The sequence below is a fragment of the Streptomyces sp. NPDC033221 genome (assembly GCF_055577005.1).
This window is the reverse complement of record NZ_JBVIQN010000013.1, coordinates 57,111-256,993: the sequence shown is the minus strand read 5'-3', so window position 1 is coordinate 256,993 and position 199,883 is coordinate 57,111. Positions and strand designations below refer to the sequence as shown.

Below are 199,883 nucleotides of genomic sequence, written 5' to 3'. Positions count from 1 at the left end.
GCGGTCTACGCCGCCGGCCGCGCCGCGGTCGCCGCCTGATCCGCCGCCCGCGGGTGCCGGGCGCCCGTGAGCGACGTACGCGCCCGGCCCGCGCGTCACAGCTACTCACGAAGCAAGCACCGCAGAGGGCGTAGGGGCCTTTGCTGACCATTCTCGCAACTCCGTTCCGCGTTCCCGGAGGCCCGCGCCGGTTCACGGGGATGACGTGAGTGCCCCGGTTCAGGCGGTGGACAGCCGGATCCGTGCGTCCGCTGGGAAGTGCAAATCCGGCGCTGAGGTACCGCTGGCAGGCGTACAAGTCTGCGCGGTCGTGTGGCCGGCCGGGGTCCGGGGCGAGGCCGGTCGGTCAGACCGGAACTGTCGGCCGAAAGGTTCAACGGGGCGCCGAGCACCCGTAATCGCCGACAGCGGTCCGGATGGTCAGGCCGGGAGCGCTGACATCGGCGCGGTGCGGCTGACCGTCGTCATGCAGGTCACCGGCCTAAGCTGATCACATTGCGTGGTCGCCGTCGCGCAACGCCTCCTTATGGGCTTTCGTTACATAACCGCTGGAGTACCGCAATACAGGACAGACAGCATTATGTTGACTTGGGCCGTATGTCCTGGGTGCTTCTCCTGTGTAGCGCGACCGTCCGCACCCTGATGGGAAATGATGTTGTTCTCTCTCCGCTATCCGCTTGCCACCGGGTCCGTTCGGGCGGTGCTGACAAGGCACGTGGCCGCAGCCACGGCAGCCGCGGTGGCCGCGCTGTTGCTGAGCGGGTGCGCGGGGACCGGGGAGCCCCGGTCCGCCGGACATACGGCGAATGTCTCACCCCCGGCGCATCTGTGGCCCGAGCGGCCGCCTGCGCCACGCCCCGCGCCTGAGAAGGGACTGGGCGCCATGACGGCCAGGCCGCTGAAGATGGTGCCCCGGGTGCCGTCCGGCGACATCCACAGGCTGTCGCCGCTCGACGTCGTCAAGGCTCAGATCGCCGAGGACGGTAGCGACGACGGTGGCGTGCTCTTCCGTGACATCGGCAGGAAGATCAATCACTGTGCCGGCGATGAGATCGGCCGGGACACAAACCGGTGTCCGCTACGAAGGCCGCTGTACCGGGAGCTGAACGGTGACGGGAAGGACGAGCTGATCGTCGGCATCGAGGACTCGCACTACTTGATCTTGTGGGCTTTCACGATCAAGGACGAGGTAGTGACCCAGATCATGGGCGCCATCGTGCAGCCGTTGTCGGTGGAGCTGACGGGCCGGGATGTCATCGTGCGGGAGCCCACCACGACGGCCGGGTACGACCTGCGCACGGTCTACTCCTGGAACCGTCAGGGGCAGGCGATGGAGAGGCGGAGCATGGAGTTCGTTCCGCAAACCCCTGGCGCTTCTTCACCCGGTGGCGCCTCGCCCTCCGCCGCTCCGAGGAAAGGCAGGTCTGTGACGGAACGTTGAGAGGGTCCGTCAGTTCGCGCAGACCAGCCGTGCAAGGCTGGTGCTGTGTCATATCAGCCACGACCTGGCGATTGGCGGCCCGCACCGTGATCTTGCGCTCGCTCGCCTCGGTCCTGCCGATCTCCTGGGCGACCGCGGACAGCGCTTACGGGCAGGACTGGTCCTGTCGCCGGCTGCTGGAGGAGGCCGACGTCGGCTACGTCCTGGCGGTGCCGAAGTCCCAGCAGATCAAGTCGCTGGCCGGCACCTGGCGCATCGACCAAATCATCGCCGCCGCCCCCGACGACGCCTGGCAGCGGCTGTCCTGCGGCGACGGCGCCAAGGGGCCGCGCACCTACGGCTGGGCCGCCGCCCAACTGCTCGTCAACCTCGTCTTCGGTCCCGATCCGCCCACCCACCGCCGCTGGGTGCCGGCCCGCCGCAGTCACTCGCGCCCCGCTGAAATCGCCTACTACCTGGCCTATGCGCCCGGTGGCACCACCGTCGACCAACGGGCACGCGTCGCCGGTGCGCGGTGGGCGATCGAGGCGTGTTTCGAGGAACTGTCCGAACTCGCCCCTGCAACTGCCCGCCCGCTAGGCTCGACATGACGCTCTGATCAGCGGGGATGGTGAAGTCCCACTGGAGTACCAATGCCGACGCCCCGCGCGCCGTCCTTCGGCCGGGCGCGTGCATCCATACGGCAACCACGAACTGTGTCGGTCCGTCCCACGGGAGTCGACCCGGTCGCGGCGCCACCGGGCCATATCGACAGTGTCGAGGGCGGACTTGGCCCGCTTTCACTGCTGAGGCCGGGTACGGCCACGAGCGGCAGACACCCCCCTGCTGCACCCAAGCCCTATCCGTCGTATGCGGGGCCCTACAGAGTGGTGTCGGTGTCCTGTCGCGGAGTGTCGGTGTGGCTGTCCTCGGACGGGGGAGTTCGGTCCGGCGGCTGGCGCCAGCCGGTGGCGGGTGGGTGGATGGTGAGTTGGGCGACGGCGCCGCCGTCGGGGGCGTTGGAGAAGCGCAGGGTGGTGCCGAGGACGCGGGCTTGGCCTTCGGCGATGGTCAGGCCGAGGCCGTGGCCGCCGCGTCTTTTGCCGTTGCCCGGTCGGGTGCGGAAGCGTTGGGGGCCTTCGGCGAGGAGTTCGTCGGGGTAGCCGTCACCGTGGTCGCGTACGGTGACGACGGGGCCGTCGACGGTGAGCACCACCGGCGGGCGGCCGTGTTTGTGTGCGTTGGCGACAAGGTTGCCCAGTACGCGCTCCAGCCGCCGTTGGTCGGTCTCGACCTGGCAGTCGCGCACGACGCGGACTTCGGTCGCCAGTCCGGTGGTCCGTACGGCGCGCTCCGCCAGTGGCCCGAGCTGGTGCACGTCGAGGTCCGCGCGTTCCACCTCGGCGTCCAGTCGGGAGATCTCCAGCAGGTCCTCGGTCAGCCGGCGCATGGCCTGCACCCGCTCCTGGACCATTTCGGTCGGCCGCCCCGGGGGCAGCAGCTCGGCGGCGGCGTGCAGCCCGCTGAGTGGGGTGCGCAGCTCGTGAGCCACGTCGGCAGTGAAACGCTGCTCGCTGTGCAGCTTGCTCTGCAGGCTGGCGGCCATGGCATCGAGCGCGGCCGCCACGGCGGCCGTCTCGTCCCGTGCGTACCGGGGGCGCCGCGCGCGAGGGTCGTCCACCCGGGCGTCGAGATCGCCGGTGCTGATGCGGTGGGCCACTTGGGCGGTACGGTGCAGACGCCGGGTGACACCGTCGGTGACGAACAGGCCGACGAAGAGGGTCAGGGTGATCGCGAGGGCTGCGGACCGGATGATGGTCTGGTCCAGGCTGCTGATGACGTCTGCCCGTTCACGGTAGTCCTGGCCGACGGCCAGCGCCTTCCCGTCGGCCGGTGCGACCGCCCACATGGTCGGGTGACCGTCCCGCTGCCCGAGCTGGGTGCCGCGCTCGCCGCGCCGTGCCATGGCGCGCAGCGCCGGTGGCAGATCGGGTGGGTCGAGCCGCGCGTCGCGGCTGAGCGGTTCCCCGGCGACGTACGACTCGACCACCGAGTTCAGCCGGTCCAGCGCCGCGTCCCTGGCCTGGTCCTCGGTCTGCCGGCTGACCAGGGTGTGGACCAGGATGCCGAGCACCGTGGCCAGAAAGCAGCACATGACCATGATGAACAGGGCGGCCTTCCACTGCAGCGTCGCCGTCCACGACGGCAGCCGCAGCCGCCGCCCCTGTTCCCGGGCGGTGCGGGCGCTCACCGTGCGGCCTTCGGCGGCGCGGAGGGGGAGGGCGCTCCGGAAGCTGTGGGGCGCAGCCGGTCGTATTCCGTGCTCCGCATGCCCATGGTCTGCTCCCTTTCGTTCCAGGAATGGACCGTGCGCTGCTCGTAGCCGGCCGAGCCGCTGGGCTCGCGCAGGATCACGTTCCGGCCCGACACCTCGGCCGACAGCGGTCGGGCGAAGGTGTCCACGATCCGGACGACCCGTCCGCCGGTGCTTTTGAAGGCCCAGATGGTCACGTCGCGCGGTCCTCGGATGCCGACGATCAGCTCGCCCATGGCGGCCTGTGCCTCGACGATGTTGATCCATGAGGCGTGGCGCAGCTCGCCGGACGGCACCTGCGGCACGCCAGGCAGTGGGACGGGGTCGGATTCGGCGGTCTGCGGGCTGCACGAGGGGGCTGCGAAGGCTCCTGCCACAGCCGGGCCGGAGCCGAGGCGGCCGGTGTCCGTCCGGCGTTCTGGGGGTCCACGGGGTGCGTGCAATCGCTCGGCGACGCGGCCGCCGTCACCGCGGGGAGAGGCGCCAGCCAGGGCCGTACGCGGCCGGAGGGCGGCCGGGAGCAGGGGTAGGGCACATCATTTCCCGTCGGTGGATACGCAGGGGCGGGTCGGGGGACCCACATGGTCACGATGCTGGCTGCCCCCTGTTGCGGCAATCCGGCGGCTGTGTAACGGCCGCCCAATAGGGGGCCGAACGGTGCCGTGACCGTAGAGCGGCGGCGCACCCAGGGCGGGCCTTGCCCTTGCCACCCGCGCGAGCGAAACCGGCCCGCCGCAGCTTGCCCGGTCTGTTCTGATCGCCCCGGCTGGGCTTCGGCCGACGGCTCAAGGAGTCGGCCCAGCCGCGGTTGATCGGGGCTGGGCCCATGCGCTGCTCCCCCTTGAGGCCGCTGCACCTCTTTGTAGAGCCGTTGCCGCAACGCCTGACGCAACCGGGTGGCGCACCGGTGATTGCTCAGAACCAGCGCGGGGCAGGGCCGCGACACTCTGATGGTCGCGCCGGTCGCGACGCTCGTGACGCCAGACACCCGACGAGGAAAGCCTGGAAGAGGACGGACAGCGCCCAGGCAAGCCAGAAGTGCCAGCTCGCCCCCGCCTCCCAGCCGGACAAGAGCCCCTCGGCCATCAGGTAGACGTAGAGCGTCGGGAAGGCGGCGATGATCAGCCACAACCCGGAGAACGGGGTAAGGGCAATGGTGCCCAAAAGCTCGTTGATGATGGCTGCGGCGGTGACCAGCGCGAGATAGAGCTGCGAGGCACGGTTGCCCAGGGTCAGTCGTAGTAGTGAGCGCAGTCGTTGAGTGTTCATGGTCTTCCTTAACCAGAGGATCGGTGCTGTTCCGCCCCTTCTGGCACCGCGACAGGCGTTGCCGCGGCCAAGGCCGTGGAGCTGCTCACGCATCAGTGAGCCACCACTGTGTTACAGCCGTGCCGAGATCAGGCATCAGCCTCACCTCAATCCTTACTCATCGCCATTACGGAGGCACAGAACAGCCTCTGACCTGGTCATTTGCTGACGCGGACCGCGGAAGACCGTGGTCCGCGTCTCGTGGGGCGGGCAGGCAGAGCCCGTGGTCGCCCGCCCGGCACATGCCCGGCCGAAGGGTTGTGGTGGTGCCTGCGGCGTCGCGGGTGCGCCATCATCCGTGCCGGTGGCGCCAGGCGTCACGTCTAGGTACGGGTACTCATTGACCGCCGAGTCGGAGGATGGGCACGATGCCCGCATGCGGACGAACAACTTCCACTTCCATGTGGCAGCTTCCGCGGTCCTGGTCGCGGCTGTGCCGGTCGCCACATGGGGCCTGACAGGACGGCTGGACGAGTCAGGCCCGCGCTCCGAACTCCTCTACATCATCGAACCCCCGAGCATCGCGCAGGGCGTGGAGACCACACTCGGCGTCGTCTGTCTGGTACTGGCACTGGTCAGCGGGGCCCTCTTGATGCATGCCTCGCGCAGGGGCACCTTCGAGCGGCGCTGGTGGCCGGTCCTGCTGCCCCTGGTGGCGGCTGGACTGATCGCCGGGGCAGCGGGACGGGTGGCCACTGCCGGGACGCAAGTGGACAGCGGAGCCAACATCGGAGGCGGCATGGCGATGTTCACAGGCGTTCCCGCAGTCCTCCTCCTGCTGGTGGTGGCGCCGGCCGTTTGGCTCTCGCAACGCCGGGCTCGGCGCTGAACGCAACGGCCGCCCGCGGCCACACCGCGAGACCGGCGGGCGCCAGGCGATTCTCGTCGCCCGCTCGCACAGATGTAGGTTCCGCGTCACCCCAGATGCTTCCGCTGCTACGCCACTGCTTTGAGCTGGCGACTCCTGTCGGCAACACTCCCTGTCCGCCGCCGGGCACGGTGGCTGAACGGATCGCGACGCCGAACCGCAGGAGGTGGCGGCGTGACCTCGTTGTTCACGGAGGGTTCCTTCGGTGGAGAGGGACGGGATGGGGAAGTTGCCTGTTCACGGGGCCAGTTCGCGATCGACGAAGGTGAGCAGCGCGGCGTGCATGGCGTCGGGGCCGGTGCTGTCGGGCGCGGTGGCCAGCACCTGGGTGGCCAGGCCGTCGATGAGCGCCGTCAAGCGCAGCGTGGTGGACTCCACGTCCACGGCACGGAAGACGCCCTGCTCGACGCCCCGGCGCAGGACCTTGGCGACGGTGGTCCGCCACTGCCGGTAGTAGTGCTCGTGCAGCTGCCCGATGATGGTGGAGCGGGCGGCCTGCGCCCACAGGTCGAGCCAGACCAGCCACTGCCGCCGCTGCTGGGCGGTGCGCGGAGTCTGGAGCGCGATCAGGTGCAGCAGTTCGGCGCGGGCACCCGGCGCGTCGGCCAGGCCCGCCGCGCGCCGGGCGGTGTCCTCGTCCATGCACCAGCCCACGGCCGCTTCCAGCAGTTCGTCACGGCCCGGGAAGTGGTAGTGCACGGCGGCCGTGCTGGTGCCGCAGGCGGCGGCGATGTCGGCGACCCGGACACTGTGGAAGCCATGTTCGGCGATCAGCCGGACGGTCTCCCGGATGATCTGCAGCGGTCGGCCGCCCTCCGGTACGGCGACGGGCTCCCGGCCGCGGGCCGGCGCCGGGGCCCCGGCCCGGGAGCCGAGCAGCCACGCCACGTCCACGCCGCCGATGTCCGCGACGCGCACGATCTCGGCGAGGGTGAAGCGCCGGGTGCCGCCCAGCGACCTGGACAGTTTCGACGGGTCCATCACGATGCGCCGGGCGAGCGCACTGACTGACGAGAAAGTCAGTGGCGGCCGCACCGCCGGCCCGCGCCCCCCTGAACCACCCACGCCCCGGACAAATGTGGCAAAGTTGCGAACATGGCTGACCGGGGCGCGAAGCGGCCGACCGTGTCGGTGCCGGACGACTGGCCCGCCCATCCGGACCTGACGCTGGCCCTCAACGGCATGGGCGGCTTCGACTGGGACCTCGACAGCGGCCGTATGCACATGGACGGCTCCGCTCTGGAGGTCTTCGACCTGCTGCCGGAGGAGTATGACTCCGACCCGGCCTCGCTGGGCTGCCGTCTGCCGCCGGACGAGGCCACCCGCCTGGACAGCGTCGTCTCCCGGGCCCTCAAGGACGGCAGCGACTCGTACGGCGCCTACTTCCGCGTCCGGCTGCGGGACGGCACGGTGCGCTGGACCCACACCCAGGCCAGCATCCGCCGGGACGGGACCGGCAAGCCGCACCGCATCATCGGCGTCGTCCGGGACGCCAGCCAGGAGTACACCCAGGCGGCCGAACGGGCGCAGGCGCACGCGCGCAAGCTGCGCAACACCGGCCTCGTCGAGCGGACCACCGCGGCGCTGGCGCACGCCAGGACGGTCCGCGACGTCATCGGCGTGCTCGGCGACGACCAGGCCCTGACCCGGCTGGGCGCGCAGAACGTCATCGTCGGACTGGTCGAGGCGGGCCGCATCCGGGTCATCCACGAAGGGCTGAAGGGCAGCTTCGTACCGCAGCACGAGGTCCTGCGGGTCGAGGAGGAGTTCCCGATGAGCGAGGCGGTGCGCACCCTCCAGCCGTGCTTCATCCGCTCCCGCGCCGAGTTCGCCGAGCGCTACCCGGCGCTCTGGCCGCACCTCGAACGGATGGACTTCGGCTCCGCCGCGTACCTGCCGCTCATCGCCCAGGCCCGGCCGATCGGCGTGGTGGGACTGTTCTACCGCTCGGAGAACCCGTTCGGCGTACAGGAGCGCAACCTGCTGCTCGCCCTCGGCTCCAGCGTCGCCCAGAGCCTGGCCCGCGCCATGCTCTACGACCAGGAGCACGACCTCGCCGAGGGCCTCCAGCAGGCCATGCTGCCCCGCCGCATCCCCGGCATCCCCGGCGCCCAGATCGCCGTCCGCTACCGCGCCGCCCGGATCGGCCGGGACATCGGCGGTGACTGGTACGACGTGATCCCGCTGCCCGAAGGCCGGGTCGCCGCGGTCATCGGCGACGTCCAGGGGCACGACACCCACGCCGCCACCGTCATGGGCCAGCTGCGGATCGTACTGCGCGCCTACGCCGCCGAGGGGCACCCGCCCGCCACCGTCATGACCCGCGCCTCCGCCTTCCTGGGCGAACTGGACACCGACCGCTTCGCCACCTGCACGTACGCGGACGCCGACCTGGCCACCGGCACGGTGCGGCTGGTACGCGCCGGGCACGTGGACCCGCTGCTGCGGCACGCCGAGGGCCTGTGCCGCGTACTGGAGGTCTCCGGCGGCCTCCCGCTCGGCATAGCCACCGGATTCCGGGACCTGGACTATCCCGTCACCACCGTCCACCTGGGCGTCGGGGAGACCCTGGTGCTGTACACCGACGGGCTGGTGGAACAGCCGGGCATCGACATCGAGGACGGCGTACGGCACCTGGCCAGGGTGGTGCGCGACGGCCCGCAGGACGTCCAGCAACTGGCCGACCGGCTCTGCGAACTGGCGGCCGAACAGGCGGGCGACGACGACATGGCGATGCTGATCCTGCGGCGCGGCGGCGAGCCCGCCCCGCCCGCCGCCGGACGGCTCCAGCAGCACGTCGCGCCCGACGACGCCCAGGGCCTGTCCGCTGCCCGCCACATGATCCGCGCCGCGGTACGGGCCTGGGGCGCCCGGGAGCGCGCCGAGGAAATCGAACTGGCCGCCGACGAGCTGATCACCAACGCGCTGCTGCACACCGACGGCGCGGCGGTGGTGACGGTACGGATGCCGCACGGCACCGACCGGCGGCTGCGGCTGGAGGTGGCCGACCGCTCCAGCGCGCTGCCGCGGCGCCGCGAGGCCCACGAGTCCGCGCTGTCGGGCCGCGGACTGCTCCTGGTGGACCGGCTGTCGGATGTCTGGGGTGTGGAGCCGCGCGGCAACGGAAAGTGCGTATGGTGCGAGTTCGACTGTCCGTGACGGCCGGTCCGGCCCCAGGGGCGGGACGGCCGCGCCCGGCCACCCGGCGGGGCACACGGGGCAACCGCCCCTGAACGGGGGCGCCGTGGCAGCGGGCAGCGGGCAGGGGCACAGTTCGATCGGCCGCCGACCGGGCGGCCCGGCGGAATGGGGATACGCGCTATGGAACCGGGGCCTGCGCAGGAGTGGGGCGACGCCCGCCGGACGGCGGCACGGCTGGACGCCGAACATGTCCGGGCCATCGCCCTGACCTGGGTCGACAACGCGGGCATCGCCCGTACCAAAACCGTGCCCACGGCCCGGCTGGCGCCCGCCGTCCAGCGCGGGGTCGGCATGTCACCGGTCTTCGACGTCTTCACCTCCGACGACGCGATCACCGCGTCCGCCCACCTCGGCGGACCCGACGGCGACCTGCGGCTCTTCCCCGACCTGGAGCGGGTCACCGTGCTCGCCGCGCAGCCCGGCTGGGCCTGGGCACCGGCCGACCGCTACGACCAGCTCGGCACGCCGCACCCCGGCTGCCAGCGGCAGTTCGCCCGCCGTATGGCGCAGCGCGCCGCCGACGCGGGACTGGCCCTCCGGATGGGGTTCGAGACGGAGTGGGTGGTGACACGCGCGCAGCGGCCGGACGGCGGCGCGGCCCCCGAAGGCTCGGCGGGCGTCGGCGACTTCCTGGAATACCCCTGCGCGGGCCCCGCCTACGGCATGACCCGGGTCGTCGAACTCTCCGACTACCTCCGCGACGTTGCCGAGGCGCTGGCCCTCCAGGGGATCGACGTCCTCCAACTGCACCCCGAGTACGCGCCGGGCCAGTTCGAGGTGTCCACCGCCTCGGCCGACCCGCTGCGCGCCGCCGACGACCTGGTCCTCGTCCGCGAGACCGTACGGGCCGTCTCGCAACGGCACGGCCTGCGGGCCAGCTTCGCGCCCACGGTCGTGGCCGGCCAGGTCGGCAACGGCTGCCACCTCCACCTCAGCCTGCACCGCGACGAACGCAGCCTGCACCGGGCACCGGACGCCGAACACGGCCTGGACCCCGACGCCGTACGGTTCCTCGGCGGCGTCCTGGAGGCGATGCCCGCCCTGCTCGGCATCGGCTGCCCGTCGCCCGCGAGCTACCTGCGGCTGGGCCCCTCCGTGTGGGCCGGCGCCTACCAGTGCTGGGGCGTCGAGAACCGGGAGGCCGCGCTGCGCCTGGTCACCGGCGCCCCCGACGACCCGGACGGCGGCCATGCGGAGATCAAACCGTTCGACGCCGCCGCCAATCCGTACCTGGTGGTCGGCGCGGTACTCGCCGCCGGGCTGCACGGCCTCACGGCGGGCGCGGCACTGCCCCCGCCGGTCACCGGCGACCCGGGCGTCCTGGGCGTCCGCGAGCGCGCCCGGCGCGGCATCGTCCGGCTGCCCACCTCACTGACCGAGTCCACCGACCGGCTGGCGGAGTCGGCGGTGCTGCGGGAGGCGATGGGCGAGGTGCTGCACGGTGCCGTGATCGCCGTACGCCGCGCCGAGGCGGTGGCCCTGGCCGACAGCGAGCCGGACGAGATCGCCGCGGCGACCCGCTGGAGGTACTGATGGACAAGGCCGTACCGGACGGCGACCCGGCGCTGGTCCTGCCACCACTGATCGACCAGCACTGCCACGGCGTGCTGCGCGGCGACCTGTCGGCCGCCGAGTTCGAGTCCTACCTGACCGAGTCGGACCGGCCCGCCGCCGCGGGCACCACCTTTTTCGACACCCAGACGGGCTTCGCCGTCCGCCGCTGGTGCCCGCCGCTGCTCGGACTCGCGCCGCACTGCCCGCCCGGCGCATACCTCGCCCGGCGCCGCGAACTGGGCGCGGCCGAAACCCGGCGCCTGCTGCTGGGCGGCACCGGTATCGGCACGTACCTGGTCGACACCGGCCTGCCCGGCGACCTCACCGGGGCCCACGAGACGGCCGAGGCGGGCGGCGGCACCGGGCACGAGATCGTCCGGCTGGAGGCGCTGGCGGAACGGATCGCGGCAGGCGTACGGGCGGCGGGGGAGAGGAGCGTGGACGCGGCGGCCGAGGTGTTCGTGGCGCGGCTCGCCGACGCCGTACGGGACGCGGCCCGCACCGCCGTGGGCTTCAAATCCGTCGCCGCATACCGCCACGGACTGGCTCTCGCCCCTGCACCACCGCAGGAGGACGAGGTGATGACCGCCGCCCGCGCCTGGCTCACCACCGGCACCCACCGCCTCACCGACCCGGCCCTCCTGCGCCACCTCCTGTGGCTCGCCACCGCCACCGGCCGCCCCCTCCAACTGCACACCGGCTTCGGCGACCCCGACCTGCGCCTGCACCACGCCGACCCGGCCCTGCTCACCGACTTCATCCACGCCACCGCGGGCACCGGCACCGACCTGATCCTGCTCCACTGCTACCCGTACCACCGCCAGGCCGCCTACCTGGCCCACGCCTTCCCGCACGTCTACGCCGACGCCGGCCTGGCCCTCAGCCACACCGGACCACGCGCGGCAGCCGTGCTCGCCGGCTTCCTGGAACTGGCCCCCTTCGGCAAACTCCTCTTCTCCACCGACGCCTACGGCCTGCCGGAGCTGTACACCGTCGGCAGCGCGGCCTTCCGCACGGCACTGACCGAGGTACTGACGGGCTGGGTGCGCACCGGCGCGTGGTCGGCGGCGGACGCCGACCGGGTCGCGGGGCTGATCGCGGCCGGTAACGCGCGGCGGGTGTACGGGCTTTCGGGAGACCCACAGGCGCGCAGGGCAGTGTCATGATCAGGCCACCCAGGTAAGTGGCACCACCACCCATCGTGCTTTACTGCCCCGTGCCTCCTGCCATATCCACCCCCAAGCCCCGCCCCCCCGCTGCGCACCCGCCTCTTCGCCGACATCACCCCGCTGCGCACCTCGGCGGACTACCGGCGCCTGTGGTGCGGCAACACCGTGTCCTGGGTCGGTCAGCAGATGACCGCCCTCGCGGTCTCCCTGCAGGTGTACGCCCTCACCGGCTCCACCTTCGCCGTCGGTGTGGTCGGTCTGTGCTCGCTGGTGCCGCTGGTCGTCTTCGGGCTGTACGGCGGGGCCATCGCCGACACCGTCGACCGCCGCAAACTGGGTATGTACAGCGCGGTGGGCGCCACCGTCCTCTCCGTCGCCCTGGCCGCCGCCGCGCTCGCGGACGTGCGGCAGGTCTGGGTGCTCTACACGGTCGTCGCGCTTCAGGCCGTCTGCTTCGCCATGAACTCGCCCGCCCGTTCGTCGATGATCCCGCGTCTGCTGCCGCCCGAGCAGCTGCCCGCCGCCAACGCTCTCAGTTCGCTCACCAGCAATCTGGGAATGATGGGCGGGCCGATGCTCGGTGGTGTCTTCGTCGGTCTGTGGGGTTATCAGGCCGCCTATCTGATCGACGTGGGCTGCTTCACGGCCGCGCTGTACGCCATGTGGCGGCTGCCCGCCATGCGCCCCGAGCGTGGCGATGACGGTGCGGCGCCGCGTCGGCCTTCCGTTCTGGAAGGGCTGCGTTTTCTGGCCACCCGGCCCAATCTGCGGATGACCTTCTTCGCCGACCTGGCGGCCATGGTGCTGGCGCAGCCCCGCGCGCTGTTCCCCGCCGTCGCCGTGCTCTGGTTCGGGGGCGACGCCAAGACGGTGGGGCTGCTCGTCGCGGCGCCCGCGGTCGGTGCGGTGCTGGGCGCGCTGTTCTCCGGGTGGCTCGGCGCCGTCCGCCGGCACGGTCTGGCGATCCTCGTCTCGGTCGCCGCCTGGGGAGCGGCCGTCGCCTGCTTCGGCCTGACCCGGCACCTGTGGCTCGGCCTGTTCTTCCTCGCCGTCGCCGGCTGCGCCGACACCGTCTCCATGGTGTTCCGCGGCACCATGCTGCAGGCCGCCGCGCCGGACCGGATGCGCGGCCGTCTCCAAGGCGTGTTCATCGTGGTGGTCGCGGGCGGCCCCCGGCTCGGCGACTTCCTGGCCGGGTCGGCGGCCGACCTCGCCTCACCGGCCGTCGCGGTCGTCGGCGGGGGAGTCGCCTGTGTCGTGACGGTGCTGCTCCTGGCCCTGTGGCGGCGGGATTTCGCCCGTTACGACGCCCGCGACCCGCGGCCCTGAGGGCCGGTACGCGGCGCTGCGGGTCAGGCCCGTGGCGCCGCCGGCCGCCAGCCGGTGAGGAGGGTGTCCACCGCAGCGTGCAGGTCCCGGGCGGGCGCGCCGCCGCTCCCGTCAGCGCACCTCGCCCGGCCAGCTCCACTCCTCGACCTCCGGCAGGTCCGTGCCGTGCGCGCGGATCCAGCTGTGGTGGCGCTGCCGGACGTCCGCCATGGCCTGCCGTACCCCGGCGGCGCGCACGGCCAGGCCCGGTACGCGGTCGATGACGTCCATCACCAGCCGGTAGCGGTCCAGGTCGTTGGTGACGACCATGTCGAACGGAGTGGTCGTGGTGCCCATCTCCTTGTAGCCGCGCACGTGGAGGTTGGGGTGGACGGCCCGGCGGTAGGTGAGCCGGTGCACCAGCCACGGATAGCCGTGGTACGCGAAGACCACCGGCACGTCGTGCGGCAGCAGCGCCTCGAACTCCCGGTCCGTCATCCCGTGCGGATGCTCCTCGTGGGGCTGCAGGCGCGTCATGTCGACGACGTTGACGACCCGTACGGACAGCCCCGGCAGGTGGGCGCGGAGCAGGGAGGCGGCGGCCAGCGTCTCCTGCGTCGGTACGTCACCGGCGCAGGCGAGCACCACGTCGGGGCGGGCACCGGGCTGTTCGGTGCCCGCCCACTCCCAGATGCCGGCGCCGCGCGCGACATGTCCCCGCGCCTGCTCGATGTCCAGCCAGTCGAAGCACGGCTGCTTGCCCGCGACCACCACGTTGACCACGTCACGGGTGCGCAGCACATGGTCGGCCACGCACAGCAGGCTGTTGGTGTCCGGCGGGAGGTAGACCCGTACGGTGTGCGGGTCCTTGTTGAGGATGTGGTCGACGAAGCCGGGGTCCTGGTGCGAGAAGCCGTTGTGGTCCTGGCGCCAGACGTGCGAGGTCAGCAGGTAGTTCAGCCCGGCCACGGGCACCCGCCAGGGGATGTCGCGGGCCGACTGGAGCCATTTGACGTGCTGGGAGGCCATGCTCGACACGATGTGCGCGAACGCCTCGTACGAGGAGAACAGGCCGTGCCGGCCGGAGAGCACGTACCCCTCCAGCCAGCCCTGGCACAGGTGCTCCGAGAGCACCTCCATCACGCGCCCGTGCGGCCCCAGGTGCTCGTCGGTGGGCTCGGTCCCGGCCTGCCAGGCCTTGTCGGTGACGTCGTACACGTCCTGGAGGCGGTTGGAGGCGGTCTCGTCCGGGCCGAACAGCCGGAAGTCGCGGCGGTCGGCGGTCCGCTCCATCAGGTCGCGCAGCAGGCCGCCGAGGACGCGGGTGGGTTCGTGCATACGGGTGCCGGGCTTGTCGACGGGCACGGCGTACTTCTCGGGGTCGGGCAGCGGCAGCGTACGGACGAGGCGGCCGCCGTTGGCGTGCGGGGAGGAGCCGAGGCGCCGGTCGCCGCTCGGCACACAGGCCAGTACCCGGTCCACCGGCCGGCCCTCGCCGTCGAACAGCTCGCCCGGCGCGTACGACCGCAGCCAGCTCTCCAGCTGGCGCAGGTGGTCCGGATTGTCCCGGACGCCGGAGAGCGGCACCTGGTGGGCGCGCCAGGTGCCCTCGACGGGCGCGCCGTCCACCTCGCCGGGGCCGGTCCAGCCCTTGGGGGTGCGCAGCACGATCATCGGCCAGCGGGGGCGGGACCGCTCGCCGTCGCCGCGGGCGGTGCGCTGGGCGTCGTGGATGCGGTGCAGCGCGGTGTCCATGGCGGCGGCCATGTCCCGGTGGACCCGGGCGGGGTCGGAGCCGGTGACGTACAGCGGCTCGTGCCCGTAGCCGCGCAGCAGCGCGTCCAGCTCGTCCTCGTCCACCCGGGCGAGCACCGTCGGGTTGGCGATCTTGTAGCCGTTCAGGTGCAGGATCGGCAGCACGGCGCCGTCGTGCGCCGGGTCCAGGAACTTGTTCGCGTGCCAGGAGGCGGCCAGCGGCCCGGTCTCCGCCTCGCCGTCCCCGATCACGCACGCCACCAGCAGGTCCGGGTTGTCCAGGGCGGCGCCGTACGCGTGCGAGAGGGAGTAGCCCAGCTCGCCGCCCTCGTGGAACGAGCCCGGCACGTTCGGTGCCGCGTGGCTCGGCACCCCGCCGGGGAACGAGAACTGCTTGAACAGCCGGGCCATCCCGGCCGCGTCCCGCCCGACGTCCGGATTCAGCTCCCCGTACGTCCCCTCCAGCCAGGCCCCGGCGAACACCGAGGGCCCGCCGTGCCCCGGGCCCCACACGCACACGGCTTCCTGCCCGTAAGTGCTGATGATCCGGTTGACGTGGGTGTAGACGAGGTTCAGGCCGGGGCAGGTGCCCCAGTGGCCGAGCAGCCGCGGTTTGATGTGCTCGGGGCGCAGTTCCTCGGTGAGCAGCGGGTTGCCGGTCAGATAGATCTGACCGGCGGCGAGGTAGTTCAGCGCCCGCCAGTGGGCGTCGAGATCGAGCAGGTCGCTCTCGGTGAGCGGGGTCGGCGACTCCATCGGGGCCCTCCGTCGGGGGAAAGGTGATCAGGGAGCGCCTCTCCACCGTACGGGCCGTCATGCACCGGCGCCGCACATAACGGGCCGTCCGGACGCGCCGGGCCCGCGAGATCCGTGGCATGGGCAATGGTCGGCGGGCCTTTTAGCCGGGGACGGCGGGGACCGGAAGCGGAGCGTGAGCCACCGCGCCGGTCCCCGGCGTGTCGAACACGGCGTCCACGACCTCGTCCGGCACGGCCCAGTCCTCGCCGACCGGGTCGGCGAGGGCGTCGATGAGCGGCGTGTTGGACCCGGCCCCGTCCCAGCACCCCAGGTCACGGCTGCGCGGGCTCTCGAAGTCCAGCGACGTGCCGAGCGTGATGAGGCCCTGGACGGTGTCCGGGGCGAGCAGGTTGGCGGCGGACGTGAACGCCGGGTCGGCGGACTGCGGCCGGTGCAGCTCGGTCGAGGCGGGGGATCTCGACGGTCTGCTCGGTCGTGCTCATGGCTCACTCCTGTGTCGGTACGCGGGAAGTCACCGGGGACCGGCGCCGGAGCGGTGGGCTGAAGCCCGGACGCTCCACAGCCGCAGGGTTCACTTCTCTCGCTCTGGCCCCAACACGGCCCCGGAACCGGCGCATTCCCGCTGGCTCGGCCGCACCTCACAGACCGTCACGAGCCACTGGTCCCGGCGCGGTTGCTCAGAGCAGCACCGGTGTCAGGTCCGGTCCCTCGAAGCCCGTGTCGTCGAACGGGTAGAGCGGGCGGGTCACCCGGTGGTGGCCCAGACGCAGCAGGTCCTGGTCCACGCCGCCGGGGGTGAGAGCGAGCAGCCAGTCGGCGGCCAGCTCGTGCAGTTCCGGCTCCAGGTAGCCGATCTTCACCACGACGATGTCGTACCCGGCCGGGTCGAGCGTGCCGAAGTCGGCGCGGGTGTGGAAGGGCTTGCGCCGCTCGGTGAGGACGGCCGTCACGCCGCCCCGGGTGACGGCGGCGGTGCGGCCGCCGCCGTCGTACGCCGGGTTGCCGCGCGGGGCTCCTGCGGCGGGCGCCGACGGGTCTTCGAGGGCGGTCACCGTGCCGGTCAGCTCGTACGGCTCGGTGTGCGGGCCGGTGCCGGCGCTGACGTGGCCGCCGACCTTCAGGGCCACGCGCGCGCCCACCCCGGCGTCGAAGCAGGCGGCCACCGCGGCGGGGTCGGTGATGCCCGGGTGCAGCGCGGTGACCCGGCCGCTCGCCAGGTCGTCGTGGGCCAGCAGACGGCCCAGCATGTACGCGAGGTCTCCGGCGCCGCCCGCGGTGGGGTTGTCGCCGGAGTCGCTGATCAGGAACGGGCGGGCGGTGGACGCCACGGCACGGGCGACGCAGGTGTCGGCGTCGCCGGTCGGGCCGACGAAGACGAAGTCGCGGCGCACGTCCCAGTACTCCTGTGCCAGGCCGCGGGCCTGGGCCAGTGCCAGGTCCGGATCGTCGCCGGTCACCACGACCGCGGCCCGGCAGCGCTCCTCGTCGGCCCAGGCGTAGCCCACCCAGACCGCCGCATCCACGATGCCGTCCAGCGCCTCGACCGAAGCGAGCCTGCCGTACAGGGACTTGGCCGGTTCCAGGCGGGTGCTGGTCTTCTCGCCGGGGAGCAGGACCGGCACCTGCACCCAGGCGCGGTACGGTCGGCCCTGGCCGGACGCCAGCCGCCCGACCAGCTTGCGGGCGGCCCGCTCGCGTGTCTCCCAGGCGTCCTCGTGCGGGGCCAGCCGGTGCGCGGTGAGCAGGTCGAGCCGGTCGGCGAAGCGGCGCGAGACATTGCCGTGCAGGTCCATGGCGGCGGAGATCAGGGCGTCCGGGCCGAGCGCGTCCCGTACGGCGTCGGTGAGGTCCGCCTCGGCGTCGTCCAGGCCGACGACGCTCATGGCGCCGTGGATGTCGTAGACCAGCCCGTCCAGCGGCCCGGCCGCCCGTATCCGCGTGACGAGTTCGGCCTTGATCCGGTCGTACGTCTCCCGCTCGACGGGCCCGCCCGGCAACGCCACCGCGTGCACCAGCGGCACCCACTCCACCTGATCCGCGAGGTCGCTGTCCGGCCGGGTCCACGTGTAGCGGTCCAGCAGTGCGGCGCCGCGGGTCACGCGGAAGTCGTCGTACGTCGAGCGGTGCGGGCAGAACTGGCTGGACTCGATGGCCATGCCGCCGATGGCGATGCGCATGTCGGTCGGGCACCTTCCGTTGGGATGATCGGCGGATCTACGTACGGACGACGGGCAGGGCCGGGAGCCCGCCCTCGGTGGCCAGTTCGCGCAGCGCGGCGTGACCGGCGCCGAGCAGTCCCGCGTCGGGGCCGCAGCTCGCGGCGACGATGGACAGTTCGCTGGTCGCCATCGGCAGGCAGCGCTCGTACAGCACCCCGCGGACCGCCGCGACCAGCGGTTCCGCGGCGGCGAGCGCCCCGCCCAGCACGACGGCCTCCGGGTTGAAGAAGTTCACCACGACGCCCAGCACGGCGCCGATGTGCCGTCCGGCCTGCCGCACCAGGGTCGTCGCGTGCGGTTCGCCGTCCTCGACGAGCCGCAGGATGTCGGTGGTGGAGTCCGCCTCGATGCCCTGGCCGCGCAGCGCGGCGGCGATCGCGGCGCCGCTGGCCACCGACTCCAGGCAGCCGATGTTCCCGCAGGAACAGGGGCGTTCGGCGGCGGCGTCCACCCGTACGTGGCTGATGTCCCCGGCGCAGCCGCGGGCGCCCCGGTAGAGCCGGCCGTGGCTGATCACGCCGGAGCCGATGCCGCGGCCCGCCTTGACCACCACCAGGTGCCGCCGCTCCGGATGCGCGGCCCGGTGCTCGCCCAGCGCCAGGACATTCGCGTCGTTGTCGACCAGGACGGGCAGGCCGAGGAGTCCGGCGAGCCGGTCGCGCAGCTCGTACAGATGCCAGCCCGGCATCCGGGACGGCGCGATGACGCGGCCCGACGCGGGGTCGACGGGGCCGGGGAAGCCGATGCCCGCGCCGCACACGGTGCGCCCGGCCGCGCGCTGCCGTTCGGCCAGCGCGGTCAGCCGTTCGGCGAGCAGGCCGACGGCCGGTTCCGGGCCGGTCGTCAGGTCGAGGGTGCACTCGTCGATGTCGAATCCGGTGCCGGTCAGGCCCACCGCGCCGGTACGGATGTGGTGGCTGCCCAGGTCGGCGGCGAGCGCGACGGTGCCGCCGTCCGGGACGCGCAGCAGCCGCGGGCGGCGCCCGCCGCGTGAGGCACCCTCGCCGGACTCGGTCAGCAGTCCGGCGTCGACCAGTTCCTGGACGCGTGCGGAGACGGTGGAGGCGGCGAGTCCCAGCTCCCGTACGAGGTCGGCGCGGGAGCGGGCGGTGCCGGTCGCGACCAGTTCGAGGACGTGTGCGGCGGAGCCGGGCTGTTCCTCCGCGGCGGTCATGTGGGGGCCTCAGGGGTGGTCATGGTGGTGCCTTTCGGTGGTGCGTGAGCGGCGGGACGAGGCAGGAATGCTGGGGGCGGTGCCTCTTCTTTCTTCGGTGATCGAAGGAAGAAGGGAAGTCAAGTGGGCCTCAGTACACCCCAATTGGCGATGTTCCGCCAGACCCTTGACTTCTTTTCGCGGCCGTCCGTACTTTTCTCGCACTCTTCGACCGGCCGACCCTTTCCGGAGGCAGCATGGGCCCGCGCAGTACCCGCCGACGCGGGCCCCTCCACGCCGCGCTCCGCGCGGTGACCGCACTGCTGCTCGGCATGACCACGCTCACCGGATGCGGCCCGGCGGACGGCGCGGTCACCGACGTCGGAGCCACCGGCGGCACCCGCGTCGAAGGCGGTACGGCCACGATGGCCCTGCCGCCCGCCGCCACCCCCAACTGGGTCTTCCCGATCGGCACGGCCGGTTACCTGGCCTCGTACAACAACTCCGTACAGGACCTGCTCTACCCGCCGCTCTACACGGCCGAGAAGAAGGGCGCGGGCCTGACCATGGACAGCCCGCGCAACCTCGCCGAACAGCCCCGCTACAGCGACGGCAACACCACCGTCACCATCACGCTGAAGAAGGGCCACCGCTGGTCCGACGGCACCCCCGTCACCAGCCGCGACGTGGAGTTCTGGTACGACCTGATCAAGCACGACAAGGAGGAGTGGGCGGGCTACTCGCCGGGCCTGCTGCCGGACAACGTCAAGAAGTTCGAGACGCTGGACGACCACACCTTCCGGCTGCGCCTGGACCGCGCGTACAACCCCGCCTGGTTCACCGGCAACCAGCTCGACAACTTCACCCCACTGCCCAAACACGTCTGGGACCCGCACGACGAGGACCCGAAGAAGGTGTTCGCGCGGCTGCTCCAGCACGCCAAGCAGCTCTCGGAATTCGCCACCGACCCGCTCTGGAAAACCGTCAGCGGCCCCTGGCGCATCGAGAAGTGGACCACCTCCGGCCAGGTCTCCCTGGTCCCCAACAAACAGTACGGCGGCCCCGACAAACCCCACCTCGACCGCGTCGTCCTCAAGCCCTTCACCACCGCCGACTCCGAATTCAACGTGCTCCGCGCGGGCGGCGTGGACTACGGCTACATCCCGCCGTCGGTCATGGAACAGTCGGCGCGTTTCAAGAAGCTGGGCTACCGCATCGACCCATGGGAAGGCTGGGCGATCACCTACATCGTCCTGAACCTCAACCACCCCACCGCCGGGCCGCTGCTCCGCCAGACCTATCTGCGCCGCGCCCTCCAGCACCTCATCGACCAGAAGACGATCTCCGACGTCGCCTGGCACGGCAGCGCGGCGCCCACCCGCGGACCGGTGCCCGCCGCGCAACTGGACCACGACCCGTTCCCGTACGACCCGAAGAAGGCCGAAGCCCTGCTCACCGCGCACGGCTGGCAGCGCACCGACGGCAGGCTGCGCTGCGCACGCCCCGGCACCGGCCCGGGACAGTGCGGCAAGGACATCCCCGGCGGACAGCAGCTGCGCCTGGAACTGCTCTCCCAGTCCGGCTCCACCGAGACCTCCAACACCATGCAGGAGATCAAGTCCTCTCTGGACAAGGCCGGCATCACCCTGGACATCCGGCAGCAGCCGCTGAACACCGTCCTCGGCACCACCGTCCCCTGCAAGCAGACCGAACCGGTGTGCTCCGCCTGGCAGCTGGGATTCTTCGGCACCCAGGGCAGCTGGTACTTCCCGACCGTGGCCAGCGGCGAAGCGCTCTTCGCCACCGGCGCGCCCTCCAACATGGGCAACTGGTCCGACCCGAAGGCCGACCAGCTGATCAAGAAGACCGAGTACTCCGACGACCCGACCGCGATGCGCGACTACGCCCGCTACACGGCCGGCCAGGTGCCCGTCCTGTGGACACCCAACCCGGCCTACCAGGTCTCCGTCATCCGCAACGACCTGCGCGGCATCGACCAGAACCCCACCCTCGGCCTCACGCCCCAGGACTGGTACTTCGTCAAGAAGGGCGGTACGGGACGGTGATCCGCTTCCTGGTCACACGCGTCGCACAGGCCGTCATCGTGCTGCTGCTGGTCTCCGTCATCGTCTTCGTCCTGATGCACCTGCTGCCCGGCGGACCGGCCCGCGCCATCCTCGGCGTCAAGGCCACCCCGGAAGCCATCGCCCACTTCAACCACCAGCAGGGGTACGACCGGTCGCTGCCGCAGCAGTACATGATGTACCTCGGGCGGCTGCTCGCCGGAGACCTCGGCGAGTCCTACAAACTCAACCAGACCGTCGCCTCCCTGCTCGGTGAACGCCTCCCGAAAACCGCGCTGCTGGCGGGCCTGTCGATCGCGCTCGCCGCCGTACTGGCCGTACCGCTCGGCACCCTCCAGGCCGTACGCCGCGGCAGGGCCGCCGATTACCTGCTCACCGGCGCCGCCTTCCTCGCCTACGCCACCCCGGTCTTCTTCCTCGGCCTGGTCCTCGTCCTCGTCTTCAGCCAGCAGCTCCAGATCTTCCCGGCCGAGGCGCCGCAGGCCGACACCGTCGGCGGCCTGCTCGCCGAGGCCCCGGCCCTGGTCCTGCCCGTGGTGACCACCGCGCTCGGCATCATCGCCGCCTTCAGCCGCTACATGCGCTCGGCCGTCCTGGACAACCTCGAAGAGGACTACGTACGCACCGCGCGCGCCAAGGGGCAGTCGGGCACCCGCGTCATGGCCCGGCACGTGCTGCGCAACGCCCTGATCCCGCTCGCCACCCTCCTCGGGCTCTACCTCCCCACCCTCTTCAGCGGCACCCTCGTCGTCGAGTCGATGTTCAACTACCCCGGCATGGGCCTGCTGTTCTGGAACGCCGCCCAGGGGTCGGACTTCCCCGTACTGCTCGGCGTCACCCTGGTCGTCGGCGTGGCCACCGTGCTCGGCTCACTGATCACCGACATCGCCTACGCCGTACTCGACCCCCGGATCAGGAGCGTCTCGTGACCGCACCCTCCATGAACGCGCCGGCGGGCGGCCGCGGGAGCGGCACGGACCCCGCGGCAGCCCCTGGCACCGCCCCGCACGAGACAGCCCCCGCCGCCGGGCCCGTCCGCCGCGTCCTCGCCGTCTTCGCCCGTGGCAGACTCGCCCTCACCGGCGCCGCCGTCCTCCTCGGCCTGCTGGCCCTGTGCTACCTCGGCCCGCTGCTCCATCCCACCGACCAGACCCACACCGACCTGTCGCAGGCCAACCTGCCGCCCGGCAGCCCCGGCCATCTCCTCGGCACCACCGACCTCGGCTACGACATGCTCGGCCGGCTGATGTACGGCGGACAGACGTCCCTCGAAGTCGGCCTCGCCGCCGGGCTGCTCGCCACCCTCTTCGGCACCGTCTACGGCGCGGTCGCGGGCTACTTCGGCGGCTGGGTGGACGCCGCCATGATGCGTGTCACCGACGCCGCGCTCGCCATCCCCGCGCTGTTCCTGCTGGTCGTGGTCGCCGCCATCGTCACCCCGAGCAAACCCGTCCTCATCCTCATCATCGCGTCGGTCGCCTGGCTGTCCCCGGCCCGCCTCATCCGCGGCGAGGCACTCGCCCTGCGCAGCCGCGACTACGTCCACGCCATGCGCCTGATGGGCGGCGGCGGAGTCCGGGCCGTCTTCCGGCACATCCTGCCCGGCGCCGTCGGCACCGTCATCGTCAACGCCACCTTCCAGATCGCCGACGCCATCCTCTACGTCGCCTACCTCTCCTTCCTGGGACTGTCCATCCCGCCGCCGGCCGCCGACTGGGGCTCCATGCTCTCCGCCGGCATCACCTACACCCAGGTCGGCCACTGGTGGCTGATCTTCCCGCCCGGCCTCGCCATCGTCCTCGTCGTCGCCGCGTTCACCTTCGCCGGGGACGGCCTGCGGGACGCCTTCGACGTGCGCCTCCAGAAGAGCTGAGGAAGGGCCCATGACCGCCGACCCCCAGTCCGCGACCGCCCACCCGCCGTCCGGGACCGCCGCGCCGCTGCTCAGCGTCGAGGACCTGCACGTCGAGATCACCGGACGCGGCCGCACCGTACACGCCCTGGACGGCGTGCATCTCGACCTGGCCCCCGGCGAAGCCCTCGGCATCGTGGGCGAATCCGGCTGCGGCAAGAGCATGACGGCACTGTCCGTCCTGGGCCTGCTGCCGAAAGGCGGCCGGGTCACCGGCGGACGCATCCTCTTCCGGGACGGCGGCACCGGCGCGGACCGCACGACCGACCTGGCCGCCGCGCCCGAACCCGTCCTGCGGGACGTCCGCGGCAACACCGTCGGCATGGTCTTCCAGGACCCGCTGACCTCCCTCAACCCGACCATGACCATCGGCGCCCAGGTCGCCGAACCGCTGCTGCTGCACAAGGAGATCACCCGGCGGCAGGCCTGGGAGAAGGCCCGGGAGACCCTGCGGCTGGTCGGCATGCCCCAGCCCGCCGAGCGGATGAAGAACTACCCGCACCAGCTCAGCGGCGGTATGCGGCAGCGCGTCGCCATCGCCATGGCCCTGGTGTGCGAGCCCAGGCTGCTGATCGCCGACGAGCCGACCACCGCTCTCGACGTCACCACCCAGCACCAGATCCTGGAACTCATCGACGACCTGCGCGCCCGCCTCGGCATGGCCATGATCCTGGTCACCCACGACCTCGGCGTCATCGCCAAGCGCGTGGACCGGGTCGCGGTCATGTACGGCGGCAAGGTCGCCGAACGCGCCGGCGTACGGGCCCTGTTCGCCGCCCCACGGCACCGCTATACCCAGGCGCTGCTCGCCGCCCTCCCGGAACGCGCCGAGGGCGAGCGGACCACCCTTGCCACCATCCCCGGCCTGCCGCCCGCGCTCGTCACCCGGCCCGCCGGCTGCCGGTTCGCGCCGCGCTGCTCCTTCGCGACCGACCGGTGCCGTACGCAGGAGCCGGCGCCGGCGGGGGACGCCGTGCACGGGTACGCGTGCTTTCACCCGGTGGGGAGCGCGGCGGAGGAACGGGCGACCGGCCGCGAGCCGGGCACGACCGCACCCGTCCCCGTCCCCGCACCGACCCCCGCGGCCCGGGAGCCCCTCCTCCACCTCACCGGCGTCACCAAGCGTTATGCCCTGCACGCCGGCCCCTTCGCCCGGCGCAGCGGGGCCAGGGAAGTCGGTGCCGTCGCCGGGGTCAGCCTCACCGTCACCCGCGGCGAGACCTTCGGCATCGTCGGCGAGTCCGGCTGCGGCAAGTCCACCCTCGGACGGCTGGTCGTCGGCCTGGAGCCGCCGACCGACGGCACGATCCGCTTCGCCGGCCGCGACATCGGCGCCCTGACCCGGCGCGAACTGCGCGCCCACCGCCGCGACGTCCAGCTGATGTTCCAGGACTCCTACGCCTCCATGGACCCCAGGATGCGCGTGGGCACGATTCTGCGCGAGCCGCTGGTCATCCAGGGCATCGGCGACCGCGCCGCGCAGCAGCGCCGGGTCGCCGCCCTGCTGGACGACGTGGGGCTGCCCCGCGGCGCCGTGGACCGCTACCCGCACGAGTTCTCCGGCGGCCAGCGCCAGCGCCTCGGGCTGGCCCGCGCGCTCGCCCTGTCGCCGTCCCTCGTCGTCGCCGACGAACCGGTCTCCGCGCTGGACGTCTCGGTACAGGCCCAGATCCTCAACCTCATGCGCGACCTGCAACGCGACAAGGGACTGACCTACCTCTTCATCTCCCACGACCTGGCGGTGGTACGGCACCTCGCGGATACTGTCGGCGTCATGTACCTGGGGAAACTGGTGGAGACCGGCCCAGTCCGGGACGTCTTCGAACGCCCCCTGCACCCGTACACCCGGGGCCTCCTCGACTCCGTCAACGCGCCCGATCCGGCGGCCCCCGCCGCGGCCGCCCCGCTCACCGGTGAGACGCCCTCGGCCGCCGCACCGCCCTCCGGCTGCCGCTTCCGCACCCGCTGCCCGGTCGCCCGCGCGCGCTGCGCGGAGAGCGAGCCCGAGCCCACCGGACCCGGGCACCGGGTGGCCTGCCACTTTCCCCTCGTGGCGGCCCCCGGGCCGGTCAGTAGCGGGTGAGGGCCGTACGGCCGGAATCGGTGCCGATCGCGATGTGCGGACGGTCGGCGGGCTTCACCCAGGACACGATGCGGGCCATCGCGCGGGCCGGTACGGACACACAGCCCGCCGTCGTCCCGCGGCCGTTGACGTGCAGGAAAATGCCCGCGCCACGGCCGCGCACCGGTCGGTGGTAATTGAAGCCGATGACGAGGGCCCGGCTGTACTGCACCGGATAGTCCGCCAGCCGCTCGGCCTCCTTCGCCGCACAGTCGCGCGGGCGCGGGTCCACCCAGCGGTTGTACGCGGAGGAGGCGTTGTCCTGGCACCACCAGGAGCTGTCCCGTACCGGTCGGTACGGGATCTTCGTGCCGACCGGTGCCCGGGTGGTCCCGAAGGCGAACGGCAGGTCGTACAGGCCCGTGGGCGTCGTCGAGGTGCCCTGCTCGCGGGAGCCGCCCTCGACCAGCCCGTTCGCCCCGAATCGGGCGGGCGCCGTACCGACCCGGTGCCAGCGGCTCCCGTGCCGCTGCCACCAGCTCACCGTGCCGGTCGTGGAGCGCGGACCGGCGGCGCGGGCCGTGATGAGCTGACTGCCGCCCCCGGTGTCGGCCATACGGGCGGGCAGCGGCCGGCCGGCCGCCGGAGCGGGCGCCCCCGCGGCGGCGGGGGAGCGGGGCACGGCCACGGCGGAGGCGGGCACGGACAGGGCGAGCACGGCCGCGCAGGCCGCGGCCGACAGGGTCCTCGCGGAGGTCATGACCGCAATGTAGGACGCCCGGGGCGGCGCGTCCCCGAGCGAACCGGACAAGCCACCCGAAGGAGCGGGGCGGGCGACCAGGGGCGCAATCCGTCACGCGCCGGTGCGATAGACCGGCGAAACCCGGGTACCGGGGCCGGAGAACCCCATGCCGTCCGAACCAGTCCGAACCAGGAGGTCTGCTGTGGAGCGGCAACCGACACCGCACCGTACACACGAGCCCGGGCAGGCGAGCGAGCCCGTACCGCCGACGCCCACGCCGACCCCGGGGCCCGGCGGACCCGAGCCGGGACCGGGCCCCGGCCCCGCGCCGGGGCCGACACCGGGACCGCCGGTGCCCGGGCCGCCCGACCCCACCCCGCCGCCGCCCACGCCGCAGCCGCCGTCGCCCCACCCCGACCCCGTACCGCGCCCGCCGGGCCCCGACCCCGTACCGGAGCCGTCCCCCGCCCCCGGCCCCCTCACGTAGCGCCCACCCACCACCACCCCACGGGAGGTGCATCCACATGGCCATCGCCACGGTCAACCCGGCCACCGGCGAGACGCTCAAGACCTTCGACGCGCTCGACGCGGACGGGATAGAGGACCGGCTCGCCCGGGCCGAACAGGCTTTCCGCAGCTACCGGGCGACGACCTTCGCCGAACGCGGCGAACTGCTGCGCAACGCCGCCGGCCTGCTGGAGGCGGGCCAGGACGGCATCGCCCGCACCATGACCACCGAGATGGGCAAGCCGCTGGCGGCGGCCCGCGCGGAAGCCGCCAAGTGCGCGAAGACGATGCGCTGGTACGCCGACCACGCCGAGGAACTCCTCGCCGACGAGGTACCGGACGCCGGCGACGCGAAGGACGCCGGGGCGTCCCGCGCCTACGTCCGCTACCGGCCCCTCGGCACCGTCCTGGCCGTCATGCCGTGGAACTTCCCCCTCTGGCAGGTGATCCGCTTCGCCGCGCCCGCGCTGATGGCCGGCAACACGTGCCTGCTCAAGCACGCCTCCAACGTGCCGCAGACCGCGCTGTACGTGGAGGACCTGCTGCGCCGGGCGGGATTCCCCGACGGCTGTTTCCAGACCCTGCTGGTCGGCTCCGGCGAGATCGAGAACATCCTGCGCGACCGCCGGGTCGCCGCCGCGACGCTCACCGGCAGCGAACCGGCCGGCCGCTCGGTCGCCTCCATCGCCGCCGACGAGATCAAGAAGACGGTGCTGGAACTGGGCGGCAGCGACCCCTACATCGTGCTGCCGTCCGCCGACCTCGACGCGGCCGTACGCACCGCGGTCACCGCCCGCGTCCAGAACAACGGCCAGTCCTGCATCGCCGCCAAACGGTTCATCGTGCACACCGACGTCTACGACGAGTTCGCGGTGCGCTTCACCGAGCGGATGGCCGCCCTGACCGTCGGCGACCCGATGGAGGAGGCCACCGACGTCGGCCCGCTCTCCAGCGAACAGGGCCGCTCCGACCTGGAAGAACTGGTCGACGACGCGGTCCGGCACGGCGCGGCCGCGCTGTGCGGTGGCAAGCGCCCGGAGAAGCTGACCGCCGGCTGGTTCTACGAGCCGACCGTACTGGCCGGGATCACCCCCGCGATGCGCATCCACCAGGAGGAGGCGTTCGGACCGGTCGCCACGCTCTACCGGGTCAACGGCCTCGACGAGGCCATCGCCACCGCCAACGACACACCGTTCGGCCTCAGCTCCAACGCGTGGACCCGCGACGACGCCGAACAGGAGCGCCTCGTCCGCGACATCGAAGCCGGCGGCATCTTCTTCAACGGCATGACCGCCTCCCACCCCGCCCTCCCCTTCGGCGGCGTCAAACGCTCCGGCTACGGCCGCGAACTGGCCGGCCACGGCATTCGCGAGTTCTGCAACGCGACGACGGTCTGGCACGGGGTGTAAAGCCCTTCGGCACGCACGGGTTCGCCCCGACGCGCACGCCGTCGGGGCGAACCCGTGCCGTCACTCCTCGGCCGGCAGGGCGAATTCGCACCACAGTGCCTTGCCACTGCCCCGCGGTTCCGCTCCCCAGGAGTCGGCGAGGGCTTCCACCATCATCAGGCCCCGGCCGGAGGTCGCGGTCTCACCCGGGGTGCGGCGGCGGGGCCAGCGGCTGGAGCGGTCCTCGACCTCCAGGCGGACGCGGCGCCGGGTGCCGCCGCGTGCGCCGGTGCCGGGTGACAGGAGTTCCACTGTCACCAGCGCCCCGCTGTCCGTGTGGGTCAGCGCGTTGGTGATGAGTTCGGTGGCGGCCACCTCGATGTCGTACGCGACCGGGCCCGCCCGCCACTGGTCCATCGTGCGCCGCAGCATGGCCCGTACCTCCGAGGCGCCGGACGGGTCCGCCTGGTGGACGTGCAGCCGGCAGCGGGGCGTGACGGTGGTGGTTCCGGCGGACGGGGCGCGGTGCAGCAGGACGAGGGCCATGTCGTCGTCGGAGCCGGACCGCGCCCACAGCTGGTCGGAGAGCTGGTCGGCGAGTGCCTCCAGTTCGGCGGGGCCGTCCCGGACCGCCGCGGCCAGCGCGTCGATGCCGGCGGTGATGTCCTGCCCGGGCTGTTCGACCAGGCCGTCGGTGCACAGCAGCAGGGTGGAGTCCGGTTCCAGGAAGAGCTGGGTCTCCGGGAAGTGGTCCTGGCCGAACGCGGTGGCCAGCCCGAGCGGCAGTCCGCCGCGTACCGGGTGCCAGTCCGTGTGTCCGGCGGCGTCCCAGATCAGCGGGCCCAGGTGCCCGGCCCGCGCCATGTGCAGCGCGCCGGACTCCAGGTCGGCCTGGACGTAGGTGCAGGTCGCGAACCGTTCGGTCTCCAGCTCGGCGAGGAAGCGGGAGGCCCGTACGAGCACCGTCTCCGGGGAGTGGCCTTCGGTCGCGTAGGCGCGCAGTGCGATGCGGAGCTGGCCCATGACCGCCGCGGCGTGCGTGTCGTGCCCCTGGACGTCCCCCACGACCAGCCCGGTCCGTCCTTGGGGCAGCGGGATCACGTCGTACCAGTCGCCGCCGATGTCCCGCCCGGTGCTCGCCGCGTGGTAGCGGACGGTGACCTCACCGCCGGCGATGTCGGGGACCCGGCGCGGCAGCATTGTGGCCTGCAGCCCGGTCGCGAACTCGCGTTCCTGGTCGAAGAGCATGGCCCGCTGGAGGGACTGGGCCACGACACCCGCCAGGGCCAGCGCCAGGTTCCGGTCCTCCGCCGAGTGCTGCTTGGGCTCGCTGTTGAACAGGCCGAGCGCCGCGATGACCCGGTCCTGCGCCACCAGCGGCAGGAAGACGGCGCTGCCCGAGGGGACACGGTCCAGGTACGGGCGCAGCCGCGGGTAGCGGGCCATCAGTTCGCCGCGTGAGGACAGGAACGCGGCCCGCCGGGACAGCGCGGCGTCCGACAGCGGCAGCGTGTCGTCGAGCCGGGAGGCCATCAGGTCCTCGGGCGCGGCTCCCGGCAGGCCCGTCATGGCGATGACCTCGAAACGGTCGTTGTCCACCAGCCCGAGGATCAGCGCGTCGGCGCCGAAGCGCCGGGCGCCGCCGGTCCCGGTCAGGACCCGGGTCACGTCGGCGACCGACAGGGCCCGGGAGAGCGCCGCCGTGGTCTGCTGCACCATCGCGGTCTGCCGCTGCCGGTTCTCCTGGAGGGACCGCAGCAGCACGGAGTCGGCCATCTCCGTACCGGCCTCCCGGACGAGGCCCGCAATCCGGTACGGGCGGCCGTCCGCGTCCCGCAGGATCCGGCCCTGGGCGTGGGTCCACCGGGGCGTGCCGTCGCGGCAGTGGACGCGGAAGTACACGCCGTACGAGGGAGCCCGCTCCTGGACCGCCAACGAGACGGCCGCGTCCAGCCGGTAGCCCTCTTCGGGCGGCACGCGGGCCGCGAGCGTCGAGGGCCTGCCGTCGTACTCGTCCGGCCGCAGGTCGAAGACGTCCAGTGCGCAGGCGTCCAGTTCCAGCGTCCCGCGGTCCAGGTCCCAGTCGAAGGTGCCCGTGCGGTTGAGGGCGAGCCGTTCGCCCAGGTCCAGGGGGTCGAGCGGCGGACCGCAGGAGGCGCTGTCCGCGTCCGGCTCCGGCCCGGCGGCCCGGGGAGGTACGCCGCTGCGCGGGTCGTGGCGGCCGGGCGGAGTGGTGTCCCGTCCGGTCATGACCCGCGACGCTCCTGTCCCGCGACCGGGGCGGACGCACGGCTGCCGGCCGGGTGGGGTGACGGGACGCGGGCGGGGCGGGAGCCGGACGCCGGAGGCGCGCCGGCCCCGGCTGCCCGCCAGGCAACCGGGACCGGCGGCGCCGGGGCCACCACGCCCGCCGCTTCCCTGCGGGGCCCGCCGAAGGGGGACCATCGCAACCGGGAAGCGGCCATGCGCCCACATTAGGACGAAGGTCCGGATTGTGCATTTCGGGTGAGGCGTAGGGGGTGCGCGGCGGGCCTGGGCGGGCGGCCGCGTCAACGCGGTCGGCGGCGTGCCGGTGGGCGTCGCCCCGGGCGGGGGCTTCCTCGGGGGACGGTCCGAGGGTGACCGGGTGCCCGCGATGGCCGACTGACGCGCTTTCCGCTCCTGATTCTTAAGAAAACTTCAGGCTCCCGGCAGGGCCGGTCGTCGGCGTCGGATCTTCAGGTTTTCTTCGGGTCGGTGTGCGCAGAATGCAGCCGTCCAGCCCATCCGGTACGCGCGCCGGAAAGCCCGCCGTGCGTACCGGTGCCGCCCCATTGCCCCGGCCGTCGCGGAAGGGGAGGCGGCCCGAACTCACGATGTTTTTCCGAAGGTTAGACGACCCATGCACATGGTCTTTCTCATTCACAATGCCTACGGCATCGGCGGCACGATTCGGGCCACGTACAATCTCGCTGCGGTTTTGGCCGAGCAGCATGACGTGGAGATCGTCTCGGTGTTCCGGCATCGCGAGGTTCCGGTCATGGATGTGCCCGCGAAGGTGCAGCTGACCCATCTCGTGGACCTGCGCGCCGCGTCCGCGGAATTCGAGGGCAATGATCCACGCCATGCGGAGCCCGCCAGAATCTTCCCTCGGGCGGACGGACGGCACAGGCAGTACAGCCGCCTCACGGATGCCCGTATCGGCCACTGCCTCTCGCGCCTGGAGGCCGACGTGGTCGTCGGGACCCGGCCCGGCCTCAATATGCACATCGCCCGCCAGACGCGCGCGGCCGGTATCCGCGTGGCGCAGGAGCACCTGACGTTCTCGGGCCATGGACTCCGGCTGCGGCACGAGATACGCCATCACTATCGGTTGCTGGACGCCATTACCACCGTGTCCGAGTCCGACGCCCGGTCGTACCGGCGGCTCAGTTTTCCCGGCGTACGGGTGGAGGCGATACCGAACAGCGTTCCCCGGGTTTCCGGCGCGCCTGCCGACGGCAGCGGAAAGGTCATCGTCGCAGCGGGTCGGCTGATCCCGCTCAAGCGGTACGAGATTCTGATCAAGGCGTTCGCCGAAGTGGCCGGCAGACACCCGGACTGGCAACTTCGCATTTTCGGCGAAGGTGACACCACGGGCAATGAGCGGGAATCCCTGACCCGTCTGATCGGTGAACTCGGACTCGGCGGCCAGGCGCGTCTCATGGGCAAGGCCGACCCACTCGAACCGGAATGGGTGAAAGGGTCGATCGCCGCCTCGGCCTCGGATCGCGAGTCGTTCGGCATGACCCTCGTCGAGGCGATGCGGTGCGGACTGCCCGTCGTCTCCACGGACTGCCCCGTCGGACCGCGTGAAGTCATCCGGGACGGTGTCGACGGCTTCCTGGTGCCGACCGGCCACGTCGACGGCATGGCCACGGCCCTGCTCAGGCTCGTGGGCGACGACCGGCTGCGCCGGCGCATGGGCGAGGCGGCGTTGCGGAACTCGGCCCGCTTCGATCCCTCGCTCATCGCCGAGCGGCACCAGGACCTCTACCGGGACCTGCTCCGCCGCGGGCCCGGACGCCGGTCGGTCGGCTTTCCGCGGAGCGCCGGCTTCCGGGCACGCACCCGGGCCATCGAGACCGCGCTCGCCGTGCGTTCCGCGACGCGTGCGGTGGTGAGCAAGATCGGCGCTCCCTGAACGAGGGCCCGGTTTCTCTTGGCTCCGGGCCGGGCCGGAGACCTAGGGCGTTTCTGATGGATCTCCGTGGGGGACGGAGCGGCGTTCGGTGCGTGCGCTTGGGGGTCCCCCCTGCTCGAAGAGCTAGGGGGAGTGCGGTGTGAAGGGTCATGTGGCGGAGCCACCTGTCCGTTTGCGCCGTGCGGCGAGGGTGCGTGCCTGGGGGCACCTCCCAGCGGTAGCTGGGGGAGTCGCGATGCCGCGGAGATCCATCAGAAGCGCCCTAGCTCGCTCCCGCCGGGACCCCGGCCCCCGCCGCCACCGGCCGTGTCGTCCGCGTCCGGTGGGCGAGCCGGGCCTTCTTCGTTGTGACGTCGACCGTGTACGCGTCGATCGTCATCGCCCCGGCCGACGCCTTCAGCAGCATGAACCCGTGCCGGGCGAAGTCCTGCCAGGCGGCGGGGTGGGTGAAGTGGGCCTGGCCGTCGCCCGACTTGGAGGCGGCGCCGCACACGATCTGGCGGGTGCCGCGTGAGCGGTCGGTGGGTTCCAGGATCTGCAGGGTGTGGTCGTGGCCGGACATGATCAGGTCGGCGCGGCCGCACACCACCTCTTCGTACAGTTCCTTGAGGTGGATGCCGCTGGTGTAGTTGCCGATCACGAAACCGTCGTACGCGCCGGCGCTGCCGTGCTTGCCGTTGTTCAGGTACGGGTGGTGGCCCAGGACCACCTTCCAGCGCGCGCGGGAGGCGGTCAGCGCGGTGTCCAGCCAGTGGCGTTGCTCGCGCATGTACGGGCCGTTCCAGTAGTAGTGCGGGTCGGTCTGCGCCACGTAGGAGGCGACCGGGTTGGTGTCGAGCGCGAAGAACTCGACGAGCGGGTCTCCCTGGGCGCCGGCTGCCGGGAGGGCGACGTTGTAGTAGCGGCTCGGCATGTACCAGCGGCGGGAGGAGGCGGCGTACGCGACCTCGCGGTCGCCGCGCGACGGGTCGCCGCCGCTGCCGGGGATCAGCCCCGAACAGTCGTGGTTGCCCAGCACCATCAGCCACGGCATGTCGATACCGGTGTTGGGCCGCTCGAACTTCTCCTCGAACTCCGAGTCGTGGTCGGACTCCGGGCCGTTCTCGTAGAGGTTGTCCCCGAGGCCGACCGCCAGCCCGACGCGTTCGGCGCGGCAGATCTCCTTGGCGGCGGCCGTGACGGCGTACTGCTCGTCCTTGCCCGTCCCGGCGTCACCGGTGATCAGGACGGCGTACTCGCCGGAGGGGCCGGGCGCGGAGGGGAACGGGAAGCGCGGCGGGCCGTCCGCCCGCGGGGCGGCGACCGCGGGCCGCTGCGCCCCGAACGGCACCGCGGCCAGTGCCGCTCCCGCCATCGCCCCGCCCAGCAGCGTCCGCCGGTGCACTCCGCGTGCCGGGGCCGTGGTCTCCGGTGTGCCGTCCGGTACGGCGCCGTCGGCAAGGCCGGGACCGGCCGTCCGCGTCCACTGGTCCTCGGTCAGGTCCGCCCGCGGCGGGATCAGTTCGTCGTCGCACATGGGTGGTTTCTCTCACGGGCGACGGGGCAACTGGTGACGGAGCGATGAACGCCGCGTGGATGTATGGAAATGACAGGGTGGCCCGGCCGCCGGAGCCGGGTCAGCGGGGCGCGTTCGCGAGCCGCCGCAGGACCCGCCCGCAGTGGCGCGCGTAGGCCCGCTGGAACACCGGGACGAGTGGGCCCGCCAGCCGTGTGTACCACCGGCCCGGCCTGCTGAAGGCCGTCATGGTGAACCACACTGCGCCGTCCGCCCGCATCTCGACCACGAACGACTCCTCGCCGCGCTCGGGGTGACCGGCCAGCGTGCCGTACGCGAAGCCGATGCGCTCGCTCTCGTACTCGCTCCACACCACCCGGCACGGCGCGTACACCCGGACCGGTCCGAGTCCCAGGGCGCACTCCACCAGCACGCCGGGCGCGGCTTCCGGCGCCGAGGCCCGGACCCGGACGCCCGCCGCGCGGTGCATGCGGAAGGTGGTGACCGCCTCGCCCGCGGCTTCGAGGACGGCCCGGCCGTGCCCGATGTGTGTCGCCTCGTGCAGGTGGTCGTAGCCGCTGGGCAGCGGGGGGCGCCGGGTCGCGCCTTCCGGCGCGTAATTGAAGGAGGTGGGGGTGCCGGATGTCATGCGGCCGGTGGTCATGCGGGGGTGCCTGCTTCCTCGGGTGCGTACAGGGTCGGGCGGTGGGTGACGGGCCGGGCACGGAGGCGGCGCCAGGCGAGCACCGCGCAGAGGGCGAAGCCCAGCGCGTTGCCCAGGCCGTGGGTGGCCGCCATCCATGCCAGTGTGGGGTGCGGAATGCCGGTTGCCTCGCCGAGTGCCCAGCTCAGGGCGAGCAGCATGGTCGCGACGAGTACGGCGGCCGAGACGCCGAGCAGTGTCCGGGTGATCCGGTCCGGCGCGGTGGTACGGATGTCCCGCCAGGTGATCAGGGCGACCAGCCACATGCCGGCGGTGAGGACGACCGCGCCGGCCAGTTCGGCCCAGTCGTCGACGAAGTAGCCCGCCAGGACGAGCAGCGTTCCCACGGGCACGCTGAGCGCGGCGAGCGGACCGGCCCTGCCGGGGCGCGCGGCGTGGCAGACCAGTCCGGCGGTCAGGGCGGCGGCGAATCCGGCGAAGTGGAAGTGCGGCACGGTCAGCGAAAGGATCTGCAGGTCGAAGCCGAACAGTTCGTGGCCCGAGCGTTCGGCGACCAGGGCGGTGCCGGCGACGGCCGGGGTGACCAGGGCCGTCAGTACCGCGATCTCGCCCGGGGCGAGGCTGCGGGTGCGGGCCAGTCGGCGCGGTGCGTGCAGGGCGAGGGCGAGGGTGGCCAGCGCGTAGGCGGCGGCCAGCGCCGTGGCGGCGGCTCCGCGGGGCAGCCACAGTGCCGCCGCGCCCGCCGCCGCGGCCACGAACCAGCGGCGCCGTATCCACCGCAGCCCCGGTTCGTCGATCAGCGCGAGTCCCATCGGGAGCACGGCGAACATGCCGAGCATGACGATGAGGGCGACCAGCGTGGTCATGGGACGGCCTCCAGACCCGGCCCGAAGCCGGTTTGAACACGTTCAACCCGTCACGCAAGACAGTACGTGACGGGTTGAACGCGTTCAACATCGCCCCTTGGGGCGGCAGGGAGGTCAGCGCACCGAGCCGTCCCACTGCCACTCCGTACGCCGCGGCCACCCGGGCAGGGCGGCCCGCCCCGTGCACCACAGCAGGACGTCGGACGGGCCGTACCCGCACGGAGCGGCCGGAGCGTCCGGGAAGAGCCGGGACAGGACGGCGGCGACCGGGCCGCCGTCCGGGGCCCAGGGCAGACCGAGCGTGCGGGTGATGTCGTACGTGTGGAGGAGCAGCTCCGTCACGCCCATGGCGGCGAAACCGGCGGCGTCCGCATGCCCCCAGGGATGCCAGGCGCGGACCTCGCCCGCCGTGTCGCGGACCGTTGTCCCGAGCAGACGGGCCGCGATCCGCAGTCCCTCCAGACAGGCGGGGACCGGTGCCTGCGGATCGAGGGAGGCGAAAAGGGTGATGTAGCGGTCGGTGGGGCGGGCGATCAGCAGGCCCGCGTAGCCGGTCAGGCCGAGGGCCAGGTGGTCGAGGGTCGCCCGGCAGGTCCATTCGAGGCTGCTGGCCGGACGCGACCAGTCCTGGTCCGCTCCTTCGAGGAGGACGTCCAGGCAGGAGTCGGTGACGGCGGCCAGCAGACCGGGCCAGTCGGTGGCAGGCGGCGCCGGGGGGAGCGCGGCGGCCAAGGTGGGGGCGGCGGTCAAGGCAGTCGTGGTCACCGGGCGCCCGCCGCGCCCTTGAGGACCTCGATGACGCTCGCGTAGCTGCTGGAGCCGTGGCCGGCGGCGCGGGTCCGCTCCATGGTGGCCTTCAGCAGCTCGGGCAGCGCGTTGTCGACGCCGCGCGCCGCCGCGGCGTGGAGGAGGTGGTCGATCGCGGCGATCTGCACATCCACGGTGGCGTCGTCGCCCGGGTAGCGGCCGGCGTCCACCTGGGGCGCGTACGTGGTCAGGAAGCCGGTCACCGCGCTCAGCCAGCGGACCGCGACCGGGGTGAACGCGGTGGCCGGGGTGCCCTCCGCGCCGGTCAGCGCGGTGCCGTGCAGCCAGCCGGTCAGGGTGGCCCACATCAGGCCGAGCAGCGCCGCGTCGTACAGGGACGCCAGGCCCGGGTCGGTGCCCAGGTGCAGCGGGTCGCCCAGGGCGGCGAGGGTGGCGCGGTGGGTGTCGAACACCTCGCGCGGACCGCTGTAGAGGAACATCGTCTCCGGGCTGCCGACGCCCGGGGGAGTGGTCATGATCGCGCCGTCCAGGTATCCGGCGCCGTGCGACCGCGCCCAGGCGGCGGCCTCCGCGGCCTGCTCGGGCGAGCCCGAGGTGAGGTTGACCAGCGTCTTGCCCGCCAGCGACTCCGCTATCGGGTCGAGGACGGTGTGCAGCGACGGGTAGTCCAGTACGCAGGCGATGACGAGCGGGCTCGCCGCGACCGCTTCCGCAGGCGTCGCCGCCACCACGGCGCCGCGCTCCACCAGCGCCTCGGCCTTGTGCGTCGAACGGTTCCACACCGTGGTCGCGTGGCCGCGCGCCTGCAGCGCGGCCGCCAGCGCCGACCCCATCGAACCCAGTCCGAGCACCGTCACGGCCGCGCGTTCCCTCTGCATGTACGTCTCCTATCAGTCCGACGGCCAAGGTCGGCCGGCGGCGGTCGATCACGTACGGACCACGCTCGCAGTGCCCGGCGGCCCGGACCAGTGACAGTGCTGACGGCCGGCACCAAATTCCTGCCACGCCGTGCGGGCCATATCCTTCGGGGATGAGCGCTGGTTCCGTCGCGGTGGTCGTGACCGAGGAGATCGGTGTCCCGTCGTGGGACCTGTACGAACTGAGCATCCCCTGCACGGTCTTCGGCAAGCCCCAGCCCGACCTGGCCGACCCGTGGTACGACCTGCTGCTGTGCGGCACGGGCGAGCGGACCGGCGAGGACGGCCCTCGGAGCGCGGCCGGGCTGGCGCTGCGCACGCCGTACGGCCTCGACGACCTCGCCGGCGCGGACACGGTCATCGTCCCCTCCGTACCGGACCCCTGCGTCGAGGAGGGCAGGCCACTGCCGCCGGCCCTGATCGAAGCGCTGCGCCGCGCCCACGACGCCGGTGCCCGCATGGTGTCCCTGTGCACCGGGGCCTTCGCGCTCGCCGAGGCCGGACTCCTCGACGGCCGCCGCGCCACCGCCCACTGGATGCACACCGCCCAGCTCGCCGAGCGCTACCCGAAGGTGCGGGTCGACGACTCGGTGCTGTACGTGGACGACGGCGACGTGCTCACCAGCGCCGGGCTGACGGCGGGCCTCGATCTCTGCCTCCACCTGGTCCGGCGCGACCTGGGCGCCCACGTCGCCAACCAGCTGGCCCGCCGCATGGTCGTGCCCGCGCACCGGCCCGGCGGCCAGGCGCAGTTCGTCGACCTGTCCGTGCCGGCCACCGACGACGAGGGCCTGGCCCCCGTGCTGGCCTGGGCGCGCGCCCACCTCGACCGGCCGCTGACGGTCGAAGACCTCGCGGAGCGCGCCGCGCTGAGCCCGCGGACGTTCTACCGGCGCCTCCAGGCGGCCACCGGCACGACCCCGCTGCAATGGCTCCTCGACCAGCGCCTGGCGCGCGCCCAGAGCCTGCTGGAGTCGACGGACCTGCCGGTCGAGAAGATCGGCGAACTGAGCGGCCTCGGCACGGCGAACAATCTGCGGCACCACTTCCTCAAGCGTGTCGGGGTGTCGCCGTCCGACTACCGCCGCGCCTTTCCCCGTACGGCTCCGGAGGCATCGCTCGCGGGGTGAGGTGAGGCGTGGGGCGCTTAGAGCCTGTCTTTGAACCCCCGCCTGCGCCCCGACGCACTCCCCCAAGCTCTTCGAGCAGGGGGACCCCCATCGCACGCACCGACCGCCGCTGCGCCCGCCCTCCGGGCGGACGACGGGGGTTCAAAGACAGGCTCTTACGCCTCACCCGCTGCCGGTCCCCTGCGTATCCACCACCCCATGCCGCCCCGCCCCCGAAGCGAATCGCTCCGCGCCCTCCAGTGCCTCCGCCAGAACGCCCTGCCCATACCGGAGTTCCGCGGCCATGGCGGCTTCCTCCGGGAGGCCCTCCTGAGCCAGGAGGGAAGCGCGGTCGCTGCGCAGGCACGCCTGGGGGAAGCGGGCGATCGCGGCGGCCAGCTCCTCCGCCTCGGCGCGGGCCCGGCCGGGCGGGACGACCCGGTCGGCCAGGCCCATGCCGAGTGCCTCGGCCGCGCCGACCGGCCGCCCGGTCAGCACCATGTCCAGGGCCCGGCCGGTGCCGACGAGCCGGGGCAGCCGTACCGTACCGCCGTCGATCAGCGGCACTCCCCAGCGGCGGCAGAACACCCCGAAGACCGCGTCCTCCTCGGCGACCCGCAGGTCGCACCAGAGGGCCAGCTCCAGGCCACCGGCGACCGCGTGCCCGCTCACCGCGGCGATCACCGGCTTGGCCGGCCGCATCCGGGTGGGGCCCATCGGCCCGTCGCCGTCCGCCGCGACCCGGTTGCCGCGCTCGGTGCCGACCGCCTTGAGGTCGGCACCCGCGCAGAACGTGCCGCCCTCACCCCACAGGACCGCGACATGCGCTCCGTCGTCCGCTTCGAAGCCTCGGAAGGCGTCGGCCAGTTGGCGCGCCGTGGAGCCGTCCACGGCGTTGCGTGCCTCCGGCCGGGCGAGGATGACCGTCGTCACCGGGCCGGCCCGCTCGACCCGTACCGTGCGGGCCGGTTCGCCGTCCGGGCCGCCGCCGGTCATCCGGTGGCCTCCGAGGGGAGTACGGGGCGCGCCCGGTCCAGGATCGCCGTCAGGTCGGCCGTGGCGGGCAGTGTCCCGAAGGCGTTTCCCCACTCCCCGTCGAGGCGCGAGGCGCAGAACGCGTCGGCCACCGCCGGGTGGCTGTGCTGTACGAGCAGCGCGCCTTGGAACGCGAGCGCCATCCGCTCCGCCAGGGTCCGGGCAGTGCGCTGCGCCTGGTCCGGGTCGCCGAGTGTGCCAAGCATCTTGCGGATGCCCGCGACGGCGGTGTCCAGCCGCCGGTCGGCGCCCGCGGCCGCGTCCACCTCGGCGAAGTACGCGTCCAGCGCGGCCGGTTCCTTGGCGAGCGCGCGCAGCACGTCCAGCGCGGCGACGTTGCCGGAGCCCTCCCAGATCGACAGCAGCGGCGCCTCACGGTAGAGCCGCGGCATGCCCGACTCCTCCACGTACCCGTTGCCGCCCAGGCACTCCAGGGCCTCCGCCGCGTGCGCGCTGCCCCGTTTGCACACCCAGTACTTGCCGACGGCCAGCCCCAGCCGGCGCAGCGCGGCCTCGTGCGCGTCCCCGGCGTGGGCCCGGTCGACGGCGGTCGCCAGCCGCATGGCCAGCGTCGTCGCCGCCTCCGACTCGATCGCCAGGTCCGCCAGTACCGCCCGCATGAGCGGCTGTTCGGACAGCGCGCGGCCGAACGCGTGGCGGTGCGCGGTGTGGTGCAGCGCCTGCCGCAGCCCGGCGCGCATTCCGGCCGCCGTGCCGATCACGCAGTCCAGCCGCGTCATGTTCACCATCTCGACGATGGTCCGTACGCCGCGCCCGGGCTCGCCGACCGGCCAGGCCACCGCCTCGTCGTACTCGATCTCGGAGGACGCGTTGGAGCGGTTGCCCAGCTTGTCCTTCAGGCGCATCAGCCGCATCGCGTTGCGGGTGCCGTCGGGCAGTACGCGCGGCAGCAGGAAGCAGCTCACCCCCTCGGCCGTCTGGGCCAGTGTCAGGAACACGTCGCTCATCGGCGCCGAGGTGAACCACTTGTGGCCGGTGACGCGGTACGTGCCGTCGCCCGCGGGCACCGCCCGGGTCGTGTTGGCCCGGACGTCGGAGCCGCCCTGTTTCTCGGTCATCGACATGCCCGCGATCAGGCCCGCCTTGGACAGCGGGGGCCGCAGTCCGAAGTCGTACGAGCGGGCCGCCAGCAGCGGTTCGTACCGCTCCGCCAGGGCCGGCTCGGCGCGCAGGGCGGGCACCGCGGCGTAGGTCATGGAGATGGGGCAGCCGTGCCCCGGCTCGGCCTGTGACCAGACGTAGAACTTGGCCGCGCGCACGAGATGGGCACCGGGCCGGGGCTCGGCCCACGGCGCGGCGTGCAGCCCGTGCTCCACTGCCACGGTCATCAGCCGGTGCCAGGCAGGGTGGAACTCCACCTCGTCGATCCGGTGGCCGAAGCGGTCGTGGGTGCGCAGCCGGGGCGGCTGCTCCTCGGCCACCCTGGCCTGCTCCTGGACCGCTTCCGTCCCGGCGAGCGCGCCCAGCTCCCGCACCTCGCGCTCACCCCACCCCGCGTCCGCGCGGCGCAGCGCCTCCAGCAGGGCCGGGTCGTCCGCCGTGCTGAACCCGGTCAGCGGCGGCGCCTGATTCACGACTTCATGGGTGACGGTCATACCGGGAACGTTACAGAATCACGACAGGCGCGGGAAGGGTGTAATGGAGTGAGGGATGAACGATCACCGGGTCGGCCGCTGCGCCCGGCCCGCTTAGGGTGGAGGCCGATCAACGGACTTCGAGGTGACTGAACGTGACAGAACCGGGCCGGACCACCGGGGAGAGCGGTGCGGACCGTACGGACCGTGCGGGCGGGGCTCGCGGCAGACGGCGGGTGCCGCTGCTGCTCGCGGTCGCCGGCGCCGCCTACCTGCTCGACCTGGGCAGCAAACTGGCCGTGGTCGCGGAGCTGGAGAACCGCGCCTCCGTCAAGGTGCTCGGCGACTGGCTGGAGCTGACGGTGCTGCGCAACTCCGGCGCCGCGTTCGGCATCGGCGAGGCGACGACCATCCTGTTCACGGTCATCGCGGCGGCCGTCACGGTGGTGATCTTCCGGCTGGCGCGCAAGCTCTACAGCGTCCCCTGGGCGATCGCGCTGGGCCTGCTGCTGGGCGGCGGACTCGGCAACCTGACCGACCGCCTCTTCCGCACGCCCGGCCACTTCCGGGGCGCGGTGGTCGACTTCATCCACGTACGCGGCTTCAGCATCATGAACCTCGCCGACTGCGCCATCGTCTGCGGCGGCATCCTGATCGTCCTGTTCTCCTTCCTCGGGTGGGAGCTGGACAACAAGGACAAGCTGGCAAGCGCGGGCGGGACGGGAGAGGCGGCCGTCACCGCCCCGCCGGGCGCCTCCTAGGATTCCGGCCGATGGACCACGACACCTCCGTACGCGACGACGCCGGGCACCTCGGCCTGCGGCCGCTCACCGCCCGCTCCATCGTGCTCAGCACCCTCCTCGGCCACCACCCGCCCCGGCTCCCGGCGCGCGCCCTGGTGCGCGTCGGCGAGCTCTTCGGCATCGCCGAGGGCACCGTACGCGTCGCCCTGTCCCGGATGGTCGCGGCGGGCGACCTCCGGCAGGCGGAGGGCTTGTACGGGCTCACCGCACGGCTGCTGGAACGCCAGGCGCGGCAGGACGAGAGCCGTACGCCGCGCACCCGGCACTGGGACGGCGGCTGGGAGATCGCCGTGGTCACCGCCGAAGCGCGGCCGGCCGCCGAACGGACCGCACTGCGCCAGGCCATGGCGGAACTGCGGCTCGCCGCACTGCGCGAAGGCACCTGGCTGCGGCCCGGCAACCTGGAGCGCACCCGCCCGGCCGTGGTCGCCCGGCAGTGCACCCTGCTCACCGGCACCCCGGACGGCGACCCGGTGGAGCTGACGCGCACCCTGTGGGACCTGGACGGCTGGGCGGCAGGGGCCCGCGCGCTGCTCGCCGCGCTGTCCGGCGCCGCGTCACCGGCCGGGCGCTTCACCGTCTCGGCCGCCGTGCTGCGGCACCTCCTCGCGGACCCGCTGCTGCCGGACGCCCTGCTGCCCGCCGACTGGCCGGGCACCGAACTGCGCCGCCGCTACGACTCCTTCGAGGCCGAACTGCGCGACCTGCTGCGGCAGTACGTGACGCCCGGCGGCGCGCCCTGACGCAGGCCCCTCCGGGTACGGGCCTCAGCGGCCCTCGAAGAGGAAGTCCAGGAAGAGGGTCGCCGACAGCAGCGCCGCGCTGCCGCCCGCCGTGAGCCCGTTACGGGTCATCCGCGCGTCCAGCCGGACGAACGCCTTGCGCCCGCGCGGGGTGCCGAAACCGCCCGACGACAGCACGTCACGCGCGTCCATCTGCACCGACAGCAGGCCCTGCGAGCCGCCGCGCTGCAGCAGCGTCGTGTCGTCGACCGTGGACAGCAGCGCGAGCAGCGCGTCCATCCGGGCCGTCACCTCGGAGGCGCCGGACGCGCGGGACTGGCGCAGCGCCGGCAGGGCCACGCCCAGCACGTTCGGGAAGCCGGAGCGGGCCTGGCCGACGGCACCGGGCACGCCGTAGTACTGCCGGGCCCGGCCGCCGGGCGACCGGCTGGCCGCCGGGGCGCCGCCGTCCGGCAGGCGGGCCAGGGTGGCCGCCGCCTCGCAGGTCTCCACGTCGGAACGGCAGTTCGTGGCGGCGGCACCGGCCACCAGCAGCCCCACGGACCACAGCGCGCCCCGCTTGCCGGGCGCGCCCGCACCTGCCTGGAGGGCGCGCTGCTCACCCGCCCGGCCCAGGCGCCCGAGCTGTTCGCGCAGCCGCCGGTCCAGCGGCCGGCCCACGGCGGCCTCGGCCATCGAGGCGAAGGGGGCGTGCAGCAGCTCGGCGGAGTGCAGCGCGAGCGGGTCCGGCTTCGGGGCCAGCACCGTCTGCGCCGTACAGGCGGCGACGGCGAGGTCGGCGAGCCGCAGCGGGAGGGGGCGGTCCGGGGAAGGGTGCGGGACCGTGTGCAGGATGGGTCGCTCCTGCACCGGCGGCACCTCGCCGCGCGCGGCCTCCGGCCACAGCCTCTTCATGATCGACCGGCCGCGGACCGCGGAACGGACTGAAGAAGTAGGAGTACCCATCGGTTCGCGCTCCCTCCGTGTTACGCCACGCCCTCCCGAATCCCACTCAAAAGAGTACGGCTTCGCCCACCCGGCCGACGCTCCACCCCCTTGGTATGTCCGGTCTGCGCCCCCGCGCCATACTCCCGGCGCACCTCGGCGCCGGTCACCCGCCCCACGCCCGGCCTTGGCGCATCCTCCAACCGGCCTCGCACATGCCAGGTACTTTCGCACGGCATAATTGCAGATGAGAGCGCATCTGCCATACGGTGCCGCACATGCAGTCCTATACGATCGGCCAGGCCGCACGCCTGCTCGGCGTCAGCCCCGACACGGCCCGCCGCTGGGCCGACGCCGGCCGGGTCCCCACCCACCGGGACGAATCCGGCCGCCGGCTGATCGACGGCCGCGATCTGGCCGCGTTCTCCACCGAACTCGCCAAGAGCGGCGCCCCGGAGGAGGACACCTCCCACACCTCGGTCCGCAACGCCTTTTCCGGCATCGTCACGGCGATCAAGCTGGGCGACGTGGCGGCGCAGGTGGAGATCCAGGCCGGTCCGCACCGGCTGGTCTCCCTCCTCACACGGGAAGCCGTGGAGGAACTGGGACTGGAGGTCGGCGTGCGGGCCACCGCCCGCGTGAAGTCGACCAATGTCCATGTCGACCGAGCCTGACGCGCGCCGTACCCCGCGTCCGTCCCCAAGGAGCCGATCCCGATGTCCCGCACCCTCGGCGTCACCCGGCGCCGCGCCGCCGCCGCGGCCCTGACCGTCGCCGTCCTCGCCCCGCTCACCGCCGCCTGCGGCAGCGGTGACGACTCGTCCGCCGCGGACGGAAAGACCACCATCAAGGTCCTCGCCGCCGCGTCGCTGACCAATGTCTTCGCCAAGGCCGCCGACGCTTACCACAAGGAACACCCCGGCGTCACGGTCAAGTTCTCCTTCGCCGGCTCCCAGCAGCTCGCGGCCCAGGTCAACCAGGACTTCCCGGCCGACGCCCTGGTCACGGCGGACACCAGGACCATGGACGGGCTGCACGGCAAGACCGGCGAGCCGCAGATCATCGCGAAGAACCGCCTGGTCATCGCCACCGCCGAGGGAAACCCCAAGCACATCACGGGCCTGCGGGACCTGGCCGCCACCAAGAAGCTCAAGGTCGTGCTCGCCGCGCCCGCCGTGCCCGTCGGCCGCTACAGCAAGAAGGTCCTGGACCGGCAGCACATCACCGTGCAGCCGCTCTCCCAGGAACAGGACGTGCGCGGTGTGCTGAGCAAGGTCGAACTGGGCGAGGCGGACGCGGGCATCGTCTACGCCACCGACGCGATGACCGCGCCCGACAAGGTGGACGCCGTCCAGGTGCCGGACCAGCAGAACGCGATCGCCGAGTACCCGGCGGCCACCCTCAAGGTCTCGCAGCACGCCAAGGAGGCCGACGCGTTCGTGAAGTGGCTCGGCGGCGCGCAGGCGCAGCGGATCCTGCGCGACGCGGGTTTCCAGAAGCCGTGACGGCGCCGCGATCCGTCACCTCATGAAGCGCGACCACCGCGGCCGGAAGGCCGCCCCGGGCCTGCGCGCCCCCCTGGCCCTGGCGCTGCCCGCCGTCCTGGCGGTGGCGTTCCTGCTGGTGCCCATGGCGGGCATCCTCACCCGTACGTCCTGGGGCGACCTCGGCACCCACCTGACCTCCGCCGAGGTCACCGAGGCCCTGCGGATCTCCCTGGTGGTGTCCTTCTGGGCGCTGGGCCTGTCCCTGCTGCTCGGCGTGCCGCTCGCCTGGCTGCTGGCGCGCGTCGACTTCCCCGGTAAATCCGTGGTGCGCTCCCTCGTGCTCCTCCCCATGGTGCTGCCGCCGACCGTCGGTGGGGTGGCGCTGCTCCTCGGCTTCGGGCGGCGGGGCCTGCTGGGCGGCCGGCTGGAGAGCTGGTTCGGCGTACAACTGCCGTTCCACACCGCGGGCGCGGTGGTCGCCGCGACCTTCGTATCGATGCCGTTCCTGGTCATCAGCCTCGAAGGCGCACTGGCCGGGCTGCACGCGCGCTACGAGGAGACCGCTGCCTCGCTCGGCGCCGGGCCGCTGCGCGTCTTCTGCACGGTCACCCTCCCCATGATCGCTCCCGGCCTCGCCGCCGGCGCCGCACTGACCTGGGCGCGGGCGCTCGGCGAGTTCGGCGCGACCATCACCTTCGCGGGCAACCTGCCGGGCGTCACCCAGACCCTGCCCCTCCAGGTCTACCTGCTCCTCCAGGACAGCCCCGAGGCCGCCACCTCCGTCTCCCTGCTGCTGCTCGTCATCGCGATGGCCGTCCTCGTCGCGCTGCGCGGCCGATGGGCGGGCGGGGGCGGCACGGTCCGGGGGCGCACGAGCGGCGCGGTGACGCGTACGGACGCGGACGGCGACGGGGCACCGGATGCCACCGGCACCTGGCCCGACCACCTGACCGGCGCACCCGACACCCCCGGCACGCCCGCCTCCCCGGGCCCGGCCGACGCCACCACCGCGTACGCCGACGGCGCCGACGCGGCCCCCACCGCCCCCGGCGGCCCCGCCGACGGCACCCGCACCGGGCGGTGGCCGCTGCACGCGGACGTCACCGGCTTCAACCGGCTCACCCTCGACGCCGCCCCGGGCACCACCATCGCCGTCGTCGGCCCCAACGGCGCGGGCAAGACCACGCTGTTGCGCGCCCTGCTCGGCCTCACGCCGCGGGCGCACGCCGTACTGACACTGGGCGCGCGGGACGTGACCGCCCTGCCGCCGCACCGCCGCGACGTCGCCTGGGTCCCGCAGGACGGCGCGCTCTTCCCCCACCTGACGGCCCTCGGCAACACGGCGTACGGGCTGCGCGCCCACGGCACCGGCCGCGCCGAGGCCCGCCGCGAGGCCCAGCAGTGGCTGGACCGGCTCGGCGTCGGCCACCTCGCGCACCGCCGCCCCGCCCAGCTCTCCGGCGGCCAGGCCGGCCGGGTCGCGCTGGCCCGCGCACTGGCCGCCCGCCCCCGCCTGCTGCTGCTCGACGAGCCGCTGGCCGCCCTCGACCAGAGCACCCGCGCGCACGTCCGGCACACCCTGCGCCGGCACCTGGCCGGCTTCGGCGGTGTCTGCCTGATGGTCACTCACGACCCGGTCGAAGCGGTCTCGCTCGCCGACCGCGTCCTGGTCCTGGAAGACGGGCGCACCCTCCAGGACGCCACCCCCGCCGAGGTGGCCCGGCACCCGCGCTCGCCGTGGGTGGCGCGGATGCTCGGCCGCAACGCGTGGCCCGGCACCGCCACCGGCGACGGGCTGCGGCTCGCGGGCGACGGCCGGCTGGTGGCTGCCGACCCGCTGCCCGAGGGCACCGGAGCGCTGGCGGTCATCGGCCCCGAAGCGGTCTCCGTGCACCGGGTGCGCCCCACCGGCAGCCCGCGCAACGTCTGGTCGGGACGGGTACGGGAGATCACCGCGCTGGGCAGCCGACTGCGGATCCTGATCGGTTCGCCGGAGGTGCCCGACCTGGTCGGCGAGATCACCCCGCAGGCCGCGGCGGAACTCGGCCTGGCCGAGGACACCGAGGTCTGGGTGAGCGTGAAGGCGACCGAGGTGACGCTCGTACGGCTGTGACCGGGCGGCGCTCGACCGGGGGGGGACGCCCGTACGGCTGTGCTGCCGGCCGTGCGGGCCGCCGTCTGCCGTACCGGCCCAAACCCTCCGTACGGATGGTGGCGTTGCGCCGTCCCTGGGGGTCCGTGCGCGGTGCGTGCGGACCCCCGCCGCGCGTGCCCCGAGCCCCCGAACGCGCTCCGACGGCACCCCCGGCTCGGACAAGCGCTCGATACGCCCGGGCAGACCATGCGCTCCACCTCGGGGGGTGCGCCCCTACCCGGCAGAAGGGGGCGCCATGCGGAGCCGTCGGCCCCCACTCCGGCGGTGCGGAGGCAGGCCGTACCGCCGGGACGCTCCCGCGCGCTCTGCCGGTGCCTTCCGTGGCCGTGGTTGTGTCGTACTCGTCGAATTCATGACGGCTCGGGAAACACCACGCAGGCTCTCGGTGGAACCGCGGGAGAATCGCCGCGGAAAAGCCGGGAAAGGGCGTGCGTTCGCGGGGCGTCATGCATCCCCATGGCCGCCGGGAAACCGGCGGTGAGCGACGGGAGCACGTCGATGGAATTTCCTCAGGGAACGGAAACGAGCGGACGCGGTGAGGTCCGGGGGCGCGGGGCCCGGGGAGCGACGGCGGCAGCGGTCCTGCTGGCGGCCGGCGCGTTGAACGTGGCGGCCGACGGGCCCGCCGAGGCCCGCAGCGGCGCCACGTGGGACCGCCTGGCCGGCTGCGAGAGCGGCGGCAACTGGCGGGCCGACACGGGGAACGGGTTCTCGGGCGGGCTGCAGTTCGCCCACTCCACCTGGCGTTCCTTCGGAGGCGGCAGGTACGCCTCCCGGGCGTCACGGGCGTCCCGGGCCCAGCAGATCAGGGTCGCGGAACGGGTACTGGCACGCCAGGGCTGGGGCGCGTGGCCGGCCTGCTCGGCCCGGCTGGGCCTGCGCGGGTCCGGCGCCCGGCACAGCGCACCGCACTCCGAGGCGCGCCGGCCGGCGCCGCGCGCCGACACGCAGGCCCGCACGAACGGCAGCGGCCGCTACCGCGAGCGGCTGCGCAGCCCCCGGCACCGGGACCGGCAGTACGGCAGCCGGTACGGCCAGCACAAGCAGGACAAGCACCGGGTCACCAGGCCCCAGCGGAAATCCGGCGGCCATGTCGTCAACCCTGGGGAAACGGTGAGCGGTATCGCGTACGCCCACGGCTGGGGCTGGCGGGAGTTCTACCGGCTGAACCGCCAGGTGATCGGTGCCGACCCGAATCTCATTTACCCGGGGATGCGGCTCGACGTCCGCCGTTCGGGAACCGGCTGACCATGGCGGACCGCGGCAGGTAATCCCTTCCCACCCTCCCGGGAATTCCCCGTGACGAATTCCCATGGAACGGCGGTCCGGCTGGGGGCGGGCGGACCGCCGCGGGAAGCGGTGGGCACCGGCAGGCCGTCCGTGGCGCCACGGACGGCCTGCGCCGGGCCGGGCCCGACTGCCGTTCACCCGGCGGCTGTTCATCCGGCGGCCGTTCACTCGGTGGAGCGCCGCCGCCGTACCTCGTAGGCGGCCAGGACCACGCCCACCGTGAGCAGACTCAGCCAGAACTGCGCCCGGCTGTCCGGCAGCACGGCCATCGCCACGATCACTGTGGCCATCAGCGCGACGGTGGCCCGGCTGAGCCAGGGGAACAGCCACATCCGCAGCGTCAGCCGCTGCGGATCCTCGCGTTCCAGCGTGCGGCGCAGGCGGAGCTGGGCGATCGCGATCGCCAGGTAGACGAACAGGGCGATGGCGCCGTAGGAGTTGATCAGGAAGCGGAAGACGACGTCGGGGGACGCCCATGCCGCGATCACCGACAGGTAGCCGGCGGACGTTCCGGCGAGCAGCGCCCGGCGCGGCACCCCGCCACGGCTGAGCCGGGTGAAGCCGCGCGGCGCGTCCCCGTTGCGGGTCAGGGCGAACAGCATCCGCGACGAGGTGTACAGCGCGGAGTTGAGGCAGGAGAGCACGGCGACCAGGACGACGGCGTTCATGACCGTACCGGCGGCGGGCACGTCCAGCCGGTCCAGCACCGCCGCGTACGGACTGACCTCGACGGCCCGGGACGTCCACGGCACGACCGCCACGACGACGAACACCGACAGCACGTAGAAGCCCACCACGCGCAGCACGATCGAGCGGATCGCCGCCGCCACGGCGCGCTCCGGCTCCACCGACTCGGCCGCCGCGATGGTCACGATCTCTGCACCGGTGAAGAAGCCGACGCACGGCACGATCGCCGCGAGGACCGCGCCGGCGCCTTCGGGCGCGAAGCCGCCGGAGCCGGTGAGGTGGGCCAGGCCGCCGTGGGCCCGCGGCCACAGTCCGGTCAGGTACAGCGCGCCGAGGAAGAGGAACACCACGATCGCGATGACCTTGACCGACGAGAACCAGTACTCGAACTCGCCGAAGGAGCGGGCCGAGACCATGTTGCTCGCGGTCAGCAGCGCCATCAGCGCCAGGCTGACGGCCCACAGTGGCACGCCGGGCAGCCACAGCCGTACGATCCGGCCGCCCGCCACCGCCTCGACGGCCACCACGATCACGAAGAAGTACCAGTACAGCCAGCCGACCGTGAAGCCGGCCCGGTGCCCCAGGGCCTCCCGCACATGGGCGTAGAACGAGCCGAGGGCGGGCCGGGCCACCGTCATCTCCGCCAGCATCCGCATGATCAGGACGGTCAGGAGACCGGCCGCGAGGAACGACAGCACGGCGGCCGGCCCGGTGTCCCGGATGACCACGCCGCTGCCCACGAAGAGGCCCGCGCCGATGACACCGCCCAGCGCGATCAGGTTCATGTGGCGCCGCTGGAGGCCTTTGCGCAGTTCCCCGCCGGCCTGTCCGCCGTCCGGTGCGGTGGCCGGTGCCGTCTCCTGTGATGTTCCCGTACTCATGCGGGCCGACGCTATCGGCGCAATCCTGCGGGGCTGTTGCCGCAGTGTTTCGGCTGCCGGGGCGGTGGCCCGCGGGCGTCAGAGCGGCAGCACGCAGACCGGCACCGGTGCGGGGAACGGGTCGCCCAGCCGCCGCAGCCCGCCCCGGGAGCCCACCGAGAACACCGTCACCGTCCCGGACTTCTGGTGCGCCGCGAAGAGCAGCCGGCCGTCCGGCGAGAAAGCGAGGTGCCGGGGGAAGTCGCCGCCGGACGGCACCGTGTCCAGCAGGCGCAGGCGGGAGCCCGCCGCCTCGACGGCGTAGCGGGTAAGGCTGTTGTGGCCGCGGTTGGCGAGGTAGGCGAACGCGCCGTCGCGGGTCACCAGGAACTGCGCCGGGTAGCTGGTGCCGGGGCCGGTTCCGGTGGGCTGCGGCGCGCCCGGTGCGAGCGTGCCGGTGGCCGGGTCGTACGCGCAGACGACGGCGGTGTTGTCCACCTCGTTGGCCAGGTAGGCGTGGCGGCCCGATGGGTGGAAGGTCAGGTGCCGCGGGCCGGCGCCGGGGCGCAGTGTGGCGTACGAGACCTGGGTGAGCTTTCCGGCGACGGTGTCCAGCCGGTAGGTGTAGACGGTGTCGTTCCCGAGGTCGACGGCGAGGATGTGGCGGCCGTCCGGGCTGGTGACGATCTGGTGCGCGTGCGGGCCGTCCTGCCCCGGCCCGGGCGGGGGAGTGGTGTGGGTGACCAGGTCCGTACGCTCGCCGAGCGCGCCGTCCCGGGCCGGGTCGATGGGGTGCACGGCGACGCTGCCCGAGAGATAGTCGGCGCTCAGCAGCCAGCGCCCGCCGGGATGGACGGACAGGTGGCACGGCCCGGCGCCGCCCGTGGGGCGGCTGCCGAGGACGCGATGGCGGCCGTCTGCGCGCAGGGCGATGGCGGTCACCGCACCCTGCTGCTGTTCGTTGACGGTGTACAGGGTCCGGCGGCAGGGTGAGAGGGCCAGGTAGGAGGGGTCGCCGACGCCGCCGATCACTCCGGTCGCGGTGATCCGGCCACGGACCGTGTCGTATGTGCCGAGGCCCACGCCGGTGCCGCCGCCCGGTACGGAGGTGTACGTGCCCAGGAGCAGCGGCCGGACCGCGTACGGTCCGGTGCGGGGCCGGGGCATGGCCCACGCGGGACCGGCCGCCCCGCCGAGACTGCCGCCGGCCGCGGTCAGCGCGGCGCCCGCCGCGACCGTACGCAGGAAGCGGCGGCGACCGGTCCCTGCCCGTGCCCTGCCGTCCATGCCACACCTCGGGGTCCGGAGATCGCGGTCGGCAGCCAGCGTGGCCCGGCCCGGCCGCCCCGGCAAGGGGCGTGACGCGGCTCGCGTGGCGCTCCGGGGTCGGCCGGAGGCCGGACGTCCCGTACGACCCGATGATGACCGGGTCCCTCTCACGTAGGACCGGAGGCATACGGCACGACCAATCCGTGGACTGATTCGCCGGCCCCCCTCCTTTCCGTAGCTTCGTGATCAAGCACATGCACGACCAGGAGGCCACGGATTCATGTACGGCAAGGCATTCGCCCCGGAGTACCAAGGCGAGCTGGGCACCGCCCTGAGCGTGAACTCGTCCTACGAGGACGTGCTCACCACGGCCGGCCGCGCGCGGCGCGACGCCCGCACGGACCTGGAGCGCGCACGGGCCTCCCTCGCCGTCGCCGAGGCCAACCGGCGCCTGGGACGGGTCGACGAGGCCCGTACGGCCTGGCGCGACAGCTACCGCAGCGCCCGTGGAGCCGGTGACCGCGGCGCGATGTCCTGGGCCCTGTGGAGCGGCGGCACGCTCGCCCGGCAGTGCGGCTCCCTCGCCCTCGCCCGCAGGCTGCTGGCCCTGGCCGTCACCCTCGCCGACGAGGGCGGCGACCGCCTCGCGCACGGCTACTCCCTCGCCGGACTCGCCGAGACCGGCCGCATCCAGGGCGACTACGCCGCCGTCGCCGACCTGCACGAGCAGCTCCTCGAACAGGCACGGGCGCACGGCGAGGCCCGCCACATGGTGTGGGCGATGTCCGGCATCGCGCAGATGCACCGCAACACCGGCGGGTACGCCAAGGCCCTGGAGCTGTTCGAGGAGTCCGCGCGAATAGCCGCCGACGGCGACGACGCACGGGGCCGCGCCTGGTCGCTGCGCGGCGTGGCCGACGTCCTGTCCGTACAGGGCGAGACGGAGCGCGCCCTCGACCTGCTCTCCGAAGCCGAGACGATCTGCCGCACCATGGACCTGGCGAGCGCCCTGGCCTACAACCACAAGATGCGCGGCAACGTCCTGTTCCGGGCCGGGCGGTACGCCGAGGCCTGCGCGGTCTACTCCGGCGCACTGCGCGAGTTCGAGGAGATGCACGAGCCGCGCGGCACCGCCCTCTCCCGCCTCGGACTGGTCAAGTCCCGCTCCCGGCTGGGCGGTTCGAAGGACCAGACGCTCGCCGAACTGGACGAGCTGGAGCGCGAGTTCGGGCGCATCGGCCTGCGGCACGCCCGCGACATGGTCATCGCGTTCCGCGCGGAGCTGCTCCCGTCGGCGGCAGGAAGTCCCGCAGCTCCGTACGGTGCCACCACGCCCCGGTCTCCCGCAGTTCCCGCCACGTCGTGAAGCGGTACTGGAACAGCCGGGCCCGCACCAGCGCGGGCGGCGCGTCCGGGAACGGATTGTGGCGCAGCAGCCGCAGCGTGTCGGGGTCGTTCTCCAGCAGCCGTTCCACGAACGGCCCGAACCAGCTGCGCGCATAGCCGGGGGAGAGCGCGGCGAACCACATCAGCCAGTCCAGACGGAGATGGTACGGCGCGAACTGGCGCGGCAGCCGGCGCACCCCGCCCGGCTTGCCCCGGAATCCGTACTCCCGCCAGACCGCGTCCGGCGAGGCCACCGCCGAGTCCGTGCCCTCGATCACGATCTCCCGGCGTACGCGCGTGACGCTGCCGAAGGCCCCATAGGAATTCACCAGGTGCAGCGGGTCGAACGAGGTGTTCATCAGCTGCTGCCGGGACAGCAGGTTGCGTACCGGACGGTAGCTGCGGAAGGCGACGAAGACGGTGACGGCCACGGTCAGCACCGCGAACCAGACCGGGGGAGCGGCGGACGCGTCCGCGGGCGCTCCGGCGAACCAGGAGACGTCCACGGCCGACAGGGCCAGGGCGATGGTCAGCCAGTTCAGCCAGGCGAAGTTGCCGGACAGGACCAGCCACAGCTGCGTCACGGCGATGCCCAGCGCCGCCCAGGTGGCCACCGGCCGCGGTGTGAACAGCAGCACCGGCAGCACCAGTTGCGCGACGTGGTTGGCGGCCGTCTCGACCCGGTGCAGCGGCTTGGGCAGCCGGTGGAAGAACCAGCTGAACGGGCCCGGCATCGGCTGCGTCTCGTGGTGGTAGTACAGGCAGGTCAGATCGCGCCAGCAGCGGTCGCCCCGCATCTTGATCAGCCCGGCCCCGAACTCCACCCGGAACAGCAGCCAGCGCAGCAGCCACATCACGAGCACCGGCGGCGCCGTGTCGTCGTTGCCGAGGAAGACGGCCAGGAAGCCGGTCTCCAGCAGCAGTGACTCCCAGCCGAAGCTGTACCACGTCTGCCCGACGTTCACGATCGACAGATACATCGCCCACAGCACCGCCCACAGCGCCATCGCCACGCCCAGCGGCACCGCGTCCGCCGCCCCGGCGGCCACGGCAGCGGCCAGCAGGGCACCCGCCCAGGACCACAGGGCGAAGAACCGGTCCGAGTAGCGCCAGTGGAAGACCGAGGGCGCCTTGCGAAACGGCGCCCGGCGCAGGAAGTCCGGCACCGGCGTCATGCCGCGCTCGCCCAGCAGCGCCCGGAACTGCCGCGCCGCCGCCACGAACGCCACCAGATACAGCACGGCCAGCATCCGCTGGAACACCAGCCGTCCCAGCCACCCGTCGCTCTCCGTGAACCAGTCCACAGGACCATCCCTAGCACCGCGGCGGCACCCGGGCGCCCGTCCGGCACGCGGCGCGCACGAGATGTACCGGACCGCCGCACCGTGCAGGCTGGAGCCATGCCCGAACTGCCGGAAGTCGAAGCCCTGCGGGAATTCCTGGACGGGCACGCCGTCGGCCGCGTCCTGGTCCGCGCCCAGCCGGTCGCCGTCAACGTGCTCAAGACGTACGACCCGCCGCTGACCGCCCTGGAAGGCGGCACGGTCACGGCGGTGGCGCGGCACGGGAAGTTCCTGGACCTCACCGCCGGCGGCCTGCACCTGGTGATCCACTTGGCCCGCGCCGGCTGGCTGCGCTGGCAGGACGCCCTGCCCGACGCCCCGCCGCGCCCCGGCAAGGGCCCGCTGGCGCTGCGCGTCCGGCTGAGCGCCGAAGGGACCGGCCCGGAGCCCGGCTTCGACCTCACCGAGGCCGGTACGCAGAAACGGCTGGCCGTCTACTGCGTGACCGGTCCCGCGCAGGTCCCCGGTGTCGCCCGGCTCGGCCCCGACCCGCTCGCGGCGGACTTCACGGAGGAGTCCCTGGCCGCCCTGCTCAAGGGGGAGCGGCGGCAGATCAAGGGCGTACTGCGGGACCAGAGCGTGCTGGCCGGAATCGGCAACGCCTACTCCGACGAGATTCTGCACGCGGCCCGGATGTCCCCCTTCAAGCCCGCGGCACGCGTCGGCGCCGAGGACACGGCCCGGCTCTACGCCGCGCTGCGGGACACGCTCCGGGAGGCGGTGGAACGCTCCAGGGGAGTTGCCGCCGGGCAGCTGAAGAAGGAGAAGAAGAGCGGGCTGCGGGTGCACGGCCGTACCGGCGAGCCGTGTCCGGTCTGCGGTGACACCGTCCGCGAGGTCTCCTTCAGCGACTCCTCGCTCCAGTACTGCCCCACCTGCCAGACCGGCGGCAAGCTGCTGGCCGACCGGCGGATGTCCCGGCTTCTGAAGTAGCGGCGGGAGCCGGGGCCGGGATCGGGACCGGCAGCAGGCGTGTACGGCAATCGGGCGAACGGCGGGGTACCGGCGGCAGGCGTGGGCCGGTGGGCGGGGCGGAGCCGCGGAGCCCGCCGGGCACGGCCCGGTGACCGCTATGCGGCCCCAGGCAGAATCTAGGTATTCTCCCCGACTCGACTGCATTTCCGGTAATTGTCGAGCGCGCCCCGATCGCGGTCGCTAATCTGGTGGACGACGGACGACCTGTCCAGGAGATGCCAACACCCTTGGCCCGTCGCGGGAAGCGCCACAAACCCTGGCTGACATCCCGGTTTGTGCAAAGGCGCCACCGCGTCGGAAGTGTCCCCTTGATGAAGGAGTGCGTGGTGGCATTGGAAAACGCGCAACGCAAGCAGCCGCGGCCCAAGCCGGGCGAGCGGCCGGGTCGGATCAAGGAAGTCCGCAATCTGGAGGTCTGGGGCCGCTGTGTCCCGGTCAGAGTCGCCGGCTGCGACGACGACCCCACCGAGACCCACATCTTCCGCGGTATCGACTGACCGGACCCGCCGTACCGGCCGACCGGCCCGCGGACCGCACAGGGCCCGCGGACTCCGGCCGGCCGGCGCCGCGACCGGCGTCGGCGGACGTCACGGCCGGCGGCCCAGCAGACACAGCAGCCGGGTGAGGTCGTCGGCTCCGGGCGGTGGCGGTACGGGATCGGCGAACATCGAGGTACCGGCGAGTTCGTCCGCGTACGGCTCGACCTCGCGCAGAGCGGCGGCCGCCAGATCCTGCGGCAGGTGCTCGTCCGCGCGGATCGCCCGCGACAGATCCCAGGAGTGGACCACCGCGTCCATCATCATCTGCGAGCAGTACGCGGCGGCCGAGCCGGTCCCGGACGACAGGTGGACCGTACGGTCCAGCGCGCCCGGCTCCGAGAACGCCGCCACCGCGGCCACTGCCGCCCGGTCCCAGGCCCCGGCCGGGTCGTCCCCGAGCTGGTCACCGTCGTACGCGTCCCCGACCTCCTCGATCGTGGCGCCGTCCCGCACCAGCCGGGGCACCCACAGCTGCTCCACGGTCAGATGGCCGACCAGGTCGCGCACCGACCACGCGTCGCACGGCGTCGGGTCGTCCCACTGGTCGTCGCGCACCCGGCGGACCCGGCTGCCGAACAGTGCGATGGCCTCGCCGTGCCGGCGCAGGATGTCGGCATGCTCATCACTCCCGCCCGTATCGGAACCGTTCTTGTCCTTTTCGTGTTGGCTCATGCTCACCGAGGATAGGAGTGGGTACGGCGGCCACCGCGGTGCGACGCACGGTCGCGCTCACGACGGATACAACGCGCCGCGCGGCACGATCTGCTGCTCCTGACCCGGACCGGACCAGAGCAGCTTCAGATGCGCCTCGCCGGTCCGCTCGGTGTGCTCGACGCGGAGGGTGTGCCGGTGCCCGGCGGTCAGCGCGACGGTCGCCCGGTCGGTCCGCGGCTCGTGCGGAGCGGTGCTGTCGATGACGAGCCGGCCGTCCACCCACACCCGTACGGTGTCGTCGGAGACGGTGGTGAGGGTGTACGTCTGGCTGAAGAGCGGCCGGATCGTGCCGGTCCAGCGGGTGCTGAAGTGGTCCGCCGGGATGCTCGCGGCGGGTGAGCCGTCGAACCGGTAGGACTTGTTGATCACCGGATCGATGGTGGTCACCGCGGGCGGCCCGGTGAAGCTGTCATTCGCCCAGCTCCGCGCGGTCAGCCCCGTCCCGCGTCCGGCGGGCGCGGCGGCCGGCGGCCGGACGGCGAGCCGGATGACGGTTGCCTCGGGCCCGGTGGGCGGGCCCGACGGTGTGAGAGCGAAACCGTCGCCCGCCGGAGTGACGGTGATCTTCCGCGAACTGCCCAGCACCCGTGCGGACGTGACGCGCAGGGGCGCCTTGGCGGTCAGGTGCAGGGACTTCCCGGCGGCGGGCCAGGCGGTGACGGACGCGTACAAGGCGTCGCGCTTACGGGAGACCGTGCCCCACGACGGCTCGGCGACCAGCCCGGTGTGCCCGGCGCCGTACACGGCATCGCCCTGCCCGTGCGCGGCCAGCCAGCGGCCGGTGGCGCGGAGCCGGTCCACGGACGCCTGCGGGATGCGTCCGTGCCGGTCCGGGCCCACGTTGAGGAGGTAGTTGCCGCCGCGCCCGGCGACCGCGAGGAGGTTGCGGACGACGGTGGCGGCGGACTTCCAGTGGGTGTCGTACCGGGCGAAGCCCCAGTGGTCGTTGAGCGTCATGCAGCTCTCCCAGAGCTGACCGGCCACGGGCTCCGCGGGAATCTCCTGCTCGGGAGTGCCGTAGTCACCGTCCACGACGCGCTTCTTGCCGCCCCGGTTGTTGACGATCAGGTCCGGGTCGAGGCCGTGCAGGTACGCCTGGAGGCCGGCGCCGTCGCGCGGGGACCAGCGGTTGACGGGGTTGTCCGCGTCCCACTCGCCGTCGAACCACAGCAGCGCCGGATCGTACCCGTCCACCAGCTCCTTGAGCTGCGCGTACATCCGCTCCTTGTAGCGCGGGAAGGTCGCCGGGCCGGCGAAGTCGGGGTCGTGCCAGTCCCAGATCGAGTAGGAGAAGCCCAGCTTGATGCCCGCCGCGGCGGCGGCCGTCTTCAGCTCGGCCAGGATGTCGCGGTGCGGGTCGAAGGCGGAGTGGTCGCGCAGGTTCCACCGGTTCTGCTTCGTCGGCCACATCGCGTACCCGTCGTGGTGCTTGGAGGTGATGACGATATAGCGCTGGCCCGCCTCCTTGGCCGCCCTGACCACCGCTTCCGCGTCGAACGCCGCCGGATTGAACGTGGCGGCCTGCCGCTCGTACACATCGGTGGGGATCGCGCACTGCCGTTTGATCCACTCGGCGTTGCGGCAGACGGTGCCGTCCGGCCGGGTGTACTCGCCCTCCAGGTTCGAGTACACCCCGAAGTGGATGAACATGCCGAAGCGGTCCTGCCGCCACCAGGAGGTGCGCTCGGAGACGAAGGGGTCGTCGACGGCGTGATTCGTGCCCGGTCCGGCGGCCCCGGGCCGGGGAGCGTGGCCGGGCGAGCGGTCCGTGACGGGGGCCGTGGCGGTCGAGGCGGCCTCGGCCGGGGGCCCGGCGCCGGTCAGCAGGGTGCCGAGCAACGCCATGGCCGCGGCCAGGTTTCCGAGGAGCCGGGCCGGTCCGGTGCGGCTGCGCATCGCATGCTCCTTTTCGGTCGGTCACCGGTCGGTCGGTCACCGGCCGGCCGGGCGACGGCCGGCCGGTCATGCCCATGCCTGGAATGCCCTCCCGCATCGTGCAGCCCCCACGCCCCCGCCGGAAGCCCTCCGACGCGTCAGACATCGGAGCACCCAACGCGAAAACCTGGCGCAATACGGGCGGTTGGCGGCCCCACTCCGGACAGACCTCGGACGTAACGCAGCAGTGATCCGCCCGGCGCTCCGCCCGGTGATTCACCTGACAACCCCTCCGACGGCCGCCCCCGGGCACACCCGCTCCCCTCCCGTACCACGCCCCGGGACCGCCTCCATCGCACTGTCCCGAACCCGTACTGACGGCCTGTCAGCACTCTGGCGGCCCGGCGGAACCGCCTGTTCAATGGGCGCGAGCCGCAACTGTCTGGAGGCTGCATGGACGTCGCCGCCACACCCCCCGCCATCCGCTGCGCCGGAGTGGAGCGCACCTATCCCGCGTTCCACGAACGGTCCGCCCGCATCGCCGCCGGGCTGCGCGCACTGGGGGTCGAACCCGGGGAGCGGATCGCGATCGTGATGCGCAACGAGCCCGCGTACCTGGAGATCACCGCCGGGGCGGCCCGGCTGGGCGCCTCGGCCGTCCCCGTCAACTGGCACTTCCGGCACGACGAGCTGCGGCATGTGCTCGGTGACAGCGACAGCAAGGTCGTCTTCGCCCACACCGACCTGCTGCCGGGGGTCGCCGCCGCACTCCCGGACCGCGCCCGCCTCATCGAGGTCCCGGTACCCGACGGCACCGCCGCCGCCTGCGGTTTCCCGCCTCCGCCGGTGACCGGCGACCACCCCCTCCTGGACACCTGGCTGGTCGGCCACCCGCCGCTCGCCGAGGAAGCCGCCCGCCGGCCGCCCACCGTCATCTACAGCTCGGGCACCACCGGCCGCCCCAAAGGGGTACTGCGCGACCCGGTCGGCGAGGAGCAGCTCGCCGAAGCGGTGGCGAAGTTCTTCGAGTACTTCGCCGTGGCACCCGGCGGCCGCACCCTGATCCCCGCGCCGCTCTACCACGCCTCGCCCAGCCAGCACGCCGTCCTCGCGCTGGCCGGCGGCCTGGACATCACCCTGATGCCGCGGTTCGACGCCGAGGAGTTCCTCCGGCTGGTCGAACACCACCGCATCCAGCAGGTGCAGATGGTGCCGACCATGTTCGTACGGCTGCTGCGGCTGCCCAAGGAGATCCGCGAGCGCTACGACCTGTCCTCGCTCACCTCGGTCGTGCACGCCGCGGCGCCCTGTCCGCCGCACATCAAGCACGCCATGATCGACTGGCTGGGGCCGGTACTGCGCGAGTACTACGGCGGCAGCGAGACCGGCGCCGTGACCTGGTGCGACAGCCAGGAGTGGCTGGCACACCCCGGTACGGTCGGCCGGGCCGAAGGCACCTGCTCGGTGGTGATCCTGGGCCCCGACGGCGTGGAACTGCCCACCGGCCGGACCGGCGAGGTCTACATCAGGCCGTCCGACACCTGGCCGCAGTTCACCTACCTCGGCGACCCCGCCAAGCGCGCGGCGATGGAGGCCGGCCGGATGCCCGGCTACGTCACGATCGGCGACATCGGCCACCTCGACGCCGACGGCTACCTCCACCTCAGCGACCGCCGCAACGACCTGGTCATATCCGGCGGCGTCAACATCTACCGGGCGGAGATCGAGGGCTGCCTGCTCGCCCTCGACGGGCTGCGCGACGTCGCCGTCTTCGGCATCCCCGACGAGGAGTTCGGCGAAGCGCTCGCCGCGCACGTCGAGCCCGAACCGGACGCCGGACTCACCACCGAGGACGTACGGGCACACGTCGCCGACCGGCTCGCCTCGTACAAGGTGCCCAGAACCGTGGTCTTCGAGGAGAGCCTGCCGCGCGACGAGTCCGGCAAACTCTTCAAACGGCGGCTGCGGGAACCGTACTGGGAGGGGCGGGGGCGGGCGATCTGAAGGGGCGCACGGCAGGAACACGCCTCCGGCGACCGCCGGGGCGCCTTCAGCGATCACCCACCGGCCGGTCTCGCGGCCTGATCTCCCGCGTTTCCCCTCGGTCAGCCGGAGCGGAGTTTCCGTGCGATGCGGGCGAGGGCCTTCTGGCCGGTCGCGTTGGTCGGGCCATCCGGTGACCGCAGGCCGGGCCATTGCTCGGCTCCCCAGGCCTGGAACCGCTCCACCTCGGTGAACCCCGGCTTTGCCGCGAGGCGCATCGAGCCGGTGTTGGCGGCACCTCTGGCGATGCCAGCAGCTCGATGAACGCCGGACGGTCACGGGCCTCGGGGGCCCGGAGCACGAGCCTCTCGGTTTTGACCGGGGCAGCGGCCAGGCGACGGATCCGAGATCAGTCATGCCGGCCACCTCATCAGCAGGCTCCCCAGTGATCAAGAGCGTCGTGCCCTCACAGCCCCCCGCGCCGCATCAGCTGCCGTACGATCACCTCTCGCTGGATCTCGTTCGTCCCCTCACCGACGATCATCAGCGGTGCGTCGCGGAAGTACCGCTCCACGTCGAATTCGGTCGAGTAGCCGTACCCGCCATGCACCCGCACCGCGTCCAGTGCGACGCGCATGGCTGTCTCGGAGGCGAACAGCTTGGCCATGCCCGCCTCCAGATCGGCACGCTGACCGCTGTCGTACGTACGTGCCGCGTGCAGCACGAGCTGGCGCGCCGCCGTCAGCGACGTCGCCATGTCCGCCAGATGGGCGCCGACGGCCTGGTGCTGCCAGATCGGCTTTCCGAAGCTCTCCCGCCGGCGCGCGTACCGTACGGAGTCCTCGAAGGCGGCCCGCCCGACCCCCACCGCCCGCGCGGCGACCTGGATACGGCCGATCTCCAGCCCGCGCATCATCTGCCCGAATCCGCTGCCTTCCTGCCCGCCGAGCAGCGCTTCCCCGGGCACCCGGAAGTCGTCGAAGGCCAGCTCGCAGCTCTCCACGCCCTTGTAGCCCAGCTTGGGCAGGTCGCGGGAGACGGTCATCCCGGGGCCGTGCTCGCAGAGCAGCACCGAGATGCCGCGATGCGCGGGCTCGGCCGCCGGGTCGGTCTTGACCAGCAGCGCGATCAGCCCGGCGCGGCGGGCGTTGGTGATCCAGGTCTTGGCGCCGTTGACGAGGTAGGTGCCGTCGGCGGCGCGGCGCGCCGTGGTGCGCATCGCCTGGAGGTCCGAGCCGCCGCCCGGTTCGGTGAGCGCCATCGCGGCCCGTACCTCCCCGGTGGCCAGCCGCGGCAGCCAGTGCTCGCGCTGCTCCGGAGTCCCGTACCGGACGAGCAGGGTGCAGACCACGGTATGGCCGCCCATGGCACCGGCTAGGCTCATCCAGCCACGCGCCAGCTCCTCGGTGACCAGGGCGAAGCAGGAGGCGGAGACGGCGGCGGCGCCGTACGGGGCCGGCACCGCGAGGCCGAAGACGCCGAGCTGCTTCATCCGCTCGACGAGTTCCGCCGGGTAGCGGTCGGCATGTTCCCACTCGCGTGCCACGGGACGTACGTCGCGGTCGACGAAGTCGCGTACGACGTCGACGATGGCGCGTTCCTCGGAGCGGAGCAGGTCGTAGCCGGGCATGAGCGGCCTCCTTCGGCGGGGACGGTGCTGCGCGTGTGCAGCACCTACCCGCGGGGAGACCGCCCGTCCGTCAGGCCGGAGGCGGGACCGGTGAGCCGGGTCCGGGCCGCCTTGCGGAACGCCGTCACCAGGCGGCTGCGGTCGTCGGCACGGGTCGCCACGACGACGTGGCTCGGTTCGACACCGTGCAGGGGAATCCCGGTGACGTCCGGGCGCAGGGCCACGGCCCGTGGGCCGGCCGCGATGGCCACGGCCTCACCGGCGGCGATCAGCTCGAACTTGTCCTCCAGGGCGTCGATGAACGGGCCGTCGGGGGCCGGACGCCCGTCGGGCCGGGGGTCGATGCGCCAGTAGGCGTTCCAGTCCGGATCGGCCTGGCGCAGGCGGGGGAGGGGCTCGTCGGCGATGTCGGCGAGGGTGACGGACTCCTTGCCCGCGAGGCGGTGGTCGAGCGGCACCAGCAGCACTCGGGGCTCGTCGTACAGGACCGTCACCTGCAGCCCGGCGGTCGGGAACGGCAGCCGGGTCACCATCGCGTCCACCCGGTGGCCGAGCAACGCCTCGTTGATCACGGTGCAGTCCACGTACTGGCTGTGCACTTCGGCGTCCGGGTGCCGCCGGCGCAGCTCGCGGACCGCCGGGGTGACGATGACGCCCGTGGTGTACCCGACGGTGATCCGCGCCGGATCGGCGGCGGCACGGGTGTGGGCCGCCGCCTCGGCGGCGGCGCGCAGCAGCGCCTTGGCGCGGGGCAGGAACACCTCACCGGCCTCGGTCAGCCTGCTGCCCTGCGGAGTACGGTCCAGCAGGCGCGCGCCCAACTGCTGTTCGAGGCGGCGCACCTGGCGGCTCAAGGACGGCTGGGCGACGCGGAGGGCTTCGGCGGCGCGGCCGAAGTGCCGGTGCTCGGCGACGGCCGTGAAGTAGCGCACGAGCCGCAGGTCGAGATCGGGCGCGGGGGAGGGGTCGGGCATACCCGAAGCGTAGTCCGGTCCGGGCGTACGGAGAGTTGAACAGCAGCCCTGGCCAGTAGCGATGCCTGTTTCGCATGTCCTCATGCGAAACGGGCTTTGGACGCGCGGCGGTCCCCGCCCGGAGCATGGGAACCACGCCGGCCGGGCGCCCGGCCGCCCCTCACCGGCCGGTCTCGCACACCTTTTTCTCCCCTCTTTCAAGGACACCACCATGCGCGTATTCGTCACCGGAGCAACCGGATTCATCGGGACCGCGGTGGTCCGGGAACTCCTCGACGCCGGACACACGGTCGTCGGCCTGGCCCGCTCGGACACCTCCGCCGCGACGCTGACGGCGGCCGGTGCCGAGGCATACCGGGGCTCCCTGGACGACCCCGGCAGCCTGCACGACGCGGCCGCCGCGGCGGACGGCGTCATCCACCTCGCCTACCGCCACGACTTCTCGGACCTGGCGTCCTTCGCGGCCGCGGGGCGGCTGGACCTGCGCGCCGTGCGGACGGTCGGGGCCGCCCTCGAAGGCACCGACAAGCCCTTCGTCATCACCACGGGCACGCTGACGGTCGCCTCGATGGCAGCCGGCCGCCCCGGGACCGAGGAGATCAGGCCCGAGCCCGGAACGGACGCGCCCCGGCTCGCGTCGGAGGACGCGGTCCTGTCGCTGGCCGGCCGCGGGGTGCGCTCGTCGGTCGTACGGCTCGCACCGTCCGTGCACGGCGAGGGCGACCGGGCCTTCGTCCCGATGCTGATCGACGCCGCCCGCGCGAAGGGCGTCGCGGCCTACATCGGTGACGGCTCCAACCGCTGGCCCGCCGTACACCGGCTGGACGCGGCGCGCCTGTTCCGGCTGGCGCTGGAAGCCGCCCCGGCCGGTTCGGTGCTGCACGCGACAGCCGAGGAGGGCGTGCCGCTCCGCGACATCGCCGAGACCATCGGCCGCCGGCTGGGAGTGCCGGCCGCGGGCATCACCGCCGGGGAAGCGGGCGCGCACTTCGGCTTCCTCTCCGGCATGGTGTCGGTCGACAATCCCATGTCGAGCGCTCTGACCCGCAAGCTGGTGGGCTGGGAGCCGGAGTGTCCGTCCCTGCTCCAGGACCTCGAAGAGGGGCACTACTTCGCGGGGCGGACGAGCATCTTCTGAGGGGCCGCTGCCTCCCTCAGTCCACCGGCCCGTTCGGGACGATCTGCAGCTTGCGGCCGGTGCCCCGTTCGAACGTCCGCAGGGCCTCGGCGTACTGGTCCAGCCCGAAGCGGTGCGTGATCATGGTTCCGCAGTCGATCACGCCCTTGCCCAGCATCTCGACCGCCCGGCCGTAGGTGTGCAGGATCGCCATGCTGCCGACGATGCGGATCTCGTCGTTGTAGATCCGGAACGGCGAGAACCGCGCCGTCTCCTGGTCGGGCGCACAGCCGAACTGCTGGAACGTGCCACCGCGGATCGGCCGGGTCAGGCCGTCCTCGATGGCCCGTACGTTGCCGGTGCAGTCGGTGACCACCTGCCAGCCGAGCGGATGGGCGGCGGCCAGGTCGTCCGCGCCGGTGGCGACGGTGTCGGCGCCGAGCTGCCGGGCGACCGTCAGCCGGTCCTCGTTGATGTCGACCACCGAGACCGACGCGGCGCCGGCGCGCTGCGCGACCTGGAGGTAGAGCAGTCCCATGGCGCCCGCGCCGTAGATCAGGAAGTGGTCGCCCAGCTTGGGGCCGACGATGTCGAAGCCGCGCAGGATGGTGGAGAGCGGCTCGATCAGCGGGGCGTGCCGCAGCGCGACCGTCTCGGGGAGGCGATAGCAGTTGCCGGCCGGGACCTTGACGTACTCGGCGGCGGCCCCGTCCACCGTGATGCCGATGGTGCCCCACTTCTCGCAGAGGTTGCCGTGGCCGATGGAGCAGAAGTGACACGTACCGCAGTAGAGGGCCGGGTCCGCGGCGACGGCGTCGCCCTCGGCGAGACCGGTCACCGCCGAGCCCACCGCCACGATCTCGCCGGAGAACTCGTGCCCGGGGATCACCGGGTACCGCGTCGGCCCGAACTCGCCCGCCAGCATGTGCACATCGGTGCCGCACAGTCCGGCGGCGGTCACCTTGACGACCACGTCGTCCGGGCCGGGCACCGGGTCCGGGACCTGGCTGACGGACAGCTTCTTCGGCTCCTCGATGACAACTGCGCGCATGGTCGTGACCGCCTTTCGGAGGGGGGAGGAAGGGACGGGACCGGCCGGGCTCAGGCCGCGGGCAGGCCCGGAGAGGTCAGGTTGCGCGACTCGACCTGCTTGATCTTCTCCACCTTGGGCGCGGAGCCGCCGCCGGCGAAGTCGGAGACCAGCCAGTGTTCCAGGCACACCAGGGCGGCCTCCACGCCCATCGTGCGGCTGCCGAAGCAGGCGATCTGCGCGTCGTTGGACTTGCGGGCGCGCTCCGCGCTGTAGCTGTCCGGGATCTGGGCGGCCCGGATGCCGGGCACCTTGTTGGCGGCGATGGCCATGCCGATGCCGGTGCCGCAGACCAGGACGGCACGCTCGTGCTCGCCGCGCGCGACGCCGCGCGCGACCCGCTCCGCGACGTCCGGGTAGTCCTCGCCGTCCGTGGCGCTCAGGTCGGTGACCCGGTGGCCGCGTTCGGTCAGGTACGCGGCCATCGCGTCCTTCATGGCGGTCGCGGCGTCGTCGGCGCCGAGGGCGATGCGGTACGTGTCCTGCACGGTGAACTCCCTAGGGGCGAAGGGGAAGCGGGGCGGGTGTGCCGGCCGCGGCGACTTCTCCGAGGACCTGGCGCAGGTTCGCGGTGTCGTGCGCGAGCCGGCCCAGGAACAGGCCGTCGACGCTGCCGGACAGCCGTCCGAAGGTGCCGGGCCCGGCGGTGCCGCCGTAGATGACCCGGCCCCGTACGTCGTGGTCGCGCAGGCAGCCGCCGATGGCCGAGGCCACCGCCCGTACGTGCCGCGCGGGCGCCGGTTCACGGGCGCCGATCGCCCAGACCGGCTCATAGGCGACGATCACCTCGCTGCCCGGTTCCGCGCCGCCGAGGGCGGCCCGTACCTGGGTCAGCGTCTCCTCGACGGCCCGTGCGAGGCCGCCGTCGTGCCGCTCGCCCGCGCAGATGACGGGCACCAGCCCGGCCCGGGTGGCGGCGCCGGTCTTGGCGGCCACGGTCGCGTCCGTCTCGCCGAAGTGGCGGCGCCGCTCCGCGTGCCCGACCTCGACGTACCGGGCGCCCGCCTCGGCGAGCATGCCCGCGGAGACCTCGCCGGTCCAGGCGCCGGTCTCGGCCCAGTGCACGTCCTGGGCGCCGTACGCGACGTCCGTACCGGCCAGCAGCTCGCGGGCGTCGGCCAGGGCGGGGAAGGCGGGCAGGACGAACAGGTCGACGGGCCGGGGGAGTTCCGCCAGGGCGCCCTGGAGCGTGGCCACGTCGGCGAGCCACTGCCTGGTCGCGGCCAGTCCGAAGTAGAGCTTCAGCGATACGCCGACGACCGGGCGGCGGCCCGCTCCGGGGGGCCCGAAGGCCCCGGGGGACCGGGCCGCCGCCGACGTCGAGTTCTCAGGGATCACGTCGTTCATGATGCTTCAAACAAAAGCACATGTGAAGTTCTCAGATCAAGACGTTATGTTTCCCAGTTTCGCGAGATCTCTGTGAGGTGAGGGAGGGGAAGGGGGTACGGGTGTCAGGCCAGCGGCTTGGAGAGGACGGCCTTGCGGTGGCTGAACGTCTCGATCGAGTACCGCCCGTGGTAACGGCCCAGTCCGCTCTCGCCCACCCCGCCGAACGGCAGGTCGGACACGGTCAGATGGGCGACCGGCAGGCCGAAGCCGAGGCCGCCCGACGAGGTCTCCTCGGTCAGCCGCCGCCGGGTCTCCGCCGACTCGGTGAAGGCGTACAGCGCCAGCGGCTTGTCCCGCTCGTTGATGAAGCCGATCGCCGCGTCCAGGTCCTCGACCTCGACGACGGGCAGGATCGGGCCGAAGATCTCCTCCCGCATCACCGGGGCGTCGGACGCCACGCCGCCGAGCACGGTCGGCGCGATGTATTTGCGGTCCCGGTCGTGGGTGCCGCCCGCGACGATGCGGCCGGAGCCGAGCAGTCCGGTCAGCCGGTCGAAGTGCCGCTCGTTGACGATACGGCTGTAGTTCGGCGCGGCGGCCGGGTCGTCGCCGTACACGGCGGCGATGGCGCGGGCGAGGGCGGGCTCCAGCCGGGCCGCCGTTCCGGGGTCGGTCAGGACGTAGTCCGGCGCCACGCAGGTCTGGCCCGCGTTGAGGAACTTGCCGCCCACCAGCCGGGCGGCGACCGCGTCGGCGTCCGTGTCGCGGTCCACGAAGGCCGGTGACTTGCCGCCCAGCTCCAGGGTGACCGGAGTCAGGTGCTTGGCCGCCGCGGTCATCACGATGCGGCCGACGGTGCCGTTGCCCGTGTAGAAGATGTGGTCGAAACGCTGCTCCAGCAGGGCCGTCGTCTCCGGAACGGCGCCTTCGACCACCGCGACGGCGTCCGCGTCCAGGAAGCGGGGCAGGAGGCGGGCCACGGCGGCGGAGGTGGCGGGCGCCATCTCGCTGGGCTTGGCGACCACGCAGTTGCCGGACGCCAGGGCGCCGACCATGGGCGCGAGCAGCAGCTGCAGCGGGTAGTTCCAGGGGGCGATGACCAGGACGACGCCCAGCGGGTCGTAGACCGTCCACGCCTCCGCCCCGCTCAGGTGCGGCGGCACCGGCGCGGACTCGGGCCGCAGCCACTCCGCCAGGTGGTCGAGGGTGTGGTCGATCTCGCGCAGCGTGAAGTCGATCTCGGTGCGGTACGCCTCGGGTTCGCCCTTGCCCAGGTCCTCGTGCAGGGCCGCGGCGAGGTCCTTGCCGTGTTCGGTGAGCAGGGTGCGCAGCCGTTGCAGCTGGTCGGTGCGCCAGTCCAGGGGAGCGGTGCGGCCGGTGCGGAAGGTGGCGCGCAGCCGCGCGACCACGGCGTCCGGCTGCTCGGGGGTGCTGCTGGTCATGGTGTCTCCGGTGGGTGCGGGGCGGGCCGGGCGGCGGGGGTGCGGGCCCTCGTGCGGAGGGGCCGGCTGACGCTTGACAAGGTCAAGCACCATTCCATGTAAATGCCAACGATTGCGGAAGTCAAGTAACCCGCTATCCTGGCCGCGTGTCCGACACCGCCCGGCCCACCCCCGACGACCTCCTCCCGCCGTTCGCCCGCACGGTCCGCGGCTACTACGACGACCTCGCCGCCGCCGCGCTGCGGCACGGCCTGAGCACCGCGCAGGCCCGTGCGCTCATCGCCCTGGAGGAGCCGCTCTCGATGAGTGCGCTCGCCGGCCACCTCGTCTGCGACGCGTCGAACGCCACCCGGCTCATCGCCCGTATGCAGGAGCGCGGCCTCGTGCGGCGGGAAGCCGCGCCCCGGGACCGCCGGAGCAAGGTGGTCACCGCCACCGAGGAGGGCCGGGCGCTCGCCCTGCGGGTACGCGCCGACATGCACGCCGTGCGCGACGCGCTCGAAGCGCTCACCTCCGAGGAACGCGCTGCCCTGCTCCCCCTGCTGGACCGTCTGGGCGCCCTTCTGGGCCGCTGAGGCCCGGCCGCCGATACCGGGTTCGACCCGGCGGGGACGACCCGCCGCGATCCCGCTAAAGTCGGATGAATACCCGCTGGTGGACAGGCCTGTGCGGGCTGTTCGGGGTGGGCTGCCCCAGGGGAGGACGTAGATCCACATGAGTCGCCGCTCCAACGGATTGGTGGCCGTCTGGGCCGAGGCGCAGCGTCAGCAGCAGCGCCGCCAGGAGGCTCAGCAGCGGGCCGGTGAACAGGCCCGCCGCGACCAGGAGCGGCAACAGCGCGACACCGAACGCGCCATGGCCCGTATGCAGCGCGAGCGCCGGGACGCGTACCGGCAGCAGCGCGAGGCCGACGCCCACCGCCGTACCGAGGAACTGGACGCGCGCATGGCCGAGTTGTCCGGCCTGCTGGCCGACGGCTGCCGTGCCCCGGCCTTCACCGTCGCCGCGCTGCGCCGCCCCGAGCACGTCGAGGCCTTCGCACCCGGCCGGCTCGCCGTCCCCATACCGATGCCCGACCCGGCCGCCTACCAGCCGCAGGCCACCGGCTGGGGCCTCGGCGGCGCCCGCCGCGCCCAGGCGCAGGGAGAGGCCCGGGCCCGCTACGAGCACGACTGGCACGCCGCGCAGGCCGCGGAGGCCCAGCGCCTGCATCAACTGGAGGATTACCGGCGGCAGTACGACCAGTGGGCCGCCGGACAGCTGGCGGAGATCAGAGACCACAACGCCGCGGTCGAGGAACTGCTGACGGGTCTGCGCGACGGCGATCCGGACGCGGTGGTGGCGTACTTCTCCGCCGCGCTGTACGCCGCCACCGGCCGGCCGGAGGGCTTCCCGCGCCGTGTCCGCGCCGCCTACGACCCGGCGGTCCGCCAGCTCGTACTGGACTGGGAGCTGCCCGGCTTCGACATCGTGCCCGCCGCCAAGTCGGTGCGCTACATGTACGCGGCCGACCAGGACAAGGACGTCGCCCGGCCCGTCACCCAGCGGCGGGCGGCCTACCGCGACGTGCTGGCCCAGTCCGTCCTGCTGGTGGTGCACGACCTGTTCACCGCGGACCCGTCCGGCACGCTCGACTCGGTGGTGGTCAACGGCTTCGTGGACGACGTGGACCCGGCCACCGGCCGCCCCGCGCAGATATGCCTGGCCACCGTCACGGCGCCCAGGGACGCCTTCGAGGAGCTGCACCTGGCGCAGGTCAGCGCCGTGGACTGCCTGACCGACGGACTGCGCGGCCAGTTGTCGGCGCGTCCCGACCAGCGGGCCGCGGTGCGGCCGGCGCGGCAGCCGGGCGATGTCGGCGGCGGCGTGGTGACCCACGGAGGCGCGGCGGAACCGGACCTGTTCACCATGGACCCGATCGCCTTCGAAGGGCTGGTCGCCGAGCTGTTCCGCGCGATGGGGATGCAGGCCGTGACGACCCAGCGGTCCGGGGACGGCGGGGTGGACGTGGACGCGCTGGACTCCGACCCCATCCGGGGCGGCAAGATCATCGTGCAGGTGAAGCGCTACCGCAACACCGTCCCGCCGACCGCCGTACGCGACCTGTTCGGCACCGTCCAGTCCGAGGGCGCCAACAAGGGCGTCCTGGTGACGACGTCCCGCTTCGGCCCCGGCGCCCACGCCTTCGCCAACGGCAAGCCGCTGACGCTCGTCAGCGGACCGGAACTGGTCGACCTGCTGGCCCGCCACGGCCTGCGCGGACGCCTCGGGGACGCTGCGGTCCCGGACCGGCGGCAGCCACCCGCCGAGGAGGGGGCGGCACCGGACCCGGCCCCGGAAGCGGAGCGGGACACGGGCAGCATCCTCGGCATGAACTGGTCCGGCGGCGTCTCCCTCGACGTCTGCGCGCTGGTCTGCCAGGGCAACCGCGTCCTGAGCGACGACCACTTCGTCTTCTACAACAACCCGCGCACCCCGGACGGCACGGTACGGATGCTCTCCGGCTTCGCCCCCGACCGGACCGCCATGCAGGTCGCCTTCGACGCGCTGCCCGCCACCGCGGACCGGCTCGTCCTCGTCGCCGCCGTCGACCCGGAGACCGACCCGCACGCCGACCTGTCGGGGTTCACCGACGCGCGGATCCGCCTGGTGGACGAATCCGGCGCCGAACTCGGCCAGTTGGAGGTCTCCGACGGGCGCAGCGGCGAGACGGCACTGGTACTGGGATCCTTCCGCCGCCGCGCGAACGGCGACTGGGACTTCGTCCTCGGCGGCAAGGGCTACGAAGGCGGCCTGGAGGCGCTGGTGCAGGAGTACGGAATCGAGGTCGCCTGACCCACGGCGAGCGGAGACCGCCAGGTTGTGGGCATGGTGACGAATGAGGTGGCTGGTGCTCAGATCCTTCGTCAAGCCGTTCTTCGTGCGGAGCGCGGAGGGGCTGCTCACGCGTGAAGCGGACGTGCTGCGCCTGCTCTGCGGGACGGATGCGCCGGTGGCGGAGTGCCATGCGGTGGACGCGGCGGCGGCGCACTGCGACCATCCGTCGCTGCTGATGTCGCTGCTGCCCGGCAGTGTGCGCGTGGACGAGGAAGAGGCGGCCCTGCAGACGCCGTTGCCGGCCCGTCAGCTCGCCGGCATCCACCGGGTACGGGTCCCGGCCGAGGCCCGCCCGCGCGAGTACGAGGCGTGGGCCGCGCCGGATCGCGTGCGGCTGCCCGAACGCACCGGCCGCCCGCAGCTGTGGCAGCGGGTCGTGGACGTCATCCGCCGCGATCCCCCCGCGTACCGGCCGTGCTTCCTGCACCGGGACTTCCACTCCGGCAACGTGCTCTTCACCGGGCGGGGCAGCGGCCTGCGGATCACGGGCGTCGTCGACTGGGTGGAGACGTCATGGGGGCCGGCCGACCTGGACGTGGCGCACTGCTCGACGGCCCTGGCCCTCCTGCACGGGGTCCCGGCGGGGATGCGGCTGGCCGACGATTACCAGGCGGCCGGCGGGACGTTGAGCGACGAGCCGGCGGATCATCTGTACTGGCGCGTCTTGGACGCCCTCGGGTTCGCCCCGCACGCCGAGAAGGTCGGCATGCCCTGGCGGGAGCTGGGGCGCGACGACCTGACCCCGGCCCTGCTGGCGAGCAGGCTGGAGGACTATCTCCAGGAACTGTTCCGCCTCACAGGCCGGCCAGCGCAGCCAGCGCCGCCGCCACCTCCAGCTCCTCCGCACCGTCCTGGATCTCGCCGCGATCGGCGCACCACAGGGCGTTCTCCACCGTGCGGGCCGTCGCCCACGCCAGCAGGCGGGCCGGGTCCTCGCCGAGGGCGTCGGCCAGCAGCGTGCAGCGTTCGCGCAGGACCGGGCGCGGATCGTCGTACTCGAAGGGGTCGTCGATCTGCTCCAGGAGCGGCCAGGGGTCGTACCCGGGGTCGCCGGTCATGGGTTTGGGGTCGATGGCCAGCCACGGCCGGCGCCGCGCGGAGAGGAGGTTGCCGGGGTTGAAGTCGCCGTGCACCACGACCTCGCGGGTGGCGGTGGCGGGCAGTTCGCGCAGCAGCCGGGCGCCGAGCCGGACGAGTCCGGGGTCGTAGCCGGGCCGGATACGGGCCATGCGGTCCTCGATGGTGCCGGCCCATTCGGCGCACACGTCGGCGACCCGTTCCAGTTCGCCGTCGGGCGGCGCGGGCGCGGCCCACAGTTCGCGCAGCACCCCGGCGGCCAGCAGCAGCCGTTCGCCGGCGGGCAGCGGGCTGTCGTCCAGTTCTCCGCCCGGTGTGCAGCGCTCGATCAGCAGCGCGTAGCGTTCCCGGTCGTGGCGAAGCAGCCGTATGGCGCCGCTCCCGTCCCAGGCGCGCAGGGCGGACGCCTCCCCGGCGGCCTCGCGGTGCGGCCAGGTCACCTTGAGCACCGCCGGATCGCCGTCCGGGAGTTCCACGGGGGTGACCCAGGAGCAGCTGCCGCCGTGCAGGGGTGCGCCGAGCCGCAGGTCCCACTGTTCCTGGACGGCCCGGACGGTGGCGGGCAGCCGGTCCAGCCAGGCGCGTCCGTCCGCGGTGCCGCCGACGGAGGCGTACACGGGGAGATCGGTGGGGAACAGGTCGTCGCTCAGCGGGGCTCGTGCCATCCGGGCACGGTAGCCGCGCGGCGGGCACCGGATCGAACGGATTATGCGCGGGTGCCGCCGGTTCGCGCGAGCCGGTGCGTACCGGTCGGGCGGTGGCGGGGGACCAGCGGTGTCGCGGGGTGATTAATCGGTTTATCGACCATTTGTTCCTGTTATGCGTGGGGCATGAACCAGTACCGACCGTACGGCGCCGCCCTGCTCCTGATATCCCTGGCCGTGGGCTGCGCGGCCCAGCAGGGCGCCGGACGGCCCGCGGGCCCCGCCTCCGGGCCCGCGAACCGCGACTCCGCCTCGGCGACCGGCGTGCCGCAGCATTCCGTCCACCGGGCCTCCTCGGGCTTCACCCTCGCCGCCTCCGGGGACGTCATCGCCTCGTACCCGTCCGTACTGGAGACGGCCCGCCAGGACGCCGGAGGCGGCGGCTACGACTACCGGCCCATCCTCGCCGGGGTCAAACCCGTGATCGAGGAGGCCGACCTGGCGATCTGCCACCTGGAGACCCCCTTCGGCCCGGACGGCGGCCCGTTCACCGGCTATCCGGCCTTCAGGGCGCCGCCCCAAGTGGCCGACGCGCTCAAGGCCACCGGCTACGACTCCTGCTCCACGGCGTCCAACCACACCCTCGACGACGGCGCCGAAGGCGTCCGCCGCACCCTCGACCGGCTGGACCGGGCCGGGATCAGACACACCGGCTCGGCACGCGACGCGGCCGAGGCCGGCCGGCCCGCGCTGCTGAAGGCGCCCGGCGGTGCGCGCGTCGCCCAGCTCTCGTACACGTACGGCACGAACGGTGTCCCGCAGCCCCAGGGCAAACCGTGGACGGTCCGCGTCATCGACGCCAAGAAGATCGTCGCGGACGCGCGGGCCGCCCGCCGGGCCGGCGCCGACGTCGTCGTGGTCAGCCCGCACTGGGGCACCGAGTACCAGACCGCGCCGGACGCGCAGCAGCTTGAGGTCGCCAAGGCGCTCGCCGAGGCGCACACCGGCGGACGCCCCGACATCGACCTCGTCATCGGCACCCACGCGCACACCCCGCAGCCGTACGAGAAGCTGAACGGCACCTGGGTCGTCTACGGCATGGGCGACCAGATCGCCGGAATCATGGAGAGTCCGCGCGGCAACTGGGGCACCATCGCCCGCTTCCGCTTCGAGCCGCCCGCGAAGGAAGGGGAGCGCTGGCGGGTCACCAAGGCCGAGTACATTCCCCAGCTCTCCGCGCACGGGCCCCCGCTGCGCATGGTCAACCTCGCCGCCACCGGGGACCGTACCGACGTACGGGCCAGCATCCGCGAGGCCGTCCTCAGCCGGGGAGCGGAGGGCGCCGGGCTGACCATGGGCCGCTGACGGGCGCCCGGCCTGCGGCGGCGCTGCGGCGGTCCGGTACGGGAGGGTTCCGCGATGTGAAACCCTGAAGACCGGCCCGGACCGGTCGTGAGCACCACGGACGCGGGCCCGCCGGGCGGCCGTTCCGCCCGGCGGACGGTGACAGCGGCGCGTGACGCGGAAGGGGCGTGGCGGCGGTGGGTGAGAGTGCGGCCGTACGGTCCCGCAATCCGCGCGGGCAGGGCGAGCGCCTGCGGGAGGAACTGCTGCGCGCCACCGAACGCCTCCTCGAAGAGGTCGGCAGCGAGGACGCCCTGTCGCTGCGCGCCGTGGCCCGCGAGGCGGGCGTCGCCGCGCCCAGCATCTACCGGCACTTCGCCGACAAGACCGAGTTGGTGTGGGCCGCGCTGGAGGTCAGCTACGAACGGCTGCGGGCGGCGATGGCGGAGGCGTCGGCCGCGGCGGGCACCGACGACCCGGTGGACCTGCTCCGCGCCCAGCTGCGCGCGTACTGCCGGTACGCCGTCGAGCACCCCGCCAAGTACCGCCTCCTGTACGAGACCCGGCAGACCCCGGTCGAACCGGAGCGGCTGGCGAGCCACCCGGCGGGGCGCCTGGTGCGCGGCCTGCACGACGCCCTCACCGCGTGCGAGGCCGCCGGGTGGCGGGTGCGCGGCACCCGCGAGGAGGCGCCGTACGTGCTGTGGGCCGCGGTGCACGGGCGGGTCATGCTGTGGCAGGTCATGCCCAGCCGCAAGGACGCCGAGCGCCTGTACCGCTACGTGGACGAGATCCTGCATCTGCTGATGGAGCGGGACGGGTCGGCGGACGGGGCGGGCGAGACCCGCTGAACCGGGCGCTTCGGGAGCGCCCCGGCCATTTCCGGCACCCCGTCGACGCGGCGTGCCTTCCCCCGGGCATCACCCCACCCCCACCGGCACGCCCGTGCATTACGCATGTAAGTTTACGGGCGTTAGGTGAACGTCCGACACAGGGCGCACGCCCCTGCCCGCGTGCTCCCAAGGAGCGACATGACCCCCTCTCCCGCTTCCCCCGCCCCCGCGCCGGCGCTGCCCGTGCAGCCGCCGCAGGGCTGCCCGTTCGACCCGCCCGCCGAGTTCGCGCGGCTGCGCACCGAGGCGCCGCTGTCGAAGATCTCCCTGCCGGACGGCACCGAGGCCTGGCTGGCCACCCGGTACGCCGACATCCGCGCCATGCTCGGCGACACCCGCTTCAGCTCGGACACCACTCGCCCCGGCTACCCGCTCAGCGGCATGACCGGCGGCGCCACCACCGAGCACCGCGGCTTCATCCGCATGGACCCGCCCGAGCACACCCGGCTGCGCCGCATGGTCACCCGGGAGTTCATGGTCAAGCGCGTCGAGGCGATGCGCCCCGAGATCCAGCGCCTGACCGACGAACTGTGCGACGCCATGGAGCAGCGCGCGGGCCAAAACGTGGACCTCGTCGAGGCGCTGGCGCTGCCGGTGCCCTCGCTCGTCATCAGCCTGCTGCTCGGCGTCCCGTACGACGACCACGAGCTGTTCCAGCGGCTCACCGGCACCCTGCTGTCCCGTACGGTCGGTCACGAGGAGCGGGAGAGCGCGCGGGAGGAACTGCGCGGCTACCTGCACCGGCTGGTCAGCGCCAAGGAGGCGGCGCCCGGCGACGACATCCTCGGCCGCCTGATCACCGAGCAGCAGGTACCGGGCGAGATCACCCACGACGACGTGGTGGCCTTCGCCGCCCTGCTGCTCATCGCGGGCCACGAGACCACCGCCAACATGATCGGCCTGAGCGCGCTCACCCTGATGCGTGACCGGGAGACCGCGGAGCGGCTGCGTGCCGAGCCCGGCCTGATCCGCGGCGCCGTCGAGGAGCTGCTGCGCTTCCACAGCATCATCCGCAACGGGCCGCGCCGCGCCGCCACCGAGGACATCGAGATCGGCGGGCAGCTGATCCGGGCCGGGGAGGGCGTGGTGGTGGCCGTACCGTCCGCCAACCGCGACCCCGAGGTCTTCGCGGACCCCGACGCGCTCGACGTGTGCCGCCCCAACGCCCAGCACCACGTCGCCTTCGGCTACGGCATCCACCAGTGCCTCGGCCAGGCGCTGGCCCGCGTCGAGCTCCAGGTCGTCATCGGCACCCTGCTGCGCCGCTTCCCGGACCTGCGGCCCGCGGTCCCGGTCGACGAGATCCCGTTCCGCAGCGACATGGCGATCTACGGATGCCACACCCTGCCCGTCACCTGGTGACACCCCTCCCCGTCCCGTCTGCCTTTCAGGAGCCACCTGCCATGAACATCACTCTCGACGCCGACAAGTGCTGCGCCGCCGGACAGTGCGTACTGATCGCCCCCGACGTCTTCGACCAGCGTGACGAGGACGGCGTGGTCGTCCTGCTGGACGCCGCGCCGCCCGCCGACCAGCACGACATGGTCCGCGAGGCCGCCGCCATCTGCCCGGCCGCCGTCATCCAGGTACACGAGTGAGCCCCCGCCGCATCGCCGTCGTGGGCGCCTCGGCGGCGGGTCTCGCCGCCGCCGAGGCCCTGCGCCGCTTCGGCTGGACCGGCACGCTGACCCTCGTCGGCGACGAGCCGCACCCGCCGTACGACCGGCCGCCGCTGTCCAAGCAGCTCCTCCAGGGCGCCTGGCAGCCGGACAAGCTGCACCTGCGCGCCGCCGACCAGCTCGACGCCCTCGGCCTCGACCTGCGCCTGGGCACCCGGGCGACCGGTCTGGACACCGCGACCCGCACCCTCACCCTGGACGGCGGCGAGCGGCTGGCCTGCGACGGCGTGATCGTCGCGACGGGCGTCGCGGCCCGCACCCTCCCGGCGGCGGCCGGACTCGACGGGGTGCACACGCTGCGCACCCTGGAGGACGCGCTCGCCCTCAAGGAGCGGCTGTCCGGCACCGGGCGGCGCCTGGTGGTCGTCGGCAACGGCGTACTGGGCTGTGAGGCCGCGGCCGTGGCGCGCGAGCTGGGGCACGAGGTCACGCTCGTCGGGCGGGAGGCGCTGCCGATGGCCCGTACCGTCGGTCCGCAGATCGGCGAACTGCTGGCGGCCGAGCACCAGGAGCGCGGCGTACAGCTGCGCACCGCGGCCGTCGACGGCTTCGAGGCGGACGGGGACGGACCGGCGCGGCACGTGACCGCCGTACGGCTGGCCGACGGCACCCGGCTGCCCGCCGACACCGTGCTCGTCGCCATCGGCTCGGAACCCGCCGTCGGCTGGCTGCGCGGCGGCGAGGGCCCGGACGAGAGTCTGGACACCACCGACGGGCTGTGCTGCGACGCGTACTGCGCGGCCGCGCCCGGCATCTACGCCGCCGGTGACGTCGCCCGATGGCAGCACCCGGTGCACGGACGCCACCTGCGCGTCGAGCACCGGATGAACGCCACCGAGCAGGGCATGGCCGCCGCCCGCAACCTCCTCGCCGAACTGGAGGAGACCCTGGACGGGGACGAGGCACTGGCCCCCGTCGCGGGTCGCGAGCGCCGTCCCTTCACCCCCGTGCCGTACTTCTGGTCCGACCAGTACGGCCTGAAGATCCAGGCGTACGGCGTGCTCAGCGGCGCCGACCGGTCCGAGGCCACCGTCCTGGACCCGGACACCAGGAAGGCCGTCGCCCTCTACGGGCGCGACGGGCAGGCCACCGGCGTCCTGGCGATCGGCGTGCCGCCCCGCCAGGTCCGCGGCCTGCGGGCGCTGATCGCCACGCCCGTGCCCTGGGAAGAGGCCCGCGAGGGCGTGCGCAACGCCCTCGCGTGACGGTTGCCGCGGGTCCGTCCCCGACCCCGACCATGGGGACGGGCCCGCGCGCCGCCGCCCGGCGGTGACCGATCATGGAAGGCATGACCGACTCGTACGTACGGGTGCGCGGCGCCCGTGAGCACAACCTCCGCAGTGTCGACGTGGACATTCCGAGGGACACCGTCACGGTGTTCACCGGGGTGTCCGGCAGCGGCAAGTCCTCGCTCGCCTTCGGCACCGTCTACGCCGAGGCACAGCGCCGCTACTTCGAGTCGGTGGCCCCCTACGCCCGCCGCCTGATCCACCAGGTCGGCGCCCCCAAGGTCGAGGACATCAGCGGACTGCCGCCCGCCGTCGCCCTGGAGCAGCGGCGCTCGGCCCCCACCTCCCGCTCCTCCGTCGGCACCGTCACCACCCTGTCGAACACGCTGCGGATGCTGTTCTCGCGCGCCGGCACGTACCCGGACGACGCGCCGGAGCGGCTGGACTCCGACGCCTTCTCCCCGAACACCGCGGCCGGCGCCTGCCCGGAGTGCCACGGCCTGGGCCGCGTCCACCGGGTCACCGAGGAATCACTCGTACCGGACCCTTCGCTGTCGATCCGCGACGGGGCGATCGCCGCCTGGCCCGGCGCCTGGCAGGGCAAGAACCTGCGGGACGTCCTGGCCGCGCTCGGATACGCCGTCGACAAGCCGTGGCGCGACCTGCCGGCCGCCGACCGGGACTGGATCCTGTTCACCGACGAGCAGCCCGTCGTCACCGTGCACCCCGTACGGGAGGCGGGCCGCATCCACCGCCCCTACCAGGGCCAGTACATGAGCGCCAAGCGCTACGTGCTGCACACCTTCGCCGACTCCAAGAGCGAGACGCTGCGCAAACGCGTCCAGCGGTACCTGGTCTCCGCGCCCTGCCCCGGCTGCGACGGGCGGCGGCTGCGGCCCGAGGCGCTGGCCGTCACCTTCGCGGGCCACGGCATCGCCGAACTGTCCGGCCTGCCGCTGAGCGGCCTCGCCCGGCTGCTGCGCCCGGCGGCCGCGTCCGGCGAGGACGGGGTGGCGCCGTCCCTGGCCCGGGACCTCGTCGCCCGTATCGAGGTCCTCACCGAGCTGGGCCTGGGCTACCTCAGCATGGACCGGGCCGCCCCCACCCTGTCCTCCGGCGAACTCCAGCGGCTGCGGCTGGCCACCCAGCTACGCTCCGGCCTCTTCGGCGTCGTTTACGTACTGGACGAGCCGTCGGCGGGCCTCCACCCCGCGGACACCGAGGCCCTGCTCACCGTCCTCACCCGGCTGAAGGAAGCGGGCAACTCCCTCTTCGTCGTCGAGCACGACATGGACGTGGTGCGGCACGCGGACTGGATCGTGGACGTCGGGCCCAAGGCGGGCGAGCACGGCGGGCGGGTCCTGCACAGCGGGCCCGTCGCGGACCTCGCGCACGTCACCGAGTCCGCCACCCGGCGCTTTCTCTTCGACGACGAGCCGCCCGCCGCGCGCCCGCCCCGTAAGCCCTCCGGGGAGCTGACCCTGCACGGCGCCACCCTGCACAACCTGCACGCGGTGGACGCCACCTTCCCGCTCGGCGTCTTCACGGCCGTCACCGGCGTCTCCGGGTCCGGCAAGTCCACGCTGGTCACCCGGGTCCTCGCGGACGCCGTCACCGACCACCTCGGCGCCGGACCGGAGGAGGACGAGCAGGCCGCCACGCGGGCACGGCTCACCGCCGCCCGAGGCCTGGAGGCGGTCGACCGCCTCGTCCGCGTCGACCAGAAGCCCATCGGCCGCACCCCGCGCTCCAACCTCGCCACCTACACCGGCCTCTTCGACGCCGTACGCAAGGTCTTCGCCGCCACCGACGAGGCCCGCGCCCGCGGCTACACGGCGGGCCGCTTCTCCTTCAACGTCGCCGGCGGGCGCTGCGAGACCTGCCAGGGCGAGGGCTTCGTCGCCGTCGAGCTGCTCTTCCTGCCCGGTACGTACGCGCCCTGCACCGCCTGCCACGGCGCCCGCTACAACCCCGAGACCCTGGAGATCACCTACCGCGGCCGCACCGTCGCCGACGTACTCGGGATGACGGTGGACGCCGCGGCGGACTTCCTCACCGAGGTACCGGCCGCCGCCCGCAGCCTGCGCACCCTCCAGGACGTGGGCCTGGGCTACCTGCGGCTGGGGCAGCCCGCGACCGAGCTGTCGGGCGGCGAGGCCCAGCGCATCAAGCTGGCCACGGAACTCCAGCGCGCCCACCGCGGCCACACCCTCTACCTGCTGGACGAGCCCACCACCGGCCTGCACCCGGCCGACACCGAGGTACTGCTGCGGCAGCTGCACGGGCTGGTGGACGCGGGCAACACCGTCGTGGTCGTCGAGCACGACATGGGGGTGGTCGCGGGCGCCGACCACGTCATCGACCTGGGGCCGGGCGGCGGCTCGGCGGGCGGGCGCGTCGTGGCCGCCGGCACCCCGGCCGAGGTGGCGGCGTCGCCGGACAGCCGCACGGCGGCCTACCTGGCACGCCGTGTCCGACGCTGACCCGGGCGCCGGGACCGGGAGGACGGGCCGGGGCGGGGTCCGGGGTGCGGTGACAGTCGGTTAATGTACCCAGGTCAACTCAGTGGTACAGCGACTTCAAGGGGGCACACCCGTGGCAGACATGGAAGCGGCCAAGGCGGCGTTCAACCGGTTCGACGCGGACGGGGACGGTCTGATCACCGCGGACGAGTACAAGCGGGCGATGGCGGAGATGGGGGACCCCTACGTCACCGGGCCGGTCGCCGAGGCCGTCATCGCCTCCAAGGACGCGAACGCGGACGGCAAGCTCTCCTTCGAGGAGTTCTGGAAGTCGCTCCAGGGCTGAGCCCCCAGGGCGCCCGACGCCCGCAGGGCCGCACACGCGGCCGGCCGACCGGCCGGCCGCGTTTTTGTTTCCGGAACGCCTATTGCGCTCATGGATTTCCCCGATCAATCCCCGGCAGATGCCTTTTCCGGGTGACCGGCGCCACTTCCCGGCGCGGCCGGACCGTGCACGGTGACGCGGGCCACAGGGTTTATCACGGCCGTCCCGAAAATCGGGTTCCGAGGCCATTTCAAGCGGTTTTCGCGGGGTGGCCCGCCGGGCCCCGAACGTGACGCGCAGCACGGGACTTCGGTCCCGTACGGCCTTTCTTAGTAATCCGCCACTGTACTGCGGTGGCCCCCGCTCATGGACTGAACGGCGCCGGAAGGCCCTTTCTACGTACAGCGGCCGTAGCCGGGACCCACCCGGCGCCTATTGCTTTCCAATTTGGCCGTCGCTAATCATTGCTGAGGCGCCGGGTTGAAGCGTCGCGTAAATGCCTTCGGGGCGGACGCGGACAAGAACTCGGTTCTCGTGCCGCCAGTGGCTTCCTGCTCGAACATCCCGCCAATGGCTGCCGCCCGCCCATTTCAGTGATTGGAAGAGGATTTCCCGCATGACCGCTCACACCCTGCTCCGCTCCGTCCGCGTGACCAAGACCCACAAGCTCTCCGTAGCCGTGCTGGCCGCCGCCGGCGCGACCGCGGCCCTGACGGTCCCCGCCGCGACCGGTGACGCGCACGCCGCCACCGCCGCCGCGCCGGCCGCCGTGCAGCCGGTCTCCGCGAACGGCCAGCCCGCGGGTGCGAACACCAAGGCCGCCGACGCTCCCAAGGCCGGCGACGCCAAGGACGCGGCGGACACCACGACCCTCGCCGACTCGGTGAAGGTCACCGCCGTGGCCGCCCAGGGCCACACCGCCAAGGAGGCCGCGAGCCGCGCCGCCGACCGCAAGCCGGTCGAGTCCAAGCCGCAGTACGCGGACAACCTGGACGGCTGGATCAAGGAATCGCTGGACATCATGAAGAAGAAGGGCATCCCCGGCAGCTACGAGGGCCTGCACCGCAACATCATGCGGGAGTCCAGCGGCAACCCGAAGTGCGTCAACGACTGGGACATCAACGCCAAGAACGGCATCCCGTCCAAGGGTCTGCTCCAGGTCATCCAGCCGACGTTCGAGCAGTACCACGTCGAGGGCACGGCCAATGACCTGTTCGACCCGGTCGCCAACATCACGGCCGCCGCCAACTACGCCGCCCATCGCTACGGCTCCATGGACAACGTCAACTCGGCGTACTGAGCCCGATGAGCAGGCAGCCGCGACGCGCGCGCCGCACCGCCCGGGACCACCCTCCCGGGCCGGGCCGGCCACGGTCGCACCCTGAGACGAGAGCGCCCCGGGACCACGGTCCAGGGGCGCTCCGTCGTGTTCCGGGGCCCGGGGACGCGGTCGTCACCGCTTGTCGCGGCCCTCCAGGTCGTCGATCTCCCGCTCCGCCTTCGCCAGCTCGGAGCGCCGGTAGGAGTACGCGAAGTAGACGACCAGGCCGATCAGGAACCACACCGCGAAGCGCACCCAGGTCTGCCACTCCAGGAACGTGATCAGCCAGAGCGAGAAGAGCACCCCGACCGCGGGCACCACCGGCATCCCGGGAGTGCGGAACGTACGCGGCAGGTCGGGCCGCTTGTAGCGCAGCACGATCACCGAGACACACACCACCACGAACGCCAGCAGAATGCCGATGTTGGTCAGCTCGGCGGCCTCGCCGATGGGCAGGAAGCCCGCGATGGCGGCCGAGGCGGCGCCCACGATCCACGTCACCCGGGTGGGCACGTGCCGCCGCGGATGGGTCTTGGCGAACCACTTCGGCAGCAGCCCGTCCCGGCTCATGCTGAACCAGACCCGGGTCACACCCAGCATGAACGTGAACATGACCGTCAGAATGCCGATGATCGCGCCCACCGCGATCACATCGGCCAGACTGCTCAGCCCCACCGACTTGAACGCCGTCGAGAAGCCGCTCTCCGGGTCGATGTCCGTGTAGTGCTGCATACCGGTGAGCACCAGGCAGGCCAGCACGTACAGCACCATCGAGATCAGCAGCGAGTACAGGATCGCCTTCGGCATGTGCCGCTGGGCGTCCTTGGACTCCTCCGCCGCCGTGCTCATCGCGTCATACCCGAACACCGCGAAGAAGACGGTGGCCGCGCCCGTGAAGGCGCCGCTGACGCCGAAGGGGAAGAACGGCGTGTAGTTCCCGGTCTTGACATGGAAGAAGCCCACGACGATCACCAGCAGCACGACCAGGACCTTCAGACCCACGACGATCGTCTCGAAACGCGCCGCGTTCTTGATACCCAGCGTCAGCAGATACGCGATCAGCAGGCACAGCACCGCCGCGAACAGATCCACCCGGTGCCCCTCGCCGGTCCCCGGCGCCCCCAGCATCCAGGCGGGCAGCTCCACCCCCATTTCACCCAGCAGAAAGCTGAAGTAACCGGAGATGCCGATCGCGACCACCGCCACGATCGCCGTGTACTCCAGCAGCAGATCCCAGCCGATGAACCAGCCCGCCAGCTCGCCCAGCACCGCGTAGCCGTACGTGTACGCCGACCCCGCCTTCGGGATGAGCCCGGCGAACTCGGCGTAGGAGAACGCGGCCGCGGCACTGGCCACGCCCGCGACGAGAAACGACAACAGGACCGCGGGCCCCGCCTTGCCGTTCGCGACCGTCCCGGCCAGCGTGAAGATACCCGCGCCGATGATGCCGCCGACGCCGATGGCCGTCAGCTGCCACAGCCCCAGCACCCGGTTGAGCTGTTCGCCGGAACCGCCTTCCGCGTCCTGGATGAGTTCGATCGGTTTACGCCGCCACACTCCCTGACCCGCGCGCATCACCACACCACTTCCTCTCGTCGTCGGCCGACGGCCGATCATCATGGCCCTTCGGGGGCGGCAGGGGAAGGCGGCTCCCTGACGGGGCGGAGTGGAACCGGAGAATCCGGGCACCCAGGGCGTGAGCACCGACACCGGCAGCATCGAGGAGCGGACATGTCGAATCACACGTACCGGGTGACAGAGATCGTGGGGACCTCCCCGGAAGGCGTGGACGCCGCGATCAGCAACGGCGTCAAGCGGGCGGCGCAGACGCTCCGGGGCCTTGACTGGTTCGAGGTCTCGCAGGTACGCGGCCACATCGTGGACGGGGAGATCGAGCACTATCAGGTCGGGCTGAAGGTCGGTTTCCGGCTGGAGGACTCCGAGGAGGGCTGACCGGGCCCGGGACGGCTCGGGCGGGCCGGAAGGCCCCTGGGACGGCCGAGGGGCGCGCCGGGCGGACCGGCGCGCCCCTGACTCACGAGTACCGGGTGACCAGGCCGCGGCGCCGGAAGGACGCCACCATACGGCCCAGGAAGAACAGAGCCAGGACCAGCAGCGTCACGGTGCCCAGGGTGGCCACGGCCAGCTCGTGCCACGGTGTGGGCCCGCCACCGGCCAGTGCCCGCCCGGCCGCGAAGACATGGGTGGTGGGCAGCGCCTGGGCGACCGGCTGGAGCGCCCCCGGCAGCGTCGAGACGGGGTAGAACACCCCGGACAGGGGCATCACCACCGACAGCCCGCCCCACACCAGGGCCTCCGCGCCGCTGCCGTAGCGCAGCACCAGGCCCACCACGGCCAGGGCCACCGCCCAGCCGCACAGCAGGAGCAGCGCGGCGACGGGGATCAGCCCGAAGCCCAGGGACGTCACGTCGAAGGCGTACGCGCCGTAGGCCAGCGCGGCCACCGCGAGCGTGCTCAGCGCCGTACGGACCAGGGCGAAGAGTCCGACCCCGGCGAGGTACTCCCAGCCGCGCAGCGGCGTGCTGAGCAGTCCGATCACATTGCGTGACCAGGTTTCCTCCAGGAAGCCGGTGGCCAGCGAGATCTGCGTCTGGTGGACCAGGTGCCACAGGACCGTGCCGCTGAGGAGGAAGACGGCGAAGGCGACGGGACCGGCGCCCAGGTCCGTGGTCGGTCCTGTGCCGGTCTGCGTCCCGCCGCCCGTCGCCTTCGCGGCGAACAGGCCGATGGAGCCGTACAGCAGCGTGTCGACGACCGGCCACACCAGGACGTCGAAGATCCGGTGCGGGCTGCGGCGCAGCACCAGCCAGTGACGGCGGGCCACGGCGCGTACGCGGTACGCACTGGCCGCCGCGGGACCGCGCAGCTCGGGGGCCTGGACGGGGCTCATACGGCACCGGCTCCTTCCCGGTCGGCGGCACCGGTACGGGCGTCGGCGTCCGCTCCGGCGCTGCCACGTGCCCGCTCGCGGTCGCGTGCCTCCGCTAGGTGCAGGAAAACTCCCTCCAGGTCGCGCTGGGCGAACTGCCGCGCCACCTCCTGCGGCGTACCGTCCGCGGTCACCCTCCCGGCCGCAAGGAAGACCACCCGCTCGCACAGCCGCTCCACCTCGACCATGTCGTGGCTGGTCACCAGCAGCGCGGTGCCGTACCGCTCGCACAGGTCCAGCAGTGCGGTGCGTACGCGCAGGGCGATGTCCGGGTCCAGCGCCGCGGTGGGCTCGTCCAGGACCAGCAGCCGGGGCTTGTGCAGGGACGCCTTGGCGATGCCCACCAGGGTCCGCTGGCCGCTGGACAGCTCGGTGCCGATCGCGGTGGCCAGGTGGCCGATGCCGAAGTGCTCCAGGGCGTCCTCGACGGCCGCGCGCGGGGCGCGCAGCCCGTACAGGTCCGCGTACAGCCGCAGGTACTCGCGCACCCGCAGGCGGTCGGGGAGCGGCAGGTAGCCGGCCGCGAAGCCGACCCCGCGCATGGCGGCCGGGCGCCCGGCGGGCAGCCGGTGGCCGAGGACGTGGACACTCCCGGCGTCCGGCGTGACCGCGCCCAGGCACATCAGCAGGGTGGTGGTCTTGCCCGCGCCGTTGGGGCCGAGCAGTCCGACCCGTTCGCCCTCGCGCACGGTCAGCCGTACGCCGTCGACGACGCGGCCGCGGCGGTACTCCTTGACCAGGTCGCAGGCCTCCAGGACAGGTGGCGACGCAACCCCGTGCCCGGTCATGCGTGCGTCCCCGCCGTCTGCGGGACACGCACCGGCGACCAGACGCGCTCGGCGCGCAGCGGCCCGCTGCGGGCCAGCAGGCTGCCGTGGTCGGCGGCGAGCGGGGCGAGCTGCGAGCCGTAGCAGAGCACCGCCTCCCGCTTGCGGGCCCACTGCTCGTCGTCGAGGACGAGGTCGTACGCGAGGTCGAGGCGGTAGCGGGTGGCGAGGTGCTGGTAGGAGAGGCCGAAGGTCTTGTCGCTGCCGAGTGCGTGGTCCGTGTCGGGGGTGCCCCACTCGGGCAGATGGCCGGTGTACGGGAGGTCGGCGTACAGGAGGGGCGGCGGGGCGCCCAGCGCGTCGAGGACGCGCAGGGCGCGGTCACGTACCCGCTCGTGGTCGGGCTGGTTGGTGCCGATGGGCAGGAGGACGAGCGGGGAGGGTGTCGGCAGGGCGCTCAAGTAGGCGTCGATTCCCGCCAGTTCGTCGTTCTCTCCGTACGGGCCGTCGGGGTGGCCCAGTACGGCCCGGTCCACGCCGAGCAGTGCGGCGGCCCGCGCGTCCTCGGCGAGCCGGGCGCGGTGCGCCTCGGCGGCGGTGGAGAACCCGCAGATGCTGTCCCACCAGGAGACGGCGTGCCGGGCGGCGGGCGCGCCGCCGAACACGGTCACCACGGTCACCGGTGCCGGGAGTCGCGGGATCAGGCCGGCCAGGGAGAGGGCGGCGTCGTCGAAGTGCGGGGAGAGGATGACGGTACGCGGCGGGGGAGACGTCATGCGGGTTCCTTAGTGCCGGTGCGGTGCGGTGGGGCCGAGGCGGAAGCGGGGGTGAGTACGGGGATGAGGGCCGCGTCCCAGGCGTCGTCGTCGCCCTCCCAGCGGCCGGGGGCGGCGGCGACGGTGCCCCAGGTGATGCCGGGGCCGATCGGGGCGGTGTCCGGCGGTGCGGTGCGGCGCAGCCAGAGCAGGTCGAAGCGGTGGGCCGGGTGCTGCGCCGCGATCACCGCGCGCAGCCGGCGCAGGTCGGCGGCGGTCAGCTCGTCCCAGGCGTCGTGGTGGACGTACAGCACCCGGGCGGTGGAGCCGGCCAGGTCCCGCCAGCGTCCGGCGAGTGCGCCGAACTTGGCGCGTACGCGGGAGAGTTGCGTGTCGATGTCCTGCTGGGTGAGGGGTGTTCCGGCACCGGTGGCGGGGTGGAACTCGTGGTAGAAGCGGATGTCGGAGCCGCGGTCCAGGGCGCAGCGGCCCTCGTCGAACGGCTCGACCAGGCCGGGCCGCAGCACCGTGCCGAAGTCCTCCGCGACGGCTTCGACGACCGATTCGAAGTCGAGGTCCAGCCAGTCGAAGAAGTGGGCGCGGGTGACGCCGGTGACGCGCCGGATCTGGTACGTGGACTCGCAGTGGTACCCGAGGCCCACGCAGTGGTCGTACACGTTGGTTGCTCCTTGTCCGCACAGGATCGCCGCCCCAGTGCCTGCGGTCGCGTCGGCGGGCCCGTCCGGGGGTGGGGCCGCTGTCCTGACGGGGGGCTGGCGGGTGCTCATGTGCGCAGCGGGCCGCGCCGGACGCGGCCGGTCAGGTACTCCGCCGCCGCCGTGGCGTTGGCCAGGCCGGCGCCGCGGGTGAACAGTGTCGCGGGGGCGTCCTCGGGTAGCGGCTGGTCCGGGGCCAGGCCCATCTCGACGGTGACCAGGTCGGGACGCCGGTCCCGCAGCACTTGGAGGACGGCGCGCTGCCAGGGGTCGCGCCCGGCGTCCCGTACGACGATCGCGAGCGGCCCGCCGTCGGCCGGTGGCAGGCCGACCGCGGCCGGGTCGGTGCCCGGCTCCACGTCGGTGGCGGAGGCGAGGGCCCCGAGGTCCCGGAGCGGTGCCGCCAGCCCCCACGGGGCTTCGCCGACCGCCATGTTGGCGACGGTGGCCAGCCGTACGGTGTGCAGGCGGCGGCCGTCGGAGGCCCGGGGCACGCCGTGCGCGAGCAGGGCCCGGCGGGCGGCGGCCAGGCCGACGGGCTCGCGGTGTCCGCCGGACGCGGCCGGGCCGGCGTCCGGCATCCCGGCGCGTCTCGCCGGGTCGGCCCAGGCGCGCAGCGACGCGACCCGGCAGGCCGCCTCCGCCACCCGCTCCAGGGACAGCGTGCCGCGGTCCAGCGCCTCTTGGACCGCGTCGTGGATCTCGGGCAGCAGCTTCTCGCCGTCGGTCGCGCCCAGTACCACCAGGTCCGCGCCCGCGGCCAGCGCGGCGACCGCTGCGCCGCCGTACCCCCAGCGCCGTACGACCGGCGCCATCTCCAGCGCGTCGGTCATCACCACGCCCCGGTAGCCGAGCCGTTCACGCAGCAGCCCGGTGACGATCCGCCGGCTCAGCGTCGCGGGCAGGCCGTCCAGCCGGGAGAGCCGGATGTGCCCGGTCATCACGGCTCTGGCGCCGGCCGCGATCCCGGCGCGGAACGGCGGCAGGTCCACCGCGTCGAGGGCCGCCGGGTCGCGGTCGATGTCCGGCAGTTCGGAGTGCGAGTCGGTACGGGTGTCGCCGTGTCCCGGGAAGTGCTTGACGGTGGCGGCGACGCCGCGGCCCTGGACGCCCTCGACATACGCCGCGGTGTGCCGCGCCACCAGGTCCGGGCGGGCGCCGAAGGAGCGGACGCCGATGATGGGGTTGTCCGGGCGGGAGTTGACGTCCGCGCACGGGGCCAGGCAGAGGTTGACGCCCTCGGCCCGCAGGTCGCCGGCGATCGCCGCGCCCACCTCCCGGGTGAGCACGACGTCGTCGACGGCGCCGAGGGCGTGATTGCCCGGGTAGACGCTGCCCCGGCGGTAGTCGAGCCGGGTCACGTCACCGCCCTCCTCGTCGAGCGCGATCAGCAGGTCGGGGCGTACGGCGCGGAGCGGGCCGGTGACCTCCTCGCGCAGCGAACCGGCGCCCGCGGGGAAGTTGGTCCCGAACAGCCCCACGCCCGCCAGGCCCTCGTCCGCCGCGCGCAGGATCCAGTCGGCGGGCGAGCGGCCCGCGTAGGCGGGGAGCAGGCAGGCGTTGACCAGGGAGATGTCGGCGCGCATGGGGGCCTTCCGGTACGGGCGCAGGGTGCGGCGGCAGCCCGGCGGGCAGCCGGGCCGCGGCCGGTGGCGGCGCGGCGGGAAAGAGGCGGCGGGGAAGGGACGGCAGGCGGGGTGGCCCGCCGGGAGGAGGCGCCGGGGTCAGCCGTCGGTCCGGCGCAGGACGAGCCCGACGCTGCCACGCTTGCTCAGGTACGCGCGGCCGCCGCAGACCGGCTCCACCCGGGGCGCGACGAGCCGGGCTTCCTCCACCGTCCGCCACACCGCGGACCCGGCGAGCCACGGCCGCAGCCGCGTCTCCAGCGCTTCGGGCTCCAGGGCGAGGAAGAGCAGGTCGGTGGGCAGGTCGTCGAGCAGCGCGAGGTCCTGGCCGTAATAGAGCATCTCGATCAGCAGGTACGCGGCGCCTTCCGGCCCGTCCTTGGCCAGTCCGGCGAGGTCCTCGGCGCCGACCTCTACGGCGTCGGTGCCGCGCAGCGCGGTGGCGAGCCGGTCCCGGAAGTGCGGGTTGGGTTCGGTGGCGTGGACGGGAAAGCCGTCCGCCGCGAGCCGGGACGTCAACGCGCCCTCACAGGCGCCGACTTCCACCAGCGGCTGCCCGCCGGGCGGGCAGTTGCGCCGTACCCAGGCGGCGGTCGCGTCCAGGCGCCGGGCCTCGTACGGCGAGGTGGCGAACTCCCACGGGTCGGCGACGGCGGCGGCCTCGTCGTCCAGGCTGGCGAGCAGGGCGAAGAGCCGTTCGCGTTCGGTGGGGTCGGCGCCGAAGAACCGCTCGGCGGCCGGGATGCGGGGCGTCTGCACCATGAACTCGGGCGACCGGGTGTCGAGCAGTCCGGGCGCCGCGCTGTTGACGAAGTCCAGTTTGGCCGCGATCTGCGCGCGGTCGAGCGGGCGGTCGAGGTCGCTGACGAACTGGAGGTACGGGGAGTATCCGACGGCGTGCCGCACGGTCAGCACCGGCACGGCGGTCTTCCCGGGGGCGTCCGCCAGGTCCGTGCAGGCGATGGCGGTGTCCCGGCCGACGCGGCCACGGCTGCGCCGGTTGTCGGCGGGGGAGTGGGTCCACACGCGGGCGGAGTGGCCGCCGGCGGCCCGGCGTATCAGGCCGGCGAGCGCGGCGGGGCCGGGGGAGGCGGCGTCCTCCGCGGCGGAGCGTACGTACGGCGCGAGCAGGGCGAGCCGTTCGGCCGGTGGCAGGCCGACGGGCAGCGGGAGGACGTCTCCCCGGTCGGCGAGGACCACGGCGACCGGGCCGCCGCCGGGGTCGGGGTCGGTGAGGACGGAGAGGAAGTCGAGGACGGCGTCCTCGACCCGGAGTACCACCACGATTTCGATCATGGACCGGTCCCAGGGGCAGAGCTGGCGGGGGGTGGCGAAGCGGTGCGCCGGCAGGGATCGGTTCGCGCCGGGGCGCGCCGGACCGGACCGGCGGGGCGGTGCTGTGAGCAGGGCGGTGCGGGAGCCGTACGGCCGGTGCGCCGTACGGGAAGGACCCTAACCGCCCCCACCCTCGTGGTCCAGACCAATCCGATTGACCCGTGCATTCCGGCCGCCGCGGTGGCCGGAAACCGCCGATGGGTGACCTCGGTGCCACCGGCCGGTCACGGAACGACCGTCACCGGCCAGCGCCCCGCCTTGACCAGCCGTACCGCCACTGACCCCATGATCCGGTGCCCCGCCGACTCCGAAGCCCCCACTACCACGGCGTCCGCCGTCAGCTCGTCGGCCATCTGCACCATGCCCGAGTACGGGTCGCCGCGCAGCGTGTGGAACTCCCAGCGCAGATCGTAGGTGCCCTGCACCCGCTCCGTCGCCGCGCGGATCTCCGCCATCAGCTCCTCGGCGACCTCGTTCGTCGCGTCCACGACCGGCGCCCCCATGGCCGCCCCCGCCGGCAGCACCGGCTGGACGTACACCAGGGCCAGCTTGGAACCCTGCCGGCGGGCCAGCCCCGCCGCGTAGGCGGCGGCGCGCCACGACGAGTCCGACCCGTCGACGCCGACCACGATGACCTTCGGGCCGTCCGTACCGCGCTCGAAGGGCGCGGGCGTGTTCTGCTCCACATGAGGAGGTTATCGGGCGCCTTACCTGTGCCTTACACAGGGCTGCGCGGGACCTGCGGGAGGCCCCGCGCCCCACCGGAGACGCGGCGCGGCCATGTCCCTCACGAACCCGCGCCGCCGCCGCGCCCCGGGAGCACCGGCCGCCACGGCGCGAAGGCACTCGCGTCGCGCGGCAGCATCGCGGCCAGCTCCGGGCAGTGCCGCAGGATGATCGAGTTCATCCCGCCGCGGGCGATCCAGTCCATGCCGAGCGGCGTGTACAGCTCCGGCCGGAAGTCGACGGTCAGGAACCGGTCGGACTGGATGCGGCGGGTCGCCATCAGGATGAAGACCCGGAAGGCGGTGTCGCTGAAGCCGAAGCCCTCCGGCGGGTTCTCGGCGAACAGCCCCACCATGGTGTCGACCTCGTCGACGTTCCGGTAGACCTCCCTGAGCTGCGCGACCGTCTCCGGATCGGAGCTGATGTCCTCGAAGCGGCGCACCCGCGGCTTGTGCAGACCCGCGCGGAAGTCGTTGTAGCGCGGCACCCCGCGCCGCCGGGTCCGTACGAGGTCGACCACCGACAGGTCGATGATCTCCCCGTCCCGCTCGAAGCGGGTCAGCGCCTGCGGGTAGTTGTGCAGGGTGATCGAGCCCGGGTGCGCGATGCCGAGGGAGTACAGCGTGTCGGTCAGGCCGGTCTTGCGGGCCAATCCCTCGGCCGCCGTGCCCTGGATGTCGTCGAACGTGACGGTCTCCGTACGCTGCCCGAAACGGTGCTCGCGCAGTTCGTAATCGTCCGGGATCAGCGGGTGCATCCGGTAGACGGTGACGAAGTCCTCGGTCAGCGAGTACGGCACCTTGTGGTGGTCCGGCAGGGTCTCCGGGATGCCGCGCAGGGCGTGCGACTCGACCAGCCAAAGCCCCAGCTTGCTCAGCCACTTGTCGGGCGGGCCCTGCCAGTTCGTCTTCAGGCCGACGTCGATGGCCTCGGTGGCCAGGATCGCAGGGGTCCACTCCACCGTGTGGATCTTCGCGATGAGTGCGGAGACGATCAGCCGGGCGGTGTGGTAAATGCGGTCCTGGCTCATGGTGGGGTACTCGGCGTGCAGCGCGTCGCACAGCGCGTTGTGCTCCCGCGCGAAGAGCGTGTGCATCACGCTCAGGCCCAGCCACCAGTTCTCGCTGAAGCCGGTGAGCGGGATGCCGCCGGCGCCGACCGGCAGGTGTCCGTCCTCCAGCCGCAGCTTGGCGCCGTCCGGCTCGCGCAGCGAGCGCGCGGTGGCCTCGTCGCCGCCGTACACCTCCGAGCCGTCCCACCACGGCGAGGTGGTGTTGGTGAACAGCAGCGGCGGCTCGCCCGGCCGCTCCACGCCCACGTTCTCGGCGAACCGCATCACGTCCTCGGGCGGCCCGCCGGGCGTGTTGGTCCAGGCGCTGCCGGGCGGCATCGGGATCTCCACCGCCCGCTCACCGGGCTTGTACCGCCGGTGGTTGACCCAGTCGTGCACCTGGAACTGGATCCACACCGCGGCCAGGATGTTCAGCGAGGGCGCCGGACGGAACGACGTACGGTGCAGCAACTGGCGCGCCGTGGTGACCGGGTTGGGGACGATGTCCAGGTCGGGCCGGTACACCGGCCGCAGATTGCGGCCGAAGGTGGAGCCGATCGCGCCCATCCGGGGCTCCGACAGGTCGGTGGACGAACCGTCGTACGTACGGGCCGTCCGCGCGCCCTCGTCCACCGTCTCCGGCACGGGCACGGCCTGCGGCGGCGCCTCCGGGACCTCGGTGTCGATGAGGTTGAACCGGCGCAGTGCCTGCCGCAGCGCCACCAGGTTGAGCAGGCTCAGGTTCAGCGGCAGCCGGTGCCACGGCACGTACCGGTTGACGGCCCGGAAGGCGGCCCGCACGGGCACGCCGACGACGGTGTTGCGCAGCGGCTCCTCCGTACGGAACCGGGTGCCGAGCCGGTGACCGGCGCTCGCCCGGTACGCGGCCTTGCGGGCCCGGTTCAGGTTGCCCAGCGGACGGAACTCGTCCGTGGTGTGCCAGGGATTGAAGGCCAGCGCCTCCACCCGCCGGGCCGCGGAGCGGGCCTCCGCCGCGGTGACGTCCTGCCGCGGAATGGTCAGCCGACCGACCGGGACGACCGGCGCGTCCGTCTCCCGCCACTGCGCCGCCCCGTCCTCGATGGGCGTGCGCTCCTCGCTCACGTACCGCTGCACGCACAGCTCGAACTCCACGTCGCCCAGCGCCAGCCGTCCCGCCAGCTCATGGCGCAGATGGTCGGGGTCGTGCCGGTCCGGCCGCGGCGCGGGGGTGCCGCCCGGCGCGGGCCGCAGCTGGTAGCGGACCGGGCCCGCGTCGCCCCACATCACCGCGCCCCGGCTCCAGTACGTCTCGCGCGCCAGCGACCCGACCACGTGCCGGGTGGCGGCCTGCACGTTGCGCCGCATCCGCGCCGCCGTGCCCCAGCCCACCGCCAGCGGCAGCTTCACCAGCAGCCCGAACGCCTTCTGCAAGGTGCTGTCGGCCCCGGCCATCGCCCTGGCGAACGCCACGAACTCCCGCGCGTCGCGCGCGTGCGACACCGGGAAGTTGGTCGCGAGCAGATCGTGCGTCTCCTCGGCCGATACGTCCACCCGTACGGCGATTCCGCGCAGATCGGGCGAGATGTCCGGCTGGGCCGTCCCGCTCGCGTTCGACAGCCGCACCACCGCGGGGTACTGCGCGCCCGGCTGCACGAACCCGGACGCCAGCGCGGCGGGCAGCTCCTCGCCGAACCGCAGCCGGGCGTTCTCCACCCCCAGCACCGCCTTGGCGTGGAAGGCCCGCTCGACACCGTGCGCCCCGCTGCTCTTGCGGTTCGCGAGCTGCACCCGCATCAGCTGCCGCGCCAGCTCCTCGAAGACCACCCGCTCCGCTTCCGGGCTGCCGCCTTCGTACCTCTCGTACTGCGTGTGACTCACGGTGTCGGCCATGGCAGGACACCCTCCGTACGGAAGAAGGGCGCCCGACGCTACTCGTCTCCCGTGCGGCCGGACAGGGTGTGTTTCGGGCGGATTCAGGGATCTTTGCGGAGCTCGCACTCGGCGGCGGAGGCCGTCCCGGACGCCCCGCCCTGGGGGCTCCTCGGCCCCTCGGAACCCGGTGCCGCGCCGACCGCCGGCGCCGGCGGCCAGACCCCCGGCGCCAGTACGCCCAGTACGTACGCCTTGGCCACCAGAGCGGCGCGGCCCTGCACACGCCACCGGCGGGAGAGGCGGGTGAGGTGATAGTTGACACCGTCGACGGTGAGGCCGAGGTGGCTGCCGATGGCGGCGGTGGTGGCACCGGACGCGGCCAGCGCGAGGATCCGCGTCTCGACGGGGCTGGCCGCGTCACGCGCCAAGAGCGGCGCGGCCGGCGCGTCCTCGTGCACCCGGAGCAGGGCCAGCAGGGCGGGCGGGTTCACCGACGGGTCGCCGACCGGATCGACCGTCAATTCGCCTTCCCGCTCGGCGCCGTCCGCGCCGACCCGCCAGCGCACCCCGACCGGGTACCGGGACCTGCGGCCCAGGCGCAGCGCGTCGACCAGCCGGTCTATCTGCGCCTGCGAACGGGGTCGGAAGAGGTCCAGCAGATTGCGGCCGCGCAGCTGCCCGGGCGCCGCGCCCCACTCGGCGGCCATCGCGGGATTCGCGATCAGCACCTCGCCGTGGGCCTTGCACACGGCGATCGGCACGGGGATGCGGTCCAGCAGGATCAGGAAGTAGTTGCGCCACGGGCCCGCCTCGTACGGGCCCGCCGGGCCGTCCGCCGTCGCCTCGTCCATTGCTCCTTCTCCGGTCCGGCCGCAAGAGCGGACAGCGAAAAACCACTGCACAATCATGCAGTTACCCGGCGTCGCACGGTACACGGGGCGGGTCACGCTTGAGTCATGACCGACACGATCACGTTCGAAGCAGCCGACGCGGCCGAGCACCTTCCCGAGGAGGTGCCGGTCGTCGACCTGTCGGCCACCGGACTCACCTCGACCCCCCTCCAGCAGGCCATGGGGCTGGCCCGCGAGCACGGTCCGGTGTACCGGCGGCGGCTGCACGGCCATGAGGCGATGTTCGTCTCCTCACTGGAGCTGGTCACCGAACTGGCCGACGAGGAACGCTTCGCCAAGGGCGTCTCGGTCGCCCTGGAGAACGTCCGCGAGTTCGCCGGCGACGGCCTGTTCACCGCGTACAACGAGGAACCGAACTGGGCCAAGGCCCACGACATCCTGATGCCGGCCTTCGCACTCGGCTCGATGCGCACCTACCACCCCGCGATGCTCAAGGTGGCCCGCCGGGTGCTCGGCAGCTGGGACCGGCGCGCCGCCGACGGGACGCCGGTGGACGTCCCCGACGACATGACCCGGATGACGCTGGACACCATCGGCCTGGCGGGCTTCGGCTTCGACTTCGAGTCGTTCTCCCGCGACACGCCGCACCCCTTCGTCGAGGCGATGGTGCGCTGCCTGGAATGGAGCATGAAGCGCCTCGGCCGCAAACCGGGTGGTGACTACAGCGAACAGGACGCCGCCTTCCGGGCCGACTCCGACTACCTCGCCTCCGTCGTGGACGAGGTCATCGCCTCCCGTACGGGCGAAGGCGGCGAAGCGGCCGGCACCTCCGACGACCTGCTCGGCCTGATGCTCGGCGCCACCCACCCCGCCGACGGCACCACGCTCGACCTCGCCAACATCCGCAACCAGGTCATCACCTTCCTCATCGCCGGCCACGAGACGACCTCCGGCGCGCTCTCCTTCGCCCTCCACCACCTGCTCAAGGACCCGGCCGCGCTGCGCCTGGCCCAGCGCGAGGCGGACGAGCTGTGGGGCGACGCGACCGACCCCGACCCGTCCTTCGAGGACATCGGGCGGCTGCCCTTCACCCGGCAGGTCCTCAACGAGGCGCTGCGGCTGTGGCCCACCGCCGCCGCCTTCAGCCGCCAGGCCCGTACCGACACCCTGCTCGGCGGCCGCTACCCGGTGAAGGCGGGCCAGCTCGTCACCGTCCTCACCCCGATGCTGCACCGCGACCCGGCCTGGGGCGACAACCCGGAACTTTTCGACCCGACCCGGTTCGCGCCGGAGGCCGAGGCGGCCCGCTCCCCGCACGCGTACAAGCCCTTCGGTACGGGCGAACGTGCCTGCATCGGGCGGCAGTTCGCGCTCCACGAGGCGACGATGCTGCTCGCCATGCTGGTGCACCGCTACCGCCTGATCGACCACAGCGATTACCAGCTGAAGATCAAGGAAAGCCTCACCCTCAAGCCGGACGGCTTCACCCTCACCCTCGGCAGGCGCACTCCCGCCGACCGCGCAGCCGTGCGCGCCGCGCTGTCGGTCCTGCCCGGCGGGACGGCGGAGCGGGACGGCACGGACACCGCAGCGGACGACGGCCTGCCCACCCGGGCCCGGCAGGACACCGCGCTGCTCCTCCTGCACGGCACCAACTACGGCACCTGCCGAGACTTTGCCGAACGCATCGCCGACGAGGCCACCGGCCTTGGCTTCAGCACCGAGGTCGCCCCGCTGGACGCCGCGGCCGGCGCCCTCCCCACGGACCGCCCGGTCGTGATCGTCACCGCCTCCTACAACGGCCGGCCCACCGACGACGCGGCGCACTTCATGGAGTGGCTGGAGAGCACACAGGCACAGGCCGAAGGCGTACCGTACGCCGTCCTCGGCGTCGGCGACCGCAACTGGGCCGCCACCTACCAGCGCGTACCGACCCTGCTCGACGAGCGGCTGGCGGCCCTGGGCGCCGACCGGCTGCTGCCGCGCGGCGAAGCCGACGCGTCGGGCGACCTGAACGGCGCGGTGAAGGCGTTCACGGCCGCGCTGCGGACCGAACTGCTGGTGCGCTACGGCGACCCGGCCAGCATCGGCGCGAGCACGTCGGCCGACGGTACGGACACCTCCTACACCATCCGCGAGGTCACCGGCGGCCCCCTGGATGGGCTCGCCACCCGCCACGGCCTCCAGCCGATGACCGTCACCGAGGCGTACGACCTCACCGCCCCCGGCCACCCCCGCGTCAAGCGCTTCCTGCGCCTCGCCCTCCCCGCCGGGGTCACCTACCGCACCGCCGACCACCTGGCCGTACTCCCCGCCAACGGAACGGCAGCCGTGGAGCGCGCGACACGAGTACTTGGCGTGGACCCCGACACCGTCCTCGACATCCGCGCCGGTGCGGGCCGTGCGGGCCGGGACTCCCTGCCGGTCGACCGTCCCCTCACCGTACGCAGTCTCCTCACCCACCACCTGGAACTGGGCGCCCGCCCCACACCGGACCAGCGCGCCACCCTCGCCGCCCACAACCCCTGCCCGCCCGAGCGCGCCGCCCTCGAAGCGCTCACCGACGACGACCCGCGCAGCGTCCTCGACCTCATCGAGGCGTACCCGGCCCTGCACGGCGCGTTGCCCTGGCCGCTCATCCTCGACCTGCTGCCGGCGATGCGCATCCGCCACTACTCCCTCTCCTCCTCACCCGCCGCAGACCCGCGCCACGCCGACCTGATGGTCTCGCTGCTCCCCGGTGGCACCGGCTCCGAGCACCTGCACACCCTGCGGCCCGGCGACACCGTCCTGGCCCGCGTCCAGCCCTGCCGGGAGGCCTTCCGCCTCGATCCGGCCGACCCGGCACCGGTCATCCTGATCGCGGCCGGCACCGGCCTGGCCCCCTTCCGCGGCGCCGTGGCCGACCGCGTGGCCGCCGCCCGCCAATCCCAACTGCCGCCAGCCCTCCTCTACTTCGGCTGCGACGCCCCCGAAGCCGACTACCTGCACGCCGACGAACTACGGGAGGCCGAAGCGGCCGGTGCGGTCTCCCTCCGCCCGGCCTTCAGCACCCGCCCCGAAAACGACTGCCGCTTCGTCCAGCACCGCATCACCGCCGAGGCGGAGGAAGCGGGCGCACTCCTGGACGCCGGAGCCCGGGTGTACGTCTGCGGCGACGGCAACCGCATGGCACCCGGCGTACGCGCCGCCTTCCGAGACCTGTACGCGGCCCGCACAGGCGCCACGGACGAAGAGGCCGAGGACTGGCTGCGCGACCTGACGGCGGCCGGGCGGTACGTCGAGGACGTGTACGTGACGGGCTGACCTCCCGCGCCCCCGGCGGGAGCCGGCCCCGCGTACGGGGTCTGGCTCCCGCCGCCGACCGGCGGCAAGGTGGACGGTGGCGGGGCGGACCTCCGCACCGCGGGCGGCGATTCACCTGGGGGAGCGCCATGACCAAAGCCCTGATCATCGGCGGTGGCATCGCGGGAGCGGTGACCGCGATGGCCCTGCGGCAGGCGGACATCGACGCGGAGGTCTTCGAGGCGTACCCGACCGGCGCCGACGATGCCGGCGCCTTCCTCGTCGTCTTCGCCAACGGCCTGGAGGCGCTGCGCGTCATCGGCGCCCACGGCCCGGTCCTGGCCAACTCCTTCCCCGCCGAACGGGTGGAGTTCCTCAGCGGTACGGGCAAGCGGCTCGGCGAACGTCCGCTGGCGGGCTCCGCGGGCGAGACGGGCATGGGCCCCCGTACGCTCACCCGCGCCACCCTCTACCGCGTACTGCACGACGAAGCGCACCGCCGCGACATAGCCGTCCGGCACGGCAAGCGGCTGGTCGCCGCCGAGACCGTCAGCGACCGGCGGGTGGTCGCCTCCTTCGCCGACGGCAGCCGCGCCGAGGGCGACCTGCTGATCGGTGCGGACGGCATCCACTCGGTGGTCCGCAAGATGATCGACCCGGCCGCGCCCCGCCCCCGCTACACCGGCCAGAACACCGTCTGCGGCTACACCCGCGACATCAAACCACCGTTCGCGCCCGAGACCTACACCATGATCCACGGCCGCCGGGCCTTCTTCGGCTGCACGGCCGCGCCGGACGGCGAGGTGTGGTGGTTCGCCAACGCACCCGGCCCCGAACGCTCCCGGCAGGACCTCGCCGCCGTCACCGCCGACCAATGGCGGCAGCGCGTCACCGCGCTCCTCGACGGCGACCGCACCCCCGCCGCCGACATCGTCCGAGCCACCGGCGACCACATCATCGGCTCCCACGCCCACGACCTCGCCGCCACCCCGCAGTGGTACTCCGACACCATGGTGATCATCGGCGACGCCGCACACGCCGCCGCCCCCAACGCCGCCCAGGGCGCCTCGATGGCCATCGAGGACAGCGTCGTACTCGCCAAGTGCCTACGCGACCAGCACGAGCCCCGCCGAGCCTTCGCCGCATACGAGGAACTGCGCCGTGCCCGCGTGGAACGGGTGGTCGCGCACAGCGCCCTCATGGCCCGCCGGGCGGCACCGGGGTTGCTGCGACGGGTGGTGCGCGACGTGATGCTGCCACGCAGCATCGCCCGCGGCGGCGACGGATCCGACGCGTGGCTGACCGGATACCGAATCGAGTGGTGAGGGCCCTGCCTGGGCCTCCGCAACCACTGGTGGCGTACGGCTGACCGCCCAGAAGCCCGCGCAACGCGCCTCCCGGGGATTCTAGGGAAAATCGGGTAACACCAGTCATACGGTCGTCCTCGGCTTCCGAATGAGTCGAGGTGGTGACCATGCACGATCAGAGCCCGCTGCGAGCCGAGACTTGGCCGATGTCCCGGACCTGCCCGTTCTCCCCGCCGCCGGACTACGCCGGCCTGCGCGAGCACCCCGGCCTGCCCAGGGTGACGGGCCCGAGCGGACGCACCGTGTTCGTTGCCGCACGCCATGAAGACGTCCGCGCTGTGCTCGGCGACGCCCGGTTCAGCTCCGACCGCTCGCACCCGGACTTCCCGTGGATGCGCGTCGGCGAGACCGTGTTCCCCGGCTTCAGGCCCTCGCTGATCGAGATGGACCCACCCGAGCACGGCCCCGCCCGTCGTGCGGTCGCCGGCGAGTTCGCCATCCACCGCATGCGGGAACTGCGCCCCAGGATCCAGTGCATCGTCGACGGTCTGCTCGACGATGTGCTGGCCGGCGCCGGGCCCGCCGACCTGGTGTCAGCGCTGGCCGTGCCGATGTCCGGTCTGGTGCTGTGTGAGCTGCTCGGCATCCCGGCCGGTGACCGCCAGGAGTTCACCACCAACACCTCGGTGCTGATAGCCCACGACTCCACTGACGCGGCGGATCGCGCCGAGGCCTTCCGCTCTCTGACCGCGTATTTCGACGCGCTGTGCGCCACCAAGATGACCGAGCGGCCCGAGGACCTGCTGGGCAGGCTGGCGGGCCACCAGCTCTTCAGCGGTGACGAGAGTCGCTGGGCCATGGTCGAACTGTGCGTACTCCTGGTCGTCGCGGGCCTGGAGACCACCGCCACGATGACCGCACTCGGCATCCTGGCTCTCCTCGAACACCCCGACCAGCTCGCCCTCCTCACCGCCGATCCGGGCCTGGCCCCGGGGGCGGTGGAGGAACTGCTGAGGTTCTTCTCCGTCGCCGAGCTGTCCCTGATCCGCCGCGCCACGGCGGACGTCGAGATCGGCGGGACCCTGGTGCGGACGGGTGAGGGCGTCGCCGCCCTGTCCGCCGCCGCCAACCGCGACTCCGCGGTGTTCGCCGACCCGGACACGTTCGATGTCACCAGGGACAACCGCAAGCAGCTGGCTTTCGGCTGGGGACCGCACCAGTGCCTCGGCAAGAATCTGGCCCGGCTGGAGCTGCGCATCGTCCTCGACACCCTGTTCCGGCGCATCCCGACTCTCCGCCTGGCCATGCCACGCGACGAACTGCGCTACGTCAACGACTCCGGGTTCTCGGTATCGGAACTCCCGGTCACTTGGTGACGGAGACAAAAAGAAGACAAAAAAGCGCCGACCGCCAGTCAGGCGTTTACCGGGCGGACAAATGGCTTGCGGGAGGATCACGCTGCACGCGGCCACTGCGGCAGCCTGCTCGTTCAGTTGAACTTGTGACCTGCGGCTTTGGCTGTTCTCTGCGGCTGGACCGGCGACCGCCAAGGGAGTTCCCGGCCCATTTTGACAACTGGCCAAAGCCCCTAGGGAAAGCCCCAGATTTTGGTCGGTTGAAGGTGTTGTGTGGAATGAGTCCGGGTGCTCATCATGTTGCTGCACCTCGATTTATCGGCGTTTGGTTAGATGGTCGCTGGTTCGGTCGATAATTTTGCGTCCATGGTAGCCGACAAAGTCCAAACTGCTCTGGGAGGGCACCGGATGCCGGGCGAACCGATTGCGATTGTGGGAATGGCGTGCCGCTATCCGGGCGGAATAACCACCCCGGAAGGGCTCTGGCAGGTGGCCAGGGACGGAACCGACGCGATCGGCGAGTTACCGGACGACCGGGGCTGGGACCTGGCGGCCCTCTACGATCCCGACCCGGACCGGCCCGGCACCTCCTACGCCCGGCACGGCGGCTTCCTCTACGACGCCGGCCATTTCGACGCCGAGTTCTTCGGGCTCTCCGCCCGCGAGGCGTTGACCACCGATCCGCAGCAGCGCCTCCTGCTCACCACGGTGTGGGAGGCCCTGGAGAACGCGGCCATCGATCCCACCTCGCTGCGGGGCAGCCGCACGGCCGTGTTCGCCGGCTCGATGATGCACGACTACGCGCCCCGGGTGCATACCGTCCCCGACGGGCTGGAGGGGTACCTGATCACCGGGAACACCTCCAGCGTGGTGTCCGGCCGAGTGGCCTACGTGCTCGGCCTCACCGGCCCCGCGGTCACGGTCGACACCGGCTGCTCTTCGTCGTTGGTGACCACTCATCTCGCGGTGCAGTCGCTGCGTCTCGGTGAGTGTGACCTGGCCCTGTCCGGCGGGGTGACGGTGATGGCGACCCCGGAGATGTTCGTGGAGTTCTCGCGGCTGCGGGGCCTCGCCCCGGACGGCCGGTGCAAGCCGTTCTCCGCCACGGCGGACGGTACGGCCTGGTCCGAGGGCGTCGGAATGCTGGTGCTGGAACGGCTCTCCGACGCCCTGCGCCACGGGCACACCGTGCACGCGCTGGTGCGCGGCACCGCGGTCAACTCGGACGGGGCCTCCAACGGGCTCTCCGCACCCAGCGGGCCGGCTCAGGAACGGGTGCTGCGGGCGGCGCTGGCCGACGCCGGACTGTCCGAGGCGGACGTCGACGCGGTGGAGGCGCACGGCACGGGTACCACGCTCGGCGACCCGATCGAGGCACGGGCGCTGCTGGCGGTGCACGGCCCGCAGCGGGCGCGCTCGCTGCTGGTGGGGTCGGTCAAGTCGAACATCGGGCACACGCAGGCCGCTGCCGGGGTGGCGGGCATCCTGAAGATGGTGCACGCCATGCGCGACGGCGTGCTGCCGCGCATCCTGCACCACACCGAGCCCAGCCCGCACGTGGACTGGGAGTCCGGCAGGGTCACCCCGCTCGCCGAGGACACGCCGTGGCCGGAGACCGGGCTCCCGCGCCGGGCCGGGGTGTCCTCGTTCGGCATCAGCGGCACCAATTCCCACGTGATCCTGGAACAGGCGCCGCAGCCCGCGCCCGCCGCCGCACCGCGACCGGCGTCCGCGGTGCCGCTGCTGCTGTCCGCACGGTCGGCGGAGGCGCTGCGGGAGCAGGCCGGCCGGCTGGCCGAGCGGCTCCGCCCGGACCGGGTCGGCCTGCTGGACGCCGGTTTCACGCTGGCGACCGGCCGGGCCGGGTTCGAGCACCGGGCCGCCGTCGTCGGCCGGGACCGGGACTCGTTGGTGCACGGGCTGGAAGCGCTCGCCGAGGGCGGTTCGGCACCGGGCACGGTCGTCGGGTCACCCTGCCGGGACACCGGCCCGGTGCTGTTGTTCCCCGGCCAGGGCACGCAGTGGACCGGGATGGCCACGGAACTGCGGGAGTCCAGCCCGGTCTTCGCCGGGCACATGGCGGCCTGTCAGGACGCGATGGCGCCGTACGTGGACTGGAACCTGGCCGACGTGCTCACCGACGCGGACGCGCTGCTCCGGGTGGACGTGGTGCAGCCCGCGCTGTGGGCGGTCATGGTGTCGCTGGCCGGACTCTGGCGGGCACACGGGGTGCGGCCGGCCGCGGTGGTGGGCCACTCCCAGGGCGAGATCGCGGCCGCGACCGTGGCCGGCGCGCTGTCCCTGGACGACGGGGCGCGGATCGTCACGCTGCGCAGCCGGGCGTTGCGGGCGCTCTCCGGTACGGGCCGGATGCTGTCGGTGGGGCTGCCGAGAGCGGCGGTCGAAGAGGCGATGGCCCGCTGGGGCGAGGATCTCTCGGTGGCCGCGGTCAACGGGCCGCGCGCGACGGTGGTCTCGGGCGCCGCCCAGGCGGTCGAGGAGTTCGCCGCCGTACTGGTCGCCGAGGGCAAACGGGCGAGGCTGCTGCCGGTGGACTACGCCTCGCATTCGGCGCAGGTCGAACTGCTGCGCGCGGAACTGCGCGAACTGCTGGCGCCGGTGACTCCGATGGCGGCCGAGGTGCCCTTCCACTCGACCGTGACCGGCGGTCCGGTGGACGCCACCGGGCTGGACGCGGGCTACTGGTACCGCAACCTGCGCGCCACGGTCGAGTTCGAGGCGACGGTGCGCGGGCTGGTCACCGCCGGGCACACCACGTTCCTGGAGGTGAGCCCGCATCCGGTGCTGGCCGGCGGCGTGCGGCAGATCCTCGGTAACCATCAGGGGGACCACGACGAGGGCGGCGTGGTGCTGGAGACCCTGAAACGGGACGAGGGTGGTGCCGACCGCTTCCTGCTGGCGGTGGCCGAGGCAGCCGTGCACGGTGTGGACGTGCACTGGAACGGGCTGTTCGACGGCGCCCGGAGGGTGGAACTGCCGACCTACCCGTTCCGCGAGCAGCGGTACTGGATGCTGCCCACCGCCGCTTCCGGGCCCGTCGCCGGGCATCCGATGCTGGACTCGGTGGTCCAGCTCGCCGGGGGTGGCCTGGTCGCCACCTGTCGGCTCTCTCTCGCCCGGCACCCCTGGCTGGCCGAGCACGAGGTGCGCGGCACCGTGCTGCTGCCCGGGGCCGCGTTCGTCGAACTGGCGCTGCACGCGGGGGAGCGGGCGGGGCTGCCGATGCTGGACGAGCTGGTGCTGGAGAGCCCGCTGGTGCTGCCCGAGCGGGGCGACATCGAGTTGCAGATCGCGATCGGCGAGACGGATCCGGGCACGCTGGCGATGTACGCCCGGTCCGCGCCGGACGCGCCGTGGGCCCGGTACGCGACGGGGACGCTCCGGGCCGCGGAGTCCGGTGGCGCGGCCCTGACGGAGTGGCCGCCGGCCGGTGCCGAGGAGATCGATCTCGACGGCGAGTACGCACAGCTCGACGAGCGAGGTTACGAGTACGGGCCGGCCTTCCAGGGGTTGCGGCGGGCCTGGCGGCTCGGGGCGGAGCGCTGGGCAGAGGTCGAGCTGCCGGTCGATCCCGGGCGGTTCGGCCTGCACCCGGCCCTGCTCGACGCCGCGTTGCACCCGCTGCTGCTGGATGCGGGGGACGCGCCGGTGAGGTTGCCGTTCTCCTGGAGCGGGGTCGCACTCCATGCGGTCGGGGCCACGGCATTGCGGGTGCGGCTGACACCGCAGGGCAACGACTCGTTCGCCGTGGCGCTCGCCGACGCAGCGGGGGAAGCGGTGGCCACGATCAGCGCGCTCGCGCTCCGGCCCGTGGGGCCTGTGGGGTCGGGTACGGCGGGCGTGGACCGGGCGCTGCACCGGCTGGACTGGGTGCCGGTTGCGCCGCGGCCCACCCCGGCCATCGTGGACGCGCCGGTCGTGGACGTGGCCGGTCCCGAGGAAGCACTGGCGCGGGTCCGCGAGTTCTTGGGCTCCGACGACGAGAAGGCGACGGGCGGGCCCCTGATCGTGCGGACCCGTGGTGCGGTCTCGATCGCCCCGGAGGACGACCAGGACCCCGACGCCGCGGCGGTCTGGGGCCTGGTCCGCACGGCCCGCACCGAACATCCCGGCCGGTTCGTGCTGGTCGACCTGGACCGCCCCGGCGACCCCGAGGACGACGGCTCCGCCCTGGAGCTGGCGTTGGGCACCGGTGAGCCGGAGATCGCCGTCCGGGACGGGCAGGCGTTCGCGCCGCGGCTGGCTCGGGTGATGCGGACGGGGGACCGGCCCGCCCTCGCCGGAGGCACGGTGTTGATCACCGGCGGGACCGGCGTACTCGGCCGGGAGCTGGCCCGGCACCTGGTCACCGAGCACGGGGTGCGGCACCTGGTGCTGGCGGGGCGGCGCGGCGGCGCGGCGGCGCTCGAATCCGGTCTGGAGGACCTGACCGGCACCGCCGAGATCACGGTCGTGGCATGCGACGTCGCCGACCGGGCCGCCCTCGCCGAGCTGCTCGCGGCGATCCCCGCGCAGCACCCGCTGACCGCGGTGATCCACGCCGCCGGGGTGCTGGACGACGGCACGGTGCGCTCCCTCACCGCCGAACGGCTGGACGCGGTGCTGCGACCGAAGGTCGAGGGTGCGCGCAACCTGCACGAACTGACCGAACACCTCGACCTGGCCGCGTTCGTACTGTTCTCCTCCGTGGCCGGTGTCCTCGGCACGCCGGGGCAGGCGAACTACGCGGCCGCCAACGCGTGGCTGGACGGGCTGGCGCAGCACCGCCGCTCGCGGGGACTGCCCGCTTCGTCGATGGCGTGGGGACTGTGGGCGCAGGACACCGGCATGACCGGGCGCCTGGACGACACCGACCGGGCCCGGCTGCGGCGGACCGGGCTCGTGCCGATGTCCCGCGAACACGGGCTCGCGCTGTTCGACGCGGCGCTGGGCACCGGCCTGGCGTGCACCGTACCCGCCCGCTTCGACCTGGCCAACGTGCGTGCGGCAGGCCCGGAGCGGGCTCCGGTGTGGGCCGGGCTGCTGGGCGTCCGGCGGAGCGCGGCCCGGCCGGCCGCCGTGGCCGAGGCGCCCGTGTTCGTCTCCGGCGGCGAGCGGTCGGTGCTCGGTCTCGTACTGGCCACGGTGGGCTCCGTGCTCGGCGTGGAGCGCCGGGTGGACCCGGCGCGGGCGTTCCGCGACATCGGCTTCGACTCGCTGTCCGGCGTGGAGCTGCGTAACCGGCTCACCGCCGCGACCGGGGTGCGGCTCCCCGCGACCGCGGTGTTCGACCACCCCACCCCCACGGCCCTGGCCGGGTACCTGTCCGGGCAACTCCCCGGCGCGGTACCCGGCGGCCGGACACCGGTCGCCGAGCCCGGCTCGCACGACAGGGACGACCCGGTGGTGCTGGTCGGCGCGAGCTGCCGCCTTCCCGGCGGGGTGTCCACCCCGGACGAGCTGTGGGAGCTGCTGGCCGCCGGGCGGGACGCGATCACCGAGTTCCCGGCAGACCGCGGCTGGAACCTGGACGAGGTCTACCACCCGGAGCCGGGCCGTGGCGGGCGCAGCTACGTACGGCACGGCGGCTTCCTGGACGGGATCGCCGAGTTCGACAACGGCTTCTTCGGCGTCGCCCCGGCCGAGGCGGTCTCGATGGACCCGCAGCAGCGCATCCTGCTGGAACTGGCCTGGCACGCGCTGGAAGACGCCGGGATCGACCCGACCGCGCTGCGGGGCACCCGCACCGGTGTCTACCTCGGGCTGATGGGCAACGACTATGCGCGCCGCGCGCACCGGACGCCCGAGGACCTCACCGGCGACGTTTCGATCGGCAACGCGGGCAGCGTCGCGTCGGGGCGGCTGGCCTACACGTTCGGCTTCCACGGCCCGGCGATCACGGTGGACACGGCGTGCTCCTCCGCCCTGGTGGCGATGCACCAGGCCGCGCAGGCGCTGCGGGCCGGTGAGTGCACGGTCGCGCTGGCGGGTGGCGTCACGGTGCTGACCACGCCGACGCTGTTCGTGGAGTTCTCCCAGGTGGGGGTGCTCTCCCCGGACGGCCGGTGCAAACCCTTCGACGCGGCCGCGGAGGGCACCGCGTGGAGCGAGGGCGCCGGCCTGCTGGTGATGGAGCGGCTCTCCACCGCGCGCGAACGGGGCCACCGGGTGCTCGCCGTGCTGCGCGGCTCGGCACTCAACTCCGACGGCGCGTCCAACGGGCTGACCGCGCCGAACGGATCGGCCCAGCAGCGGGTGATCCGGGACGCGCTGGTCGTCGCGGGCCTGGCGCCCGGCGAGGTGGACGCGGTGGAGGCGCACGGCACGGGCACCCCGCTCGGCGATCCGATCGAGGCCACCGCGCTGCTGGCGACGTACGGGCAGGACCGGGCCCGGCCCGTGCTGGTCGGGTCCGCGAAGTCCAACCTCGGGCACACCCAGGCCGCGGCGGGCTTGGCGGGTGTGCTCAAGATGGTGCTGGCCATGCGGCACGGCCGGCTGCCCCAGACGCTGCACTTGAATGCTCCGAGCCCGCACGTGAACTGGGACGACGGCGCGGTGCGGTTGCTGGACGAGCCGATGGACTGGCCGCGCGAGGGCCGTCCGCGCCGGGCGGCGGTGTCCTCGTTCAGCCTCAGCGGCACCAACGCGCACGTGATCCTGGAGGAACCCGAGCCCGAGCCCGCGCCGGAGCCGGCGACCGCCGCGGCTCCGCCGCTGATCCCGTGGGTGCTCTCCGCGGCCACCCCGGAGGCGTTGCCCGCGCAGGCCGAGGCCCTGCTCCGCCGACTGGCCGACGAGGACGGGAACGGCTCGCCGTCCGCGCTGGACGTGGCGTACTCGCTGGCCACCACGCGGGCCCGGCTGCGTGCCCGCACCGTCGTGCTCGGCACGGACACCGGCGAGCTGACCGCCGCGCTGCGGGCCGGGACCGGCAGTACCGGAGTGGCGGCCGACGGCGCGACCGCGTTCCTGTTCCCCGGCCAGGGCGTGCAGTACGCGGGCATGGCCACGTCGCTCCGGGACCGGGTACCGGTGTTCGCGGCGGCCCTCCGGGAGATCGCCGCCGAGCTGGACCCGCTGCTGGACCGGCCGCTCGCCGAGATCCTCCGGGACGGACCCGGTGAACGCACCGACCATGCGCAGGCCGCGGTGTTCGCGGTGCAGGTGGCGGTGTTCCGGCTGCTCACCACGGTGGGGGTGCGGCCGGACGCGGTGGCCGGGCACTCGGTCGGCGAACTCGCCGCGGCGCACGCAGCGGGAGTGTTCTCGCTGGCCGACGCCTGCGCACTGGTGGCCGCGCGCGGGCGGCTGATGCGCGAACTCGGTGGCGAGGGCGCCATGGTGGCCGTCCAGGTACCGGAAGCCGACGTGCCGGAACTGCTGCGCGGCCGCGAGGACCGGGTGGCGCTGGCCGCGGTGAACGGGCCTGCCTCGGTGGTGCTCGCCGGGGATGCGGACGCGGTGCGGGAGATCTCGCAGCGGGTGGCCCACGCGCACCGCCTGGCGGTGCGGCACGCGTTCCACTCCCACCACATGGACCCGGTTCTGGACCCCTTCCGGGAGGTGCTGGCCAAACTGGACTTCCGGACACCGGAGATTCCGGTCGTGTCCTCGGTGACCGGCGCACGGGTCACCGAAGAGCTTCGTGACCCGGAGTACTGGGTCCGGCATGCGCGGGAACCGGTGCGCTTCCACGACTGCCTGCGCGCTCTGGACGCGGCGGGCACCAACACCTACCTGGAGCTGGGACCGGGCGCGACGCTCAGCGCGCTCGGCCAGGAGGCGCTGGGCGGGGACGGTTTCCTGCCGGTGCTACGGCAGGACGCCGACGAGGTGCACGGCCTGCTGACGGCGTTGGCGACCGCGTACACCCGGGGGATCGACGTGGACTGGGCGGCCTGGTGCGCGGGCGGGCGGGCGGTGCCACTGCCCGGCTACGCGTTCACCCGGCAGCGGTTCTGGCTGCCCGACGACGACGGGGCCCCCGCCGACCCTCTGCTGCACGGTGTCGAGTGGCCACCGCTGCCCGCCCCCGGCCCGGTCGCCGACGCGCCGGGGCCGTGGCTGGTGGTGGCCCCGCCGGGCGCGGACTGGGACCGGCTCACCGAGGACGTGGCGGGTGTGCTGGGCGAAGGGACCCGCACCGTGCGCGGCGACGCCGTGGACGGCGAGTACTGGGACCGGCTGCTGCCCGACCTGCCGGGCGGCGGCATCGTGTCCCTCCTGGCGATGGCCGAGGGCCCGGACACGCCGCGGGTGCCGACCGGCCTGGCCGCCACCCTGGCGCTGCTGCGGGCGCTGCTGTCCAGAGGCGCGGATACGCCCCTGTGGTCGATCACCAGCGGCGCCGTGCGGGCCGACCCGGCGGACACCGTGCCGAATCCGGAGCAGGCCGCCGTGTGCGGGCTGGTCCGGGTCGCGGGCATGGAAGCGCCCCGGCTGCACGGCGGCCTGGTGGACCTGCCGCCGCGACCGGCCATGGAGGACCTGGCCGCGCTGCCCGCCGCGCTGGCTGCCAGAGACGAGATCGCGATCCGGGACGGGCGGCTGTACGCCAGGCGACTGGTCCCGGTGCCCCGCGCCGAACCCGCCACGACGGAGCCCATCGGCACCGTACTGATCACCGGTGGGCTGGGCGGCATCGGCGCGCACGTCGCCCGCCGGCTGGCGGCCCGGGGCGCGGACCGCCTGCTGCTGGTCGGCCGCCGGGGCGTGGACACCCCCGGCGCGACGGAACTGCGCGCCGAACTCACCGCGCTGGGTACCGAGGTCGAGATCGCCGGCTGCGACGTGGCGGACCGCGAGGCGCTGGCCGGGCTGCTCGCCGGGCGGTCGCTCACCGGTGTGGTGCACGCCGCCGGGGTGCTCGACGACGGGGTGCTGGAGGCGCTGTCCGAGGACCGGCTGGCGCGGGTGTTCGCGGCGAAGGCGGACGGCGCGCGGTTCCTGCACGAGCTGACCGCCGGCCATCCGCTGCGCTTCTTCGTGCTGTGCTCCTCGCTGGCCGGCACCGCGGGCTCGCCGGGACAGGGCAACTACGCCGCGGCCAACGCCGTCGTGGAAGCGCTGGCAGCTCATCGACAGGCCGGCGGCCTGCCCGCGACGAGCCTGGCTTGGGGCCCCTGGCTGGACACCGGGATGACCACGTCCTGGCCCGTCGACTCGCGGTCGGACAGCGGCGCCACGCCGATGCCCGCCGACCGGGCGCTGGACGCGCTGGAGCGGGCCCTGTCCGGCGGGGCGGCGCAGTACGCGGTCGGTGCCGTGGACTGGCCGCGGTTCGCCGCCGTACGGCCAGGGCGCCTGTGCTCCGGACTGCCGGGTGTGGGCGCGGACACCGGGCCCGAACCCGCGAGCGCGTTGCGGGAACGGCTGGCGGCCACCGCGCCGCAGCGGCGGTCGTCGGTGCTGCTGGAGCTGGTCACCGCCCGGGTCGCCGTAGTTTCGGGCCGGCCGGCCGGGGACTTGGACGCGCACCGGCCGTTCCGGGAGCTGGGCCTGGACTCGCTGGCCGGGGTCCGGCTGCGCAACCTGCTCGGCGCGGACACCGGAGTGCCGCTGGCGGCCTCCGCGGTCTACGACCATCCCACCGCCGCCGCGCTGGCCCGGTACCTCGGCGACGCGCTCGGTGTCGACGAGGGCGACCCGGCCGAGCGGGTCGTGCTGGACCGCCTGAGGGAGCTGGAGGCGGCCCTGCTCCGGCGGCCTCCGTCCGTGCCCGTCCCCGAGGAGATCACGACGACACTGCGGCGACTGCTGCGCAGCCAGGAAGACGGCACCGCCGATGAGCAGGCCGCGGTGCCCGACCTGAGCGCGGCCACGGACGACGAGATGTTCACGCTGATCGACGGAGTGCTCGACGACGCGAAATCGGACACGGGCCGCACTGCCGGCCGTGCCACGGAGAGGAGCTAGCCCATGTCAGCGCCAAGCCGCTTACCGACCACCGTGCCGGACAACCCGCTGCACGCCCTGCTCGACCGGGAGGTGCTCGCGAACCCCTATCCGTTGTTCGAGCGGTGGCGAGAGCAAGGCCCGATGTGGACGTCGGACGGATCCCTGCTGCTGAGCGACCACGCCGACTGTATGGCGGTGCTCAAGAGCCACCCGACCATGGGCAGTGACACGTTCAACGCGCCGGGGATGCGGGAACTCTTCGGCGACCGCGGTGACGAGCCGGTGCTCAACTCGATCTTCTTCATGGACGATCCCGGACACGGGCGGCAGCGGAACCTGGTCAGCAAGGCATTCACGCCACGGATCACCGCGCGTTTCGAGCCGTGGATCCGCGAGATCGTGGACGAACTGCTCCGCGACTGCCTGGCCGACGGCGAGTTCGACGGCGTGCAGGACCTGGCCGCGGTGCTCTCGCTGCGGGTCATCGCGACTCTCCTGGGCATCCCGGGCGAGGACATCCCGATGCTGCGGGAGTGGTCCAGCGACATGGCGCTGTCCACGGAGCTGCCCACGCTGGTGGCCAGCTTCCACTCCGCCGCGATGTTCGACCGCGAGGAACTCGTCCGCATCATCCGCACCACCACCGAACTGCACGGCTACTTCGCGGACCTCATCCACAAGCGCCGCCGCAACCCCGGTGAGGACCTCATCTCCAGCCTGCTCTCCACACAGGAGAACGGGCGCGGGCTGAGCCGACGCGAGGTGACGAACGTCGTGGTGACCGTGTTCACCGCGGCCCACGAGTCCACCACGAACCTGATCACCAACGGCCTGCTCGCGATGTCGCGCCACCCGGAGCAGTTCCAGCTGCTCCGGCAGGACCCGGCGATCGTCGGCGACGTGGTCAGCGAGGCGCTGCGCCACGACTGCCCGATCATGCTGACCGGCCGTGTCGCGCTGCGGTCCGACCGGATCAACGGCCTCGACATCCCCGAGGGCTCGGTGGTCACCCTGGTCCTCGCGTCCGGCAACCGGGACGAGCGGGTGCACCCGGAGGCGGATCGGTTCATCGCGGACCGGAAGCCGGCCGTGATGAACCTCGCCTTCGGTGCCGGCGCGCACTTCTGCCTCGGCAGCAGTCTGGCCCGGCTGGAGGCGGAGATCGTGTTCGGTGAACTGGCTCGCCGCCTGCGCGGCTTCCACGTGCACGAGGACTCACTGAGCTATCGCAGGCACGTGGTCGTCCGCGGCCTCGACACCGAACGGATCACTTTCCAACTCTGACCGGCCGTCCGTCGCAGGGAGTCGTTCATGTCCGATGAAGTCAGCACGCTCCGGCAGTATTTGAAAAGGGTCACCACCGATCTGTTACGCACCCGGGAGCAGTTGCGTGACGCGACCGAGCAGTCCGCCGAGCCGATCGCGGTGATCGGCATGTCGTGCCGGCTGCCCGGCGACGTGGCCTCGCCTGCCCAGCTGTGGGACCTGGTGGCCGCGGGCACGGACGCCATCTCGCCTTTCCCCGAGGACCGGCACTGGCCGATCGAGGAGCTCTACGACGCCGATCCGGACTCCCAGCAGGCGCGGCGGTCCTACGTGCGCGAGGGCGGCTTCCTCAGCGGGGCGGGCGGTTTCGACCCCGCGTTCTTCGGGATCTCCCCGCGCGAGGCGCTGGTGATGGACCCGCAGCAGCGGTTGGTGCTGGAGCTGGCCTGGGAGGCGTTGGAGTCCGCGGGCATCCTGCCGGACTCGCTGGTGGGCGAGCGGGCCGGGGTTTTCGTCGGCGCGTCCAGCAACGACTACGAGATGCTCTGGCAAGGCACCGACCAGTTCTCCCAGTACGGCATCACCGGCAACACCATGAGCGTGATCTCGGGCCGGATCAGCTACGCCCTGGGCTTCCACGGCCCGGCCCTCACCGTGGACACCGCCTGCTCGTCCTCCCTGGTCGCCGCCCACCTCGCGATGCGGGCCCTGCGCGCCGGCGAGTGCCCGATCGCGCTGGCGGGCGGTGTGACGGTGCTGAGCACCCCGGAGACGTTCGTCGAGTTCTGCGGCCAGGGCGTCACCTCCCGGGACGCCCGGATCAAGGCGTTCGCGGCCGGGGCGAACGGCTCGATCTGGGCCGAGGGGGCGGGTCTTCTGGTACTGGAGCGGCTGTCCGACGCGCGGCGGCACGGCCATCAGGTGCTCGCGGTACTGCGCGGCTCGGCGGTCAACTCCGACGGCACCAGCAACGGGCTCTCCGCACCCAACGGCACCGCCCAGCAGGAGGTGATCCGTACCGCGCTCGCCGACGCCGGACTGTCCACCCAGGACGTCGACGTGGTCGAGGCGCACGGCACCGGCACCCCGCTCGGCGACCCGGTGGAGGGCACCGCGCTGGTGGCGACCTACGGCCAGAACCGGGAGCCCGGCCGGCCGCTGCTGCTGGGCTCGCTGAAGTCCAACATCGGGCATACGCAGGCCGCGGCCGGCGTGGCCGGCATCATCAAGATGATCATGGCGATGCGGCACGGTCTCGCGCCGAAGACGCTGCACGTGGACAGCCCCACCCCGAAGGTGGACTGGGGAGTGGACGGGGTCAGCGTGCTCGCCGACGCGATGCCCTGGCCGGAGACCGGCCGAGTGCGCCGCGCCGCCGTCTCCTCCTTCGGGATCAGTGGCACCAACGCCCACGTCGTGCTGGAACAGCACGTCGAGCCGGAGGCGCCGGAGCCCGCCGAGCCGTCCGCCGGTCTGGTGTGGACGGTGTCGGGCCGGACCGAGGACGCGCTGCGCGCCCAGGCGACCCGGCTGCTGGCCTTCGCCGAGTCCGGCGACGCTCCCTCCGCCGAGGGGCTGGCGCATGCCTTGGCCACCCGCCGCACCCACTTCCGTCACCGGCTGGCAGTGCCCGGCCGGGACCTGGCCGAACTCACCTCCGCGCTGCGCAGTCACCTCGACACGGGCCTGGTCCCCGATGTGGCGGTGGGCGCCGCGGCCGGCGGCGGGCTGTGCATGCTGTTCACCGGCCAGGGCGCGCAGCGGCCCGGCATGGGGCGGCAGCTCGCCGCCTCCTTCCCGGTGTTCGCCGAGGCGTTCGACGAGGTGTGCGAGCTGTTCGACCGGGAGCTGGAGCGTCCGCTGCGGGCCGTGCTCGACGGCGAACCGGACCTGCTCGACCGCACCGACTACGCCCAGGCCGCCCTGTTCGCGGTGGAGGTCGCGCTGTTCCGGCTGATGCACTCCTGGGGTGTGCGCCCGGACCTGCTGCTGGGACATTCGATCGGGGAGATCAGCGCGGCGCACGTGGCCGGGGTGTGGTCGCTGCCGGACGCGGTCCGGCTGGTGGCCGCCAGAGGCCGCCTGATGGCCGCGCTGCCAGAGGGCGGCGCGATGCTGTCCGTACAGGGCACCGAGCAGGAGCTGGCCCCCTGGCTGGCGGGGCGCGCGGGGCAGGTGTCCGTCGCGGCGGTGAACGCCTCGGACACGGTGGTCGTCTCCGGTGCGGACGAAGACATCACAGAACTGGAGGCCGACTGGGCGGGCCGGGGACGGCGGACCCGGCGGCTGCGGGTCAGCCACGCGTTCCACTCGCCGCTGATGGAGCCGATGCTGGCCGAGTTCGGCACGGTTGTGGACGGGTTGACGACGCACGATCCGGAGATCCCGGTGATCTCCAACCTCACCGGCGAGCCGGCCACGGCGGAGCAGTTGCGCTCGTCGGCGTACTGGACCGCGCACGTCCGGCAGGCGGTGCGCTTCCACGACGGGCTGCGCACCGCACGCGAGGCCGGTGCACGCGTCCTGCTCGAACTGGGACCGGGCGCGGTGCTTTCCGCGCTGGCCGGGCGGGATGCCGGGCCGGACGAGGCGAGGGTGCCCACCCTGCGCGGGCCCGATCGTGACGAGACCAAGGACGTGCTGTTCGCCCTCGGCGCGCTGCACACGCAAGGCGTGGAGGTGGACTGGCCCGCCGTACTGCCCGCCGCGCCCGCCAGGACGGCGGACCTGCCCGGCTACGCGTTCCAGCACGAGAGGTACTGGCTGGTGCCGGACGGGAACGGGCTGAACCTGCGTTCCACCGGGCTGCTCCCGGTGGGCCACCCGCTGCTGGGCGCCATGGTGTCCGCGGCCGAGGGCGACGGCGTGCTGCTCACCGGCAGGCTGTCCCTCCAGTCGCACTCCTGGCTGGGGGGCCACCGGGTGCGCGGCATCCCCCTGCTGGCCGGCACCGGCTTCGTGGAACTGGCGCTGGCCGCGGGCGAGCACGTCGGCTGCGACCTGCTCGAACAGCTGACCGTCGAGGCGCCGCTGATCCTGCCGGAGCACGGCGGGGTGTCGGTACAGGTGGTGGTGGGCACCACCGAGGAGACCGGCCGCCGCCCGGTACGGGTGTACTCCCGGCCGGAGGGCGTGGGCCGGGCCGAGCCGGGCCCATGGCGGTCACACGCCTTCGGCTACCTGGGTATCCGCACCGCGACGCCGGACACGGCCCTCGCGCAGTGGCCGCCGAGGGATGTGCGGGAGATTCCGGTCGCGGACGTCTACGACGAGGTGGTGGAGGGCCGGCACTTCCGCTACGAGGGCGCGTTCCGAGGTCTGCGGACCCTCTGGCAACGCGACCACCCCGACGGGAGCTCGGAGATGTTCGCCGAGGTCGCCCTGCCCGCCGAAGCGGCGGGGGACGCGAAGCGCTACAGCCTGCACCCGGCGCTGCTGGACGCGGCACTGCACGCGGTCGGTCTCGGCCCGCAGCTGGACGGAATCGACGAGGGCAGCGGCTCGATGCCCTTCTCGTGGTCGGGGCTGTCGCTGTTCCGGGCCGGAGCCTCGACGGTGCGGGTGCACGCCACCGGCGGGAACGGTGACGTGGCGATCACGTTGGCGGACGAGACCGGTGCCACCGTGGCCACGGCGGACTCCCTGGCGTTCCGGCCGCTGCCCGCCGATGAGTCCTACCTGCTGGGACCGGCCGAGGACGGCGCGGAACTGCTGGCACAGGACTGGGTGCCCGCGCGCCGGCCATCCACAGTGGACGATCCCGGTGGATGGCACGACCCTGGGATCGGTGGGCTCGACCTCGCGGCGCTGGCGGACGCGGAGGAACCGGTGCCGCCGGTGGTGGTGCTACGCCCGGCCCGTCCCGCCGGGGACGACGTCACCGCACGGGTCCGCGCCGCGCTCACCGAGCTGACCGGGTACCTGCGAGCGTGGCTCACCGACCAGCGGTTCGCCGGTTCGCTGCTGGTGGTCCGCACCGAGCGCGCGCTCGGCGTGCGTGCGGGCGACGAACCCGACCTGGCACTGTCCGCGGCTCACGGGCTGGCCCGCTCAGCACAGAACGAGTACCCGGGCCGCCTTCTGCTGGTCGACGTCGACGAGCCGGCCGACACCGCGTTGCGCGACGCGGTCGCCGTCGCGTCCGCGGCCCGTGAGCCCCAGGTGGCGCTGCGCGCGGGCGAGCTGCTGGTGCCCCGGCTGCACCGCGACGACGGTCCGGCAAAGAGCGACGGCGGCGTGGCCGCCCGCACGCCCGATCCCGACGGCACCGTGCTGATCACCGGTGGACTCGGGTCGCTGGGCCGCACGCTGGCCCGGCATCTGGCAAGCCGGGGCGCCCGCAGGCTGCTGCTCCTCTCGCGCCGTGGCGCGGAGAGCCCCGGCGCCGCGGAACTGGTCGCCGAACTCGGCGAGCTCGGCGCGCACGCCGAGCTGGCGCGCGGCGACGTCGCCCGGCGGGACGACGTGGCCCGGGTGCTGGCCGAGGTGCCCGCGGCACACCCGCTCACCGCCGTGGTCCATGCGGCCGGTGTGCTGGACGACGGCTTGGTGGAGTCGCTGACCGACGGGCAGGTGGAGAACGTGCTGGCGCCGAAGGTCGACGGAGCCTGGCACCTCCATGAGTTGACCCGGGAGCTCGATCTCGTCGGGTTCACGTGTTTCTCCTCCGCCGCCGGCGTGTTCGGCACCGCGGGCCAGGGAGCTTACGCCGCGGCGAACGCCTTCCTGGACGCGCTCATGAACCAGCGGGCCGCCGCCGGGCTCCCGGCCCGCTCGCTGGGCTGGGGCCTGTGGGCGCCGGACAGCGGGACCGGCACGACCGACGGGATGGGCGGCGGGCTGGCCGCCGCGGACCGGGCCCGCATGGACCGCACCGGGATCCGCGCGCTGACCGTCGAGCAGGGCCTGGCCCTCTGGGACACCGCGACCGGCTCGGACAGGGCCCACCTGGTGCCCATCGGGCTGGACCTGGTCACCGTGGCCGGCCTGGGAGAGGAGGGCATTCCGCCGTTGCTGCGCGATCTGGTCCGCCCGGCCCGCCGCCGGCGCTCCGCGCGGTCCGCCGCGCCCGCCGAGTCCCCGGCGGACCTGGCCCGCAGGCTGGGCGGGCTGAGCCCCGCCGAACGGGACCGGCAGCTCCTCAACCTGGTGCTCGGGCACATCGCGGCCGTGCTCGGCTACCCGTCCGCGGACGGGGTGCCCGCTGACGGTCCGTTCGGAGACCTCGGATTCGACTCACTGAGTTCGGTCGAACTGCGCAACCGGCTCAACACCGCCACGGGTCTGAACCTGCCCGCCACCTTGGTGTTCGACCACCCCACTCCGGCCATCCTCGCGGCGCACCTCGGTACGGAGGTCGCGCCGGATGCCGCCGGCGCGGAGGAACCGGCGGACGGCCCTGCCGAGCGCGGCCCGGATCAGCTCTCCGGACTCGCGCAGGCGGTCGAGGAGGCGCTGGCCGGCGAGAACGCGCAGCGCGACGCGCTGCGCGGACGACTGCGGGCGGCGCTGCGCGCTCTGGACGGCGAGCCGGGGCCCGGGGTGGACGAGCTGAGCTCGGCCTCCGTGGACCAGCTCTACGCCTTCGTGGACCGGGAACTCGGCGATGCGTGAGCCAGCAGCCGGGACCGCCCGGCCGACCGGAGAGGAATCGAAAGCCGTGGGCGAGGACCCGAAGCTCGTCAAGTACTTCCAGCGGGTCACCGCGGAACTCCAGCGCACCCGGGAGCGGTTGCGGGAGCTGGAGAACCCCGTCGACGACCCGGTGGCCGTGGTCGGCATGGGCTGCCGGTTCGGCGGTGGGGTCGGCTCGCCGGAGGAACTGTGGGAACTGCTCGCCGCGGAGCGGGACGTGATCACCGGGTTCCCGGCCGGCCGCGGCTGGACCGAAGACCAGATCTACCACCCGGAACCGGGCACGCCGGGCCGCTCCTACGTCCGGCACGGTGCCTTCCTCGATGACGCGGCCGACTTTGACGCGGAGTTCTTCGGCATTTCGCCGCGCGAGGCGCTCGGCATGGACCCGCAGCAGCGGATCGCGCTGGAGGTCACCTGGCAGGCGCTGGAGTCCGCCGGTATCGATCCGGCCGGGCTGCGCGGCAGCCGCACCGGCGTGTTCCTCGGCCTGTCCAACGCGGACTACGCCACGGCGGTCCGCGAGATGCCCGAGGACATGCTGGGCCAGCTCTCCATCGGCAACGCGGGCAGCGTGACCTCTGGCCGACTGGCCTATGTGTTCGGCTTGCAGGGGCCCGTGCTCACGGTGGACACCGCCTGTTCCTCGTCCCTGGTCGGGATCCACCTGGCCGTACAGTCGCTGCGCGCGGGCGAGTGCACCCTGGCGCTCGCGGGCGGGGTGACCATCCTGTCCAGCCCGCTGCTGTTCATCGACTATGCCCGGCAGCGCGCCTTGGCGCCGGACGGGCGGTGCAAGCCCTTCTCCTCGGCCGCCGACGGCACCGCGTGGGGCGAGGGCGCCGGGATGCTGGTGCTGGAGAAGCTTTCCGACGCACGCCGCAACCACCACCCGGTGCTCGCGCTGCTGCGCGGATCGGCGATCAACTCCGACGGCACCTCCTCCGGGCTGACCGCCCCGAACGGAACCGCCCAGCAGCAGGTGATCGCCGACGCGCTCGCTTCGGCCGGCCTGTCGCCCGCGGACGTCGACGCGGTGGAGGCGCACGGCGCGGGTACCGCGCTCGGCGACCCGATCGAGGCGCAGGCGCTGCTGGCCGGGTACGGCCGCCACCGCGGCGACCGGCCGCCGCTGCTGGTCGGCGCGGTGAAGTCGAACCTCGCCCACACCCAGGCCGCGGCCGGAGTCGCCGGCGTGGTGAAGATGGTGCTGGCCATGCGGCACAGCACGCTGCCCAGGACCCTGCACATCGACACGGTGACCCCCCGGGTCGACTGGGCGCAGGGCGGAGTCGAACTGCTCACCAGCGCAGTCCCGTGGCCGCGCGACGGGCGCCCCCGGCGGGCGGGCGTGTCCGCGTTCGGAGTCGGCGGCACCAATGCGCACGTGATCCTGGAGGACCCGGGGCCCGACCCGGACATCGAGCCCGGCGACCGGGCCGTCCCGCCGCTGCTGGCCTGGACCCTGTCGGGCAGGACCGAACAGGCGCTGTCCGCGCAGGTGGCCGCGCTGCACGAGTACCTCGACCGGGCGCGCCCGGACCTGCTGGACCTGTCGTGGTCGCTGGCCACCACCCGGGCGCACCTGCCGCACCGCGCGGTGGTGTTCGGCTCCCGCCCGGCCGACCTCGCCGCGGGCCTGACCGCGCTGAGCACGGGCCGGAACGACACCGGGAGCGCCACGGTGGCGGTCTCCGGCACCGCCGTACGGAACGGCACCACCGCGTTCCTGTACCCACACGAGTGCACCCCGGCCGTGGTACGCGCGTTGGCCACGCAGTACACCGAGGCCGAGCCGTTCGCCGAGCACCTCTCCGCATGTGCGGCAGTGCTGGCCGAGCTGGTCGGCTGGTCTCTGACGGATGTGCTCCGCGGTGACCCGGACGCGCCACCACTGGACCGGCCGGACGTGTTGGCCCCCGCCACGCTGGCCGTGCTGACCGGTGTGACACGCATGTGGTGCGCGGCCGGGGTGCGCCCGGCGGCGTTGGCGGGACACGGATCCGGCCGGCTGGCCGCGTCCTGGGCGGTCGGGTGGCTGCCCCTGTCCTCGGCGCTGCGGATCGCGGCCGGGTGCCCCGTGGGCGTGGAACCCGACGTCGTGGAGGTCCCGCCCCCCGCGCCCGGTGTGCCGGTGCTGTGCGGGGACACCGGCCGCTGGCTGCGGGACCGTCCGGCCGAGGACGATTACCGCACAGTGCCAACTGCCGAACCCGGCTCGGCTGCCCGCGAGCTGCGGGCCGACGGTCATCGACTGCTGATCGTGTTCGGTGGGGACACCGCGGGCACGGCCGCCGCGCTGTCCGACGGTCCCGCCGTGCTGGCCGTGCCGGAGGAGACGGAGAGCGCGGTGACCGGTTCAGCGGCGATCGTGCGCGCGCTGGGCCGCGCGTACGTGATGGGCGCGGCGGTGGACTGGCGTGCCGTCCTGTCCGGCACCGGCGCGCGGCGTATCCCGTTGCCCGGCTACGCCTTCCAGCGCAGCCGGTACTGGATCGAGCGCGAGTGGACCATGCCGGTGCTGATCTCCGACGACCCCGGGACGCGCGAGCCCGATCGGCGCTCGCCCGCGGCTCTGCTGTGGGCACTGCCCGAACAGGAGCGCACACGCCACGTCGAGACGCTGGTGCGTGAGTGCCTGGACCGGGCGCTGGGCAACGGACCGGACGACCAGGTCGACGCCGAGGACACGTTCCGCGATCTCGGGATGGACTCACTGGGCGCGGAGGATCTGCGCGATCAACTCACCAACGGTACCGGTGTGGAGATCGAACTCTCCGACGTGCTGAACTACCCCACGGTGGTCGACCTCACCGAGCGCGTGCTGGAAAAGCTGGCCACCCGCGCCGAGGAGGGCACGCTCGACGAGATCGCGGGGACCGCCCGGCCCGGGAACGAGGCCCCCGAATCCGGCACCGGGCCGGTGGACCCGGCGTCCGGGGACGCCGACGAAAGCGACGGCAGCCTGGCCTCGTTCTACATCCGGGCGATTCGCAACGGCCGGATCAACGTCGCCCTCCGCCTGGCCCGTGCGGCCTCCGAGACCCGCGACACGTTCGACCAGGACGACCCGCGCGATCTCGCCGAACTGCGCTGGGTGGGAACGGGCGCGGGCGGCCCCACGGTCGTCGGCCTCACCCCGCCGATCTTCCCCAACCTGGACCTGCCCTACTCCTACCTGCACGCCGGGCTGGACCCCGCGTCCGACGTGTGGTCGCTGTGGTCGCCCGGTTTCGCGGGTGAGGCTCCGCTGCCCGCCGACCGTGCCGCCCTGATGCGGATGCTGGCGAAACCGCTGCGGCGTGAGCTGGCCGACACCCCGTTGATCATCGCGGGCTACTCCTCGGGCGGCTGGCTGGCGCACGACCTGGCCGCACATCTGGAGCAGACCGGCGTCCCCGTCACCGCGCTGCTGCTGCTGGACTCGTACCTGCCGGAGGAGGCGATGGACCAGACCGAGACCCGCAGCGAATTCATGCGTGAGCAGATCCGACGACGTGACCTCATGGGCATGTCGCTCGACCGTCCGGACCGGACCGTGACCACCAGCGGCCAGATCGCGGCGATGGGCGGCTACAGCAGGATCTTCAGCAACTGGCGGCCCGGCCCGCTGAAGGCGCCGATCCTGCACCTGCTCGCCAGCGAGGTCGTCGCGGGTCTGCCCACCAGCTCGGAGGACCACCCGTTCCCGGCCGAACTGGCGCACCGCGTACGCAGGCTGCCCGGCGATCACTTCACCATCCTGTCCCAGCACGCCGACCTGATCTCAGCGAACCTGCACGACTGGCTGACGGAGGTGCAGCCCATATGACGACCGTTCCCGGTCTTCCCGACGCCACCCTGTCCGAGACCCGAGCACGCATCAAGCCTGCCCGCTGATCAAGCACACTGATCAACCCTCCGCAGCCCTCTTCCGTACACCATCCGGAAGAGGGCTGCGTCCTTATGACACAGGCTCTTACGGAGCTACCGCTCCTCCCCACCCCGCAGTTGCACCACCACCAGCGCCACCCCCGCCAGCACCACATTCCGCGCCGCCGCGTCCAACCCGTTCCAGCTCTTCGACTGCCACATGGAGAACCACTCGCCGCCGATCGCCATGAACCCGGCGCCGAAGAGCAGCAGCACCATCAGCAGCCCGAGAGTGCTGACCCGCCGCGCACCGGAATACCCGCCACGCCCGCGCATTTCCCGCGCCCACAGCACGGTTCCCGCGAGCAGTACCAGCGCCGCGGCCGTCTCCCACGCGATGATCAGGGTGTAGGCGATGTTCTGGAGGGTGCGGGATTCGACGGCCCGCCACATCAGGTCGGGGTCCTTGAAGGTGGTGTCCATGGCCAGGACGTGCTGGACGAAAGCCTGGTTGGTGCCGAAGTCGGTGATGTTGCCGAATGCGACGAGTGCCATGTAGAGGGCGACCGTGCCGGTGAGCACGGTCGCCGCGAGTGGAAGGGCCTGTATCGGTCTGGTGGCGGGCATCCCCGGTTCCCCCTGGCCTGCGGTGGAGTGTTGTCCCCGGGAACTTTACGGGCGCCGTCAACCGCCGGGGAGTTCTGCCGTCGCGACGAGGACCGTACGGGACGGGACCGTGCACACGTCCCCGGTCTTCAGGGTGGCGGAAGCCGCCGGGGCGCCGTCCGGGGCGGTGGTGTCCAGCACCACCTCGTACACCGCGCCGAACCGGCCCGGGACGGGAAAGTCCACTGCGTCCGCTCCGGAGTTGAGGAGGGCGAGGAGGTCGGTGTCCGGTGCTGCCGCGCGGTCTCCGGCGAGGACGAAGGCCAGGAAGCGGGTGGCCGGGTCGTTCCAGCGGGCCGCGGTCATCGGGCGGCCGTCGCGGTCGTACCAGGCGATGTCGGGTGGGTCGCCGGAGCCGGTCAGGAAGGTGGTGCGCTGGAGGACGGGGTGCGCGCGCTGGAGGGCGACCGCCCGGCGTACGAAGTCGGTGAGTGGGGTGGGGACCGACCAGTCGTACCAGCTTGTCGGGTTGTCCTGGCAGTAGGCGTTGTTGTTGCCGCGTTGTGTACGGCCGATTTCGTCGCCGCCGTACAGCATCGTGCAGCCCTGGGAGAGGAGGAGGGTGGCGAGCATGTTGCGGCGTTGGCGTTCGCGGACGGAGATGATGGCGGGGTCGGATGTGGGGCCCTCGGTGCCGTAGTTGGCGGAGCGGTTGTCGTCCGTGCCGTCCCGGTTGTTCTCGCCGTTGGCCTCGTTGTGTTTGCGCGCGTAGGTCACCAGGTCGGTCAAGGGCATGCCGTCGTGGCAGGTGACGAAGTTGATGGACGCGTCCGGGCCGCGTCGCTCGGGGGCGTACAGGTCGGAGGAGCCGGCGATCCGGCTCGCCAGGTCGCCGACGGCGGGGCGGCCCCGCCAGAAGTCGCGCACGGTGTCGCGGTAACGGTCGTTCCACTCGTTCCAGCCGGGCGGGAAGCGGCCCACCTGGTAACTGTCGGGCGCACCGACGTCCCAGGGTTCGGCGATGAGTTTGACGCGGCCGACGACCGGGTCCTGGTAGAGCAGGTGGAAGAAGGCGGCGAGGCGGTCGACGTAGCCGTACTGGCGGGCCAGGGTCGCGGCCAGGTCGAAGCGGAAGCCGTCCACGTGCATCTCGGCGACCCAGTAGCGCAGCGAGTCCATGATCAGGCGCAGTACTTCGGGGCGGCCGGCGTTGAGGGTGTTGCGGGTGCCGGTGGTGTCGACGTAGCGGGACGGGTCGGCCGGGTCGAGGCGGTAGTAGATCTCGTTGGCCAGTCCGCGGAAGCAGAGCGTCGGGTCGTCGGGCGGGCCTTCGGCGGTGTGGTTGTAGACGACGTCGAGGATGACCTCGATGCCGGCGGTGTGGAGGGCCTTCACCATGTGCTTGAAGTCGGTGATCTGGCCGCCGTCGTGGCCCGTGGAGCTGTACGCGGCGTGCGGCGCGAAGAAGCCGATGGTGGAGTAGCCCCAGTAGTTGGTCAGGTTGCGGTCGAGGAGGAACGGTTCGGGGAGGAATTGCTGCACCGGCATCAGTTCGACGGCGGTGACGCCGAGGCGGGTGAGGTGTTCGATGACGGCGGGGTGCGCGAGGCCGGTGTATGTGCCTCGGAGGGGCGGGGGTACGTCAGGGTGCTGCGCGGTCAGGCCCTTGACGTGCGTCTCGTACAGGAACGTCGCTGACCAGGGGTGGCGCGGCGGCCGGTCGTCGCCCCAGTCGAATGCCGGGTCGGCGACGAGTGGGAGCAGCGTGCGGGCTCCGGTCGGCCGCAGAATCCGCGCGTACGGGTCGAGCAGCAGCCGGGACGGGTCGAAGTGCAGGCCCCGTGCGGGCGTGAACGGGCCGTGCGCGCGGTAGCCGTAACCCTGACCAGGGCGTATTCCCGGTACGTAGGTGTGCCAGAGGTCGCAGTTTACCGCCATCGGGACCCGCCGCTCGCCGCCCTCGCCGAGCAGGCACAGCTCGACGGAGCCGCCGTACGCGCCCGCCGAGGAGTACACGGCGAAGGAGGTGCCGGAGCCGTCCCAATGGGCGCCTGGGCGGTACGGGTCGCCGGGAGTGGGGGAGGCAGGGGGAGTCGTCATCAGTCGTAGCCGCCGAACATGAAGAGGGACGCCCGCTGGTCCGCCGGATTCATCAGGCCGTGCAGGTTGCCGCCCTTGAGGAGGGCGAGATGACCGGCGGGCAGCCGGCGCACCTCGAAGGAGCGCGCCCGGCTGCCGGAGTCGGCCCAGTCGCCGATCACCATCAGCCCGTCGCCCTCCAGCATCAGGAAGACCTCCTGGTTGTCGCGGTGCCGGTGCAGACCGATGCCGCAGGCCGGGTCCAGGACATGCAGGTCCATGTAGGTGACGGCGAGGAAGGGTTCCACGTCGCCGCTGATATGGCCCTTGTTGCCGTACGCGTCGAGGTTGTACGGCTCCAGGGCGCGCCGCAGGTCGTCGCCGCCCGCCCAGCGGCCGTACTCGCTGAACAGCGTGCGGTATTCGAGGAAACCGACGCCGCCGTGCGGGTTGGCGCTGGTGCCGACGCCCAGGTAGTGGTCCCAGCCGCGGATCTTCATCTCGAAACCCAGGCGTACCGATCCGGAAGGCGGGTCGGCCGAGCCGGCGCCGTCCGGGCTCGCGGTCCAGCGCACGTCGATGTAGCAGGGAAGTACGGGGTGCATGGCGTGCCGCGGGGCGACCAGCCGCAGGTCCTGGTGGGTCATCTGGTCGCGGTGGAAGTCCTGGCCCAGGCCGGTGACGAGGTCCGGGCGCGGTTGCAGGAGTCCGGAGTCGAGTGCCGTCCGGCCGCGCGGGCCGAGGAGGTCGCGGAGGCCGTCGCCGACCCGGCCCCACAGTTCGATCGTGTAGAAGTCGGTTTCCTCGTCGTACGGCACACGGACCGGCACCGGGCGGCTGCCCTGGACGGAGAGCACGCAGCCGATGGCGTCGCCGAGCTGGCCCGCCTCGCGCCACAGGGCGGAGTCCGGGCCGCCCCGGTAGGAGAGCTGGAGGAACGGGCCGCGCCAGTCGCCGATCTCGGCCCAGCCCCGTACCGCCCGGGTGTCGGCGAGGGTGAAGTCGCGGACGTTCTGCTTCTGGAAGTCGGTCTTGTCGTCCTGCTGTGCCGGATCGAGCTGGTCCTGGTTGGGCGAGGCGGGCCCGTACAGCTGGAGCGTGCGCAGCGGGAACAGGTGCTGGAGCGAGGCGGGTTCGTAGAGTTCGCGTTCGGCGGCGAAGCGGGTGTGTTCGACCAGGCCGAGCAGTTTCAGCAGCGGGTTGGCCTCCGCGTAGTCCGGCGGTTTGACCGGGTCGACGCGGAAGACCGAGTCGGTGTGCACGATCTTGGGCATCGCGGGACCGCCTCAGATGGTGTGGTAGAGGAACGCGACGAACTTCAGCGGCTCGGTGCCCGGGTTGCGGATGCCGTGCACGCCGCCGCTCTTGGTGTAGAGCACGCTGCCCGGTTTGACCGGCAGTTCACGGCACTTGACCGGGCCGATGCCGAAGACGGGCCGCTCGACCAGCGGGTAGTTCGCGGTCGTCGGGTCGTCGCCGTCGCTCATGTACGCGGTGCCGGTGCCGGCGACGACGTAGTACAGCTCCTCCGAGCCGATGTGCCGGTGGGTGCCCTCCACCGCTCCGGGCGGCACCGTCACCTCGTGGAAGAACACCAGGTCGCTGCCGAGTTCGCGCTGGAAGAGCCAGCGCATCTGCACGATGTTGTCGTCCCGCCGCTCGGGATTTCCCTCGTCGGTCATGGCGTTGCGGTAGTTGACCGGCTGGATCTGCGAGGCGTCCGGGATGAAGAAGCCGCGCTGGAAGTCGAGCAGGTAGTTGCTGTCCGCAACGGTGTTCTGCGGGTCGCTGGGCACCTGCGTACGCGGCTCCTGATGGGAGCGGAGGTAGGCGTTGTCCCATTGCGGGTTGCCCAGCCGCTGGCCGGTCGGGTACAGCACGCCGTCCTCGCGGAAGGCCATCGCGACCTCGGAGACCGAACCGAGCAGCGGGGACAGCTGCGGCACCCGCGTGATCGGCGCGTTGCAGCCCATCAGCGGCAGGACACGGTGGTCGTGCGCGGTGCCGTCCGGCGGCTCCAGCGTCTCCCAGATCTCCGTCGCGTACGCGCCGATCACCGGGTCCCAGTGCAGCGTGACGATGGCCTCGGCGGAGTCGGCCGGGTCCTCGCCGGTGACCTTCAGCCACGCCTTCGTACGGGGTCCGAGCCGCCGGTTGAACTCCCTGGCCTGCTCCACGAGGCGGATGCCGGAGTACTCGATGCGCAGCATCGGGCAGAGTTTGGTGCCGCCGAGGAAGACGTCGCCCTTGATGGCGGTGCCGTCCGCCGAGCCGCGCACCTCGGCGACGTAGTAGCGGTAGCGGGAGGAGCGGGTCGCGTTGAGGTAGCGGGCGTGGTAGATCCGGTCGGGGTAGAAGACGACGCGGAAGATCTCGTTCTCGGGGTGGGTGTAGACCTCGTCGAAGCGGCTGTCCATGTCACGGCCTCCCGACCCTGTCCCGCAGCACGTCGCCGACGCGGAAGGAGTTCGCCTCGATGGTCAGCGTCGGGTTGGCGCTGCCCGAGGTCGGCATGAACGCCCCGTCGGTGACGTAGAGGTTGTCGAAGTTCCAGGCCCGGCAGTCGGGGTCGAGGACGGAGTCCGCGGCGTTCGCGCCGAACCGGGCGCCGCCCAGTACATGGTTGGCGATCCGTACCACCGAGCCGCCCACCGACCCCGCGCTGATGTCGCGCACGTCGCCGCCGCGCACCAGGATCTGCCGGCACTGCTCGGCGAGGGCGTCCATCAGCGCCCGGTCGTGCGGGTGCCAGGTCTTGATGATGTACGCGACGGGGCGGCCCCACTTGTCCGTCACGCTCGGGTGCAGCTCGATGCGGTTCTCCCGCTGCGGCACCTGGTTGGCCATGAACGCCACCGACAGGCGCCGCCCGAAGCTCTCCTCCAGGTAGTCCTCGAAGCCGTTGCCGACGAGGCTCGTGTCGTAGAGGTAGCCCTTCCACATGGTGTCCATGTCCATCGCGTGCCAGGTGCGGGCGAGGGAGATGGGCAGGGCGCCGTCGGAGGTGTTGTTGTAGATCACGCCGCCCGCCCACAGGCCCTGGGCGCGGAACCACTCGGGGCGCGCGCAGTGGTCGGTGGCCCAGTCCGAGTCCAGCGTCTTGGACTTGTCCGAGCGGTCCGGGACGATGCACTGCGCGCCGCCGAAGCAGTGCGTCAGGAAGTAGCGCCCCAGCAGCCCGTTGGCGTTGACGCGCTTGTCGAAGGCCGGGTCGAGCAGTCCGGAGAGCTGGAGCAGCCGTACGGACTCGATCGCCGAGCAGGCCACGACGACGGTCCCGGCGGTGATCGCCCAGGGCCGGCCGCCGGGGTCGCGGTAGTGCACCTTCGTCACGCGCGGGCCGTCCGCCTCCAGATGGGTGACGGTGCAGTTGGCCCGCAGGTCCAGGCCGCCGCTGCCGCTGACGTCGCGCAGTGGCGCCAGCAGCGACACCCAGACGTTGGACTTCAGGCCCAGCGGGTCGCCGTAGCGGTTGACGAACGCCGTCTTGATGGTGTCGGTGTCGGCGGGCACCGTACGGCCGCTGGGCGCGTGGTCGCGGGTGATGACCGCGAGCGGGGTGCGGTAGCGGCGCATGCCGAGCGCATCCATGCCGGCGGCCGCGTACGCGCTGATGGGGTTGGGCTCCAGCGGCGGCTGGTAGCGGTCCTGGGACGGGGTCTTGGCCTGCCCGTCCCAGGTCCCGTTGATGCCGACGAGTTCCTCGGCCCTGGTGTAGTACGGCTCCAGCGCGGCGTAGTCCAGCGGCCAGTCGCGGGCCTCCCGGCGCACGTCACCGCCCGGGTCGTCACGCAGGTCGCCGCGCGACGCGTTGAGGGTGGCCAGCCGCAGGTCGTCGGGGGTGAAGCGCGGGGACACCCCGCCGTACAGCTGTGTGCCGCCGCCGACCACCTGGGCTGTGTAGCCCTCGATGGTGACCCGGTCCCGGCCGTCGCTGTCGCGGTACACGTGCGGCTCGTCGTTCAGGTCCGGCTCCACATGGCTGGAGAAGTACGACTCACCCGTGTTGGCCACGCCCTGCACGGTGATGCGCTTCTCCGAGCCGGTGGCGAAGCACTCGTCGCGCTTGAAGTCCGACAGGCCGGTGGGACTCTGCGCCTGGGTGCGCAGCAGCGGGCCCTTCTCCAGGACGACCACCCGGTGTCCGGCCCGTACGAGCGTATGGGTGAGCGGCGCGCCGCCCGCGCCGCTGCCGATGACGACGATTTCGGCACTCTCCCCGTCCATGCCGTCCTCCACTCAGCCGCGGTAGTCGGTGCTGTGGCCCAGCGGCGACTCCAGCGCCCGCCGCCAGTCGAAGAGCGTGCCGTCCCGTGCGTCCCGGAACCGGCTCTCCAGATACATCCAGCCCGCCGCGCCGGAATTCCCGCCGTGTTTGGGGTGGACGAACGCGCCGGTCATCGCGTGCCGGCGCAACAGCAGCAGGAAGAACCGCGGACTCCCGTAACGGGCGTAGTCCCAGCCGTCCACCTTTTCGGTCTCCATCTGCCGGTAGAGGTCCGCGTACAGATCCGCGGGCGCGGCCGCCGGATCGAGTCCGCCGAAACGGGACCGGATGATTTCCCCGATGATTTTGAGGCAGGTGTGGTAATCATCGGCGTGGTGCTGTTCCTGGCGGGCGATCAGTTTGTCGATGTAGTTGACCGTGCCCACCTCGTCGTCCAGCTGATAGGCCAGCGGGAATTCCTCGTCCCGGCTCGCGCGGTCCAGCGACTCGTACACCCCGCGGATCAGCCGCCGGTTCTCGTCGAGCCGGAAGGGCAGCAGATGGCACACCAGCCGGCCCAGCAGATCGCGTTCGGTACGGCTGAGCGTCAGCGGCACGGTGCAGGCGTCGGTGAAGAAGCGGGACCACGGCTCGCCGTTGTCCAGCACGGTGCGCTGCGGGTTGACCGGGTCGAGCGCGTACACCCCGTCCACCGCGAACTTGTACGTGTGGACCTGCCCCTTCGGGACGCGCACGGTGGTGGAGAAGAAGCCGGTCGGCTCGCCCGCGAACACCAGCGGGCGCAGCGGCACCGGCGAGTGCAGCGGCCCGAAGGTGCCCAGTACGGCCACCGAGGCAGGGGCGGTGCGGCGGCCGTCGTAGACGAACGTCACGTCGTTGTACGGATACGAAGCGGCCGCCGACGACCCGTCCCAGTGCGCGTCGACGACCGGGAAGCGCCACGCCTCACAGATCGCCGCGCGCTCGTCGCCCGGCGCGTACTGCCCGAAATCGTGGCGCGCGTCCCGGCTGTCCCTGGCAAGGTATTTGGTGCAGTGATTGAGAATGTACTGATCGTCTTTCTCGATGACCTCGATCTTCACCGCGCACCTCCGGGACGTCTTGAGGTGCCATTGAAAGTATTGCGCGCGGCGGGGGTTGTCCACGCCGTCGGCAGACGCCGTATCGTGCCCCGTATGCGCGCCGCTTGGTACGAGAACAGGGGCCCGGCCCGAAAGGTGTTCCAGGTGGGGGAGTTGCCCACTCCCGAGCCCGGCCCCGGGGAACTGCGCATTCGGCTGGCGTTCTCCGGGATCAATCCGGGGGACGTGAAGAAGCGGCAGGTGTGGCTGGGAGCGGCCACCCCCGCCTTCCCGCGTACCGTGCCGCACAGCGACGGGGCAGGGGTGGTGGACGCGGTCGGTGACGGCGTGTCGGCCTCCTGGGCCGGGCGCCGCGCCTGGTGCTCGTACGCCCAGAGCTACCGCCCGTACGGGACCGCCGCCCAGTACACGGTCGTCCCCGAAGGCTGCGTCGGGGCCCTGCCCGACGGCGTCTCCACCGAACAGGGCGCCTGCCTGGGCATACCCGGCATCACCGCGCACCGCGCGGTGTTCGCGGACGGCCCGGTGGCCGGGCGGACGGTGGTGGTGGCGGGCGCGCTGGGCAGCGTCGGCCGCGCGGCGGCCGTTCTGGCGCGGCGGGCGGGCGCGCAGGTCATCGGCACGGTCGGCCGTCCCGCCCAGCTCGCCGCGCTACGAGAGCTGGGCGTGGACCGCGCGGTGTGCGTCGGGGACGACGTGGTGGACGCGGTACTGGCGCTGACCGGCGGACGCGGCGCCGACCGGGTCGTCGAGGTCGCCTTCGACGTCAACGCCGGCCTCGACGCGCGGCTGCTCGCCCCGGGCGGCACCCTCGTCGCCTACGCCACCGGCGAACCCGCCCCCGCGCTCCCCTTCTGGCCGCTGGCCTTCAAGAACGCGACCGTGCGGCTGCTGGGCTACGACGACTTCCCCCGGGAAGCGGTACGCCTGGCCCTCCCCGACATCACCGCGGCGGCCGCCGCTGCCGCCCTGCGCTACCCCGTCGCGGCCGTCCACCCCCTCGACGCGATCGCCGCCGCGCACGAAGCCGTCGAACACCCGACGACGCCGGGCCGGGTGCTGCTCGCCCTGCCGGACTGAGGAGCCGGTGTCCGCCCCTAGGCCGGTCGCCCACGGGTACGGCGCAACTGGGCCGGACGGCGTACATACCCGCGCGGAATGCGGGCACCCGGGCCGATCAGGGCAGGACCCCGAGGTGAGAGGAGACGCAGATGGTGGCGGAGAGCCGGAACGGGCGGCGGCCGCGCGTGGTGATCGTGGGGGCCGGTTTCGCCGGGTACGAGTGCGCCCGCACGCTCGCCAAGAAGTCCCGTGGCGCCGCTGAGATCGTGCTGATCAACCCCAATGACTACTTCCTCTACCTGCCGTTGCTGCCCGAGGTCTCCGCCGGAATCCTGGAACCGCGCCGGGTGTCGGTGTCGCTGACCGGCACGCTGCCGGACGTCCGGCTGGTCCTCGGCCAGGTCGGCGGTGTCGACCTGGACGGCCGCCGGGTGGAGTACACCGACCCGGAGGGCCGCACCGGATCGCTCGGCTACGACCGCCTCGTGCTGACCGTCGGCAGCGTCAACAAGCTGCTGCCCATCCCGGGCGTCGCCGAGCACGCGCACGGCTTCCGCGGGATGCCCGAGGCGCTGTACCTGCGGGACCACATGACCCGCCAGATCGAGCTGGCGGGCGCCGCCGAGGACCCGGCCGAGCGCGCCGCCCGCATGACCTTCGTCGTGGTCGGCGCGGGCTACACCGGAACGGAAGTCGCCGCGCACGGCGTGACGTTCACCGAGTCGCTGGCGCGCCACAACGCCGGGCTGCGCGACGCGCCACGGCCGCGCTGGATCCTGCTGGACCTCGCCGACCGGGTGCTGCCCGAACTGGACCACCGCCTGTCGCGCACCGCGCACCGGGTGCTGAGCAAACGCGGCGTCGAGATCCGTACCAAGACCTCCGTCAAGGAGGCCACCTCCGACGGGGTGCTCCTGAACGACGGCACGTCCGTCGACACCCGGTCGCTGATCTGGTGCGTCGGCGTCCGGCCGGACCCGCTGGTCGAGTCGCTGGGGCTGCCCACCGAACGCGGCCGGCTGTGCGTGGACGAGTTCCTCGCCGTGCCCGGCCACCCCGAGGTGCTCGCCTGCGGCGACGCCGCCGCCGTACCGGATCTGACCCGGCCGGGCGAGACGACGCCGATGACCGCCCAGCACGCGCAGCGCCAGGGCAAGGTCGCGGCCCACAACGTCGCCGCCTCTTACGGGCAGGGTGAGCCGCGCGCCTACAAGCACCACGACCTGGGCTTCATGGTCGACCTCGGCGGGGTGCAGGCCGCCGCCAACCCGCTGCACGTCCCGCTGTCCGGCCCGGTCGCCAACGTGGTGACCCGCGGCTACCACCTGATGGCGATGCCCGGGAACCGGGTCCGGGTCGCCGCCGACTGGCTGCTGGACGCGGCGCTGCCGCGCCAGGGCGTCCAGCTGGGCCTGGTGCGCTCCTGGTCGGTGCCGCTGGACACGGCGGCACCCGAGCTGGCCCGGGTGCCGGCGGACGGCGGAAAGGGGGAGCCGGCGGCGGGGGAGCGGACGACGGCGGACGACACGCCCGAAAAACCCCGAAAAGCGGAAGGAACCTGATGACCACGCAGAACGACCCGGGTGCCGACACCCGGTACGACCGGCTGCGCGAGCTGGCACAGCAGCTGCGCGTCGACTCCGTACGGGCCGCCGACGCCGCCGGCTCCGGCCACCCGACCTCCTCGATGTCCGCGGCCGACCTGGCCGCCGTACTGCTCGACGAACACCTGCGCTACGACTTCGCCGACCCCGAGAACCCCGGCAACGACCACCTGATCTTCTCCAAGGGACACGCCTCGCCCCTGGTGTACGCCATGGGCAAGGCGGCCGGGGCGCTCACCGACGAGCAGCTGCTGACCTTCCGCAAGAACGGCAGCCTGCTGGAGGGGCACCCCACCCCGCGCATCCCGTGGGTGGACGTGGCCACCGGTTCGCTCGGCCAGGGCCTGCCCTTCGGCGTCGGCCTGGCGCTGGCGGGCCGCGACCTGGACCGTGTCCCGTACCGCGTGTGGGTGGTGTGCGGCGACAGTGAGCTGGCCGAGGGCTCGATGTGGGAGGCGTTCGAGCACGCCGGGTACGAGAAGCTGGCCAACCTCACCGCGATCATCGACGTCAACCGGCTCGGCCAGCGCGGCGAGACCCGGCACGGCTGGGACCTGGACGCCTACGCGCGCCGCATCCGGGCCTTCGACTGGCACACCGTCGAGGTGGACGGCCACGACGTGGCGGCCGTGGACCGCGCGTACGCCGAGGCGGCCGCCACCACGGACCGGCCCACCGCCATCATCGCGAAGACCCGCAAGGGCCAGGGCGTGCGTGCGGTGGCCGACCAGGAAGGCAAGCACGGCAAGCCGCTGAAGGACGCGGCGGAGGCCATCGAGGAGCTGGGCGGCCTCCGCGACCTGCACGTGGAGGTGCACCGGCCGCGTGACGCCGCACCGCGCCCCCGGGCCGGCGGCGGCGCGCCGGAACTGCCGGACTACAAGGTCGGCGACGCGGTCGCCACCCGCGACGCCTTCGGCGAGGCGCTCGCCGCGCTCGGCGCGGCCCGGGAGGACGTGGTGGCGCTGGACGGCGAGGTCGGCGACTCCACCCGCGCCCAGATGTTCGGCGACGCCCACCCCGACCGGTACTTCCAGTGCTACATCGCCGAGCAGCAGATGGTGGCCGCCGCGGTCGGCATGCAGGTACGCGGCTGGGTGCCGTACGCCACCACCTTCGCCGCCTTCCTCAGCCGCGCCTACGACTTCGTCCGGATGGCCGCCGTCAGCCGGGCCGACCTCAACCTCGTCGGCTCGCACGCGGGCGTCGCCATCGGCGAGGACGGCCCCTCGCAGATGGGCCTGGAGGACCTGGCGGCGTTCCGCGCCGTGCACGGCAGCACCGTCCTGTACCCGTGCGACGCCAACCAGGCGGCCCGCCTGACCGCCGCCATGGCCGACGCGGGCGGCATCCGCTACCTGCGGACGTCCCGGGGCGAGAGCCCCGTCATCTACGGGCCCGCGGAGGACTTCCCGATCGGCGGCAGCAAGACGCTGCGGTCCACCCCCGAGGACCGGGTCACCATCGTGGCCGCCGGGGTGACCGTCCACGAGGCGCTGGCCGCCGCCGACACGCTGGCCGAGGAGGGCGTGGCCGCCCGCGTCATCGACCTGTACTCCCTCAAGCCGGTGGACCTGCCCACGCTGCGGGAGGCCGCCGAGGTCACCGGGCGGATCGTCACCGTGGAGGACCACCACCCCGAGGGCGGTCTCGGCGACGCGGTGCTGGACGCCTTCACCGACGGCCGGCCGGTGCCGCGTCTGGCCCGGCTCGCGGTGCGCACCATGCCCGGGTCGGCGTCCCCGGAGGAGCAGCTGCGCGCCGCGGGCATCGACGCCCAGGCGATCGCGGCGACGGCCAGGGGGCTGCTCACCTCGACACCGTGAGCCCCCGCGGCCGGCGGCCCCGTCCCCCTCGGGGGCCGGGGCCGCCGTATGCCGTCCGCTCCCGGCCGCTCACTTCGCCTTACGGATCTCCTCCGCGCCCTTCTTGTCGAGGGCCGCACGCACCAGCGCCGCCGCCAGTACGGCGGGTTCCGTCTTCTTCCCGGCGGCCTTGAGCAGCGCGTCGGGTGTGGTCGGCAGTCCCACGCGCTCCGCGCCCTGCAACGCCTTCGCGTCCAGGTGCGGTTCCAGCTCGGGCCACACGGCCTGGGCCTCCCGCAGGAAGATGTCGACGCCCGCCGGCCCGAGGCCGGGCACCTCGCGCAGCAGCTTGCGCAGCCGGTCCGTGTCGCCGTCCGCCGCTTTCCGCATCCGGCGCAGGTCGCCGCCGTACGTGTCGAGCAGCAGCTCGGCGCCGTCACCCAGCTGGGTCGCGGTGCGTTCGTCATAGCGCCGGTAACCGCCCTCGCCGAGGGCGTCCACCCGCTGCTGCCAGGTCGCGTCCTTCATCCGCCGCGCGGACCGCAGTCCCGCCTTGGACAGCGCGTGGCTCGCCGCCACCGCGATATTCGCCTGGATACGGGCGCTGAGCAGGCAGGAGAGCACCAGCAGCCGGTACAGCGGCTGCGGGGTGTCGGTCAGCCGGATGCCGGCCTCGTCGGCGTAGGTCCGGCCGTAGGTGTCCAGAAGAGCCCGGATCCGGGCGCGGTCGCCGCTCATGACCGCCCCCGGAAGGCCGCGTCGTGCAGAGGTGTGTCCACGGTGTCCACGGTGCCGTACATCTCCCTCACGTCCATGTTTGCTCATTCTTCACGGCGTTTCCCGGCCCGCGTACCCACCCGGCCACCGGACCACCCGTCAACTCCCGTACGCTGCTCCTTCGACCGGAGGGGCTGGTGATTCCGGAGCCACAGGGGGCTGCCGGGGGGCCAGTGGAGTGAATGCGGGGGACCATGAGCAGAACACGGAGCGCGGGTACGGTGGCGGTCGCGGCCGCGGTGGTGCTGGCGGCGGGGGCCCCGGCCGGCGCGGCACAGCCCGCCGGATCGTACGGCGCCACCACGTCCGTCGGTGTCCACAACGCCTATGAGAAGGCCAAGTACCCTTACTTCGCCGACGCGTTGGACTCCGGCGCGAGCCTCGTCGAACTGGACCTGTGGACCAACGCGCTCGGCAAGACCTGGCGGGTCTCGCACAGCAACCCGTTCGCCAACAACAGCAACTGCGTCAACGCCACCACCGCGGGCGAGCTGCGCACCAAAAAGCGTGACCAGGACTTCGGCGGCTGCCTCGCCGACATGAGGGCATGGCATGACGCCCACCCCGGCCACCGGCCCATCACGGTCAAGGTCGAGATGAAGGACGGCTTCAACGACAAGGGCGGCCGGGGCCCGGCCGCCTTCGACGAACTGGTCCGCGCCCGGCTGGGCGACGCCGTGTACGGGCCCGGCGACCTGGCCGCCGGCCACCGCGACCTCGACGAGGCCGTACGGGCGAACGGCTGGCCCACCCGCTCCGCGCTGAACGGCAAGTTCCTCTTCGAGCTGATACCCGGCACGGTCGAGGAGAACAACCCGCTCGACAAGCTGTGGACCGACCGCGAATACGCCACCCACCTGAAGGACCTCGCCGCCCAGGGCAAGCTCGCGCGGTCCACCGCCTTCCCCGCGGTGCACGGCGCGGCCAAGGGCGACCCGCGCACCCGGTACACCGACGCGGCACTGCGCCCCTGGTTCGTGGTCTTCGACGGCGACGCCGCGACGTACCTGAAGGACGGTATCGACACCGCCTGGTACGACAGCCGCCACTACCTCCTGATCATGACCGACGCGCACAAGGTGCCCCCGGTCATCGACGGCACCGAGCCCACCGAGGCCCAGGCGCTCGCCCGCGTCAACCAGCTCGCCGCCGCCCACGGCAGCATCGTGACCGCCGACTGGTACCCGCTGCCGAAGGCCCTCAAGGCCGTGGTGCCGCGCGGGAAGTAGGGCGTTCGGACGGGCCGCCTCAGCTTGTCCTACCGTTCTAGCGCGGGCCCGCGCCGTAGCGGGTGGTGCGCCGCTTGTTTTTCGAGCCGAGGGGGCTGCCGGGGCCGGGCCGGGTGGGTTTCGGCGCGCGGGCCGGGCACGGCAGGTTCGGGCGGAGGTTTCTGAACCCCCTGCGGACCCGCGTGGGGGTGAGCCGGCCGGGCTCGGCGGGCTTCTCCCAGGGGCGGCGGAGGTCCGCGGCCAGCGGCCGGGCGAGGCGGAGCTGGGTGTGGGCGGCGACGACGAGCCAGGTCCACCGGTCGGCCGCCGTGGGGGTGCGGAGCTTCGGGCGGGTCCAGCCGAGTGTCTGCTTGATCATTCGGAAGGTGTGCTCAAGGTCGAATCTGCGCAGGAGGGCTTGCCAGCGCAGGTCGCCTCCTGGCAGGTCAGGCCGGTGGCGGACGTCCACAGCCAGATGGGAAGGGGGGCGTTGCCGCCGTGCTTGGGCGGGTGCCCGCCGCGGGGATGGGCCCGGTAGAACTCCGTGCGGGAAGGCGCCGGCCGGCGCATCACCCGGTCCGTGCGCATCCGTCCCAGCACCTCGACCGGCAGGCCGGCCAGGAGGTAGGCCATGCGCGGGGCGTCGTAGCCGGCGTCGAAGACGATGAGGATGTCGCGGTCACCCGCGGACCACCGTCCCATGTCGATGAGGTCCCGGACGGCCCGCCGGACCTGGTCAGCGGTGACCTCCGCGACGTCGTCGGCCGGCCCCAGCCGGACAGCGACCAGGATCTGGCACCAGGAGGTGCGGCCCGCCTCCAGTGCGGCGACGAACGAGTAGGGCCAGCCGGGCACGAACTGGTCCGAGGACCGGCCGCTGCGGCCGTAGACATGGCAGAACAAGCGGTCCGCGCTGGTCGGCGCGTCCGGCCGCAACCAGTGGGTGACGTCCACCGCCAGGACCAGGCGCCCGTCAGCAGCCTGCGGCTGCGGCAGCCCGGCCAGCACCTGCCGCAACCGCGGCACATCGACGCTTCCGCTGTTCAGAGCGTCGTACATCGCCCCGTGCCCGCACCGGTGCTCGGCCGTCAACGTCAGGTCCACCGGCGTGGTCACCGGCCCGTCCGCACACAACAACGCGTCGGTCAGCTCGAACAGCGTGCCGCCGCGAGCCGTCAGGCAGTCGAATAAGTCCTCCCGGAAGCGTGACGCTTGCCCGAACGCTTCCCCGGGACTGGCGTTAGGCAGCAGACTCATCTTCACGGCCTTCGTCTCGATCAGTGCGCCTTGGTCGGAGCACATGTTCAGACGAAGGCCGTCTCTACGTCCGGCGAATGCCCAGGTGAGCGGCATAGTGCGAGACCCATTTCGACCCCGCACCTTAAAGAACAAGCTCAGACCCGTTCCGCGGTGGCGCGCCGGTACAGGGCGGCGATGTCCGGACCGAACCGGCTGCTGTACGAGGTCGCGTCGTCGCCGCCTTCGTCCAGGCCGCCGATGACACCGGTCACCGTCCCGAGGCCGGTCGCCGGGTCGATGCCGGTGAGCATCGGGCCGCCGCTGGTCCCGTTGGGGAAGCCGGCGCAGTCGAAACGCAGCTGGCCGGGCATCGCGGTGGTGGTGTTCTGGCAGCTGACGGGCGTCTCGCGGTCGTCGGGATAGCCGACGGTCCGCGTCGGCAGACCGGCGGGCGGGGAGAAGCGGATCTGCTCGGCGCCGGTCAGCTCCTCGACGCGCCGCTCACCGGGCCCGGCGCCGTGCGGGCGGCGCACCCGGAGGAACGCCACGTCGTGGCCGTCGTCGCGGTCCTCTGCCCAACGCGGGTCGACGTCGATACGGTACGGCACCCACACGCCGTACGGCAGGACGCCGTCGTGGTAGCCGGGAGCGAAGACGAGATTCGTACGGAAGCCGCCGTCGTAGACGCAGTGCGCCGCGGTGACGACCAGGTCGCCTGCCGGGGAGTGCACCACGCTCGCGGTGCAGTGGTGGTCGGCGTCACCGTCGCTGCCGGGCGAGAAGAGTGGGCCGACGGCGGGGGAGACGGCTGCCGGGGCGGCCCGGAGCGGCCGCGACACCGGCAGGTCGGCCGTCTTCTCCGGCACCGCCGGCGCCGCTGCCCGGTCCGCTTCCGCCGCCGCTTCCCGTCCCGCCGCCGCACGGGTGGTGGCGCGCGGGGGACCCGGGCGTTCGGTGTACGGGCCGGAGAGCAGAGCATCGGCCGCCGCGTCGCCGTCGGCCGCTTCCCCGGCGTACGAGCCCGTGACCGGGTCACCGGACGCCAGGAACCCGCCGTGCGCGAAGGCCCGTACGGCCAGGACCGTACCGGCGCAGGTCAGGGTGAGTGCGGCACAGAGGCCGAGGGCGGCGGCCCGGCGGCGCCTGCGCGGCCCGCCCGGGGCCGGGGACCACGGGACGCGGTCACGCTCGGTCGTACTCATCAGCAGATCATACGGTTCCGGTGCGGGGCCGCCGTCCGGGCGGGGCCCCGCACGCCCCCACCCGCTCAGGCGCCGAGCGCGCTCATCAGCATCGGGAACGACGCCACCAGCTCACGCTCCCAGTAAGGCCAGGAGTGCCCACCCTTGGAGGCGCACACCGTTGCCGGGATATCCAGCTGCGCCAGCCTGCCGCGCAGCTCCTGGTTCATCCCGTACACGGCACGCTCGACCGGGTCCTGGGTGCCGTGCACGGGCGGGTCGGTGCAGCGCGCGGGCGACGGTGTGGGCGGGCGGTCACCATCGCCCCACGACCAGCCCGGACCGCCGTCGGTCGTCCCGTCCCCGTACGACAGGTACAGCGGGGTACCGCGCAGCGAGGCTGCCTGCTCCACCGGGCTGTTGCGCTTCCACAGCCACTGCTGGCGCAGGTCGGCCGGGTCGTCGGTGTCGAACGGATAGCCGGGCTCGCCCCAGACCCGCTTCCAGTCGACGAGGCAGGACAGCGCGCCCAGCTTGACACCGTCCGGGCCGGAGAGGCCGCCGTCCGTCGACCGGTACAAGGGGCTGACGGCGCCGCTGTACGAGGCGGCAGCGCGGAACATACCGGGGCGCGCCGCGGTGAACTTCAGCGCGCCGAGCCCGCCCATCGACAACCCCGCGACGGCCCGCGCCGTCCCGGCCCGGTAGTCCCGTTCCAGCAGCGGCCGCAGTTCGTCGAGGAGATACGTCTCCCAAGCCGGTGCGCCCCACTTCCCGCCGTTGTACCAGTTGCTGTAACTGCTGCAGCCGCTGGTCTCCGGCATGACGACGAGCACGTCGCGGTCGGCGGCCAGCTGCTCGACATGGGTGTTGGCGGTCCAGTCCCGGTGGTTGCCGCCGCCACCGTGCAGCAGCCACAGCACCGGCCACGTACGGGAGGCGCTCTTCGACCAGCCCTTCGGCAGCAGCAGCCGGACCCACTTGACCGGCGCGCCGGTCGCGGAGGACGAGATCCCCAGGTCGAGCATCCGGTCGCCGACCGGCACTTCGGCGACGACACGCGCCGCGCCGCGCGCCGGTGCGCCTGCCGCGTACGCGGGCGATTCCGCCGCCGGTACGGTGAGCAGCGGCAGCAGCAAGGCGAGCACCAGACCCGCCCAGCCCGGGCGCCACGATCCGCGGGGACGTACGGCCTTACGGCTTCGTGTCCGCACGGTCACGCTCCCGTGTTGTGCCGGATCAGCGTCTCGGCCAGGCCCGCTTCGTTGGGGAAGTCCATCGGGACGATGCCCAGCCCCGACCAGCCGCGCGCCTCCGCACCGTTCAGGAAGTCCTTCACCCGCGGGTTGAGCCGGTCAGCGTTGGAGCGGGGCGGCAGCAGGGCCGCGGTGCTGACGTAGTTGACGAACAGCTTGCCGGGCTCCTTGACGGCCTTGCGGAACTGCCCCTCGACCATCGGGTACTTGCGCAGCGGCTCGGCCATGTAGTCATCCTGGATGTCGAAGACACGCGAATCGGCGTACCGCACACCCGGCAGCCCGTCGGAGTCGGCCAGCACCACGACCTTCCCCCGGGCCTGCCCCAGGGAGGGCAGCGTGCCGTCCAGCCGGAACAGCGACCGCCAGTCCTTGCCGTCCAGGTAGATGTCGAAGATCCGCCGGAACTCCGCCGCGCTCTCCTCGGAGTACTCCTGCTTGACGCGCATCAGCACGGTCTCCGAGGGATGCGCCTTGAGGAACGCCCGGCACGCCACCAGCACATCGCCGAACATCAGGTTCTGGTAGAACGCGCCGTGGTGGATCGCGAAGACCGAGTCGATGGCCCGGCAGCGTACGTCCAGGAAGCGGATACCGCTGTCCAGCTGCTGCGCGACGGTGGTGTTCTGGCAGGCGACCCAGGGTCCGCCGTACCGCGCCCCGGAGTCATGGGTGCCCGGTATGGACAGCCGTCGCAGCTCCGTACCGTCCGGGAGTGCCGCCATCCAGTCCTGTACGGAGGTGGCGCGCCGGGGCCGGGAGGCCGGGCGCCCGACGGCCGCGGCGGACTGCCCGCCACCGGCTCCGACCAGCACCCCCGCGGCCGACACCGCTGCCGTCCCCTTCAGGAACCCCCGCCGATCCATGCGCCCACCCCGGTCTCTCTGCCGCTCTGCCGCCCCGGTACGAACAGACGATCGCAGCATCGAAGCACAGGAAGGACACGCTGAACAGGCAGCGGCGTGAACGGACGGGGAATGCGCCAACGGCCCCTCGCCGTAGGGCCGTAGGACCGTAACGGTTGCAAGGCCGTCAGTCGTCCGGCGGGCGCTCCTGCGGCGGCTGGGTGAGGGCGGGCCAGCGGCTGAGCATCCGCGTACGCATCGCGCCGGCGAGACGGCCGAGACCGCGCAGGTCGTCGCGATCGGCGGTGAGCCCGGTGACGACACCGAGCCGGTACGCGAGCCGCTGCCGCGCGGTGACCGTGCCCCACTCCCAGTCCTCCTCGGGGAGCCGGCCGAGGTGATCCACGGTCCCGCGATGCGCGCGCTGGACCAGCGCGTCCCCCCGGATCAGCCAGCCCGCGCACGCGTCGACGAGGTCACCGGGCGGCGCGCTGCCGGTCGTCGCCTCCCAGGCAGCCCCGTACGCGGCTTCCGCCTCGCGCAGCAGCGGCCGGGGCGTGTCCGTGACACACCAGCAGGTCGGGAACCCCATGCGCAGGTAGGCGAGTTCGGTGAGGCCGTTGCCCAGGGAGGACTGCTCGAAGTCGATGAACCGGATGCCGTCCGGAGTGTGCAGGTCGTTGCCGGGACAAGGATCACCGTGCAGCAGCGCGCCACCGGGCGCGGAGCCGAGCCGCCGCAGCAGGGCTTGCAGTTCCACTTCCGCCTCGGCCGGCACCGGCACCGCGAGGCGGTCGGCGAGGGCGAGGAACGCGCCGGTGTCCGCGCCGGACGGACCCGACCAGTCGGGCAGTGCCACACCGTCCGCCGGTCCGGACACGGTGGCCGTATGCCCGCCTGCATGTGTGGCCGTATGCAGGCGGGCCAGCGCCGCCGCGTAACCAACCACCCAGTCCGGCGACGGCCGCCGGTGCTCGACGTGCTCCAGCACCAGGACGCGCACCTCCGGGTCGGTGCCGAGCAGCCGCGGTACCACCGGCGGCGTCACCCGCGAGGCCAGCCGCAACGCGGCCACCTCACGGGCGTACCGCTCATCGGCGTCCGCGCTCTCCACGGCCTGCTTGACCACCGCGGGCGCGCCGCGCAGTTCGACCCGCCACACCCGGGAGCGCGGACTGCTGCCCAGCCGCACCGCGTGGCGGGCCGGGCCGAGCCGGTTCTGCAGGGCCTCTGTGAAGGGCAGCCCGGTCGAGATGTTCGGCATGCGCGGATGATCGCACGGGACGCCCATCGCCGTCGCCGGATTTGTACCTCGCGCACGAGCCGCAGGGGCCTCGCCAATCTGGGTCCCGCAGCCCTGCTGCCTCACACCCCCGGGAAGAGTTCCGTGAACGGATCCGCCGACGTCGTGATGCCCCGGCTGAACGGGGCGTCGAAGTCCCAGACCAGGAAGAGCAGGAAGGCGATCAGGGCGCTGAAGAGACCGGCCATCAGCAACTCCCGGCCCGACCGGCGGATCTGCAACATGAAGATCAGCCCGATGGTGATCACGGCTCCGGTGATCAGCCCGAACCAGACCATCGGCGGCAGGGTCGGATCGATGCTGTCCGCCCGCGCGTTGCGGGCGTCGTCCGCCGCCGCGACCTGGTCGAGCAGGGGCTGGTAGGACTGGCTCTCGAAATCGTCACGCGGCCGGTAATCGGTCACCGCGGCCCGTACCTTGCCCAGCAGCTCGTTGCCCCGGTCGGTGACCTGCGCCTGTTCGGCCATGGCCGGCCACTCCTGGTGGACGACGTGCGAGACATAGGCGTCGACGTCCGCCCGGATACGGTCCCGTGTGGCCTCCGGGTAGGCCCGTACCCGCTCGCTGACCTCGTGCAGGGCCTGCGCCTCGGTCCGTACGGTGTCCTCGGCCGCGCCGCGGGCCTCCCAGACCCCGGCGATGGCGAGGCCGAGGACGATCGCGTAGACCACCCCCACCATCATCACCATGTACTCGATGACGTCGGGCGTCTCGGACGGGTCGTCGTCCTCGCCGATACGGCGCTGCTTGAGGACGGTGATGGTCAGTACGACGGCGCAGACGGCGGCCATCGCGATGGTCAGTACCAGCCATTCCGACAAGGTGACCTCCTACGAGGAACGGCGCCCGGATGAACCGGACGAGCTGGACGAACGGGGGCGCAGTGCGGCGGCCGCCAGCACGGCGGGCGCGGTGATCAGCAGCATGGTGGTGACAACCGAACGGCTGCTGTGCTGCTTACGGGCCGACGGGACGTACGTACGGGGCAGTACGACCGACGGACTGGGCGTCGGTGTGGGACGGGGTGACGCGGGGCGGCTGGACGGCGGCGGTGGCGCAGGGGCCGCGGATTCGCTGGGGGTGGGGCGGGGTGGGGCCTGCGTCGGCGTGGGGGCGGCGGGGGCGGGCGGCCGGGGCTGTGGGCGCGGCGGCGTGGGGGTGGGCTTCGGGGGTGGGGTGTACGTGGGTGTGGGGGAGGGCGACGGTGGTGTGGGGGTGGGTCTGGGCGGCTTGGTGGGTGTGGGTGTGGGTGTGGGTGAGGGGGTGGGGGTGGGAGTCGGGGTGGGCGTGGGGCAGTCCCAGTCCCAGTCCGGCGGTGTCGCCCAGCCGGTCGGTTCGTGCCTCGACTCGTGCCTCGGTTCGTGCCTCGGCCCCTGCACCGGCTTGTGCACCCCCGCGCTCGCACAGGCGTCAGCGGGCCGGGCCGGGGCCGCGAGTGGCCGGGCGTGCGCGGCGCGCGGTGCGAGGAGCACCGCGAGGGCCACCAACAGCGGTATCAAAAGCGCAGGTTGGACGCTGCGGAAACGTTGCGATGCCTTCACGCCCGTGATGTTGCGCAACGCTGGCCGTCAACAGCCGCCGAACGGGCTTGATTCCCTCGAACGATGGAATACCGTACGGTCGCCTGCGTGAGAACAGCCGACGTGTTCACACCGTGGACGTACGCCACCGCGGTCCCGTACGACCTGTTCCGCCGGCTGCGCGCCACCCGGCCGGTGTGCTGGGTCGAGGAGCCACCGGTCGACGGCTGGCCGGCCGGGCCCGGCTACTGGGCCGTGCTGCGGCACGCCGACGTCAAACACGTCCTGCGCACCCCCGAGGTCTACTCCTCGTACCTGGGCGCCACCCAGATCCGCGACCCCGACACCGAGGACGACCTCGCGTTCGTCCGGGCGATGATGCTCAACCGGGACCCGCCGGACCACGGGCGCATCCGGCGGGTCGTCGCCGCGGCCTTCACCCCTCGTGCCGTACGGGAGTTGGAGCAGGTCATCGACGCGCGGGCCGCGCACCTGGTGGCGGAGGTGGCGGAAGCGGGCGAGGCGGACTTCGTCACCGTGGCCGGCGACCTCCCCGTCTGGACGCTGGCCCACGTCATGGGCGTCCCGGAGGAGGACCGGCAGCTGCTCTTCGACTGGTCGAACCGCGTCATCGGCTACCAGGACGCCGCGTACGCCACCTCGGAGACCGCCGACCCCGCCCGCCTCAGCCCGATGGGCCGGGCCGCACTCCGCGCCCGCCCCGCTCCGGCACTCCGCCCGGACGGCCGCCCGGCCAACCCACGCTCACGCCGCGCACTCGCCGACATGTTCGCGTACGCCCACGCGCTGGCCGGGGACCCGCGCCCCGGCACCGTCATGGCACACCTGCGGGAGGGCGGCCTGACCCGCGCCGAGTTCGAGAACATGTTCTTCCTCTTCGCCGTGGCCGGCAACGAGACGCTGCGCAACGGCATCCCGGGCGGCCTGCTCACCCTCCTCAAGCACCCGGACCAGTTCGCCCGCCTCCGCCGGGAACCGGAGCTGCTCCCCGGCGCGGTCGAGGAAATGCTGCGCTACTGGCCCCCGGTCATCGACTTCCGCCGTACCGCCACCCGCGACACCGAACTCGGCGGACAGCGCATCCGACGCGGCGAGAAGGTCGTGGTCTACCACGCCTCCGCCAACCGCGACGAAACGGTCTTCACCGACCCGGACCGCTTCGACCTCACCCGCACCCCGAACGACCACGTCAGCTTCGGCTTCGGCCCGCACTTCTGCCTGGGCAGCCACCTCGCGCGCGTACAGATGCGGGCGGTGCTGCGGCATGTGGTGGAACAGCTGCCCGGCCTGGAACTGGCAGGGGAGCCGGTCCGACTGGTCTCCAACTTCCAGAACGGACTGCGGAGCTTGCCGGTCAGGGTGAGGTGAACCCGCCGAACCCACCTACCCTCTGTGCCCGCCCACACAGCGCGCGTTCGCGCCCTCTGAACATCCATTGCCCGGAACGGCAGGCGTGCAGTAGGCAGTCCCCATGACCGATCTTTGGCCGGCTGAGCAGCCGGAAGCAGCAGACCAGGCCTTCTACAGGAGCCTCGGCGACGGCCGTTACGAAAGCAGTCCCGCCACCGCAGGACCGTGGAGCCCCAAAACCCAACACGCCGGCCCGCCATCGGCCCTGCTGGGCCGGGCCCTGGAGGAGCACGAGGCCCGCGAAGGATTCCGTGTCGCACGTATCACCGTCGACCTGCCGCGCCCGGTACCCGTCGCGGAACTGCACGTCCAGGTACGCACCCTCCGCTCCGGCGGACGTACGGAGCTGATCGAAGGCGAACTGACCTCGGGCGGCGACACGGTGATGCTGGCCCGGGCCTGGCGAATCGCCGCCGGCCCGGCCGACACCCCACAACTGCGCCCAGAGACCGACCCGCCACCCCTGCCCGGACCGCAGGCGCCGCAGACCATGGCAGGCGCGCACCTGGACGGCTACATCGCCGCCATGGAATGGCGCTTCGAGCCCGGCAAGAACTTCGACACCCCCGGCCCGGGAACGGCCTGGGCACGCCAACGCATCCCCTTGATATCCGGCGAACCGGACACCCCGCTCACCCGCGCGCTCACCCTGGCGGACAGCAACTGGGCGGTCTCCTTCGAACTCGACCACGTCCGCCAGTTCGTCATCAACACCGACATCACACTGGCGCTGCACCGCGAGCCGGTTGGTGAATGGCTGTGCATCCGCTCGGCGACGGCTGCCAGTCCCGGTGGGTCGGGGGTGGCGGGCGGTCAGCTGTTTGACGGGGCGGGGGACTGCGGGCGGATTTTGCAGACGCTGCTGGTGGCTGGTCGCTGACCCCGTCGCTGGCGGACGCCTCCGGAGCGCGAGGGGCCCCGTGTTCCGCGAGTGGTCGGGCTGAAAACGTACCAGGCGGTCAGTAGGCGGCGAAAGCGGACAACTTTGGAAAGTCTGATTTGACTCTTTTTAAGAGAACATTAAGACTTCCCTGGCGTTCGTCGTGTACACATCCAGGTCGCCCGTACGGGGGGCTAGAGGGGTTCCTGATAACAAAAATGCATAAGAGCGACATTAGCCCTGCGCGCACCGGTTCCACCCGCGCCCGGCGCCTCGTCACGCACGGCATCATCACCGCGACGGCCCTGGCCGCCGTCACCGGCATCGCCGCTCCGGCCGGCGCCTTCGCCGCTCCTTCGGGGGCGGTGAGCGCGGCGGACGTCATCCGCACCAGCGAGAAGAACCGGGTCGACGCGGCGTACAAGCTCGGTTTCGAGGTGACCTCGGAACAGCTCGGGATGAGCGACCGCGACTTCATCATCGTGCTGTGGGAGCACGCCAAGGACGCCGGCGAAAAGCTGAGCGCGGTGCGCCAGGCCGCCGAGGAGGCCATCGCCAGCACCTCCGCCGATGACCACGTCCGCTTCATCACCACCGGCGTCGGCGAGGCGCGCGAGGTCGACCGGAAGCGGGAGGAGGAGCAGGCGGCCGCCGACCGCATGGCGCGGACGCTCAAGACCCAGGCCCTGATCGCGATCGGCATTCCGAACAGCCCGGACCTGCTGGCGCTCAGCGACGACAACTTCATCCGCGCGATCATGAAGCATGACGCCGCCGGACCGGAGGTCAAGAAGGCCGCCTCCAACGCCCTGGGCGAGAAGGACACGGCCGTCTGGCGCGAGTTCATCACCAACGGTGCTCGTGAGGCCCACGACCGCGACATGGAGAACGAGCGCAAGGAGCTGGAGCAGAAGAACCGGGAGGAGGCCGAGCGCCGCAAGGAGCTGAACGCCCGCAACAGTGCCGCTTCCCTGTTCGGCGTCGTGCCTTCCGAGGCGATGCTGAGCCTCGGCGACGACAACTTCATTCGCGAGCTGATCCGCCTGACGCCGGTCGAGGCCCAGCGCTCCGAGCTTTTCGCCGCGGCCCAGAAGGCGTTGAACAGCTCCGACGCGGCAAACTGGAAGACGTTCATCCACTCCGGGGCCGCCCAGGCCTACAAGCGTGACGCCGAGATCTACGCCAAGAAGATCGCCGAGAAGGAGCGCAACGAGGCCCTTGCGATCCAGGCCCAGGCCGCGAAGACCGGCGTGCGCCCCAACCTCGTCGCCGCGGCGGAGAAGGCACTGAAGGGCGGACCCGAGGCCGTCTCCCGTTTCCTTCTCGAAGGTCAGCACCGGGCCCTGCGGCAGTCTCTCCAGGCACCCAAGCTGAGCGGCTGGTACATCCGTCAGTCCAGCGTCGACGGCGGCGAAACCTTCCTGACCCCGGTGAACGCCAAGGGCAAGGAAACCGACCGCGAGGACGCCACCTGGGTCGTCAAGGACGCGCTGGCCGGCGGACCCGGCTGCTACTCCTTCGAGTCCGTGCGCAAGCCCGGCTTCTACCTGTCGCTGAAGGACCTCCGGGCGCGGATCGCTCCGAACGACGGCACCCCGCAGTTCGCCAAGGACGCCAGCTGGTGTGCGCGCAAGGCCCTCGCCGGCTCCGGCACGTCCTTCGAGTCCGTGTCCAACAAGGGCCACATGCTGCGGCAGCACAAGGGAGACCTCTACGCGGCCGTCAAGAACGGCAAGCATGGCTACGACGCGGCCAAGGACTTCGAGCAGGACGCCACCTGGAACGTCTCCACGCCGCTCGCCGGCTGACCGCACCGCCTGAACCACCCGACGTCACCGACGTCACCATCTTGAAAAGAAGAACGGAACACACGATGTCTCGGCCCATCCGAGCCGCGCTGGCCACCGCCGCCGGTCTCACCGCGCTCGTCGGCGGCGCGACCACCGCCCACGCCGCCCCGGCCACGTCCGCGCCGGCCGCGGTGAAGCTCCAGGTCGCGCACAGCGGCAAGTGCCTCACCATCGCCGACGGCAGCTTCCGCAACGGCGCCAACGCCGAGCAGTCGACCTGCGTCGACGGCCTCGACAACCAGGTCTTCGAGCTCGCCCCGGCCGGTGACGGAACCTTCGAGGTACGGGCGAAGCACAGCGGCAAGTGCCTCGAAGTGCGCGGCGCCGGGACGAAGGCGGGCGACAACGTCTGGCAGTGGTGGTGCGGTGAGGGCGACCACCAGCGCTGGAGGTTCCGCCTGGTCGAGGTCGCCAAGGAACTGTTCGAGCTGCGCCCGGAGCACGCGCCGAACCTCTGCCTGGAGGTCAAGCACAGCGAGGCGGCCGACGGTACCAACGTCGCACAGTGGAACTGCCACGGCGGCGACAACCAGCGCTGGCGCATCCTGCCGGTGAACGCCTGACGCGTCGTCTGCCGACCGCATTCCCCTGAGTGACGACAACACTGTGAAGAAAGAGAACCACACGATGGCACGGATCACCCGAGCCGCGCTTGCCACGGCCGGCATGGTCGCCGCGCTGGCCGGCGGCACGACCACCGCCCACGCGGCAGGTGCCGCTCCGGCCCCGGTCGCGGAGACCGTCCGGTTCCAGCTCGCCCACACCGGCAAGTGCCTGGACGCCTCCCCCTACACGGCGGGGGACAAGACGAAGGTGCAGCAGCTCACCTGCAACGGCAACGATGCCCAGAAGTGGCGCGTCGTAGCCGCCGCGGACTCCACCTTCGAACTGCGCAACGTGGTCAGCGGACGCTGCTTGGAGGTGCGCCGATCGCAGCCCCAGTCCGGTGCCGAGGTCTGGCAGTGGCCCTGCAACGGCGGCAAGCAGCAGCGATGGACGTTCGGTCTCCTGGACCCGATCAACAAGCTCTACGAGATCCGTCCCACCCACACCGGCGACCAGTGCCTGGACATCGGCCACGCCCAGGACACCGAAGGTGCCGCGATCTGGCAGTGGAAGTGCAACCAGGGCATCGCCCAGCAGTGGCGCATCCAGCCGGTCAAGTGACCGGCTGAGCCGCGCCGTTCGAGGCGCGGCGGACACAGGCCGTGAAGAGACGGTGCCGTGCCGATCGGCGGGGCGGCACCGTCCTCACGTCCGCACTTTTCACGTAACCGGTTGCAGCCGTGCAGTGCTGCCTGCCGAACTTCTGCGAGGGGACTTGAGTGAAACGTCAGTGGTGGATTGCCCAGGCGTTGACGTGCAGCGTGCTGGCCGGGGCGAGCGCCGTCGCGGGAACGGCGCCGGCCTGGGCTGATGGCCCGGGCGGTGTTCCGGCAGCCCGGAGCGGAACCTTTGCTCAGGACTCCGACGCGACCGCACTCATGACCGCCGAGGCGGCTGAGAACGCCCGTAAGGAAGTGCGTCGCCTCGCGACGTCACATCCGCTCGCGGAAGTCCGCGTATCGGCCTGGAACGCACTGCGGAGTGAGGACCCGGAGGCGATCGCGAAGTGGTTCGCCCCCGACGGCGGTTACGAATACGCCCGCGGCCGGGCGCGGACCACCAGGGCCCGCAACAAGGCATTCATCGAGCGGGTCATCCGTACCCACACCAAGAGCTACTCGCCCGAGGTGCGGTCCACCGCGGAGCGGGCGCTGAAGGGCACGCCTGCCGACCAGGCGGCATTCGTCCGCACGGGATACGCCGAGGCCCAGAAGCGCGACCGTGCCCAGCGCGAGGCCGATACCCAGCACAAGCAGGAAGTCGCCGAAGCCGAGCGCGAGGTCGTGCGCCGTCTCGCCCAGGACGACCCGGGCGAGCAGGTACGGACGGCGGCGCAGTGGGCGCTGCGGCCCGGCGCCACGGACGAGGACATCGCGGAGTTCTTCGGCTACGGCTGGGTTTCCGGTGCCACGCTGGACCTGGAGAGCCGCCGGTCGCGGATCGCGGACGCGGAAACGGTCCGCCACCACACCCTGACCCGTCTGATCCAGGAGGCCGCGGCGGCCGAGGAGGCCGTCAAGGGCGCCGCCGACGCGGCGAAGGCCAGGGCGGAAGCCGAACGGGCCTGGCAGGCGGTTGCCGAGCACGCCGACGCCGCACGCAAGGCGTGGCTGGCCGAGCAGGGTGCCGCCGAGACCCAGACGGAGAACTGGCGGGCCGTCGCCGAGCGGGCCAAGAACTCCGCCGACGGCATCTGGAAGAACATCAACGAGCCGGCCGAGTCCAACCGTGAGGCGTGGGCCAAGGAGAAGACCGACGCCGCCGAGTCGGCCGCCTTCTGGCAGGACATGTTCGACCGGGCCAAGGAAGGCGAGAGCCGGTCCAAGGGCTGACCGTCCCTTCCGCTCTCTCCATGCCGCCATTCCCGGCTTTCGTGCTTCTGCCCTGCCCGGATGCTTTCTGCATCCGGGCAGGGCAGGGTTCATTTCTGTATCCATTGACCGAGGGGGGACCTTCCCTTGATAGCCAGATTCCGGCCCAGAGCCGGACGGTCACGCACCCGCGTGACCGCAACCATGAGCAAGGCCGTCTCCGCGGTGGTCGCCATGGCGGTGCTCGGCACGACGGCGACCGAAGCCGTGGCTGCCGTTCCCGCCAAGCCCACCGAGAAGTCGTCGTTCGCCCAGGCGATGGCGACGCTCGACGCGGCCACCGCGTCGCTGCCGAAGCCCGGGGCCACGACGAAAGCGCCCGGCCCGTCCCAGCTGGACCGGCTGAGCGCGGACCGTGACCGTCAACTCGTCGAGGACTTCGCGGAATTCGACGAGGAAGAGGAAGTCCGCGAGGCCGCCAAGAAGGCCCTGGAGAGCGACGACCCGAACGCGATCCGGGAGTTCCTGGAGCACGGCGAGGCCGAGGCCCGCAAGCGAGCCAAGGACAAGAAGAACGGCGACGACGCCGAGAACCGCAAGAAGATCGAGGCGATGCGCGGCACCGGCGGGCCGCACTTCAACGCCGAGGTCGAGCGCGTACTGGATTCCAAGGCCACCGCCACCGACCGCGCGAACTTCCTGGCATTCGGCGCGCAGATCGCACGTGACCAGGACGCGAAGGACGAGAAGACCGCCAAGGAGCGGGCGGCCGAACTCCGCAAGCGCGTGGAGATGCTCGCCACGGTCGGCGGTCCGCAGGTGCAGGCAGCGGCGAAGGCCGCACTCGCCTCCAACGACGACGCGGTCATCGCGGAGTTCCTGGAAAAGGGATACCTGGTCGCCGCGCGCAAGGACGCCGATGACCAGGCGGCCCACGAGAAGGCCCTGAAGGACGCCCAGGAAGCCGCCGAGAAGCTTCGGGACCTGGCCCGCAAGGCCGCTCGCGCGGCCGAGGCCCGTACCAAGCTGATCGGCCACCACGGGGAAGCCGTCAAGGCCCTCAAGGACGCGTCCAACGCCATGACGTCGGCCGCCGCGGCCGCACGTGAGGCCGACCGGATGCTCTCGGCCGACCGCGCCGGCAAGCGCCTGTCCTCGTACGACAAGGTCAAGACCGAGGCGGCCCGCCAGGTGGAGTACGCCACCCACGCGGCCAAGGCCGCCCAGGTCGCGGCCGCCCAGGCCAAGATCCAGGCCGACGAGCTGGTGGACACCGGGCTGACCCACGGCGTCCAGTGGTCCGAGGTCGCCTCCGGTATGGCGGCCGCCGCGGACGCGGCGGTCAAGGCGAGCGAGACCGCCCAGCACGCCGTGGACGCCACGGCCGCCGACGCCGCGGCGCTCAACTCCAAGAACGAGGCCGAGGCGCACGAGCAGCAGGCCAAGCAGTGGCGCGCCAACGCCGAGCAGCACGCCAAGGCGGCGGCTGCGATGGCCGCGGCCGCCGAGAAGCAGGCCAAGGTCGCGGCCGACGCGGCCGCCCGGGCCAAGACGGCCCGTGTCGAGGCGGAGAAGGCCGAGGCGGAGGCGTGGGAGCACGCCAAGAAGACCCGTGCGGCCCGCCTCGAAGCCGAGCGGCAGGCGAAGATCGCTGCCGAGCAGCGCCAGATCGCCGAGCGTGAGCGCAAGCTGGCCGCCGAGGCGCGTGCCCGCGCCGAGCGCGAGCGCGACGCCGCAGCGGCGGCACGAGCTCGTGCGGAGGCCGAGGCCCGTACTGCCTCAGCCCTGCGGGCCCAGGCCCAGTCGGCCGCCGCCACCGCCGCCTCTGCGCGCGCGAGCGCCGCCGAGAAGGAGGGCATCGCCGCCAAGGCGGACGAGCGGGCCCGTGGCGACGAGCGGGCAGCTCACGAGGCCCGGGACAAGGCGTTCCAGGCCGAGCAGAACCACCGGGCCGCGGAGGCCAAGGCCAAGGCCACCGAGGCGATCGCCGCCTCCGGCCGCGGTACCCTCAACGCCGCTGAAGCACGGGCCGCGGCGGACGGCGCCCGCCAGGACGCCAACACCGCGGGCGCGGCAGCCGGCCAGGCACGCTCCGCAGCCGACGGCGCCAGCGGCGCAGCGGTACGCTCCCGTGCCGCCGCCACCGAAGCCGCCGGACACGCCGCCCGGGCCCGCGCCGCCGCGGCCGAGGCCGGCGCGCACGCCGCGAAGGCCAACGCTGCCGCCAACAAGGCCGAAGCCGCTGCCGCTGCCGCCAACGCCGCAGCCAACAAGGCCGAGTCCGAAGCCGCCCTCACGCACGCCGCAGCCCAGCGCGCCAACGCGGCAGCTGCCGAAGCCACCGCCCAGGAAGCACGCGCGGGCATCGCCGCCCACGAGTCCGCCCGTCTGGCGGGGCTGGCCGCGATGGAGGCCAACAACGCCCTCCAGGCAGCCAACCGCACCAAGGAAGAAGCCGACGGAGCGGTCCGCGAGGCCGCGATGGCCCGACTCCAGGCCACCACCGCGGTACAGGCCTCCGCGGCAGCCCGCGGCACCGCCGCCGGCATCGTCGACCCGGCCAACACCGCCATCGAGATGACCGCGCCCTTCACCGGCTCGGACGTCGACGCGGACTTCGCCACGCAGGTGGCCAAGGCCGCCCTGGAGACCGGCCAGGAGCAGGTCGAATCGGCCGAGGCCAAGGCCGTCGAGGCGCTCAAGGCCGCCAAGGCCGCCGAGGACGCCGCCAAGCGCGCCAACGCCCAGGTCGCACCGGCCTTCAAGGCCGCCGCCGACGCGGCGACCTCCGCGGCGAACGCCGCACGCTCGTCCGCCAACGCCATGAAGTCCGCCGCCCAGGCGGCAGACGACGGCGCCAAGGCCCGTGCCGCGGCAGCCAGCGCCAACAAGGCCGACGCCCAGGCCCAGGCCGACGCGAAGGCGGCCCGCGAGGCCGCCAACCAGGCCTACGCGGACGCCAAGGCAGCCCGCGACGCAGCCAACGCTGCCGAGGCCGAAGCAGCCCGCGCCCGTGGCGCCGCAGCCGAGGCCACGCAGCACGCCAACGCTGCTGCCGCCGCCGCTTCCAAGGCCGAACACGAGGCCTCGGTCGCCCAGAGCGCCGCGACCCAGGCCGAGAACGACGCAGCCGCCGCGAGCAAGCTCGCCGACTCCGCCGAAGAACACGCCAAGTCGGCCGAAGCGTCAGCGAAGAACGCCAACAAGTACGCCCAGGAGGCGAAGGAATCCGCCGAGAAGGCGGAGGCCTACGACCGGGAGCAGGAGCGGAAGCGACGCGAGGAGTCGCTGAAGGAGGAGAGCGGCAAGGGCGACTCCGTGAAGCTCACTGCGGGCGAGGAGGCAGCTCTCCGAGCCGCCGGCCTCACGCCTGAAATGATCAAGGCGGCTCGTGATCTTGACGACAAGGGCTTCCTCGACTTCCTCAAGGAGCATGGTGCCGAAATTCTGGTCTCGCTTCTCGGCCTAGACGATGTCAAGGCGTGCTTTACCAAGGGAGACATCGAGGCTTGCGTCTGGACTCTCATCGGTGCTCTTCCCTGGGGCAAGGCTTTTCAGGCCATCAAGGAAGCCCCGGCGATCGGCAAGGCCATCTACCGGACCGTCACGGGCATCGGCAAGTTCATCGAGGAGTCCGACAAGGCGAAGAAGCTGATCCGCAAGAGCAAGGAGATTCTCGACAAGCTGCGCAGAACTCCCTGTTTCTCAGAGGAGAAGAAAAACAGCTTCACGCCGGAAACCCTGGTCTTGATGGCCGGCGGCGCCCGTAAGCAGATCAAAGACGTCCAGGTCGGCCAGCAGGTGCTCGCCACTGACCCGACAACCGGTACTACCGGCGCTCGGGCGGTAACCGACGTGATCGTCGGTGAGGGGCAGAAGAACCTTGTAGAGGTCACCATTGACGTCGATGGTGGAGCCGGAAAGGCCACCGGAACGCTCAACGCCACCGAAGGCCACCCCTTCTGGGTCGACAGTCGCGGGCAGTGGGCGGACGCCAAGGACCTCAAGAGGGGCGATCGGCTGCGCACTTCGGACGGCGACCTGCGCGAAGTCGTCGGCACCCGTGCCTGGACCGAGGTCCGTAGGGTCTACAACCTCTCCGTGATGGGCATCCACACGTACTATGTACTGGCGGGCGAGACGCCGATACTGGTACATAACAGTGGATGTGGAGACGTCGCGCTGGGTCCGGGTGGAGGATCGGCCGACGTCCTGAAGGCATTCAGGTCGGCGAAGGCGGAGACGGAATTCGTCTTCGATTCGAAGGCGGGGAGATTCTTGACAGGGGACCGTGAGCACATCCCCGGAGGACTGAGCCCGCATGAGCAACTGGCGGAAGCGGCAGGCATGGACAAGGGTACTGTTCTGGGCGGCACGCTCTTCCGGGAAAATGGACGCCTGGTGTTCACCGAGAACAGTGGCCACTATGGTCACAGGTGGACGGACGCTGCGCGCGAACAGTTTCAGAAGTTCATGAAGGACCAAGGTATTGAATTCGACTACAAGCCATGGGGGTGAAATGGCTGCCTGGAAGCCGGTGACGTATCGAGGGGACGGGGCATGGATCGGAATCATGCCTGACGGTCGCATCGGGGTCGGTGTAGAGTCGGAGGGGCGGGCCACTCTTGCAGGCTCCGGGTTCGTCCCCATGTGGCCCTACTTGGAGCGTGATTTTTCTGCGACCTTGGCTGAATTCTCTCGATCGTGGACGCTTCTTGGTCAGGGTGACGTGTCAACTCCTGAGAAACTCGCTGAGTTGACTGTCGAGTCGGCATGGAAATCTGGCCGTGCTTACTGGATGCAACTGGCCGCTCCATGGGCTATCGAAATGTCCCGCCGAGCGGATTTCGACCAAGAGGTCCTTCTGGGGCTACTTCGCGAAATGGCAGATTCTGAGGTGTTGTCGCCGGAGGTGCGAAGCCAAGCGCAGTGCGCTAGCGAGTAAATCGGGTATCTGAAAGCCCATCGGATTCGCTTTTGCGTTAGTTCCGCAGAGTGAATCCGGTGGGCATTCCTGTATTTTTTCAGCATTGGTTACTCGTCTCGGGTCGGCGCAGTCGATGCCTCCCATGTCTGGTCAAGATCTGCGTGGTGGTAAGTTGCGCGTAGTGATGAACTCGACTGCACGCCGGAAGCCCCGCCGGGTGCGAATTCGTTTCGGTGGGGCTTCCGGATGTGATGACAGTATTGGTGTATGCGGCTTCACTGCATCAGAGCGGTGAGTGACAGTGTTTTCTCATCGAGTTGTGTGGCAGCTCTCGGGCCACTTGCGTGATGGTCCCACCGCAATCACCCCCGCACAGCCAACGAAACCCCGAACCTCTCCTCCCTATCAGCCCACCACCGAATCATCTCAAACCCAGCAGCCCCCAACTCCTCCCGCACCCCCTCCTCCCGGAACTTCGCTGAGATCTCAGTCCGGATCTCCTCGCCCTCTGCGAACGGCACCGCCAAGTCGAGCGCCGGGACCTTCACCGTCATTTCCTTCTTCGCCCGCAGCCGCATTTCGATCCACTCGCGCTCGGCGTTCCACAGCGCCACGTGTTGGAAGTCCGCCGGGTCGAAGTCGGCCCCCAGTTCGCGGTTGATGGCGTTGAGGATGTTTTTGTCGAAGTCGACGGTTACATCGCAGGCATGGTGGTTGGCCAAGCCTGCGATGTAACCGCCGACGGTGCCAGCGGGGCAGCGGTACGTCCTGTGCCGTAGCGATCGAAGCCGCCGCGCATGCTGACCTGGCCAACACCGCCATCGAGCTGACCACGTCCTTCACCGGCTCGGACGTCGATGCGGACTTCGCCACGCGGGTGACCGAGGCCGCCGATGCGGTTGCCGTAACCTTCTGGTGTGGCGCCGACTAATGAGAGGATGAGTCGTTGCCGGATTTCATGAAGGACTACGCTCTCTGGCGGCGCTTGCCGTTTCCCGGTCTACACCGCGGCCACAACATGCTGCGCGCAGGCGAGACCCTAGCGCTCATTCATGGCGATCTAGCTGCCGTCGATGAACATGGTGACCCAGGTGATCATTTTTGTCGACGAGGGGATATTCGAGCCGGCCTGGGCGGATGTCATGGGTTCGCTTGAAGGGATCATCTCTCGCCTGGAACGATTCGGTGAAGGCGCGACCACGGAAGAGCGAGAAGCCATCGATGCCCACTATCAGTATGCAGTTTTGCTGCATCAAATCTATGGTGAATTCCTACGCGTAGGAGCACCGTAGCCCGCCACCTGGCCAGCAGGGAATAATCATGGGCCGCTCACAGTGTGTGGGCGGCTCATCGTTTCCGTTGGAGCCTTTGTGCGTGCGACGGACGCCACCGCGCTGACCTGGGTACGAAACGGTCATCGTTATCGGGAGCGAGCCCTTCGCGCCTCCTTGCTTACTATGTGCTGGCGAGCGGGACTTCAATTCTCGATCACAACAGCGACCCTTGTGACGTCCTTCCCGGTGTGGATGTTCTCGACGAAACGTGAAAGCGGATGGGGGTTCTGGGGCTGGAACGCGTATCGGTAACGTAGCGTGGGGCGGTCGGAGTCTTGCTGATGCGAGCAGATTGAAGACCCTGGAGTAGTTGGCGAAAATGAAGGAAATAGGCTTGACCAAGGAGGATGATCAGTACTGGCGCAACCTCTACGCGAATATTCACAAAAAGTCTGCGGAGAAATGCCCGGATGGCCCGGAAAGGGCGATCCGAGCGCCAAGTCGTGGGCGGATCTCTTCCAGTACTACATGGACAACCTCTGAGGATGAGTATGCGCTTTGTGATCCGCGCAGACAGGCCGGTGGTGGTAGCTTTCGAGCCGACCGCGGCGGAATGTTTACTGGAGCCAGGGACCGACATCGTCGTTGAATGGTTCGGAGATGGGGACGATGGAATGGTCTCCGTGGAGTCGGAGAACTTCGTCGTGTCTGCTCCGAGTGGTGGGTACAGCAGGGCGTGGGACTCGAGTGGTGTGGAAATCTACATAGGCCCTGAGTCCGGGCCGGAAGCGCGCTGACCCGAGCGGCATGATGAACAGGGCCCCGTCGAAGAGTTCTTTCGGCGGGGCCCGTTGTCGTCAATTGGTCAAGCCAGCGGACGATACGCAGCTGGTTGCAGGGGCGTTACCGTTGCGCTGAGGTCCGAGTGGGGATGGCTGGGCGAGTCGATCGTGCAACGCTGGCTATCAGCCCGTGTCGGCGCCGCAGGCCCGGAGTGCACGTAACAGGGCAGCTTGCGCCACGCCGGGCATATTGTGCGGGCGGGGCCTACGGACAATCACCCCCGCACAGCCAACGAAACCCCGAACCTCCCCTCCTCATCCGTCCACCACCGACTCATCTCAAACCCAGCAGCCCCCAACTCCCCTCGCACCCCCTCCTCCCGGAACTTCGCCGAGACTTCCGTTCGAATCTCCTCGCCCTCTGCGAACGGCACAGCCAAGTCCAGCGCTGGGACCTTCACCGTCAGTTCCTTCTTCGCCCGCAGCCGCATTTCGATCCACTCGCGCTCCGCGTTCCACAGCGCCACGTGCTGGAAATCGGAAGGGTCGAAGTCCGCCCCCAGCTCGCGGTTGATGACGTTGAGGACGTTTTTGTTGAAGTCGGCGGTGACGCCGGTCGGGTCGTCGTAGGCGGCCACCAGCGTCGCCTCGTCCTTGACCAGGTCGGTGCCGAGGAGGAGGGCGTCGCCGGGGGACAGGAGGGCGTGGGCGGAGTGGAGGAAGGTGGTGCGTTCTTCTGGGAGGAGGTTGCCGATGGTGCCGCCCAGGAAAGCGAGTAGGCGGGGGCCGGGGGTGTCGGGGAGGGCGAAGCCTTGTTGGAAGTCGGCTACGAGGGCGTGGAGGGTGAGGGTCGGGTGGAGGGTGAGGAGGGCTTCGCCGGCGGTGGTGAGGGCGGATTCGCTTACGTCTACGGGGACGTAAGTGTGGAGGTCGGTCAGGGCCTCGATGAGGTGGCGGGTTTTGTCGGAGGAGCCGGAGCCGAGTTCGATGAGGGTGTGGGCGCCGGTGGTGGCGGCGATTTCGGTGGAGCGGGTGATGAGGATTTCGCGTTCGGCGCGGGTGGGGTAGTAGTCCGGCAGGGTGGTGATTTCGTCGAAGAGTTCGCTGCCTCGGGCGTCGTAGAACCACTTGGGCGGGAGTTGCTTGGGGGTGCGGGTCAGGCCGTGGGCGACGTCGGCGCGGAGCGCGGCGGTGGTGGCGTCGGTCGGGAGGGTGCGGGTGACGGTGAGGGGGCTCACGCGGTGGGCTCCTTGAGCGGGGTGAGGAGGACGTCGGTGGGCGTGGCCGCGAGCAGGGTGTACGGCGGGACCTCGGTCCAGTGGGGGGAGGCGTCGTACGGCTCGGAGGCGACGGTGGTGCTGCGGCCGGGTTCGGCGAGGTAATAGAGGGAGTCGCCCCAGGTGGTCGCGGCGATGGTGGCGCCGTCGGTGAGGAGCAGGTTCAGCCGGGCGCCGGGCGCGGCGGCGGACACCGCCGTGACGGTGTCGGCCAGTGCCTCGGCGGGGTCCATGCCGGCGCTGAGCCGGTGGTGCACCAGTGCCCAGAGGAACGCCGAGTCGCAGCGGGCCGGGAGGGAGAGGAGCTGGTGCGGGGGGAGGCCGGTCGCCAGGTGGGCCAGTGAGCCGGGCCAGCCGGGTACCGAGCCGTTGTGGCTGAAGAGCCATGGTCCGTCGGCGAAGGGCGCGGCAGCCGCCTCGGGGTCCGCGCCGGCGAAAGTGGCGTCGCGGACGGCGGCGAGCAGTGCGGTGGTGCGCACCACCCGGCACAGGTCCAGGATGCCGGGGTCGGCCCAGATGGGACCGGCCTTGCGATACCGGGCGGGCACCGGGTCGCCGGGCGCGTACCAGCCGACGCCGAAGCCGTCCGCGTTGACCGTGCCGGAGACTTGGTGACGGGGCTGCCACGACTGGCGGTAGAGGCTGTGGGGTGGGGCGGTGATCAGGGACCCGAGGGGGAGTTCCGGGCCGAGGTAGGCGAGGTGGCGGCACATCAGGGTCGCCTCCAGGGGGTGGTGGATTGCGCCGTCGGGGGTAGCGGAGGAGTCGGGGCCGTCATGCGCCCGCCGTGTCCACGTCGCGGGCGGTGCGGAAGCCGGCGAAGATCTGGCGCCGCACCGGCAGGTCCCAGTTGCGGAAGGTGCCCCGGCAGGCCACCGGGTCGACGGCGAAGGAGCCGCCGCGCAGCACCTTGTACGGCCCGCCGAAGAACACCTCCGAGTATTCGCGGTAGGGGAACGCCGCGAAGCCGGGGTACGGGAGGAAGTCGCTCGCCGTCCATTCCCAGACGTCGCCGATCAGCTGGCGTACGCCGAGGGGGGACTGGCCGTCCGGGTAGCTGCCGACCGGAGCGGGGCGCAGGTGGCGTTGGCCCAGGTTGGCGTGGGTGGGGCCCGGGTCCTCGTCGCCCCATGGGTAGCGGCGGGACCGGCCGCTGACCGGGTCGTGCCGGGCGGCCTTCTCCCATTCCTCCTCCGTGGGCAGCCGCCGCCCCGCCCACCGCGCGTACGCGTCGGCCTCGTACCAGCTCACGTGCAGAACCGGTTCGTCCGGCGGCACCGGTTCGGTGACGCCGAAGCGCCGCCGCAGCCATTGGCCGCCCTCGTTGCGCCAGAACAGGGGTGCGTGCAGGTGGTGTTGGCGGACGTGGTCCCAGCCCTCGGGGGACCACCAGCGCGGTTCGTCGTAGCCGCCGTCCTCGATGAAGTCGAGGTACGCGCCGTTGCTCACCGGGGTGGTGTCGATGAGGAAGGACGGCAGGAGGCGGCGGTGGGCGGGGCGTTCGTTGTCCAGCGCCCAGGGTTCGGTGGAGGTGCCCATCGTGAACGGGCCGCTGGGGACGAGTACTTCGGCCGGGACGATGCCGTCGGAGGTTACCGGCGGCTCGGGGGCCGTGAGCACGGCGGGGCCGTGCCGCAGCTGGTGCGTGATGAGCATGGTTTCGTCGTGCTGCTGCTCGTGTTGCGCGATCATGCCGAAGGCGAAGGCGGAGTCCAGCAGCGGCGCGCCGCGCAGCGGGCTGCTGCCGAGGACGTCCAGGACCCGGCTCCGTACGTCTGTCACGTAGCCGTGCGCTTCGGCGGGCGGCAGCAGGGGGAGCGACGGGCGCTCGGCGCGCGGGTGCTCGAAGGCGTCGTACACGGAGTCGATGTCGGGACGCAGTGCGTCCCGCTTGCCGACCGCGCGCAGCAGCCACTGCTCCTCTTGGTTGCCGATGTGCGCCAGGTCCCAGACCAGCGGCGACATCAGCGGGGAGTGCTGGGCGGTGAGGTCGTGGTCGTCGACGCAGGTGGTCAGGAGGTGGGTTCGGTCTCGCGCGGCGAGCAGGGCGCGCGCCGCGCGTTCCCTGAGCGCGTCGGGATCGTGGGGCTCGGAGTCGCAGGATCCGGAGTGGCGGGGGCCGGAGTCGTGGGACTCGGGGTCGTGGGTCACACGGGTCACAGGGCGTCCTTCCCCAGGGTGAGCTGGTCCTCGTACGCGGCGTCCGCCGTGCTGCTGGGCGGTGTGGCGACCGGTGCGGCGACCGGCGCGGTTTCCTCCGCGTACGCCCCGTCCAGCAGGTCGTCCGCGGGGCAGCGGCCCCGGGCCACGTACCGTTCGGTGAACCGGGCGACCGCCCCGCTCACCTCGGCCGGGGCGCCAAGCCGGGGCAGCGCCTCCTGCGCGATGGTGAAGCAGGCCAGTGCGGCGGCCCGCAGTTCCGGATCGGTCAGCGCGCCCCGGGTGGCGTGCCGCCACAGCGGGTTGCGCGGTGCCGAACGCGCCCCCGCCGTCTCGGCGAGGGGCTTGACCACGCGGTACACGCTTTCGGCGGCCTCCGGATCGTCGAAGAGCGCGGCCGTTACAGCCAGTGGCACGATCCAGCCGCCGTCCCCCGGCTGCGCGTCGATCATGCGCAGTTCCAGGTGCCCGCGCGGCCGTACGGGCGGGAAGAGCGTGGTGACGTGGTAATCGAGGTCTTCCTCGGTCGGCGGGCGCGGCGTGCCCGTACGGACCCAGTCGCGGAACGTCAGCCCCTCGGGCGCGTCCCACGGGCCGTCGTCGCTGCGTACGCACATCACGGGCGCGTCCAGGACATAGTCGGCCCAGGCGGCGCGTGGGTCGGGGCCGTCCGGCGGGGCGAGGGTGCGGGCCGGGTCCATCTGGGACCACACCACCTGGCGGGTGGAACGGTAGCCGGTCGGGCAGCCCTCGCTGACGGGTGAGTTGGCGAAGGCGGCGACCAGCACCGCGCCCAGGAGGTGGGCCAGCCGCCAGCGGCGGCCGACCCCCAGCGGGCCCGGCTCCTCGTGCCCGGCGTCCAGACAGACCTGTACGGAGGCGGTGCCGCACATCATGGATCTGCCCGCACTGCCCCAGCGGTCGAAGTACGCCTCCATGGCGTTGTAGCGGGGGTCGGTGAGCACCCGTTGCGGGGGGTGCCAGGGGTTGTGGCCGTGTCCCGCCATGCCGAGGCCCATTTCCCGCATCGCGGGTCGGACCAGGGCGAGGTCGGCCGAGACGGCCTCGATGCACGCAGTGAGGGACGTGGCGGGCAGCGAGCTGAGCTCCAGCTGTCCGCCGGGTTCGAAGGTGAGGGCCGACCGCAGGGGGAGGGCACGCAGTGCGGCGGCCGCTTCGCGGTGTCGTACGGGGTCGACGGGACATCGGGGGTTGCGGGCGTCGTGGACGAGCCACTCGATCTCGACGCCTAGGCGGCGGGGTGGCCCGGTCTTGAAGCAGATGCCACGCAGGTGGGCCTCCAGCTCCGCCTCCGTGACCGCCGGCCGTGCAGGCATGGGCTCCAACTCCCTCGGATCGGGACGGCGCGGCTGCCGTCCGACGGCGGAAATTGCCGCCCTCCACCTAAGCGGGTGCGGGCGGTGCACTCAAGGGCACATTCTCGTCGCACCGGTGCCGGTGCGCGAGGGCACCGGCCCGGGGGAGTCCGGTCCCCGGACCGGTGCATCGGCCTCTGCCTGCGGTTTTGCCGTGGTGCGTGCGATGTGGGGGTGGTACGGGGGTGTCGTGGGGGCGGTACGGAGAGTTCGTTTATTTGTGCGAATTTGGTGTGGGGTGGAGGGCTGGAGGGGGACGGGGTGGAGTGGGGGCCCGACTCAGGCCCATGCCCGTCGTTCCGCGCTGTGGGGGTCGTCGGCCTGGACCCAGGTGGCGTCGATGCGCATCGTCCTCCGGCGCTCGTTGTCGTACGGGTCCCAGCCGGGGTCGCCGGTCGTGGCGAACCGGACCCAGCTGCCGTGCATCCGCGCGGCGAGGTCCGCGGGCGGCGCCTCGGGGCCGAGCAGGCCACCGGGCCCCTGCAGCTGGGACAGGTGCGTGCGGTCGAAGACGAACGGGAGCTCCACGGCGTGGGCGGCGCCGAGTGTTCCGTCCAGGGCCTGGGAGCGCCAGGCGAACTCGTAGGCGAAGGTGGTGGCCCCGGGGTGGGCGGCATGTGCGGAGGCCAGCGCCCAGCTGCCCGCGCCGAACAGCGCGTCGCCCAAGATGGCGGACCGCAGCGCGCCGTACGACGCCTCGGGACGTGCTGTGCGGTACGTCGTGACGAGCCGCGCCGGGTCCGGGTGCGCGTCGGACGCCAGCGCGTCGACGTCTGCGGCGGTCGAAGTGGAGTACCGGCCCACCGGGGACAGGTAGAGGTTTCCTTCCTCGGCGTTGGTCCCGATGAGCAGGTCGATGCCGGGCTTGGCTCCGACGGACTGGGCTCCGGCGGACTGAGCCGCGACGGACTCGGCCGGCTGCCTGTCGAGGACCAGCCTGTCGAGGACCAGGCTGAACGGACTGAGGCCGAGCAGCGGGTCGCGGTGCGTCCCGGTCCGCAGGTCGATGCCCGCCAGCCCGGCCGCGGCTTCGACCAGACGCTCGTCGCTGACGTCCGCGAAAGCGCCGGCGTGCGGTTCGACCCCCAGTGCCGCGGCGGCCGCCCGGGTGACGAGGGCGGCCTGCTTGCTCGTGAACGCCCCCAGGCCGCTGCCGCTCTGGACGATTGCCCGGCGGAAGAGGCCCGTGGCCTCGGGGGTGGCGAGGACGCCGCCGACGATGGTCGCCCCGGCCGACTGGCCGAAGAGGGTGACGCGGTCCGGGTCGCCGCCGAAGGCGGCGATGTTCTCCCGTACCCAGCGCAGCGCGGCGACGACATCGAGGAGGCCGCGGTTGGCGGGTGCTCCAGGGAGGTCGAGGAAGCCCGCGATGCCGAGCCGGTAATTCAGGGTGACCAGGACGACGCCGTCGCGGGCGAAGCCGGAGCCGTCGTACAGGGCGGACCGCGTCGAGCCGGCGACGAACCCGCCGCCGTGCACGAACACCATGACGGGCAGGCCGCCGCCCGCGTCCGCCGGCGTCCAGACGTTGACGGTGAGGTAGTCCTCCCCGCGGCTCCAGCCGGTGCCGAAGTAGGGGGTCATGTCCAGGTTGCCCAGGTTGCGTTCGGACTGCGGTGCGTTGGGGCCGGGCGTGGTGGCGTCCCGTACGCCGTCCCAGGGCGCGTGCGGCCGCGGCGGCGCGAACCGTCCGGCGCCGATGGGCGGGGCGGCGTAAGGAATGTTGCGGAAGACGGCCGTTCCGTCCTGGCGCAGGCCGCGGACAGCACCCTGCGTGGTGGTCACGACGGGGGCCGGGTGATGGTGGTGCACCGGATTCGCGGGCATGTCATGTCTTTTCATGTTTGTTCATTGCTTTCGGTGCCTCAGTCCTGCTCGGTGTACGGGGTGAACGGAGCCCAGCCCTTGATGGCGAACGTGTTGCCGTCGCGCACCACCTCCGCGGCGCCGTGGCCGCCCAGATGCGCGGGGATCACCAGGGAGTTGGTGTCGGCGGCCCGGCCCAGTACCTTCCGCCGGGTGGCGCGGGCGCCCGCGGGGTCCTCGCAGAAGCAGCTGTTGGCGTCCGGTTCGAGGATCTGCAACGGGGTGTGCAGCAGGTCGCCGACGAACACCGCGCGGTCCGTGCCGGACGCGAGGGTCAGCACGGAGGAGCCGGGGGTGTGCCCGGGTGCCGCGTCCAGGCGCAGGTTCGCGTCGATTCGGTGGCTGTCCTCCCACAGCTGCGTCAGACCGGCCTCGTGCACGGGGGTCACGCTGTCCTCGAAGACGTTCTGATTTCCGTGGCCGAGCAAGGGGCGGTGGTTGTTGAGAGGGTTCCAGAATGTGAAGTCGTCTTTGGGGATCAAGTATGTGGCGTTGGGGAAGGTGGGAATCCAGTTCCGGTCGTCCAGGTAGGTGTTCCAGCCGACGTGGTCGACATGGAGATGGGTGTTGATGACGATGTCCACGTCCTCGGGCGCGACACCGGCCCGGGCGAGACCGGCCAGGAATCCGGTGTCGAGGTGGCTCCAGACCGGGGAGTACGGGCGCTCCTTGTGGTTGCCCACACCGGTGTCGACCAGGATGGTCTTACCTTCGCTGCGCAGTAGCCAGGTCTGGATCGCGGAATTGACGACGCGGGTGCGTGGGTTCACGAAATCCGGGGACATCCAGGAGGTGTTGTCCTCCCACGCGCTCTCCGGAATGTCGGGGAAGAAGGTGTCCGGCGTCATGCCGACCGGGCCGAAGTATTCCCGGACGCGAGTGATGGTGACATGGCCGAGTTCGATGGTTTCCGTGGTTTGCATGCGGTGCCTTTGCGAATTCGTGGGGTGTCTTGGAACCGTACGAGCGGCACGTGCGCGGGCGGTATCCGTCAGGTGACTGCAGCTGCGTACGCCGCCCGGGCGAGCGGTTCCGCCGCTTGTAATCTGGGCGTGATGAGGCACGGCGGCTCCGGCGCGGGAGCCCACACCCCTGGAGACCCCGTGGACGAGGACACAGCGGCCTCCGGCGCGGTCGTGGAACCGGTGCCGGATGCGGAGAGCGCCCTCGTCGGCCGGGACGCGGAACTGGCGCGCCTCTTCCGTACGGTGGACTCCCGGACGGCGGACCCGGCAGCCGCGGCCGGTCCGGTGCTGGTCCTCACCGGCGACGCGGGGGCGGGCAAGAGCGCGCTGCTGGACGCCGCGGCGCGCCGGGCCGCGGCGAAGGGCGCCCGGGTCCTGCGCGCCGACGGGACCGAGTCGGAGTCGGGCCTCGCGTTCTCCGCCCTGCATCAGTTGCTGCGGCCGGTACGGGCCGATACGGACGCGCTTCCGGAGCGGCAGCGCACGGCGCTCCACGACGCCTTCGGTACGGGGCGGGCCGCAGCGTCACCCGACCCCATGCTGACCGGGCTCGCCGTCCTGAGCCTGCTCTCGGCGCTGGGCGAACAGCGGCCCGTACTCGTCGTACTGGACGACGCGCAATGGTGCGACCGTGCGTCCCTGGACGTCCTGGCCTTCGCCGCCCGGCGGCTGGCGGAAGAACCCGTCACGTTCCTGGTCGGCGCCCGCACCGGTGACCGCCTTCCGGACTTCGGCCGCCACGTATCGGCGCTCGTCCTCGGTCCGCTCGACGACCCGGCGGCCCACCACCTGCTGGACCTCCAACCGCAGCGCCCCACCGGCCGGACCAGGGCCCGCATCCTCGACCAGGCGGGCGGCAACCCGCTGGCGCTGATCGAACTGGCGAGGTCCGCCGCCGAGGCCGGGGACCCGCCGTCCGCGGGCCCGCTGCCGCTCACCGACCATCTGGAGCGGATCTTCGCCGCCCGTCTGCACGGCCTCCCGGCCCGTACCAGGCAGGCGCTGCTCCTCCTGGCCGCCATGGACACCGCCGACTCCGCCCATGCCGGACCGGTCGGCCCGGCCGGCCCGCCGCACGCCGGGGACGATGCCCGGCCGTCGCACACCGGAGACGACACCTGGTTGCCGTACGCCGACGACACCGCCTGGCTGCCCGCCGAGGAAGCCGGGCTCATCCGCCGGACCGGCCGGGACACCCGGTTCCGCCACCCGCTGGTCCGGTCCGCCGTGTACCACGCCGCGCCCTTCGACGCGCGGCGCGACGCCCACCGCGCGCTTGCCGAGATGCTGCGGGGCGCGCCGGACCGCCGTGCCTGGCACCTCGCCGCCGCTTCCGTACGCCCGGACGCGATCGTGTCGGCCGAACTGGAGCAGACCGCCGGCCGGGCCCGCCGCCGCGGCGGTCACGCGGCAGCGGCCAAGGCCCTGCAGCGCGCCGCCGAACTGGCACCACGACGCGAGGACGGCGCCCGGCTGCTGGTCGAAGCCGCCGGGACGGCTGTGTTCACCGGCAATCTCGCCTGGGTCGAGGAACTGGCCGCCGCGGCGCGTGCGCGGACCGACGATCCGGCACTGCTGGCCTCCGCGGCGGCGCACGTCGGCAGGCTGGCGGCGCTGACCGTACGCCATGATGTGGTCTTCTCCCGACTTGCCGATACGGCCGCGGAGTTGGCGGCCACCCAGCCCGCCACGGCGCTCGATCTCCTGGCCGGAGCCGCCGTGGTCCGTTTCTATTCCGGGGAGGAGGGGCAGCGGCAGCGCATCCGGGACGTACTGCGGCTCATCCCTGAGTATGCGTCAGCGCAAGGGCAGGAATCCGCGCAAGGGCAGGCGTCACAAGGCTGGTTGCGCACTTGGGTGCGAGCCGTATCGGACCCGTTCCGTGGCAGGCAGCAACTCGTGGCGGCTCTGTACGAGTCGACCGCCGAGGCGGCCCATCGGCCCGACCGGCTCACCGGTCTCGCGGTCATGGCGTGGCTCCTGGACGAGACCCCGCAGGCCGTGCGCGCCTTCGACGCGGCCTTCGACGGCTGGCAGTCGCACGGCCCGCTGCCGGAGGGGCTGGGCGGTGCCGCGGCCTGGACGTATGTGGAACTGGGCAGGTGGGGGCAGGCCCGCGAGGTGTGCGCCCGTACGGCCGCGGTCGGCGCCGTGACCGGACTCGATCACGCCGTGGCGTGTACGGCGGCGGTGGACGCCGTCGTGCTGGCCTGCCAGGGCGATGCCGCGGCGGCCCGGGGCCGTGCCGAGGACGCGCTCGCCCTGATCGATCCGCTGGAAAGCCGCTCGGTCGCCGTCTATGCCCGGCGCGCGCTCAGCGCCGCCGCGGTCGCGGAAGGCGCGTACGACGATGCGTACGAGCAACTCCGTGCGGCCTTCACGGCAGAGGGCGCGCCCGTCCACTATCACGCCTCCTATCCGGCCCTCGCGGATCTGGCCGCCGCCGCGGTGCGCAGTGGACGGCGTGCGGAGGCCGCCGCGATCGTGGAGCGCTGTGCCCGCACGCTCGGGGACGACGCCTCGCCCCGGCTGCGCGCGCTGATCGGCCGCGCCCGTGGGCTGCTGGCAGCCGCTGCCGACGCCGAGCCGCACTTCCGGGCGGCCCTGGCGGAACCGGCGTTCGAACACTGGCCCTTCGAGCGGGCCCAGGCCCTGCTGGACCTCGCCGAGTGGCTGCGGCGCCGTCGGCGCATCGCGGAGGCGCGAGCGCCGCTCGCCGAAGCCCTGGAGACGTTCCGGCGGTTGGGGGCGCGCCCGTGGATCGAGCGTGCCCGGGCCGAAGCGCGCGCCGCCGGTCTCGACGTGACGGCCGCGGCGCCCGACGCGCTCGCCGAACTGTCGCCGCAACAACAGCAGATCGTCGGCCTCGCGGCCCGTGGGCTGACCAACCGCGAGATCGGCGAAAGGCTTTTCCTCTCCCCGCGCACGGTCGGCTCGCACCTCTACCGAAGCTTCCCGAAGCTGGGCGTCACCGCCCGCTCGCAGTTGCGCGACCTCGTCGAAGGGGCGGGGGGCACACGGCGCTGACCGGTGCTGCGCCGGGCGGGACTCCTCGCGCCGCTCACCGCGCGGGAACTTTGTGGACGGTGGTGTCGTCCGGGTCCAGCCGTCGCCCGTCCGCAGACCGTACTTCCAGTGCGCGGAGACGGTGCCCCTGCCGGCGGTCGACCAACTCCGAGTGCGGTTCTCCGGGGGCGAAGAAGTTCTGTTCGCCCCACTGCCGCAGTGCCACGATGACGGGGAAGAGCGCCTTGCCCTTCGGGGTCAGTACGTATTCGCGGTAGGCGCTGCCGTCCGACGCGGGGACGGATTCCAGGACGCCGCCGGCGACGAGGGTGCGCAGCCGCGCGGTGAGGATGTTCTTCGCCACGCCGAGGCTGCGCTGGAACTCTCCGAAGCGCCGGCTTCCGTCGAAGGCGTCCCGCACGATCAGCAGGGACCACCAGTCGCCGATCGCGTCCACCGACCGGGCCACGGGGCAGTCGCTGTCGTCGAAGCGTGTCCTGGTCACCATGGTTTTTCCCGCACTCTCCACTCTCCTCCACCGTATGACGGTTGCAACATGCTACCGAGAAGGCTACCGTCGCCGTCGTTGGTGGTGGCAAGTTGAAACCAGATGGCGCCGGATGCGCCGGATATGGGGGAACGCTGATGCCCGGAAACGATGAGGCCATCGCGCGACGGGCCGAGGGCGGCAGAAGTGGGACGGGGCACGCGTCCGCCCTGCCCCGTGGCCTAGTCGTCCTGTTCGCCGTCGCCTGCGGGGCCGCGGTGGCCAATGTCTACTTCTCCCAGCCGCTCCTGGTGACCATCGGCCACGACCTCGCCCTGAGCCCGGCCTTGGTCGGCAGCGTGGTCACCCTCACCCACGTCGGCTACGGGCTGGGGCTCTTCTTCCTGGTACCGCTGGGTGACGTGGCCGACCGCAGACGGCTCGTCGTGGCTCAGCTGCTGCTCCTGGTGGCGGCACTGGCCGTGGTGGCCACCGCCCGTACGGCGGCGATCCTGCTCGCGGGCATGGCCGCGACGGGGCTGCTCGCGGTCGTCACACAGACGCTGGTGGCCTTCGCGGCATCACTGGCACCGGACGCCGTGCGCGGACGGGTCGTCGGGCTGGTCACCAGTGGCGTGGTCATCGGCATCCTGCTCGCCCGCACCGCATCCGGACTCATGGCCGATCTCGCCGGCTGGCGCTCCGTATATCTCGCCTCGGCGTCGCTCACCGCTCTGCTCGCTCTGGTCCTGTACCGGGTACTGCCGCGTCACGGTGACGCCCCGCCGGCAACCCTGCGCTACGGGCAGCTCCTGCGCTCCACGCTCACCCTGTTCGTGCGGGAACCACTGCTGCGGCTCCGGGCCCTGTTCGGACTGCTGGTCTTCGCCGCCTTCAGCACCCTGTGGAGCAGTGTCGCGCTGCCGCTCAGCGAGGCCCCGTACTTCCTGTCCCACAGTGCGATCGGGGCGCTGGGGCTGATCGGTGTCGCCGGTGCCCTGGCCGCGACCGCGGCGGGCCGCCTGAACGACCGCGGACTCTCCCGGCGGACCACCGGCATCGCCCTGGCCCTGCTCACCGCCTCGTGGCTGCCCTTGGCGTTCACCCGCGGCTCACTCTGGACCCTGATCGTCGGGGTGATCCTTCTCGACCTCGCCGTGCAGGCGGTCCATGTCACCAACCAGACCCTGATCTACGCGCTGCACCCGGACGCGGGCAGCCGGCTGATCGGCGGATACATGGTTTTCTACTCGACCGGCAGCGCCACCGGCGCCATCGCCGCGACCTCCCTCTACTCGGTGGCGGGCTGGGGTGCCGTATGCGCACTGGGTGCCGCGTTCAGCTGCCTCGGTCTCGTGCTGTGGGCGTTCACCCGCCACGCGGCGCCGGGTCCCGCCGTTACGGGGGCCTCCCGCGGCCAGGCCTGAACGTTCCCGCCGAGCGCAGCGTGACGGCAGCGCCATGCGGACCGGGCTCACGTACGATCCACTCGGCCGCCGGAACGACCGGCACCGGACGAGGGAACGCGATGACGAGAACGGGAAGCGGCGGCCGCGGCAAGGCGTCGCGGCCCCTGGCGGTCTTCGACCTGGACGGCACACTCGCCGACACCGGACACCGCCAGCACTTCCTGGAGCGCCGGCCGCGCGACTGGAAGGGCTTCTTCGCCGCCGCGTTGGACGACCCGCCGCTCACGCCGGGCGTGGAACTGGCCCGGAAGAGCGCCGAGGAGTGCGAGGTCGTCTACCTGACCGGCCGCCCCGAGCGCTGCCGCCGCGACACGCTGGCCTGGCTCGGACGGCACGGCTTGCCGGAAGGGCGGCTCTACATGCGTCCGAACGAGGACCGGCGCCCCGCCCGGTACACCAAGCTGGAGCTGCTGCGCCGCCTGGCGGGCAGCCGCGAGGTGCGCCATGTCGTGGACGACGACGAACTGGTCTGCGACGCCTGCGAGCAAGCGGGCTTCCCGGCCGTACGGGCCCGCTGGGCGATTCCTTCGACGGATCTGAGGGACGCCCAGGAGCGCGAGGGGCGTACCTGAGCCGGCAGGGCCCCGTACCTTTCCGGCGTACGCCGTCGTTCCGCGCGAACAGCCGTGCAGCCGTGCAGCCGTGCAGCCGTGCAGCCGTGCAGCCGTGCAGCCGCGCGACCCCGCAGCCGTCACCCCTCGAAGCGGAAGCCCCGGGCAGCCCCTGCCGCGTCGATGCCCTGGGCCCGGCCGGGGACCTCGTGGACGGCGGTGATGCCCTCCGCCAGGAGGTGGCCGGCGCCGGCGGAGTCGCGTATCAGTGCCGCGTAGGCGAAGATCTCGGCGTCCGGGACGCGTTTCGCGCGTTCCCGGCTCTGGCGGAGCAGGACGGGCACACGCGGCGCGAACCGCAGCGCGGTGACCGGTACGCCGAACTTCCGCGCGAGGGTCACCAGCCGTTCGCGCCCCCTGGGCAAGGCGTTCGTCGCGTCGATCAGTACGGTGCGGCCTTCCTCCAGCCGCTCGGCGACCCTGCGGTCGCGCTCCTGGAAGACCTGCGCGTCGACCGGCCCCCGGACGACGCCGGGCCCGAACAGTTCCTCGGCGATGGTGTCGCTGGACACCACGGCGTCGGCGGGCAGTCTGCCCTGGGCGACCAGTTCCCCGGCGAAGGTGCTCTTCCCCGCGGCCGGCGCCCCGACGAGCAGCACCAGTCCGGCGGGGACCACCACGGGAGTCTCCATCGCGCCATCATCCACCGCCGTCCCGCCGGGGTGAACGGGGGCGGGGGAGGGAGGAGCGCGGCTGCCGTGCTGTTGAGGAGGTGCGGGCCGCGTGGTACCAACCCGTGGGAGGGTTGGCGCCGGAACCGGTGTGCGGGCTGAGGCGTACTGCGGCTCCGGCTGGTGACGGCTCGTCAGGACGCGGGAAGGGACGGACGGTGGACGGTACGACCACGGGCGTGGCCCAGGTGGACGGTCTGCGGCTGCACTACACCCGGGCGGGCTCCGGCCCGCTGGTGGTGCTGCTGCACGGCTGGCCGCAGACCTCCCGGTGCTGGCGGCCGGTCCTCGGCGAGCTGGCCCGCGACTACACCGTCGTCGCGCCCGATCTGCGCGGTTACGGCCGCAGCGACAAGCCCGCGACCGGTTACGACAAGCGGCGGATGGCCGCCGACATGGCCGGTCTTGTCGAGTCGCTGGGGTTTGAACAGGCGGCTGTCGTGGGGCATGACCGGGGCGCGCGGGTGGCTCACCGCTGGGCCCTGGACCGGCCCGAACAGATCGAGCGGATCGCGGTCCTGGACATCGTGCCGACGCGGGAGATGCTCCGCCGGATGGACGCCACGATCGCCGCCGGGTACTGGCACTGGTTCTTCCACCTCCAGCCCGACCTGCCCGAACGGCTGGTCGCTCCGGACGTCCGCGGCTACCTGGAGTACTTCTTCGAGCGCTGGACCCACAACCGGCATGCGCTGACCGACGAGGCCGTGGACGCGTATGTGGCGGCGTTCTCCCGCCCCGGCGCGCTGCGGGCGGGCTTCGACGATTACCGGGCCGCGGAGGACGACACCGCCCTGGACGACGCGGACTTCGCCGAAGGGCGGCTGCTGACCGTGCCCGTACTGGCCCTGTGGGGATCGGCCGGCCTGCCCGCGCAGCTGCCGACGCTGGACATCTGGCGCGACCATTCCGCCGATCCGGACCAGGTGACCGGCGCGGAGATCGCCGAGTGCGGTCACTTCATCGCGGAGGAGGCGCCGGAAGCGCTGCTCGCGCACCTGCGGGACTTCCTGCCGAAGGCCGGCTGAAACCCGTACACGCCCGGCCCGCCTGACGGCCCGGGGCCCGTCAACAGACCCGCCCACTGACCAGTAGCGCGGTGTGCGGCAGTACGAGCGTCCCGTCAGGTCCCGCGAACTCCGTGCACAGGGTGTCGTACTGACGCCTGATCTCCGCGATGTCCGCGGGCGGCCGGCTCACCACGATCCGGCCGATCGTCGCCACTCCGGCGGCGGGCCCGCTCCACCACTCGTCGGCGGTGGCCCGGTGTTCCCAGGTGAGCGTCGTGCAGCGGGCCTCCGCGAGCCCGGCATCGCGCAGCAGGCGGGTGAAGCCCGCTTCGGTACGGGGGAAGTCGTCCTCGGGCGCGAGCGTGGGCAGGTGCGCGGGGCGGGTGACGCCGGCGGCCTGGAGGGCGCGCCCGAGCAGGGCCTGGCCGGGCGCCGGTGGGGCCGCCCAGATGGTGAGAGCGACCCGGGCGCCGGGGCGCGCTACGCGGCGCAGCTCGGCGAGTGCCGCGCCCGGGCACCCGACGTGGTTGAGCACGAAGTTGCCCACCACGGCATCGAACCGGGCGTCGGCGAAGGGCAGGCGGGGCAGGGCGGCGACGCACACGTCCGCGCCCGGCGCGGCTGCGGCCGCACGGGTGGCCATGCCGGGTTCGGCGTCGACGGCCGTCACCATGGCGCCCCGCTCGCCGGCGGCGCGGGCCGCGGTGCCGGTGCCCGTCCCGGCGTCGAGTACGCGCAGGCCGGTCGCCACCCCTGCCGCGTCGAGCAGGGCGGGCACGGGGTGGGCGCAGAGCGCGGCGAAGCTCCGTTCGTACGCCTCCGCGCGACCGGCCCAGGCGGGGCGCTCGGCGTCGTCGAAGGCGGTGCGGGGTGGCCTGGACATCACGCCCTTTCCGCAGTTCGGGGCGGTGGCCCGGCGAACGGCGGGCGGCCTCCCGGTGTACGGCACGGCGGTCCTCGCCGGCCGTGCGGCCCGGCATCCGCATGAAAGCGGACGATCCGCCTCCGGAACTTGTCATAGACACGGAGACCCTATTGGATCAGGGACGCGAGGTGCGTACTATGCGCCATAGTTGATCAATCAAAGACCGGCATGTCTGTTTCCGTATCCGGCCGAGTGTGCCATGACGCTGCTGAGAGGTGGTCAGGAGTGGGACCCGAGCTGACCGTTCCGCCGACCTACTCGCCCATCCCGCCCGCCGTCCACCCCCGGCACGCGGAGATCGAGGCCCGGACAACCGCTTGGGCGAATCGTTTCTCCATAGGCTCCGACGAGCTGCGCGCACGCCTGGTCACCCATGGGATCGGCGGCTTCTCCGCCCGTATCCTGCCCGACGGCCGCGAGGAGGTCGTCTCCCTCCTCGCCGACTTCGTCCTGTGGCTCTTCGGCGTCGACGACGGGTACTGCGAGGAGAGCGACCTCGGCCACGACCCGGGCGAACTGACCGGCGTACTGCACCGGCTGCTGCGCGTTGCACAGAACCCCGAGGCCCCCATCCTGCCGGGCGACAGCCTCGCCGAGGGCGTCCGCGACCTCCGGCGCCGCGTCTCCCGCCACGGCACCGCGGGCCAGGCCGCCCGCTGGATCGACGCCCTGCGCGAGTACTTCTTCTCCGTGGTGTGGGAGGCCTCCTACCGGCGCTCGGGCGCCGTGCCGAGCCTGCCCGACTACACCCTGATGCGCCTGTACGACGGGGCGACCTCGGTCGTCCTGCCGATGCTGGAGATGGGGCACGGCTACGAACTCCAGCCGCACGAGCGCGAGCACACGTCCGTGCGCGCGGCGGCCGAGATGGCCTCCTTCATCATCACCTGGGACAACGACATCTTCTCCCACCACAAGGAGAGCCGGGGGCCGGGCTACTACCTCAACGTGCTGCGCGTCCTGCAGAACGAGTACGGCATATCCCAGGACGAGGCCCTGACCACGGCGATAGCCCAGCGGGACCGCGTGATGACGCTGTTCATGCGGCTGAGCGCGCACCTGCGGCAGCAGGCCAGTCCGCAGCTGCGCCAGTACCTGCACAATCTGGGCACCTTCATCCGCGGGTCACAGGACTGGGGCATCACCTCCCTGCGCTACACCACCCCGGACGACCCGGCCCGGCTGCCGTCGACGCTGCGTTCCACGCCCACCGACGACAGCCACGCACCGCTGGACATCCCCGTCATCTCCTGGTGGTGGGACCTGGTACCGGCCGTCCACACCCCGGCGCCCGAAGAAGCGGACGACGGCGCGCGCACGCACGCGTGGGTGGTGCAGCCCACCGGCTGACACCGCCCGGCCAGGACACTCCGCGGAACGGCTGGACACATCACTCTGCCGGGTCGTCCGGGCGGTCACCGAGCCTGTTACGGCCGGTCAGCGACCGCTGGAGACGGGTGAGTGTGCCGCTCGGCGACCGCTTGCGCAGGGCGGCGCGCGCCGCGTTGGCGCCGGGCGCGCCGTGCACGCCGCCGCCCGGATGCGCTCCGGCCGAGGCCAGGAACAGGCCCTTGACCGGCGTCTCCGGGCGCCCGGTGCCCGGCACCGGCCGGAAGACGAGCTGCTGGTGCATGGCGGTCGTACCGCCGTTGATGGCACCGCCGTGCAGATTGGCGTCGAGCGCCTGGAGCGTGGGCGGCGCGAGGATGCGGCGGGCCCGTACCCGGGCGCGGAAGCCCGGCGCGTACCGCTCCACCTGTTCCTCCACCCGGTCCGCCATCGCCTCCTGCTCGCCGGGGCTCCAGGTGCCGGTGATGCCGGCGTCCCCGGCGTCCGCGCGGATGTCGTGCGGTACGTGGGTGTACGCCCACGCCGACTCGGTCCCGGCCGGTGAGCGGGTGGCGTCGGACGTGGTCATCTGGCCGAAGAGGGCGAACGGCCGGTCCGGTACCCGGCCCGCCGCGAGCTGCGCGGCGAACCGCGTCAGCTCGTCCACGCCATCGGCCAGATGCACGGTGCCGGCGCCCGCCGCCTCCGGGGCCGTCCACGGCACCGGGCCGTCCAGCGCCCAGTCGACCTTGAACGTCGCGAAATCCCACTGGAAACGGCGCAGGTCCGCCAGCAGCCGTGCGGGCAGGTGCCGGCGGTCCACCAGGTCGCCGTAGAGGGACGGTACGGAGACGTCGGCCAGCACGGCCCGGCCCGCCGGCACCGACTCGCCGCCCGCGGTACGCACCCCCACGGCGCGGCCCGCCCGTACGACGACCTCGGTGACGCGTTCGCCGCAGCGCAGCACACCGCCGCGCGACTCCAGCCGCCGTACCAGGGCCTCGGTCAGCGCGCCCGCGCCGCCGACCGGCACGGGGAAGCCGTACGACTGGCCCAGCATGGACATCAGCCACCCGAAGCCGCCGCTGCCCGCCGCCTCCGGCGCCAGGTCGGCGTGCAGGGCGTTGCCCGCGAGCAGCAGACGGCCGCCCTCGCCGCCGAACTCCTCCTCGCCCAGCCGCCGTACCGGCAGCACCAGCGTGCGGGCCAGCCGCAGGCCGCCCGCGCTGCGCAGCCGGGCGGCGAGCCGGGCCGTGGCCCGTACCGGCGGGAACGGCGTGAACAGGGCGCCCAGGATGTCCGGGCCCACCCGGTCCCAGACCTCGCAGAGCCGCCGCCAGGCGTCGCCGTCGCCCGCGGCGAAGCGGTTCAGCCCGTCGGCGGTGGCCGGCCGCCGGCGTTCCAGCACCGCGCACCGGCCATCGGTCAGCGGATGCGCGAGGACCCGCGGCGCATGGCTCCAGCGCAGCCCGTGGTCGTCGAGGCGGAGCGCGGCGAGCACGGGGGAGGCGGCGGCCAGCGGGTAGAAGGAGCTGGCCAGGTCGTTGACGAAATCGGGGTGGACGCCACGGTCGCTGCGGACCGCGCCGCCCGCTTCGGGCTGCGCCTCCAGGACCTCCACGCTCCAGCCCGCGTCGACCAGCAGGTTGGCTGCCACCAGCCCGTTCGGGCCGGCGCCGATCACCACCGCGTCCGGCATCTCAGAACGCCCCGCTCGGCTGCCGCCGGGGCCTGCCGCCCTCCACGACCTTGGCCAGTCTGCCGAGCATGCTGCGGTGCCGGATCTGGAGCAGGGCGTCCAGCACGGCGTTGTGCAGCAGCCCGCCGGGCCCGCGCAGCGGGTGTTCGTCCATGATGATGAGGCTGTGCTCGCCCCAGGGGCGGATCTCGGCGGCGATCCGCGCGCTGCCCAGGGCGCCGCTCTCGATCTCCAGCTCCAGTTCCCTGGGCGGCTCGACTCGCCGGACAATGGTCCGGCCGCTCAGCGACCACGGACCCACGCGCACGCTGTACGCGATCGAGGAGCCCAGCTCCGGCCAGTCGCCCTCGGCCGGCTCCGACCGGTAGGGGCCGACCACCCACTCCTGGTAGCGGGCGCCGTCGGCGAGCACCGCCCACACCGCGGCGGGGGGACTCTTGATCAGTTGATGTCTTACCGCCATGCGGTCTCCAACGTCAGGAGGGAGCCGGCCGCCGGTCTGGGCCGGTCCGGCCGTTTCGGCCTTCGGGACCACGACCGTGTGCCCGTGACGGGCAGTACGACACCAGCCGGGCGGGTTTCGTGCCGGGCCCCGGTGGCGACCCGGCGTTACGTTGCAGAAGTCCGGACCCGGGTACCCGCCGTCCGCCCCCGCCCACCGACCGGCACCGTACGCAGCCCGTGGAGGCCCGACCATGAGCCACGACCTTCCCCTGCGCGGACGCACCGCCGTCGTCACCGGCGCCGCGCGCGGCCTGGGCGCGCACATGGCGCGTTCACTCGTACGGCGGGGAGCCCATGTGGCGCTGCTCGGACTGGAGGAGGATGAACTGGAGCGGGTCGCGGCCGGCCTGCCGGGGCACGCCGCGCACTGGCCGGTGGATGTCACCGACGAGGACGCGATGGACCGCGCCGCCGCGCTCGTGGAGCGCCGCTTCGGCCCGCCGTCCGTCGTCGTCGCCAACGCCGGGGTGGTGGCGGGCGGCCCCTTCCTCGACACCGACCCGGCCGTCTGGCGGCGCGTCGTCGAGGTCAACCTGATCGGCAGCGCGGTGACGGCTCGCGCCTTCCTGCCCGCGCTTCTGCGCACCGGGGGCTACTTCCTCCAGGTCGCCTCCCTCGCGGCCATCGGCCCGGCGCCGATGCTGTCCGCGTACTGCGCCTCGAAGTCCGGCGTGGAGACCTTCGCGCAGGTGCTGCGTGCCGAGCTGGCGCACCGCGGGGTGGGTGTCGGTACCGCGTACCTCAGCTGGGCGGACACCGAGATGGTCCGGGCCTCCGACCGCCGGACGGTGATGCGGGAACTGCGCGCCCACCTGCCGTGGCCCGCGTCGAAGACCTATGACGCCGGGCCGGTGGCCGACCGAATGGTCCGCGGCATCGAACGGCGGGCCGCGACGGTCTACGCGCAGCCGTGGCTGCGCGCGGGCCAGGCGGTGCGGGCCGTTCTGCCGGGGATCGTGACCGAGGGTTCCCGCCGCGCGTTCCTGCGCCTCGCGGGCCGCGCCGACCTCACGGCGACGGGCCTGCTCGGGGCGGGCGGCCGGGCGGCCGAGGCTTCCGGCGACCCCCGTTTCTGACCGTTCGGAGTACAGGGGAGAGCACGGCCGTTCGGCGCAACCGGCGCGGCAGCTGGACCGCACCCGGGACAGGCTCGGGGCATGGACCAAGCATCGGCTCCCCGGGCGCGGCTCGGGCTCGTCTTCCTGCTGTCGGCGGCCGGGATCGCCGCTGCCCTCACCCCCGGCGCCGCGGCCCAGGACCGTACGGGCGCCAAGGCTCCCGCCGCCGCGGAGTCCGGCCGTACGGTCTCCGCCTGGCTGCCCTACTGGGGCGACACCCAGGGCGCCTACCGCAACGCCCTCCAGCACGCCGCGCAACTGCACACCGTCAGCCCGTTCTGGTACCGCGCCACCTCCGCCACCACCATCAAGAGCCAGCACGGCGCGGGGGACAAGCGGGTCATCGCGGGCCTGCGCCAGGCCGGCATCAAGGTCGTGCCCACCGTCAACGAGTCCATGGACGCCTCCGCGATGGCCGCCCTGCTGCACGACCGGACCCGCCGCGGCGCGCACGTCGCGGCGCTGCTGCGGCTGGTGGCCTCGCGGGCGTACGACGGCGTCGACCTGGACTACGAGACGATGGCGACCACCGGAACCGCCCGGACACGGGAGCGTGTACGCACCGGTTACGCGCTGTTCGCCGACGAGTTGTGCGCCAAGCTGCACGCCAAGGGCAAGAGCTGCGTCATCACGGTCATGGCCCGCACCGGCACCTCCGGGAAGGCCTACGACTACGCGCGCCTCGGCAAGGCCGCCGACCGCGTCCGGATCATGGGCTACGACCTGCACTGGGCCGAGGGCTCGCCGGGGCCGCTGTCCTCGCTCGCCTGGTACGAGGAGTTCCTGCGGTACGCCACCCGCACCGTGCCGCGCGACAAGCTCGAAGTGGCCTTCCCCGGGTACGGCTGGGACTGGACCCAGGGCGTCAAGGGCCGCGCCAAGCACCTGACCTGGAAGGAGGCGGAGGCGCTGCGCCGCCGCAAGGGCGCCGCCTACCGCTTCGACGCGAAGTCCGGCACACCGCACTTCACGTACCGGGTGGGCCGGGCCGTGCACCACGTCTGGTACCAGGACGCGCGCGGTGTCGCCGCGCACCTGCCGCTGCTGAGGAAGTACGGCGTACGGAACGCCGGACTATGGGCGCTCGGTTTCGAGGACCCGCGGTTCTGGCAGGTGCTGCGCGGAGAGTAGCCGCAGCGCCGCCTCGGATGGCGACCCGGCCCGCGCGGTGAACATCAGCAGGCTCTGCCCGGAACCGTCCGGCGTCTGCAGCATCTCGAAGTCCAGCTCCATGGCGCCCACCAGCGGGTGGTGGAAGCTCTTGACGCCGAAGCTGCAGTTGCTGACCGCGTGCCGCGACCACAGGGTGCTGAACTCGGTGCTCTTCATGGACAGCTCGCCGATCAGCTCGGCCAGCTGCTGGTCGTCCGGGTGTGCCCCGGCCGCCATGCGCAGCGCGGCGACGGCCCGCCGGGTCTCCGTCTCGCGGTCCGGGTACAGCTCGCGGGTGTGCGGGTCGAGGAACAGCAGCCGCTGGGTGTTGGGGCGGTCCAGCGGCCGTCCGGGGCTGTCGGAGTCCAGGTGTCCGGCCACCAGCGCGTGCCCCGGCCGGTTCCACGCCAGCACCTCGAAGCGGCGGCCGAGCGCCAGGGCGGGCACCTCGCCGAGGGCGGCGAGCAGTTGGAGCGTGCCGGTGCGGGCCCGCTCGGGCCGTACGGCGGGACGGCGCCGGGCCCGGGCCGGGCGGGCGAGGTCGCGCAGGTGGGCGCGTTCGTCGGCGGTCAGCCGCAGGGCGCGGGCGAGTGCGTCGAGGACGCCGTCCGAGGCGTTGTGGCTCTGGCCCTGTTCGAGCCGCGTGTAGTACGCGACACTGACGCCCGCCAGTTGTGCCAGCTCCTCGCGGCGCAGGCCCGGTACGCGGCGCCGCGCGCCGTAGGAGACCAGGCCGACGTCCTCCGGCTGGAGGCGGGCGCGGCGGGTCTTGAGGAAGTTGCCCAGCTCGGCGGGTGTGTCCATACCGGTCAGTGTCGTCCACCGGGGCGCGTCGTGCCTGACCCTGGCAGTACCAGGTTCCGGGCGAGGCCGGTGCCGGGCCGAGGGGACGCCCGTACCGGGCTGCGGGATGCCGGTGTCCGGCTCCGGGCGATCGGCTGTTCCCTCCGGGATACCGACCGCTTAGTATGCCGAGGGTCGCGGGGTCCGGCATCCCGCGCTCCCCGCGTACCCGAGGTCTGTGGAGGCACCAGTGAAGGCATGGCGCGTACACGAGAACGGCGAGCCTCGCGAGGTGATGCGGCTGGAAGAAGTGCCGGATCCGCAGCCCGGACCGGGGCAGCTGCTGCTCCGGGTGCGGGCGGCCAACGTCAACTTCCCCGACGCGCTGCTGTGCCGCGGCCAGTACCAGGTGCGCCCGCCGTTCCCCTTCACACCGGGCGTGGAGATCTGCGGCGAGGTGCTCGCCGCGGGCGAGGGCGCGTCCGCCGAGGTGGGCACCCGGGTCCTGGCCCAGCCCCCGCTGCCGGACGGCGGCTTCGCCGACCTGGTGGTGGTGGACGCGGCGGCGGTCCGTCCCGCCCCGGACGCCCTGGACGACGCGGAGGCCGCCGCGCTGCACATCGGCTACCAGACCGGCTGGTTCGGCCTGCACCGCCGGGCCCGCCTCCAGCCCGGAGAGACGCTGCTCGTGCACGCCGCGGCGGGTGGCGTCGGCAGCGCCGCCGTACAGCTCGGCAAGGCAGCGGGGGCGCGGGTCATCGGGGTGGTGGGCGGCTCCGGCAAGGCGGCCGTCGCCCGCGAACTCGGCTGCGACCTGGTGCTGGACCGGCGTACCGACGACCTCGTGGCCGCCGTCAAGGAGGCGACCGGCGGCCGGGGCGCGGACGTGGTCTACGACCCGGTGGGCGGCGACGCGTACGCCAAATCGGTCAAGGGCGTCGCCTTCGAGGGCCGGATCGTGGTCGTCGGCTTCGCCAGCGGCGCCGTACCCACCCCCGGCCTCAACCACGCCCTCGTGAAGAACTACACGATCCTCGGCCTGCACTGGGGCCTGTACAACACCAAGGACCCGGCCGCGGTCGACGCCTGCCACGAGGAACTGACCAAGCTGGCCGCACAGGGCGTCATCAGGCCGCTCATCGGCGGCCGGGCGCCGCTGTCCGGCGCGGCCGAAGCGGTACAGCGGGTCTTCGACGGCACCACCACCGGCCGCCTCGTCGTGGTACCCGGCACGGAGGACGCGTCATGACCGAGACGACCACGGAAGCCGGGAGCCTCGACGCCGAAGGGCTGCGCCGCCGCACCGCCGGCCTGCTCGCCGCGTACCCCCCTGCCGACACCGATCCGCTCGACTTCCTGCGGGCCCGCTTCGACGCCGGGCTGGCCTGGGTGCATTTCCCCCGGGGCCTCGGCGGACTCGACGCGCCGCGCGCGCTCCAGGCCGTGGTGGACGCCGAGTTGGCGGCGGCGGGCGCGCCGGACAACGACCCGCGCCGGATCGGCATCGGCCTGGGCATGGCCGCCCCCACCATCCTCCGCTTCGGCACGGACGAGCAGAAGAAGCGCTTCCTGCGTCCGCTGTGGACCGGCGAAGAAGTGTGGTGCCAGCTGTTCAGCGAGCCCGGCGCCGGATCGGACCTGGCCGCGCTCGCCACCCGTGCCGTACGGGACGGCGACCACTGGACCGTGGACGGCCAGAAGGTCTGGACATCCAGCGCCCACCAGGCCCGCTGGGCGATCCTCATCGCCCGTACGGACCCGGAGCTGCCCAAGCACCGCGGCATCACCTACTTCGTGTGCGACATGACCGACCCCGGCGTCGACGTACGGCCGCTGCGGCAGATCACCGGCGAGGCCGAGTTCAACGAGGTCTTCCTGACGGGCGTACGGATTCCCGACGCGCACCGCCTCGGCGAGGTGGGGGAGGGCTGGAAGGTCGCCCAGACCACGCTGATGAACGAACGGGTGGCGATCGGCGGCGCCCGCCTGCCGCGCGAGGGCGGCATGATCGGCGTCGCCGCCCAGGCCTGGCGCGAGCGCCCCGAAGCGCGTACCCACGACCTCCACCAGCGGCTGCTCGGCCTGTGGGTGGACGCCGAGGTGGCCCGCCTGACGGGCGAGCGGCTGCGCCAGCAGCTCGCGAAGGGACAGCCGGGGCCGGAAGGCAGCGGCATGAAGCTGGCGTTCGCCCGGCTGGCGCAGCAGATCAGCGGCTGGGAGGTGGAGTTCCTGGCCGAGGACGGGCTGGCGTACGACGACTGGACGCTGCGCCGCCCCGAGGGCGTGGACTTCACCGGACGCCAGGCCGGATACCGCTACCTGCGCGCCAAGGGCAACTCCATCGAGGGCGGCACCTCCGAGGTGCTGCTGAACATCGTCGCCGAACGCGTCCTGGGGCTGCCGCCCGAGCCGCGCACCGACAAGGACGTCGCGTGGAAGGATCTCCCCCGATGACCGCTCCGAGCGGGGCCCCGGCCCCCACCGAACCGGCCTCCACCGCACCGGCCCCCACGCAGCCCGACGCCGCCCCCGACCTCCTCTACTCGGAGCCGGAGGACGACCTGCGGGCCGCCGTCCGCTCACTGCTCACCGACCGCGGTGGCCCGGCCGCCGCCCTCGCGGACCTGGAGAGCGGCCGCACCCACGACACCGGGCTGTGGCGCGCGCTGGCCGCGGACATGGGCACGGCCGGACTGCTGGTCCCGGAGAAGCTCGGCGGGCAGGGCGCGAGCGCCCGCGAGGCCGCCGTCGTCCTGGAGGAACTGGGCCGCTCGGTGGCGCCCGTGCCGTACCTGACCAGCGCGGTGCTGGCCGTGACGGCACTGCTCGGCGGTGAGACGGACCGTCCCGAAGTGGCCGGGCCGCTCGCCGCGCTCGCCGAAGGGCGGAGCGTCGGCGTGCTCGCCGTGCCCCTGCCGACGGCTCCGGGCACGCTGCCGGAAGCGACCGTACGGGCCGACGCGGACGGCGCGCTGAGCGGCGTGGTGACCGGCGTCGCGGACGCCGCCGCCGCGGACGTGCTGCTCGTACCGGCCGACGGCCCGTACGGATACGCGCTGTACGCCGTGGACGCGACGGCCGACGGGGTACGGACCGAGCCCGGCACCCCGCTCGACCTGACCCGCGTCCCGGCCCGGATCACCCTGGACCGCGCCGCCGGACGGCTGCTGGCCGGACAGGACACGGCCCGCGCGGCGGTGGCCGGCGCGCTGCTGGCCGGCGCGGGACTGCTCGCCTCCGAACAGCTCGGCATCGCGGAATGGTGCCTGGCCGAAACCGTGCGGCACACCGCGCAGCGCACCCAGTTCGGCCGTCCCGTCGGCTCGTTCCAGGCGCTCAAGCACCGGATGGCCGCGCTCTGGCTGGAGGTCGCCTCGGCCCGCGCGGCGGCCCGCAACGCCGCCGACGCGCTGGCCACCGGCAGCCCGGACGCGCGGGTGGCGGTGGCGGTCGCGCAGGCCTACTGCGCGCCCGTCGCGGTACGCGCGGCCGAGGAGTGCATCCAGCTGCACGGCGGCATCGGCATGACCTGGGAGCATCCCGCGCACCTCTTCCTCAAGCGCGCGAAGGCCGACGAGATCGCCCTGGGCACGCCGGGCCGGCACCGCGAGGCGCTCGCCGGGCTGGTGGACCTCCAGGCTCCGTAGCCGCTCCCGGCGCGGTCGAACTCCCGCCCCCGTACGGCCGGTTCCTTAGCGGTCCGTACGGGGGCGTCGCTACCCGATGAGGCTCAGTGGCCCGCTGACGTCGCTCTTCTCGCCGTCCTGGGTCGTCACCTCGACCGTGTAGGACGTACCCGGCGGCACGGTGGGCAGGGTGGCCAGGGCCTCGCCGGCCTTCTTGCTGCCCGCCTTGGGTGCGACCAGCGACAGCCGGTCGTGCCCGCCGGACGGCGTGCGGGCGCTCAGCCAGACGTCCACCTCCTTCCCGGTCGTGTTCGACCACTGGACGAGGAGGCTGCCCGCCACCTTCGCACTGGAGCCGGCGGCCGGTGTGGTGACCTTGACGGCCGGGTCGGCGGCTGACGGGGCGGCGGCCGGTCCGACCGCGAGGGCGGCCGCAACGGCGGTGGTGGCGGCTCCGACGGCCATGCCCTTGGCCTTCGCCGTACGCATGATGACCTCCGTTTTCTCGGGGGCGGTCGGGCGAAGCTTCCCCGCGCGGTGAGATCATCACCGGCGCCCGGGCGACGGCCACCTCAACGGGGGCCCTTGAGCGGCCGGGGCGCCGCGGCTGTACGACACTGTGTCCGCGCGAAGGCGGCACCCGGTGCTCGGACAGGAGCAGCACGGCTCCGCCCGTTACGCAAGCGTGATGTCTAAAAAGTGCAGTTCGGGTAGCGTCGTACCCATGAAGATCGCAACCCGTCGCCCCGCGGCCTCCGGGACGGTGCTCCTCCAGCGCCCCCAGGCCGGTCCGGTGCTCCTGCTGGCCGCCGTCCTCTTGGCGGTGCTCACCGCCGTGGCGCCCGGCGCGCGGGCCGCGGGCGGGCTCGACGAGGCGGCGGACGCCCTGAAGAAGGGGCCGGTGTACGTGGATCCGCGGGCGTCCAACATGCTGTCGTCCGCCGACGCGGGCGCCCTCGCCAAGAAGATCAAGGACTCCGGGAAGCCGGTCTTCGTCGCGGTGCTGCCCGAAGCCGCCGAGTACCGGCCCGGCACCCTTCTCCGGGACCTGCGCACCAAGACCGGCGTCAGCGGTGTCTACGCCGTCCAGCTCGGCGACCGCTTCAACGCCGCCGCCGACGGCCGCGTGATGTCGCGCAACTCCGTACGCAACCTCGTCGGCGCGGTCCAGCGCTCCGACTACAGCACCACCAAGGACCGCCTCGACAGCTTCGTGGACACCGCGACCCAGCAGGCGTCCGGCCACGAGCCGGCCTCCTGGGGCGGTGACGGTGCCGGGATGAGCACCGGCGCGCTCGTCGGTCTGGGCGCGTTGGTGGTGGTCGGCGGCGGTGGCGCGTTCGCGCTGCACCGCCGCGGCAAGAAGAAGCGGGCCGAGGAGGAGCGGGCCGCTCTGGAACAGCTGCGCGTCGTGGTGGACGAGGACATCACCGCCTTCGGCGAGGAACTGGACCGGCTCGACTTCACCCCCGGCGAGCCCGGCGCCGACGACGCGATGCGCGCCGATTACAGCCACGCGCTGGACGCGTACGAGAACGCCAAGACGGCGATGGCCCGCGCCGAGCGCCCCGGCGACGTCGAGCAGGTCACCAAGGACCTGGAGGACGGCCGGTTCGCGCTGGCCACGCTGGCCGCACGGCGCGAAGGCAAGCCGCTGCCCGAACGCCGGGTGCCGTGCTTCTTCGACCCGCGGCACGGCCCGTCCGTCGCGGACGTGGAGTGGGCGCCGGACGGCGCGGCGCCGCGTACGGTCCCGGTCTGTGCCGCCGACCGTACGCGCCTGGAGGAGGGGCAGGAGCCGATGACCCGCACGGTGCAGACCGAGCACGGGCAGCGTCCGTACTGGGACGCGGGCCCGGCCTACGGCCCCTGGGCGGGCGGCTACTTCGGCGGCGGCATGCTGCCCGGTCTCCTCATGGGCACCATGCTCGGCAGCGTCCTGATGGGCCCGTCCGCCTACGCCTCCGACTTCGGCGGCCAGCAGGGCGCGGAGGGCGGCGACGTCTCCGGGGCGGACTTCAATCCGGACGACTTCTCCGGCGGCTTCGGCGGAGACAGCGGCGGGGGCTTCGGCGGCGGGGACTGGTGACGGCGCCGGGGTGGGACGCGGCTACGGGCTGACAGCCGCTCCCCGCACCCGCTTCGCCCCCAGGAACCGCGTGTACCGCGCTCGTTCCGCGAAGTCCGCGTACGTCCACACAGCGGGCCGTCCGGCCTCCTTGCACAGGTGCAGCACCTGGTCGGGGCCCAGGTGCAGGCCGATGTGCGCGCCGTACCCCGCGGGGCGCCCCGGCACCTCCCCGGCGTCGAAGAGCACCAGGTCGAGCGGTTCAGGCGGCTCGGCCCGTACGGTCGCCGCGGTGTCCGCCCACAGTTCGGCCGACCGCAGCGGCGGCACCTCGCGTCCGAAGTGGCGCAGCACGGCGTACGCGTAGAGCTGGCAGTTCGCCCCGGCCGTCACGTCGTACGGATGGCGGCCCGGCAGCGGCCCGGCACCGGGGTGCCGGGCGCCGGCATACGGAACGTCCCGCAGGGCGGCGGGCAGGTGGGGGAGCGGGTCGGCAGTCAGGCCGGGGAGCGGGGCGGCAGGCATCCGCCCATGATGGCGGGCCTCGCGAGCGGGGGCGGCGGAGATTCCGTTTCTTACATGCTGTTTAATTGCCTGCGCTTTGCAACAACAGACGATCTTCAGCAGGGGAGTGGCCATGACGGCCCGGTCGATACGGTCAGTGGCCGCCGCGGCGCTGGCGGGAACGGTGGCGCTCACGGCGGCCGCCTGCTCGACGCCCACCGACGGCAAGGGCGGCGCGGTCGGCGCCGAGGACTCCGCCGTGGTCGGCATCGCCTACGAGCCGGAGACCCTCAGCCCGCTGCTGGGCTACGGCAAGGACGGCAACTCCAAGATCTTCGACGGGCTGCTCACCCACGACGCGGACATGAAGCTCCAGCCCGCGCTCGCCGCGAAGCTGCCCGAGGTCTCCGACGACGGCAAGACCTGGACATACCCGCTGCGCGACGGTGTGACCTTCAGCGACGGCAAGCCCTTCACCGCCGACGACGTGGTCTTCACCTACGAGACCATCCTCGACGAGAAGACCAACAACGCCTCCAAGGCCGAACTGGACGCCCTGGAGAAGGTCGAGAAGAAGGACGCCCATACCGTCGTCTTCCACCTCAAATACCCCTACGCGCCGTTCGCCGAGCGCACCGTCCTGCCGATCGCCCCGAAGCACGTCGCGGGCGAGCAGGACGTCAACAACGGCTCCTTCACCACCAAGCCGATCGGCACCGGGCCGTACATCCTCACCAAGTGGTCCAAGGGCGAGAAGCTCTCCTTCAAGGCCAACCCGCACTACTGGGGCGGCGCGCCCAAGGTGAAGAACTTCACCATGGCGATCATCAAGGACGACGACGTACGCGCCACCCGGCTGCGCTCCGGCGACCTCGACGGCGCGATCCTGCCGCCGAACCTCGCCGCCACCTTCAAGTCCGACCAGGACAAGCAGTCCCTGGCGGCCAAGACGTTCGACTACCGCACCGTCACCCTGCCCACCGCCAACAAGGTCACCGGCGACCAGGCCGTCCGCCGGGCCCTGGACGTCGCCGTGGACCGCAAGGCCATGGTCGACGGCATCCTCGACGGCGCCGGCAAGCCCGCCTATGGGCCCGTGCCGACCGACAGCCCCTGGTTCGCCAAGGGCACCGAGCGCACCCACGACCTCAAGAAGGCCGAGCGGATCCTCGACGACGCCGGCTGGCGGAAGGGCGAGAGCGGCATCCGCGAGAAGGACGGACAGCCCGCCTCCTTCAAGCTCTGGTACCTGGCCGGCGACAAGCTCCGCCAGGAGCATGCGCTCGCCTTCGCCTCCGACGCCAAGAAGGCCGGCATCGAGGTGAAGGTCGAGTCCGGCCCCTGGGAAAGCATCATGCCGAACATGAAGACCGACGCGGTGCTCGCCGGCGGCGGCAGCCCCGCCGACCCGGACTTCGACCAGTACCTGCTGCTGCACTCCTCACTGGCCGGCGACGGCTTCAACAACATGTCGCGCTACGACAACCCCAAGGTCGACAAGGCACTGGTGGACGCCCGCCGCACCGACGACAAGGCCGCGCGCAAGGCCGGTTACGACACCGTGCAGCGTGAACTCGCCGACGACCCGGCGTACATCTTCCTCACCCACATCGACCACCTCTACGTGGTCAAGGACCGGTGGAAGGACCTCACCACCCAGGTCGAGCCGCACGACCACGGCCTGGCCTCCGGCCCGTGGTGGAACGCAGAGGACTGGCAGCCCGCCAAGTGAGCCGCCTCGCACAGCTGCCCTGGGGGCCGATGGCGCGGATGACGGGACGGCGGGCCCTGTACGCCGTGCCGGTCCTCCTCGCCGTCACCCTCGGCGTGTTCGCCGTCGCGGCCGCCGCGCCCTTCGACCCCGTCAGGGCGTACGCGGGCACCGCCGGGCTCACCGCCTCCCAGGAGAACCTGGACCAGATCCGGCACAACCTCGGCGTCGACCAGCCGCTGCTCGGCCGCTGGTGGCACTGGCTGACCGGCGCGCTCACCGGCGACCTGGGCGACTCCGCGACACTGCGCGCACCCGTCTCGCAGGTCATCGGCGAACGCATCGGCTGGTCGGTGCTGCTGTGCGCCCTGGCGTTCGTGTTCGCGATCCTGGCGGGCACGCTGCTGGGGGTGCTCGCGGCCCGGCGGCCGGGCTCGATGGCCGACCACGCCATCACCTCCGCCGCGTACACCCTGGAGGCCGCCCCGCCGTTCTGGCTCGGACTGCTGGCCGTCTGGCTGTTCGCGCTCAAGCTCGGCGTGCTGCCGGCCGGCGGACTGACCGACACCGGCAGCGAGGTCGCCACGGCCGGCCAGATCGCGCGCCACGTCATCCTCCCGGCACTCGTGCTCGCCGTGTCCCAACTCCCCTGGTTCGTGCTGTACGTACGGCAGGGCGTCGGCGATGCCCTGGAGGAGGACCCGGTGCGCGGCGCGCGGGCCCGCGGCCTGAGCGAGCGCACCGTCCTGTTCCAGCACGCCCTGCGCTCCGGGCTGCTCCCGGTCCTCACCCTGATCGGCTCGCGGGTACCGGAACTGATCACCGGCGCGCTGCTGGTGGAGTCCGTCTTCAGCTGGCCGGGCATCGCCGCCGCCACCGTCGACGCGGCGACGAGCGTGGACTTCCCGCTGCTGGCCGCCCTGACGGTGCTCGCCACGATCGCCGTGCTGATCGGCAACCTGCTCTCCGACCTGTTGTACGGACTCGCCGATCCGAGGGTGGGATTCGATGGCTGAGACAGCTGAGACGGTGCAGACACCCAGGGAGACGGCGGCCGGTACGTCCGCCGCCGTCCACTGGCACCGGCGCGACGCGCGGCGCGGCGGGCGCGGCACCCGCACCCTGCGCGTCCGCGTCTCCGCCGTGCTGGTGGCGGCCATCGTCCTGGCCGTGCTCGTCGTACCGCTGCTGGTCCCCCTGGACCGGCAGGCCGTCGACCTCGCCGCCAAACTCCGGGCGCCGTCCCCCGCCCACCCCTTCGGCACCGACGAGGTGGGCCGCGACCTGCTGCTCCGCTGCGTTTACGGGCTGCGCGTCTCGCTGCTCGTCGGTGTGGTCGCGGCGCTCGCCGCCACCGTCATCGGCACCGCGGTCGGCGCGCTGGCCGGGGCGCTCGGCGGCTGGGCGGACCGCGCTGTGATGCGCGTCGTGGACCTGTTCTCCGCCGTGCCGCACCTGCTGCTCGGCATCTTCATCGTGGCCATGTTCCGGCCCGGCGCCTGGCCCGTGATCATCTCGGTGGCGCTGACCCACTGGCTCTCGACCGCACGCATCGTCCGGGCCGAGGTGCTTTCCCTGCGCTCCCGCCCGTACATCGACGCAGCCGTCTCCGGCGGCGCCTCGCGGTGGCGGATCGCCGTCCGCCACCTGCTGCCGGGCGTCCTGCCGCAGGCCGGACTCGCCGCCGTCCTGATGGTCCCGCACGCCATCTGGCACGAGTCCGCGCTGTCCTTCCTGGGGCTCGGACTGCCCGCCCACGAGGCGAGCCTCGGCAATATGGTCAACAGCGCGCGCAGTTCGCTGCTCGCGGGCGACTGGTGGCCGACCCTCTTCCCCGGCCTGTTCATCATCGTCCCCACGCTCGCCATCGCGGGCCTGGCCGGCGCCTGGCGCGAACGGATCAACCCGCGCCGCCGATCGGAGCTGATGCTGTGAACCCGGTGCCCACGTCGCCGCCCCCGCCCGTCCTGTCCGTACGCGACCTCTCCGTACGCTTCCGGATGCGCGGCGGACGGCACATCGCCGCCGTCACCGACGCCTCCTTCGACCTCGCGCCCGGCCAGTGCCTCGCGCTGGTCGGCGAGAGCGGCTGCGGCAAGTCCGTCCTGGCCTCGGCCCTGCTCGGCCTGCTCCCGGGCAACGCCGAGACCGCCGGCGCCGCACACCTGGACGGCGTGGAACTGCTCACCGCCTCCGAACGCGAACTCTCCCGCTCGGTACGCGGCCGCCGCATCGGCCTGGTGCCCCAGAGCCCCGCCGCCCACCTCACCCCCGTACGCACCGTACGGGCCCAGCTCGAAGAGACCGTCCGGGAACTCACGGACACGCCCAGGCACGCGCTGCGGGCCGCCGCCGAGCGGGCCGCCGACCGCACCGCCTTCCCCGCCGGGCACCTCGACCGCCACCCGCACGAACTCTCCGGCGGCCTCGCGCAGCGCGCCGCCACCGCCCTCGCGCTGGTCGGCGACGCCCCGCTGCTCCTCGCCGACGAACCGACGACCGGCCTGGACCGCGACCTGGTGGACCGTACGGTCGACGAACTGCGCCGCCACATCGACGCACCGGACGACGCCGGAGGCGCCGGACGGGCCCTCCTCATGATCACTCACGATCTGGCGGCGGCCGAGCGGATCGCCGACCGGGTGGCCGTCATGTACGCCGGCCGGATCGTCGAACTCGCCGATGCCCCGGACTTCTTCGGCACCCCGGGCCCCCGCCACCCGTACGCCCGCGGACTCCTCGACGCCCTCCCGGACCGCGCCTTCACCCCCGTCCCCGGCATGCCGCCGGAACTGGGCGCCCTCCCGCCCGGCTGCGCCTTCGCCGCCCGCTGCGTCCGCAAGACGGACCGCTGCACGGCCGGCGTGCCCGCGCTGACGGACGGCACCGCCTGCCACCACCCGCTGAGGGAGCCGGCAGCCGCCGCACCAAGGGGAGGAGCAGCCGGTGCTTGAACTCCACTCGATCACCGCGGGATACGACCGCAGCCGGCCCGTCGTACGCGATGTGTCGCTGCGCATCGAGCCCGGCGAGGCCGTCGGCCTGCTCGGCCCCAGCGGCTGCGGCAAGTCGACACTGGCCCGGGTCGCCGCCCTCCTGCACCGCCCCGACTCCGGCACCGTCGTCCTCGACGGCCACCCCGTCAGCGGCTACCGCCACCGGGCCACCCGCGCCCAGCGCACCGCGTACGGCGTCGTCTTCCAGCAGCCCCGCCTGTCCGCCGACCCCCGCCTGCGCCTCGCCGACCTGATCACCGAGCCTCTACGGGCCACCGGCCGCCGCGCCGAGGCCGTGGACCGCCTGGCCGCCCTGGCCCCCGTCGTCGGCCTGGGCGCCGACCTCCTCGCCCGCCGCCCCCACGAGGTCAGCGACGGCCAGCTCCAGCGCGCCTGCCTGGCCCGTGCCCTGGTCCTCCGCCCTCGCTGGCTGATCTGCGACGAGATGACCGCCATGCTCGACGCCTCGACGACGGCCGCCCTGGTGGCGGTCGTCGAGGAGTACCGACGCGCATCGGGGGCCGGGCTGCTGGCGGTCGGGCACGACCGGGTGCTGCTGGAGCGGTGGTGCGACCGGACCGTGGGATGGGGGGAGCTGGGCTCCTCCGGGGCGGGCGGCTGAGCGGGCGGAAGCGCCCCCTCACGGCTCGCGGTCACACGTCCCAGGAGACCGGGAGGCGCTTCACCCCGTAGATGTCCGCCGTCTCCGGGCGCAGCGCGACCTCTTCGGCCGGTACGGCCAGGCGCAGCGTGGGGAAGCGGTTGACCAGCGCGGGGAACGCGACCCCCATCTCGACGCGCGCCAGCTGCTGCCCCAGGCACTGGTGGATGCCGTGGCCGAAGGCCAGGTGCCCGCCGTCCTGCCGTCCGAGGTCGAGCAGGTGGGACTCGGGGAAGCGCTCGGGGTCGCGGTTCGCGGTGTTGATCGACAGGATCACCGGCGAGCCGGCCTCGATGGTCTGGCCGCCGAGTTCGACGTCTTCCAGCGACACCCTCAAGAACGTCTTGGCGACGCTCAGGTACCGCAGCAGTTCCTCCACGGCCCGGTCGGCGAGCTCGGGTTCGGCGCGCAGCGCCGCCAGCTGTGCCGGGTTCTGCAGCAGCGCGAAGGTGCCCAGTGCCAGCATGTTCGCGGTGGTGTCGAGCCCGGCCGCCAGCAGGATCAGGCTGATCCCGCGCAGCTCCTCGTCGGTCAGGTCGCTGTCGGCGAGTTCACTGAGCACGTCGTCGGTGGGGTGCGCGCGCTTGGCGGCCACCAGCTCCGCGAGGTAGTTCTGGACCGCGGTGTAGGCCGCTATCAGCTCCTCGTCGGTCGTCTCCCCGCTCATGAACGACTCGACCTGCTCCTGGAAGGAGCCCCGGTCCTCGTACGGCACTCCCAGCAGCTCGCAGATCATGATGGCGGGGATGGGCCTGGCGAACGCGGCCACCAGATCCACCGGCGGTCCGGTCTTCTCCATGGCGTCCAGGCAGTCGGCGGTGACCTGCTCGACGCGCTCGGTGAGCAGGCGCATCCGCCGCACGGTGAACTTGCCCGCCAGCGGCTTGCGGTAGCGCCGGTGTTCCGGATCGTCCATGAGGAGGAACTCGCCGGGCGGCGCCGGGGGCACCTCGATGTCGCCGTAGTCGATGGTCGGGTGGTGGCGCATCAGCTCCTTGCGTGAGCTGAATCGTGGGTCGGCCAGGACCGCGCGGGCCAGGTCGAATCCGGTGATCAGCCAGCCGGCTTTGCCGCTGGGGAAGGTGTAGGGGCTGATGGGGCTGTGCCGGCGGGCGTCGATCAGCTCGGCCGGCGGGTCGAAGGGGCAGCCGGACGCACGTGTCGTCGGCAGCGTGGTGACGGTGCGGAGGGATTCACTCATGCCTGTTCCTCATTTCGCGATAGAACGTGTTTTGACGCAGCTCGAAAGCTACGTTGCATTCAGTTCGACGTCAATCATTCGAGCGCCGTAACTGCTGGTGGAGAACGGGATATTGATGCAATGACGCTGATCTCGAATGCAACGGCCCGTTGCAATGAAGGGCGGTGAAGGCAATACTGCCGCCATGCCAGGAGGACGATTGACCCAACAGGAGCGCCAGCGCATCGCGGCCGGACTCGGCGACGGGCTCCCCTACGCCGAGATCGCCAGGCGCCTCGACCGGCCGACTTCGACGATCAGCCGGGAAGTCGGACGCAACGGCGGCCCCGGCGGCTACCGGCCCCAACAGGCGCACCGGGAGACGGCCCGGCGGGCGCGGCGCGGCACGCCGGCGCCGCCGCGCTCGGCCGGAGCGGCGGGCGGCTCGGTGGAGGAAGAGGCGGTCGAGCTCGCGGTCAGGGCGGGGATGCCGAGGATCACGGCGCGCGTGCACGTCGATCTGCTGCTGTCCGAGGACGGCAGGCGGACCGCGGCCGAGCTGACCCGCCGACTCGGCGTCAGCCCGGCCTCCGTGTCCGTGGCCGTGAACTTCCTGGTCCGGCACGGTTATGTCCGGCGCGAGCGCGATCCGCAGCGGCGTCGCGACAGCTACGTGATCGACGACGAGGCCTGGTACCACACGATCATGATCAGTGCGCGGCAGACGCTTGAGTCGACGCGGGCCGCGATGGCGGCGGCGGAGACCTTCGGGCTCGACAGCCCCGTGGGGCAACGGCTTTCCAGGGCGGGGACGTTTCTGGAGCGGGTCATCCTGGACATGGGGGAGTCGGCCGAGCGCTGGCGCTTCCTCCTGACGTGACGCGGTCGCGTACGGGCCGTTGTCAGTGGCTGCTGCGACAGTCGGGGCAGTTCGGAGCGCGGCCCGACACCGGTTCCGGGCTGCCGCGTGCGGACCGCACGCGTCGCCGTGTGGTGTTCGAAGAGAGGCCGCCGATGTCCGTCCGCCGGGTTGTGCCCGACATCCGTTCGCAGGCCATGGACGAGAGCCGGGAGTTCTACGGACTTCTCGGGCTGGAGGAGGTCATGAACCTGGGATGGGTCATGACGCTCGCCGCCCCGGACAATCCCGCCGCGCAGGTGATCTTGATGACGGAGGACCGCTCCGCGCCCGATACGCCGCCCGACATGAGTGTCGAGGTGGATGACGTGGACGCGGTGTATGCCGCCGTACTGGCCAGTGGGGCGCCTGTGGTGCGGGAGTTGCGGGACGAGGAGTGGGGGGTGCGGCGGTTCTTCGTGCGGGATCCCAATGGGCGGGTGGTGAATGTGCTGGGGCATCGGTGAGGTGCAGGAGGGAGGGCGGGGGTCAGGGGGAGCCGTAGCGGTCTTTGATGTGGCGGCGGGCGGTCTTGCCGGTGCTGGAGCGGGGGAGGTCCGGTGCGATCACGGCGGAGTGCGGGATCTTGTAGCGGGCCAGCCGGCCGGAGAGGGAGGAGAGGACCTCGGACGCGTCGAGACTGACGTTCGGAGCCGCCACCAGGACCGCGCGGCCGACCTCGCCCCATTCGGCGTCGGGGACCGGGATCACCGCGCACTCGGCCACGCCGGGATGGGTCAGCAGGGCGTGTTCGACCTCGGCCGGGTAGATGTTCTCGCCGCCTGAGATGAACACCTCTTTGAGGCGGTCGACGATGGTCACTCCGCCGTCGCTGTCCGTCCGGGCCGCGTCGCCGGTGCGCAGCCAGCCGTCCGTGAAGGCTGCTTCGCTGTCGCGTGGCCGGTTCCAGTAGCCGGTCATGACATTGGGTCCGCGTACGAGGAGTTCGCCGGTCTCGCCGAGGGGGGTGGGGGAGGAGCCGGATTCGGGGGGCGCCACGCGGACGTCGGTGAAGAAGTGGGGTACCCCGGCCCGGCCCGGCCCGGCGCCGGTGGGCTGATCGTGCGTCAGCAGGACGCCCGGCGCCGCTTCCGTCATGCCGTACCCCTGGCGCAGGGCGAGCCCACGGCGTGCGTACGTGTCGATCAGTGTGTCGGGGACCGGGGCTCCGCCGCACACGAGCGTGCGAAGGGAGGAGAGGTCGGCTGCGCGCCAGCGGGGGTGGGCGGCGATCCGGTGGAACATCGTGGGGACGCCGAAGAGGGACGTGACGCCGTACCGTTCGACGGCTTCGAGTGCCGCGCCCGCGTCGAAGGCCTCCAGCAGCACGCACGTGCCGCCCTTCAGCAGCACCGGCAGAGCCTGCATGCCCAGCGCGGCGGCGTGGTAGAGCGGCGCGGCGATCAGGGCGGCCTCATCGGCGGTCAGGTCCTCGTCGATCAGGACGTTGACGGCGTTCCAGGTGAGGTTGGCGTGGGTGAGCACGGCGCCCTTGGGGCGGCCGGTCGTGCCGGAGGTGTAGAGGATGACGCAGGGGTCGTCCGGTGCCACGGCTTCTTCGACCGGTGTGACGGGACCGGCCCCGCCCGCCGCGTCCGCCTCGACGACCGGTACGCCGGTGCCCGCCGGAGCGCCGGGGGAGCGGCCGGAGCGCAGCAGCACCCGGGCGCCGCAGTCCGTCAGTTGGTAGGCCAGTTCCGGCGGGCTGAGCCGTACGTTGAACGGGACGAACACCGCGCCCAGCAGGCCGGCGGCGAACAGGGACGCCAGGAATTCGGGCCGGTTGGGGCCGAGGAAGCCGACCCGGTCACCCTTGCGCACGCCGTGGCGCCGGAGGGTGTGGGCGATGCGGGTGGCGTGTTCGTACAGCCCCGCGTAGCTGATGCGCCGCCCGTCGTCGTGGACCACCGCCGTGCGGTGCGGGGTCCGCCGCGCCCGCCGCGCGGTCCAGGCGCCGATGCCTTCGTTGTGCACTGTGCCGCCCCTGTCCGCTCACCTGTGAGGCCCGTCTGCCGCATCACCCGTTCGAAGGAGACGCGTAGTGACATGATATTACTGATGGTAATTTACTAGTGACGCTATGTGTTCGGCGAGTGGGGAGGCTGCGATGACCGCTGGTCCCGGTACGGCACTTCTGATGGACGCGCGGGTCCGCCACAGTCCCGAGGCCGAGCGCATCGACACCCGCGGCGAGCCCCCGGTGTGGCGCGCGGAGCTGCCCGACGGCTCGTCCGCCTGGGTCGCGAGCGGGTACGACGCCGCGCGCCGGGTGATGACGGACACCGGCTTCGTCAAACCGGCCGTCCGGGGTGGTGAACGCTGGACGCGCTACCTCGGCTTCACCGGGCCGCAGATCACCCAGAGCATCGTCCGCAGCATGCTCAACACCGACGGTGACCTGCACCGGCAGCTGCGGGAGCTGGGCGCGTCGGCGTTCACCCCCGAGCGCGTACGGGCCGCCGTCGACCGCGCCGAAGGCATGGCGGAGGACCTGCTCGACGAGATCGCCGGGCGTGGCCGCGCCGACCTCGTCCGCGAGTTCGCCCACCCTTTCGGTGTCCGGGCGATCACCGGACTGCTGGGGTATCCGGACGATTTCGTGCGCCGCGCCCTGGAGCTGCGGCGCTGGGGTCCGTCACCGCTGTTCGATCCCCCCGGCTCACCGGACCGTGTGCGGTACGCCGCGGACCGGGAAGCCATGAGCGAGCTGCTGCACGACCTGGTGGACTTCCGGCGGCGCAGACCGGGGGCCGACGCCGTCAGCGGGATGATCGCGCACGCCGATGCCGCCGGCCTCGACGAGGGCCAGCTGACCTCCACCCTCTTCCTGCTCCTCGTCTCCGCCTACGAGCCCGTCGCCGACTTCCTCACCTCCAGCCTGTACACGCTCTGGCACCGCCCCGACCTCCTCGCCGAGCCCGCCCGGGTCGTCGACGGGCTCGACGAACTGCTGCGCTACACCTCTCCGCTGGCGGCCACCATGCCGCGCTTCGCCGTCCGGCCCACCGAGCTGTACGACGCGCAGCTGGAGCCGGGCGACGCGGTGATCGTGCACATCGCCCTCGCCAACCGCGACCCACGGCGGTTCACCGCCCCCAACCACCTCGACCTGACCCGGGACGCGGGCCAGGACCTCGTCTTCGCCCACGGCCCGCACTTCTGCCTCGGCAGCAGCCTCGCCGTCGGGCTGTGCCGTACCGCCCTCGGCGCCGTGCTGCGCCGCCTGCCCGGTCTCGCCGCCGCCCAGCCGCTCGACACGCTGCCCTGGCAGCGCGGCTCGACCGGCGGCATCACCCATCTGCACGTCACCGCGGGGCTGACGGCGCTGCCCGTGACCTTCCAGCCCCGGCACGCGGTGGTGTCGTGATGGCCCGCGTCACCGGCCTGTCGGTCCTCACCGCGTACGGCCACGGCCCGGACGCCCTCTGGCAGGGCCTGACCTCCGGGAAACCTGCCACCTCCCCGGTCACCCGCTTCGACACCACCCGTCACCGTGCCCACCACGCCGCCACCGTCCCCGGCACGCCCGACCTGTACGCGGAACTGGCCCACCTCATCGGCGCAGCCTGCGACGAGGCCGAACTGTCCGCCGCCGACCGCGCCGCCACACCGCTCGTCCTCGCCCTGCACGCCGGCCCGGACACGGCCGCCCTGGCCGTCGAGCTGGCCGGCGCCTGCGGCCTGCGCGAGGTGCTCACCGTCCACACCGCCGCCTGCGCCGCCTCGAACACCGCCGTCGCCGAGGCGGCCCACCTCATCGGCACCACAGCCGAACGGCGGGCCGTCATCGCCGGCGCCAGCTTCGTCGACGCCAGCATGTTCGCCGCCTTCGACAGCGCGGGCATCCTCGCCCCGGACGGCGTCTGCCGCCCGTTCAGCGCCGGCCGCGAGGGCCCGGTGCTGGGGGACGGCGCCGCCGCCGTGGTCCTCGAACACACCGGCACCGCACCGCCGTGGGCGGTCGTGAGCGGTTGGGGCAACGCCGCCGAAGCCCACCACGTCTGCCGGCCCCACCCCGAGGGCCGGGGCCCCGCGGCGGCCGTCACCACCGCACTGCGCCGCGCCAAGCTCCCCGGCGACCGGATCGGCTACATCAACGCCCATGCGACCGCCACCCCCGCCTTCGACGCGGGCGAGGCCGCCGCCATCGTGAGCGCGCTCTCCCCGCACGGCGTACAGATCCCCGTCAGCTCGACCAAAGCCCTGCACGGACACTGCCTGGAAGCCTCCGGACTGGTCGAACTGGCCGTCTGCGCCCTCGCGTTCCGCCACGGGGAACTGCCCGTCAACGCCAACCACCTCGCACCGGACGAGGACTGCCCCCTCGACCTCGTACTCGATCCGGGCCGCGCCCCGCAGTCCCGCTACGCACTCAGCCTCAACAGCGGTTTCGGCGGCGTCTGTACGGCCCTCCTCCTGGCGATGCCGTAACCCGACCGGTGCTGCCGTGCCCCCGACCACCCCGTGCCGTACGACGACACCCGTGCGGGAAGAGCCCCATGAGGACGACGCCATGCAACTGATCGTTGAGACCCGGGCCCAGTGGCCGCCACCGGACGACCCGGCGGCGCGCCTGCCGGAGGTCCCGCGCTTCGACACGTCCGCCTTCGCGCCCCTGCTGGTGGCCGTCGGCGAACGCTGCCTCGCCGACCGGTACGGCACACCCCCGCTGCCCCCGGCGCTCGGCCCGCGCACCGCGCTCGTCCTCGCGTCCACCCGCGGCGACGTGGTCACACAGACGGCCATCGACGACGCGGTGGCCGGGCAGCGGCAGGTGCCCAAACCCCTGCTGTTCCAGAACGTGCCCTCCACGGCGCTCGGCCATCTGAGCACCGTATGGGGCCTGACCGGCCCGCTCGTCGCCACACTCGCCATCGGCGACCCGCTGGCCGCGGCCCGTACCACCGCCGCACGCGTCATCGCCACGGGCGACGCCGACCAGGTCCTGGCCATCGCCGCCGACCCCGGCGGCAGCCCGCGGTCACCCGGCACGGCATGGGCCCACCTGTTCACGACCGGCAGGACCTGACCGCCCGTCCGGGGCCGGGCCCTCGCCCCTCGTCCGCCACCGTGGCCGCGTCCCCCCCCACCGCGCCCACACCGTCATCCCCACTCAAGGAAAGCGATGCCCCCCACCTTGCAGCCCTCCGCGGCCGAGCTGCGGTTCCCCTCGGTCCTGACCCCCGAGACGCTCGAAACCGCCGCCGGGCCCGTCACCGTACGGCTCGACGACGCCTCCCGCGCGGACGTCGCCCGCTGTCACGACTACCTCCGCACCTGCATCGGCAAGGGCCGCGAGATCTACGGCACCACCACCGGCTTCGGCCCCCTCGTCGTCTACGCGGGCCAGGAAGAGGGCACGGACCAGTGCGAGAACGTGCTCACCCACCTCGAAGTCGGCCAAGGCGCCGACCTGGACCCGCCGGTCGCCCGGGCCACCCTGCTCACCCGGCTGTGGAGCCTGGCCAGGGGCCACTCCGGCGTGGCTCCGGCCGCCGTGGACGCCCTCGTGGCGATGCTCGGCACCTCCTTCGCGCCGGTGATGCCCGAGTACGGATCGGTCGGCGCCAGCGGCGACCTGGCACCCCTGGCCCACGCGATCCGCTCCCTCCAGGGGCGCGGTGACGCCTACCTCGGCACCACCCGCATGCCCGCCGACCGCGCCCTCGCCGAGGCCGGACTGCGGCCCGTGGAACTGACCGGCAGGGACGCGCTCGGCCTGGTCAACGGCACGTCCGTGACCGCGGCGGGCGCCGGCCTCGCGCTCGCCCAGCTGCACCGCTCGGTGGCCGCCGGAACCGCGCTGACCGCCCTGCTCGCCACGGTCCTCGGCTGCCGCCCCGACTTCACCGCCCCCGAGATCTTCGAGGCGCTGGGCCACGAGGACACCGCCGAACGCGCCGACGACCTGCGTAAACGACTCGTGGGCCACGAACCCAGCGGCACCCGCGCCCTCCAGGAGCCCTACACACTGCGCTGTGCGCCGCACATCCTCGGCGCCGCGGCGACCAGCATGCGTCACGCCCGCCAGGTCGTCACCGACGACCTCAACGGCATCAGCGACAACCCGCTCTTCTTCCCCGAGCGCGACGTCGTCGCCCACGGCGGCAACTTCTTCGGCCAGCAGGTCGCCTTCGTCGCCGACCTGCTGTCCATCACCGCGGCCCAGCTCGCCAACCTCGCCGAACGCCAGCTCGACCTGCTGATCGACCCGCGCCGCAACGGCGGCCTCAACCCGATGCTCGCCGAGGACCCCGGACGTGACCACGGCGTCCAGGGCATCCAGCTCGCCGCGACCTCCCTGGTGGTCGCGATGCGCCGCGCCGCCACCCCCGCCGCCATGCAGAGCATCCCCACCAACTGGCACAACCAGGACATCGTCCCGTTCGGTACGCAGGCCGCGTTCACCGCGCTGAAGCAGGCCGGGACGCTGCGCCTGCTGCACGGTTCGCTCGCCGTCGCCCTGTGCCAGGCCGTCCGCGTCGGGGCGCGGCGTCCCACCGCCGACGCCTCCACCCGCCTCCTGGACGCGCTGGAGCCGACCGTGGCGCGGGACCGGCCGTGGGCCGCTTCGGTACGGGACGCCGCCGACGTACTCGACCGGATGTGCTGAGCCGCGACGCCGGCGCCGCCGGGCCCACGAGGCCCGGTGGTGCCGGCCCGCGGCGTCAGGGCCGCGGCACCACCAGCACCTCGGTACCCCGCGCCCGTACGCCCCGGATCTCCGCGGCGGGCAGCCCGTCGTCCACGACCAGCAGGTCGAAGTCGGTCAGCGGCGCCAGCGCGTACAGCCCGCCCTTGGTGAACTTGGTGTGGTCGGCGACCAGCACCCGCCGCCCCGCGCTCTCCATCATCGCCCGCTTGACCTGCACCGTCTCCGGCGAGGTGTGGTAGCAGCGGCCGTTGGTGACGGCGGTGGTCGACATGAACAGCACATCGGCGCGGAAGGCCCGTGCCGCGTCCGCCGTGTGCAGGCCCATGAACGCGTCGTACGCCGGGAAGTAGGCGCCGCCCAGCGTGATCAGCGAGATGCCGGGCTCCTTGGCGAGTGTGGTGACGGCCGGCAGCGAGTTGGTGATGACGGTCAGCGGCGCGTGCTCGGCGAACCGGTGCGCCAGCAGGAGGCAGGTGGTGCTGTCGTCGAGCATGACGGTCTGGCCGGGTACGAGCAGGGTCGCCGCGGCCCGGGCCAGGGCCTGCTTGGCCGGCGCCATGACCGCCATCCGGTCGGCCACGCTGCCGTGGAACTGTGCCGACGGCAGACCGGTGGCCCCGCCGCGCACCTTGCGCAGCCAGCCCTGCGCCTGGAGGGCGTCCAGGTCGCGGTGGGCGGTCATCAGGCTGATCCCGTACGCCTCGGCGAGGTCCGAGGTGCGGACGAAGCCGCGGGCGATGACGGTGTCGCGCAGGCGGCGGCGCCGCTCCTCCTGGGCTTCGAGCCGGTCCATGGTGCCCACTTCCTGTGCGGTACGGGCCGCCTGGCGTGCGGCGCACACCGCACGCCGTGTGAATTCGCCGCGTTATGTTCGCACGGATCTAACGTGGCGTGCACGGTGGGCGCGGCCCTCACCGGCGGCTCCGGCAGGACTCAACACGGCAGGCCACCGGCCCGGTGCGAAGATTTCCGGCCACCATTGACGCTGGTTTCGGCCGGACTGTTGCATCGGCTCCGTCCGCTCCGCAGGCCTCCTGCCACCGCCTGCCGCCGTAGAAAGGGGAGATTCGATGAAGAACCCTCTCCCGCGTTCACCGATCACACGGGCGACCACCCGCCTGGGCATTCCGCCGACCCTCGCCTGGGGCTACCTGGGCCTGCTGCTGTTCATGATCGGGGACGGTGTCGAGTCGGGTTACCTCTCGCCGTACCTGATCGACCAGGGCATCCCGGAGCCCCGGGTGGCGCTGCTGTTCACCGTCTACGGCGTCGCGGCGGGCATCGCCGCCTGGCTCTCCGGCGTACTGTCCGAACTGTGGGGACCGCGCCGCGTCATGTGGACCGGCCTCGCCATCTGGGGCGCTTTCCAGGTCGTCTTCCTCGCCGCGGCCGTCCCCCTGGCGAACTACCCCCTGATGATGCTGGGCTACGGCCTGCGCGGCCTGGGCTATCCGCTGTTCGCGTACGGATTCCTCGTCTGGATCGCCGGGGTCGCGCCGCGGGCCCGGCTCAGCACCGCCATGGGCTGGTTCTGGTTCGCCTTCACCGGCGGCCTGCCGACCCTGGGCTCGCTGGTCGCCGGCGGCCTCATCCCGCACATCGGCGCGTACGCCACGCTGTGGGCCGCGCTCGTCCTGGTCGCCGTCGGCGGCCTGATCGCCCTGCTGCTGGTCCGCGACGACCGCGGTGGCCCCCGGCCGCGCTCCGAGGGCGACGGCCCGTCGGCCACCCTGCTCGGCAGCGTCACGATCCTGTGGCGCAACCCCCGGGTCGGCACCGGCGCCCTCGTAC

At 72.6% G+C, this 199,883-nt stretch carries 145 protein-coding genes and 5 pseudogenes (1 of these 150 only partly in view); 79 read left to right on the top strand and 71 right to left on the bottom strand.

Annotated features, from left to right (window positions below; all coding sequences use genetic code 11):
- Nucleotides 1-883: 883 nt before the first annotated feature.
- Together ACZ53K_RS19780 and ACZ53K_RS19775 are read left to right on the top strand one after the other, a co-directional pair.
- Nucleotides 884-1,441, top strand: coding sequence for a hypothetical protein (locus ACZ53K_RS19780; protein ID WP_468837998.1), 558 nt, complete (start codon nucleotides 884-886; stop codon nucleotides 1,439-1,441).
- 77 nt (nucleotides 1,442-1,518) lie between these two features.
- Nucleotides 1,519-1,980, top strand: a pseudogene (locus ACZ53K_RS19775) (IS701 family transposase); the annotation flags it as partial.
- Between the two features lie 320 nt (nucleotides 1,981-2,300).
- On the opposite strand, the gene ACZ53K_RS19770 reads toward ACZ53K_RS19775, so the two are convergent.
- The 3 genes from ACZ53K_RS19770 to ACZ53K_RS19760 all read right to left on the bottom strand — a co-directional run bounded on the left by ACZ53K_RS19770 (nucleotide 2,301) and on the right by ACZ53K_RS19760 (nucleotide 5,003).
- On the bottom strand, nucleotides 2,301-3,581 hold the full coding sequence (locus ACZ53K_RS19770; RefSeq protein WP_468838017.1) for an ATP-binding protein: 1,281 nt from the start codon (nucleotides 3,579-3,581) through the stop codon (nucleotides 2,301-2,303).
- Nucleotides 3,582-3,667: 86 nt separating this feature from the next.
- On the bottom strand, nucleotides 3,668-4,039 hold the full coding sequence (locus tag ACZ53K_RS19765; protein WP_468837997.1) for a hypothetical protein: 372 nt from the start codon (nucleotides 4,037-4,039) through the stop codon (nucleotides 3,668-3,670).
- Between the two features lie 610 nt (nucleotides 4,040-4,649).
- Nucleotides 4,650-5,003: an SCO4225 family membrane protein gene (locus ACZ53K_RS19760; RefSeq protein ID WP_468837996.1), complete on the bottom strand. Its 354-nt coding sequence runs from the start codon at nucleotides 5,001-5,003 to the stop codon at nucleotides 4,650-4,652.
- A 415-nt stretch (nucleotides 5,004-5,418) separates the two neighbouring features.
- Between ACZ53K_RS19760 and ACZ53K_RS19755 the strand changes: the two genes are divergently transcribed.
- The gene (locus ACZ53K_RS19755; protein ID WP_468837995.1) at nucleotides 5,419-5,871 is read left to right on the top strand and encodes a hypothetical protein; all 453 of its coding nucleotides are present in this window, start codon (nucleotides 5,419-5,421) and stop codon (nucleotides 5,869-5,871) included.
- Nucleotides 5,872-6,147: 276 nt separating this feature from the next.
- Here the strand turns inward: ACZ53K_RS19755 and ACZ53K_RS19750 are convergent, their stop codons facing one another.
- On the bottom strand, nucleotides 6,148-6,945 hold the full coding sequence (locus tag ACZ53K_RS19750; RefSeq protein ID WP_468837994.1) for a TetR/AcrR family transcriptional regulator: 798 nt from the start codon (nucleotides 6,943-6,945) through the stop codon (nucleotides 6,148-6,150).
- Nucleotides 6,946-7,005: 60 nt separating this feature from the next.
- On the opposite strand from ACZ53K_RS19750, the gene ACZ53K_RS19745 reads away from it, so the two are divergent.
- The 4 genes from ACZ53K_RS19745 (at nucleotide 7,006) to ACZ53K_RS19730 (ending at nucleotide 13,163) form a co-directional block, all read left to right on the top strand.
- A complete protein-coding gene (locus ACZ53K_RS19745; protein WP_468837993.1) occupies nucleotides 7,006-9,069 on the top strand; it encodes a SpoIIE family protein phosphatase in 2,064 nt (687 codons plus the stop codon).
- Between the two features lie 162 nt (nucleotides 9,070-9,231).
- Nucleotides 9,232-10,644: a glutamine synthetase family protein gene (locus tag ACZ53K_RS19740; protein WP_468837991.1), complete on the top strand. Its 1,413-nt coding sequence runs from the start codon at nucleotides 9,232-9,234 to the stop codon at nucleotides 10,642-10,644.
- Nucleotides 10,644-11,831 carry an amidohydrolase family protein gene (locus ACZ53K_RS19735; RefSeq protein WP_468837989.1) on the top strand — a complete coding sequence of 396 codons (1,188 nt, stop codon included), beginning with the start codon at nucleotides 10,644-10,646 and terminating at the stop codon, nucleotides 11,829-11,831. Before ACZ53K_RS19740 ends, ACZ53K_RS19735 begins: the two co-directional genes overlap by 1 nt.
- A gap of 57 nt (nucleotides 11,832-11,888) precedes the next feature.
- The gene (locus ACZ53K_RS19730) at nucleotides 11,889-13,163 is read left to right on the top strand and encodes an MFS transporter (RefSeq protein ID WP_468838015.1); all 1,275 of its coding nucleotides are present in this window, start codon (nucleotides 11,889-11,891) and stop codon (nucleotides 13,161-13,163) included.
- Nucleotides 13,164-13,274: 111 nt separating this feature from the next.
- Here the strand turns inward: ACZ53K_RS19730 and ACZ53K_RS19725 are convergent, their stop codons facing one another.
- The 3 genes from ACZ53K_RS19725 to ACZ53K_RS19715 all read right to left on the bottom strand — a co-directional run bounded on the left by ACZ53K_RS19725 (nucleotide 13,275) and on the right by ACZ53K_RS19715 (nucleotide 19,049).
- Nucleotides 13,275-15,653, bottom strand: coding sequence for a phosphoketolase family protein (locus tag ACZ53K_RS19725; RefSeq protein ID WP_468837987.1), 2,379 nt, complete (start codon nucleotides 15,651-15,653; stop codon nucleotides 13,275-13,277).
- A 680-nt stretch (nucleotides 15,654-16,333) separates the two neighbouring features.
- On the bottom strand, nucleotides 16,334-17,833 hold the full coding sequence (locus tag ACZ53K_RS19720; protein ID WP_468837985.1) for a M81 family metallopeptidase: 1,500 nt from the start codon (nucleotides 17,831-17,833) through the stop codon (nucleotides 16,334-16,336).
- A 37-nt stretch (nucleotides 17,834-17,870) separates the two neighbouring features.
- Nucleotides 17,871-19,049, bottom strand: a complete 1,179-nt coding sequence (locus ACZ53K_RS19715; RefSeq protein WP_468837983.1) for an ROK family protein — start codon at nucleotides 19,047-19,049, stop codon at nucleotides 17,871-17,873.
- 236 nt (nucleotides 19,050-19,285) lie between these two features.
- On the opposite strand from ACZ53K_RS19715, the gene ACZ53K_RS19710 reads away from it, so the two are divergent.
- The 4 genes from ACZ53K_RS19710 to ACZ53K_RS19695 are packed head-to-tail and all read left to right on the top strand — an operon-like array spanning nucleotide 19,286 to nucleotide 25,107.
- Nucleotides 19,286-21,094, top strand: a complete 1,809-nt coding sequence (locus ACZ53K_RS19710; RefSeq protein ID WP_468837980.1) for a peptide ABC transporter substrate-binding protein — start codon at nucleotides 19,286-19,288, stop codon at nucleotides 21,092-21,094.
- The gene (locus tag ACZ53K_RS19705) at nucleotides 21,091-22,041 is read left to right on the top strand and encodes an ABC transporter permease (protein ID WP_468837977.1); all 951 of its coding nucleotides are present in this window, start codon (nucleotides 21,091-21,093) and stop codon (nucleotides 22,039-22,041) included. The genes ACZ53K_RS19710 and ACZ53K_RS19705 overlap by 4 nt, the downstream gene beginning before the upstream one ends.
- Nucleotides 22,042-22,052: 11 nt before the next feature.
- On the top strand, nucleotides 22,053-22,985 hold the full coding sequence (locus ACZ53K_RS19700) for an ABC transporter permease (protein WP_468838013.1): 933 nt from the start codon (nucleotides 22,053-22,055) through the stop codon (nucleotides 22,983-22,985).
- A gap of 10 nt (nucleotides 22,986-22,995) precedes the next feature.
- Complete coding sequence (locus ACZ53K_RS19695) at nucleotides 22,996-25,107, top strand: ABC transporter ATP-binding protein (protein WP_468837974.1); 2,112 nt, start codon at nucleotides 22,996-22,998, stop codon at nucleotides 25,105-25,107.
- Here the strand turns inward: ACZ53K_RS19695 and ACZ53K_RS19690 are convergent.
- On the bottom strand, nucleotides 25,094-25,846 hold the full coding sequence (locus ACZ53K_RS19690; protein ID WP_468837971.1) for a L,D-transpeptidase family protein: 753 nt from the start codon (nucleotides 25,844-25,846) through the stop codon (nucleotides 25,094-25,096). The genes ACZ53K_RS19695 and ACZ53K_RS19690 overlap by 14 nt on opposite strands.
- Before the next feature lie 506 nt (nucleotides 25,847-26,352).
- On the opposite strand from ACZ53K_RS19690, the gene ACZ53K_RS19685 reads away from it, so the two are divergent.
- Complete coding sequence (locus ACZ53K_RS19685; RefSeq protein WP_468837968.1) at nucleotides 26,353-27,744, top strand: NADP-dependent succinic semialdehyde dehydrogenase; 1,392 nt, start codon at nucleotides 26,353-26,355, stop codon at nucleotides 27,742-27,744.
- Between the two features lie 60 nt (nucleotides 27,745-27,804).
- Here the strand turns inward: ACZ53K_RS19685 and ACZ53K_RS19680 are convergent, their stop codons facing one another.
- The gene (locus ACZ53K_RS19680; protein WP_468837965.1) at nucleotides 27,805-29,973 is read right to left on the bottom strand and encodes a SpoIIE family protein phosphatase; all 2,169 of its coding nucleotides are present in this window, start codon (nucleotides 29,971-29,973) and stop codon (nucleotides 27,805-27,807) included.
- 631 nt (nucleotides 29,974-30,604) lie between these two features.
- Between ACZ53K_RS19680 and ACZ53K_RS19675 the strand changes: the two genes are divergently transcribed.
- Nucleotides 30,605-31,885: a glycosyltransferase family 4 protein gene (locus ACZ53K_RS19675; protein ID WP_468837962.1), complete on the top strand. Its 1,281-nt coding sequence runs from the start codon at nucleotides 30,605-30,607 to the stop codon at nucleotides 31,883-31,885.
- Between the two features lie 262 nt (nucleotides 31,886-32,147).
- Here the strand turns inward: ACZ53K_RS19675 and ACZ53K_RS19670 are convergent, their stop codons facing one another.
- The 5 genes from ACZ53K_RS19670 to ACZ53K_RS19650 all read right to left on the bottom strand — a co-directional run bounded on the left by ACZ53K_RS19670 (nucleotide 32,148) and on the right by ACZ53K_RS19650 (nucleotide 36,556).
- Complete coding sequence (locus ACZ53K_RS19670; RefSeq protein ID WP_468837959.1) at nucleotides 32,148-33,401, bottom strand: metallophosphoesterase; 1,254 nt, start codon at nucleotides 33,399-33,401, stop codon at nucleotides 32,148-32,150.
- A 100-nt stretch (nucleotides 33,402-33,501) separates the two neighbouring features.
- Entirely contained in the window at nucleotides 33,502-34,044 is a 543-nt protein-coding gene (locus ACZ53K_RS19665; RefSeq protein ID WP_468837956.1) for a DUF1990 family protein, read from the bottom strand.
- A complete protein-coding gene (locus ACZ53K_RS19660) occupies nucleotides 34,041-34,910 on the bottom strand; it encodes a YndJ family protein (RefSeq protein ID WP_468837954.1) in 870 nt (289 codons plus the stop codon). The genes ACZ53K_RS19665 and ACZ53K_RS19660 overlap by 4 nt, the downstream gene beginning before the upstream one ends.
- Before the next feature lie 114 nt (nucleotides 34,911-35,024).
- Nucleotides 35,025-35,675 carry a maleylpyruvate isomerase N-terminal domain-containing protein gene (locus tag ACZ53K_RS19655; protein ID WP_468837951.1) on the bottom strand — a complete coding sequence of 217 codons (651 nt, stop codon included), beginning with the start codon at nucleotides 35,673-35,675 and terminating at the stop codon, nucleotides 35,025-35,027.
- Nucleotides 35,672-36,556, bottom strand: a complete 885-nt coding sequence (locus ACZ53K_RS19650; RefSeq protein WP_468837949.1) for an NAD(P)-dependent oxidoreductase — start codon at nucleotides 36,554-36,556, stop codon at nucleotides 35,672-35,674. Before ACZ53K_RS19650 ends, ACZ53K_RS19655 begins: the two co-directional genes overlap by 4 nt.
- 173 nt (nucleotides 36,557-36,729) lie before the next feature.
- Between ACZ53K_RS19650 and ACZ53K_RS19645 the strand changes: the two genes are divergently transcribed.
- A complete protein-coding gene (locus tag ACZ53K_RS19645) occupies nucleotides 36,730-37,725 on the top strand; it encodes a GlxA family transcriptional regulator (protein ID WP_468838011.1) in 996 nt (331 codons plus the stop codon).
- 162 nt (nucleotides 37,726-37,887) lie between these two features.
- On the opposite strand, the gene ACZ53K_RS19640 is transcribed toward ACZ53K_RS19645, so the two are convergent.
- Both ACZ53K_RS19640 and ACZ53K_RS19635 read right to left on the bottom strand, forming a co-directional pair.
- The gene (locus ACZ53K_RS19640) at nucleotides 37,888-38,700 is read right to left on the bottom strand and encodes a crotonase/enoyl-CoA hydratase family protein (protein ID WP_468837946.1); all 813 of its coding nucleotides are present in this window, start codon (nucleotides 38,698-38,700) and stop codon (nucleotides 37,888-37,890) included.
- Entirely contained in the window at nucleotides 38,697-40,355 is a 1,659-nt protein-coding gene (locus ACZ53K_RS19635) for an acyl-CoA dehydrogenase family protein (RefSeq protein WP_468837943.1), read from the bottom strand. Before ACZ53K_RS19635 ends, ACZ53K_RS19640 begins: the two co-directional genes overlap by 4 nt.
- Before the next feature lie 134 nt (nucleotides 40,356-40,489).
- On the opposite strand from ACZ53K_RS19635, the gene lspA reads away from it, so the two are divergent.
- Both lspA and ACZ53K_RS19625 read left to right on the top strand, forming a co-directional pair.
- Nucleotides 40,490-41,095 carry a signal peptidase II gene (gene lspA, locus ACZ53K_RS19630; protein ID WP_468837940.1) on the top strand — a complete coding sequence of 202 codons (606 nt, stop codon included), beginning with the start codon at nucleotides 40,490-40,492 and terminating at the stop codon, nucleotides 41,093-41,095.
- Nucleotides 41,096-41,106: 11 nt separating this feature from the next.
- Nucleotides 41,107-41,880, top strand: coding sequence for a PaaX family transcriptional regulator C-terminal domain-containing protein (locus ACZ53K_RS19625; RefSeq protein ID WP_468837937.1), 774 nt, complete (start codon nucleotides 41,107-41,109; stop codon nucleotides 41,878-41,880).
- A gap of 24 nt (nucleotides 41,881-41,904) precedes the next feature.
- Here ACZ53K_RS19625 and ACZ53K_RS19620 read toward each other — a convergent pair whose 3' ends face one another.
- Nucleotides 41,905-42,729 (bottom strand): triphosphoribosyl-dephospho-CoA synthase, encoded by an 825-nt coding sequence (locus tag ACZ53K_RS19620; protein WP_468837935.1) that lies wholly within the window; start codon nucleotides 42,727-42,729, stop codon nucleotides 41,905-41,907.
- A gap of 353 nt (nucleotides 42,730-43,082) precedes the next feature.
- On the opposite strand from ACZ53K_RS19620, the gene ACZ53K_RS19615 reads away from it, so the two are divergent.
- From ACZ53K_RS19615 to ACZ53K_RS19600, 4 genes are all read left to right on the top strand, one after another.
- A complete protein-coding gene (locus tag ACZ53K_RS19615; RefSeq protein ID WP_468837932.1) occupies nucleotides 43,083-43,478 on the top strand; it encodes a TOBE domain-containing protein in 396 nt (131 codons plus the stop codon).
- 42 nt (nucleotides 43,479-43,520) lie between these two features.
- A complete protein-coding gene (modA, locus tag ACZ53K_RS19610; protein WP_468837929.1) occupies nucleotides 43,521-44,309 on the top strand; it encodes a molybdate ABC transporter substrate-binding protein in 789 nt (262 codons plus the stop codon).
- Between the two features lie 22 nt (nucleotides 44,310-44,331).
- Nucleotides 44,332-46,404 carry an ABC transporter permease gene (locus tag ACZ53K_RS19605; RefSeq protein ID WP_468837927.1) on the top strand — a complete coding sequence of 691 codons (2,073 nt, stop codon included), beginning with the start codon at nucleotides 44,332-44,334 and terminating at the stop codon, nucleotides 46,402-46,404.
- Nucleotides 46,405-46,944: 540 nt separating this feature from the next.
- A complete protein-coding gene (locus ACZ53K_RS19600; RefSeq protein ID WP_468837924.1) occupies nucleotides 46,945-47,694 on the top strand; it encodes a transglycosylase family protein in 750 nt (249 codons plus the stop codon).
- Between the two features lie 206 nt (nucleotides 47,695-47,900).
- Here ACZ53K_RS19600 and ACZ53K_RS19595 read toward each other — a convergent pair whose 3' ends face one another.
- On the bottom strand, nucleotides 47,901-49,304 hold the full coding sequence (locus tag ACZ53K_RS19595; protein ID WP_468837921.1) for an amino acid permease: 1,404 nt from the start codon (nucleotides 49,302-49,304) through the stop codon (nucleotides 47,901-47,903).
- 78 nt (nucleotides 49,305-49,382) lie between these two features.
- Nucleotides 49,383-50,570 carry a lactonase family protein gene (locus ACZ53K_RS19590; RefSeq protein WP_468837918.1) on the bottom strand — a complete coding sequence of 396 codons (1,188 nt, stop codon included), beginning with the start codon at nucleotides 50,568-50,570 and terminating at the stop codon, nucleotides 49,383-49,385.
- A 262-nt stretch (nucleotides 50,571-50,832) separates the two neighbouring features.
- On the opposite strand from ACZ53K_RS19590, the gene ACZ53K_RS19585 reads away from it, so the two are divergent.
- Nucleotides 50,833-51,918 carry a tetratricopeptide repeat protein gene (locus ACZ53K_RS19585; protein WP_468837915.1) on the top strand — a complete coding sequence of 362 codons (1,086 nt, stop codon included), beginning with the start codon at nucleotides 50,833-50,835 and terminating at the stop codon, nucleotides 51,916-51,918.
- Here ACZ53K_RS19585 and ACZ53K_RS19580 read toward each other — a convergent pair.
- A complete protein-coding gene (locus ACZ53K_RS19580; protein ID WP_468837912.1) occupies nucleotides 51,815-53,242 on the bottom strand; it encodes a lipase maturation factor family protein in 1,428 nt (475 codons plus the stop codon). The two genes, ACZ53K_RS19585 and ACZ53K_RS19580, sit on opposite strands and share 104 nt — an antisense overlap.
- A 96-nt stretch (nucleotides 53,243-53,338) precedes the next feature.
- On the opposite strand from ACZ53K_RS19580, the gene ACZ53K_RS19575 reads away from it, so the two are divergent.
- Nucleotides 53,339-54,214 (top strand): Fpg/Nei family DNA glycosylase, encoded by an 876-nt coding sequence (locus ACZ53K_RS19575; RefSeq protein WP_468837910.1) that lies wholly within the window; start codon nucleotides 53,339-53,341, stop codon nucleotides 54,212-54,214.
- 368 nt (nucleotides 54,215-54,582) lie between these two features.
- Nucleotides 54,583-54,753: a hypothetical protein gene (locus ACZ53K_RS19570; protein WP_154806360.1), complete on the top strand. Its 171-nt coding sequence runs from the start codon at nucleotides 54,583-54,585 to the stop codon at nucleotides 54,751-54,753.
- 90 nt (nucleotides 54,754-54,843) lie between these two features.
- On the opposite strand, the gene ACZ53K_RS19565 is transcribed toward ACZ53K_RS19570, so the two are convergent.
- Nucleotides 54,844-55,467: a TIGR03086 family metal-binding protein gene (locus ACZ53K_RS19565; RefSeq protein ID WP_468837907.1), complete on the bottom strand. Its 624-nt coding sequence runs from the start codon at nucleotides 55,465-55,467 to the stop codon at nucleotides 54,844-54,846.
- 57 nt (nucleotides 55,468-55,524) lie between these two features.
- Entirely contained in the window at nucleotides 55,525-57,405 is a 1,881-nt protein-coding gene (locus tag ACZ53K_RS19560; protein ID WP_468837904.1) for an alpha-L-fucosidase, read from the bottom strand.
- Between the two features lie 432 nt (nucleotides 57,406-57,837).
- Here ACZ53K_RS19560 and ACZ53K_RS19555 point away from each other — a divergent pair, with 432 nt between their 5' ends.
- On the top strand, nucleotides 57,838-59,388 hold the full coding sequence (locus tag ACZ53K_RS19555; protein ID WP_468837901.1) for an AMP-binding protein: 1,551 nt from the start codon (nucleotides 57,838-57,840) through the stop codon (nucleotides 59,386-59,388).
- A 101-nt stretch (nucleotides 59,389-59,489) separates the two neighbouring features.
- Here ACZ53K_RS19555 and ACZ53K_RS19550 read toward each other — a convergent pair whose 3' ends face one another.
- From ACZ53K_RS19550 to ACZ53K_RS19540, 3 genes are all read right to left on the bottom strand, one after another.
- A complete protein-coding gene (locus ACZ53K_RS19550) occupies nucleotides 59,490-59,645 on the bottom strand; it encodes a hypothetical protein (RefSeq protein ID WP_468837899.1) in 156 nt (51 codons plus the stop codon).
- A gap of 188 nt (nucleotides 59,646-59,833) precedes the next feature.
- Nucleotides 59,834-60,997: an acyl-CoA dehydrogenase family protein gene (locus ACZ53K_RS19545; RefSeq protein ID WP_468837896.1), complete on the bottom strand. Its 1,164-nt coding sequence runs from the start codon at nucleotides 60,995-60,997 to the stop codon at nucleotides 59,834-59,836.
- Between the two features lie 44 nt (nucleotides 60,998-61,041).
- Nucleotides 61,042-61,971 (bottom strand): LysR family transcriptional regulator, encoded by a 930-nt coding sequence (locus tag ACZ53K_RS19540; protein ID WP_468837894.1) that lies wholly within the window; start codon nucleotides 61,969-61,971, stop codon nucleotides 61,042-61,044.
- A gap of 211 nt (nucleotides 61,972-62,182) precedes the next feature.
- On the opposite strand from ACZ53K_RS19540, the gene ACZ53K_RS19535 reads away from it, so the two are divergent.
- Entirely contained in the window at nucleotides 62,183-63,109 is a 927-nt protein-coding gene (locus ACZ53K_RS19535) for an SDR family oxidoreductase (protein ID WP_468837891.1), read from the top strand.
- Between the two features lie 16 nt (nucleotides 63,110-63,125).
- Here the strand turns inward: ACZ53K_RS19535 and ACZ53K_RS19530 are convergent, their stop codons facing one another.
- The 4 genes from ACZ53K_RS19530 to ACZ53K_RS19515 form a co-directional block, all read right to left on the bottom strand.
- On the bottom strand, nucleotides 63,126-64,139 hold the full coding sequence (locus ACZ53K_RS19530) for a zinc-dependent alcohol dehydrogenase family protein (RefSeq protein ID WP_468837888.1): 1,014 nt from the start codon (nucleotides 64,137-64,139) through the stop codon (nucleotides 63,126-63,128).
- Between the two features lie 50 nt (nucleotides 64,140-64,189).
- Complete coding sequence (locus ACZ53K_RS19525) at nucleotides 64,190-64,666, bottom strand: RpiB/LacA/LacB family sugar-phosphate isomerase (protein ID WP_468837886.1); 477 nt, start codon at nucleotides 64,664-64,666, stop codon at nucleotides 64,190-64,192.
- A gap of 10 nt (nucleotides 64,667-64,676) precedes the next feature.
- Nucleotides 64,677-65,516, bottom strand: coding sequence for a triose-phosphate isomerase family protein (locus ACZ53K_RS19520; protein ID WP_468837884.1), 840 nt, complete (start codon nucleotides 65,514-65,516; stop codon nucleotides 64,677-64,679).
- A gap of 113 nt (nucleotides 65,517-65,629) precedes the next feature.
- Nucleotides 65,630-66,949, bottom strand: a complete 1,320-nt coding sequence (locus tag ACZ53K_RS19515) for an aldehyde dehydrogenase family protein (RefSeq protein ID WP_468837881.1) — start codon at nucleotides 66,947-66,949, stop codon at nucleotides 65,630-65,632.
- A gap of 146 nt (nucleotides 66,950-67,095) precedes the next feature.
- On the opposite strand from ACZ53K_RS19515, the gene ACZ53K_RS19510 reads away from it, so the two are divergent.
- From ACZ53K_RS19510 to ACZ53K_RS19500, 3 genes and pseudogenes are all read left to right on the top strand, one after another.
- Entirely contained in the window at nucleotides 67,096-67,524 is a 429-nt protein-coding gene (locus ACZ53K_RS19510) for a MarR family winged helix-turn-helix transcriptional regulator (protein WP_468837878.1), read from the top strand.
- Nucleotides 67,525-67,663: 139 nt separating this feature from the next.
- The gene (locus ACZ53K_RS19505; RefSeq protein ID WP_468837876.1) at nucleotides 67,664-69,784 is read left to right on the top strand and encodes a restriction endonuclease; all 2,121 of its coding nucleotides are present in this window, start codon (nucleotides 67,664-67,666) and stop codon (nucleotides 69,782-69,784) included.
- Between the two features lie 46 nt (nucleotides 69,785-69,830).
- Nucleotides 69,831-70,616: pseudogene (locus ACZ53K_RS19500) on the top strand (phosphotransferase family protein); the annotation flags it as partial.
- Nucleotides 70,617-70,620: 4 nt separating this feature from the next.
- On the opposite strand, the gene ACZ53K_RS19495 reads toward ACZ53K_RS19500, so the two are convergent.
- A complete protein-coding gene (locus tag ACZ53K_RS19495) occupies nucleotides 70,621-71,568 on the bottom strand; it encodes an aminoglycoside phosphotransferase family protein (protein WP_468837873.1) in 948 nt (315 codons plus the stop codon).
- Nucleotides 71,569-71,733: 165 nt separating this feature from the next.
- On the opposite strand from ACZ53K_RS19495, the gene ACZ53K_RS19490 reads away from it, so the two are divergent.
- From ACZ53K_RS19490 to ACZ53K_RS19455, 8 genes are all read left to right on the top strand, one after another.
- Nucleotides 71,734-72,912: a CapA family protein gene (locus ACZ53K_RS19490; RefSeq protein ID WP_468837870.1), complete on the top strand. Its 1,179-nt coding sequence runs from the start codon at nucleotides 71,734-71,736 to the stop codon at nucleotides 72,910-72,912.
- Between the two features lie 176 nt (nucleotides 72,913-73,088).
- Nucleotides 73,089-73,742 carry a TetR/AcrR family transcriptional regulator gene (locus ACZ53K_RS19485; protein ID WP_468837867.1) on the top strand — a complete coding sequence of 218 codons (654 nt, stop codon included), beginning with the start codon at nucleotides 73,089-73,091 and terminating at the stop codon, nucleotides 73,740-73,742.
- A 180-nt stretch (nucleotides 73,743-73,922) separates the two neighbouring features.
- On the top strand, nucleotides 73,923-75,146 hold the full coding sequence (locus ACZ53K_RS19480; RefSeq protein ID WP_468837864.1) for a cytochrome P450: 1,224 nt from the start codon (nucleotides 73,923-73,925) through the stop codon (nucleotides 75,144-75,146).
- A gap of 41 nt (nucleotides 75,147-75,187) precedes the next feature.
- A complete protein-coding gene (locus ACZ53K_RS19475; RefSeq protein ID WP_030022493.1) occupies nucleotides 75,188-75,382 on the top strand; it encodes a ferredoxin in 195 nt (64 codons plus the stop codon).
- Nucleotides 75,379-76,668 carry an NAD(P)/FAD-dependent oxidoreductase gene (locus ACZ53K_RS19470; protein ID WP_468837861.1) on the top strand — a complete coding sequence of 430 codons (1,290 nt, stop codon included), beginning with the start codon at nucleotides 75,379-75,381 and terminating at the stop codon, nucleotides 76,666-76,668. The genes ACZ53K_RS19475 and ACZ53K_RS19470 overlap by 4 nt, the downstream gene beginning before the upstream one ends.
- Nucleotides 76,669-76,751: 83 nt before the next feature.
- A complete protein-coding gene (gene uvrA, locus ACZ53K_RS19465) occupies nucleotides 76,752-79,175 on the top strand; it encodes an excinuclease ABC subunit UvrA (protein ID WP_468837858.1) in 2,424 nt (807 codons plus the stop codon).
- Between the two features lie 112 nt (nucleotides 79,176-79,287).
- The gene (locus ACZ53K_RS19460) at nucleotides 79,288-79,500 is read left to right on the top strand and encodes an EF-hand domain-containing protein (RefSeq protein ID WP_468837856.1); all 213 of its coding nucleotides are present in this window, start codon (nucleotides 79,288-79,290) and stop codon (nucleotides 79,498-79,500) included.
- A 595-nt stretch (nucleotides 79,501-80,095) separates the two neighbouring features.
- The gene (locus tag ACZ53K_RS19455) at nucleotides 80,096-80,779 is read left to right on the top strand and encodes a transglycosylase SLT domain-containing protein (RefSeq protein ID WP_468837854.1); all 684 of its coding nucleotides are present in this window, start codon (nucleotides 80,096-80,098) and stop codon (nucleotides 80,777-80,779) included.
- A 153-nt stretch (nucleotides 80,780-80,932) separates the two neighbouring features.
- Here the strand turns inward: ACZ53K_RS19455 and ACZ53K_RS19450 are convergent, their stop codons facing one another.
- Complete coding sequence (locus ACZ53K_RS19450) at nucleotides 80,933-82,375, bottom strand: amino acid permease (RefSeq protein WP_468837852.1); 1,443 nt, start codon at nucleotides 82,373-82,375, stop codon at nucleotides 80,933-80,935.
- 156 nt (nucleotides 82,376-82,531) lie between these two features.
- On the opposite strand from ACZ53K_RS19450, the gene ACZ53K_RS19445 reads away from it, so the two are divergent.
- Nucleotides 82,532-82,753: a dodecin gene (locus tag ACZ53K_RS19445; protein WP_468837849.1), complete on the top strand. Its 222-nt coding sequence runs from the start codon at nucleotides 82,532-82,534 to the stop codon at nucleotides 82,751-82,753.
- Between the two features lie 82 nt (nucleotides 82,754-82,835).
- Here ACZ53K_RS19445 and ACZ53K_RS19440 read toward each other — a convergent pair whose 3' ends face one another.
- The 9 genes from ACZ53K_RS19440 to ACZ53K_RS19400 form a co-directional block, all read right to left on the bottom strand.
- Entirely contained in the window at nucleotides 82,836-83,711 is an 876-nt protein-coding gene (locus ACZ53K_RS19440) for an ABC transporter permease (protein WP_468837846.1), read from the bottom strand.
- On the bottom strand, nucleotides 83,708-84,538 hold the full coding sequence (locus ACZ53K_RS19435) for an ABC transporter ATP-binding protein (RefSeq protein ID WP_468837843.1): 831 nt from the start codon (nucleotides 84,536-84,538) through the stop codon (nucleotides 83,708-83,710). Before ACZ53K_RS19435 ends, ACZ53K_RS19440 begins: the two co-directional genes overlap by 4 nt.
- Nucleotides 84,535-85,293, bottom strand: a complete 759-nt coding sequence (locus ACZ53K_RS19430) for a PIG-L deacetylase family protein (RefSeq protein WP_468837840.1) — start codon at nucleotides 85,291-85,293, stop codon at nucleotides 84,535-84,537. The genes ACZ53K_RS19435 and ACZ53K_RS19430 overlap by 4 nt, the downstream gene beginning before the upstream one ends.
- On the bottom strand, nucleotides 85,290-85,949 hold the full coding sequence (locus ACZ53K_RS19425) for a DUF1796 family putative cysteine peptidase (protein ID WP_468837838.1): 660 nt from the start codon (nucleotides 85,947-85,949) through the stop codon (nucleotides 85,290-85,292). Before ACZ53K_RS19425 ends, ACZ53K_RS19430 begins: the two co-directional genes overlap by 4 nt.
- A gap of 107 nt (nucleotides 85,950-86,056) precedes the next feature.
- Nucleotides 86,057-87,574 (bottom strand): glycoside hydrolase family 3 protein, encoded by a 1,518-nt coding sequence (locus ACZ53K_RS19420; RefSeq protein ID WP_468837835.1) that lies wholly within the window; start codon nucleotides 87,572-87,574, stop codon nucleotides 86,057-86,059.
- A 138-nt stretch (nucleotides 87,575-87,712) separates the two neighbouring features.
- Nucleotides 87,713-88,909, bottom strand: coding sequence for a hypothetical protein (locus tag ACZ53K_RS19415; protein ID WP_468837833.1), 1,197 nt, complete (start codon nucleotides 88,907-88,909; stop codon nucleotides 87,713-87,715).
- A gap of 263 nt (nucleotides 88,910-89,172) precedes the next feature.
- Entirely contained in the window at nucleotides 89,173-89,634 is a 462-nt protein-coding gene (locus ACZ53K_RS19410) for a universal stress protein (protein WP_468837830.1), read from the bottom strand.
- 101 nt (nucleotides 89,635-89,735) lie between these two features.
- The gene (locus ACZ53K_RS19405) at nucleotides 89,736-92,597 is read right to left on the bottom strand and encodes a peroxidase family protein (protein WP_468837827.1); all 2,862 of its coding nucleotides are present in this window, start codon (nucleotides 92,595-92,597) and stop codon (nucleotides 89,736-89,738) included.
- Between the two features lie 83 nt (nucleotides 92,598-92,680).
- Nucleotides 92,681-93,430 (bottom strand): helix-turn-helix transcriptional regulator, encoded by a 750-nt coding sequence (locus ACZ53K_RS19400; protein ID WP_468837824.1) that lies wholly within the window; start codon nucleotides 93,428-93,430, stop codon nucleotides 92,681-92,683.
- Nucleotides 93,431-93,535: 105 nt separating this feature from the next.
- Here ACZ53K_RS19400 and ACZ53K_RS19395 point away from each other — a divergent pair, with 105 nt between their 5' ends.
- The 7 genes and pseudogenes from ACZ53K_RS19395 (at nucleotide 93,536) to ACZ53K_RS19365 (ending at nucleotide 119,988) form a co-directional block, all read left to right on the top strand.
- The gene (locus ACZ53K_RS19395; protein WP_468837821.1) at nucleotides 93,536-96,736 is read left to right on the top strand and encodes a cytochrome P450; all 3,201 of its coding nucleotides are present in this window, start codon (nucleotides 93,536-93,538) and stop codon (nucleotides 96,734-96,736) included.
- 128 nt (nucleotides 96,737-96,864) lie between these two features.
- Nucleotides 96,865-98,040: an FAD-dependent monooxygenase gene (locus ACZ53K_RS19390; protein WP_468837818.1), complete on the top strand. Its 1,176-nt coding sequence runs from the start codon at nucleotides 96,865-96,867 to the stop codon at nucleotides 98,038-98,040.
- A gap of 149 nt (nucleotides 98,041-98,189) precedes the next feature.
- On the top strand, nucleotides 98,190-99,398 hold the full coding sequence (locus ACZ53K_RS19385; RefSeq protein ID WP_468837816.1) for a cytochrome P450: 1,209 nt from the start codon (nucleotides 98,190-98,192) through the stop codon (nucleotides 99,396-99,398).
- A 396-nt stretch (nucleotides 99,399-99,794) separates the two neighbouring features.
- Nucleotides 99,795-109,295, top strand: a pseudogene (locus ACZ53K_RS19380) (SDR family NAD(P)-dependent oxidoreductase); the annotation flags it as partial.
- A gap of 3 nt (nucleotides 109,296-109,298) precedes the next feature.
- On the top strand, nucleotides 109,299-110,561 hold the full coding sequence (locus ACZ53K_RS19375) for a cytochrome P450 (protein WP_468837814.1): 1,263 nt from the start codon (nucleotides 109,299-109,301) through the stop codon (nucleotides 110,559-110,561).
- 27 nt (nucleotides 110,562-110,588) lie between these two features.
- A complete protein-coding gene (locus tag ACZ53K_RS19370; RefSeq protein WP_468837812.1) occupies nucleotides 110,589-116,156 on the top strand; it encodes a type I polyketide synthase in 5,568 nt (1,855 codons plus the stop codon).
- A complete protein-coding gene (locus tag ACZ53K_RS19365) occupies nucleotides 116,149-119,988 on the top strand; it encodes a type I polyketide synthase (RefSeq protein ID WP_468837810.1) in 3,840 nt (1,279 codons plus the stop codon). Before ACZ53K_RS19370 ends, ACZ53K_RS19365 begins: the two co-directional genes overlap by 8 nt.
- 155 nt (nucleotides 119,989-120,143) lie before the next feature.
- Here ACZ53K_RS19365 and ACZ53K_RS19360 read toward each other — a convergent pair whose 3' ends face one another.
- From ACZ53K_RS19360 to ACZ53K_RS19335, 6 genes are read right to left on the bottom strand one after another with little or no spacing between them, the layout of a single operon-like run.
- Complete coding sequence (locus ACZ53K_RS19360; RefSeq protein ID WP_468837807.1) at nucleotides 120,144-120,656, bottom strand: DUF2165 domain-containing protein; 513 nt, start codon at nucleotides 120,654-120,656, stop codon at nucleotides 120,144-120,146.
- Nucleotides 120,657-120,713: 57 nt separating this feature from the next.
- Nucleotides 120,714-122,735 carry a glycogen debranching protein GlgX gene (glgX, locus tag ACZ53K_RS19355; protein ID WP_468837804.1) on the bottom strand — a complete coding sequence of 674 codons (2,022 nt, stop codon included), beginning with the start codon at nucleotides 122,733-122,735 and terminating at the stop codon, nucleotides 120,714-120,716.
- A complete protein-coding gene (locus ACZ53K_RS19350) occupies nucleotides 122,735-123,988 on the bottom strand; it encodes a cupin domain-containing protein (protein ID WP_468837801.1) in 1,254 nt (417 codons plus the stop codon). The genes glgX and ACZ53K_RS19350 overlap by 1 nt, the downstream gene beginning before the upstream one ends.
- A gap of 12 nt (nucleotides 123,989-124,000) precedes the next feature.
- Nucleotides 124,001-125,131, bottom strand: coding sequence for a cupin domain-containing protein (locus ACZ53K_RS19345; RefSeq protein ID WP_468837798.1), 1,131 nt, complete (start codon nucleotides 125,129-125,131; stop codon nucleotides 124,001-124,003).
- 1 nt (nucleotide 125,132) lies between these two features.
- Nucleotides 125,133-126,941, bottom strand: a complete 1,809-nt coding sequence (locus tag ACZ53K_RS19340) for a GMC oxidoreductase (protein ID WP_468837795.1) — start codon at nucleotides 126,939-126,941, stop codon at nucleotides 125,133-125,135.
- A gap of 12 nt (nucleotides 126,942-126,953) precedes the next feature.
- A complete protein-coding gene (locus ACZ53K_RS19335) occupies nucleotides 126,954-128,024 on the bottom strand; it encodes a gluconate 2-dehydrogenase subunit 3 family protein (protein WP_468837792.1) in 1,071 nt (356 codons plus the stop codon).
- 93 nt (nucleotides 128,025-128,117) lie between these two features.
- Between ACZ53K_RS19335 and ACZ53K_RS19330 the strand changes: the two genes are divergently transcribed.
- From ACZ53K_RS19330 to ACZ53K_RS19320, 3 genes are all read left to right on the top strand, one after another.
- Nucleotides 128,118-129,104 carry an NADPH:quinone reductase gene (locus tag ACZ53K_RS19330; RefSeq protein WP_468837789.1) on the top strand — a complete coding sequence of 329 codons (987 nt, stop codon included), beginning with the start codon at nucleotides 128,118-128,120 and terminating at the stop codon, nucleotides 129,102-129,104.
- A gap of 131 nt (nucleotides 129,105-129,235) precedes the next feature.
- Complete coding sequence (locus ACZ53K_RS19325) at nucleotides 129,236-130,648, top strand: NAD(P)/FAD-dependent oxidoreductase (protein WP_468837786.1); 1,413 nt, start codon at nucleotides 129,236-129,238, stop codon at nucleotides 130,646-130,648.
- Nucleotides 130,648-132,516: a transketolase gene (locus ACZ53K_RS19320; RefSeq protein WP_468837784.1), complete on the top strand. Its 1,869-nt coding sequence runs from the start codon at nucleotides 130,648-130,650 to the stop codon at nucleotides 132,514-132,516. The genes ACZ53K_RS19325 and ACZ53K_RS19320 overlap by 1 nt, the downstream gene beginning before the upstream one ends.
- Before the next feature lie 69 nt (nucleotides 132,517-132,585).
- Here ACZ53K_RS19320 and ACZ53K_RS19315 read toward each other — a convergent pair whose 3' ends face one another.
- Nucleotides 132,586-133,233, bottom strand: a complete 648-nt coding sequence (locus tag ACZ53K_RS19315) for an HhH-GDP family DNA glycosylase (RefSeq protein ID WP_468837781.1) — start codon at nucleotides 133,231-133,233, stop codon at nucleotides 132,586-132,588.
- A gap of 233 nt (nucleotides 133,234-133,466) precedes the next feature.
- On the opposite strand from ACZ53K_RS19315, the gene ACZ53K_RS19310 reads away from it, so the two are divergent.
- Complete coding sequence (locus ACZ53K_RS19310; RefSeq protein WP_468837778.1) at nucleotides 133,467-134,501, top strand: phosphatidylinositol-specific phospholipase C domain-containing protein; 1,035 nt, start codon at nucleotides 133,467-133,469, stop codon at nucleotides 134,499-134,501.
- A gap of 37 nt (nucleotides 134,502-134,538) precedes the next feature.
- Here ACZ53K_RS19310 and ACZ53K_RS19305 read toward each other — a convergent pair.
- The 6 genes and pseudogenes from ACZ53K_RS19305 to ACZ53K_RS19280 all read right to left on the bottom strand — a co-directional run bounded on the left by ACZ53K_RS19305 (nucleotide 134,539) and on the right by ACZ53K_RS19280 (nucleotide 141,125).
- Nucleotides 134,539-135,737, bottom strand: a pseudogene (locus tag ACZ53K_RS19305) (transposase).
- Nucleotides 135,738-135,874: 137 nt separating this feature from the next.
- A complete protein-coding gene (locus ACZ53K_RS19300) occupies nucleotides 135,875-136,921 on the bottom strand; it encodes a trypsin-like serine peptidase (RefSeq protein WP_468837775.1) in 1,047 nt (348 codons plus the stop codon).
- 65 nt (nucleotides 136,922-136,986) lie between these two features.
- A complete protein-coding gene (locus ACZ53K_RS19295; RefSeq protein ID WP_468837772.1) occupies nucleotides 136,987-138,114 on the bottom strand; it encodes an alpha/beta hydrolase in 1,128 nt (375 codons plus the stop codon).
- A 2-nt stretch (nucleotides 138,115-138,116) separates the two neighbouring features.
- Nucleotides 138,117-139,022, bottom strand: a complete 906-nt coding sequence (locus ACZ53K_RS19290; protein ID WP_468837769.1) for a phosphatidylinositol-specific phospholipase C — start codon at nucleotides 139,020-139,022, stop codon at nucleotides 138,117-138,119.
- A 166-nt stretch (nucleotides 139,023-139,188) separates the two neighbouring features.
- Nucleotides 139,189-140,265: a phosphotransferase family protein gene (locus ACZ53K_RS19285; protein WP_468837766.1), complete on the bottom strand. Its 1,077-nt coding sequence runs from the start codon at nucleotides 140,263-140,265 to the stop codon at nucleotides 139,189-139,191.
- Nucleotides 140,266-140,366: 101 nt separating this feature from the next.
- A complete protein-coding gene (locus ACZ53K_RS19280; RefSeq protein WP_468837764.1) occupies nucleotides 140,367-141,125 on the bottom strand; it encodes a bestrophin-like domain in 759 nt (252 codons plus the stop codon).
- Nucleotides 141,126-141,932: 807 nt separating this feature from the next.
- Here ACZ53K_RS19280 and ACZ53K_RS19275 point away from each other — a divergent pair.
- The 7 genes from ACZ53K_RS19275 (at nucleotide 141,933) to ACZ53K_RS19245 (ending at nucleotide 152,920) form a co-directional block, all read left to right on the top strand.
- A complete protein-coding gene (locus ACZ53K_RS19275) occupies nucleotides 141,933-143,213 on the top strand; it encodes a cytochrome P450 (protein WP_468837761.1) in 1,281 nt (426 codons plus the stop codon).
- 103 nt (nucleotides 143,214-143,316) lie between these two features.
- Nucleotides 143,317-144,135 carry a thioesterase family protein gene (locus tag ACZ53K_RS19270; RefSeq protein WP_468837758.1) on the top strand — a complete coding sequence of 273 codons (819 nt, stop codon included), beginning with the start codon at nucleotides 143,317-143,319 and terminating at the stop codon, nucleotides 144,133-144,135.
- 218 nt (nucleotides 144,136-144,353) lie between these two features.
- Nucleotides 144,354-145,943: an AbfB domain-containing protein gene (locus ACZ53K_RS19265; protein WP_468837755.1), complete on the top strand. Its 1,590-nt coding sequence runs from the start codon at nucleotides 144,354-144,356 to the stop codon at nucleotides 145,941-145,943.
- A 65-nt stretch (nucleotides 145,944-146,008) separates the two neighbouring features.
- Nucleotides 146,009-146,548, top strand: coding sequence for an RICIN domain-containing protein (locus ACZ53K_RS19260; RefSeq protein WP_468837752.1), 540 nt, complete (start codon nucleotides 146,009-146,011; stop codon nucleotides 146,546-146,548).
- Between the two features lie 64 nt (nucleotides 146,549-146,612).
- The gene (locus ACZ53K_RS19255) at nucleotides 146,613-147,152 is read left to right on the top strand and encodes an RICIN domain-containing protein (RefSeq protein WP_468837749.1); all 540 of its coding nucleotides are present in this window, start codon (nucleotides 146,613-146,615) and stop codon (nucleotides 147,150-147,152) included.
- 317 nt (nucleotides 147,153-147,469) lie between these two features.
- Entirely contained in the window at nucleotides 147,470-148,423 is a 954-nt protein-coding gene (locus ACZ53K_RS19250) for a hypothetical protein (protein ID WP_468837746.1), read from the top strand.
- Between the two features lie 171 nt (nucleotides 148,424-148,594).
- Entirely contained in the window at nucleotides 148,595-152,920 is a 4,326-nt protein-coding gene (locus ACZ53K_RS19245; protein ID WP_468837744.1) for a polymorphic toxin-type HINT domain-containing protein, read from the top strand.
- Nucleotides 152,921-153,691: 771 nt separating this feature from the next.
- Here the strand turns inward: ACZ53K_RS19245 and ACZ53K_RS19240 are convergent.
- Nucleotides 153,692-154,036 (bottom strand): annotated as a pseudogene (locus ACZ53K_RS19240) (L-histidine N(alpha)-methyltransferase); the annotation flags it as partial.
- Nucleotides 154,037-154,402: 366 nt separating this feature from the next.
- Here ACZ53K_RS19240 and ACZ53K_RS19235 point away from each other — a divergent pair.
- Nucleotides 154,403-154,621: a hypothetical protein gene (locus ACZ53K_RS19235; protein ID WP_468837742.1), complete on the top strand. Its 219-nt coding sequence runs from the start codon at nucleotides 154,403-154,405 to the stop codon at nucleotides 154,619-154,621.
- Between the two features lie 1,039 nt (nucleotides 154,622-155,660).
- Here ACZ53K_RS19235 and egtD read toward each other — a convergent pair.
- The 6 genes from egtD to ACZ53K_RS19205 form a co-directional block, all read right to left on the bottom strand.
- Nucleotides 155,661-156,623, bottom strand: coding sequence for an L-histidine N(alpha)-methyltransferase (gene egtD / locus ACZ53K_RS19230; RefSeq protein ID WP_468837740.1), 963 nt, complete (start codon nucleotides 156,621-156,623; stop codon nucleotides 155,661-155,663).
- Nucleotides 156,620-157,375, bottom strand: a complete 756-nt coding sequence (gene egtC / locus ACZ53K_RS19225) for an ergothioneine biosynthesis protein EgtC (RefSeq protein WP_468837737.1) — start codon at nucleotides 157,373-157,375, stop codon at nucleotides 156,620-156,622. The genes egtD and egtC overlap by 4 nt, the downstream gene beginning before the upstream one ends.
- A gap of 61 nt (nucleotides 157,376-157,436) precedes the next feature.
- Nucleotides 157,437-158,708, bottom strand: a complete 1,272-nt coding sequence (gene egtB, locus ACZ53K_RS19220) for an ergothioneine biosynthesis protein EgtB (protein ID WP_468838009.1) — start codon at nucleotides 158,706-158,708, stop codon at nucleotides 157,437-157,439.
- 110 nt (nucleotides 158,709-158,818) lie between these two features.
- Nucleotides 158,819-160,159, bottom strand: coding sequence for an ergothioneine biosynthesis glutamate--cysteine ligase EgtA (gene egtA / locus ACZ53K_RS19215; RefSeq protein ID WP_468837735.1), 1,341 nt, complete (start codon nucleotides 160,157-160,159; stop codon nucleotides 158,819-158,821).
- A gap of 318 nt (nucleotides 160,160-160,477) precedes the next feature.
- Nucleotides 160,478-162,025 (bottom strand): carboxylesterase/lipase family protein, encoded by a 1,548-nt coding sequence (locus tag ACZ53K_RS19210; protein ID WP_468837732.1) that lies wholly within the window; start codon nucleotides 162,023-162,025, stop codon nucleotides 160,478-160,480.
- A 38-nt stretch (nucleotides 162,026-162,063) separates the two neighbouring features.
- On the bottom strand, nucleotides 162,064-162,987 hold the full coding sequence (locus ACZ53K_RS19205; RefSeq protein ID WP_468837729.1) for an MBL fold metallo-hydrolase: 924 nt from the start codon (nucleotides 162,985-162,987) through the stop codon (nucleotides 162,064-162,066).
- 180 nt (nucleotides 162,988-163,167) lie between these two features.
- Between ACZ53K_RS19205 and ACZ53K_RS19200 the strand changes: the two genes are divergently transcribed.
- On the top strand, nucleotides 163,168-166,056 hold the full coding sequence (locus ACZ53K_RS19200) for a helix-turn-helix transcriptional regulator (protein ID WP_468837726.1): 2,889 nt from the start codon (nucleotides 163,168-163,170) through the stop codon (nucleotides 166,054-166,056).
- Between the two features lie 34 nt (nucleotides 166,057-166,090).
- On the opposite strand, the gene ACZ53K_RS19195 is transcribed toward ACZ53K_RS19200, so the two are convergent.
- Nucleotides 166,091-166,543 carry a winged helix-turn-helix transcriptional regulator gene (locus tag ACZ53K_RS19195; RefSeq protein ID WP_468837723.1) on the bottom strand — a complete coding sequence of 151 codons (453 nt, stop codon included), beginning with the start codon at nucleotides 166,541-166,543 and terminating at the stop codon, nucleotides 166,091-166,093.
- 137 nt (nucleotides 166,544-166,680) lie between these two features.
- Between ACZ53K_RS19195 and ACZ53K_RS19190 the strand changes: the two genes are divergently transcribed.
- On the top strand, nucleotides 166,681-167,949 hold the full coding sequence (locus ACZ53K_RS19190) for an MFS transporter (RefSeq protein WP_468837720.1): 1,269 nt from the start codon (nucleotides 166,681-166,683) through the stop codon (nucleotides 167,947-167,949).
- 101 nt (nucleotides 167,950-168,050) lie between these two features.
- Nucleotides 168,051-168,563 carry a phosphatase domain-containing protein gene (locus tag ACZ53K_RS19185; protein WP_468837717.1) on the top strand — a complete coding sequence of 171 codons (513 nt, stop codon included), beginning with the start codon at nucleotides 168,051-168,053 and terminating at the stop codon, nucleotides 168,561-168,563.
- Between the two features lie 119 nt (nucleotides 168,564-168,682).
- Here ACZ53K_RS19185 and ACZ53K_RS19180 read toward each other — a convergent pair whose 3' ends face one another.
- Nucleotides 168,683-169,234, bottom strand: a complete 552-nt coding sequence (locus ACZ53K_RS19180) for an AAA family ATPase (protein ID WP_468837715.1) — start codon at nucleotides 169,232-169,234, stop codon at nucleotides 168,683-168,685.
- Nucleotides 169,235-169,431: 197 nt separating this feature from the next.
- On the opposite strand from ACZ53K_RS19180, the gene ACZ53K_RS19175 reads away from it, so the two are divergent.
- Complete coding sequence (locus ACZ53K_RS19175) at nucleotides 169,432-170,301, top strand: alpha/beta fold hydrolase (protein WP_468837712.1); 870 nt, start codon at nucleotides 169,432-169,434, stop codon at nucleotides 170,299-170,301.
- A 40-nt stretch (nucleotides 170,302-170,341) separates the two neighbouring features.
- Here ACZ53K_RS19175 and ACZ53K_RS19170 read toward each other — a convergent pair whose 3' ends face one another.
- Nucleotides 170,342-171,166: a class I SAM-dependent methyltransferase gene (locus ACZ53K_RS19170; RefSeq protein ID WP_468837709.1), complete on the bottom strand. Its 825-nt coding sequence runs from the start codon at nucleotides 171,164-171,166 to the stop codon at nucleotides 170,342-170,344.
- A gap of 267 nt (nucleotides 171,167-171,433) precedes the next feature.
- Between ACZ53K_RS19170 and ACZ53K_RS19165 the strand changes: the two genes are divergently transcribed.
- On the top strand, nucleotides 171,434-172,558 hold the full coding sequence (locus ACZ53K_RS19165; RefSeq protein ID WP_468837707.1) for a selina-4(15),7(11)-diene synthase: 1,125 nt from the start codon (nucleotides 171,434-171,436) through the stop codon (nucleotides 172,556-172,558).
- 40 nt (nucleotides 172,559-172,598) lie between these two features.
- On the opposite strand, the gene ACZ53K_RS19160 is transcribed toward ACZ53K_RS19165, so the two are convergent.
- Together ACZ53K_RS19160 and ACZ53K_RS19155 are read right to left on the bottom strand one after the other, a co-directional pair.
- Nucleotides 172,599-174,236: a phytoene desaturase family protein gene (locus tag ACZ53K_RS19160; protein ID WP_468837704.1), complete on the bottom strand. Its 1,638-nt coding sequence runs from the start codon at nucleotides 174,234-174,236 to the stop codon at nucleotides 172,599-172,601.
- 1 nt (nucleotide 174,237) lies between these two features.
- On the bottom strand, nucleotides 174,238-174,699 hold the full coding sequence (locus tag ACZ53K_RS19155) for an SRPBCC family protein (protein WP_468837701.1): 462 nt from the start codon (nucleotides 174,697-174,699) through the stop codon (nucleotides 174,238-174,240).
- A gap of 232 nt (nucleotides 174,700-174,931) precedes the next feature.
- Here ACZ53K_RS19155 and ACZ53K_RS19150 point away from each other — a divergent pair, with 232 nt between their 5' ends.
- Complete coding sequence (locus ACZ53K_RS19150) at nucleotides 174,932-175,816, top strand: SDR family oxidoreductase (protein ID WP_468837698.1); 885 nt, start codon at nucleotides 174,932-174,934, stop codon at nucleotides 175,814-175,816.
- A gap of 81 nt (nucleotides 175,817-175,897) precedes the next feature.
- Nucleotides 175,898-176,989, top strand: a complete 1,092-nt coding sequence (locus tag ACZ53K_RS19145; RefSeq protein ID WP_468837695.1) for a glycosyl hydrolase family 18 protein — start codon at nucleotides 175,898-175,900, stop codon at nucleotides 176,987-176,989.
- On the opposite strand, the gene ACZ53K_RS19140 is transcribed toward ACZ53K_RS19145, so the two are convergent.
- Nucleotides 176,933-177,814, bottom strand: a complete 882-nt coding sequence (locus ACZ53K_RS19140) for a helix-turn-helix domain-containing protein (RefSeq protein WP_468837692.1) — start codon at nucleotides 177,812-177,814, stop codon at nucleotides 176,933-176,935. The two genes, ACZ53K_RS19145 and ACZ53K_RS19140, sit on opposite strands and share 57 nt — an antisense overlap.
- 229 nt (nucleotides 177,815-178,043) lie before the next feature.
- Here ACZ53K_RS19140 and ACZ53K_RS19135 point away from each other — a divergent pair, with 229 nt between their 5' ends.
- The 3 genes from ACZ53K_RS19135 to ACZ53K_RS19125 are packed head-to-tail and all read left to right on the top strand — an operon-like array spanning nucleotide 178,044 to nucleotide 181,440.
- A complete protein-coding gene (locus ACZ53K_RS19135) occupies nucleotides 178,044-179,042 on the top strand; it encodes an NADPH:quinone oxidoreductase family protein (RefSeq protein ID WP_468837689.1) in 999 nt (332 codons plus the stop codon).
- Nucleotides 179,039-180,247, top strand: coding sequence for an acyl-CoA dehydrogenase family protein (locus ACZ53K_RS19130; RefSeq protein WP_468837686.1), 1,209 nt, complete (start codon nucleotides 179,039-179,041; stop codon nucleotides 180,245-180,247). Before ACZ53K_RS19135 ends, ACZ53K_RS19130 begins: the two co-directional genes overlap by 4 nt.
- On the top strand, nucleotides 180,244-181,440 hold the full coding sequence (locus tag ACZ53K_RS19125) for an acyl-CoA dehydrogenase family protein (RefSeq protein ID WP_468837684.1): 1,197 nt from the start codon (nucleotides 180,244-180,246) through the stop codon (nucleotides 181,438-181,440). The genes ACZ53K_RS19130 and ACZ53K_RS19125 overlap by 4 nt, the downstream gene beginning before the upstream one ends.
- A 69-nt stretch (nucleotides 181,441-181,509) precedes the next feature.
- On the opposite strand, the gene ACZ53K_RS19120 is transcribed toward ACZ53K_RS19125, so the two are convergent.
- Nucleotides 181,510-181,908, bottom strand: a complete 399-nt coding sequence (locus ACZ53K_RS19120) for a hypothetical protein (protein WP_468837681.1) — start codon at nucleotides 181,906-181,908, stop codon at nucleotides 181,510-181,512.
- 235 nt (nucleotides 181,909-182,143) lie between these two features.
- On the opposite strand from ACZ53K_RS19120, the gene ACZ53K_RS19115 reads away from it, so the two are divergent.
- Nucleotides 182,144-183,508 (top strand): hypothetical protein, encoded by a 1,365-nt coding sequence (locus ACZ53K_RS19115; RefSeq protein WP_468837678.1) that lies wholly within the window; start codon nucleotides 182,144-182,146, stop codon nucleotides 183,506-183,508.
- 21 nt (nucleotides 183,509-183,529) lie between these two features.
- Here ACZ53K_RS19115 and ACZ53K_RS19110 read toward each other — a convergent pair whose 3' ends face one another.
- Entirely contained in the window at nucleotides 183,530-184,012 is a 483-nt protein-coding gene (locus tag ACZ53K_RS19110) for a cell wall hydrolase (RefSeq protein WP_468837676.1), read from the bottom strand.
- A 112-nt stretch (nucleotides 184,013-184,124) separates the two neighbouring features.
- Between ACZ53K_RS19110 and ACZ53K_RS19105 the strand changes: the two genes are divergently transcribed.
- The 5 genes from ACZ53K_RS19105 to ACZ53K_RS19085 all read left to right on the top strand — a co-directional run bounded on the left by ACZ53K_RS19105 (nucleotide 184,125) and on the right by ACZ53K_RS19085 (nucleotide 189,320).
- The gene (locus tag ACZ53K_RS19105) at nucleotides 184,125-185,723 is read left to right on the top strand and encodes an ABC transporter substrate-binding protein (protein ID WP_468837673.1); all 1,599 of its coding nucleotides are present in this window, start codon (nucleotides 184,125-184,127) and stop codon (nucleotides 185,721-185,723) included.
- Nucleotides 185,724-185,752: 29 nt separating this feature from the next.
- Nucleotides 185,753-186,718: an ABC transporter permease gene (locus ACZ53K_RS19100; protein WP_468838007.1), complete on the top strand. Its 966-nt coding sequence runs from the start codon at nucleotides 185,753-185,755 to the stop codon at nucleotides 186,716-186,718.
- On the top strand, nucleotides 186,711-187,637 hold the full coding sequence (locus ACZ53K_RS19095; RefSeq protein WP_468837670.1) for an ABC transporter permease: 927 nt from the start codon (nucleotides 186,711-186,713) through the stop codon (nucleotides 187,635-187,637). The genes ACZ53K_RS19100 and ACZ53K_RS19095 overlap by 8 nt, the downstream gene beginning before the upstream one ends.
- Before the next feature lie 65 nt (nucleotides 187,638-187,702).
- Nucleotides 187,703-188,656 carry an ABC transporter ATP-binding protein gene (locus ACZ53K_RS19090; RefSeq protein WP_468838005.1) on the top strand — a complete coding sequence of 318 codons (954 nt, stop codon included), beginning with the start codon at nucleotides 187,703-187,705 and terminating at the stop codon, nucleotides 188,654-188,656.
- Nucleotides 188,649-189,320: an ABC transporter ATP-binding protein gene (locus tag ACZ53K_RS19085; protein ID WP_468837668.1), complete on the top strand. Its 672-nt coding sequence runs from the start codon at nucleotides 188,649-188,651 to the stop codon at nucleotides 189,318-189,320. The genes ACZ53K_RS19090 and ACZ53K_RS19085 overlap by 8 nt, the downstream gene beginning before the upstream one ends.
- A 31-nt stretch (nucleotides 189,321-189,351) precedes the next feature.
- On the opposite strand, the gene ACZ53K_RS19080 is transcribed toward ACZ53K_RS19085, so the two are convergent.
- Nucleotides 189,352-190,560, bottom strand: a complete 1,209-nt coding sequence (locus tag ACZ53K_RS19080; protein WP_468837666.1) for a cytochrome P450 — start codon at nucleotides 190,558-190,560, stop codon at nucleotides 189,352-189,354.
- 184 nt (nucleotides 190,561-190,744) lie between these two features.
- Here ACZ53K_RS19080 and ACZ53K_RS19075 point away from each other — a divergent pair, with 184 nt between their 5' ends.
- Nucleotides 190,745-191,419: a GbsR/MarR family transcriptional regulator gene (locus ACZ53K_RS19075; protein WP_468837664.1), complete on the top strand. Its 675-nt coding sequence runs from the start codon at nucleotides 190,745-190,747 to the stop codon at nucleotides 191,417-191,419.
- A gap of 134 nt (nucleotides 191,420-191,553) precedes the next feature.
- Nucleotides 191,554-191,904, top strand: a complete 351-nt coding sequence (locus ACZ53K_RS19070; protein WP_468838003.1) for a VOC family protein — start codon at nucleotides 191,554-191,556, stop codon at nucleotides 191,902-191,904.
- 22 nt (nucleotides 191,905-191,926) lie between these two features.
- Here the strand turns inward: ACZ53K_RS19070 and ACZ53K_RS19065 are convergent, their stop codons facing one another.
- Nucleotides 191,927-193,411 (bottom strand): acyl-CoA synthetase, encoded by a 1,485-nt coding sequence (locus ACZ53K_RS19065; protein ID WP_468837661.1) that lies wholly within the window; start codon nucleotides 193,409-193,411, stop codon nucleotides 191,927-191,929.
- Between the two features lie 133 nt (nucleotides 193,412-193,544).
- Between ACZ53K_RS19065 and ACZ53K_RS19060 the strand changes: the two genes are divergently transcribed.
- The 4 genes from ACZ53K_RS19060 to ACZ53K_RS19045 all read left to right on the top strand — a co-directional run bounded on the left by ACZ53K_RS19060 (nucleotide 193,545) and on the right by ACZ53K_RS19045 (nucleotide 198,050).
- On the top strand, nucleotides 193,545-194,804 hold the full coding sequence (locus tag ACZ53K_RS19060; protein ID WP_468837658.1) for a cytochrome P450: 1,260 nt from the start codon (nucleotides 193,545-193,547) through the stop codon (nucleotides 194,802-194,804).
- Nucleotides 194,804-195,868 carry a beta-ketoacyl-[acyl-carrier-protein] synthase family protein gene (locus tag ACZ53K_RS19055; RefSeq protein ID WP_468837655.1) on the top strand — a complete coding sequence of 355 codons (1,065 nt, stop codon included), beginning with the start codon at nucleotides 194,804-194,806 and terminating at the stop codon, nucleotides 195,866-195,868. The genes ACZ53K_RS19060 and ACZ53K_RS19055 overlap by 1 nt, the downstream gene beginning before the upstream one ends.
- Nucleotides 195,869-195,950: 82 nt before the next feature.
- Nucleotides 195,951-196,466 carry a hypothetical protein gene (locus ACZ53K_RS19050; protein ID WP_468837652.1) on the top strand — a complete coding sequence of 172 codons (516 nt, stop codon included), beginning with the start codon at nucleotides 195,951-195,953 and terminating at the stop codon, nucleotides 196,464-196,466.
- A gap of 96 nt (nucleotides 196,467-196,562) precedes the next feature.
- Complete coding sequence (locus ACZ53K_RS19045; protein ID WP_468837649.1) at nucleotides 196,563-198,050, top strand: aromatic amino acid ammonia-lyase; 1,488 nt, start codon at nucleotides 196,563-196,565, stop codon at nucleotides 198,048-198,050.
- Nucleotides 198,051-198,105: 55 nt separating this feature from the next.
- On the opposite strand, the gene ACZ53K_RS19040 is transcribed toward ACZ53K_RS19045, so the two are convergent.
- A complete protein-coding gene (locus ACZ53K_RS19040) occupies nucleotides 198,106-198,885 on the bottom strand; it encodes a DeoR/GlpR family DNA-binding transcription regulator (protein WP_468837647.1) in 780 nt (259 codons plus the stop codon).
- 277 nt (nucleotides 198,886-199,162) lie between these two features.
- Here ACZ53K_RS19040 and ACZ53K_RS19035 point away from each other — a divergent pair, with 277 nt between their 5' ends.
- Nucleotides 199,163-199,883, top strand: the 5' portion of a protein-coding gene (locus ACZ53K_RS19035) for an MFS transporter (RefSeq protein ID WP_468837644.1). The gene runs 596 nt beyond the window's last position; 721 of the gene's 1,317 nt are visible here — the first part of the coding sequence; the start codon lies at nucleotides 199,163-199,165; its stop codon lies off the right edge, out of view.

What these genes read in the sequence shown, in the direction of transcription:
- ACZ53K_RS19210 (WP_468837732.1), bottom strand. Translation starts at nt 162,025, where the DNA reads ATGCCCGCGAATCCGGTGCACCACCATCACCCGGCCCCCGTCGTGACC.
- ACZ53K_RS19055 (WP_468837655.1), top strand. Translation starts at nt 194,804, where the DNA reads ATGGCCCGCGTCACCGGCCTGTCGGTCCTCACCGCGTACGGCCACGGC.
- ACZ53K_RS19350 (WP_468837801.1), bottom strand. Translation starts at nt 123,988, where the DNA reads ATGCCCAAGATCGTGCACACCGACTCGGTCTTCCGCGTCGACCCGGTC.
- ACZ53K_RS19680 (WP_468837965.1), bottom strand. Translation starts at nt 29,973, where the DNA reads ATGACCGGACGGGACACCACTCCGCCCGGCCGCCACGACCCGCGCAGC.
- ACZ53K_RS19300 (WP_468837775.1), bottom strand. Translation starts at nt 136,921, where the DNA reads ATGAGTACGACCGAGCGTGACCGCGTCCCGTGGTCCCCGGCCCCGGGC.
- ACZ53K_RS19195 (WP_468837723.1), bottom strand. Translation starts at nt 166,543, where the DNA reads ATGGTGACCAGGACACGCTTCGACGACAGCGACTGCCCCGTGGCCCGG.
- ACZ53K_RS19375 (WP_468837814.1), top strand. Translation starts at nt 109,299, where the DNA reads ATGTCAGCGCCAAGCCGCTTACCGACCACCGTGCCGGACAACCCGCTG.
- ACZ53K_RS19740 (WP_468837991.1), top strand. Translation starts at nt 9,232, where the DNA reads ATGGAACCGGGGCCTGCGCAGGAGTGGGGCGACGCCCGCCGGACGGCG.
- ACZ53K_RS19205 (WP_468837729.1), bottom strand. Translation starts at nt 162,987, where the DNA reads ATGCAAACCACGGAAACCATCGAACTCGGCCATGTCACCATCACTCGC.
- modA (WP_468837929.1), top strand. Translation starts at nt 43,521, where the DNA reads ATGTCCCGCACCCTCGGCGTCACCCGGCGCCGCGCCGCCGCCGCGGCC.
- ACZ53K_RS19445 (WP_468837849.1), top strand. Translation starts at nt 82,532, where the DNA reads ATGTCGAATCACACGTACCGGGTGACAGAGATCGTGGGGACCTCCCCG.
- ACZ53K_RS19615 (WP_468837932.1), top strand. Translation starts at nt 43,083, where the DNA reads ATGCAGTCCTATACGATCGGCCAGGCCGCACGCCTGCTCGGCGTCAGC.
- ACZ53K_RS19665 (WP_468837956.1), bottom strand. Translation starts at nt 34,044, where the DNA reads ATGACCACCGGCCGCATGACATCCGGCACCCCCACCTCCTTCAATTAC.
- ACZ53K_RS19395 (WP_468837821.1), top strand. Translation starts at nt 93,536, where the DNA reads ATGACCGACACGATCACGTTCGAAGCAGCCGACGCGGCCGAGCACCTT.
- ACZ53K_RS19150 (WP_468837698.1), top strand. Translation starts at nt 174,932, where the DNA reads ATGAGCCACGACCTTCCCCTGCGCGGACGCACCGCCGTCGTCACCGGC.
- ACZ53K_RS19595 (WP_468837921.1), bottom strand. Translation starts at nt 49,304, where the DNA reads ATGAGTACGGGAACATCACAGGAGACGGCACCGGCCACCGCACCGGAC.
- ACZ53K_RS19760 (WP_468837996.1), bottom strand. Translation starts at nt 5,003, where the DNA reads ATGAACACTCAACGACTGCGCTCACTACTACGACTGACCCTGGGCAAC.
- ACZ53K_RS19190 (WP_468837720.1), top strand. Translation starts at nt 166,681, where the DNA reads ATGCCCGGAAACGATGAGGCCATCGCGCGACGGGCCGAGGGCGGCAGA.
- ACZ53K_RS19045 (WP_468837649.1), top strand. Translation starts at nt 196,563, where the DNA reads ATGCCCCCCACCTTGCAGCCCTCCGCGGCCGAGCTGCGGTTCCCCTCG.
- ACZ53K_RS19440 (WP_468837846.1), bottom strand. Translation starts at nt 83,711, where the DNA reads ATGAGCCCCGTCCAGGCCCCCGAGCTGCGCGGTCCCGCGGCGGCCAGT.
- ACZ53K_RS19590 (WP_468837918.1), bottom strand. Translation starts at nt 50,570, where the DNA reads ATGGACGGCAGGGCACGGGCAGGGACCGGTCGCCGCCGCTTCCTGCGT.
- ACZ53K_RS19535 (WP_468837891.1), top strand. Translation starts at nt 62,183, where the DNA reads ATGCGCGTATTCGTCACCGGAGCAACCGGATTCATCGGGACCGCGGTG.
- ACZ53K_RS19715 (WP_468837983.1), bottom strand. Translation starts at nt 19,049, where the DNA reads ATGACCGCCGCGGAGGAACAGCCCGGCTCCGCCGCACACGTCCTCGAA.
- ACZ53K_RS19120 (WP_468837681.1), bottom strand. Translation starts at nt 181,908, where the DNA reads ATGCGTACGGCGAAGGCCAAGGGCATGGCCGTCGGAGCCGCCACCACC.
- ACZ53K_RS19635 (WP_468837943.1), bottom strand. Translation starts at nt 40,355, where the DNA reads ATGACCGTCACCCATGAAGTCGTGAATCAGGCGCCGCCGCTGACCGGG.
- ACZ53K_RS19770 (WP_468838017.1), bottom strand. Translation starts at nt 3,581, where the DNA reads ATGGTCATGTGCTGCTTTCTGGCCACGGTGCTCGGCATCCTGGTCCAC.
- uvrA (WP_468837858.1), top strand. Translation starts at nt 76,752, where the DNA reads ATGACCGACTCGTACGTACGGGTGCGCGGCGCCCGTGAGCACAACCTC.
- ACZ53K_RS19345 (WP_468837798.1), bottom strand. Translation starts at nt 125,131, where the DNA reads ATGGACAGCCGCTTCGACGAGGTCTACACCCACCCCGAGAACGAGATC.
- ACZ53K_RS19265 (WP_468837755.1), top strand. Translation starts at nt 144,354, where the DNA reads ATGCATAAGAGCGACATTAGCCCTGCGCGCACCGGTTCCACCCGCGCC.
- ACZ53K_RS19505 (WP_468837876.1), top strand. Translation starts at nt 67,664, where the DNA reads ATGAGTCGCCGCTCCAACGGATTGGTGGCCGTCTGGGCCGAGGCGCAG.
- ACZ53K_RS19745 (WP_468837993.1), top strand. Translation starts at nt 7,006, where the DNA reads ATGGCTGACCGGGGCGCGAAGCGGCCGACCGTGTCGGTGCCGGACGAC.
- ACZ53K_RS19040 (WP_468837647.1), bottom strand. Translation starts at nt 198,885, where the DNA reads ATGGACCGGCTCGAAGCCCAGGAGGAGCGGCGCCGCCGCCTGCGCGAC.
- ACZ53K_RS19105 (WP_468837673.1), top strand. Translation starts at nt 184,125, where the DNA reads ATGACGGCCCGGTCGATACGGTCAGTGGCCGCCGCGGCGCTGGCGGGA.
- ACZ53K_RS19530 (WP_468837888.1), bottom strand. Translation starts at nt 64,139, where the DNA reads ATGCGCGCAGTTGTCATCGAGGAGCCGAAGAAGCTGTCCGTCAGCCAG.
- ACZ53K_RS19550 (WP_468837899.1), bottom strand. Translation starts at nt 59,645, where the DNA reads ATGCGCCTCGCGGCAAAGCCGGGGTTCACCGAGGTGGAGCGGTTCCAG.
- ACZ53K_RS19050 (WP_468837652.1), top strand. Translation starts at nt 195,951, where the DNA reads ATGCAACTGATCGTTGAGACCCGGGCCCAGTGGCCGCCACCGGACGAC.
- ACZ53K_RS19170 (WP_468837709.1), bottom strand. Translation starts at nt 171,166, where the DNA reads ATGTCCAGGCCACCCCGCACCGCCTTCGACGACGCCGAGCGCCCCGCC.
- egtC (WP_468837737.1), bottom strand. Translation starts at nt 157,375, where the DNA reads ATGTGCCGCCACCTCGCCTACCTCGGCCCGGAACTCCCCCTCGGGTCC.
- ACZ53K_RS19690 (WP_468837971.1), bottom strand. Translation starts at nt 25,846, where the DNA reads ATGACCTCCGCGAGGACCCTGTCGGCCGCGGCCTGCGCGGCCGTGCTC.
- ACZ53K_RS19155 (WP_468837701.1), bottom strand. Translation starts at nt 174,699, where the DNA reads ATGGCGGTAAGACATCAACTGATCAAGAGTCCCCCCGCCGCGGTGTGG.
- ACZ53K_RS19390 (WP_468837818.1), top strand. Translation starts at nt 96,865, where the DNA reads ATGACCAAAGCCCTGATCATCGGCGGTGGCATCGCGGGAGCGGTGACC.
- ACZ53K_RS19060 (WP_468837658.1), top strand. Translation starts at nt 193,545, where the DNA reads ATGACCGCTGGTCCCGGTACGGCACTTCTGATGGACGCGCGGGTCCGC.
- ACZ53K_RS19695 (WP_468837974.1), top strand. Translation starts at nt 22,996, where the DNA reads ATGACCGCCGACCCCCAGTCCGCGACCGCCCACCCGCCGTCCGGGACC.
- ACZ53K_RS19755 (WP_468837995.1), top strand. Translation starts at nt 5,419, where the DNA reads ATGCGGACGAACAACTTCCACTTCCATGTGGCAGCTTCCGCGGTCCTG.
- egtA (WP_468837735.1), bottom strand. Translation starts at nt 160,159, where the DNA reads ATGCCTGCACGGCCGGCGGTCACGGAGGCGGAGCTGGAGGCCCACCTG.
- ACZ53K_RS19555 (WP_468837901.1), top strand. Translation starts at nt 57,838, where the DNA reads ATGGACGTCGCCGCCACACCCCCCGCCATCCGCTGCGCCGGAGTGGAG.
- ACZ53K_RS19495 (WP_468837873.1), bottom strand. Translation starts at nt 71,568, where the DNA reads ATGGCACGAGCCCCGCTGAGCGACGACCTGTTCCCCACCGATCTCCCC.
- ACZ53K_RS19070 (WP_468838003.1), top strand. Translation starts at nt 191,554, where the DNA reads ATGTCCGTCCGCCGGGTTGTGCCCGACATCCGTTCGCAGGCCATGGAC.
- ACZ53K_RS19145 (WP_468837695.1), top strand. Translation starts at nt 175,898, where the DNA reads ATGGACCAAGCATCGGCTCCCCGGGCGCGGCTCGGGCTCGTCTTCCTG.
- ACZ53K_RS19670 (WP_468837959.1), bottom strand. Translation starts at nt 33,401, where the DNA reads ATGTGCGACGACGAACTGATCCCGCCGCGGGCGGACCTGACCGAGGAC.
- ACZ53K_RS19735 (WP_468837989.1), top strand. Translation starts at nt 10,644, where the DNA reads ATGGACAAGGCCGTACCGGACGGCGACCCGGCGCTGGTCCTGCCACCA.
- ACZ53K_RS19710 (WP_468837980.1), top strand. Translation starts at nt 19,286, where the DNA reads ATGGGCCCGCGCAGTACCCGCCGACGCGGGCCCCTCCACGCCGCGCTC.
- glgX (WP_468837804.1), bottom strand. Translation starts at nt 122,735, where the DNA reads ATGACGACTCCCCCTGCCTCCCCCACTCCCGGCGACCCGTACCGCCCA.
- ACZ53K_RS19140 (WP_468837692.1), bottom strand. Translation starts at nt 177,814, where the DNA reads ATGGACACACCCGCCGAGCTGGGCAACTTCCTCAAGACCCGCCGCGCC.
- ACZ53K_RS19450 (WP_468837852.1), bottom strand. Translation starts at nt 82,375, where the DNA reads ATGCGCGCGGGTCAGGGAGTGTGGCGGCGTAAACCGATCGAACTCATC.
- ACZ53K_RS19250 (WP_468837746.1), top strand. Translation starts at nt 147,470, where the DNA reads ATGACCGCCGAGGCGGCTGAGAACGCCCGTAAGGAAGTGCGTCGCCTC.
- ACZ53K_RS19310 (WP_468837778.1), top strand. Translation starts at nt 133,467, where the DNA reads ATGAGCAGAACACGGAGCGCGGGTACGGTGGCGGTCGCGGCCGCGGTG.
- ACZ53K_RS19290 (WP_468837769.1), bottom strand. Translation starts at nt 139,022, where the DNA reads ATGGATCGGCGGGGGTTCCTGAAGGGGACGGCAGCGGTGTCGGCCGCG.
- ACZ53K_RS19565 (WP_468837907.1), bottom strand. Translation starts at nt 55,467, where the DNA reads ATGAGCCAACACGAAAAGGACAAGAACGGTTCCGATACGGGCGGGAGT.
- ACZ53K_RS19255 (WP_468837749.1), top strand. Translation starts at nt 146,613, where the DNA reads ATGGCACGGATCACCCGAGCCGCGCTTGCCACGGCCGGCATGGTCGCC.
- ACZ53K_RS19625 (WP_468837937.1), top strand. Translation starts at nt 41,107, where the DNA reads ATGGACCACGACACCTCCGTACGCGACGACGCCGGGCACCTCGGCCTG.
- ACZ53K_RS19650 (WP_468837949.1), bottom strand. Translation starts at nt 36,556, where the DNA reads ATGCAGAGGGAACGCGCGGCCGTGACGGTGCTCGGACTGGGTTCGATG.
- ACZ53K_RS19780 (WP_468837998.1), top strand. Translation starts at nt 884, where the DNA reads ATGACGGCCAGGCCGCTGAAGATGGTGCCCCGGGTGCCGTCCGGCGAC.
- ACZ53K_RS19405 (WP_468837827.1), bottom strand. Translation starts at nt 92,597, where the DNA reads ATGGCCGACACCGTGAGTCACACGCAGTACGAGAGGTACGAAGGCGGC.
- ACZ53K_RS19430 (WP_468837840.1), bottom strand. Translation starts at nt 85,293, where the DNA reads ATGACGTCTCCCCCGCCGCGTACCGTCATCCTCTCCCCGCACTTCGAC.
- ACZ53K_RS19420 (WP_468837835.1), bottom strand. Translation starts at nt 87,574, where the DNA reads ATGCGCGCCGACATCTCCCTGGTCAACGCCTGCCTGCTCCCCGCCTAC.
- ACZ53K_RS19315 (WP_468837781.1), bottom strand. Translation starts at nt 133,233, where the DNA reads ATGAGCGGCGACCGCGCCCGGATCCGGGCTCTTCTGGACACCTACGGC.
- ACZ53K_RS19575 (WP_468837910.1), top strand. Translation starts at nt 53,339, where the DNA reads ATGCCCGAACTGCCGGAAGTCGAAGCCCTGCGGGAATTCCTGGACGGG.
- ACZ53K_RS19330 (WP_468837789.1), top strand. Translation starts at nt 128,118, where the DNA reads ATGCGCGCCGCTTGGTACGAGAACAGGGGCCCGGCCCGAAAGGTGTTC.
- ACZ53K_RS19075 (WP_468837664.1), top strand. Translation starts at nt 190,745, where the DNA reads ATGCCAGGAGGACGATTGACCCAACAGGAGCGCCAGCGCATCGCGGCC.
- ACZ53K_RS19160 (WP_468837704.1), bottom strand. Translation starts at nt 174,236, where the DNA reads ATGCCGGACGCGGTGGTGATCGGCGCCGGCCCGAACGGGCTGGTGGCA.
- ACZ53K_RS19605 (WP_468837927.1), top strand. Translation starts at nt 44,332, where the DNA reads ATGAAGCGCGACCACCGCGGCCGGAAGGCCGCCCCGGGCCTGCGCGCC.
- ACZ53K_RS19130 (WP_468837686.1), top strand. Translation starts at nt 179,039, where the DNA reads ATGACCGAGACGACCACGGAAGCCGGGAGCCTCGACGCCGAAGGGCTG.
- ACZ53K_RS19480 (WP_468837864.1), top strand. Translation starts at nt 73,923, where the DNA reads ATGACCCCCTCTCCCGCTTCCCCCGCCCCCGCGCCGGCGCTGCCCGTG.
- ACZ53K_RS19545 (WP_468837896.1), bottom strand. Translation starts at nt 60,997, where the DNA reads ATGCCCGGCTACGACCTGCTCCGCTCCGAGGAACGCGCCATCGTCGAC.
- ACZ53K_RS19540 (WP_468837894.1), bottom strand. Translation starts at nt 61,971, where the DNA reads ATGCCCGACCCCTCCCCCGCGCCCGATCTCGACCTGCGGCTCGTGCGC.
- ACZ53K_RS19685 (WP_468837968.1), top strand. Translation starts at nt 26,353, where the DNA reads ATGGCCATCGCCACGGTCAACCCGGCCACCGGCGAGACGCTCAAGACC.
- ACZ53K_RS19080 (WP_468837666.1), bottom strand. Translation starts at nt 190,560, where the DNA reads ATGAGTGAATCCCTCCGCACCGTCACCACGCTGCCGACGACACGTGCG.
- ACZ53K_RS19125 (WP_468837684.1), top strand. Translation starts at nt 180,244, where the DNA reads ATGACCGCTCCGAGCGGGGCCCCGGCCCCCACCGAACCGGCCTCCACC.
- ACZ53K_RS19435 (WP_468837843.1), bottom strand. Translation starts at nt 84,538, where the DNA reads ATGACCGGGCACGGGGTTGCGTCGCCACCTGTCCTGGAGGCCTGCGAC.
- ACZ53K_RS19490 (WP_468837870.1), top strand. Translation starts at nt 71,734, where the DNA reads ATGAACCAGTACCGACCGTACGGCGCCGCCCTGCTCCTGATATCCCTG.
- ACZ53K_RS19385 (WP_468837816.1), top strand. Translation starts at nt 98,190, where the DNA reads ATGCACGATCAGAGCCCGCTGCGAGCCGAGACTTGGCCGATGTCCCGG.
- ACZ53K_RS19415 (WP_468837833.1), bottom strand. Translation starts at nt 88,909, where the DNA reads ATGATCGAAATCGTGGTGGTACTCCGGGTCGAGGACGCCGTCCTCGAC.
- ACZ53K_RS19455 (WP_468837854.1), top strand. Translation starts at nt 80,096, where the DNA reads ATGACCGCTCACACCCTGCTCCGCTCCGTCCGCGTGACCAAGACCCAC.
- ACZ53K_RS19700 (WP_468838013.1), top strand. Translation starts at nt 22,053, where the DNA reads ATGAACGCGCCGGCGGGCGGCCGCGGGAGCGGCACGGACCCCGCGGCA.
- ACZ53K_RS19270 (WP_468837758.1), top strand. Translation starts at nt 143,317, where the DNA reads ATGACCGATCTTTGGCCGGCTGAGCAGCCGGAAGCAGCAGACCAGGCC.
- ACZ53K_RS19285 (WP_468837766.1), bottom strand. Translation starts at nt 140,265, where the DNA reads ATGCCGAACATCTCGACCGGGCTGCCCTTCACAGAGGCCCTGCAGAAC.
- ACZ53K_RS19370 (WP_468837812.1), top strand. Translation starts at nt 110,589, where the DNA reads ATGTCCGATGAAGTCAGCACGCTCCGGCAGTATTTGAAAAGGGTCACC.
- ACZ53K_RS19560 (WP_468837904.1), bottom strand. Translation starts at nt 57,405, where the DNA reads ATGCGCAGCCGCACCGGACCGGCCCGGCTCCTCGGAAACCTGGCCGCG.
- ACZ53K_RS19600 (WP_468837924.1), top strand. Translation starts at nt 46,945, where the DNA reads ATGGAATTTCCTCAGGGAACGGAAACGAGCGGACGCGGTGAGGTCCGG.
- ACZ53K_RS19675 (WP_468837962.1), top strand. Translation starts at nt 30,605, where the DNA reads ATGCACATGGTCTTTCTCATTCACAATGCCTACGGCATCGGCGGCACG.
- ACZ53K_RS19095 (WP_468837670.1), top strand. Translation starts at nt 186,711, where the DNA reads ATGGCTGAGACAGCTGAGACGGTGCAGACACCCAGGGAGACGGCGGCC.
- ACZ53K_RS19115 (WP_468837678.1), top strand. Translation starts at nt 182,144, where the DNA reads ATGAAGATCGCAACCCGTCGCCCCGCGGCCTCCGGGACGGTGCTCCTC.
- ACZ53K_RS19325 (WP_468837786.1), top strand. Translation starts at nt 129,236, where the DNA reads ATGGTGGCGGAGAGCCGGAACGGGCGGCGGCCGCGCGTGGTGATCGTG.
- ACZ53K_RS19090 (WP_468838005.1), top strand. Translation starts at nt 187,703, where the DNA reads ATGCGCGGCGGACGGCACATCGCCGCCGTCACCGACGCCTCCTTCGAC.
- ACZ53K_RS19660 (WP_468837954.1), bottom strand. Translation starts at nt 34,910, where the DNA reads ATGACCACGCTGGTCGCCCTCATCGTCATGCTCGGCATGTTCGCCGTG.
- ACZ53K_RS19260 (WP_468837752.1), top strand. Translation starts at nt 146,009, where the DNA reads ATGTCTCGGCCCATCCGAGCCGCGCTGGCCACCGCCGCCGGTCTCACC.
- ACZ53K_RS19640 (WP_468837946.1), bottom strand. Translation starts at nt 38,700, where the DNA reads ATGACCGGCGGCGGCCCGGACGGCGAACCGGCCCGCACGGTACGGGTC.
- ACZ53K_RS19320 (WP_468837784.1), top strand. Translation starts at nt 130,648, where the DNA reads ATGACCACGCAGAACGACCCGGGTGCCGACACCCGGTACGACCGGCTG.
- ACZ53K_RS19360 (WP_468837807.1), bottom strand. Translation starts at nt 120,656, where the DNA reads ATGCCCGCCACCAGACCGATACAGGCCCTTCCACTCGCGGCGACCGTG.
- ACZ53K_RS19515 (WP_468837881.1), bottom strand. Translation starts at nt 66,949, where the DNA reads ATGACCAGCAGCACCCCCGAGCAGCCGGACGCCGTGGTCGCGCGGCTG.
- ACZ53K_RS19475 (WP_030022493.1), top strand. Translation starts at nt 75,188, where the DNA reads ATGAACATCACTCTCGACGCCGACAAGTGCTGCGCCGCCGGACAGTGC.
- ACZ53K_RS19365 (WP_468837810.1), top strand. Translation starts at nt 116,149, where the DNA reads ATGCGTGAGCCAGCAGCCGGGACCGCCCGGCCGACCGGAGAGGAATCG.
- ACZ53K_RS19185 (WP_468837717.1), top strand. Translation starts at nt 168,051, where the DNA reads ATGACGAGAACGGGAAGCGGCGGCCGCGGCAAGGCGTCGCGGCCCCTG.
- ACZ53K_RS19585 (WP_468837915.1), top strand. Translation starts at nt 50,833, where the DNA reads ATGTACGGCAAGGCATTCGCCCCGGAGTACCAAGGCGAGCTGGGCACC.
- ACZ53K_RS19720 (WP_468837985.1), bottom strand. Translation starts at nt 17,833, where the DNA reads ATGCGCATCGCCATCGGCGGCATGGCCATCGAGTCCAGCCAGTTCTGC.
- ACZ53K_RS19235 (WP_468837742.1), top strand. Translation starts at nt 154,403, where the DNA reads ATGAACATGGTGACCCAGGTGATCATTTTTGTCGACGAGGGGATATTC.
- ACZ53K_RS19180 (WP_468837715.1), bottom strand. Translation starts at nt 169,234, where the DNA reads ATGGAGACTCCCGTGGTGGTCCCCGCCGGACTGGTGCTGCTCGTCGGG.
- ACZ53K_RS19340 (WP_468837795.1), bottom strand. Translation starts at nt 126,941, where the DNA reads ATGGACGGGGAGAGTGCCGAAATCGTCGTCATCGGCAGCGGCGCGGGC.
- ACZ53K_RS19400 (WP_468837824.1), bottom strand. Translation starts at nt 93,430, where the DNA reads ATGGACGAGGCGACGGCGGACGGCCCGGCGGGCCCGTACGAGGCGGGC.
- ACZ53K_RS19100 (WP_468838007.1), top strand. Translation starts at nt 185,753, where the DNA reads ATGGCGCGGATGACGGGACGGCGGGCCCTGTACGCCGTGCCGGTCCTC.
- ACZ53K_RS19725 (WP_468837987.1), bottom strand. Translation starts at nt 15,653, where the DNA reads ATGGAGTCGCCGACCCCGCTCACCGAGAGCGACCTGCTCGATCTCGAC.
- ACZ53K_RS19110 (WP_468837676.1), bottom strand. Translation starts at nt 184,012, where the DNA reads ATGCCTGCCGCCCCGCTCCCCGGCCTGACTGCCGACCCGCTCCCCCAC.